This window comes from Methylotetracoccus oryzae (genome assembly GCF_006175985.1).
GTDB classification, from domain to species: Bacteria; Pseudomonadota; Gammaproteobacteria; order Methylococcales; family Methylococcaceae; genus Methylotetracoccus; species Methylotetracoccus oryzae.
On record NZ_SRSH01000012.1, the window covers coordinates 1 to 172117 of the forward strand.

General features: G+C 63.1%; 146 protein-coding genes, 1 other RNA gene and 1 pseudogene. 76 read left to right on the plus strand and 72 right to left on the minus strand.

From position 1 onward, the window contains the following. Positions 1–764 (plus strand): HNH endonuclease (locus BWR02_RS12875; protein WP_236102220.1); only part of this gene is annotated, 764 nt, incomplete at its 5' end. Here BWR02_RS12875 and BWR02_RS21665 read toward each other — a convergent pair. After that, the gene (locus BWR02_RS21665) at positions 757–897 is read right to left on the minus strand and encodes a hypothetical protein (protein ID WP_162560136.1); all 141 of its coding nucleotides are present in this window, start codon (positions 895–897) and stop codon (positions 757–759) included. The genes BWR02_RS12875 and BWR02_RS21665 overlap by 8 nt on opposite strands. Positions 898–1076: 179 nt before the next feature. Next, a pseudogene (locus BWR02_RS21670) lies at positions 1077–1379 on the minus strand (hypothetical protein); the annotation flags it as partial. A 472-nt stretch (positions 1380–1851) separates the two neighbouring features. On the opposite strand from BWR02_RS21670, the gene BWR02_RS12885 reads away from it, so the two are divergent. Beyond that, positions 1852–2634, plus strand: a complete 783-nt coding sequence (locus tag BWR02_RS12885) for a PIN domain-containing protein (protein ID WP_139558170.1) — start codon at positions 1852–1854, stop codon at positions 2632–2634. 386 nt (positions 2635–3020) lie between these two features. Here the strand turns inward: BWR02_RS12885 and BWR02_RS12895 are convergent, their stop codons facing one another. Both BWR02_RS12895 and putP read right to left on the minus strand, forming a co-directional pair. Further along, on the minus strand, positions 3021–3740 hold the full coding sequence (locus tag BWR02_RS12895; protein WP_139558172.1) for a restriction endonuclease: 720 nt from the start codon (positions 3738–3740) through the stop codon (positions 3021–3023). 295 nt (positions 3741–4035) lie between these two features. Next, positions 4036–5538 (minus strand): sodium/proline symporter PutP, encoded by a 1503-nt coding sequence (gene putP / locus BWR02_RS12900; RefSeq protein ID WP_139558173.1) that lies wholly within the window; start codon positions 5536–5538, stop codon positions 4036–4038. Positions 5539–5974: 436 nt separating this feature from the next. On the opposite strand from putP, the gene BWR02_RS20910 reads away from it, so the two are divergent. From BWR02_RS20910 to BWR02_RS12940, 9 genes are all read left to right on the plus strand, one after another. After that, complete coding sequence (locus tag BWR02_RS20910; RefSeq protein WP_162560137.1) at positions 5975–6136, plus strand: hypothetical protein; 162 nt, start codon at positions 5975–5977, stop codon at positions 6134–6136. Positions 6137–6634: 498 nt separating this feature from the next. Continuing rightward, on the plus strand, positions 6635–8107 hold the full coding sequence (locus BWR02_RS12905; protein WP_139558174.1) for a response regulator: 1473 nt from the start codon (positions 6635–6637) through the stop codon (positions 8105–8107). 126 nt (positions 8108–8233) lie between these two features. Beyond that, positions 8234–8902, plus strand: coding sequence for a response regulator (locus tag BWR02_RS12910; RefSeq protein WP_139558176.1), 669 nt, complete (start codon positions 8234–8236; stop codon positions 8900–8902). Positions 8903–9388: 486 nt separating this feature from the next. Further along, positions 9389–10261 carry an STAS domain-containing protein gene (locus tag BWR02_RS12915; protein ID WP_139558177.1) on the plus strand — a complete coding sequence of 291 codons (873 nt, stop codon included), beginning with the start codon at positions 9389–9391 and terminating at the stop codon, positions 10259–10261. Continuing rightward, entirely contained in the window at positions 10258–10662 is a 405-nt protein-coding gene (locus BWR02_RS12920; RefSeq protein WP_139558180.1) for an STAS domain-containing protein, read from the plus strand. The genes BWR02_RS12915 and BWR02_RS12920 overlap by 4 nt, the downstream gene beginning before the upstream one ends. Then, a complete protein-coding gene (locus BWR02_RS12925; RefSeq protein ID WP_236102224.1) occupies positions 10646–11056 on the plus strand; it encodes an anti-sigma regulatory factor in 411 nt (136 codons plus the stop codon). The genes BWR02_RS12920 and BWR02_RS12925 overlap by 17 nt, the downstream gene beginning before the upstream one ends. Before the next feature lie 44 nt (positions 11057–11100). Then, the gene (locus BWR02_RS12930; RefSeq protein ID WP_201276260.1) at positions 11101–11499 is read left to right on the plus strand and encodes an ATP-binding protein; all 399 of its coding nucleotides are present in this window, start codon (positions 11101–11103) and stop codon (positions 11497–11499) included. After that, positions 11469–12059, plus strand: a complete 591-nt coding sequence (locus BWR02_RS12935) for a SpoIIE family protein phosphatase (RefSeq protein WP_162560138.1) — start codon at positions 11469–11471, stop codon at positions 12057–12059. Before BWR02_RS12930 ends, BWR02_RS12935 begins: the two co-directional genes overlap by 31 nt. Continuing rightward, on the plus strand, positions 12056–14515 hold the full coding sequence (locus tag BWR02_RS12940) for an EAL domain-containing protein (RefSeq protein WP_139558186.1): 2460 nt from the start codon (positions 12056–12058) through the stop codon (positions 14513–14515). Before BWR02_RS12935 ends, BWR02_RS12940 begins: the two co-directional genes overlap by 4 nt. A 47-nt stretch (positions 14516–14562) precedes the next feature. On the opposite strand, the gene BWR02_RS12945 is transcribed toward BWR02_RS12940, so the two are convergent. The 6 genes from BWR02_RS12945 to BWR02_RS12970 all read right to left on the minus strand — a co-directional run bounded on the left by BWR02_RS12945 (position 14563) and on the right by BWR02_RS12970 (position 21193). Continuing rightward, entirely contained in the window at positions 14563–16668 is a 2106-nt protein-coding gene (locus tag BWR02_RS12945) for an ATP-binding protein (RefSeq protein ID WP_139558188.1), read from the minus strand. 147 nt (positions 16669–16815) lie between these two features. Beyond that, entirely contained in the window at positions 16816–18348 is a 1533-nt protein-coding gene (locus BWR02_RS12950) for a Ycf46 family AAA ATPase (RefSeq protein ID WP_139558190.1), read from the minus strand. A 232-nt stretch (positions 18349–18580) separates the two neighbouring features. Beyond that, a complete protein-coding gene (locus tag BWR02_RS12955) occupies positions 18581–18799 on the minus strand; it encodes a hypothetical protein (protein ID WP_139558191.1) in 219 nt (72 codons plus the stop codon). 29 nt (positions 18800–18828) lie between these two features. Beyond that, the gene (locus BWR02_RS12960) at positions 18829–19617 is read right to left on the minus strand and encodes a restriction endonuclease (RefSeq protein WP_139558192.1); all 789 of its coding nucleotides are present in this window, start codon (positions 19615–19617) and stop codon (positions 18829–18831) included. A gap of 143 nt (positions 19618–19760) precedes the next feature. Next, positions 19761–20525 (minus strand): class I SAM-dependent methyltransferase, encoded by a 765-nt coding sequence (locus BWR02_RS12965; RefSeq protein ID WP_162560139.1) that lies wholly within the window; start codon positions 20523–20525, stop codon positions 19761–19763. Further along, positions 20522–21193, minus strand: a complete 672-nt coding sequence (locus BWR02_RS12970) for a CDP-alcohol phosphatidyltransferase family protein (RefSeq protein ID WP_139558196.1) — start codon at positions 21191–21193, stop codon at positions 20522–20524. The genes BWR02_RS12965 and BWR02_RS12970 overlap by 4 nt, the downstream gene beginning before the upstream one ends. 49 nt (positions 21194–21242) lie before the next feature. Between BWR02_RS12970 and BWR02_RS12975 the strand changes: the two genes are divergently transcribed. Then, the gene (locus BWR02_RS12975) at positions 21243–22304 is read left to right on the plus strand and encodes a glycosyltransferase family 4 protein (RefSeq protein WP_236102233.1); all 1062 of its coding nucleotides are present in this window, start codon (positions 21243–21245) and stop codon (positions 22302–22304) included. A gap of 104 nt (positions 22305–22408) precedes the next feature. On the opposite strand, the gene BWR02_RS12980 is transcribed toward BWR02_RS12975, so the two are convergent. Beyond that, a complete protein-coding gene (locus BWR02_RS12980) occupies positions 22409–22639 on the minus strand; it encodes a hypothetical protein (protein ID WP_139558200.1) in 231 nt (76 codons plus the stop codon). A gap of 647 nt (positions 22640–23286) precedes the next feature. Between BWR02_RS12980 and fdxA the strand changes: the two genes are divergently transcribed. Both fdxA and cysB read left to right on the plus strand, forming a co-directional pair. Continuing rightward, on the plus strand, positions 23287–23610 hold the full coding sequence (gene fdxA, locus BWR02_RS12985) for a ferredoxin FdxA (RefSeq protein WP_139558202.1): 324 nt from the start codon (positions 23287–23289) through the stop codon (positions 23608–23610). A gap of 211 nt (positions 23611–23821) precedes the next feature. Next, positions 23822–24796 carry an HTH-type transcriptional regulator CysB gene (gene cysB / locus BWR02_RS12990; RefSeq protein WP_139558203.1) on the plus strand — a complete coding sequence of 325 codons (975 nt, stop codon included), beginning with the start codon at positions 23822–23824 and terminating at the stop codon, positions 24794–24796. A 47-nt stretch (positions 24797–24843) separates the two neighbouring features. Here cysB and gshA read toward each other — a convergent pair whose 3' ends face one another. After that, positions 24844–26421 carry a glutamate--cysteine ligase gene (gene gshA / locus BWR02_RS12995; protein WP_139558205.1) on the minus strand — a complete coding sequence of 526 codons (1578 nt, stop codon included), beginning with the start codon at positions 26419–26421 and terminating at the stop codon, positions 24844–24846. 73 nt (positions 26422–26494) lie between these two features. Next, positions 26495–26851: a DUF2782 domain-containing protein gene (locus BWR02_RS13000; protein WP_129884490.1), complete on the minus strand. Its 357-nt coding sequence runs from the start codon at positions 26849–26851 to the stop codon at positions 26495–26497. A 252-nt stretch (positions 26852–27103) separates the two neighbouring features. Between BWR02_RS13000 and BWR02_RS13005 the strand changes: the two genes are divergently transcribed. Both BWR02_RS13005 and chrA read left to right on the plus strand, forming a co-directional pair. Further along, positions 27104–28027: a chromate resistance protein ChrB domain-containing protein gene (locus BWR02_RS13005; RefSeq protein ID WP_236102226.1), complete on the plus strand. Its 924-nt coding sequence runs from the start codon at positions 27104–27106 to the stop codon at positions 28025–28027. Continuing rightward, positions 28024–29412 (plus strand): chromate efflux transporter, encoded by a 1389-nt coding sequence (gene chrA, locus BWR02_RS13010; RefSeq protein ID WP_139558209.1) that lies wholly within the window; start codon positions 28024–28026, stop codon positions 29410–29412. Before BWR02_RS13005 ends, chrA begins: the two co-directional genes overlap by 4 nt. 143 nt (positions 29413–29555) lie before the next feature. Here the strand turns inward: chrA and BWR02_RS13015 are convergent, their stop codons facing one another. Next, positions 29556–30005, minus strand: a complete 450-nt coding sequence (locus BWR02_RS13015; RefSeq protein WP_129884465.1) for a phosphate-starvation-inducible protein PsiE — start codon at positions 30003–30005, stop codon at positions 29556–29558. 145 nt (positions 30006–30150) lie between these two features. Continuing rightward, positions 30151–32724: a sensor domain-containing protein gene (locus tag BWR02_RS13020; protein WP_139558211.1), complete on the minus strand. Its 2574-nt coding sequence runs from the start codon at positions 32722–32724 to the stop codon at positions 30151–30153. Between the two features lie 981 nt (positions 32725–33705). Here BWR02_RS13020 and BWR02_RS13025 point away from each other — a divergent pair. From BWR02_RS13025 to BWR02_RS13040, 4 genes are all read left to right on the plus strand, one after another. Beyond that, positions 33706–36834 carry an FHA domain-containing protein gene (locus BWR02_RS13025; RefSeq protein ID WP_139558213.1) on the plus strand — a complete coding sequence of 1043 codons (3129 nt, stop codon included), beginning with the start codon at positions 33706–33708 and terminating at the stop codon, positions 36832–36834. A 204-nt stretch (positions 36835–37038) separates the two neighbouring features. Further along, entirely contained in the window at positions 37039–37272 is a 234-nt protein-coding gene (locus BWR02_RS13030; protein WP_139558214.1) for a DUF2789 domain-containing protein, read from the plus strand. 291 nt (positions 37273–37563) lie between these two features. Then, positions 37564–38016 carry an Hsp20/alpha crystallin family protein gene (locus BWR02_RS13035; protein ID WP_139558216.1) on the plus strand — a complete coding sequence of 151 codons (453 nt, stop codon included), beginning with the start codon at positions 37564–37566 and terminating at the stop codon, positions 38014–38016. Between the two features lie 19 nt (positions 38017–38035). Beyond that, positions 38036–38413, plus strand: a complete 378-nt coding sequence (locus tag BWR02_RS13040; RefSeq protein ID WP_139558218.1) for an Hsp20/alpha crystallin family protein — start codon at positions 38036–38038, stop codon at positions 38411–38413. A gap of 90 nt (positions 38414–38503) precedes the next feature. Here the strand turns inward: BWR02_RS13040 and amrA are convergent, their stop codons facing one another. Together amrA and amrB are read right to left on the minus strand one after the other, a co-directional pair. Next, positions 38504–39076, minus strand: a complete 573-nt coding sequence (gene amrA, locus BWR02_RS13045; RefSeq protein WP_139558220.1) for an AmmeMemoRadiSam system protein A — start codon at positions 39074–39076, stop codon at positions 38504–38506. Next, complete coding sequence (amrB, locus tag BWR02_RS13050; RefSeq protein ID WP_139558221.1) at positions 39069–39854, minus strand: AmmeMemoRadiSam system protein B; 786 nt, start codon at positions 39852–39854, stop codon at positions 39069–39071. Before amrB ends, amrA begins: the two co-directional genes overlap by 8 nt. Positions 39855–39971: 117 nt before the next feature. Here amrB and amrS point away from each other — a divergent pair, with 117 nt between their 5' ends. Both amrS and BWR02_RS13060 read left to right on the plus strand, forming a co-directional pair. Continuing rightward, complete coding sequence (gene amrS, locus BWR02_RS13055) at positions 39972–41069, plus strand: AmmeMemoRadiSam system radical SAM enzyme (protein ID WP_139558224.1); 1098 nt, start codon at positions 39972–39974, stop codon at positions 41067–41069. A 498-nt stretch (positions 41070–41567) separates the two neighbouring features. Continuing rightward, on the plus strand, positions 41568–42530 hold the full coding sequence (locus tag BWR02_RS13060; RefSeq protein ID WP_139558225.1) for a patatin-like phospholipase family protein: 963 nt from the start codon (positions 41568–41570) through the stop codon (positions 42528–42530). Between the two features lie 243 nt (positions 42531–42773). Here BWR02_RS13060 and BWR02_RS13065 read toward each other — a convergent pair whose 3' ends face one another. Then, positions 42774–43025 (minus strand): hypothetical protein, encoded by a 252-nt coding sequence (locus tag BWR02_RS13065; RefSeq protein WP_129884453.1) that lies wholly within the window; start codon positions 43023–43025, stop codon positions 42774–42776. A 533-nt stretch (positions 43026–43558) separates the two neighbouring features. Between BWR02_RS13065 and BWR02_RS13070 the strand changes: the two genes are divergently transcribed. The 3 genes from BWR02_RS13070 to BWR02_RS13080 all read left to right on the plus strand — a co-directional run bounded on the left by BWR02_RS13070 (position 43559) and on the right by BWR02_RS13080 (position 52256). Continuing rightward, the gene (locus tag BWR02_RS13070; protein WP_139558227.1) at positions 43559–44662 is read left to right on the plus strand and encodes a glycosyltransferase family 2 protein; all 1104 of its coding nucleotides are present in this window, start codon (positions 43559–43561) and stop codon (positions 44660–44662) included. Positions 44663–45189: 527 nt separating this feature from the next. After that, positions 45190–45981 carry a caspase family protein gene (locus BWR02_RS13075; protein ID WP_129884451.1) on the plus strand — a complete coding sequence of 264 codons (792 nt, stop codon included), beginning with the start codon at positions 45190–45192 and terminating at the stop codon, positions 45979–45981. Between the two features lie 149 nt (positions 45982–46130). Further along, positions 46131–52256 carry a DUF7379 domain-containing protein gene (locus BWR02_RS13080; RefSeq protein WP_139558229.1) on the plus strand — a complete coding sequence of 2042 codons (6126 nt, stop codon included), beginning with the start codon at positions 46131–46133 and terminating at the stop codon, positions 52254–52256. A gap of 89 nt (positions 52257–52345) precedes the next feature. On the opposite strand, the gene draG is transcribed toward BWR02_RS13080, so the two are convergent. After that, positions 52346–53254 (minus strand): ADP-ribosyl-[dinitrogen reductase] hydrolase, encoded by a 909-nt coding sequence (gene draG / locus BWR02_RS13085; RefSeq protein WP_139558231.1) that lies wholly within the window; start codon positions 53252–53254, stop codon positions 52346–52348. 122 nt (positions 53255–53376) lie between these two features. Next, positions 53377–53997 (minus strand): HAD family hydrolase, encoded by a 621-nt coding sequence (locus tag BWR02_RS13090; protein ID WP_129884448.1) that lies wholly within the window; start codon positions 53995–53997, stop codon positions 53377–53379. Positions 53998–54258: 261 nt separating this feature from the next. Here BWR02_RS13090 and groES point away from each other — a divergent pair, with 261 nt between their 5' ends. The 5 genes from groES to BWR02_RS13115 all read left to right on the plus strand — a co-directional run bounded on the left by groES (position 54259) and on the right by BWR02_RS13115 (position 58654). Beyond that, complete coding sequence (gene groES / locus BWR02_RS13095; protein WP_139558235.1) at positions 54259–54549, plus strand: co-chaperone GroES; 291 nt, start codon at positions 54259–54261, stop codon at positions 54547–54549. A gap of 44 nt (positions 54550–54593) precedes the next feature. After that, positions 54594–56219, plus strand: coding sequence for a chaperonin GroEL (gene groL, locus BWR02_RS13100; protein WP_139558237.1), 1626 nt, complete (start codon positions 54594–54596; stop codon positions 56217–56219). 97 nt (positions 56220–56316) lie between these two features. Next, complete coding sequence (locus tag BWR02_RS13105; RefSeq protein ID WP_139558239.1) at positions 56317–57159, plus strand: 23S rRNA (adenine(2030)-N(6))-methyltransferase RlmJ; 843 nt, start codon at positions 56317–56319, stop codon at positions 57157–57159. 191 nt (positions 57160–57350) lie between these two features. After that, positions 57351–57983 (plus strand): hypothetical protein, encoded by a 633-nt coding sequence (locus BWR02_RS13110; RefSeq protein ID WP_139558241.1) that lies wholly within the window; start codon positions 57351–57353, stop codon positions 57981–57983. 14 nt (positions 57984–57997) lie between these two features. Then, positions 57998–58654, plus strand: coding sequence for a hypothetical protein (locus tag BWR02_RS13115; RefSeq protein ID WP_139558242.1), 657 nt, complete (start codon positions 57998–58000; stop codon positions 58652–58654). 31 nt (positions 58655–58685) lie between these two features. On the opposite strand, the gene BWR02_RS13120 is transcribed toward BWR02_RS13115, so the two are convergent. Continuing rightward, a complete protein-coding gene (locus BWR02_RS13120; protein ID WP_139558244.1) occupies positions 58686–59153 on the minus strand; it encodes a hypothetical protein in 468 nt (155 codons plus the stop codon). A gap of 98 nt (positions 59154–59251) precedes the next feature. Then, entirely contained in the window at positions 59252–59716 is a 465-nt protein-coding gene (locus BWR02_RS13125) for a DUF302 domain-containing protein (protein ID WP_139558246.1), read from the minus strand. A gap of 41 nt (positions 59717–59757) precedes the next feature. On the opposite strand from BWR02_RS13125, the gene mobA reads away from it, so the two are divergent. Beyond that, a complete protein-coding gene (mobA, locus tag BWR02_RS13130; protein ID WP_236102228.1) occupies positions 59758–60396 on the plus strand; it encodes a molybdenum cofactor guanylyltransferase MobA in 639 nt (212 codons plus the stop codon). A gap of 315 nt (positions 60397–60711) precedes the next feature. After that, positions 60712–62448 carry a DEAD/DEAH box helicase gene (locus BWR02_RS13135; protein WP_139558247.1) on the plus strand — a complete coding sequence of 579 codons (1737 nt, stop codon included), beginning with the start codon at positions 60712–60714 and terminating at the stop codon, positions 62446–62448. A gap of 6 nt (positions 62449–62454) precedes the next feature. Here the strand turns inward: BWR02_RS13135 and BWR02_RS13140 are convergent, their stop codons facing one another. Both BWR02_RS13140 and BWR02_RS13145 read right to left on the minus strand, forming a co-directional pair. Next, complete coding sequence (locus BWR02_RS13140; RefSeq protein ID WP_139558249.1) at positions 62455–63588, minus strand: ABC transporter ATP-binding protein; 1134 nt, start codon at positions 63586–63588, stop codon at positions 62455–62457. Between the two features lie 9 nt (positions 63589–63597). Then, the gene (locus BWR02_RS13145; RefSeq protein WP_139558251.1) at positions 63598–65604 is read right to left on the minus strand and encodes a glucoamylase family protein; all 2007 of its coding nucleotides are present in this window, start codon (positions 65602–65604) and stop codon (positions 63598–63600) included. A 170-nt stretch (positions 65605–65774) separates the two neighbouring features. On the opposite strand from BWR02_RS13145, the gene BWR02_RS13150 reads away from it, so the two are divergent. From BWR02_RS13150 to BWR02_RS13165, 4 genes are read left to right on the plus strand one after another with little or no spacing between them, the layout of a single operon-like run. Beyond that, positions 65775–67043 (plus strand): extracellular solute-binding protein, encoded by a 1269-nt coding sequence (locus BWR02_RS13150; protein ID WP_139558253.1) that lies wholly within the window; start codon positions 65775–65777, stop codon positions 67041–67043. Then, positions 67040–67933, plus strand: coding sequence for a carbohydrate ABC transporter permease (locus tag BWR02_RS13155; RefSeq protein ID WP_139558254.1), 894 nt, complete (start codon positions 67040–67042; stop codon positions 67931–67933). The genes BWR02_RS13150 and BWR02_RS13155 overlap by 4 nt, the downstream gene beginning before the upstream one ends. After that, positions 67930–68751 (plus strand): carbohydrate ABC transporter permease, encoded by an 822-nt coding sequence (locus tag BWR02_RS13160; protein ID WP_139558256.1) that lies wholly within the window; start codon positions 67930–67932, stop codon positions 68749–68751. Before BWR02_RS13155 ends, BWR02_RS13160 begins: the two co-directional genes overlap by 4 nt. After that, a complete protein-coding gene (locus BWR02_RS13165) occupies positions 68748–69638 on the plus strand; it encodes a DUF6279 family lipoprotein (protein WP_139558258.1) in 891 nt (296 codons plus the stop codon). Before BWR02_RS13160 ends, BWR02_RS13165 begins: the two co-directional genes overlap by 4 nt. Before the next feature lie 30 nt (positions 69639–69668). Here BWR02_RS13165 and BWR02_RS13170 read toward each other — a convergent pair whose 3' ends face one another. Further along, the gene (locus BWR02_RS13170; RefSeq protein WP_139558259.1) at positions 69669–71846 is read right to left on the minus strand and encodes a RelA/SpoT family protein; all 2178 of its coding nucleotides are present in this window, start codon (positions 71844–71846) and stop codon (positions 69669–69671) included. 253 nt (positions 71847–72099) lie between these two features. Here BWR02_RS13170 and BWR02_RS13175 point away from each other — a divergent pair, with 253 nt between their 5' ends. Together BWR02_RS13175 and BWR02_RS13180 are read left to right on the plus strand one after the other, a co-directional pair. After that, positions 72100–73731, plus strand: coding sequence for a CHAD domain-containing protein (locus BWR02_RS13175; RefSeq protein WP_139558261.1), 1632 nt, complete (start codon positions 72100–72102; stop codon positions 73729–73731). Beyond that, on the plus strand, positions 73728–75044 hold the full coding sequence (locus tag BWR02_RS13180; protein WP_139558263.1) for an NAD(P)/FAD-dependent oxidoreductase: 1317 nt from the start codon (positions 73728–73730) through the stop codon (positions 75042–75044). The genes BWR02_RS13175 and BWR02_RS13180 overlap by 4 nt, the downstream gene beginning before the upstream one ends. Positions 75045–75096: 52 nt before the next feature. Here the strand turns inward: BWR02_RS13180 and BWR02_RS13185 are convergent, their stop codons facing one another. From BWR02_RS13185 to purM, 4 genes are all read right to left on the minus strand, one after another. Then, a complete protein-coding gene (locus BWR02_RS13185; protein WP_139558265.1) occupies positions 75097–75519 on the minus strand; it encodes a DUF6524 family protein in 423 nt (140 codons plus the stop codon). A 354-nt stretch (positions 75520–75873) separates the two neighbouring features. Further along, complete coding sequence (locus tag BWR02_RS13190) at positions 75874–76254, minus strand: cupin domain-containing protein (RefSeq protein ID WP_201276261.1); 381 nt, start codon at positions 76252–76254, stop codon at positions 75874–75876. Positions 76255–76346: 92 nt separating this feature from the next. After that, positions 76347–77075, minus strand: coding sequence for a glycosyltransferase family 2 protein (locus BWR02_RS13195; protein WP_139558267.1), 729 nt, complete (start codon positions 77073–77075; stop codon positions 76347–76349). A 50-nt stretch (positions 77076–77125) separates the two neighbouring features. Next, positions 77126–78172 carry a phosphoribosylformylglycinamidine cyclo-ligase gene (gene purM, locus BWR02_RS13200; RefSeq protein WP_139558269.1) on the minus strand — a complete coding sequence of 349 codons (1047 nt, stop codon included), beginning with the start codon at positions 78170–78172 and terminating at the stop codon, positions 77126–77128. 199 nt (positions 78173–78371) lie between these two features. On the opposite strand from purM, the gene BWR02_RS13205 reads away from it, so the two are divergent. Together BWR02_RS13205 and BWR02_RS13210 are read left to right on the plus strand one after the other, a co-directional pair. After that, positions 78372–79400 (plus strand): DUF2066 domain-containing protein, encoded by a 1029-nt coding sequence (locus BWR02_RS13205; RefSeq protein WP_162560141.1) that lies wholly within the window; start codon positions 78372–78374, stop codon positions 79398–79400. Beyond that, complete coding sequence (locus BWR02_RS13210) at positions 79388–79951, plus strand: CDP-alcohol phosphatidyltransferase family protein (protein WP_139558273.1); 564 nt, start codon at positions 79388–79390, stop codon at positions 79949–79951. The genes BWR02_RS13205 and BWR02_RS13210 overlap by 13 nt, the downstream gene beginning before the upstream one ends. A gap of 15 nt (positions 79952–79966) precedes the next feature. Here BWR02_RS13210 and BWR02_RS13215 read toward each other — a convergent pair whose 3' ends face one another. Continuing rightward, positions 79967–80587 carry a DUF4136 domain-containing protein gene (locus tag BWR02_RS13215; protein ID WP_139558275.1) on the minus strand — a complete coding sequence of 207 codons (621 nt, stop codon included), beginning with the start codon at positions 80585–80587 and terminating at the stop codon, positions 79967–79969. Between the two features lie 115 nt (positions 80588–80702). On the opposite strand from BWR02_RS13215, the gene mtgA reads away from it, so the two are divergent. Beyond that, a complete protein-coding gene (gene mtgA, locus BWR02_RS13220) occupies positions 80703–81407 on the plus strand; it encodes a monofunctional biosynthetic peptidoglycan transglycosylase (RefSeq protein ID WP_139558277.1) in 705 nt (234 codons plus the stop codon). Between the two features lie 3 nt (positions 81408–81410). On the opposite strand, the gene BWR02_RS13225 is transcribed toward mtgA, so the two are convergent. The 6 genes from BWR02_RS13225 to smpB all read right to left on the minus strand — a co-directional run bounded on the left by BWR02_RS13225 (position 81411) and on the right by smpB (position 86712). After that, a complete protein-coding gene (locus BWR02_RS13225) occupies positions 81411–81677 on the minus strand; it encodes a DUF4404 family protein (protein ID WP_162560142.1) in 267 nt (88 codons plus the stop codon). A 160-nt stretch (positions 81678–81837) separates the two neighbouring features. After that, positions 81838–82281, minus strand: coding sequence for a cupredoxin domain-containing protein (locus BWR02_RS13230; RefSeq protein ID WP_139558280.1), 444 nt, complete (start codon positions 82279–82281; stop codon positions 81838–81840). A gap of 116 nt (positions 82282–82397) precedes the next feature. Further along, entirely contained in the window at positions 82398–83540 is a 1143-nt protein-coding gene (locus tag BWR02_RS13235) for a response regulator (protein ID WP_139558282.1), read from the minus strand. Between the two features lie 37 nt (positions 83541–83577). Beyond that, a complete protein-coding gene (locus BWR02_RS13240; RefSeq protein WP_236102229.1) occupies positions 83578–84717 on the minus strand; it encodes an AI-2E family transporter in 1140 nt (379 codons plus the stop codon). 5 nt (positions 84718–84722) lie between these two features. Continuing rightward, a complete protein-coding gene (locus BWR02_RS13245) occupies positions 84723–85931 on the minus strand; it encodes a D-alanyl-D-alanine carboxypeptidase family protein (RefSeq protein ID WP_139558284.1) in 1209 nt (402 codons plus the stop codon). A 301-nt stretch (positions 85932–86232) separates the two neighbouring features. Next, on the minus strand, positions 86233–86712 hold the full coding sequence (smpB, locus tag BWR02_RS13250; RefSeq protein WP_139558286.1) for an SsrA-binding protein SmpB: 480 nt from the start codon (positions 86710–86712) through the stop codon (positions 86233–86235). Between the two features lie 122 nt (positions 86713–86834). On the opposite strand from smpB, the gene BWR02_RS13255 reads away from it, so the two are divergent. Together BWR02_RS13255 and BWR02_RS13260 are read left to right on the plus strand one after the other, a co-directional pair. Continuing rightward, positions 86835–88193, plus strand: a complete 1359-nt coding sequence (locus tag BWR02_RS13255) for a sodium-dependent transporter (protein ID WP_139558288.1) — start codon at positions 86835–86837, stop codon at positions 88191–88193. Next, positions 88193–88483, plus strand: coding sequence for an RnfH family protein (locus tag BWR02_RS13260; RefSeq protein ID WP_139558290.1), 291 nt, complete (start codon positions 88193–88195; stop codon positions 88481–88483). Before BWR02_RS13255 ends, BWR02_RS13260 begins: the two co-directional genes overlap by 1 nt. On the opposite strand, the gene BWR02_RS13265 is transcribed toward BWR02_RS13260, so the two are convergent. Further along, positions 88480–88890 carry an outer membrane protein assembly factor BamE gene (locus BWR02_RS13265; protein ID WP_162560143.1) on the minus strand — a complete coding sequence of 137 codons (411 nt, stop codon included), beginning with the start codon at positions 88888–88890 and terminating at the stop codon, positions 88480–88482. The two genes, BWR02_RS13260 and BWR02_RS13265, sit on opposite strands and share 4 nt — an antisense overlap. Positions 88891–89017: 127 nt before the next feature. Here BWR02_RS13265 and fur point away from each other — a divergent pair, with 127 nt between their 5' ends. From fur to lolD, 3 genes are read left to right on the plus strand one after another with little or no spacing between them, the layout of a single operon-like run. Then, entirely contained in the window at positions 89018–89449 is a 432-nt protein-coding gene (gene fur / locus BWR02_RS13270) for a ferric iron uptake transcriptional regulator (RefSeq protein ID WP_139558294.1), read from the plus strand. 43 nt (positions 89450–89492) lie between these two features. Then, positions 89493–90740 carry a lipoprotein-releasing ABC transporter permease subunit gene (locus BWR02_RS13275; RefSeq protein WP_139558296.1) on the plus strand — a complete coding sequence of 416 codons (1248 nt, stop codon included), beginning with the start codon at positions 89493–89495 and terminating at the stop codon, positions 90738–90740. Further along, the gene (lolD, locus tag BWR02_RS13280) at positions 90733–91407 is read left to right on the plus strand and encodes a lipoprotein-releasing ABC transporter ATP-binding protein LolD (protein ID WP_129884413.1); all 675 of its coding nucleotides are present in this window, start codon (positions 90733–90735) and stop codon (positions 91405–91407) included. Before BWR02_RS13275 ends, lolD begins: the two co-directional genes overlap by 8 nt. On the opposite strand, the gene BWR02_RS13285 is transcribed toward lolD, so the two are convergent. After that, positions 91404–92075 carry a DUF2062 domain-containing protein gene (locus tag BWR02_RS13285; RefSeq protein WP_129884412.1) on the minus strand — a complete coding sequence of 224 codons (672 nt, stop codon included), beginning with the start codon at positions 92073–92075 and terminating at the stop codon, positions 91404–91406. The genes lolD and BWR02_RS13285 overlap by 4 nt on opposite strands. A gap of 77 nt (positions 92076–92152) precedes the next feature. On the opposite strand from BWR02_RS13285, the gene BWR02_RS13290 reads away from it, so the two are divergent. The 11 genes from BWR02_RS13290 (at position 92153) to BWR02_RS13340 (ending at position 103036) form a co-directional block, all read left to right on the plus strand. Continuing rightward, the gene (locus BWR02_RS13290; RefSeq protein WP_139558298.1) at positions 92153–94471 is read left to right on the plus strand and encodes a DNA internalization-related competence protein ComEC/Rec2; all 2319 of its coding nucleotides are present in this window, start codon (positions 92153–92155) and stop codon (positions 94469–94471) included. Positions 94472–94578: 107 nt separating this feature from the next. Beyond that, positions 94579–94932, plus strand: a transfer-messenger RNA (tmRNA) gene (gene ssrA, locus BWR02_RS13295). 2 nt (positions 94933–94934) lie between these two features. Beyond that, a complete protein-coding gene (locus BWR02_RS13300; protein WP_201276263.1) occupies positions 94935–96812 on the plus strand; it encodes a replication endonuclease in 1878 nt (625 codons plus the stop codon). A 43-nt stretch (positions 96813–96855) separates the two neighbouring features. Then, positions 96856–97083, plus strand: coding sequence for a hypothetical protein (locus BWR02_RS13305; RefSeq protein WP_139558300.1), 228 nt, complete (start codon positions 96856–96858; stop codon positions 97081–97083). Positions 97084–97160: 77 nt separating this feature from the next. Continuing rightward, the gene (locus BWR02_RS13310; RefSeq protein ID WP_139558302.1) at positions 97161–97586 is read left to right on the plus strand and encodes a hypothetical protein; all 426 of its coding nucleotides are present in this window, start codon (positions 97161–97163) and stop codon (positions 97584–97586) included. Continuing rightward, entirely contained in the window at positions 97583–97771 is a 189-nt protein-coding gene (locus tag BWR02_RS13315) for a MerR family transcriptional regulator (RefSeq protein WP_139558304.1), read from the plus strand. The genes BWR02_RS13310 and BWR02_RS13315 overlap by 4 nt, the downstream gene beginning before the upstream one ends. Next, the gene (locus tag BWR02_RS13320; RefSeq protein WP_139558306.1) at positions 97747–98832 is read left to right on the plus strand and encodes an Arm DNA-binding domain-containing protein; all 1086 of its coding nucleotides are present in this window, start codon (positions 97747–97749) and stop codon (positions 98830–98832) included. The genes BWR02_RS13315 and BWR02_RS13320 overlap by 25 nt, the downstream gene beginning before the upstream one ends. Positions 98833–99247: 415 nt before the next feature. Next, positions 99248–100003 carry an ABC-three component system protein gene (locus BWR02_RS13325; protein ID WP_139558307.1) on the plus strand — a complete coding sequence of 252 codons (756 nt, stop codon included), beginning with the start codon at positions 99248–99250 and terminating at the stop codon, positions 100001–100003. Next, the gene (locus BWR02_RS21675; RefSeq protein ID WP_139558309.1) at positions 100004–100225 is read left to right on the plus strand and encodes an ABC-three component system middle component 7; all 222 of its coding nucleotides are present in this window, start codon (positions 100004–100006) and stop codon (positions 100223–100225) included. It abuts the gene before it with no gap. Continuing rightward, positions 100219–101826 (plus strand): DUF2326 domain-containing protein, encoded by a 1608-nt coding sequence (locus BWR02_RS13335; RefSeq protein ID WP_139558311.1) that lies wholly within the window; start codon positions 100219–100221, stop codon positions 101824–101826. Before BWR02_RS21675 ends, BWR02_RS13335 begins: the two co-directional genes overlap by 7 nt. Before the next feature lie 745 nt (positions 101827–102571). Further along, on the plus strand, positions 102572–103036 hold the full coding sequence (locus BWR02_RS13340; RefSeq protein ID WP_162560144.1) for a transposase: 465 nt from the start codon (positions 102572–102574) through the stop codon (positions 103034–103036). A 189-nt stretch (positions 103037–103225) separates the two neighbouring features. On the opposite strand, the gene BWR02_RS13345 is transcribed toward BWR02_RS13340, so the two are convergent. From BWR02_RS13345 to BWR02_RS21680, 13 genes are all read right to left on the minus strand, one after another. Next, positions 103226–103876 carry a hypothetical protein gene (locus BWR02_RS13345; protein WP_139558315.1) on the minus strand — a complete coding sequence of 217 codons (651 nt, stop codon included), beginning with the start codon at positions 103874–103876 and terminating at the stop codon, positions 103226–103228. Positions 103877–105426: 1550 nt separating this feature from the next. After that, positions 105427–105927: a response regulator transcription factor gene (locus BWR02_RS13360; RefSeq protein WP_139558320.1), complete on the minus strand. Its 501-nt coding sequence runs from the start codon at positions 105925–105927 to the stop codon at positions 105427–105429. A gap of 317 nt (positions 105928–106244) precedes the next feature. Continuing rightward, entirely contained in the window at positions 106245–106457 is a 213-nt protein-coding gene (locus BWR02_RS13365) for a hypothetical protein (RefSeq protein WP_139558322.1), read from the minus strand. A gap of 10 nt (positions 106458–106467) precedes the next feature. Beyond that, positions 106468–107487 carry a DUF4438 domain-containing protein gene (locus BWR02_RS13370; RefSeq protein WP_201276264.1) on the minus strand — a complete coding sequence of 340 codons (1020 nt, stop codon included), beginning with the start codon at positions 107485–107487 and terminating at the stop codon, positions 106468–106470. Between the two features lie 40 nt (positions 107488–107527). Then, a complete protein-coding gene (locus BWR02_RS13375; RefSeq protein ID WP_139558326.1) occupies positions 107528–108424 on the minus strand; it encodes a hypothetical protein in 897 nt (298 codons plus the stop codon). Positions 108425–108472: 48 nt separating this feature from the next. Beyond that, entirely contained in the window at positions 108473–109144 is a 672-nt protein-coding gene (locus tag BWR02_RS13380) for a hypothetical protein (protein WP_139558328.1), read from the minus strand. Between the two features lie 219 nt (positions 109145–109363). Continuing rightward, positions 109364–110467 (minus strand): hypothetical protein, encoded by a 1104-nt coding sequence (locus tag BWR02_RS13385; RefSeq protein ID WP_139558330.1) that lies wholly within the window; start codon positions 110465–110467, stop codon positions 109364–109366. A 52-nt stretch (positions 110468–110519) separates the two neighbouring features. Further along, on the minus strand, positions 110520–111086 hold the full coding sequence (locus BWR02_RS13390; protein WP_139558332.1) for a hypothetical protein: 567 nt from the start codon (positions 111084–111086) through the stop codon (positions 110520–110522). Positions 111087–111121: 35 nt separating this feature from the next. Next, entirely contained in the window at positions 111122–112900 is a 1779-nt protein-coding gene (locus BWR02_RS13395) for a hypothetical protein (RefSeq protein WP_139558334.1), read from the minus strand. A gap of 36 nt (positions 112901–112936) precedes the next feature. Further along, entirely contained in the window at positions 112937–114229 is a 1293-nt protein-coding gene (locus tag BWR02_RS13400; RefSeq protein ID WP_201276265.1) for a hypothetical protein, read from the minus strand. Positions 114230–114259: 30 nt separating this feature from the next. Continuing rightward, positions 114260–115207 carry a serine/threonine-protein kinase gene (locus tag BWR02_RS13405; RefSeq protein WP_139558335.1) on the minus strand — a complete coding sequence of 316 codons (948 nt, stop codon included), beginning with the start codon at positions 115205–115207 and terminating at the stop codon, positions 114260–114262. Positions 115208–115252: 45 nt separating this feature from the next. Next, entirely contained in the window at positions 115253–116326 is a 1074-nt protein-coding gene (locus BWR02_RS13410; RefSeq protein WP_139558337.1) for an RPC7 family DNA-directed RNA polymerase III subunit, read from the minus strand. Between the two features lie 364 nt (positions 116327–116690). Next, positions 116691–117044, minus strand: a complete 354-nt coding sequence (locus BWR02_RS21680) for a tyrosine-type recombinase/integrase (RefSeq protein WP_139558338.1) — start codon at positions 117042–117044, stop codon at positions 116691–116693. A gap of 236 nt (positions 117045–117280) precedes the next feature. On the opposite strand from BWR02_RS21680, the gene BWR02_RS20915 reads away from it, so the two are divergent. The 3 genes from BWR02_RS20915 (at position 117281) to BWR02_RS13430 (ending at position 118257) form a co-directional block, all read left to right on the plus strand. Then, entirely contained in the window at positions 117281–117562 is a 282-nt protein-coding gene (locus BWR02_RS20915; protein ID WP_162560145.1) for a type II toxin-antitoxin system ParD family antitoxin, read from the plus strand. A gap of 86 nt (positions 117563–117648) precedes the next feature. After that, a complete protein-coding gene (locus tag BWR02_RS13425; protein ID WP_139558341.1) occupies positions 117649–117879 on the plus strand; it encodes a hypothetical protein in 231 nt (76 codons plus the stop codon). A gap of 3 nt (positions 117880–117882) precedes the next feature. Next, complete coding sequence (locus BWR02_RS13430) at positions 117883–118257, plus strand: type II toxin-antitoxin system death-on-curing family toxin (protein WP_139558343.1); 375 nt, start codon at positions 117883–117885, stop codon at positions 118255–118257. Between the two features lie 316 nt (positions 118258–118573). Here BWR02_RS13430 and BWR02_RS13435 read toward each other — a convergent pair whose 3' ends face one another. The 8 genes from BWR02_RS13435 to BWR02_RS13470 all read right to left on the minus strand — a co-directional run bounded on the left by BWR02_RS13435 (position 118574) and on the right by BWR02_RS13470 (position 127286). Beyond that, positions 118574–121978, minus strand: coding sequence for a DEAD/DEAH box helicase family protein (locus BWR02_RS13435; protein ID WP_139558345.1), 3405 nt, complete (start codon positions 121976–121978; stop codon positions 118574–118576). Beyond that, on the minus strand, positions 121975–122160 hold the full coding sequence (locus BWR02_RS13440; protein ID WP_153232350.1) for a PIN domain-containing protein: 186 nt from the start codon (positions 122158–122160) through the stop codon (positions 121975–121977). The genes BWR02_RS13435 and BWR02_RS13440 overlap by 4 nt, the downstream gene beginning before the upstream one ends. Next, on the minus strand, positions 122150–122365 hold the full coding sequence (locus tag BWR02_RS13445) for a DUF2281 domain-containing protein (RefSeq protein WP_139558347.1): 216 nt from the start codon (positions 122363–122365) through the stop codon (positions 122150–122152). Before BWR02_RS13445 ends, BWR02_RS13440 begins: the two co-directional genes overlap by 11 nt. Before the next feature lie 168 nt (positions 122366–122533). Continuing rightward, positions 122534–122893: a HepT-like ribonuclease domain-containing protein gene (locus BWR02_RS13450; RefSeq protein ID WP_201276266.1), complete on the minus strand. Its 360-nt coding sequence runs from the start codon at positions 122891–122893 to the stop codon at positions 122534–122536. 5 nt (positions 122894–122898) lie between these two features. After that, complete coding sequence (locus tag BWR02_RS13455; protein ID WP_139558351.1) at positions 122899–123189, minus strand: nucleotidyltransferase family protein; 291 nt, start codon at positions 123187–123189, stop codon at positions 122899–122901. Beyond that, positions 123189–124373 (minus strand): restriction endonuclease subunit S, encoded by a 1185-nt coding sequence (locus BWR02_RS13460; RefSeq protein WP_162560146.1) that lies wholly within the window; start codon positions 124371–124373, stop codon positions 123189–123191. Before BWR02_RS13460 ends, BWR02_RS13455 begins: the two co-directional genes overlap by 1 nt. Next, the gene (locus BWR02_RS13465) at positions 124370–125908 is read right to left on the minus strand and encodes a type I restriction-modification system subunit M (RefSeq protein ID WP_139558355.1); all 1539 of its coding nucleotides are present in this window, start codon (positions 125906–125908) and stop codon (positions 124370–124372) included. Before BWR02_RS13465 ends, BWR02_RS13460 begins: the two co-directional genes overlap by 4 nt. A gap of 760 nt (positions 125909–126668) precedes the next feature. Then, positions 126669–127286 (minus strand): DsbA family protein, encoded by a 618-nt coding sequence (locus tag BWR02_RS13470; protein WP_139558357.1) that lies wholly within the window; start codon positions 127284–127286, stop codon positions 126669–126671. A gap of 139 nt (positions 127287–127425) precedes the next feature. Between BWR02_RS13470 and BWR02_RS13475 the strand changes: the two genes are divergently transcribed. The 5 genes from BWR02_RS13475 to BWR02_RS13495 all read left to right on the plus strand — a co-directional run bounded on the left by BWR02_RS13475 (position 127426) and on the right by BWR02_RS13495 (position 136586). Next, positions 127426–127923, plus strand: a complete 498-nt coding sequence (locus BWR02_RS13475) for a DUF2956 family protein (RefSeq protein WP_162560147.1) — start codon at positions 127426–127428, stop codon at positions 127921–127923. Between the two features lie 145 nt (positions 127924–128068). After that, the gene (locus tag BWR02_RS13480; protein WP_139558361.1) at positions 128069–129133 is read left to right on the plus strand and encodes a hypothetical protein; all 1065 of its coding nucleotides are present in this window, start codon (positions 128069–128071) and stop codon (positions 129131–129133) included. Positions 129134–129613: 480 nt separating this feature from the next. Beyond that, positions 129614–130897 (plus strand): sugar MFS transporter, encoded by a 1284-nt coding sequence (locus BWR02_RS13485; protein ID WP_139558363.1) that lies wholly within the window; start codon positions 129614–129616, stop codon positions 130895–130897. Between the two features lie 294 nt (positions 130898–131191). Further along, positions 131192–133630: a glycoside hydrolase family 3 N-terminal domain-containing protein gene (locus BWR02_RS13490; RefSeq protein ID WP_139558365.1), complete on the plus strand. Its 2439-nt coding sequence runs from the start codon at positions 131192–131194 to the stop codon at positions 133628–133630. A gap of 82 nt (positions 133631–133712) precedes the next feature. Then, positions 133713–136586: a discoidin domain-containing protein gene (locus BWR02_RS13495; protein ID WP_139558367.1), complete on the plus strand. Its 2874-nt coding sequence runs from the start codon at positions 133713–133715 to the stop codon at positions 136584–136586. Positions 136587–136789: 203 nt separating this feature from the next. On the opposite strand, the gene BWR02_RS13500 is transcribed toward BWR02_RS13495, so the two are convergent. Continuing rightward, the gene (locus tag BWR02_RS13500) at positions 136790–137791 is read right to left on the minus strand and encodes a hypothetical protein (RefSeq protein ID WP_201276267.1); all 1002 of its coding nucleotides are present in this window, start codon (positions 137789–137791) and stop codon (positions 136790–136792) included. Between the two features lie 664 nt (positions 137792–138455). On the opposite strand from BWR02_RS13500, the gene BWR02_RS13505 reads away from it, so the two are divergent. The 3 genes from BWR02_RS13505 to BWR02_RS13515 all read left to right on the plus strand — a co-directional run bounded on the left by BWR02_RS13505 (position 138456) and on the right by BWR02_RS13515 (position 141135). After that, positions 138456–139454 carry a DUF3616 domain-containing protein gene (locus BWR02_RS13505; protein WP_162560148.1) on the plus strand — a complete coding sequence of 333 codons (999 nt, stop codon included), beginning with the start codon at positions 138456–138458 and terminating at the stop codon, positions 139452–139454. Positions 139455–139793: 339 nt separating this feature from the next. Continuing rightward, positions 139794–140669, plus strand: a complete 876-nt coding sequence (locus tag BWR02_RS13510) for a hypothetical protein (RefSeq protein WP_139558371.1) — start codon at positions 139794–139796, stop codon at positions 140667–140669. A gap of 184 nt (positions 140670–140853) precedes the next feature. Next, positions 140854–141135 (plus strand): hypothetical protein, encoded by a 282-nt coding sequence (locus BWR02_RS13515; RefSeq protein WP_139558372.1) that lies wholly within the window; start codon positions 140854–140856, stop codon positions 141133–141135. 83 nt (positions 141136–141218) lie between these two features. On the opposite strand, the gene BWR02_RS13520 is transcribed toward BWR02_RS13515, so the two are convergent. The 5 genes from BWR02_RS13520 to BWR02_RS13540 all read right to left on the minus strand — a co-directional run bounded on the left by BWR02_RS13520 (position 141219) and on the right by BWR02_RS13540 (position 151387). Further along, positions 141219–144839, minus strand: a complete 3621-nt coding sequence (locus BWR02_RS13520) for a hypothetical protein (protein WP_139558374.1) — start codon at positions 144837–144839, stop codon at positions 141219–141221. A gap of 427 nt (positions 144840–145266) precedes the next feature. Next, positions 145267–147381 carry a PKD domain-containing protein gene (locus tag BWR02_RS13525; protein WP_162560149.1) on the minus strand — a complete coding sequence of 705 codons (2115 nt, stop codon included), beginning with the start codon at positions 147379–147381 and terminating at the stop codon, positions 145267–145269. 733 nt (positions 147382–148114) lie between these two features. After that, entirely contained in the window at positions 148115–149860 is a 1746-nt protein-coding gene (locus BWR02_RS13530; protein ID WP_139558378.1) for a glucan ABC transporter ATP-binding protein/ permease, read from the minus strand. 50 nt (positions 149861–149910) lie between these two features. Further along, positions 149911–150579, minus strand: a complete 669-nt coding sequence (locus BWR02_RS13535; protein WP_139558380.1) for a hypothetical protein — start codon at positions 150577–150579, stop codon at positions 149911–149913. A gap of 97 nt (positions 150580–150676) precedes the next feature. Further along, on the minus strand, positions 150677–151387 hold the full coding sequence (locus BWR02_RS13540; protein ID WP_139558382.1) for a DUF7986 domain-containing protein: 711 nt from the start codon (positions 151385–151387) through the stop codon (positions 150677–150679). 372 nt (positions 151388–151759) lie between these two features. Here BWR02_RS13540 and BWR02_RS13545 point away from each other — a divergent pair, with 372 nt between their 5' ends. The 7 genes from BWR02_RS13545 (at position 151760) to BWR02_RS13575 (ending at position 161161) form a co-directional block, all read left to right on the plus strand. Continuing rightward, entirely contained in the window at positions 151760–152746 is a 987-nt protein-coding gene (locus tag BWR02_RS13545; protein ID WP_139558384.1) for a UDP-glucuronic acid decarboxylase family protein, read from the plus strand. Between the two features lie 140 nt (positions 152747–152886). Next, complete coding sequence (galE, locus tag BWR02_RS13550) at positions 152887–153903, plus strand: UDP-glucose 4-epimerase GalE (RefSeq protein ID WP_139558386.1); 1017 nt, start codon at positions 152887–152889, stop codon at positions 153901–153903. A 143-nt stretch (positions 153904–154046) separates the two neighbouring features. Beyond that, positions 154047–156728 carry a glycosyltransferase gene (locus tag BWR02_RS13555; protein ID WP_139558388.1) on the plus strand — a complete coding sequence of 894 codons (2682 nt, stop codon included), beginning with the start codon at positions 154047–154049 and terminating at the stop codon, positions 156726–156728. Between the two features lie 4 nt (positions 156729–156732). Beyond that, the gene (locus BWR02_RS13560) at positions 156733–157545 is read left to right on the plus strand and encodes an ABC transporter permease (RefSeq protein ID WP_201276268.1); all 813 of its coding nucleotides are present in this window, start codon (positions 156733–156735) and stop codon (positions 157543–157545) included. Further along, positions 157545–158849, plus strand: a complete 1305-nt coding sequence (locus BWR02_RS13565; RefSeq protein WP_139558390.1) for an ABC transporter ATP-binding protein — start codon at positions 157545–157547, stop codon at positions 158847–158849. The genes BWR02_RS13560 and BWR02_RS13565 overlap by 1 nt, the downstream gene beginning before the upstream one ends. Then, complete coding sequence (locus tag BWR02_RS13570; protein ID WP_162560150.1) at positions 158849–160006, plus strand: glycosyltransferase family 2 protein; 1158 nt, start codon at positions 158849–158851, stop codon at positions 160004–160006. Before BWR02_RS13565 ends, BWR02_RS13570 begins: the two co-directional genes overlap by 1 nt. Positions 160007–160159: 153 nt before the next feature. Continuing rightward, the gene (locus tag BWR02_RS13575; protein WP_139558394.1) at positions 160160–161161 is read left to right on the plus strand and encodes a glycosyltransferase family 2 protein; all 1002 of its coding nucleotides are present in this window, start codon (positions 160160–160162) and stop codon (positions 161159–161161) included. Positions 161162–161238: 77 nt separating this feature from the next. Here BWR02_RS13575 and BWR02_RS13580 read toward each other — a convergent pair whose 3' ends face one another. The 3 genes from BWR02_RS13580 to BWR02_RS13590 form a co-directional block, all read right to left on the minus strand. Beyond that, complete coding sequence (locus BWR02_RS13580) at positions 161239–162300, minus strand: potassium channel family protein (RefSeq protein ID WP_139558396.1); 1062 nt, start codon at positions 162298–162300, stop codon at positions 161239–161241. A 132-nt stretch (positions 162301–162432) separates the two neighbouring features. Then, on the minus strand, positions 162433–162834 hold the full coding sequence (locus tag BWR02_RS20920) for a DUF192 domain-containing protein (RefSeq protein ID WP_162560151.1): 402 nt from the start codon (positions 162832–162834) through the stop codon (positions 162433–162435). A 142-nt stretch (positions 162835–162976) separates the two neighbouring features. Further along, complete coding sequence (locus BWR02_RS13590) at positions 162977–163720, minus strand: protein-tyrosine phosphatase family protein (RefSeq protein WP_139558400.1); 744 nt, start codon at positions 163718–163720, stop codon at positions 162977–162979. A gap of 143 nt (positions 163721–163863) precedes the next feature. Between BWR02_RS13590 and BWR02_RS13595 the strand changes: the two genes are divergently transcribed. Continuing rightward, the gene (locus tag BWR02_RS13595) at positions 163864–164541 is read left to right on the plus strand and encodes a YceH family protein (RefSeq protein WP_139558402.1); all 678 of its coding nucleotides are present in this window, start codon (positions 163864–163866) and stop codon (positions 164539–164541) included. Positions 164542–164547: 6 nt separating this feature from the next. Here BWR02_RS13595 and arfB read toward each other — a convergent pair whose 3' ends face one another. The 4 genes from arfB to BWR02_RS13615 form a co-directional block, all read right to left on the minus strand. Then, positions 164548–165024 (minus strand): alternative ribosome rescue aminoacyl-tRNA hydrolase ArfB, encoded by a 477-nt coding sequence (gene arfB, locus BWR02_RS13600; RefSeq protein WP_236102231.1) that lies wholly within the window; start codon positions 165022–165024, stop codon positions 164548–164550. Next, positions 165021–168764, minus strand: a complete 3744-nt coding sequence (locus tag BWR02_RS13605; RefSeq protein WP_139558404.1) for an AAA family ATPase — start codon at positions 168762–168764, stop codon at positions 165021–165023. Before BWR02_RS13605 ends, arfB begins: the two co-directional genes overlap by 4 nt. Next, positions 168761–170002: an exonuclease SbcCD subunit D gene (locus BWR02_RS13610; protein WP_139558406.1), complete on the minus strand. Its 1242-nt coding sequence runs from the start codon at positions 170000–170002 to the stop codon at positions 168761–168763. Before BWR02_RS13610 ends, BWR02_RS13605 begins: the two co-directional genes overlap by 4 nt. 238 nt (positions 170003–170240) lie before the next feature. After that, on the minus strand, positions 170241–171533 hold the full coding sequence (locus BWR02_RS13615) for a thaumatin family protein (RefSeq protein ID WP_139558408.1): 1293 nt from the start codon (positions 171531–171533) through the stop codon (positions 170241–170243). Positions 171534–172117 lie beyond the last annotated feature (584 nt).

Genomic DNA, 172117 nt, shown 5'->3' on the forward strand with positions numbered 1-172117 from the left:
CGGGTCTGCTTCTTCTTCTGGTCATAGGCCAGCGAGGCGAAGGTCGTCTGTTTCATCCGGTCACCGCGTTCACGTGCTCTGTTGGCGATAGCTTACCAGCCGCATTTGTTCAGAGGCTCCCTAACGTTGCACAGCTTCGCCGAGTAGCAATAGGGGCTGAACTGGTTGATGGCACGCTTGAGTTACTCATGGATGAAGAGTCCCGGGCATGCCTTGCGGCGACGCTCTTGACCTCGCATTTCTCCCCCGAGGTGGCCGTTCGATTGCAGGAGCAACGTCGCCTGCACGGCGAAGCTTTCGACTATAGCGTTGCACTCGATCATTCGGTGGGTGAGCAGGTGCGTGTGTCCGATGTGATGGGGCCTGGCAGCTATCAACCAGCTGCTCGCAGCCAGGGCTTCCGGCGCTCGATTGTTATGCACTATGACCATCGATGTGCGCTGTGCGGCATTCGCATCGTCACACCGGAGGGACAGACCGCCGTCGATGCCGCGCATATCGTGCCTTGGAGTGTCAGCCGCAATGACGACATCCGGAACGGAATGGCGTTGTGCAAGCTTTGTCACTGGGCTTTTGATCGCGGAATGATGAGCATCTCTGATAGCTACACCGTGGTGTTGTCGCGGAACCTATCGTCTGACAACAACGCGGCAGGCCTGCTCGGTGTATTGACGGGGCGGCGGCTTGTCGGGCCATTAGCCAATGAACTCTGGCCCCATCGAGATAATCTGGCATGGCATCGGAAACAGTACGGGTTCACTTAGACGCTAGCCATGGTGACATAGGCTCTTTTGAGCCCGCCATCGCTTGCAAATGCCCCTCATCGCTGCAGACCATGCCGAGGTTGTACAAGACATCGTGGTCTCGTGGGTTGGCCTGGAGTGCCGTCTCCAGCAACGGCTTGGCTTCATCGTAGCGGACACTCTGGAGCCACGCCAGGACGGGCGCTCGCGGGCCCTCGTCGGCATGCAGTGTCGAGAGTTACCGGCCGATCTTCTCAACGAGCGTGCGCGCTTGAGCCTCCCGTCACGCAGCGCATCGCGGATCACTTCGCTCGTGGAAGCGTAGTCTCCGCTCTCCACGTCCTTACCTACGAGCGCCGCCAAGTCCCCGGTGAGCGCGATGCTGATCTTTTCGACGGTGGCCATAAGGTGACGCGATTGGATGACAGAGTTGGTGCTACTCAGTCGCACCATGGATCCGGGGTCCGCGCAAAGCACACGAGGGTCTGCGCGGGGGTGACAGACCACGATCCGGTCGACGGCGTCGAGACGTGTCCGCTTGAGGTACGGTCGCGCGGGTCTGCAATCGTGTCGGGCGGGGGATGCTTGAACGCGCCCCGCGAGTCTCGTCGCCGGAGAGGATTGGGGTTTTGCCATGCTTCAAGCCCGTACTTTTGGCCACCGACCGAGACAGCGGGATTCGTCCATCGGCCAGAGGCGGCACGTTGTTCGTGCGCTGCATTAGCCCATTCCCGTGATCGACGACCTTCTCAGAAAACTGCGGACCGGCCCGTCGGGCTACCGAAGCCGCCGGTTACTGAGCTTTCCTGTCGAGATGCCCGGCGAGATCCAGACCGCGGAGAGACCCCATTGGGTGCCGTACGGCGGAATCACGCGATGAAGGCGTGGAGGAATAGCATGCCCCCTAAGGCTCACCAAAGCCCAGAGAATGAGCGATAGGAAGTGGTGCTATCGCTCAATGGGCGGGACAGTCCAAGCAGGCTGATTGCGACGAATCACGTTGCCTATCCTTCAAGGTGACTTGGAGTTGCGTGGTTAGAGCCTGATTGTCCAGGCGTCTACCCAACTTCAGCCGAATCAGCGCAGCGGCAGCGGATGGGTTCGCATCATGAATGTCCCTCTTCTCACCCGGACCGAAGTTGTGGAACAGCCAGCGGTCGCGCCGGAAGCGAATATCGGCCATCAGCCCGCCAATGCGACCCTCTACATCGACGCCGACAACCAGTCGTGCCAATGCGCGAAGTCGCTCGCGAACCTGCTCCGCAATGAATTGGGTCTGCAGGTAACCCGCATCGTCCTGGCCGGAAACAACCATGGCAAAGAGATCGAAAATTGGCGGGGCGCGCTGGCGGCCGAACTCCCGGATATCGAGCCGTTGATTCTCCATGTCTCGTCCCGCAAGCAAGCCGCGGACGCCGCGCTGATCATGGAACTCGGCGCCAAGCTGGAGCGCCACCTGCAATACCGGGAGCGGATCATCGTTGTTTCCCGCGACGACTTCCTCGTCGGCGCTGCGGAACACGCCAAGACCAGGGGTTGCCTGGTCCTGGTCGCTTACGCGCACGGTGAAATCCCCGCGGCCCGCTCGAGCCGGCTCACCACGCTGGTGTTGCCGGCTGTTTCGAAGCCGTCCTGTCTGCTCCCGACGGCGGATCAAGGCGTAACGGCGCCGTTAGCTCCCACCCAGACCGCTGATGTCGTGCGGACGGTGATCGCCGAACTGAGGAAGCTGTGTACGAAGCAGCCCGGGGGTGGCTACAAAGCGAACGAGGTGGGACAGGCACTCTTCAAGCTTGGCTTCGACACAAAGGCAAAGAGAGCACGGTTCCTGAAGACGATCCCGGGACTCCATGAGCAGGGTTCGGGGCCGGACAAGGGCTTGGTGTTCTGAGCCGTTTGGGTGCGTAACTCCGGCCACAGCTGAACTTGCCGCATCGTCCGCCATCACCGCGGGTTAAATGGTCTGGCCATCGATCTCGTTGCGATCCGGTGGCGTGTAACCGTCGTCTGCTTTCGCCCGGGCTCATCGATGACACCGGGCCTTACTGGAGCCGCGCGGTCGATGCCTGACTGGCGGAGTACCGCAGCGCGGTTGCCACCAGGGAGCGAGACGCGCGAGCTTCCGAATGCCGCCATCGGCAAGTGTCAAAAAGTATGGATGGCACGATCGACAGCGATGCCGCTAAGTGTGCCGGGGTGTGATCCGGCACTGCGGATAGGTCGAGCAAGCCCACACCGAGGTGCCGGCCGGATCGCCACGCCGGGCGGTGCGGAGAATCATCGGCGAGCCACATCGCGGGCAGACCGGGGCTCGACGGCAACGGGGCGAACCTCGGTCGCATTCTGGATCCCCGGCGGCTTCCCCGCTACCTGATGCGCCTGAACCGCACGCACCAGCTCCAACAACGCATGACCGTCGATCAACTGCAGCGGCTTGCCCTTGGCGAAAGCCCGGGCCTCGGCCGTGTACACACCGGACGTGATGAGGATTGCGCGGTCCGCCGGATCGGCCGCCAGGAGCCCGAAGAGCTCGCGCACCTCCCGCACGCCCACCTTGAAGGTCTTCCAGCGCTTGCACTGGACCAACACGCGTTCTTCCCGGCCGTGGAGGATCAGATCGATACCCCCGCCGGCGCCGCCGAGACCGGTCTCCTCGACTTGGTAACCCTTCCGCCGGAAGGCCTCGCCGCAGAGCACCTCGAACTCCTTCCAGGACATGGCCCGCATCGACTCGATTCCGGATTGGCGATCGAGCAGCTTCCGCCGCTCGAAGCTACGGAGGAATGAAGCCGGGGCCATCAGCAGGAAGAGGAGGGCGATCCAGTGCGCGTTCGGTGCGAGCGCTCTGGCCAGACCCGCGAGGATCGGATTGTTCCCGGCGGCGGATGGCAACCCGTACTTCAGGATGGTGTAGATGATCCCGGCGATGAGGACGCTGACCCACCAGGGAAGGCGGATCAAGGACTCGAATGGATTTCCTCTTCGACTCGGAACCATGGTGCTCTCCGTGTGAGGGGGCTGGTTGCCGGGAGTGTAGCGGAGCGGTCAGAGGCTTACACGCGCCGCGACCACGGATGGGGCATCGAGCCACGTAACGGGAGGCTCTTTGACGTTCCGCCCATCGCAATCGGGTAGTCTCTCGCGAGCGTCGGCGGGTTCCGGGTGCGGCTTGGGTTCAAGGACCCTGTCGATGATTCAGGGCTTGCCGGCACACACAGGTTTCGACCTGGCCGATGCGTTCAGCTCGACTGTTGTTGCAGCGGTTTCCATCGAGTTGCGACGTTCGCTCCGGTTAGTTCAGCCTCGCCCGCATCGTGTGGAAGCTCGTTTCGATGGTGGCCGAGGGTTGCCGATCCATCCGGCTGACGAAGCAGATGGCGAGCGACGCGGCGAGAAAGCCTGGCACCAGTTCGTACAGGCCCGCGACCGGGCCCGAAGGCAGTCCGAACCACGGGCCGTGGTGCCACAACACCACGGTGATGGCGCCCACCAGCATGCCGGCCAGCGCGCCATGACGCGTCATACGCGGCCACGTGACCGAGAGCAACACGACCGGGCCGAAGGCGGCGCCGAAGCCCGCCCAGGCATAGCCAACCAGGCCGAGCACGCGGCTTTCCGGATCGGACGCAATGCCCATCGCCAGAGCGGCGACTGCCAGCACCATGGCGCGTCCGAACCAGACCAGTTCGCGCTGCGAGGCGCCGGGCCGAATGAAGGCTCGATAAAGATCTTCGGTCAGCGCGGACGAGCAAACCAGCAGCTGACAGGACAGGGTGCTCATGATCGCGGCGAGGATTGCTGCCAGGGCGAGCCCGGCCAGCCATGGCTGGAACAGGGTCATCGCGAGCGTCATGAACACGGCTTCCCGGTTCTGGGTTACGGGCGCTGCGAGATCCGGGTGCCGAGCGAAGTAGGCGATGCCGAAGAAGCCCGCGGCGATGGCGCCACTCAGACACAGCACCATCCAGGTCATGCCGATGCGACGCGCACTCGCCATGCCTTCAGGCTCTGAGGCGGCCATGAAGCGGGCCAGAATGTGCGGCTGGCCCATGTAACCGAGGCCCCAGGCCAGCAGCGAGACGACCCCGATCGCGGTCGACCCGCCGAAGGCGTTGATGTACCGATCGTCCAGTTTCGCGACCTCAGCGAATGCTGCGGGAATGCCGCCGAGTTCGACCAGGACCATCGCCGGTGCGAGCAATAGCGCAAATATCATCAGGGCGGCTTGAACCGTGTCGGTCCAGCTGACCGCCAGGAACCCGCCGACGAACACATAGGCGATCGTCGCAGCGGCACTGGCCCATAGCGCGGTGCCGTAGTCGAGCGTGAAAGCCTGCTGAAACAGACGTGCTCCGGCGACCATGCCGGAGGCGCAATAGATCGTGAAGAAAAATAGAATCACGGCCGCGGCCAGGACGCGAAGTAGCCGTGTCGGGTCCTCGAACCGGTAGGTGAAATAGTCCGGCAAGGTCAGCGCATCGTGCGTGAGTTCCGTATAGACGCGCAGGCGTGCCGCGACCAGGTACCAGTTGACCCACGCGCCTACTGCCAGACCGACGCCTATCCATGCTTCGGTCAGGCCTGTGGCGAAAATGGCGCCCGGCAAGCCCATCAGGAGCCAGCCGCTCATGTCCGAGGCGCCGGCGCTCAGGGCGGTCACGAATGGGCCCAGCCGCCGGCCGCCCAGGATATAGTCTGACAGATTGTGGGTGTGGCGCCAGGCCGCGCCGCCGATGCCGATCATTGCGACGAGGTATAGGACGAAGGTGGTCGTGATCGGGCTGCTCGATCCCATGGGCGCGAGTTGTGGTGGAATACGGCGGCAACGCCGAGGGGCGTAGTTTGAATTCTGCGGGGCCGGTGCCCCTCAGGCAAGTTCTCGCTGTCGTGGCGTTGCCGAACGTCTCCACCCCAGAACGTCCCGAAACCCGATCGCGCGACACTTTGGGCTGCGCGGTTCCAGATGTCGCCGGAGCGTCTCGTGCTCCAGTCCGACGCGGCGCCTGCTGTGGGTGGGGTCCGTTGCCTGGGCGTTCGATTCGGGTCGCAAGAAATGCTCGCTTCAGCGGACGATGCGAGTCGTGGCCCCTGAACCGGCTTCGGTCTCGGCCGGCGCCAAGGAACGTGCTGCCACCGGGCCGGTCCAACGAGGCAGCAGAAGGAGAGCCGGGGGAGTCTACGCTAGTGGCGCCCCGGCTTTTCGATGCGATTCACTTCTTCGGAGAGTCGTCATGTCAACCGAATCGAAAGCACCCTCGAACACCAAAAAGGTGTTCAAGGAAACCGTAGCCATCTACCAAAACGACTTGAATGGGATCTTGAAGAATCCCGTACCGTTGCTGATCACGCTCGCCGGGCTGATGGCTTTCTGGCTGATCGTGAAATGGCTGTGACCCATAGGCGGGCGTCACGCCAACGGCAGCGCAAGAAGGTATCATCCACGAGCCAGAGCGCGGACCCTGCCGTGCTCACCGGTCCCCATGCCACGCGGGGTATCCTGAAAGGGGATGATTCCCGCCTTGACCATCCGTTGGCGGCGCCCGATCAGGACGATTGAGCTTCATTGAGTCAACCCGGTCGTGTGCCGCTTCGGCGCGGTGTCGAGATGCGCCGGGAGTAGGCTCGGGAATGGGGCGGGCGGCGCCGGAGAACGCGAAGCGCCCGGAGTAGCCAGTGCCGGCTTCCTGGGTTAAGCGAAACCGGTGGCCGCTCGCACGCAAGGTCTTCGTGACGTAAGGCGACTCACGCCCGCGTGCTCATACCCAATGGGCGACGCATCCAGATGCGCCTGAATGCCTGCCGGCTGCGACGAATCGGCAAGGTATACCTAAACTGTCAGTTCGAGTCGCCTCGCTCGACTCCGCTTCGCTTCCTTATGGCCCGCTACCGCGATGACACAAGCCTGTATCCTGATCGTCGAAGATGAACCGCTGGTGCGCGAGGTGCTGGCAGCCGTGCTTGCCGATGACGCCTATCGGCTCGAATTTGCGACTTGCGGTGAGGAGGCGCTGACAATCGCCACGGAGTTGCGACCGGATCTGATCCTGCTGGACATCATGATGCCGGGGATGAATGGTTACGAGGTGTGTCGCCGCATTCGTCTGGCGCCGGATCTCGCCCCGATCCCGATTCTGATGCTGACGGCTCTGGATGATGCCGCCTCGCGCCTGGAAGGCATCAACGCCGGTGCCGATGACTTTCTGTCGAAGCCTTTCGATCGAGCTGAATTGTGTGCGCGAGTGCGCACGATCGTCCGGCTGAATCGTTATCGCAAACTGATCGAAGAAAAAGAGCGGTTCCTGCGCTTGGCCGAGATGCTGCCGCATGGGATCGTGCTGCTGGACGCCGACGGGCGGATCCGGTTTGCCAACCCTGCGCTCGCGGGCTTGCTGCGACTGTCTCGTGTCGAGGACCTGCTGGGCCAGGATTTCATGGTATTGCTGGCGCCCGGACATGACGGACTGGTGAAAGCCTGTATCGACGACCTGCGCGAGGACGCGACGGGGTTTCGGGACGTCGAGGCGATGCTGAAGCGCAGTGACGATAGCAGCTTTCCGGTCGCCATCGATGGCGTCCGCTATCCTGCGATGTCCGAGCCGCTGATCCAGCTCGTGGTGCGCGACACGACCGAACAGCGAGAGTATCTTGCCGCCCTTGAACGTGAGGCCTACCAGCAGCGCTCGGCGGGAGCCGCCTATCTGGCAACGGTGCAGCGCATGGAAGGTCGGTCGCGGCAGTTGCTCGAAACCCAGGAATTCGAGCGGCGCATGCTCGCGCGTGAATTGCACGACGAGATCGGGCAACAACTGGGCGCGCTCAAGTTGCATTTGAGAGTTTTGGGGCGCGGTACCGACAATGCTCAGCAGGTCTCCCGCTTGGCCGAATGCCTGGAAATCGTCGATGCCACGATTGGTGCAATCCGGAATCGCGCGCTCGAGTTGCGTCCCTCGATGCTCGACGATTTCGGCCTGCAGGCCGCGCTGGACTGGTATTGCAGTCGCCAGGCCGAACGCAGTGGTGCATCGATCGAGGTCGTTCTGGATGGCTTGGAGGAGCGTCCGTTGCCGGATGTCGAAACTGCTTGTTTTCGTATCGTTCAAGAGGCCGTCAATAATGCCTTGCGCCATGGTGAGAGTCATCATATCGAGATCGGCTTGAGCAGTCTTGGTCAGCAGATTGCGCTGCGCGTACAGGATGATGGCCGCGGTTTCATTGCGCCGAGCGTGCTGGCCACGACGGCGCGCGGCGCAGGCTTTGGAATCTCGAGTATGCGCGAGCGCGCGGAACTGCTTGGCGGCAACTTTTCGATTACCAGCACGCCCGGGGTTGGCACTCTGGTTGAGGCGATGATACCGTTGTCCTGAACGAGAGAGCCTAAGTCGTTTTCACTGCGCGGTATTATTCACGGCCCGGTATAATGCGGGGACGTCGCGCATACGCGCCGCCGAACGACGGGCCGTTTATAGTCAAGCACGAGATACACTATAGAAATGAGCAAGATCCGCATCCTACTCGCTGATGATCATCGTCTGGTTCGCGCTGGCCTCAAGGCCCTCATCGAGGAGTTCGGTGACTATGAGGTCGTGGCCGAGGCAGACGATGGTCGCTCTGCCCTGCAGCTTGCGATACAGCATGCGCCAGAGGTTGCGGTGCTTGATTTGACGATGCCGGGCATGAACGGTTTGGATGCGACGGCGCATATCGTACGCGAGTGTCCCAAGACTCGCGTGATCATACTTTCCATGCATGCCACCGAGCATTACGTGCTGGAGGCGCTCGGAGCTGGCGCCACCGGGTATGTGCTAAAGGATTGTGCCGTTGACGAACTCGGCGAGGCGCTTCGGCAACTCGCTCGCGGTGGCTCCTACCTCAGTCCGATGATCTCGCAGCATGTCGTCGGCGGCCTGACCCGAATGGCCCGCGGTCAGCAGTCCGCGGAGGAGGGCGATGCGGTTGCGCCGAGACTCACCCTCCGCCAGCGCGAGATTCTCCAACTGATCGCCGAGGGTCATTCCACTCGCGAGATCGCCGTGCGCTTAGCCATCAGCCACAAGACGGTCGAGACGCATCGAGCGCATCTGATGCGGCGCCTGGAGATCTTCGATACCGCATCACTGACCCGCTATGCGATTCGCATTGGGTTGATCACACCGGGCTGAAACCCGCTATCGTTTGTCTGTCGCGGAGATCTCCACCCCGCCGTCCGCCCTTTGTTACGAGGCGCGATCCTCCTCGCATCCTGTCCTGTAATCGGTTCCGCGACGTCCAGGAAAACACGCAGGAAAAGAGCCATCCTGGCGTCTTTTACGTGCGCGCTTGGCCATTGCCTACAGCAGATCGGACTAGAGTTAGCCCCCAGGACGAGGTTTGCCCCCGCGAGAATGAGCCGTTATCCGCGAGGCTTAGTATTTACCCTGATATTTGATTAGGGTATCCCCTTGTCTCCGGTTGTGGTGATTGCCGCGCGCCAATGCAGTCGCTCCTGATGCCCGTATTGGGCATCCTCCGATTGAAAATGCGAAGTGCGAAACTTAGTATGAAAGCGAGTCGCCAATCCGTTTCTGGTACAGGCTGTTTCGTCTAAGGAATCCGGGTATACGCGGCACTGTTTGAGGTTGCTTGGTGCTGCTCGTTTCGGGGACTCCATGGATCATGTCAACAACTTCCTTTGCGACGTCCTGGTAGGTCGACGGGAGCGCATTCTGACGCTCTGGCGGCAACGCCTGAATGAACGACTCGACGGCGGTCACGGCCGCGATGCCATCCCTGAGGACGAACTCAAGGGGGAACTGGTCGGTCTCCTTGATTCGCTCGTCGAAATCATCGCGGCCGGCGAAAGCAATGTCGAGTCTAACGCCGCCCACCCGTTCGCCGCGCGGTTACGCGAGGCAAGCCGCACCCGCGCCGTGCGTGGCTTCGCTCCCTCCGGAACGGTGCAACTGCTGTTGGATGGCAAGGAGGCGCTGGTCGCTGTGATCCAGGAGCAGGGGAGCGGACAGGCCGCACTCGCGGCCGAGGCGTCCCTGATGGTCGGTCGATTGCTCGACCGCGGAACGATCATCCTCGTGGACAGCTTCGTCGATGCACGCGAGGCGACGATCGCCAGTCAGTCTTCAGCGATACGGGAGCTGTCGACGCCCGTAATCAGCCTGTGGGACTCGATTCTGCTGTTGCCTCTCGTCGGCGTGATCGATTCGGTGAGGGCACTGCAGATTTCGGAGAGTTTGCTTCTCGCCATCGGCCGCAGCGCGGCACGCGTAACACTGATCGACATCACGGGCGTCCCGGTCATGGACACCAGCGTGGCAAGACACATGCTCAAGACCGTCGCGGGCGCCCGGCTGCTGGGAACGAGCGTCATTCTGACCGGGATTGGACCGCACATGGCGCAGACCATCGTCAAGCTGGGAATCGATCTCAGCGGGGTACCGACAGTCGGCTCACTGCGGCTCGGGGTGGCTCTGGCCTTCAATCTTATCGGTCACGAGGTCGTCCCGCGACGGCGGAACGGTCCATGAAGGTTCCGATCCTTCGCCTCAACCGCGATGTGCTGATCGTACCGATTCATGCCGACGTGACCGACGAGGATGTATTGATGTTTCAGACTGACCTGACCGAGGGGCTGGCCCGGAACGAGGCGCGTGGTGTCGTCATCGATGTTTCGGCGCTCGACGTTGTCGACTCCTTCATGGCCCGGGTTCTCAATGATACAGCGCGGATGTTGGGACTGATGGGGGCCCGCGTGGTGATTTGCGGCGTCCAGCCGCCGGTGGCGCTAACCCTGGTGGAGATGGGGCGGAACCTGTCCACCATCGCGACAGCCTTCAATCTGGAACTGGCCTTGGAGCGGTTGACCGGGTTGATGGCTCAGGACGAGTCGCTGGCTGCGCAGGGTCGCGAACGTGACGCGGCGCATTAGCGTCCAGACCCAGGCAGATGTCATCAGGGCCCGGCTGGCGGCCCGCGATCTGGCCATTCAGCTCGGGCTTGGACCCATGGATCAGACCCGCATCGCCACGGCCGTGTCGGAGCTGGGGCGCAACGCGCTGCAGTATGGTGGAGGGGGCGCATGCATCATTCGCGATGAATCCGATGAGCGAGCTGTCCGTATCGAGATCGAGGTCGTGGACGAGGGGCCCGGCATCGCCGACATTGAAAAAGCCATGCGGGATGGCTATTCCAGCAATGGCGGGCTCAGTGAGGGATTGCCCGGCAGCAAGCGCCTCGCGGACGCGTTCGATCTGGAATCGCGAACGGGCGAAGGTACCTGCGTTCGCATCGGTTTCGTCAGGCGGCGCTGGTCGCTGCGATGACGTCGCCCAGAAGCTTCTCCTTGGCGGTTCGAACGGAATCCGACGTGGGCGCCGCGATCGGTGTCGCGAGGCGGTTCGGCACCGCCCTCGGCTTCTCTGATGTCGCCGTCAACTGCATTGCGACAGTGGCGGCGGAACTTGCGAACAACCTCTGGATGCATGCCGATAACGGCGGGCGGATTCGAATCGCTTGGGTCGATGTACCGCACTCGGGCATTGAGATCTCAGCTATCGATGATGGGCCGGGCATTGGGGACATCGAGCTGGCGATGACCGAAGGCTACAGCACCACCGGAACCCTGGGCTGCGGACTGTCGGGCGTGCGCCGACTCATAGACACGTTCGACATCGTTTCCCGAAAGGGGGGCAGTACATTCATCGTCGCGCGGAAATGGCTCACGGGGGGATACAGATGCCGCACGCATTCCGAACCTTGGCGCTGAAGGCTGGCGAGCCCTGCGGCGATCGCTGCGCCATCTGGCTGAGACCCAGCGGAATCCTGCTGGCGATCATCGATGGCCTCGGACATGGCCCGGAAGCTGCCCGGGCGGCGGCCGTGGCCGAACGCACAATTGCCGGCCACTTGGATTTCGCCTTGCGCGGCCTGTTCCAGGAGCTTGATCGCAACCTGCAGCCGTTGCGGGGAGCGGCGCTGGGTGTGGCACGAATCGCCGACGGCGTGCTGACCTACTGCGGCGTCGGCAATCCGCGCGCCTGGTTGTTGCGGGATGGGCGCACGATCCATCTGCCCGCTGACTATGGGGTCGTTGGGGCGGGGTTGCCGGCGGAGCTCTCGGTACACGCCATCGGCCTGGAGGACCGCGACTGGATCATTCTCGCCAGCGATGGTGTCAGCGAAAGGGTGCAGATCGAAACGATCCTCCCGGAATGGGGGCGCAACCCTGAAAAGTTCTGTGATTACATCCTGCATTACTGGCGTGATCCCCGAGACGATGCCGCGGTTCTGGTCTACCGATTCGACGCCGGGGAGGCGGGCGCTTGAGTTTCGATGAAGACCTCCGGGGCACGCTTACGCACGGTCCATGGTCACCAACGGATGGCGAATGCGGGTCCCAACGCCTGATGCTTTCCTGCCATGCTCCCCAAGGCGAGTTCCTGAGCGTGTCGGCTACCGGGGCCGCCTTTACGGGCTATCCTGTCGATGATCTGCTCCAGCGTAATCTGCTCGACCTGGCGCATCCGTCGGATCGGGATCGGCTGCAACAGGCGCTGGCCAAGCTCGCCGATGATACAGAGAGCGCATGCGAATACCGCTTGCGGCGCCAGGACGGAACGGTGTCTCTGGTCGGGTTTCATGGCGTGCGCGGTGCGGGTGATTCCCCCGTGATTGCCTGTGTCACCTACGATAACGCTCAGACCCAACAGCTGCGCGAGCATCTCCTGGACTCCGGTATCGTGCTGGATCAATTGCAGGTTCTGGCGGATATCGGCACGTGGCAACTGGATTTCAGGCGCGGCGAAATGGTCTGGTCAGAGCATATGTACCGGATGACCGATACCCCGATCGGTATGCCGGTGTCGATGAGCTATCTGGTCAGTCTGATTCGACCGGATCACCGCGAGGCCTTTCGCAGTGGCTGGCAATCGGCGCTGTCCGGGGCTGCATTCGAGGATGAATTTCCCCTGAGAAGCGGGTCAAGTGAGGTCTGGCTACAGTTCAAGGTGGATGTCAGCTTCGATGTGCATCTCAAGCCCCGAATGGCCTTCGGCATTGCCTGGAACATTACCGGCCGCAGGACCAACGAGCGTGCGTTGCGCATCGCCGACAGCCTCTTCGACGCGCTAGATGGCGTTGCGATTACCGATCCCGATCTCAGGATACTTCGAGTCAATGAGGCCTTTACTCGAATCACCGGTTACGCGTCGCACGAGATCATCGGCTGCCGCCCGGACGTCCTGGACTTCGTGGCGGCCTCAGATCCGTCGGTCAGGATACTGGACGAGATCCCGCAGCGTCTTCGGGACAATCCATCCTGGCACGGGGAGTGGTTCAGTCGCCATAAATGCGGGCACCGTTACCCGGCGTGGATAACGGTCACCAAGGTGACGGATCCGTCGGGGCGACTCAGCAACTACGTCTTCTGCCTCTCCGACGCCAGCGATTACCGGGCGGCGGAGACGCGAATCCATCAGCTCGCCTTCTTCGACGAATTGACCGGTCTGCCCAATCGGCGTCACATGACCGACCGCTTGAAGGAAGCCGTTACCCGGTGTGTACGGCTGGGTACGGTGGGGGCGATGTTGTTCATCGATATCGACAACTTCAAGGCGCTGAATGACACAAAAGGGCGTTCCACCGGCGATCGCGTTCTGGCGCTGGTTGCCCAGCGTTTCAGGGAATGTCTGCGCGAGAGCGACACGATTGCCCGGATCGGCGGCGACGAGTTCATCGTGATCCTGCAAGATCTCGAGGGCGTTCCTGGCGCCGCGGCGGACCGCGCCGAAGCGGTCGCACAGAAACTCCTGACTGCGATCTCCGAACCCCTGCCCCTGGACAGTGAGCGGCACTATCTGTCAGCGAGTATCGGTATCTCGCTGTTTCACGCGGAGCAGGCTGACCATGAGGTCGTTCTGAAGGAAGCCGACACGGCGATGTATGAGGCCAAACGGGCGGGGCGCAACCGCTATCGGTTCTTCCTGCCTGCGATGCAGCAGGCACTCAAGGCGCGCCTGCAAGTCGAGACTGGGCTCCGCTGGGCGATGTCCGCTGGAGAACTGGAGTTGTACTATCAGCCCAAGGTCGATGACCGACGGCAGGTCATCGCTGCCGAGGCGTTGATTCGTTGGCGTCACCCCGAGCGCGGTCTGGTTGCTCCAGGCGAATTCATTCCGATCGCCGAGGAAAGCGACATGATTTGCGAACTCGGGGCTTGGGTTCTGGAGTCGGCGTGTCGGCAGATGGTGGCTTGGACCGGCGATGAAAAAGCCGGAAAACTGGGGATGGCCGTCAATGTCAGCGCGCGGCAGTTCTATGCGCGCGATTTCGTCAAATCGGTCGCGGACACCCTCGATCGGCACGGCGTCGACGCCCAACGGCTGGAACTCGAGCTGACGGAGACCTTGGTCATGAGGGATTCGGCCGAGGCCGTGGGGCGGATGCACCAACTCAAGCGCCTCGGCATCAGGTTGGCGATGGATGATTTCGGTTCCGGCTATTCGTCCCTGAACTATCTGAAGCGACTGCCGTTCGATGAAGTAAAGATCGACCGCGGTTTCGTGCAGGGGATCGAAGCGCAGAGTTGCGACGCCGTCATCGTTTCGAACGTCATTCAGCTGTGCTCGATGCTTGGCATGAGCGTCATTGCCGAAGGGGTCGAGACCGATGCGCAGTACCGGCTCCTCACTGATCTCGGTTGCCGCCGCTTTCAGGGATACCTTTTCGGACGGCCTGCCCCTGCCCAGGTGATTGAGGCCCGGTTGTCGCAGCCCTTCGTTTAGCCTTTCCGGCGTGGGTGGACGTGAGGGCCTTCGAGCAGACCTGCCGGTCAGATATCCAGTCGCCGTGACACGATCTCGAACAGGCGAGCGAGGCTGCAGGGCTTGATGATGTAGTCGTCCGCTCCAGCCTGTCGGCAACGCTCTTCGTCGCCGGGCATGGCCAGCGCCGTCAGGGCGATGATCGGCCGCCTCGATGAGGTCTGGGCTTCTTCCCGACGAATCCGGCGAATGGCCTCCAGCCCGTCCATCGTCGGCATCTGGATGTCCATCAGGATCAGCTGAGGATGGGCGGTTCGGTTCAACTCCACGGCTTCCTGGCCGTTCACGGCACTCACGACGCGGAAGCCGCGTGCGCCCAGGTAGTCCTCTAGGAGACCGCGCAGGATGTCGTTGTCCTCGGCGATCAGGAGGCTCTGCGGACGGGTGACGCCGAGTTGTGGCGTGGGTGGTGTAGGGGCGTGGTTTGAAGCGTCCGACAGACGGGTCAGCGGTAGCGTTACTTCAAAGCGGCTGCCCTCTCCGACGCGGCTCTGTACCGACACACTGCCGCCATGCAACTCGACGAGCTTGGCGACCAGGGAAAGACCCAGGCCGGTTCCGCCGTATTGACGCGAGAGACGGGCGTCAACTTGAGTAAAGGGCGCGAAGAGTCGGTCGAAATGTTCGGGTGCGATGCCGATGCCCGTATCCCACACGACCACGCGCAGCGCCTCATCTGCAGCACACGAGCGGACTTCAAGGCCAACGGAGCCCTGCTTGGGAGTGAACTTCACGGCATTCGACAACAGGTTGACGAGCACCTGCTTGACGCGTCGTGCATCGGCCAGGAAAACCAGATCAGGTGTGTCGATCGCCTGACGGATCTGGATTTCTTTGCGCTTGGCCTCAGTCAGGACCATGGCGATGCTGCTGGAGCATAGATCCTGCAAACAGCACCAGTCCGCCTGCAGTTCCACCTGGCCAGCCGCGACCTTGGCAAGGTCGAGGATGTCGTTGATCAGATCGTGAAGATGGTGGCCGCTTTCCTCGATGGTGGCGAGATAGCGGAGCTGGGTGTCGTTCAGAGCCGGCGCGGCTTCGGCCGAGAGCACTTCGGTGAGACCGAGTATCGCCGTAAGGGGCGTGCGCAGTTCGTGGCTCATCGAGGCCAGGAACTCGTCCTTCAGCCGAGAGGCCTTCTGCAACTCGATATTGGTTACGCGCAGTTCGTCCCGGCTGAGCTCCAGTTCCTTTTCGGCCTGCCGCCGCCGCTGGTCGACCTGTCGGGCCACCATGATGCTTCCGTAGCTGGACAGTAGCGGTTCCAGGAATTCGATCAGCCTTTCGTCGTAACCGCCGGGACGGTTAGCGACGCCGACCATGCCGACGAGTTGGCCGCCGCTGTAGATCGGCAGTCCCATGAAGCACCGCAAACCGGGGTGGCCTGGCGGAAGCCCGCCGCGTCTCGGGTCGCTGGCAGGGTCGTTGGCGATGATGGGTTGCCCGGTGACCAGGACATGCCCGAACAACGAGTCCAGCTTACGCAGCGCCAGGCCTCGTGCGGCATGTTGGCGATACAGATCTCGGCTCTCGTCGTTCCAGGCAACGTTGGACAGGGCCTGCGTGTGCAGGTAGGGCTGATCGTGCTCATCCCGCAGCACTTCGCCAACGAAGCCCAATTCGCTTTCGGAAAAGCGCAGCGCTGCGGAGAGCAACTGGGGAAACACCTCGTGGCGCTGGTCTCCGACCATGAACCTCGACTGGATGTCACGGATCGCCATCAACAAGGCGTTCTTGCGGGAAAGATCGGCCTCGGCGCGTTTTCGCTCGGTGATGTCGCGGCAGGCGCAGACCAGTTCGCCCGTGGGAATGATCGTCAGATTGAGTTCGACATCCCGGTAGCGTCCGTCTTTGAGCCGTCCCTTGACCTCGCCGGTCCAATGCTGGAGCTCGGCGAGCACAGGGAAGATTTCGCGTTCGATGCGCGTGGTCTCATCCGAGTCGTAGAGTTGCCGCCAGCTCTGCCCGATCAGTTCGTCGACTTCGAAGCCATACATGTGCGCATGGGCGGGGTTCATGTAGATGTAGGTCTCGCCGTTCAGAATGGCCATGCCCTCCATCGAGCTGTCCATCGCGTGAGCCTGCCGTTTGATTTCGCGTGCGTTCTCAGTCATCCGCGCATCGCAGTCGTGTCAGTCAGTGCCGGTCCAATCAGTAATCCGGCGGGCGCCGGCCGCTCGGAGCCCACCGGTGTTGGCGAGGGGCAGGGGCGGTACGTGTTCCGTTTCGGTACACGTGCCCTCCGGTCTGCCGTGTCTTCGTTACCGAGCGAATTCACTGGGGGAGGCCCGGACCGCCCTTTCGTAGGCCCACTGGCGGATATGGTCGACCTGTTCCCTCATGGTCTTGGACAAGGGCACGACTCGGCCGGCCGCACTCAGCAGGTCCTCGTCGTTGGGTGGGCGGTGCTGCAGATGCGCCGCGGTCAGTGCCGATACCACGCATTGCTCGACTTCCGCGCCGGTCCAGCCTTTGGTCAGACGGGTCAGCCGATCCAGCTGGAACTGTTGGGGATCCACGCCCCGGCGCTGCAAGTGAATCCGGAAGATTTCGATGCGCTCCTCGTCGATCGGCAGGTCGACGAAGAAGACCTCGTCGAAGCGGCCCTTGCGGATCATTTCGGCGGGCAGCAGATCGATCCGGTTGGCCGTCGCGGCGACGAACAATCCCTTAGTTTTTTCCTGCATCCAGGTCAGGAAGAAGGCGAACAGCCGACCCTGTTCGCCGGCCGACTCGGTCGATGTAATGCCCATCTCGATTTCGTCGAACCAGACCACGGCGGGAGCGACTTGCTCCAGCATCCGGCAGGCGTCGGCGAACGCCCCTTCCGGTTTGCCGTAGTGGCCGGAGAACACTTCGGTCATGTCGATGCGATACAGCGGCAGGCCGAAGCAGGATGCGATCGCCTTGACCGACAGGCTTTTGCCGCAACCGGAGACGCCCATCACGAGGAGGCCCTTCGGCACGATCTCGGCACTGAGCTGGTCACGCGACGCAAACAGTTCCCGCCGATCCAGGAGCCATTTTTTCATGACCTCGAGCCCACCGACCCGGTCGATCTTGGTACCGTCGGCGACGAACTGGATCATGCCGGTCCGATTCACCAGCAGTCGCTTCTCCTCATACAGCGCGGGTAGCGAATCGAGTCCCAGATGCCGGCTGGAAGCGAGTGCCCGACGCAGCGCATGGCGGGCCTCATCCAGTGTCAGCCCCTGGAGGGCCTGACCGATCTGCTGCAGGGTATCGGGGTTGTCGTCGACGGTGCCGCCCGAGGCCGTGATGGCAGCGCATTGTGCCTTCAGGAAGGCGAGGATTTCGGACAGGTCCGGCAGAAAGAGCTCGAAATAATGGATCTGACGGTTCAGTTCATCCGGGATGGACTGAAGCGGCGATGAGATGACGATAAATTTGCCCTGTTCGAAACAGTGCTGGTAGATGTCGCGCAGCCGGCGTCGGACTTCCGGCAGGTCTCGCAGCGGGTCGTGAAAATCCTTCAAGTGGAAGAGCGCCGGTCCTGAATGCTCGGCCACAAACTCGATGGCCGCCCTGGGATCGTTCACGGCTGCTTCCGAAGTTTCACCCCCGCGGCCTTGCATGCCAGCGGTGAGGCTCCACGTCCATACCGGAATCGGCGTCGGAAACAAGCGCTGCGCGGCATCGCGCAGCAATTCACTGACTCGCTGCTCTTCGATTGTCTTGATGTAGGTCAGCGGCCTGCCCGATTCAACGACTTCCCGAAAAAGTCGAAACGCCCGGCTTTCGTTGGCTGCTTCAATGCTGCTGGAAGATTCCATCGCCTGTCTCATTCAGTGTGGGTCACGCGTCGTCAATGCTCGTAAAGAAGGGTGCCCGTACGCTTCGGGGCACTGCCTTCAAGCATCGTGTTTACTGCCTAGCGGTCCGGGTGTCAAACCGTGGATTCGCAGATCGCGGAGGGCCCGATCTGCTGTAGGGGACGCGTCTTCTGACGGTTGGTCAGACTGGCCCCGAGTTTGCCGGTGCGAGTACCGGCTTGCCGGCGTCGGATCAGAAGGCGCTTCGCACGTTCCGCGCCTGTCGCGGGGCGGTGCGCCGCGCGTTTGGGTGTTGCTCGATGGAGTCGGCTACTGGTGCGGTCGTCGCCTGGGGTACCGTCTGCAATGCCACGCCGCCTGCTGCAGGTTGGCGGTCGTCCAGCGAGGACCAGAGTCCGGATAGTGCCGCGGTGCAAAAGAACACCACGAGGAAAAGGGCGTCATCGTTCATTGGAGTTCTCCACAACCGCTGCGGCGGTTTCATGTCTCCGGGTCCAGAGGCTTTGACAGCGAACCCTCGGCGGTCTTGGCCCTTGCCGCTCCACCGCTGCATTCCTCCAGTCTCTGGGGTTCAGTTTGCGGCGCCAAGGCGGCAGAGGTCAGACGGGCGCCCAGTCCCGGGACAACACCGCGCTGATGCGGGCGCAGGTCACATCGCGCGTCCCACAGGAGCGCGCCAAGCCGGTCGCCATCGATCAAGTCCAGCGGTTTGCCCTGCGAAAACAGGGTTGCCGCGCCGGTGAAGGTTCCCGAGGTCACGAAGACCCCACGCAGTGCTCCGTATGCCAACACGTCGTCGTAGAATTCGCGAACCTCGCGAATGCCGACGTGGAGGCTGCGCCAGCGGCTGCAGTGCACGAGCACGGGCGCATCCCCGAGATGCAGGATCAGGTCCGCATTATTGGGTGCCGACCGGACATCCCCGAGATCCCTTCGGTATCCCAGCAACTGCAAGGCGTCCGCGCACACGGTCTTGAATTCCTGCCATGGCAATGCCCTGACCCTGGCCAAGTCCACTCCGCGCGTATGCTCGCTGCGCCAGGCAATCCGGAGCACCTCGGAGAAGGCACCGGTCCCCACCACGAGCAATACCAGCCCGGAATTGGCCCGTAACAGGCTCTTGAGCATCGGCAGAAAAGGTTCTCCGCCCGAGAATCCGAACAACACCAGGCGCAGGGCGACATAAACCAGACCCGCAATCGCAATGCCGAGTGACCAGGGGACTTCCGGGATCGTCGGTAAGTGCACATTGTTTCGATGACGTGCCATGGTCTGGCTCCAGATCAAGCCCGGAAATTCGGGATCTGGCCAAAGTCTAGGATAAGGGTTTCGACGCTCACTCACGGCGCGTTCGGGGCTACCGGCGATTCACTGGTGCCGGTCCCGATGGTAGCGGCGCCGGGCGGGATGGCCTAGCGGTCGGGGGACGGTGTGGCCGCGATGTACAAGCCACCGCGGAAGCCTGGAATGCCAAAGACCCTTCCGAGGGCGTCCAGGGTGCTCATTATGGTGCCGGCGAGGGCCGGCATGTCGCCGCGGGGGATGAAGCTCCAGTAGCCCGCCGTTACGAGCGTGAAACCGGATGCCGCAAGCAGCGCGCGGAACTCGCCTTCGGTGATGAACTGGTCGGACGTGAGGTGGCGCACTTCATATCCCATGTGCGCCGCGATGCCGGTATACCAGAGGTAGCTTCCATTGGGCGTCAAGCAGACAAAGCGTCCCTCCGGCTTCAACACCCTACGGATCTGCTGCAGCACCTGTTCGCGGTCGGGCATGTGCTCGAAGGCGCCGACGCAGAACAGCGCGTCGACGCTGGTGGGACACAGGGTCGCGAGTCGCTCGGCGGGGTCAACGGCAAACGCGATACGGTCCCGCAGCGGATGTTGGCGCCGGAGGCTTTCGGCGAGTTCGATCATGGCCGGCGAAAGGTCGAGACCGATGGCGCGTTCGAAGTGTTCGGCCAGCGCCAGCAGATGCTGGCCTGGCCCGCACCCGATCTCGACCAGCAGCCCGCCGCACTTTTTCGGGAGCAGGGCCCGTAGCAAATGCAGGCGATCGCGCAACAGTGTCGCGGCGTGGCCGTGACTCTCGCGATAGTCCCGGGCGACGTTATCGAAAAAGGCCCGAACGTCGTCTGCCTGACGTACCGTATGGCTGGTCAGCCGCTTCCGATTCAAGGATGGTATAGCTGCCAGACCGAGGCCGCGAAAGAGCCGATCACCGCGCATGTGACCACGGCGGCGATCGCTACAGCCCACGTGCCGATGGGTAGCAAGGCTACGGTGAGCCCGGACAGCACGATGGCACCGATGGCGCGGCTCCAGCGGTTGGACCGCTCGCGCCGCAAGGGGGGGCGAGCCAGTCGGGTGAACAGCACGAACAGATAGCGTAGAGCGCCCGGCAACAGTATCCACACGCCGAAGCGTCCGCTGCCATACAGGGCGACGCACAGCGCCAGCGTGAAGAAGGCGTCGACCTCCATGTCGAAGGTTGCGCCGAACCGGGAGGCCAGCCCCAGTCGCCGTGCGATCCATCCATCGAGTCCATCCAGCAGCAGGATGAGCGTTGCCGCCAGCGCCTGCCAATCCGCCGGGACGGTGCCGTCCAGCAGCAGGCCGCCGACGAGCAGGAACCGAAACGCAGTGATCGCATTGGCTGCGCCGAAACGTCCGCCGGGTGACCAGGCATTGCGGAACACATACGCCAGCAGGATGAAGGAGACAGCAGCCGGAACGTAACAACTGGCGCCCGGGAGACCTCCGGCAACCGCCATCCCGCCGGTGAGCATCGCCATGGCGTGCAGTTCGGTCCAGACGTACAAGCGGCTTTCCGGTGGCTCGTTCATTCGCCTTATTGTAACCCGGGTCGGCCTGGGCAAAGGGCGCTTGCGTACAATGCGGGCCATGGACTCGGTGCTGTTCCTCCACCCTCCGCTCGATGGCGTTGTGTCGGGCGGCAACCGTTACAACCAGCGCATGATTGCGCGCGCCCAGCGTCTGGGTTTCCCGTTGCGGTCATCCGGCATATCGGCGCCGGGGTCTCTCATCTGGGCCCGGGAGGCGCTGGCAGTGGCAGAGGTCGACGGGATCCGTCTGTGGGACAGTCTGTTGATGGCGGATTATCCCTTCATGCTGCAGCCAAGCCGGTGCGTCGATGCGTGGCTGATGCACTCGCTCCCCTCATTGAATCCGGGGTTGTCGGCCGATGCCGCCGCACTCGCGCGGCGGCTTGAAGACGCGATTGCCGCTTCGAGCGGCCTGTTTCTGGCCACCGGACAGTCCCTCGCAGGAGAGTTGCTGCGGCGTTATCCGAACAGTCGGGTCTGGGTCTGCGAGCCCGGTATCGACGCGAACTATGCGTGGGTAGGGCGAGTCCGAAGCCGTCGGGCTGCTCCGCGAAGCGGTGTCGAGTTGCTGACCGTCGCGAACCTCCTGCCAGCGAAGGGCTACCAGGAGCTTGTCACGATGCTTCGACGCCTGATGCATTTCTCCTGGCGCTGGCACATTGTGGGAAGCGGCGGTGTCGATCGCGATTTCGCAGCACGCTTTCTGGCGGAGAGTCGGGATCTGATCGAAAGCGGGCGGATTGTCTGGCACGGGGCGCTCGAGCCCGCACCGCTGGCTACGCTGATGGGTCAGGCCGACTTGTATCTCTCGGCCAGTCATTTCGAGTCCTATGGCATGGCCGTCGCCGAAGCGGCGGCGGCTGGTCTGGAGGTGATCGCGACCGAAGTCGGCGATGCCGCGCGGATTATCGACCGTTCACGCGCCGGCGTCTGTGTGCCGGTGGGTCGACCGGAGCTTTTTGCGCAGTGCGTCGCGGACCGGCTGGAAGCGGCAGGGCAGGGCAGGGCCGCCCGCGATAGGACGCCTCGTCCTTATCGTCGGTGGGGTCAGGCGTTCGCGACTTTTGCGGCTGCGCTCGATGCGATTGGTCAGTGGCGGCGTCGGCCTTAGCCGGACGTGTGCCATCGGAGCCCGAATTTTGGCCGCGGCTGGCAAAAAAAAGAGCTGAAACGGATTCAGCTCGAAAGAGGAGGTGAGCGGAATGCGCGGTTAAGTCAGCAGCGCAGGCTGTAGGGACGTCGCGGTTGCCCTTCGCGGTCATAGAGCGCGAGCGCCTGGTCCTTGAGTATCTCGAGCGCCTTTCTCTGACTGTACCAAAGGCCGCTCTGGGGATCTTGCCACTCCCTCGCCTGTTCGCCGGACTTACGGCGTGGCACCCAGCCATAGCCGCGAAGCAAGGCGAAGTGGGTCAGGCTATCGAGCCAGTCGCGCGGTACTTGTCTCATCGTCAGGTCCTCATGGTTCCGGGCGCGTATCGGGTGCCGGCTACAGCAATGTCACGCGCTATCACGCATTGATGGATTGTTTCTGATTACGTCTGTCACGTCCCTAATGATCTTTACAGTTTTCTTTAAGCGGGAAACATGCCAGTCTTTGACATCGTGGCTGGCTGAAGTAGCTCACTGCGATATCGGTGATCTGAATATAGGAGACCGCATGTCGTCGGAGGCGGTCCCGCAGGCTGGGTTTCGTCGATTGAACCAATATGGTGCGACTGCTGCGCGTACCCAGTGCGCCGCAAGCCTCAAGCCAACTGGCACGGAATTTGGCCCATTCATGGCCAACAAGGGGGTGATTCACACGGGCACCCGTTCTCGCGTCGTGCCAAGACGGTCGTGCTGAAGGGCGCGATGGCGGCCAGTTGCTATCGGGGGATAGTCCGGGAATCCCACCGTGACGGGACGAACGAATGCAAATGCAGATTTCGAGCTTGCCGGCGGAGGCGGTATAATGCCGGTCTGTGACGGAGAGTTCGCGACGAGAGTCCGGCTCGGGGCGCTTCGGAATGAGGTGAACGACGTAGCCGGCGAGAGGCCCGATCCGTTGCATCAGACCTCGATAACCTCGTTAACAAGAAAAGAGCTGAATTACGATGACTTTCGTAGTGACTGAAAATTGCATCAAGTGCAAGTTCACCGATTGTGTGGACGTTTGCCCGGTCGATTGCTTCCACGAGGGTCCCAATTTTCTCGTGATCGATCCGGATGAATGCATCGACTGCACGCTCTGCGAACCGGAATGTCCCGCCAATGCGATTCACTCCGAGGATGAGGTGCCGCCGGGTCAGGAGCAGTTCATCCAGTTGAACGCGGAACTCGCGAAGATTTGGCCCACGATCACCGAAGTCAAGGAAGCAGCGCCCGATGCCGAGGAATGGAACGGCAAGCCGGAGAAACTCCAGTATCTCGAACGGTGACTGCGGTCGGACGGCGACGCGTTGTAGCCCCCGCCGCTCGGTCGATGTCGCCTGACCGCCGAGCTTCGGCGAAAACCGGGCGCGGCGGGGTCGAGCCAGGCCCATCGCAGCCGTGGTTCGAGCTTTGTCCCATCCGATCGGATTTCACGCGCTCCGGTCGCCCGTTCCGGGGCGCCACCGGGGCACCGGGAGTCTGGCGCGGCGGCTGCCAGTGAAGCTTCAGCAGCTGCGTTACATCTGGGAAGTCGCCCGGCATAAACTGAACGTATCGGCGACAGCCGAAAGCCTTTATACCTCTCAGCCCGGCATCAGTAAACAAATCAAGCTGCTTGAGCAGGAACTCGGCGTCATTATCTTTGCGCGCAGCGGCAAACACCTGACCGAGGTAACCGAAGCCGGTCAGCGTATCATCCAGGTGGCGGGCGAAATACTCGGCAAGGCCCAGGATATCCGGTCGATCGCCCAGGAGTATCTCGATAACATGGTCGGTGCGCTTTCCCTGGCGACGACCCATACCCAGGCGCGCTACGCCTTGCCGCCGGTCGTTCGAGAATTCATGGATCGCTACCCCGCAATCAAGCTGCATATACAGCAGGGCACTCCCGTACAGATTGCCGACATGGCCTCGCGGGGCGTCGTGGATATGGCCATAGCGACCGAGGCCATGGAATTATTCGATAACCTGGTGATGTTGCCCTGTTACCAGTGGAATCGGGCGGTGCTGGTGCCACGGGGACACGAACTGGCCGAGGAGTCCGATCTGACGCTGAGCGATCTGGCCCGGTTCCCGATCGTGACCTATGTCTTCGGCTTTACCGGCCGGTCTCAGCTCGATCAGGCGTTCGAGCGCGAAGGGCTGAAGCCGCAGGTGGCGCTGACAGCCGTTGATGCCGATGTCATCAAGACCTATGTGCGTCTGGGGCTCGGGGTCGGGATCGTCGCGCGGATGGCCTATGATCCCGAGCTTGATGCGGATCTGGTCGCGCTGGATGCCAGCCATTTGTTCGGACGGAGCATCACCAAGATCGGGCTTCGCCGCGACATGTTCCTGCGGGGCTTCATGTACGACTTCATCCAGTTGTTTGCTCCCCATCTGACACGGGAACTGGTCGACGAGGCCATGCATCTGCGCGACCGCCGCGACGTCGAAGCCCTCTTTGCGGAGATCCCGCTGCCTTTCCACTGAGCGGCGCGCAACGGGCGCTGTCTCCCGTCGCGCGGTCATCGACCGGCTCAGGACTGTGCAAAATAGCGTCGCAGGAATTCGTCGAAACTCACGTCGTCGTCCGCCTCGATCCGGGCTTGTTCCTCGATGGAACTCGCGGCCAGATCCTCGAGCCGCTCGAGCTTGCGGCCTTCCAGCGGACGCTTAAGAAAATACTCGGCATGTTCTCTGGACAACTGCAGCGCGTAGTCGGCGAAGGACAGTCCTGACTGCTCCAGTTGATCCAGAAGGCGAGCCGAAGGTGTGGCGTCAGGATCCGCCACCTTTTCGCGCTGCTGCTCGATGACCGGCGCGTACCGCGACTCCCGGTGCCCCTGGTCGAGAATCTCGGCCACGAGTGACATGCCGTCGAGGATTTCACTGGCCCACTCTTGCAGCGAGCGCTGAGTACCCCGCTGGGACAACGCGAAACCCGGGGTACGGCCACAGCAAGCCGTGGATAGCGCATTTTGGCCGGTCTCCAGCTTTTCGTCCGCACACAGCGGGGGGCTCTCGGCAATCAGGCAGAACAGCAGGAAATTCTCCAGGAAGTGGAGCTGTTGCAAGCTGACGCCATTCGGCTCAAAGCAGTTCAGGTCGACCGACCGCAATTCCAGGTAGTTTACCCCGCGCTTTTTCAATGCCAGAGTCGGCTTTTCGCCGGAGCGGGTGATCTGTTTCGGGCGGATCGGGCTGTAGTACTCGTTTTCGATCTGCAGCAGGTTGGCATTGAGCTGGCGATACTCGCCGTCCACCTTCACGCCGATGGCTTCGTAGGGCGGATAGGGTGTCTCGATGGCCCTCGACAGGCTGGCGACATAGTTTTCCAGGTTGTCTAGGCAGGGTGAGACCGACGACTGACTGTCATTTTTGTAGCCGATGTCGCTCATCCGCAGCGAGGTCGCGTAGCGTCGGTAGGCTGTCTTCGGCTCGAGTTCGGCGAAGTGATCGCTTTTCGTGCCGCGGCCGGAGAAAAACGATTTGCACAGCGTTGGGGACGAGCCGAAAAGGTAGAGGAGGATCCAGCCATGCCGATGGACGTTCCGGATGGCGCCGAAGTAACGGTCCGCGATGAAATCGCGCAGGGCGCCGCTATCGTCCTCAATCTCCCGGTACAGCGGCCAGAAGGCCTCGTCAACCGAGTAGTTGAAGTGGACGCCCGCGATCGTCTGCATCGCGCGCCCGTAGCGGTAGGCCAGGCCACGCCGATAGACGTGCTTCATCTGCCCGATATTCGACGAGCCGTAACGGGCGATCGGGATGCTGTCGTCCCCGTCTATGCGGCAGGGCATGGAGGCGGCCCAGAGCAACTCGTCGTCGAGGTGCTGATACGTAAATCGGTGCAGGTCGTCCAGGAAGGCCAGGGTTTCTGCCACGCTGCTGAACGGAGGTGTGACCAGTTCGATCAGTGCCTCGGAGTAATCGGTCGTGATGTGCGGATGAGTCAGCGCAGACCCGAGGGCCGCGGGGTGTGGTGTCTGCGCGATCAGGCCCGAGGGGCTGATGCGGAGACTCTCCTTCTCCAGGCCCTTGAGCCCTGTGCGGAGCAAGGGTAGGGCCCCCGTCCGCGCGAGGCGGGCGAGTTGTTTTTGGATGGATTTGATCACGAAGACAATGGTTTGCGAAGAAGTTGCCGTGCCGATGGGGGCCGGGCGCGGGAGTGGCCGGCGCGCGTGACGCTTACCAGCTGAAAAGAACCCAGCTTGGAACGCTCATTTCCCGTGTGACATCGCTTTTGCGCACGTCGAGGTTTCCGTCGCCGTCGCTGTCGATCATGTAGTAAGGCGGGCCGATGCTCGGCTTGATCTTGACCATGTAGAGCTTCCCATTGATCCGGTACTCCTCGACCGTGTCCGTGCCGCGGCGTGTGATCGTGATATCCGGATCCATGTTCCGGCCGCTTTCGACGGGAGGGGGGATCTCGGGTTGCTCCGGTCCCGGCAGCGGTAGCGGCGCCGTATCCTCCGGCGGTGGCTCAATGGCCTGAACCGAAGCGAATGGCATCAAGGCTAGCAAAATCAGGGCAGAACGGCGCATGGGGGTCAGTGGCTTGGCGCGAAGCGAACGCGCATGATAGTACATGAAGCCTCCTGCTGTCGCTCCGGTGGCAGCGGAAGACATCCATCCCCGCGAATTCCGCGCTGCCCCCTCGTTTCAACCTCGTTAGGTTCACGGTTGCTGTCTCCGTCCGCGTGGTGGTGCGCATCCGTCAAGTTAGAAATTTGTGATAACCTCTACGTAGTTGTAGAGGTCTTTACTCAAATGGATCACCACTGGTTGCTGCTCATTATGAGCCTCCCTACGCCACAGGCCAGTGCCCGAATGCGGATCTGGCGGGCCCTGAAGGCCGCGGGATGCGGGGTTTTGCGCGATGGCGTTTATCTGCTTCCTGCATCAGAGGTGTTCCGGAACTGCCTGGAAGCGCAGGCCGACGAGATCCGGAGTGAAGGGGGCACCGCTTATGTCCTCGCTTGCTCGACGGGTGATCAAGCGCAGGTAGAGGCGTTCACAACCCTGTTCGATCGCTCGGACGACTACGCGCAGGTGCTTGTGGCGGTCGAGGAACTCGCTCGAATGCTCGCATCCGAATTGCCCGTCGGGTTGCAGCGGCGCGTCGAGCGCCTGCGCCGCACACTGGCAGAAATCGTTGCGGTCGACTTTTTTCCGGGCGAAGCGCGTGAACAGGCCGCGAACGCGGTGGCCGCACTGGAGCAGGCTGTGTCCGAGCGATTGTCGCCCGATGAGCCGCGCTGCGTGCCAGGGAGTATCGAACGCCTCGACCGCGCGGACTTTCAGTCTCGCGTCTGGGCGACGCGCCGCCGGCCATGGATCGACCGGCTGGCGAGCGCCTGGCTGATCCGCTGTTTCATCGATCCGCATGCCCGGTTCCTCTGGCTGACTGCGCCCGGGGAGTGCCCGCCAGATGTGCTGGGTTTCGATTTCGACGGGGCGCGCTTCACACATGTCGGTGTGCGGGTGACCTTCGAAGTCCTGTTGGCCAGTTTCAGCCTCGACGGCGATCCTGCTCTGATTCGCTTGGGTGCCCTGGTGCGTTACCTGGACACCGGCGGCCTTCCGGTTCCAGAGGCGCCGGGACTGGCGGCACTGATCCGCGGCATGCAGCTACGCTGGGCGGATGATGACGAGTTGCTGGCCGAAGCGCAGAAGATGTTCGATTCGTTCTATCTGGAGTTCACAGGACCCGATACATGAAAGAAACCGGCCCGTCACAGGATCGTCCGCAGCCCGTGTCACGCACCCAGGCGTTCTGGTACTGGCTCAAACTTGGCTTCATCAGCTTCGGCGGGCCCGCAGGGCAAATCGCCATCATGCACCAGGATCTGGTGGAGAAGCGCCGCTGGATTTCCGAGAGCCGGTATCTGCATGCACTGAACTACTGCATGCTGTTGCCGGGGCCCGAGGCGCAACAGCTTGCCACCTACATCGGGTGGCTGATGCATCGCGGTTGGGGTGGCGTGATGGCCGGCAGCTTGTTCGTGCTCCCGTCGCTGTTGATCCTGATCGGCCTGGGTTGGGTCTATATGGCGCTGGGCCATCTGCCGGCGGTCGCGGGGATTCTGTATGGGATCAAGCCCGCGGTGACCGCAATCGTGTTGTTCGCGGCCTATCGCATCGGTGCGCGCGCCCTGAAGAACGGGGTGCTGTCGAGCATAGCGACGCTGGCTTTCCTGGCGATATTTCTGCTCGATGCACCGTTCCCGTTGATCGTGCTGGCGGCGGCGCTGCTCGGGGCGCTTGGTGGCAAGTATGTGCCGAAGAAGTTTGCGGTCGGTGGCGGACACGGTGCGGCCAAGAAGACCTTTGGCCTGGCGCTGATCGACGATGATACGCCGCCTCCGCCCCACGCCCGCTTTACCTGGGCACGCTTGTTCCGTGTGGTTGCCGTCGGGCTCATCCTGTGGGGCAGCGTGATCGGCTTTCTGTGTGTCCGCTACGGTTGGCACGGCGCTTTGACGCAGATGGGCTGGTTCTTCACCAAGGCCGCTTTGCTGACCTTCGGCGGCGCTTATGCGGTGCTGCCCTACGTGTATCAGGGTGCCGTGGACCATTATCACTGGCTGACGCCCACCCAGATGATCGATGGGCTGGCTTTGGGCGAAACGACGCCGGGACCGCTGATCATGGTCGTGACCTTTGTTGGCTTCGTGGCTGGGTGGTCACAGCAGTTGTTCGGCCCCGAACAGGCGTTTTTGGCCGGGGCCGTCGCCGCGGTCGTGGTGACGTTTTTCACCTTCCTGCCCAGTTTCCTGTTCATCCTGGCTGGCGGGCCGCTGGTCGAGTCCACGCATGGCAACCTCAAGTACACCGCGCCGCTGACAGCGATTACGGCCGCCGTGGTCGGGGTGATTCTGAATCTGGCGGTGTTCTTCGCCTACCACACGCTCTGGCCGATGGGATTCGGCGGGCGCTTCGAAATCGCTTCCGCGTTCATCGGCTTGGCTGCGTTGCTGGCACTGTTCCGGTACAAGAGCGCAGTCATCCCGGTAATCGTTACCGCGGGACTGGCTGGGCTGGCGATCACCTTGCTGAAACCCTGGGTATGGCCGCTTTTCCAGGCATCGGTCTGCGGTCAGTAGGTGGACTGAACCGCCCGCTGCCCGCCGACACAGTGACGCCCACAATTTGGGCCGGCAAGCTCGCCGAGTGGATCGGGCTGCTGCGTCACGAACCGGTTTCGAAGCGGGTCCTGGGTACGCTCGTGCGTGGCGAACGCTTCGGCTCAGCCGAAACCGCCATCGGGTGTTTGTGCGTCGGCCCGGTCCTCGGGGCAGCCGTAGCGGCGCTGCGTGAAGGACAGCAGGAAGATGGCTCCACTCAACATCGCGATCGCGCCGGTGATGCTGAGGAGCAGCAGCAGATGGAAATCATCGGCTACCTTCTGTACGTCGATCACGAGATGCCGTGACAGCGCCGTGATCGCAACGTAGATGAGAAACTGGACGGGCAACCGATGCGTCTTGAAATAAATGCCGACCATCGACCCCAGTTCGAGATAGATGAACAGCAGCAGGATCTCCTCCAGGGTGGCATGTCCCGCCTCCATCATCTTGAGATAGTCGTGTACGGCCGACCAGACGATGGTCGCGCCGATGCCGAACAGCGCCAGATAATGAAAGATGTCGACCAGGCCATCGCCGAATCTCTGGATGACGCGGATGCGGTGTTGCATGGGGCTGCCGTTTCCTGTTGGAGTGCGGTGAGTCGTTCACTACCCTGCATTTTAAAGGCACGGTGCAGCGCGAGCCATGGCGCGTCGGGTAGACTGCCGTCCCCCATCAGCCGTGGCCAGCCACCTCGGGCCGGGTACTACGCACTTACGACAGCGGATGTTCCCGGGCTGGGAAGCCGTCGCTGCCGCGCGCGTCAGCCGGTTGCCAGGCATCGGTCCAACCCTGTTCCAACTTGAGCAGGCACAGATCCGCCGGAGCCGGTGGCCCGAACAGGTGACCTTGCGCAACTTTGAGTCCTCGGCTGCTCAGATATTCGAGCTGTGCGAGCGATTCGACCCCCTTCGCGATCACGATCTGCCCCATGTTTCCGCCGAGGTTGATGATCGCTTCGGCGATCGCCGCCGAGTCGGCATCATCCGGCAATCCGGCGACGAACGAAGGGTCGATCTTCAACTTGTCCACCCGGAACGATTTCAGATATGACATCCACGAATAGCCGGTCCCGAAATCGTCGATCGAGACACTGACGCCCATATCGCGCAGCAAGACGATGGTGCCGGCGGCAGCCTCGGTCGATTCCACGGTCGTGCGCTCCGTGATTTCCAGTTCGAGCCAGCGGGGATCCAGCCCGGTAGTTTCGAGGATCTCGGCGACGCGGCGGACGAAGCTCTTGTCCGACAGGCGCGCCGCGGACACGTTGACGGCCACCTTCGACCGCAGCAAGGCACCGGCCGTCTGCCATGCCTTCATCTGCAGGCACGCGGCGTTCAGGACCCAGTCATCGATCGCCGGTAGCAAGCCGTTCTGCATCGCGACCGGCAGGAAACTGGCTGGCTTGACCAGCCCTTGCGGCGTGCGCCAACGGATCAGTGCCTCGACGGCAACGACTCGTCCGGTGGCGATCTCCACCTGCGGCTGAAAGTGCAGTTCGAATTGGTTCGCTTGAAGTGCCTTGCGCAGGCCCGCCGCCATTTCGAGTTGTCGGTTCGCACTGGCATTCATTTCGCTCTCGAAGAAGCGGACGTTCGCGCGCCCGGCCTGCTTCGCGTGATACATGGCGGTGTCGGCGTTTTGCAGCAGCGTGTCGACGTCTTCGCCATCGGCCGGGTAGGCGGCTACGCCGATGCTCGATGAAATCGCCAGTTCGTGATTGCACAGAAAATACGGCGTCGAGACGCTTTCGACGATGCGTTGGGCAATCAGGGCCGCAGCCGACCGGTCTACTTCGGGCAGGACGACGGTGAATTCATCGCCGCCGTGTCGTCCGACGGTGTCCATATCCCGTACGCAGGCGAGAATGCGCTCGGCGACGGATTGCAGCAGCGTGTCGCCGACATGGTGGCCCAGCGAATCGTTGATGATCTTGAAGCGGTCGAGATCGACGAAAAGCAATGCCAGCGTAGTATTTTGCCGACGGGCAGCGCGCAGTGCCTGCTGGAGCCGGTCCCGTACCAGCAGACGGTTCGGCAACTGCGTCAGTGTGTCGAAGTGGGCGAGATGTTCCAGGCGTTCCTGCACCGCTTTGCGCTCGGTATTGTCCGAGGCGACGCCAATATGGTGAGTGATGTTCCCGTTATTGTCCCGGATCAGGCTGATGGACAGCCACTGCGGATACACATCACCGTTCTTGCGACGGTTCCACACTTCGCCTTCCCATGCGCCGACTCGCTGCAGGGAGTGCCACATTCTGCGGTAGAAGGAGCGGCTGTGCCGGCCGGATGACAGGTAGCGGGGATTCTTCCCGATGACTTCTTCGGCCGAATAGCCGGTGATCGCCGTGAACGCCGGATTCACGGCGATAATGCGGTTTTCGGCGTCGGTCGTGACGATCGCTTCCTTGGCGTGCTCCAGGACGGCGGCCGACAGGCGCAGGCGTTCCTCGACCTGCTTGCGCTCGTGCACGTCGGCGTGGGTACCGATCATGCGCAGCGGGGCGCCGGCGCTATCGCTCTGCACGATCGTGCCCCGCGCATGCACCCAGCGGTAACTCCCATCTTGGCACCGAACACGGAAGTCGGCCGCATAGCCTGCCGCTTTGCGCCTGAGGTAACGGTCCAGGCGAGCCTGGGCGCGCGGCCGGTCTTCCGGGTGGATCAGTTGGTCCCAGGCCGTGGCGCTGTTCTCGATCTGGTCTGGGCGATAGCCCAGCAGGGCCTTCCACTCCGGCGAGAAGTAAATCTCGCCGGTCTGCAGGTTCCAGTCCCAGACCCCCTGTCCACTCCCCTCGAGCGCAAGCTTAAGACGGCATTCGCTCTCGGTCAGCGCGCTTTCCATCTGCCGCTCCCGTGAGATGTCGACGGCACTGCCGTAGGCCAGTTGAGGGGTGCCATCGGGCCCGAAAATCGTCTTGCCGCGCATTTTCACCCAGACACACCGTCGGTCGCGATGCCGCATCCGGAACTCGATGACATAGGGGTCGGGATCGGTTTGTTGCGTGTCGATGGCGCTCAGAACGCGCTCGCGATCCTCGTCATCGATCAGGCTGACGAATGCCTCAAAGGTGTTGGGTAACTCCGTGTCGCCGTAACCGGCCAGCCATTTCCAACGCGGGGACAGATAGGTGGATCCGGAAGCGATGTCACGCTCCCAGAAGCCATCGATGCTGATCTCGAGCAGACGGCGGTGTCGCGATTCACGTTCCTGCAGGGATTCGATCATCCGATAGCAGGCTTGGATGTCGAGCTCTTCGCGTTTGGTGAGCGGCGTATTGGCAGTCATGACGGCACCATGTCCTTCAGCGGTCTCCGTGTATCCAGGTTGTGTGCACCGAGCGGCAGAACAGGAGCCCGTGTGCGGGTGTTCAGGTGTCTCGCGTCGCCTGCGTCGGCGGGTCGTGGAACCCGTTGGGCGGGGACGGCGTAACTCCGCTTGAGGCCTGCCTCACGGTTGGCTGCGATTCGTGCAGCGTCTCGGAATGGCCTGAACACGGGGTTCGGGTGGAAACTAAGCAGGTGCCGTGCCATGCTCCAAGTGGCTGAATAAAAGAACGCCGTTCGGTTCTGCCCCAAAAGGTGTAAAGATTTGTGTCATCGTGGAGCGAGCGGTGAGCACCCTGTCGGCTCCGGTTGCGCCGCTCGATTCTGAACGGGCTCGGCCCTCCGCATACCATGTCTCTCGAGAGAGCGGGTAGGCGACCGACGGTGGGTTCTGCGTGTAGGACACCTCGAGGACCGCGCCGCTTGAGCGGAGCTTACACGACACTGCGTCGACGTGAGTCCGGCCGGGTGCACGGTGGCAGCGATCAGGCGCATCGGACCCCGCCGCGGCGGTGCTGCCATCCCCGTCGGAACAGGGTTTGAGGCCGTGGTTTCTGGCGGGCAAGTAAAGGGCATCGAGGCCGGATCGGCGCGGCATCCCTTCGACCCCACCGTTGGACAGCCATCGCAAGCCGCGGCACCGATGGCTGCAGTCGCGGCGGATGGCGTAAAATCGCGGCAACAATAAGGAATCACGGCGAATGCCCACGACCGAACGTTCCGCCCGGCATCGCGCCCGCGCAGTCGTTGCCGACCGACCCATGTGCATCAACCGATCACTGCATAGCCAGCGAGGGGACGCGAGCCGTTTCGCCGCTATACCGCGGTCGCCTTCGGACTTCCGGAACCAGTCCCGGCCGCCGGCAGCCCCGGAACCTTGCCGTCCTCGGGGCCATGCTTCCCTGCGAATCCCTCAGCAACCCCGGTCGCTCGAGTGTGAGTCATGAATGTGCTGGCGATACTTGAGGTGCAGTTTGCCTGGGGGGGCTCGGACGAGCACGCCCTGACGCAGCCCGTGACGCATATCGGACGAGCCGCCGATAACGACGTGATCCTCAACGATCCCCAGGTTTCCTTGCACCACGCCAAGCTCAGCTTTCTGGGCGGTCAGGCCTGGCTGATGGATCTGGGGAGCCTGTACGGCGTGACGGTCAACGGCCATCTGACGCCGCCGCGTACGTCGGTGATGCTGGATCCCGATGCCGAGTTTCAGATCGACGAGTTCACGTTCAGGCTCCGCAGCCCCGTCCAGGAAGATCTGCCACCGGTCTCGGAACGGGTCAGCCTGGGTTCGATGCCCGTGCCGGGGCTCGTGGCCAAGGTCGACGGACGTCTGCTGAAGTTCCCGCTCGACAGCCACACGGTCTCGATCGGGAGTACGCCGGACAACGATATCGTGATCCCTTGTCCGCGGGTCGCGCCTCATCACGCGGAGGTGCACTTGAGCGGGGACCGCTATGTGATTGCGGCCCGGGAGGGGGCCCCGTCGCTGCTCGTCAGCGGAGGGGAAGTGCGCGAGCACGTGTTCGAGCACGGCGACACCGTCGGTCTGGGCGATCCCTCGGTGGCGCTGCAGTTCCGCGCCAGCCTCGGCTTCATCGCGGTGTCCGGAGGGGCGACACCCGGCGAGGCGATCGAAATCGATCTGAAGGGCCAGGACCTGATTGCGGTTGGACGCGCACCCGACAATCAGATCGTGCTGGATCATCCCCAGGTGTCGCTGCATCACGCGCTGCTGGAGCGGCGCGGCTCGCGCTACCGGATCCGTGACCTCAAGAGTACCGGCGGCGTCTTCGTCGGCGGCAAGCGCATCGAGGACGAAGCCTGGCTGCGAGAGGGCGACGAGATCCGGATTGGCGGTATCCGCCTGATCCTGCATGAGGATGGGCTGGAAGAGTACTGGCAGGAGGGGCTGCGCCTTGACGCGCGGCACCTCAACAAATGGGTGTCGGTCGAGGACAACCTGCTGCAGGACATTTCGCTGTGCATCTGCCCGCAGGAATTCGTCGCGCTGGTGGGCATGAGCGGTGCCGGCAAGTCCACGTTGATGGATGCCGTGAACGGCTTCCGACCTGCCACACACGGGCAGGTCTCCGTCAACGGGATCGATCTCTACGCCAACTTCGATCTGTTCCGGAACGACATGGGCTATGTCCCGCAACGGGACATCGTCCATCAGGAATTGACGGTCTACAGCGCGCTCGACTACGCCGCGCAGCTGCGCATGGCGCCCGACACGGCGCCGGCCGAGCGACATGCCCGCATCCGCGAGGTGCTGGACGATCTCGATCTGACCGAACGCCAGGACATGCCGATCCACCAGTTGTCGGGAGGCCAGATCAAACGGGTCAGCATCGGGGTGGAGTTGCTGACCAAGCCCCGGCTGTTTTTCCTTGACGAACCGACCTCCGGCCTCGATCCCGGCACCGAGCACGAGATGATGAAGCTGCTGCGGAAACTCGCCGATCAGGGGCGGACGATACTGCTCAGCACGCACGCGACGAAGAACGTCATGATGTGCGACAAGGTCATTTTCCTCGCGCGAGGTGGTCATCTGGCGTATTTCGGTCCGCCGGAAGAGGCCTTGCCGTACTTCGACCAGTTCCGTTCGGCTCGCGAGCGGCGTCGGGAAGATATCGAGTTCGACCACATCTACGGCATCCTGTCGGACGAGGCGCGTGGGACCCCTGAAGCCTGGAGTCAGCGCTATCGCGATTCCCGGCAGTATCGCGAGAACATCGTCGAGCGCCTGAACGGTCAGTCCTCGCCGGTTGCAGCGGCGGGCGAACGACCCAAACTGCACCGGTATGCCGGGACCTTCCGTCAGTTTCTGGTGCTGTCGGCCCGCAATCTCGACATCATGCGGCAGGACCGTTTCGGCCTCGGGCTGATGCTGTTGCTGGCGCCGGTCATCGGCCTGATGGACTTCATCTGGGGCAGCACGCTGTTCGATCCCGAGCGCGGAGATCCGACCAAGATCATCACCGTGCTGTTCATGGCGGGGCTGATCGCGGTGATGGTCGGTGCCATGGCCAGCGTGCGCGAGATCGTCAAGGAAGTCGACATCTACAAGCGCGAGCGGGCGATCAACCTGAAGGTGACGTCTTATGTGCTCTCGAAGGTATGGGTCGGTGTCTGCCTGTCGCTCTACCAGGCGGCCGTGTTGCTGGCCTGCAAATGGTTCTTCGTGTTGTCCTCCAGCGGCCTGTCGCCCCCCGATTACGCAGGCCTGTTCCTGACGCTGTTTCTCGGTACCCTGAGCGGGTACCTGATTGGCCTGTGCATCAGCGCTGCGGCGCCGAATCAGAACGTCGCGATCCTGCTGGTCGTGGTCGTGCTGGTGCCGCAGTTTCTGTTCGCCGGCGCGCTGTTGCCGCTGGACCTGATTCCAGGCGGCGAGAAGATCAGTGCCGGGGCGACGTCGCGCTGGGCCTTCGAAGCAATGGTCAACATCACCGGTGTGGGCCGTGATCTGGTCAAGGACCCGTGCTGGAAGGCGGTGCAGCGCAACCAGCAACATCCGTCGGACCTCACCGAGGAACAGCGGGCGCAATGTGCGTGCATGGGGGCGCGCATCTTCGACGAATGCCGGTTCCCTGGGGTGCGTGATCCCGATTACTACGATCAGACGATGTACCAGGTGCTGGTGCGCGGCAAGCCAAGGGAGCCCGCAGCGCCGGTCGTCCCGGCCGAACCGCCGCGTCCGGCAAAGCCGCGCGGCCTTCCCGCGCGCCCGACCCCGGCCGACCAGCAGCGCTATCAGCGCGACATGCAGAGCTATCAGGACCGCATGGACCGCTATGAGAAGCGGATGACGGACTACCGCAACGGGATCGATGACAAGACCGACAGCTACAAGGCCGCGATGAAGGAGTACGCGGCCCGCATGGAGGACTGGCAGAAGGCCCGCACCAAGGTTGCCGCGGTGGAAGGCATGATGGAATCCGTCTACGACAAGTACGGGCAGGCCTTCCGCGGCAGGCCCGAAGGCCGCTGGCTCGCGATGACGGCCATCATGGTCGTCGTCTTCGGCCTGATCCTCGTATTTCAGAAACGCAAGGACACCGTCTGAGCGCGTTGCGTGGGCGGCGCCGGTTCGCCCGCGACTATTGTCGTTTCGTCCCGCCAAGGTAGCGAGCGCCACGCGCACGGCGCGCGCTACGAAATGCTCGCCGCGATGCGTTTGGGTCGGTTCCGACCCTCGAACCGTGCGCCATGCGCCTGCAGCGACACCAGGAGTAGAATCAGATGCCTGTCGTCATGCCGCAGGTGTGCCATGGATACCTCGCCCCATAATCTCCGGACGCTTTTTCGGCAACTGGGTTTATCCGATCGCTCACAGGACATCGACCGCTTCGTGGTCGAGCACAGGCTCCCGACACCGGCCCAGCCGCTTGCGGCCGCACCGTTCTGGAGTCCGGCGCAGGCCGCGTTCCTCCGGGAAGCCATCGAGCAGGACTCCGACTGGTGTGAAGCGGTCGACGAGCTCGACCGCATGCTGCGCGGCTGAGTGTCGCGCCGGAACCCGGCGCGATCGCCCCTTGGAGTCCGCTCTACACTGACGCTCCGGCACCGCTGCGGTGGTGCCCGGACTGCGGCGTCGGACGACCTTTCCCGCTTCGAATTGACCCGTTGCGCTCTCGGGTCCCCCTTGTGTGCGGCAAAAGTGCTAGGCGGAGTTGCCCTTGAATTCGTGTGGCCTTGTCACCATCGTAGCGTCACGTGAGGGGTGATGCGGATGGTACGAGCGGTGCCGCCGCCACCCGGCCTTTTCATCCATGGGCCCTGTGGAGGTACCAAAATGTATGAGTCATTACTGCGCCTGCCGGTGGATTTCTTCTCCGAGTTCGACCGGATTCAACGGGAGCTGAACCAGGCATTCGGCGGTGCCGGTGCGCCGACGAGCATTCGCGCCCTGGGGCGGGGTGCGTTTCCCAGAGTCAACATCGGCACCAGTGCCAAATCGGTGGAAGTCTACGCGTTACTGCCGGGCGTCGATCCGGCCAAACTGGACGTGAGCGTCGATCGGGGGCTGCTGACCATTGCCGGAGAGCGGGCGAGCGATTTACCGGCCGCCAGCGACAAGGTCAGCGTCTATGCCGACGAGCGCTTCGCAGGCAAGTTCAAACGCACGGTCAGCTTGCCGGACGATGTCGATCCGGCCGCGATCGAGGCCAACTACCGCGACGGCGTGCTGCGCGTATCCATACCGCGTCGCGAAGCGGCCCAGCCGCAGCGTATCGAAGTGAAGTGAAAGGCAGAGGATCACACCCATGAGCGAGAAACAAGACGTGGCAAAAAGTGATGTTGCACAGCAGACGCAGGCGGTGCTGCCGCCGGTCGACATTGTCGAGGATGAAGCCGGTATCCGGTTGACGGCAGATTTGCCGGGCGTGCCCAAGGACCAACTGTCGGTGCGCACCGAAGGTCAGAGTCTGCTGATCGAGGGGCAGGTCGCAATCGACACGCCGGAGGGCATGGAACCGGTCTACGTCGAGACGCGGTCGCCGGTCTACCGACGCACGTTCAACCTGAGCCGTGACCTCGATCCGACGAAGATCGAGGCCGCCTTCCGCGACGGTGTGCTGACGCTGCGGATCCCGAAAGCCGAGCATGCTCAGCCCCGCAAGATCGCAGTCAGCGTCGTCTGACCCCCCGCGCCCGGCCGGACGACGGCCGGGCCTTCCTCCCTGAGCCCGTCATGTCGGAGGCCCGAACCGCGCCGGTATTGTCGGGGAAGACTAGGGTATGTGTTCCGCGCGATAGCGGAAGACGGTCAGGGTGTCCGACCAGTATTCCGCAGGCAGACCGGCCTTCTGCTTCAGATGCCTTACGAAGCGGTGAGGCTCGGGCAGTGATTCCCAGACAGCCGGCAGGAAGGTTGCGCGGCGCGAGCCCTCTTGCAGGATCAGCCCGTCTTCACCAGGGCGGAGCTGTCGCAGCAGATCGGACTCGGAAGCCGCTTCCACCGGTTCGGGGTGCGTCAACAGCGACAGATGAATTTCCAGATCGGCGAACTCATGCAGCGCGACCGGCGGAAAGCGGGGGTCGCGGAACGCGGCCGCATACGCATTTTCAGTCACGTCGGCGATGAGTGGACGATGCGCTTCCAGTGAGCCGATGCAGCCCCGAAGCGTGCCTTGTCGCTGCAGTGTCACGAAGCTGGCGCGGTGCTCCCGTAACTCCGGAGGGCACTCATCCAGGGGCGCTGCCAGGGGTCTGCCGTGCTGAAGCCCAAAGCCGATCGATGCCCGCGCCAGGTCAAGCAAACTCAGCCGCACTGCCGGCGCCAGCGGCGCGTCGAACTCAGCCAAGAGCGTAGGCCCCGTAACCGACGACCCGGTCCTTCGATCCCGCAGTGTCGCCCGAATTCCGCAGGTCGATCGTCTCGGCTCTGAGCCCGTGCCGGCTCGCGGCAAGCAGCAGCCCGCTGACCGGCAGGCGGCCACAGGCATCCTCGAAGGCGATGTCCTGCGGACGCAGCGACTCGATGGCCCGCGAGGTTGCCCGATCCATGCGTTGCGCCGTTGCATAGTCGTGGTAGTGACTCAGGTCGGAGCTGATCACGATGAGTGTCTCGTCGCCGCCCCAGAGACGGTCGAGCACCGTTGCGATCTCTTCCGGGGCGGCGTCGCCGACGACGAGCGGTATCAGCATGAACGTCTCCAGCGTCTCTTGCAGAAACGGCAGTTGCACCTCGAGGCTGTGTTCCAAGGCGTGGACTTCGTCCTGTACGTGCACGAAGGGCAGATCCGTCAGGGTGTCCAGGCTTGCGCGGTCGATTGTGACCTCACCCAGCGGCGAGGCAAAGCGGTCCGAACTGGGAATCGCGATCCCGCGGAAGGCGACGCGGTGCGATGGTCCCACCAGCACGACCCGTCGGATGCGGGCGCGCGCGCCAGCCAGGCGCCGGTAGGCGCTTGCCGCGATCGGCCCGGAGTAGATGTAGCCGGCATGGGGCGCGATGATCGCCTTGGGAATGCAGCCGGCGTCATCCCCGGCGTCGAGCAGACGCGTCACGACCGCGTGAAGCGCGTGCTGATCGGACGGATAGAACATCCCGGCGACGGCCGGGGGACGCGTGGTAGTCATAACGACCTCCCTGATTCAGTCGTGCCCTTGGGAAGGCACTTGTGACCGCGGTCTTGACGTCATACTGTGGGCAATACGGGGTCACCGTCAACCGGCCATTCACTGCGAGGTGCCGCCATGGACACGCACATCGATCCTAACGAAGGCTTCCCGACCCGCTTCTGGCACAAATTGAGCGACGGGCGCGTGCAGTGCGACATCTGCCCGCGCCTGTGCAAGCTGCACGAGGGCCAGCGCGGCCTGTGTTTCGTGCGCGGAAATGTGCACGACAGCGTGATGCTGCTCTCCTACGGACGCTCCAGCGGCTTTTGTATCGATCCGATCGAGAAGAAGCCCCTGAATCACTTTCTGCCCGGCACGCCGGTGTTCTCTTTCGGGACGGCGGGCTGCAATCTGGCCTGCAAGTTTTGCCAGAACTGGGACATCAGCAAGTCGCGTGAGATGGATTCCCTGATGGATCAGGCCAGCCCCGAGGCGATTGCCGCAGCGGCCAGATCCTTCGGCTGTCGCAGCGTTGCCTACACGTACAATGATCCGGTCATTTTTCACGAGTACTGCATCGACACGGCGCAGGCCTGCCATGCGCTGGGCATTCGGTCCGTGGCTGTCTCCGCCGGCTATCAGTGCCCCGAGCCCCGCGCCGAATTCTACGCTCACATGGATGCGGTCAATATCGACCTGAAGTCGTTCTCCGAAGACTTTTACCGCCGGGTCTGCGGTGGTCATCTCGAACCCGTGCTCGAAACGCTGCAGTACGTCCGCCATGAAACCAAGGTCTGGCTGGAAATCACGACGCTGCTGATCCCGGGGGAGAACGATTCGGAGCAGGAGCTGGAAGCCCTGACTCAGTGGGTCGTCGAAAGCCTGGGCCCGGACGTCCCCCTGCATTTCTCGGCGTTCCACCCGGACTGGAAAATGCTCAACACGCCCCCGACATCCCGCTCGACGCTGTCCGAAGCGCGGCGCATCGCACTGAAGAACGGCCTGCGCTATGTCTACGTCGGCAACGTTCACGACAAGGCCGCCGACAGCACGTATTGCCACAAATGCGGCCAGTTGCTGATTGGCCGTGACTGGTATGAACTGTCGGAGTGGAATCTGACCCCCAAGGGAACCTGCAGTGCCTGCGGGGAGCCGTGTGCTGGTGTGTTCGAGGCTTCCCCGGGCGATTGGGGTGCACGGCGGACTCCCGTCAGCCTGGCACACCGGACATGATGTCAGCCCCGCTCCCTGCAGGACCCGCCTTGTCGGCGCCTGTTCACGGTCCATGTGCTGGTTCCGGGCTCCATGACCATCCAGCAAGGGCATGATCTGGCGCCGATCATCGAAAACCTCCCCCGCGCGGCCCTACCTTAATCCTCTGATCGTCACCCAATGTGGAACTGCTCGACGATCCTGCCTCATGCGCGCATGGGACCGTGTCGGCCGGCCTCGACCCGATCGGTGGGTTGTCCTTCGGCGGACGATGACCGGCGTTGCCGAGTTGCTTTATCCTTCGACGATCCCGGTTGGCCTTCGGCACCGGATCGACGGTAATCTCACACGCGGGGTCTTGCCACATTCGGCTCGGTGCTGCCGTCGACCCGGCCCCGTTTTCATTCCAGGGGGGCGGGCAGGAGACATCCGCGGTAGCGGTGGCCGGACCCTCTCTGGACGACCGTCACCGACCCATATCCCCAGGCTTACTCAGGACTTCAGGCGGGAGATAGCAGCATGAAGCGAAAAGCGCGCGTTGCGTTGGCCTTTCAGGGTGGGGGGTTCCCCGCCGGTGCCGTTGCTGCCGGGGCGGTCCGGCGTCTCGTCGAAGAAGGGGCCTTCGTCGACCACGATATCCACGCATTCTCGGGAACATCGGCCGGTGCCTTGGTCGCCGCGGCTTGCTGGGGGCATACGCTGAAGGGAAGTGTGGCCGAACTGCCCGACATCCTCAAACGGCAGTGGCTGCATTTTGCCTGGGGTATGGTCCCGAATGCCGGTGTCGCTCGCACCGAGCAACTGCTTGACAGCCTCGGGCGTCTGAACCCGCTTTACGACGCATACTCGGCCAACATCGTCCAACCCTTCCTCCGCTATCTGATGAAGGAGTGGGTCCTCGCCTACATCCCGGTGGAGGAACTGCGGTCGCTGCGTGATCGCGCCGAGCGCGTTCCGGGCCTGGCGCTGGGCGCGGCGGATGTGCTGACCGGGGATATCAAGGTTTTCACCGAAAGGGATTTTTCGCTCGAGGCCTTGCTCGCTTCAGGTTCCCTCGACGAGATCAATGGCCTGACCCGGATCGAGGATGGCCCGAATCAGGGGGTCTACTGCGACGGTGCCTGGGGAACCAATCCGCCGCTGGTTCCGCTGCTCGACTATGGCGTGGACGAGATCTGGCTCGTACAGCACTTTCCCAAGCGACGAGAGGCCATTCCGCAATCTCCGGCGGAACGCAAAGACCGCAAGGATGAGCTATGGCAGAACGCGCTGGTGGAGCACGAATTGCATTTCATCGGGAAGGTCAACGAGTGGCTGGCATCCGGGCAACTCAGAAACGATGCCGGCCGGTATCGGCCGGTGACTGTAAAGACGATGCCGATGCGGAAGGATCTCCCTTCGGGGTCGGCATTCGTCAATTCGCCATCCTTCATCGAGGAGATGATGGCCTACGGCCACGAGCAGGCTGCCATCTTTCTATGACGCGAGGACACTCGCTGCCGGTCTTGCCGATACGAGGCCCGATTCCGTGTCGTCGGGCGCATTCCATAATTGCCCGGTGCCTCCTCCGCCTGTTCGTCCTTAACGCGCGTCAACCAGCCCTCGCGGGGCGTCAGGCTTAAGCGGGGTGTCGATCGCCGGTGCCCGGGACTCGTCGGGCGGCGCTTTGCTGCGAGCGATGGGCAATGGCGCCCAGAGGGCCCGCGGGTGATCGCCGGCCTCGGGTCAAGGCAAGTTGCCCATGTCGGGACGGCCGGTCAACCGTTTCCAACTGCCTTTTTGCCAAGTCAGCCATCCGCCGTAGGCGATGCCGGCCCACGCGATGTAGACGATCAGTGACGAAAACATCAGCACCAGAAAACTGAGGACGATCAGCGTGATTCCATCCCAGGACTCGCGTTCACTGAGTCGGGCCTGAGTCCAATCCACCAGTGCGTGCAGCGTGGAGGCCAAGCCGTGAGCTTGCGGTTGTTGCATTCGAGATCCTCTGGCAAGTGGTCGAAGGCCGGCGCCCTGACACTGCGAAACGGCGCCGACGATTGGCGCAAGGTTAACATTTTTGGAGGATGGTCAGCAGCGCCGGCTCGGTTTGGCTTCCGGGCGAAGTCACCGGCTGCGCGCTGTGGCCTTGGCAGTAACCACCGCCAGCCGTTGCGCGGCATTGTGGATCACGGTGCCGCTAACGGGCGATGGTGGCGCGCGGGCCGTCCCGGTCGCGCAATACCGAGATCGCTCCCGTGTTGTTGATTGCTCCAAGGGAAGAGCAGGTTCCCGCCGCGGGTTGATTGCTCGTCTCGCGATGGCGCTGCAAACCCGCCTTTCGAGTGTCAGCCGAATTTACAATTTCTGCCGCCGGTAATTTCGACCGGGAGTCTGAGCCAGGCCCCACGCGGGATCCAAGCGCTCGGATGCGTCTGGCGTGATTTCTGCTTGATGTCAGGACGCAGGGAGCGACGCAATGCTCGGCTGTCTCTGCGCCCTGTCCCATCATCGATAGTTTGGAGCTGCTTATGCCGGCAATATCCGTGATCATTCCCGCATTCAATGCGGAAGACAGTCTTCCGGAGGCGCTGCACTCGCTGCAGCGCCAGAGCTTCCATGACTTCGAAGCGATCGTCGTCGATGACGGTTCCAGCGATGGTACGGCTGCGATTGCGGAGCGCATCGCGGCGAGCGATCAGCGTTTCACGGTACTGCGACAGCCGCGGAATCGAGGTGGGGCGGTCTGCATCAACAGTGCCCTCGATGTCGTGCGCGGTGACTGGATTACCGTGCTGGATGCGGACGACGCCTATGAGCCGAAGCGCTTGGAGACTCTGCTGCGGTCAGCGGAGAGGTGGGGTGCGGATCTGTTTGCCGACAACCTGCAACTGGTCGAAGACGGAACAGGTCGCCCCTTGGGGCTGTGCCTGGGCCCGGATCGCGTCCGCCGTGAGGGTCCGATCTCGTTCGAGGAGTTCCTGAAACTGGATGCGGTCGATCCCGGTGGCCGGCCCCGTATGGGGGTGGGATATTTGAAGCCGCTGATTCGTCGCGATTTCCTGAACCAGTATGGCATTCGCTACCGCACTGATTTGACGAGCAACTACGACGGCATGTTCCATGCCGAGTGTCTGCTCTGGGGTGCGCGTTATGTCCTCAGTCCCCGCGCGCATTACCGCTATACCGTCGCTCGTCCGGGCTCGATCGGCGTGATGTCGAAGGGGGCACGCTCGGTAACGAATCGACTGCAGCGGTGCCGTTTGTTGCTGGAACACGATCGAGTGGACCGCTTCAATGGGGCTGCGGGTCTGCTGCGACAGGAAATCAGAAACCTGCATCACGTCAAGGCATACGTGGAACTCGCCCTTGCCCTGCGCGGCCGCAACTATGGGGCGGCGCTGCGTTACGCCCTGACGCATTCGCGCGATCTTCCCTATGTGTTGAATCGGCTTTGCCACGCAGCGCTGCGCAAGCTTCGGAGCGAACAGCAGGGTACGGACCGTCTGTCGCCGCGGCGCATCGTGTCCATCTTTGCGCGCAACCTGGTGGCTCCGCGCCTTCCGCGTGCCTATTCGAGAAATCACAGGCATCCGCGGCTGTTGGAGTCTGAAGCCCCTCTGCGGCGCGGATAGGCCGCAGGGGCTCGCAGCGACGGTTCGTTTATGCCTCGCTGCTGAGACCTCCTAGAAGCTCCGGCATGGGTTCGTCGCAGCCTTCAGTGGAATTGAGTTCACGCCGCTCCCGGCGTCACGTCTCACTCCAGAGCCGCGATCGTGGTTCGCTCCGATCAATGGGTTCATACGCCCCCCTTGAGGGCATGACCGCCAACTCGGATGCCTGGTCTGCTGGCGCCCAGGTACTTTTCGCTCCGACGGTCTCATCTCGGCTGTTGCTTCCCCATCAGGTCGCTGATCCTGTTTGAGAAATCCCTTGTGACAGGTGCGTGCGGTGCCCCGTTGACAACACGATGCCCGCGGCGCATGCTCCAGCCTGCCATGGGTGGTGGGGCCCATCGGGTCATGGTCCGGCGACAGGGAATCGAGCGCCGCTCCTGAGGGACGTCGTCGAGCCGCCATAACGGCGGTAATGACGATAGCTAGTCCGGGGTTATCCGGCCCACCGCGCGGCTTCGCTTGACCCCAACTGCGAGGAGACCGCCATGACCAAGCGCGCCCTGTGCATCGGTATCAACGACTACCCCGGGACCGACAGCGACCTGTCCGGCTGCGTCAACGACTGCAATGACTGGGCTGCCGTGCTGGCGACCCGTGGGTTTGCGGTGGCCCAGTTGATCGACCGCCAGGCAACCAAGGCCAATATGGTGGCCGCAATTGGCGATCTGGTCGACAAGGCCGTCGCGGGCGACCGCATTGTGCTGACCTATTCCGGTCACGGTACCTGGGTGCCCGATGCGGACGGCGATGAGCCCGACGGTCGCGACGAAGCGCTCTGCCCGTGGGACATCGGCCAGGGCAAGGCGCTGCTGGACGATGAGTTGCGGGAGCTGTTCAGCAAGCGCGCGCGGGGTGTCCGGCTGCTGATGATCTCCGACAGCTGCCATTCCGGCAGCGTGACCAAGGGCGATGCCGCCGACCTCGATCCCGGTCTGCCCAGGGCGCGTTTCCTGCCACCGGAAGCGTGGCTGAAGGGCATCGCCTTGCCCGCTGAAACACCCAGGAAGCTGCTCGGCGGCATGTCGCGCACCACGGGTGATCTGCTGATGGCGGGCTGTCTCGATACTCAATACAGCTGGGATACGCGTTTCCACAACCGCCCGAACGGTGCCTTCACCTTCTATGCGCTGAAGACGCTGGCGCGCCTCGAACCTGAGGCGACTTACCGTGACTGGTTCAAGAAGATCACCCCCGCTTATCTGCCGACGAACCAGTTGCCCCAGAACCCCCAGCTTTTCGGTTCCGCCGCAGCGCGCAAATGGCCGGTTTTTGCATGACTCGCTGATCGAACCACGCCGGGGTCGCACAGCCGGTGCAGGTCGTTTGCGCTGCCAGTGACGGCATGCCCTGACACCCCCCGCCGCCCGCGGACCGGGGCCACTGCGCGCCCTGGCAAGGTCCGAGCCCGCTTTGAGAAGGAGTTCCCATGACCCGATCCTCCGCACCACTCAAGCTGCGTTTCCCCCTGTCCGCGCCGCCCGTCGACGATGGCGCCAACCTGCCCACCGTGCTCACGCGGCCCGCCAATCGCGGGGAAGGCTGCGACCTCTTGCAGTTGTTGCCTAACGTCACGGCTGTACGGAGCTGGCCGCTGGCGCCGGCGAGCCGCAGTGCCGACGCGCCCGAGCAGGCGGAGGCGGCGGCCGACAGCCGCCTCCTCGCGCTGGAAGCGTCCGACGGCACCACCGTTTTCATGCGGGCCGACGCGCTGGCCGAGCGTCTCGCGCGCCTGCACCCGGAGGCCGTAGGTGTCGACGGCGCGGTCGACCTGGCACGGTTGTGCGAGCGCTCGACCGCCACCCGCGGGACAGGTGACTGGCTCTGGCGGCAAGTGACCGAGCTGGCGATCGAACCCGATGCGATACTCGATGCCGCTCGTGATAAGGCCGAGGAGTGGCTGGGCGAGAAAATCGGCGACAAGCCCACCGACTGGGCCGTTGCCGGTGCGTCATGGGCTGGTGCCAAGGCCCTGATGTGGGCCGTCGAGAGCCGGTTGGCCGCAGAGCCGGGCTTGTACCGCTGGCGCAACGGCGAAGCCTTGTCCGCGGCCGATCGCATGGACCGCGACAAGCTGCGAGTCCTCGCCGGCGGGGGCACGCCCGCCCTGGTGTTCATTCACGGCACGGGTTCCCATACGCTCGGGAGTTTCGGCGAGCTCCCGGCCAGTGCTGCCTGGGTAGGGCTGGTGGAGCACTTCGGCGAGCACATCTACGGATTCGAGCACCGAACCTTCTCCGAAAGTCCGATCGACAACGCCCTGCAACTGTTAAGCGAGTTGCCCGACGGAGCGAGGATCAGCGTCGTGACCCATTCGCGTGGCGGGCTCGTCGGAGACCTCCTGTGCGTGAACCCTGACGATACGACGACGCCGTTCGACGCGTTGATCGAGCAGTATCGCCGCCGGCCTCGGCAGGATGAGATTGCGGCGGAAGATGCCGATCCGCGTCTGAAATCATGGCGCGAAGCCGCTGCGGAGCAGGAGCGCGACAAATTGCGTCAACTGCTGACCGCGCTGCGGCAGCGTCGGCTGGTCATCGATCGCTACGTTCGGGTGGCTTGCCCAGCGCGCGGTACCGCGCTGCTGTCCGACAATCTCGATGTCTTTCTGTCGGGCCTGCTGACCCTGGTGCGCAAGTTTGGCGCCTGGTCCAGCGGTGCGGTGGCCGGTCTCGTCGCAACGCCGGCGGCCGGCGTTGCGGCCCGGGCCGCGGCCGATCGCTGGCTGCATTGCCTGGCTCGGGTCGTGCTTGAGATCGCCGAGAAGCGGCTTCAGCCTCAGGTGGTCCCCGGGATCGAGGCGATGCTGCCCGAGGCTCCGATGGGCATGTTTTTGGGGCTGGCTCCGTGCCGCACTCTGCCGATGGCGATCGTCGCGGGTGACATCGATGGCGGTGGATGGATAAAGCGGATCGGGCTGGCCTTCACCGACTGGATGTTTTTCGATCGGCTGGACAACGATCTGGTCGTGGACAGCGCGTCGATGTACGCCGGTATTGCGCCGCGAGCGGAAGCCCAGGCGATTTTCGTGCAGGGCACTGAGGTCAATCATTTCCGTTACTTTCGCGACGCGACCGCTACCGGGCGCCGCCCGCTGCCGGAAGCGATGGTCCGCTGGCTGGTCGAGGAACGACCCGAGGAGTTGACCGAGTGGCAACCCCTGTCCTCGGTCTTGCCGGGCACGGCGAAGCCGGTATCCCGCGGCGGCCCCGTCCCGCTGCCGCCGAAGAATTCCCGCCCGGTGGTCGTCTATCTGCCCGGGATCATGGGCAGCAGTCTCTATGTGGCGCGGGGCGGCAAGAAGGATCACGTCTGGGTCGACCCGGACGATCTCGTATTCGGCGGGCTGGAAAAAATTGCCGTTGGCAAGCCAGCGATCCCCGAAGGCGTGGTCGATATGGCGTATGGCAAACTCGAGGAACACCTGGCCGCGCGCGGCTACTACGTCGAGACCTGCGCCTACGACTGGCGCAAGCCGGTTACCGAACTCGGCCGCGAATTCGCGGTGCGGTTGGCCACGGTGCTGAGCGACCATAAAGCTCAGCCGATCCGCATTCTGGCCCACAGCATGGGTGGACTGGTCGTCCGGGCCGCGTTGGCCAGCCGGCAGCCACGCGCGGACTTTTTCGGTCGCGAAGGCAACCGGTTGATCATGCTGGGTACGCCGAATCACGGTTCGCACCTGATGGTGCAGACCCTGTTCGGCCTGTCTGGCACGATACGTACGCTGGCGCGCTTCGATCTCAAACATGACATGGACGAAGTCCTGGCCATCGTCAGCGGCTATGGCGGCGCGATCAACCTGCTGCCGGCACCCGACTTCGTCGATGTCGGCAGCTATGCCGGCAAGCGCTTCTATGACCGGGCCGAGTGGGAGCGACTCAAGGAGGTCAACGACGATTCCTGGTTCGGCCGGAATCTCTGCGGCGTTCCATCCGCGGCGGCACTGGCCGAAACGGCGAAGTTCTGGGACTCGCTCGCGGACACCGATTGGGTTCGCCACTATGGCGAACGGATCGCCTACGTCTTCGGTCAGGCCGATGCGACGCCCTGCGGACTATCGGCGCTGTGGACCCCCGACGGCCGTATGCGAGAGCTGTTGATCGCCGAAACGCCCTTCGGCGACGGCTCCGTGACATGGGCCTCGGGTCGATTGCGCGGTCTGCCCGACGAGAACTACTGGTTAATGGAAGCCGACCATATGGGCCTGACCAGTACGCCCAGATTTTTCGGTGAGATCGAGGCCTTGCTGGAAGGTCGGATGCCGCGATTGAAGCGCTTGCCGGTAAGCCGCGGAGCCGGAGGGAGCGTGGACGGCGCGGTGACCACGCGCCGTCCCGGTCCGCCCCCGGGGTGGCCCACGGCCGCCGAGGTGCAGATGCGCCTGCTGGGCAGTCGGCCAGCGACGCTGAAGCCCCGTCGCGCGGAGCGAGTGCTGGAAGTGATGGTGCGCGGCATCGATCTGCGATTCGTCCAGATTCCGGTCATGTGCGGCCACTATCGTGGCGATCCGATCGCTGGCGCGGAAGGCGTGATCGACCGTCACCTGGTGGCCGGAGCGCTCGGCGAGCGTCATCGGCTCGGTATCCGTACGGGAGAACTCGGGACCGCAACCGTCGTGCTGATGCCGCGGACTGCCGCCCAGCGTCTGCGGCGCACCGGGCGTGGCGCCATCGTCGTCGGGTTGGGTGAGATGGGGCGACTGTCGGCGGACAATGTCACCGAGGCCGTGCGCAGCGGCGTGCTGAGCTACCTGTTGCACGCGTCGAACCGCTACAGCGAGGAGTGTGTCCAGCAGGATGGCGTCGTTGCCGACGGCGGGCCGCTGCCGCTGCGTCTGGCGAGCGTGCTGATCGGCACGAATTCCGCGTCGCAACTGGAGGTCGGCGAGGCCGTTCGGGCCATCGTGCTCGGGGTGCTGCATGCCAACCGCGACTTTGCGCTGAACGCGCCCGGGGGACGGAATGCCCGGGCCTATGTCGCGGGTCTGGAACTGGTGGAACTGTACCTCGACACGGCGATTGCAGCGGCCCGAGCGGTCAGCGAACTCGAAGCCACGTTGGGTCGCGAACTGGAACGGCTCGGCGCACGGCTTGAGGTGGCCGCGGAACTGTCCCGCGGCGACGGATCGCGCCACCGTCTCGATGTGATGCCGTTCACCGACTACTGGCCGCGTCTGACGGTGACCGACGCCGATCGCGACGAGCTGGGGTGTAGACCGGAGTGCTACACGCCGCGCTGGCGCAATCCGATTCCGCCGGATGCGATGCGCCGCCTGCTCGGGTTGTACGGGGTTGGCGATCGGGGAGGGCAGCCCGAACTGTCCGGTCTGCCGTTCGGTCTCGATCAGACACCGATTGTGTCGTTCGCCGAACATCTGCGCTACGCCTATCTGGGTGAGCGAGCCCGCGCCGAGGTCATCGTGCAGCAACGCCAGCCCGGGCTGATCGAAAAGCTGGTCCGCGATGCGCTGACCGGCCCGGCCAGCACCGTCTACGTTGCCCGTAGCGGGTTTGGCGCGACGCTGTTTCCGATGCTGGTGCCGCTCGAACTCAAGGCCTCTCTGCGGCGCGCGCCCAATCTGATCCTGATGGTCGACGAGGCGACTGCGAATCTGCCGTGGGAAATGCTGGAGGTGGACGGCACGCCGTGGGTGACCGAGACACAGGTCGTCAGGCAGTTTCTGACGGCCCGCTTCCGGCGCGAAGTGATTCGTGCCGAGAAACTGACCGCGTTGGTGATCTCCAACCCCAGTACCGAGGGCTACCATGCGCAGTTCGGCGGCCCCGGCTGGAAGCCGGAAATCGGTGTGGACGGTCAGCCCCTACCCGACCGACTGCCCGAACTGAAGGGGGCGGTCCGCGAAGGCGAGGTCATCGCCGGAGCGCTTGAGGCAGCCGGTTATGCGGTCGAAGCCGCACCGCCCGACTCCCGAGCGGCCGAGGTTTTCGCAAAGCTGCTGGCCCAGCCCTATCGGGTCCTCGTCGTGGATGCCCATGGTGTGTTCGGAAAGCGGGCCGCGGATGGCACTTACCGCAGCGGCGTCGTGCTGTCGGACGGACTGCTGCTGTCCGCCGCCGAGATCGGTTTGATGGCAACGGTGCCCGATCTGGTGTTCCTGAACTGTTGCCATCTGGCACGGGCCGGGGTTGGCGAGGGTGGCAACCGGCTCGCGGCGGGTCTGGCCCGCGAACTGATCGAGATGGGCGTTCGCGGCGTCGTGGCGGCCGGCTGGGAAGTGCGCGACGATGCCGCGCGTACCTTTGCCGAGACCTTCTTTCAACAGATGGTGGGGCGCGGAGTGTCCTTTGGTCGAGCCTTGTCTGAGGCTCGCCGGACTACATTCCAACTGCACGCCGATTGCAATACCTGGGGCGCCTATCAGGCGTATGGCGATCCGGAGTTCCGGCTCGCCACGGTCTCGACCGAGGCCTCGGACATGGACCGGCTGGTTTCGCCCGAGCAATTGCTGGACTGGCTGGCGCAGCGCCGCGTCGAGGCGGGAGCAGGCGAAGGCAAGGGCACGGACTTCCGGAGCATCAAGCGGCGCGTGACGAATCGCTTGCGCAAGGTCCCGGAGCCCTGGAAAGCGCGTGCGGATGTACTGGAAGCCTGCGCCCGGCTCTATGCGGAATACCTGCCGGAGGGATCGGAGGCCGCACGGCTGGCTTTCCAGGCAGCGCTGGCCGAAGACTCGCGGCAGGCGCCGGCGTCGATCTCGGCCATCGAACAGTTGATCAACCTTGAGGCGCGTGAAGGGGAATGGCGGAGCATGCCCGGTTCCAATCAGGATCTCGATGAAGCCCGGCGGCTCGCCCGCAGTGCCGTCAAGCGCATTACGGCCCTGGAGGATCTGACCTCCGGCGCCGCGGTGCCCCTCAACGTCGAGCGGCAGTCTATCTTCGGCAGTGCGTACAAGCAGGCTGCCGCCGTCGCCTTGCGGGCGGGGCAAGGCTGGGAAGCGGTTGAAGCCAGCCTCAAAAAGGCTCGGGAGGCCTATGCCCGTGGTGAAGGCGACCCGTCCGTGCCGGGTTGGAACCCCTACGCCTGCCTCAACCGCCTGCAGCTCGATGCGGTGCTCGGTGCCCCTGCGGACGATGCGTGTCGCGTCGCGCTGGCCCGGTGCGAGCGTGCGGCGCGGAGCCGTTTCGCCGCGACCTACGATTTCTTCGATGGCGTCATGGCGGCGGACACGGCAGTCACCGAGTGGTTGTTCGACCGGAAGCCGCCGCGCTCGGAACGCGCGCAGGATGAGGATGCGGATCGATTGCTCGCCATTTATCGGGGTGCGTTTAAGGATCTGTCGGCCTCGGGACGTCAGCGCGACTCAGTCGTAACACAGCTTCAGCTTGTGGCGGAGTTCCTGGAGGCACGGGGCGAAAAGGTGGAGAAGGGCGATCGTGCGCGCAGTGCCGTGCTACGCCGTTTGGCCGCCCAACTCGGCGGAATGGCCGACCCCGGCCACGGGGCGTCAGCGGAGGCCGTGCCGGTCCCGGATCACACAGGGGAGGCAGCGAACGACGCACCGCCGGACGGCGAGGAGCCAGGGCGGTAAGCATCTTGGTGCCGCCTTCCATCGACGTCTCCCCTACGTTGCCGTACGCGAACCGGTAGCCAGGCTGCCTCGATCCTGTCGGACCTCGTTCATGGTGGGGCCGGCGATCGATCGGGCAGGCCCAATTGCAACAGGGCGCGTGTCTGTTCCAGGATGCGCGACTTCACTTCGGTATCGAGTCGCTCCAGCCAGCGATGGGGTATGGCTGCGGCACCGTAGTGGGCCCCGGCCAGCATGCCCGCCAAGGCGCCCACGGTGCCGGCGGCCTGGCCGCGGTTCACGGCGCCCGTGACGCACGATTCGAAAGAATCCGTCGTGAAGACGAAGTGACAAACCGTTTGAAATGTTTCGACGACGTAGCCGCTGGCGCGACCCGGATACGGGTCGAAGCGGAATGCGGGATGGGCTGCAACGAGCCAGTTCGCGATCCCTTGGCAAGCGGCCAGGCCCCGACCGTGAAGCAGTGCGAGGGCCATCAGGGCGACCGCCTGGGTCGCGGCGTCGGAATAGGGGTTGTTGTGCGTGATGTGGCTTTGCTGGAGCGTCTGCGCCATCAGCCTTGACTCGTCGTCCAGGTTCAGCAGGACCAATGGCAGATTGCGGACGCAGGCCGCGCTGCCGGCATCGCGCACGTTCACTAGGCCGGCCACGGTGCCATGCAGCAGGTAGCGGGTGATGCCGCGGCGACAGGCGCGGCCGACATCGACCGGTCGCGCCCGAAACCAGTCCACGAAACCGTCGGCCACGGACTTCAGATCCCATCCGCCGTGTGCGATCAGGGCCTGGGCCAGCGCCAGCGACATTTCGGTCGCATCCGTCACCTGACCCGGTTTCAGTTCCAGCCAACCGCCACCGATCATGCGGTCGTGAATGCCATGCCGCTCGCGGATTTCCTCCGGCGTCAGATACTCGACGGTTGCCCCGAGGGCGTCGCCGATGGCCAGGCCGAGGTAGGCGCCCAGCGCTCGGCGTCGCAGGGGCAGATCAGGTTCGGGCATCGGCTGCTCCGGGTTCGGGTGGGCGTGTGGGCCGGCCCTGCGGGCCAGGTGTCTTTCTGTTCCGTCTGATGCGGCCGCACCGGGCTTGGGACCGTCGTCGCATCAGGTTCGGCGCGCGTGAGTCAAGCCGCGAACGGGTCCAGCAATCGCGCTTCGACCGCCGCGATCGTCGCGTCCGTGGATACGTGGTGAATCACCTGCCAGCCGCGTTGCGCGCCGGCCGCCACGTTTTCGGGAAGATCGTCGATGTACAGGATCTCGTCTCCGCGGCATCCGGTGACGCTCTCCGCCGCTTCGTAGATGGCCGGGTGCGGCTTCATCGCTCCGAGTTCGTAAGACAGGAAGTATCCGTCGAAATGGGCGAAGAACGGAAAGCGGGCTCGAATCTGCGTGACGGCCCAGTCGTTGGTATTGGAAAAGATCCAGCTGCGAATCCCTGCCGCTCGAAGGCGGGAGTGCAGGGCGACCATGTCTGTGATCTCGGAAAAGATATCGCTGAACGCCAGGCGAAAGGTCTCGCTGTCGCTTCGATAGCCTATGCCTTGTTGAACCTCTTCGAAGAACCGGTCACTCGTAATGTGCCCGTGTTCGTACCGTCGCATGACATCCGTCGAGGCGATGAAGCGTGCGATTTCATCGGGTGTCGCGCGGGCATCCGCCGCGATGCGCTGCAAGGCGTCCTGCCAGTCGAAGTCGACCAGAACCTTGCCGAGGTCGAACAGAACGATCGTCGGTCGGATCATCGCGTACTGAATCTCCACTGACCTGATGATGGTGACGTGCCCGTATTGTAGCGTGCGGGCGGCGTTTCCTTTCCGACGCTCGCACGCTGCAGTGGCTGGTGACTCAGCGATGCGTCGGCAGCGCGGGGAATTTTTTCGGCGCGGGGACTTGAAAAGCCGACCCGCGTACATATATTGTTAGCAGCACTCGGTGGTGAGTGCTAATCACGGCTTTCACTACGACACCGTCAATCAACTCAACCCTCAACTCAGGGAGTCATTATGAAGATTCGTCCTTTGCATGATCGCATCGTCGTCAAGCGCCTCGAGGAAGAAAAGACCTCGCCGGGCGGGATCGTGATCCCGGACACCGCGAAGGAAAAGCCGATTCAGGGTGAAGTCATTGCGGTCGGCAACGGCAAGCTGCTCGACAGCGGCGAAAAGCGCGCCCTGGACGTCAAGGTCGGCGACAAGGTTCTGTTCGGCAAGTACTCCGGCACCGAAGTCAAGATCGACGGCATCGACTACCTGATGCTGCGCGAAGACGACGTCATGGGCGTCCTCGAAGCTTGATCTCGAAATTCGCTTGAACCCCGAACCAACGGAGGAAATGACTGATGGCAGCAAAAGAAGTCCGCTTTTCAGATGACGCGCGCCAGCGGATGCTGGCCGGTGTGAATGTCCTGGCCGACGCCGTCAAGCAGACACTCGGCCCGAAGGGTCGCAATGTCGTGCTCGAGAAGAGCTTCGGCGCCCCGGTCGTCACGAAGGACGGCGTCTCGGTCGCGAAGGAAATCGAACTGAAGGACAAGTTCGAGAACATGGGCGCGCAGATGGTGAAGGAAGTGGCGTCCAAGACGTCCGACGTGGCCGGTGACGGCACCACGACCGCAACCGTGCTGGCCCAGGCCATCGTTCGCGAGGGCTTGAAGTCGGTTGCCGCCGGCGCCAACCCGATGGACATCAAGCGCGGTATCGACCAAGCGGTCTCCGTGGTCGTCGAAGAATTGAAGAAGATGTCGAAGCCCTGCACCGACAGCAAGGCGATTGCCCAGGTCGGAACGATTTCGGCCAATTCCGACGACTCGATCGGCAAGATCATCGCCGACGCGATGGACAAAGTCGGCAAGGAAGGCGTCATCACGGTTGAAGAAGGCTCCGGTCTCGACAACGAACTGGATGTCGTTGAGGGTATGCAGTTCGACCGCGGCTACCTGTCGCCGTACTTCATCAACCAGCAGGAGACGATGAGCGCGGAACTTGAAGATCCGTTCATCCTGCTGCACGACAAGAAGGTTTCGAATATTCGTGACCTGCTGCCGGTGCTGGAAAAGGTTGCGAAGTCCGGCCGCTCGCTGCTGATCGTGGCCGAGGATGTCGAGGGTGAGGCCCTGGCCACGCTCGTCGTGAACAATATGCGCGGCATCATCAAGGTCTGTGCCGTCAAGGCGCCGGGCTTCGGTGACCGCCGCAAGGCCATGCTGGAAGACATCGCCGTGCTGACCGGCGGCCGCGTGATCTCCGAAGAACTGGGCCTGAGCCTCGAGAAGCTGGAACTGAGCGATCTCGGCAGTGCGAAGAAGGTCCAGATCAACAAGGAAAACACGACGATCGTCGATGGCGCCGGCAAGGTCGACGGCATCAAGGCGCGTGTCGAGCAGATCCGTCGTCAGATCGAAGAGACGAGCAGTGATTACGACCGCGAGAAGCTGCAGGAGCGCGTCGCCAAGCTGGCGGGCGGTGTTGCGGTGATCAAGGTCGGTGCAGCCACCGAAGTCGAGATGAAGGAAAAGAAGGCCCGTGTCGAAGATGCGCTGCATGCGACCCGTGCTGCCGTCGAGGAAGGCATCGTGGCCGGCGGTGGTGTTGCGCTGATCCGCGCGCAGGGAGTGCTGAAGGATCTGCAGGGCAAGAACCACGACCAGACGGTCGGCATCGCGATCCTGCGTCGTGCGGTCGAAGAGCCGCTGCGTCAGATCGTGTCGAACGCCGGCGATGAGCCCTCGGTCATCCTGGCCAAGGTCCAGGACGGTCAGGGCACGTTCGGCTACAACGCCGCATCGGGTGAGTACGGCGACATGATCGAGATGGGTATTCTCGATCCGACCAAGGTGACGCGTTCCGCACTGCAAAATGCCTCGTCGATCGCCGGCCTGATGCTGACGACCGAAGCCATGGTCGCGGAGCTCCCGAAGAAGGAGAAGCCGATGCCGGGTGGTCCGGGCATGGATGACATGATGTAATCCATCCGTCCTACGGATCGAAAGCAGGAAGGGCTCCGCCGGCGACGGCGGAGCCTTTCTTTTTTAGGGCATCCCATCGACTCATGGTGCTGTGCGCATGCTGAGCTATCGACACGGCTTTCACGCCGGGAATGCGGCCGACGTGTTCAAGCACGTCGTGCTGGGCGAACTCATTGCCGCGCTGCAGCGCAAGGACAGCGCATTCTGCTATCTGGACACGCACGCCGGCGCGGGCCGTTATGACCTGAACTCGGCCATGGCACGAATAAACGGGGAATTCCGTGAAGGGATTGGCCGAGTCTGGGGAGCGGCCGACGCCCCACCGGCCGTCCGGCGCTACCTCGAGGCCGTGCGGGCGATCAATGACGCCGACGAGTTGCGGTATTATCCCGGCTCGCCGCTATTCGTCCGGCAGTGGGCGCGCCCGGCAGATCGGCTGGTGTTGTGCGAGTTGCATTCGACCGAGATCGACGTCCTGCGCGCTCAGTTCACCGGCGATCGGCAGGCTGGAGTCCATCATCTGGACGGCTATCAGGGACTGAAGGCCTTCCTGCCGCCGCGAGAGCGGCGCGGCCTGGTGCTGTGCGATCCCGCCTTCGAGCTGAAGGGAGAGCGGGAGCGGGTCGTCGACGCGATCCACGCAGCCTGGCTCCGCTGGCCGACCGGGCAATACGCGATCTGGCATCCGATCCAGGACCGGAAAGCCACGGAACGGTTCTACCGCACTCTCCAGATCTCGGGCATCCGCAAAGTGTTGCGCACGGAACTGTGCACGGCGGAGCCCGGAACCGACCGGAAACTGCTCGGCAGCGGCTTGCTGATCATCAACCCACCATGGCAGTTGGACGAGCAACTGGCCTCGCTCCTGCCGTGGCTGTGGTCACTACTGAGCCCCGGACAGCACGGACAGTGGCTCGTCGACTGGCTATTCCCCGAATAATAACAAGGCTGAAGCGATAGTCGAGCCGCTGGAAATGGCAAGAGTCCGTTTCCGCGTGGCAACGGCGGCGTCCTCTTTCTTGACATTTTCGTGAATGCTATGCTCGAGCCGTAGGATTTCGAAGGAGCCAGCCTCCCGTGGCTGTGTGACCGGGAATCCCTCCCTAACGAAACCCACAGGAGGCTGTGCTTATGGCATCCGATTGTCCTGCTGGAGCTTTGGTTACGGACGTCAACGTCCGTGAGCATTTCAGGGATTCGATACACTCGGCTTTGTCGAACCAGAAGGTGGATGCTGCAGAAGACACGGTCTTCTACGTCGTCAATCTGCTGGCCCACTACACCCACGCCGAAAATCTGTTTGCCCGAACCCCCGACGGCGTCGACCTCAAGCCGCTGGCCCTGATCTATGCCGAGGCCGTCGAAGCGACGTCGGCGGAGCAGCGTCAGTTCGCTTTGAAGCGGCTCGGTGACGTCGCGCTGCTGATTTCCGGTCTGTTCTCTTCCAGCCTCAACCGGAAAGTCGTCGATGTCGATTACTACATCGCGATGGGGGGAAGTGCCTACGGCTTTCTGTGCGACCTCAGTCGTGGCACGGTACGCGGGCGGGCCCTGTCCGGCATTTTCGGGGAACTGTCCGACAAGTTCCCGAGCTTCGTCGACGTGCTGGCCGAAGTCGGCGAGAACTCGCGGCTGAGCTCCGACACCGACATCATGCGGCTTTACGAGATCTGGATACGCACCGGAAGCCGGCGCGCGGCCGAGCGTCTGCGCAAACTGGGCATCGAGCCGGTCGCCGGCTCGAGCCCGCGCCGTACCAACTGAACGGGGTCGGTGCCATGCGCTTGAATGTCCTGCAGCAAATGCTGGAAGGTCTTTACCACGTGGAGGTCGAGTACGCGGTCGAGGACTTCGTGATCACCGACCCCGACATCGCGCGCCGGCTCGATGAGAGCCTGACTCCGCGCGAGAACCGGGAGAAGCTTCTGGTCTCGCAGGATGGTGACGAGGTGCGACTCGCCTTGTATCTCGACAGCAGTATTCTCGGTTGTCTGGAGGAAGATTGTCCGCTCGACGAACTGCACCGCGACAACTTCGAGGACTTCCTGCTGGCACTGGAGGGCGTCAGCCATTTCCTCTACATGAGCTGGAATGCGAGCCGCGATCGCGGCGTGACCTTGCTCGAACTCGAACTGCAGGCCGAGGTCGACAAATACGTGCTGGCGTCGTCACTGTTCTCGCGTCAGCGCAAGACCCGTTCGTCCGAGCGCGTCTGGCGCTGCCTGTTTGACTCACCGGTGTTCGATCAGACCCTCGACGGCGAGTCCCGTACCCGCTACGCGGATGCCAGCCACTACGCGGGCCGGTTCTGTTTCAACCTGGAGAACAGCTACCTGAAACAGCGCCGCGAGGCCGAGATGGTGACTGAACTGCGAAAGTTCTATCGCCTGAGTCAGGCGGGGAAGATCAGCCACATTCATTCGGTGATGGCGTGACGCCGCCGTCCTGCCGCCGGGATGGGCTCGGCTACTTCTTGCCGCCGCCCTTTTGGCTCTCCCCGGGAATCTCGGGGAAGCAGCGAGTCTGCGCCAGTGCTTTGGATTCCTTCAACAGGTCCCGCAGGCGCTTCGATTCCGGGGGATCGCGAAACTCACCGCCCTTCTCCCCGGGCGTCGAGAACATGTAGGTAAAGGTCAGCGACTGGCTGTACTCTTCGTAGGACATCTTCGACGCGATCGTGTCGGCGGCACAGGTGCAGTGGTACAGGTTGTCGTAGTTCTGTCCGCCGCGTTCGAGCATGCATTGCAGGACATACTCGACGCGTGCGAGGGTCGGGAAATCGTTCACCGTTCGATCGGCGCCGGCTGCCGCGGGTGCCTCGCTCGTCTTCCCGGGTGCGGCTTCGCCGGGAGGTGGTGTTTCCTGTTGGCAGCCGGTGGCTGCCAGGGTCAACAAGAGTAGGGGATAAGCGCATCCGGCGTGCCAGTTCTTCATGGGTCTAGGAAATGTTCCGGGTTAGTGGCGAGCGGTGGTGTCAAGACTGTCGGAGCAGAACATCGGGCCGGTTCGCTCGGACGGGAAGGTGAAGCGGTTCAGTTCTCGACGGCGAAATCGACGATGGCCTTGAGTTGGTCGTTCATCCTGACCGCGAACTCATTCAACTCCGGGCTGGCCGAGTCCGTGGGCAACAGGTGGGTCGTCACGACGACCTTGCCTCCTTGCTGACGCACCGCGACATTACAGGGCATGTAGCGCACGGCTGCGGGTTCGATCTCGAGCATCACTCGGGCATGCGTCAAATTACAGAATTGCACCGTATCATAATCGGGAAACGGGATATGATCGCGTTCCCGGATCACGCTGCCGATCTTGTTGTGGCCCGTAATGCGGAAATTCCGCTCGGTGATCGCCAGGTTCAACTCGGCCATCACGTCGCCATACGGCTTCGTGGTCGATGCTTCGTAATATCCGGGCGCCGGCTTGGGCGAGGGCGCCGTGCTGCAGCCGCCGAGCAGGGCAGACAAGCCGGCGAGCAGCCAGGGGTCAGGCTTGACCATCGGGGCATCGTCTCCATTTAATTCGCGAATTATAAAGCCGCGTGGCCAATCCGAGCACCTTGTCTCCCGATCGTTCGCAAATCACGGGCATCGTGCTGGCCGGGGGGCGCGCGCGGCGTCTGGGCGGCACGGACAAGGGGCTGATCGACTGTCGCGGCCGACCGCTGGTTGCCTATGCGGTGGCGTTGCTGCAGGCCGTGGCAGGATCGGTGGTAATCAACGCAAATCGCAATGCCGAGCGTTATGCGACCTTCGGATATCCGGTCATCCCCGATGCAACGGATAACTTCGACGGGCCTCTGGCGGGTCTGCTGGCCGGTTTGGCTTACGCTCGAACGGGTTATGTCCTGACGCTGCCGGTCGATGCCCCGCTCATGACGGAGGCTGTGCTACGGCGGTTACCCGATGCGCTTGCGGCTCAGGACGCCGACGTCTGCGTGCCTGACGATGGAGTGCGGCTCCAGCCGGTGTTCATGCTGGTGCGCCGCAATCTGAAGTCCAGCCTGGAGGCTTACCTGGCCGACGGAGGTCGCAAGGTCGATGCCTGGCTGGCGGGACAGCGCCTTGCGATTGCCGATTGCAGCGACGTTCCAGCCGTTTTCGCGAACGTGAACGCGCCTGAAGACCTGGTAAGGGTAGAGCGCCTGATGCGGGAAGGCGGCCCGTTTCCACCAGCTTAGGCAGTGTCCTTCCCCTTGCTTTCGAAATCTGAAGCTTGCACTGCGCGCGCGCTTGCGGTATATGATCGCAGTTCTCTCCGTTGCGGCAGACGAAGTCGCCCAATGCCGGCGCGACAGCCGCCAAGCTAGCGACCCCACCCACCCACTAGCCGGACGCCGCTCCCTGCTTCATTCTCCCCGTGGGATTACGGAGGCCCGAAGTGCCGCACGAGGGCGAAGACGCGTGCTTCCGAGGGTGTTTTAGTGGTTGCCATGCGGCCTGACGGTCTGTCACCTCTCTGATTCCTCTTACTTTGTTCTAACTTTCCTCATTTCATGCAATCGACCGATACCCCTTTCTCCTTTTCCGATCTCGATATTGCCGCGCCGATCCTGCAGGCAGTCCACGAAGTAGGTTACGAAACGCCGTCGCCGATCCAGGCAGCGAGCATTCCTTATCTGCTGGCCGGCCACGACCTGCTCGGTCAGGCTCAGACCGGCACGGGCAAGACGGCCGCGTTTGCGCTGCCCATCCTGAACGCGATCGACTTGTCGCGCCGCGAGCCGCAGGCGCTGGTGTTGGCACCGACACGCGAGTTGGCCTTGCAGGTCGCCGAAGCCTTCCAGAGTTATGCCCGCCATCTTCCCGACTTCCATATCCTGCCGATCTACGGCGGCCAGGGCATGGACTCGCAGCTGCGCCAGCTCCGGCGCGGCGTCCATGTCATCGTCGGCACGCCCGGGCGCGTGATGGACCATCTGCGACGGGAAACCCTGGATCTGTCGGGGTTGCGGACGCTCGTACTCGACGAGGCGGACGAGATGCTGAAGATGGGGTTCATCGATGACGTCGAATGGATCCTCGATCACACCCCGCCCGAGCGACAGATCGCGCTCTTCTCGGCGACGATGCCGGAAGCGATCCGCAAAGTCGCAAAGCGCCATCTGCGCGAGCCTAAGGAAGCGAAGATCGAGGCCAAGACGGCGACGGTCGAAGCCATCTCGCAGCGCTACTGGCTGGGCTCCAGCGCACACAAACTCGACGCACTGACACGCATCCTCGAGGTCGAGGACTTCGACGGCATGCTGATCTTCGTGCGGACCAAACTGGCAACGGAAGAACTGGCCGAGAAGCTCGAAGCCCGCGGTTATTCCGCTGCCGCCCTGAACGGGGACATGAGTCAGGCGCTCCGCGAGAAGGCGGTCGACCGGCTCAAGAAGAAGACGCTGGACATCCTGGTGGCCACCGATGTCGCCGCGCGAGGGCTCGACGTCGACCGCATCAGCCACGTCGTGAATTACGACATCCCCTACGATACCGAGGCCTACGTGCATCGGATCGGCCGGACGGGTCGTGCCGGGCGCAAGGGCGAGGCCATCCTGTTCGTCGCGCCGCGCGAAAAGCGCATGCTGGGTGCGATCGAGCGCGCGACCCGCCAACGCATCAAGGAGATGCGGTTGCCGACGCATCAGGACATTGCCGAACGCCGCGTGGAACAGTTCAAGGAACTGGTCATGAGCACGCTGGAGGAAGAGGAACTGAGCTTCTACCGGCAACTGGTCCAGGAGATCGGTCGGGAGCAGAAGCTCTCGCCGACCGACATCGCCGCCGCGCTGACCTACCTCGCACAGAAGGACCGACCGCTGGTGCCGGCCGAGGGGCCGGACCTTTCCGAGATGCGCCAGGAGCGCCGTGAATGGCGTGAGGACCGCGGTCGCGCCGACACGGGTCCCAAGAAACGGGGTGCGCGCGAACGCGGTTTCGACGATGGCGGCACACTGTACCGCATCGAGGTGGGTCGCAATGACGGGGTCGCACCCAAGGATATCGTCGGTGCCATCGCCAACGAAGCCGGAATCCCTGGCAAGGCCATCGGCCATATCAAGCTCTACGACGACTTCAGCACCGTCAGCCTGCCGGCCGACATGCCCAAGGAGTCGCTGCGACGCCTCGAAAAGACCTGGATTCTCGGCAAGCAGATCCGCATCCGTCTATGGCAGGACGGCGCTGCGCCGCGCTCCCTGGACGAACGCCCGATGAAGAGGAAGAGCTACCCGCGGAAGAACGGGTAGCTTCGATTACCGAGTCGGCAGGGGCGCCGAGTCGGGGTCTCCGCCCAGCGTTCGGTTCCCGTTGCCGTCAAATCGGCTCAGCTGTTTGCCGTCGATCCAGACGGACGCCGGCTGTCCGTTCTCGAAGCACGGCGAACCGTCGACGCGGGCGATGAAGATCGCCCGCGTGTCGCCATGCGCCAGACCGCTGAAGGAGAAATGCACCAGCGTTTCGTGACCGAGGTATTCGGTCTGGACGATCGTCCCAGGAAGACCCGGTGCCTGCGGATCCCGGTTGATGGCCACGTGTTCAGGGCGAATGCCCGCGGTGTGGCAATCCGGGTCGGCGGTCAGCGCGGCTAGCCACTCCATGCCTGAGTGGCCGCCGGCCGCAGCGGCACACTCGGCCGCCCGCAGCAGCGTAACGCTCGGGATCAGGTTCATCGGCGGGGTGCCGATGAAGCCAGCGACGAAGGTATTGGCTGGCGTGTCGTAGAGGGCTTGCGGCGAGCCTGACTGTTGCAGATGGCCGCGCGACAGCACGGCGATGCGCTGGCCCATCGTCATCGCTTCTACCTGGTCGTGCGTCACGTAGATCATCGTCGTGCCGGTACGGCGCTGCAGGTCGACGATTTCGCCCCGAACCTGGGTGCGCAGTTGCGCATCCAGGTTCGACAACGGCTCGTCGAGCAGAAACACGGTCGGTTCCCGCACCAGCGCCCGGCCCATGGCCACGCGTTGGCGCTGGCCCCCCGAAAGTTGCTTCGGCAGGCGATCGAGCAGATCGCCGAGTGCCAGCAGTTCGGTTGCCCACGCGACACGGCGGCGGATTTCCGCCTGGGGAAGCTTGCGCATCTGCAACGGGAAGCCCAGGTTGGCGCGCACCGTCATCGTCGGATACAGCGCGTAATCCTGGAACACCATTGCTACATTGCGGGCCTGCGGGGTCCAGTCGTCGACGATGTCCCGGCCGATGCGGAGATGCCCTGATGAGGGTTGTTCCAGTCCGGCGACCAGCCGCAGCAACGTGGACTTGCCGCAACCGGACGGCCCGACGAAGACGACGAGCTCGCCGTCCCCGATCGCCAGATCGAACTCGACCAGGGCCCGGTAACCATTCGGATAGGTCTTGCCGACGTGCTCGAATGCGACACTGGCCATCGGGCCGGATCAGTTGAAGAAGTTCTCGAAGCCGATCAGGTCGAGGACGGGCTGAATGATCGGGTCCGCCGCGAAGCGCTTCTGGATCGCGTGATCGGCCAGATGGTCGGCGATCGCGATGAGGATCATCGCCTGGTTCAGGCACAGATGGACGTAGGCCACTTCGCCGGTGCCGGGGATCACGGCGTCGTAGAAGCCGAAGTCGCCATAGATCGCGTAGCGCTCGGCCAGACGGCGCAGATTGCGAGTCGCGGCTTCGGGTTCGGTCAGCAGCGCCAGTGCTGCGGCGTGGGGACTCACGGCCCCCTCGGGATAGCCGTGCGAGCCCAGGACGCGCACGCCGTATTCGCCGTATCCGTTGGAGCCCGGTGTCGAACTCGGGGACATTCCCCAAACCGGGTAGCCGAGTTCTTCGAGTGCGTAACGGCGCTGGATCTCGGTATGGATCGCGCCATTCCGTCCCAGACTCTCGGCCGCGTGCTGTTTCTCGTCGAGGACCAGGGTCGGCATCAAGGCCTCGAACAGACTGCCGCCCCAGGAGGGCACGTAGCGCAGCCCCTTCCATTCATACACGCCGCCGGTCCAGGTGAAACCGTGGTCGACCTTTTCCTTGCGGTCCAGCGGTACTTGGGTCTGCCAGCCGGCGTCGGGAGGAAAGGTGCGCATCATCGCGAACCAGTGCTCCCGCGGTACGGTGCCCCGGCCGATTGCGATCAGGCTGCCGATGCGCGATTCGGCGAACAGCGTGCCGTAGTGATCGGACGAGCGCTGGCCAGTGTCCACCGAATAACCCAGCGTCATCAGTTTGGCCGCTTCGTCGTAGAAGAAACGGTAATCGCCCTGGTCGATGATCCGGTTGCAGCGCTCGGCGAGGCTGGGGAACGTCTGCCGCGTCACCATGAGTCCCGCCGTCAGCCACGAAGAGTCGACGAAGGACAGAAAACTGCTGGTGGGTTGCAGGCGGGTCGTATTGTAGTAGTTGTAGAAAAAGCCATGCGCGGTGTCGAGCTTCGCCAGTGTGTTCAGGGTCGTTTCCAGCCGCTGCACTGCTTGCGCCTCATCGATCAGCTTCAGTTCGTAGGCGGCGATGACCGCGAGCAGGCGGAAGCCGATGTTGGTCGTACTCGTATAGTCGCCGATGCCGGGCTGATCGGCCTGGGTCTTCGCATACTGAATCCTGTCGAGGGGCAAACCGTGTTCCCGGTCGGCCAGCGCATCGAGTCCCCGCCAGGTGTCGCTAGCGACACGGCGCAGAAACTCGATGTCGTCCGCAGGCAGGTCAGAGGCATCGATGACGCTGTGTTCGGGCCAGCCATTGAGGCGCCACTGTAGCGGTGGTTCGGCCGGGGCGGCAGGCGGCGTCGCGTCGCCGCCCCCTGCCAGATTTTCGCCCGGGGTTCCAAGCTGCACCAGCTGGAGGTCGTCGACCAGATACGCGCCGTGGCGGACCGGTGTCTTGCGTTCATCCAGGCCGAACAACAGGTAAGCCATCGGGCGCCATTCCTTCAAACCTTTCAGCTTTTTCAACGGTATTACGATTTGCTGCCAGTCCGGACCGACGTTCGGGATGGCATAGCTGGCCTCTTCCCACGCACCCGCGGTCTTCGGTGCGGCCCGTCGGAACTTGACCGTCAACCTGGGGCTGAAGCCCTCGCCGTCGTCGCCCTTGATCCAGAAGCTCAGTTGATCGTAGGCTGAGAGATCGAGCCCCATCAGATTCTGGCCCAGGCTGTACTCCTGCTCGGGTGCGCTCCCTTTCGAGGGTTCGTCGGGCAGGCGGTAGGTCAGGCGCAGCGCCTGCCCCCCGCGGTCCGATGCAGTCAGTTCGTAGCGAAACCCGAATTCCGATTCGGGCGGGTCACGCTGCCAGTCGACGGCGATCGGCCGCCCGCCGGGTTGCTCGAAGTCGGCCAGCACCAACTGCTTGACCGGCGCCTGCTCGGCGGCGGAGACGGGATCGGCGGGCCACTGTGCAGCAGCCAGGCTGAGGAGTATCAGGATGAGCGGACGGACCATGTTGTCGTTGGAGCGAGTGGTGTGATCGTTTCGAGGGATGGAGGCTTGCGGAGAAACGGCCGTTGCTCCGCGCCGAGTCGATGCATAACGCAATGATATCAGTCTTCGCAAGCGTGACAGCTGAGCGGATTCGGCGCTCGGCCCGCCCCCAGCTCCGGCCGAAAGTAGGGATGCACTACCGTAGGCGGCTCGCGATCGTGATCGTGATCACATTCATGCTGGCTGCCTGCGGGGGCGATGATCGCCAGACCCTCACGCGTCTCAAGGTGTGGGCGATGGGTGCAGAGGCGGAGGCACTGGTTTCGCTGGTGCCCGGATTCGAGCACAGTCATCCGGGCATCCGTGTCGAGATTCATGGGATCCCCTGGAGCGTGGCCCACGAAAAGCTCCTGACGGCCCATGTCGGCGACGCCTTGCCGGATCTGTTCCAGTTGGGCAACACTTGGATTGCCGAACTGGCCGAGATCGGCGCACTTGACGATCTCTCCGCCCGCTTCGCCAGTCAGGGCGATGCGGGCGATTTTTTCCCCGGCGCTCTGGCCGCGAACCGCTACCGCGAGGGCCTGTACGGGCTTCCGTGGTATGTCGATACGCGCCTGTTGTTCTATCGCGCCGATCTCCTCGAAGCCGCCGGTATCCGGCAGCCACCGATGACCTGGGTCGAATGGTCCTCGGTTATGTCGCGCCTGGCAGCGGCTGCAGAACCGGGTCGCTATGCCCTTGCAATGGCCTACGATGAGTGGCGATTCCCGGTGATCCTCGCGTTGCAGCGCGGTGCGGCGCTGTTGCGGGAGGATGGGCGCTTCGGGAACTTCCGGCATCCGCGATTCCGGGCGGCCTTTGCGCTGTTCCTCGATGCGTTCAGGCGCGGCTGGGCGCCGCCGATCGGCGAGGCGCAGCGTGGGAATCCGGCCCTGGAGTTCGTGCAGGGGCGCTTCGTGTTCTTCGTTGGTGGGCCCTGGATGATCGGCGAGATCGGTCGGCGCCTGACAGTCGGTTGGGGCGGTCGCTGGGAGACCGCGCCGCTGCCGTCATGGGACGACAACCACCCCGGCGCCTCGCTGGCCGGCGGTTCCAGTCTTGCGCTAGCCGCGCACTCGCTGCATCGCGAGGCTGCCCTGGAACTGATGCAGTATCTGACGCAGACCGAACAACAACTGGCACTTTATCGGCTGACCGGGGATCTGCCGTCGCGCCGCTCGGCCTGGAACGATCCGGCGCTGGCCGACGATCGCCACGCCCAGCCCTTTCGGCTACAGCTGGAGCGCACCATGACCGTGCCGCAGGTGCCGGAATGGGAACGGATCGCCGCAAAGATCGGCTATTACGGTGAGCTGGCCGTGCGCGACCAACTCACCGAGGACGCCGCGCTGCAGCGCCTGGATCGGGATGTCGACGCCATTCTGGAGAAGCGGCGCTGGCTGCTGGACCGCCGGTGAGGACCCCGCTCTGGCCACCGGTCAATCCGGCGCTCGGCTTCGTGGCACCGGCGCTGTTGCTGATCGCGCTGTTCTTCGTGTTGCCCGTGGCCGCAGGTCTCGTGCTGAGCTTCACCGACTTCGACATCTACGCACTCGGCGACCTGGACCGTCTGCGCTGGATCGGTTTCGACAATTACCGCCGGCTGTGGAACGATCCCCTGGTCGGCCGCGCGCTCGGCAACACGCTCTATTTCACGCTGGTCGGCGGGCCGCTGTCGGTGCTGTGTTCGCTCGGGGCGGCGCTGCTGATGACCCGGCCTGGATTGCCGGGCGCAGCCGTGTGGCGCACGGCGCTGTTCCTGCCGGTCGTCACGAGCCTGGTGGCCGTTGCGGTGGTCTGGCGCTATCTGTATCACCCGCTGTACGGTGCGCTGAATCACCTCATGGCCTGGACCGGGTTCGAGCCCATCGACTGGCTCGGCGATGCGCGAACGGGGATGCCCGCGATCCTGTTATTGGCTGTCTGGAAGAATTTCGGCTTCAACATGGTGATCTTCATCGCTGGCCTGCAGAGCATTCCCGCCCGGCTGTATGAGGCCGCAGCCCTGGACGGTGCCGGACGCTGGGCCCAGTTCCGCCACGTCACCTTGCCCATGCTGGCACCCACACTCGCGTTCGTGGCCATCGTGACCTTGATAGGGCATCTGCAGGTTTTTGCCGAGCCGTACGTAATGACGCAGGGCGGACCAGCCGACGCGACGCTCACCGTCGCGTTGCTGATGTATCGCGAAGGCTTTCGCTGGTGGAAGCTGGGCTACGCATCGGCACTCGCCCTGATGCTGTTTGCGCTGATTCTGATCGGTACGGGGCTACAAACCTGGCTCCGGCGGCGCGGGGCGCGTTCATGAGCGGTGGGCTCGCCCGCTGGGCCATGAGCTTGGTGGTTGCGATGCTGGCCGGGCTGACGTTGTTTCCGCTGGCCTGGATGCTGTCCGTGTCGCTGATGTCGCCGCTCGAGGCCGCCGATCTGCCGCCCCATCTGCTCCCGCGCGCGCCGACCCTGATGCATTACCAAACCTTGTGGCAGCGCCTGGACCTCCCGCGTTATCTGGCGAACAGCCTGCTGCTCGCCGCGGCGACGACGGTTCTGTCGCTGCTGTTCAACACACTGGGCGGCTATGCATTCGCGAAGCTCCGCTTCGTGGGCCGCGAGCGCCTGTTCCGGCTGCTGCTCGCGACGATGGTCATTCCGGCGCAGGTCGGGATGCTGCCGCTGTTCCTGATGCTGAAGCAATTCGGTCTGGTCAACACCTATGCCGGTGTGATCCTGCCGGGCATGGCCAGTGTGTTCGGGATTTTCATGATCCGGCAGTATGCACGCTCGATTCCGGACAGCCTGCTCGATGCCGCGCGCATCGACGGGGCCGGCGAGTGGCGCATTTTCCGCTCGGTGGTGCTGCCGCTGTGTCGGCCCATACTGGTGACGCTCGCGCTGTTCTCGTTTCTGGGTTCATGGAACGACTTCCTGTGGCCGCTGATCGTGCTCAGCGATGGCGACCGCTACACGCTGCCGGTGGCGCTCGCGAACCTGCTCGGGGAGCATGCGCAGGACACCGAACTGATGATGGCCGGCGCCGTCGTGACGACGCTGCCGGCGGTGCTGGTGTTCCTGCTGCTGCAACGCCATTACCTCGCCGGGCTGGCTACCGGCGCGTTGAAGGAATGAAGCGCGTGCTGCTGATTCGGAGCAAGGGCAGGGCGTCGGATGCGACGCCCTGCCGGTGGCTGGCGGTCACGCTCGTCTTGTTCCTGTCCGCCTGCAGTACCGTCGAGTTTCTGTATAACCAGGCCGACCGCTTGCTGAGCTACACGGTCAACCGCTACTTTGACCTGACCGAGTCGCAACAAGTCGTCCTCGATGATCGGGTTGCGGTGCTGATGGCCTGGCATCGCCACGAGGAATTGCCCGACTACGCGCGCTTTCTGATGGATGCCAAGGTCCGGTTGGAGCGGGGGTTGCGGAGCGATGACCTCGACTGGTTCGCCGATGGGCTGATACTGCGCTACCGGCGCCTGGCCGAGCGAGTCGGTGCCGACGCGGCGGTGCTCATGGCGAGTCTCGACGAACGTCAACTGGAACATTGCCGCGCCGAGTTCGCCGCGCGAAACGAGGAGTGGGCCGCGGAATGGCATCTGCTCGATGCCCCGGCCGAGCGCGCGGCCTGGCGGAAGCTGCGGGTGCTGGAGGTGGCCGAGGATTGGGTCGGCACGCTCGCCGAGCAGCAGCGCGAGCGTATCGAGCGGGCAGTCGAGTTGATTCCGGCCGATGGCGTCCGTCTGCGTTGGGAGGATCGCTTACGCCGTCAACAGGGCTTTCTGACCCTGCTCGCAGCGCGGCGCGAAGGCGCGTTCGCGGAGAGGTTCCGGGACTGGCTGGTGCATTGGGAGTGGGGCCGAGCGCCGGATTACCAGCGTTATCTGGACCGGCTGAATCAGGAAGCCAGCGCCATGGTGCTCGATGTGGACCGCTCGTTGACGCCTGCGCAGCGTGCGCACCTTGCCGGGCGCGTGCAGGCTCTGATCGACCCGCTGGCAGCCCTGATGGCCCGGTAGCGGACGGAGACGTCAGGGGTACCCCATCGGTCAGTCCAGGGTCGGACCCTCGTCCTGTTCTCGCCGCTGTGCTGCCAGCACGTTATTGATCTCATTGAGTTTGTCGAGCGCGACGCTGAGTTGACCGAGATCGGCGACCTCGAGCGTCAGATGCATGGAAACCGAGCGGTCGTTCGGGTTCGTCTGGGTCTCCGAGCGCATCACGTTGATGTGCTCCTGCGCCAGCACCTGGTACACATCCTTCAGCAAGCCCTTGCGGTCGAGGGCCTGGATTTCAACTTCCACCGGGAATACCTCGGGTTCGGCGCCCCAGGCGACGTCGATCAGGCGCTGCCGCTTCCATTGCGGCAGTCGCACGATGTTCGGACAGTCCTGGCGGTGGATCGCGATGCCCCGGGTGACGGTGATATAGCCGGTGATCGGGTCCCCGGGCGCCGGATTGCAGCACAGCGCGAAATGGGTCACCAGGTTCCGGATGCCTTGTACCGTCACCTCTTCGCTGGTCACCGTCGCCGGCGCGCGGCGCGGCGCCGGCGGAACTGGAAGCGGCTGGATTTCCGGGATGCGGAGCGCCGCTGCGACCTGCGCCGGGTTGATGTCGCCGCGCCCGATCGCGAGCAGGACGTCGTCCTGGCGTGACAGGTGGAAATGGCGCGCCAGATCGGTTATGTCAACGTGCTTCAGGCCGAGCTTGTGCCGCTCACGATCCAGGATGGCACGGCCCGCACGCAAATGCTTGTCATGGTCCTGTTGCTTGAACCAGGTCCGGATCTTGGAGCGGGCATGAGTCGTCTTGACGTAGCCGAGATGCGGGTCCAGCCAGCCCAGCGTGGGGCCGCCGTGTTTGGCCGTGATGATTTCGACCTTTTCGCCCGATTTCAGGGCGTAGGTCAGCGGCACGATGCGGCCGTCGACCTTGGCGCCGCGACAACGATGCCCGACTTCGGTGTGGATGGCGTAAGCAAAATCGAGCGGCGTCGCGCCCCGCCGCAAGCGGATGACCTGACCCTTGGGGGTCAGTACGAAGACCTCGTCCTTGAAGGCGTCGGCTCGGAAGTCTTCGAGCAGCGACTGGTCGTCCTCTTCGCTCTCCAGCAGGCGGCGCAACGAGGTGATGCTGCGCTCGAAGGCGAGATCGGCCTTACCGCCCTCCTTGTAGCGCCAGTGCGACGCGACGCCGTACTCCGCGAAATCCTGCATTTGGGGCGTTCGGATCTGGATCTCGACCGGCCGGTCGTCCGGACCGATGACCACCGTATGCAGTGACTGGTAGCCGTTCTCCTTGGGGTTGGCAATGTAGTCGTCGAACTCCTTGGGGATATGCCGCCAGCGATTGTGCGCCAGGCCGACCACCAGATAGCAGCTGGGCACGTCGTCGACGATCACCCGCACCGCGAGCAGATCGTATAGCTCGTTCAACGGCACCTGCTTGCGCTGCATTTTGCGCCAGATGCTGAAGATGTGTTTCGGTCGCCCGACCACCTTGGCCTTGATGTCGTTGGCTTTCAGTTCCGCCGACAATAGCTCGATGAAGTGTTTGACGTAGGTTTCCCGTTCGGCCCGGTTGTTCGCCAGCGATTTCGCGAGCGTCCTGTAGTCGTCGGGATGCAGATAGCGGAACGCGAGGTCCTCGAGTTCCCACTTCAATTGTCCGATGCCGAGGCGACTGGCAAGCGGGGCGTAGATGTCCAGCGTTTCGCGGGCAATCACTTCGCGGTTGGCCCATTCCTGATATTTCAGAATCCGAAGCCGGTGGACCCGGTAGGCCAGTTTGATCAATACGGCCCGCACATCGTTGACGACGGCCAGTAGCATGCGCCGGATCAGCTCCGCCTGTTCCGGCTCCTGCGTCTGGTCGATCGTGTAGTCGCCGAAGGTGTTCAGCCAGTTGACCTTGTCGACCAGATCGGCGACCGCTGCGCCGAAGTCGGAGCGGATCTTTCCGGCCGGGTAGGTATCGCGCAGGTAAGGATCGCTCAGCATCGCGGCGGCGACCGTCGTGGCATCGGCCCGGAGCATGCGCAGAATATGAGCGACTTCCAGCCCTCGCGGCCGCACCTGCCGGTCCTCGTCCCGAGCCTGCACGGCGAGGGCGAGCGCTTCGTCCAGATGCCGAAAATCGCCTCGGTTCATGCCCGAATGAAACAGTTCGCGCAGTTCGGCCAGCGGCTTTTCGGCGATATCGGATTGGTAAAGCGTGTGCTTCATCGCTTGACGGGCGTTGCGGTTCTCGGCGCAGAGCTTGCTGCACCCCTCGGCTGAGCGCAGCCGTGCGGTGAGCGCTGTATGCATTTTAGCAAGTGCGACCCGACTCGGTCGCAGCGCCGGCCACGATTGCGAGCGCTGCTTGAGTCACGCAATAATCGAGCCGAGAACCTTACTTGTGGCTTTCTCCGTAGTCCCTCCACAGAGGGGATGGGCTGCGGATTGCCAGTCACGGCGGAACAGACGGGCAGGCGCGATGACCAGCGAACGAATCACGGAATGGGTGCCGGCGTGGCCGAATGGAACGCCGACGGCGGCCTCGACATCAGTCTCGCAGGGTCAACGATCGATCATTGAGGCGACGGTGCTCGATACCTTCGATCGCCGCCTGTTCCGTCGAGGTCAGGTGTGCGTGCTGCAACGGACCGGGAAAGGTCGCGGGGAACTGCAGTTGTGGGCGGCCGGCGCAGCGCGCGCGCGTCGCAGCGCAATCTGGGCGTCGACCGCGATGCCGCGTTTCGCATGGGACCTGGATGACACGGATCTGCGCTCGGAGCTGACTCCACTGATCGACGTGCGAGCGCTGTTGCCGCAATGCCGCCTGCGGCGGGCGTTTCTGACAATCCCGGATTTTCCGGAAGCCGTTCCCGATGGCGTCAGGCTGTTCCGCGTTCGCTCGACATGGATTCCGGAGACCGGTCGTCCGCGCCTGCTGGCGGAGCGTCTTGCCGTGTGTTGGGACGCGCCGGATGACAAGCTCGGCCGGCATTTCGTGAATGAACTCTTGGAGCGTGGTCTCATTGCACCGATCACCGAGGATATCTGGCAGGCGGCGCTCGCGGCGGCGGGTCGATTGCCCCCGGCGGAAGCGTCGGGCAGTTACCCCGGCCTCGCGCCGGAACTGCGGACCGACGTTGCAGCGCGTCGGGTTCTGGCCGCGTTGTTCGACCTCCTCACGACCAACGAGTCGGGGATTGTCGGTGCGGTCGATTCGGAGTTTTTGCACGATTTTCGCGTCGCTGTCCGGCGCAGCCGCGTCGTGCTGGGGCAATTGAAAGGCGCTTTTCCCGAGCGTTCCGTCGCGCGCCATGTCCGCGACCTGGCGTGGCTGGGGGAGATCACCGGCCCGGTCCGCGATCTGGACGTTTATCTGCTGCACTTCGAGGATCTTCAGCAGCAGCTTCCGAGCGAATTGCGCGAAGACCTGGTGCCACTGCGCACCTTGTTGGCGCGCGAGGCCGCGGCGGCGCACGCCGCTCTGGTCAGGTCCCTCGGCAGTTCACGTTATCGGCGCTTCAAGGCGGAGTGGCCACAGTGGCTGGCGCGCGGTGCCCCGCGGCGACCGACGGCGCCGAATGCGCTGGCGCCGATCGCTTCGGTCGCCGGACGCCGCATCTGGACCTTGTACCGCCGCGTGGCCAAAGCGGCCGGAACCGTGGACGAGACAACACCCTCGGAGCGCATTCACGAGCTCCGCAAAAGCTGCAAGAAGTTGCGCTACCTGCTGGAGGTGGTGCAGCCCTTCCACGCCAAGGACCGTATGCGCCGGCCGATCAAGGCCCTGAAATTGCTTCAGGACCATCTGGGAGCGTTTCAGGATGCCGAGGTGCAACGCGAGTACCTGCGCGGCTGGTTTGCCCAACTGCGGCAGGACGGCGAGATTTCATCGCCAACCCTGTTGGCGGTCGGTATGCTGTTCGGGCGTTTCGAGCAGCTGCAGGCCGCGCGCCGTGCGGAGATTCCCGAAGCGCTGAGGCATTTTGCCCGCAAAGAGGAACGGGCTCGATTCAAGACCTTGTTCAAAGAGCAGCCCACCGCTGCGGTGGGGACGACCGGACGCACCCATCGCGCGCCGGCCCGGACCGAAAAAGAAGGAGAAACTGAATGAAAGCATCGAACGCCGCGCTTCCGCGCATCGTCATCGTCGGCGGCGGCGCTGGGGGCCTGGAACTGGCGACTTCGCTGGGGCGCACGCTGGGCAAGAAAAAACAGGCGGAGATCATGCTGATCGATTGCGCCCGCACCCATATCTGGAAGCCGCTGCTGCACGAAGTGGCTGCCGGAACGCTGGACGTCAACGACGACGAACTCGATTACCTGGCGCAGGCGCACGCGAACCATTTTCGCTTCAACCTGGGTCGCATGGTCGGACTCAATCGCGAAACCAAGCGCGTGCAACTCGCAGCCATGACCGATTCCCTGGGTCGGGAAATCATCCCGGCGCGCTCACATCACTACGAATTGCTGGTCATCGCCGTCGGCAGCGTTTGCAACGACTTCGGTATACCGGGCGTAGCGGAACATTGCCTCTTTCTCGATTCGACCGACCAGGCTGAGCAGTTTCAGACCCGGCTGCTCGAAGCCTATACCCGGGCTCATGTGCAAGGGGGGGTCAAGCAGCCCGGCCAACTCGACGTTGCCATCGTCGGTGGCGGAGCGACGGGTATCGAATTGTCGGCGCAGTTGCACCAGGCAACGCGGCTGCTGAGCGCCTACGGCCTGGACAAGGTCGAGCCATCCGACATCCGGATCCACCTGATCGAGGCTTCGCCTCGCTTGTTGCCTGGTCTGCCGGATCGGCTGGCGGCCGCCACCGAGCAACAACTGCGCAAGCTGGGTGTCGATCTGCGCCTCGGAGAACAGGTGGTCGAAGTCACGGCCGAAGGCGTCAAAACGGCCTCCGGTCACCTGATCCCGGCCGCCATCAAGGTCTGGGCGGCGGGTATCAAGGCGCCGGATTTTCTGAAGACGATCGGCCTGGAAACGAACCGGATCAACCAGATCGTGGTGAAGCCGACGCTGCAGTCGACCGTTGACGACACCATTTTCGCGCTCGGCGATTGCTGCGCCTGTGCCTGGCCGGGGAAGGACCGGAATGTGCCGCCGCGGGCTCAATCAGCCCACCAGCAAGCGAGCCTGCTGGTGAAGAATGTGACCCGCAAGTTCCAGGGAGAGCCGCTGCTCGACTATCACTACACCGACTACGGCTCGCTGGTTGCGCTGGGCAAATTCAGCACCGTCGGCAACCTGATGGGGAATCTGCTGGGCAGTGTGATGGTCGAGGGGATGATGGCGCGTCTTGTCTACCTGTCGCTTTACAAGATGCACCAGCTGGCGCTTTTCGGCCCGTTCCGGGTCATGATGCTGATGATCGCGAACTTCTTCAGCAGTCGGCTGCGGCCCAAGATCAAGCTGCATTGACCCGGACCGGTGGTCGCGGTGCGCCGCCGCGGCCGCGCCGCCCCGGTCGGAATCATCGGTTCGGTCCGTCGTCCACGTCGACCGTCCCGGTGATCTTGCGTCGCGTGACCGACCAGCCGAGGCCGATGGCCAGCAATGCGGCAATTAGCACCAGGATCAGGTAGGTCAAGACTTTCGGGTTTTCGACGCTGAGCCAGCCCTGATCGATCACGGCCCAGGCACCGGTGCCCAGCAGTGCGCACGCCAGGATGAGGCCCAGCCAGCCGAGCGAGTGCACGGTGGCGCTGATGTAGATGGTCCAGCCGGTCAGCAGCACCACGCCAACAAAGGCCTTCACCGAGTTGAAGGTGCTGAAGTCGGTCAGCGCCCAATGGAAGTAAGAGTACGGCGGCTCGGGATTGTAGGTCGCGAAGACCAGAACCAAGGCGAATAGAAAGCGGGGGAAAAAGGCCAGACCGGCCAGCAGACGAAGCATGTATTGAATTCCTGCAGTCCCTGATTGAAATGCGCCGCCTCATTGCGGGGGCCAGCGGCATTGTAACCCTGGGGGTGCTACGAATGCGAAAGGCTTAGTCGATTGAACAGATAGTTACGTCTTTGTCAATACGTGGTTCCACCCATAGCGCGACCGGAGAAGCTGCGGTAATGTTGCAGCCACACCGAGTTCAGGGGAATCACGGACGGGTCCGAGGGGGCAGGGATGCCTCCCCTTCCGTATCGCAGCTCTGCGATGACATAGCTAGGCCCAGCGCCTTCAACTTGACGCGCGGTGCGCGTCACTTTTTTCGCCTATTACCGTACCGCGTCGCCATCGCTGGCGCCCCAGCGGTTATTTGGGTTTGGCGAGTTCGAAGATGACCATCACGGCTTCTTCGTCCCCGACATTCTCGGCCGTCATCCATTGGCCGGACTCCCAGAAAACCTCTCCAGGGCCGTAGGTATTGATCTGCCCGCCCTCATCGATTCGGACTTTGCCCTTCACGACATAGCGCGGCCCGGGGCCTTCGTGGGTATGCAGCGGCGTCTTGAAGCCCCGCGGGAAACTCACCCGAATGACGCGGGCATTGATCGGGTTGGCCGGCAGTTCCGCCGATTTTTCCAGCAGGATTTGTCGCGGCGGCATTGTCATTTCGTCGGCCCTGCTGAGCCCCGTACTCAAGCCAGTGGCCGCGATGACGGAGAGAATGGCTTTGGTCGGCGTTGTGAGCATGTGGATCTCCATCATTGGCAGTGGTGGTAACGGCGGATGACTCCGCCCGACTAGGATGGTCGCGAGGCGAATAAGTTCCGTGGTCGTCCGGCTCAGAGCGCAGAGCGCTCCTCGACTTCGGGTACATGCGCCCGTCGCTGCAGCCACATGACGCCGCAAAGATCGATGATCCCGACCCACAGTCGATGCCACGTGCCGTATTTGGAGACGCCGCGCAGGCGAGGGCGGTGATTCACCTCGACCGAGATCACCTGTCCGCCGGCGCGCTGCACCAGTGCCGGCAGGAAGCGGTGCATGTGATCGAAATACGGGAGCCTCAGAAATACCTCCCTGGGGAAGACCTTCAGTCCGCAGCCGGTGTCCGGCGTTCGGTCGCCGAGCAGTGCGCCGCGCACGGCGTTGGCGAGCTTGGACGAGAATCGGCGCCACGGCGTATCCTGGCGCTTGGCGCGATAACCGGCAACCATCGCGAGTCCCGGCACCGCTTCGCGCGCCGTCAGGCCCACATACAGGTTCGGTATGTCGGCCGGGTCATTCTGACCATCGCCGTCCAGGGTGGCGACGATCGTCCCGCGGCTCGCGCGCACGCCCGTCGCGAGCGCCGTACTTTGACCGCAGCAGCGGCGGTGGTGCAATACGCGCAGCCGACGAAACTCACGCGACAGGGCGATCAGCCGTTCCAGGGTCCGGTCGGTACTGCCATCGTCGACGTAGACCACCTCGTAGTCGTAATGTCCTTCCAGTGCTGCGCGGATTTCGCCGATCAGCGGTTCGACGTTGTCTTCCTCGTTGTGCACGGGTACGACGACCGATAGTTCCATGGGGTGATGACCGAAAGCGATTAGGAATGATGAAAAGAGATGCGGCGGTGTCAGGCGCCGCGGCGGTAGCGGACCGGGCCGGCGCCGTCGATGATGGTGCCGAGCGCCAGCGCGGTTTCGCCGGATGCGCGCAACTCGGTGAGTGCGGTGTTCTCGTCGCCCGGCGCTACGCACAGGATCATGCCGATGCCGCAGTTGAACGTCCGCAGCATTTCGGATTCGTCGATGTTGCCCTGTTCCTGCAGCCATCGGAAGATTTCCGGTTGCTGCCAGGCCCCCAGATCGATTTCGGCGCTCATCGTCACCGGCAAGACCCGCGGCAGGTTTTCGGTGATGCCGCCGCCCGTGATATGGGCGATGGCCCGCACCGGGATCTTCGTCAGCAGGGCCAGCAGCGAGCGCACGTAAATGCGCGTCGGCGCCAGCAGCCAATCGGCGAGCGGCGTTCCGTCGAGTTCGGCGCCCAGCGAGCAGCCTGAGCGCTCGATGACCTTGCGGATCAGCGAATAGCCGTTGGAATGCGGTCCGGACGAGGCCAGCCCGATCAAACGGTCGCCGACGCGCACGTCCTGCCCCGTGATCAGACGGTCTTTTTCGGCAATGCCGACCGCGAAGCCTGCCAGATCGTAATCGCCGGGCCCGTACATACCGGGCATTTCCGCGGTCTCGCCGCCAACGAGCGCACAGCCGGCCAGTTCGCAACCGCGCGCAATGCCGGAGATGACATCCGCGGCCACGCCCACATCGAGCTTCCCGGTCGCGTAGTAGTCCAGAAAGAACAGCGGCTCCGCACCCTGGACCACGATGTCGTTGACGCACATCGCGACCAGATCGATGCCGATCTCGCTGTGCCGGCCCGTATCTATGGCGAGCTTGAGCTTGGTGCCGACGCCGTCGGTCCCGGACACCAGGACCGGTCTTCGATACCGTTCGACGGGAAGTTCGAAAAGCGACCCGAAGCCCCCCAGTCCGGCCATGACGCCGGGGATGCGAGTACGTTCGGCAAACGGCTTGATACGTTCGACCAGCGTGCTGCCGGCGTCGATGTCGACGCCGGCAGCCTTGTAGTCGAGGCGGTCGGTTTCATCACTCGTCAAGGGCGTGTTCCTGTCGTCAATCTCGGTGGGGAGCGGCAGTCGCGATGCGTTCGTCCGGTGCGATCCAGCGCCATGCCAGCTCGGGTATTCGAGCCCGGGAGGCGTGATGAACGGCCCGATTCCGCTGCGTGCGAGCCCGCGGCCACCGCCTGCGACTGTGCTATTTTACCGCTTCTTGACGCCTCACGGAGCTTTGCTGATGCCTCGCCTGACCTCGGTCGCGCTGATTCTGTTGTCGGTCGTGCGTGTTTGCGGGGCCGAGGAGTCGCCCGCTCTGTACGTAGAGACCGTGACGGTCGGCGCGCGCGACGACAGGGCACGCGCTGGGGATATTCGGCGCGCCCTGTCGCAAATACTGGAGCGGGTCATCGCTCCCGAGGATTTGCATGGCAAGGCTGCCGAGGCCGTGCTGGGGCAATCCGCGGCCTATGTCGATCAGTATGAATACCACTCGGGCGAACCGGGCGCCGCGGGAACGCTGGAAGTCCGCTTCGACCGCGAACAGGTGGACGAAGCCCTGGCGCATGCCGGTTTCGGGATCTTGGGTGACGAGCGTCCCGAACTGTTGGTCTGGCTCCGGATCATGGACGGGGCGACGCCGCGCTTCATCGGCGCGGAGGATGGCGGTGCATTGATGTCTGCGCTACAGAAGGCCGCTGCGAAGCACCGCGTGCCGGTGATACTGCCGCTACTCGACCTGACCGATCAGACCAACCTGAGTTCCGCCGACATCGACACCGTCAATCTCCCTCGGATCCGCGATGCCATCTGGCGCTACGAGACGGAGGTAGCGTTGATCGGCACGCTGGTGCCGTCGGGCGATTTCGAATGGGAATCGCGTTGGCGTTTCGTTGGGCCCGGTCAGACGGCGGAGTGGACGCAGGGGGCGATGGGCAGCGAGGAGGCGCTTGCCGGTGCCGTGGACGGCGCTTTCGGACGGCTGGTCCGGCTCTATGCCCCGGCCGGTCGCACGGGGTCCACGCTGGAGATCCGGGTCGAGGGCATCGGCTCCATGGCAGAGGGGGAAGCCTGCGGCCGCTATCTGCGCGGGTTGCCGGCGGTGCGCAGCGCCGAATGGGCGAGCGCCGATGCCAGTGCCGTGTCCTGGCGCGTGCAGGTCGGCGGCAGCGCGCAGGCCTTTCACCAATTGTTGGCCGAGAGCCGCCGCCTCCGGCTTGCCGCAGAGCCCGGTGCGGCGGGCGCCAAGGTCTACCGATGGGTCCCTTGAGCGTGCGGGACATCCCGAACCTGATCACGTTCTTCCGGATCGTGCTGGTCGGTCCCGTGATCCTGACGATGACGGCCGGACGTTTCGACTGGGCCCTGGGACTGTTCATTCTGGCTGGAGTTTCCGATGCGATCGATGGCTTTCTGGCCAAATACTTCCACTGGCAAAGCCGGCTTGGATCCTTTCTCGACCCGATCGCCGACAAGCTGCTGCTGGTCAGTTGCTATGTGACGCTGGGGCTGAAGGGGCTCGCCCCGCTCTGGCTGGTCGGCGCGATCGTGCTACGGGATCTGGTCATCGTCGCCGGTGCGATCGCCTATTACCGGCTCTCGGGCCCCTATGAGGGACGACCGCTGCTGATCAGCAAACTCAACACGCTCCTCCAGCTGAGTCTGGTCGTCGCGCTGTTGTTCGACCAGGGTCTACACGCGCTGCCGTCCTGGGGTCTGGACGCGATGATCTACGGAACGCTGTTCACGACGGTAGCCAGCGGGGCGCAGTATGTGCTGCTGTGGGGGCGGAGTTACTGGCGTCACGAAGGGCCTGCCTAGCGCTGGCCTTCGGCTTCAGCGCCCCGTCACGATAGGGGGAAAGTCTTCCAGCAACGCTGCCACGGCCTTCTGAATGCGGCGCACGCGGTTTTCCGGTGTGTCCTCGAAGCGGAGGATATCCTTGGTTTTGCCTCGCCAGAGCAGCCGTCCGTTCGCGGGGGAGACGATGTCCACCGCCAGCAGTCCTTCTTCGATCTCCCGGACGTAGGCCCCCCCGTAACCCGGGTAACCCGGATAGTACCAACCGCCCCAATACCCGTAGAACGGGCTGCCGAAGTAACCGCCGTAGCTCGGATAGAAGTAGCTGTCTTCCTGCAGCTGGCGTTGCCGCGAAAAATAGAATCCGACCAGGAAATCCGGTCGCTCCGCGACTTTTGCGTAGCCTTTCCGGGCCAACTCCGCCTCGACCGCGCCCATGATCCGCTGCTGCAACAGCGTGTCGGTGTCGATCAGGGTATCGCCGGCCTTCTGCTGGGCCTCGGGTTTCCAGCGGTAGGTTCGCAGTGTTGCGAACGGCGCGTTGGGGTCGTAGTCGACGCTGACCTTGAGGGTCGAGCACGCAGCCAGAAGCAGGCCGACGACAGCGGCGGCGATACCGACGGGGAGACGGGCTGCGGATCCGGGCGCCTGATTCATGGCAGTGTTATCCTACCGCGTCACGACATGCCGTGGGCCGCACCTGCACGCTGGCGCCGAGAACTGTCCGAACCGTTGGAACTCCAGACGCCGAATCACGGAGGGCGCCCTTCGCATGCTAGCTCGGTCAAGCTGGAAGCGGCGCTTGTCTCGGCTGCTGCTGGTCGCGTTGCTGTTGAGTCTCGGCCCTGTCGTCGAATTGCGGTGGCTGGCTCCTTCGACCAGCGCCTTCATGTTGCGGGCTGAGGCGCGGGCCGTGGCCTCGGGCCATTCTGACGCCCGGGTGCGTTATCGCTGGAGTGATCTGAACTCGATTTCGCCCCAGTTGGCACTGGCCGTGATCGCAGCCGAGGATCAGCATTTTCCCGAGCATTGGGGTTTCGATCTGGCGGCGCTGCGCAGCGCCTGGCGGCACAATCGTGCGCATGCGCGGATTCGCGGCGGTAGTACGCTCTCCCAACAGCTGGCCAAGAACCTTTTCCTGAGCCCCAGCCGCAGCTATCTTCGCAAAGGTGCGGAGGCTTACTTCACGCTGCTGCTCGAAGCGCTGTGGCCCAAGCGGCGGATCCTCGAAACCTATCTGAACATCGTCGAATTCGGCGACGGTGTGTTCGGGGCCGAGGCCGCCAGCGAGGCGTACTTCAACAAGGCATCCCGCGATCTGACGGCGAACGAAGCCGCCTTGCTGGCCGCCGTCCTGCCCAATCCACAGGTCCTGACGGTGCGCCGACCCAGCCGCTTCGTGCGGGCGCGGGCCGCCTGGATCCTGCGGCAGATGCGCCAACTCGGAGGACCCGATTATCTCCGCCGGGTGCAGTGACGTTCAGATGCCGAGATTACCCAAGGCGACCATGATGTCATTCAGAATGCCGGTCAGACGCGGGTGTTCCACTTCGAACTCGGTGATCGCATCCTTGACGTCATCCACCAGATGCAACTGGTGTTGCCCCAGCTCGGCCGACGTCAGTTGCTGCTCCAGTCGACTGACCAGTTCCTCCAGACGCTCGCCGGTGGGGCTATCCGCCTGATCCAGGTGCTCGATTTCGGCCCGCAAATCGGCCAGTGCCTGGACAATCTCTTTGTCTGTCATGTCGTCGAAAACCTCGATGTTGGCGTTATCCTCTGGGCCGGACACGGCACAGCCAGTCGGCCCGGAGGAATGTTAACCGCAGTCCCGGGGCTTGGATAGCTTGACGTCGGCTCCGGTCGGATCGGGGCTGCGGGGTCCACGGCCCGACGGGTTTGCGGTGTCACTTGAGTCCCATGCGCTCGCGAAATTTTTTCAAAAGCGGGCTCGCGGCCTTGACGGACTTGTCATCCGCGGCGAGCTTCTCGTATTCCGCAATCTTTCCGGTCAGTGCGGCCGGATCGCCGACAGCCATCACGGCGCCCATGCGCCCGCCCCAATGGGTCGGGCAGCGGAAGACGTACAGCCCCTCGCGCTCCACCAGATAGTCATGGTCTGCATTCAAGGTCGAGCGCAGTTCGGGCGCGCCTTCCGGCCACATACCCGGCACGCTCTCGACGGAGTGCGCGGACATGCTGCGGAACGCGATGATGTCACCGACATTCGCCCGGAAGACGTCGGGAACGAACTTGATCCCCTGCGCCTTGACCATGATGGTCTCCGCGCCCGCGGCTTCCGCCGCCAAGGCAGCTGCGAGCAACACCAATGTCCTGAATGCGGTCAGCATGGCTTGAATCCCCGTCTTTCGCCATTGCGTGGCGCGCCGGCGGCGGTGTTGAAAAGGTTAAGCGCCGTGGCGGCGGATCGCCAGGATCGGCACACGAGGCGGCTCGCGTGGGTCCGTCACGCGCCGCTGCCGTTGAGTCCGAGATCGCGGATCCCGCGGTCGTCCGTTGGTGCGGGGTCGGCAAAGCGCTGCGCGATGCCGTTCAGTTCATCGAACAGGAGGTCGAAGGCCTCCGTGATGTCGGGATCGAACTGGCGGCCGCTCTCGCACACGATCATTCGCCGCACTTCGTCCGGCGGAATCGGCTGTTTGTAAGAGCGACGGCACATCAGGGCGTCGAACACGTCGGCGACGGCCATCAGGCGGGCCGAAATGGGGATGTTTTCTCCCGCGAGTGCGTCCGGATACCCCGAACCATCCCAGCGTTCGTGGTGACTCCGGGTAATCTCCTTGGCCAGCGCCAGGAACTCCACCGGGTTCTCGGCATCCTGCTCGGCGTGCGCGAGCGCATCGCAGCCAAGGTAGGTATGCGTCTTCATGATTTCCCATTCGGCCGGCGTCAGTGGGCCTTCCTTCAGCAGAATGTGATCGGGAATGCCGACCTTTCCGATATCGTGCAAGGGCGCCGACTTGACCATCAGGTCTATGGTGCGGTCGCTGAGGAACTGCTGGAACTTCGGATGAAACCGGAGTTGCCGGGCCAGGGCCCGCATGTAGGCCTGCGTCCGCCGCAGGTGGTTGCCGGTTTCCTTGTCGCGGGTTTCGGCCAGTCGCGCGAGGGCATGGATGCTGACATCCTGGATCAGGTGGTTTTCGCCCATCCGACGCTCGACTTCCAGTTCGAGCGACTGCTTTTGTGCCTCAAGTCGGTCGCGGGCCTGCTTCAGCTCGATATGCGTCCGGACCCTGGCCAGCACGATCGCCGGCTTCAGCGGCTTCGTCAGGTAGTCGACCGCCCCCAGGTCGAGACCGGATTCTTCGTCCTCCATGCTGTCGAGCGCCGTGACGAACATGACCGGTATGTCGCGTGTCGCCGCATCGCTGCGCAGGCGCTCGAGCACGGCATAGCCGTCCATTTCGGGCATCATCACGTCGAGCAGGATCAGATCGGGAGCCGGGGCCGAGGCGGCGATCCGCAACGCGTTCGCCCCGTTGGTGGCGGCGCGGACGAGGTAGCGCGGTTGCAGCAGCGCACCGAGAACGCTGAGGTTCTCGGGCACGTCGTCGACGATGAGCACGACCGGCGGCTGAGCATTCATACGGGTTAGTCGCCGAAGGTGGAAGTTGTCCCGGCCATCAGTCGCTGGTCTCTGCCGGATCCTGCGCTGGCGGGATCCGAGGTCTGCCGTAGAACGCACTGTCCTTGTAGAGTTCGTGCACGTGCCGCAGCAGCACCATCACGACGGAAGCGATCGGTAGCGCCAGCAGTACGCCAAGAAAGCCAAACAGCTGACCGCCGGCAAGGACCGAGAAGATCACGGCAACGGGATGGAGGCCCACGCGCTCGCCCACCAGCAAGGGCGTCAGCAGCATCCCTTCGGCTGCCTGCCCGACGCCGAACACTGCGAGCACCGGCAGCAGCGAGGATGCGTCCCCGAATTGCACGAGTGCCGCGATCGAAGCCGCCGCGATTCCCACCAGTGTTCCGGCGTAGGGGATGAAGCTGACCATGCCGGCCAGCAGACCGATCAGGAACGCGAGATCGAGCCCGACCAGCCACAGCCCCGTCGCGTAGATGATGCCCAGTGCCAGCATCACGGTGAGCTGTCCGCGCATGAAAGCGCTCAGGACGGCATCGGCTTCCGTGACGAGCTTGCCCGCCGTTGCGGCATACCGCTGCGGCATGAGCCGGTGCAGGTGGGCGACCAGCGTGTCCCAGTCCCGTAACAGGTAGAAGGTCACCACGGGAATCAGGACCAGATTCGCAAGCCACCCGACGACTGCCAGGCCCGATCGGCTCAGCGAGCGGAGGACATAGCTGGCGGTGCCGCCCGCCGAGTCCCAATGCCGGCTCAACAACGCGGTGATGTCCTCCAGGTTGCGCAGCGGGATGTCGATCCCGAATTCCATGTGCAGCCAAGGTATGACGCGCGTCTTGATCCAGCGCAGGAGTTGCGGCAGGTTGTCGAAGAAACGGTCGAGCTGCGCTTCGAGTGCCGGCACCAGCAGGAACAGAAACAGGCCTATGGCCACCGATAGCAGCAGGAATACGATGATCACGGCTGCCGTGCGCGGCAGCCGGAGTCGCTCCAGTCGATCGGCGATCGGGTCGCTCAGATAGGCGAGCGCAGCGCCGGTCACGAAGGGCGTCAGTATCGGCACCAACAGGTAGATCAGCCAGCCCAGGCCGGCCGCTGCGGCAAGGATCAACCACGGAAACGCCGCGCGCGGCGCCGCGGGGACCGATTCGCCGGGACGCATGCCGGTATCGTTCATCCGGGTCAGCCGCTGGCAGGGGTCAAGGCGCAGACGATGCCGTTGCGCTTGAGGACCTGGCACGTCTGCTCGGCCGCGTTGCGGCTCATACCGCTGAGGTAAGCCGTGTAGAGCATGCGCCCGCCGCTGCGACGGCTTCGAATGTTGATGCGGGCCTGTCGGTAAGTCCCCGGGGCGTATTTCCGTACCTTGTTCAACTGCAACTCGGCGGCCTCCTCCTGCGGGAACTCACCCAGGCGGATCTGCCAGTCCTGCGCCTTGCGCGTGTCGTTCGCGGCGCGGGGACGGCGTTCGAGCAACTCCTCGGCCGCGGGATATCGCTCGAGCAATGCCGACCGCGTTTCCTCCGGCCGCCGCAGCACCGAGGCCGCCGGGGAGAAAGCCTCGAGCGTTGCCAGGTACTGCCGGGCCGGCAGCCCGTCGAGCTGCGCGAAGCCGTCGTCCAGCAACTCCGCCATGTGGTCGTCGCGCTTGCGGGCGCTGGGGCCACCGAACACCACCCCAATCAGGCGATGTCCATCGCGCCGCGCTGACGCGACGAGATTGAAGCCGGAGGAGTTGATGAAGCCGGTCTTGATTCCGTCCAGGCCGTAATACCGCTCCATCAGGTGATTGTGGTTGTCGAAAGAACGGCCGCGGAAGTCAAAGTAGCGCGTTGAAAAATAACGGTAATGCTGCGGAAATTCCTTGATCAAGGCCTTCCCGAGCCGCCACATGTCCCAGGCAGTCGTCACTTGCTGTGGGTCGGGTAATCCCGATGCATTGCGGAAGACGGTGTTGCGCATGCCGAGCTGGTGAGCCTTGCGCGTCATGATGCTGGCAAAGGCCTCTTCCGAGCCGGCCAGGCCTTCGGCGATGGCGCTCGCGGCGTCATTGGCCGATTGGGTTACCAGCGCCAGGATGCCCTGTTCGACGGTGATCGATTCGCCGACCTTGAGCCCAAGTTTTGACGGCGGACGCGAGGTGCAGTGGCGCGAAGCCCACAACTGGTCGTTCAGCGCGATTTTTCCGCGCGAGAGTGCATCGAACACCATGTAGAGCGTCATCATCTTCGTCAATGACGCCGGGTGACGCAGTTCGTGCGGCTCCTCCTGATAGAGGACCCGCTCCGATTCCACCTCCGCGACCAGGGCCGAATAGGCTCTCGCCCGTGCGTCGTTCGCCGCGAGCAGGCACAGGAGGGTCGCCAAGAACAGGCCAGTCAGTTTGCGCATGGCCGGGGTCAACGAAAAGTCAGGAGTTTCCACGGGTTAATGAATGGGGCAGTCGACCAGACCAGGCCTCTTGGCGAGTCCGTCGTGCAGTCGATGATGGAATGAGGGTTTCCCGGGCGAAAGCCCCGGGCACGGAGTTTCGTGGGCGCAACGCCCGGCAGGCAAGTCAATGGCGAGAAAGCCGAAACCGATGGTTCGCCAGGTATGCACTGCTGATTGGGCTCGTAGGGGTCGAAGTTGACCTGGTTTCCGCGGGACCGGTTCGCCGGGGAGCACGGGTAGGGCGAGGTGGCCCTCCGGCTCATCGCTGTTTCATGACACGCTGCTTTTCGCGCGCCCAATCCCGATCTTTCTCGGAGGCCCGCTTGTCATGCAGTTTCTTGCCTTTGGCGAGACCTATTTCGAGCTTGGCACGGCCCTTGGACCAGTATAAAGCCAATGGGATCAAAGTGTATCCCTTGCGCTCCACGTTGCCGATCAGTCGGTTGAGTTCGTGCTTGTGCAGCAGCAGTTTCCGGGTCCGCGTCGGGTCAGGATCGATATGCGTGGAGGCCGAGGTCAGCGGCGAGATATGTGCGCCGAGCAGCCATGCTTCACCGTTCTTCAGCGTCACGTAGGCTTCCTTGAGCTGCGCGCGACCGGCGCGAAGGCTCTTCACCTCCCAACCCTCCAGGGCCAGGCCGGCCTCGAAGCGTTCTTCAATGAAAAATTCGTGGGTGGCCTGGCGATTGACGGCAATCGAAGGATTGGCTTTGGCTTTGTCGTTGGAGGGTTTGCCCATCGTGGAACAGTCGGAATGCGTTTTGGTATTCTTGGCAGTCATTTTACTGCCTGGCGCGTCATCGGTGCGGGTCCTCTCGACCCGGCCCCGGCGCGGGCGTTTTTCGCACGACGGAAACTCTCATGACAGATGCTCGGCGGGTGCACACCCAATGGTCCTCGCGGATGGCCTTCATACTGGCGGCCAGCGGCTCGGCGATCGGTCTCGGGAACATCTGGAAGTTTCCGTACCTGACCGGGGACAACGGCGGCGGAGCCTTCGTGCTGGTGTACCTGCTGTGCGTCGCGGCCCTTGGCGTGCCGATCATGATGGCGGAGACCATGCTCGGCCGGCGTGGCCGGCAGAGTCCGATCAATACGATGCTGGCGCTCGCGGATGAGGCGAAGGCGAGTCCATTGTGGCACTACGTGGGTTGGGTGGGCGTGCTGGCCGGCTTTTTGATTCTGTCGTACTACAGCGTCATCGCGGGCTGGGCGATGGCTTACATCCCCAAGATGAGCAGCGGCATGTTCAGCCACAGCGACGCCGCGAAGGCCGGCGAGGTGTTCCGCGAACTCCAGGGCTCGTCGCAGCTGCAGTTCATCTGGCACACGCTGTTCATGACCGCAACGATGGCGATCGTCAGCATGGGCGTCAGCGCCGGGCTGGAGAAGTGGACGCGCTATCTGATGCCCTTGCTGTTCGTGATGCTGATCCTGCTCGACGGCTATGCGATGACCACCGGCGGTTTCGGTCAGGGTATAGCCTTCCTGTTCAAGCCGGACTTCTCGCGCCTCGGCGGGGAAGGCGTCCTGGCGGCGATGGGGCAAGCCTTCTTCTCATTGGGGCTGGGCATGGGCGCGATCATGGTTTACGGCTCCTATCTGCCATCCCACGTGTCCATCGCACGGGCTTCGCTGTTCGTTGCCGCGGCCGACACAATCGTCGCGCTGCTGGCCGGTGTCGCCATTTTTCCCATCGTGTTCGCGAACCACCTGGCACCGACGATGGGCGAGGGCCTGATCTTTCAGACCTTGCCCGTCGCCTTCGGACAGATGCCGGCTGGCGCGACGGTCGGCGCTTTGTTCTTCCTGCTGATGTTCTTCGCGGCGATCACTTCGTCGATCGCGCTGATCGAGCCGGCCGTCGCGTGGCTGTCTGAGAACCGCGGCATGAGCCGGTCCGCCGCCGCTTTCTGGAGTGGTGCCGCGTGCTGGCTGATCGGTCTGGGTACGATCTTTTCGTTCAACGACTGGGCCGGTTACACCTGGTTCGGCAAGAATTTCTTTGAGTTGATCGACTTCCTGACTTCCGACCTGATGCTGCCGGTCGGTGGCGTGCTGGTCGCGGTATTCGCGGGCTGGATCATGCGGCCGGCCGACAGCGAGGCCGAACTGGAGATGGGCGCGGGCTCGGGTTATCGCGTCTGGCAGTTCCTGATCCGCTACATTGCACCGGCTGGCGTCGGTCTCGTGTTCCTGCGCGCGGTCGGCGTCATCTGATGACCGGGGCGACGCGGGTCGAGGTCTGTTACGCCACCCCCGAAAGGCAGTTCCTTATTCCGGTAGAGGTCGTTGCGGGAAGCACGATCGAACAGGCGATCCGGCAATCGGGCCTGCTGGAGCGTTGCCCGGAGATCTCGCTGAGCGACAACAAGGTCGGGATCTTCGGCAAGCTGGCCGAGTTGGCGCATGTCGTCCAATCGGGAGACCGCATCGAGATCTACCGGCCGCTGCGCGCCGCGCCGCAGGATTTGCGCCGCAAGCGCGCCCGGGCGCAGCGGCAGCGCTAGTCGTCCAGGTCGCCGACGTCGAACAATCCGGTGATTTTCTGCCAGATGGTCTGGTCGCGTTCGATCTTGGGGATGTAGATCGTCGAGTCTTTGGTGGCGTTGGCTTCCACCATCGCCCCGGGTCGAAAATCACCTTCCAACTGAATCAACTGGTCGCGCTCGAATACCAGTGTGACCCGCCGCTCCTCGCGCTTGCCGCCATTCGGCTCGGTCGAATAGATGTAATCCCACCGATTGTCGTGGAGCGGATCGGTCAGCAGCGGGCTGCCGAGCAGGTAGGTGACCTGACGGCGGTTCATGCCCGGCCGCAACTGGTTGACCATGTCCTGCGAGACGATGTTGCCCTGGTTGATGTCGGGGCGGTTGACCAGTGGGATGCGGTCCAGGGAGCAGCTAGCAAGCAACACTGTGAACACACACAGCAACTTAAATGGGCGAGCCGTCGGCATGGTATGATGAATGGACTCAAATCACAGGCGCGCGGACGGTGACGCACCGGTTCGCACGGTAGTCAGCGTTCCGAGAAGGTTCGAAGTGGAAACCCAAGACATTCGAAATGCCGGGCTGAAGGTCACACTGCCGCGGATCAAGATCCTGGAACTGCTCGAGAAGAGAAGTGACGCAGAGCGGCACCTGACGGCCGAAGAAGTATACAAGTTTATGTTGTCGCAGGGCGAAGAAATCGGGCTGGCAACAGTTTACCGTGTGCTGACCCAGTTCGAAGCCGCGGGCCTGGTCAAGCGTCACCATTTCGAGGGCGGTAACTCCGTCTTCGAACTGAACCGCGGCGATCACCACGACCACCTGGTCTGCGTCCGGTGCGGTCAGGTGCAGGAATTCGCGGATCCGGTCATCGAAGAACGCCAGCGGGAAATCGCGACGCAACTCAATTTTCAACTCACCGAGCACTCGCTGTGCCTCTACGGCATCTGCGCCCGGTGTCAGGAGGCGCCGCCGGAAGACTAGTCTTTCCGGCCCGGCGCCCGCAAGGAACGGCCCCCTCTCGTCCATGTTCAGACCCCTGATCCTGTTTATCGGGCTGCGCTACACGCGCGCCAAACGACGCACGCGCTTCATTTCGTTCATTACGCTGACGTCGGTCCTCGGCATCGCGCTGGGCGTCACGGCCCTGATCACCGTGCTGTCGGTCATGAACGGCTTCGAGGCCGAACTGCGGGAGCGCATCCTCGGCATGACCTCGCACGCGTCGATCAGCGGCGATCAGGGGCAGCTAGCCGACTGGCCCGTGCTGGAGCCGGTGCTGAAGACCGAGCCGCACATCGAGGGTTGGGCGCCCTACACCGAGGGCCAGGCGATGATCAACTTCGACCGGCGCGTCAGCGGGGTCATGTTGCGCGGCATACTGGCCGATTACGAGCCGCGGGTGTCCGAGGTGACCAGCCATATGGTCGATGGCCGGCTGAGCGACCTGAAGCCCGGCGAGTTCGGCATCATCCTCGGACTCGAACTGGCTCACTATCTCGGTGTCGGCACCGGCGACAAGATCACCGTCATCACGCCGCAAGTCACTGCGACCCCGGCCGGCATCCTGCCGCGGCTGAAGCGCTTCACCGTGGTCGGGACGTTCCAGGTCGGCATGTACGAATACGACCGCAATCTGGCGCTGATCGATCTGCAGGACGCCGGCCGGCTGTTCCAGATGGAAGGCAACGTATCGGGTCTGCGGCTCCGACTGGATGACGTCTTTCTGGCGCAGCGACTGGTGCGCGACCTGGGTCCGAAGCTGAACGGCAACTACTACATCTCGGACTGGACGCAGGCGCACAGCAACTTCTTCCGGGCGATCCAGACCGAAAAACGCGTGATGTTCATCATCCTGCTGCTGATCGTCGCGGTGGCCGCGTTCAATATCGTCTCGACGCTGGTGATGGTGGTTACCGACAAGAAGGCCGATATTGCGATTCTGCGAACGCAGGGTATGACGCCGCTGTCGGTGATGGGCATATTCATCGTGCTGGGTACCATCATCGGTGCGGCGGGCGCCTTGCTCGGCGGTATCGGTGGCGTGTTGCTCGCGCTGAACGTCGAGACGATCGTGCCGGCCATCGAGCGCCTGTTCGGCGTGCATTTCCTGTCGGCCGACGTGTATTACATCAGCGACCTGCCATCGAAGCTGCTGTGGAGCGATGTCGCACAGATCACCGCGATGGCTTTCGCGCTGTCGCTGCTCGCGACGATTTATCCGGCCTGGCAGGCGTCGCGCATCCGGCCGGCCGAGGAGCTGCGTTATGAGTGAGGCCGTGCTGGAGTGCCGCGATGTGCACAAGCGTTTCGAACAGGGCAATCTCAACGTCGATGTGCTGCAGGGCGTGAGTCTGCGCATCGAGCGCGGCCAGCGTGCCGCGATCATGGGCGCGTCCGGTTCGGGCAAGAGCACGCTGCTGCACCTGTTGGGCGGACTGGATGCGCCGAGCAGCGGCCAGATCGTGCTCGATGGCGAGGATTTGTCGACCCTCAGTGAGCCCCGCATCGCTGCGCTGCGCAATCGCGCGCTCGGTTTCGTCTACCAGTTCCATCACTTGCTGGGCGAGTTCACCCTGCTGGAAAACGTCGCGATGCCGTTGCTGATCGGCGGTGTCGGTCTGGGAGAGGCGCGCGAGCGTTCAGCCCGGATACTCGAACGCGTGGGACTTGCGCAGCGCGTCGAGCACAAGCCGGGTGAACTGTCAGGCGGGGAGCGGCAGCGCGCGGCCGTGGCGCGGGCCTTGGTCACGCGTCCGAAATGCGTGCTGGCGGATGAGCCGACCGGCAATCTCGACCGCAAGACGGCCGAGCGCGTCTATGAATTGATGCTGGAATTGAACGCCGAATACCAGGTCAGTTTCCTGGTCGTCACGCACGATCCCGCTTTAGCCAAGCGGATGGATCACACCTTCCAGTTGGAAGACGGCCGCATCGTCTAGGCGGAACCCGTTTTCCGGCTGCGGGCCGCGGCGGACTGCTCGCTTGCCGCCGCGGCGGCATGTCTGGCCTCGAGTTCGGCATGATGTTCGAGATGGCGGAGCAGCTTGGCATAAGAGGCCGGAGTTTCCCGCGTCAGCAACAGCGTGCTCAGACCGGTGCGCCGGACTTTGCGGAGTTCCCACTGGTGGAGCACCGACTTCCGCCACAGGTAGCGGATGCCGAAATACCCCAGCACGCCGAAGACATTCATCAGCGTGAAGCAGCCGACCAGGAACGGTGCGCCCAGATCCCAGACCTTGTCGATCGTGAAGGATTGGGTAAAGTCGCTGAAGCCGAACGAGGGCTGTCCCATGACCAGCGTGCCGACCCAGTACGCGACGTAGTACAGCGGCCCCCAGGTCAGCGGATTCGTGATCCAGACCAGGGCTACTGCGATCGGCAGGTTGGCGTCGAAGTAGATTGCCAGGGCGGCGGCGATGATTTGCTGCCACGGCAGCGGCGGGGTCCACATCGCCCACAGGCCTACGCCGAAAGCGCGCGATACCGAGCGCCGATTCAAATGCCACAGGTTGGGTCGGTGCAGTTTTTCCCCGAGGAACCGCAGGGCCTTGATTTCGGTAACCTTGTGCGGATCGGGCAGGTACCGCTTGAGAAACGACTTCGGCATGGCAGGCAGTCGGTGAAATTCGGGCGAGCGTTGTTTATTCTTCAGCGGGCGCCATTCTACGATTCCGAAACCGAAAGTTGAATGAAATTTTTCCCAGGGAGTCGGCGCCAACAGCGCGTGTAATGCTGGCCTTCGTGGCGGGTGTCGCCGCGATCCAGTGGCTGCCGTCACTGCCGCCTTCCGTGGCGCTCGTCCCTGCTGTCGCCGGCCTCGTCGGGCTCGTTCGCTACCGATGGCACGTGCTTGCCGCTGTGCTGGCCGGCCTGATTTGGGCCATGGCGCTGGCTTACCTGCGCGTCGCCGACGAATTGCCCCGTGCGCTGGAGCAATCCGAACTGCGACTCGAAGGGACGGTGGCCTCGGTGCCCGAAGTGCGCGAGGGCGAAACCCGCTTCCTGTTCGAGATCGATGCGGTGCGGGCTCCGGAGGGTGCCCGGGTGCCCGGCCAGGTCCGCCTCACCTGGTACCGGTCCGCGGTCACCCTCAAGGCGGGCGAGCGGTGGCGCTTTGCGGTCAAGCTGAAGCGACCGCATGGCATGCTTAACCCGGGCGGTATGGATTATGAGTTATGGCTGTTCGCGCATCGCATAGGCGCGACTGGCTACGTGCGGGAGAGCGACGAGAACCAGCGGCTGGCCCCGCGGCCGGACCTGTTCGGTTTCCAGCGCTGGCGGCAGGCGCTCAGCGATGCGCTGGAGCCGGTGCTGCGGGAAGCGCGTTTCGGTGGCATTCTGAAAGCCCTGGTGTTCGGTGATGAGTCCGACATCACGCCGGAGCAGTGGGACGTGCTGCGCAAGACCGGGACGGCCCATCTCGTGGCCATCTCCGGGTCGCACATCGCGCTGATCGCTGGCTGGTGCTTCGCGCTGGCACTCAAGCTGGCCGCCGTGGCGCAGGTCTCGCGTTGGGCCCCGATGACGGTCGCCGCATGGGCCGGTTTCGCCGGTGCACTCGCCTACTCCGGCCTCGCCGATTTCGCAATCCCGACGCGTCGGGCTCTGGTGATGATCGCGGTCATCATGGCCGCAGTCGTATTGAAACGTCCCGTCCGTCCGTTTCACCTGCTGCTGCTGGCGGGTTTCGCGGTCGTCTCGGTCGATCCGCTGGCCCTGTTGGCGGCCGGTTTCTGGCTGTCGTTCGTCGCGGTTGCAGCGATTCTATGGGTGGCCGCCCATCGACTCCGCCCACCCCGCCCGCTGAGGGGCCTGTGGCAGATCAACTGGGCCACGGCGCTGGCATTGGCGCCGCTGCTGCTGCTGTTTTTCCGCCAGATTCCATTGTTGTCGCCGCTGGCCAATCTGATCGCGGTGCCCTTGTTCGGCATCGCGCTGATTCCGTTGTGCCTGCTGGGCGCGGCGATGCTTTCCATCCATACACCGCTCGGCGGAAGCCTGTTCGGACTGGCCGACGAGTTGCTCGCGCACTTCTGGAAGCTGTTGGACGCGATGGCCGGCCTCCCGTTCGCACAGTGGATACAGTCCCAGCCGCCGCTTTGGGCGACTGCGCTGGCCCTGGGAGGTGCGCTGATTCTCCTCGCTCCCCGCGGGTTGCCGGCGCGCTGGCTGGGCGGCGTGCTGTTCGCCCCGGCGCTGACCTGGCAGCCGACTGCGCCAGCGCCCGGTCAGGCCGTGCTGACCCTGCTCGACGTCGGGCAGGGTCTCGCCACCGTGGTTCGCACGCACCGGCACACGCTCGTCTTCGATACCGGTGCGCGCCTCAGCGACCGTTTCGATATCGGCTCCGCCGTGCTCTGGCCATTTCTGACCGATCAGGGCGTCACCCGGGTCGACACCCTGGTGATCAGCCATGCGGACATCGACCACATGGGCGGGGCGGAGTCGCTCGCACGGCTGATGCCGGTCGGCCTTGCCTACGGCAGTGCGCCGGAGCGGCTGCCGTCGTCCCGGCCGCTGCCTTGTGCCGAGGGTCAGGACTGGACCTGGGACGGCGTGCATTTCGAATTCCTGTGGCCGGCGGGCAGCTACCGGGGCAGTGAGAACGACCGTTCCTGCGTGCTGAGAGTCACCGCGGGTCCGCACCGGGCCTTGCTGACCGGTGACATCGAGGCACTGGCCGAGGTCCAACTCGTGGAGCGCTACGGCGAGCGCCTCGACGCCGACGTGCTGATTGCACCGCACCACGGCAGCGATTCCTCGTCGACCCGGCCCTTCCTGCAGCGGGTGTCGCCGGCCTACGTGCTGGTGTCGGCGGGTTACCGGAACCGTTTCGGCTTTCCGGCGTCGAAGGTGCTGAAGCGTTACGAAGAGGTGTCGGCTCAGGTGTCGAACACGGCCGAACTCGGTGCGCTCAGGTTCGAATTGGGCACCGGTTCCGGTGTGCAAGCTCCAGTGGGTTATCGATCGACTTACCACCGTTACTGGAGTTGGCGGCCGTAGGGATGGATTTGCCGTGAGTGGTCGGCCCGCGCGGTGAAGGTTCGAGATCGGGTCGAAGCGAGCTTCAATTCCGGCACAAAATGTGACACACTTCTCAGCGATCCAATGGGGGCGACTTGGCTTCGACGGGAGTCGCAAAACCTGAGGTGCATGCCGAGGGGCAGAGGACCTCGTAAATCCAACTGCAACAAAATAGACGCAAACGACGACGTTTACGCCCTGGCCGCTTAAGGCCAGCCTTCGGTCCGCAGCCAGCTCATAGGCGGCGGGTTCCGGGGGTAACACAAATATGAGATAGCGAGAGGGTCTGTCCGAGGCCTGATCGCGAAACACTTAGGACTCGCCGTCCGCTCTCCCTGCCACTCGGGTGGCGCACGGTTAAATTAATAGAGCTGGATAAGCATGTAGAGCCGAGGGCGGAGGGCTTTCGGACGCGGGTTCAATTCCCGCCGCCTCCACCAAATTGGGGTCCACTCAGGACCCATCCAGACCGACTAAGACTGATGTAAATCAGTCCTTTAGTCGATCAAGCCACAAGACGCGACCGGTCTCGGTCGGTCTTCGTCGGCCTCGGTGGTGGCACGAATTTGACACAAATTCGCCACACGTCGCCGAGGCGGACCGTCTCACCGCCGGCCTGGGCACCTTCGAGTGCCGACCGTTCCGGCTACGCATCTTCAGCGACCTCGCACCGATCGCCATCGATCTCGGTCGAAGGTACGCGCAGACCGCCGAGCGCTTCAGCCACGTTCACGCCAACCGTGAACTGCTGGACATCCATGAACGACTCCGCATCCACGACCTGAACCTCTGCGCCGAAACGGAAGAACTCCGCAGCGCGGCTCGCGCCTGCGCCAACCGGTGCAGCTTCACGCGCCAGGAAGCCCCGACCCCGTCCGAAGCTCATCAAGGTTGCCTCCGCATCGTCGAGCGCTACCGGCTCACGCCGCCCCGCGTCACCGATGGCGCCCTGGAGCCTGCCCTCAATCGCCTGTGCGACGCCCGATGGTGGTTCCGCAAGATCCAGACCCTTCGCCTCCAGACCTTCGAAGCCGTCGCCCGCGATATCGAACTGGTCACGCGCTGTCGCGGAGCCTATGCCAGCGACTACACCGTCAGGCTCAAGCGCCGCCAGCGAGAGCGCAGCCGCCTCTATCTGGAATCCACCTTCGTCGGCAACGAAGCGGGGCAGACCTACTCCCTGCAGGAACTGGCCGACCGCTCCGTCTCCAATCCGGCGATCCGCCGCGCCGAGCTCATGGTCCGCATCAAGGGCTTCGAAATGGTCGCCGGCCTGCTCGGGGACGTGGGCGAGTTCTACACCCTCACCACGCCGTCACGCATGCACGCCTGCCTGCACGATGGCCAGGGCAACCCGCGCTATGACGGGACCAACCCGCACCAGGCGCACGTCTACCTGACTCACCTGTGGACCCTGATCCGCTCCGAGCTGCACCGGCAGGGCATCCGGCCTTATGGCTTCCGCGTGGTCGAGCCCCACCACGATGCAACGCCCCATTGGCATCTGCTGCTGTTCATGCCGGCCAAGCATGCGGCCCTCGTCCGGGCCGTCATGCGCCGCTATGCCCTGGCCGACAACGGGGATGAACCCGGCGCCCAGCAACACCGCTTCAAGGCGGTCGCCATCGATCCGGCCCAAGGCACCGCCACCGGCTACATCGCCAAGTACGTCGCCAAGAACATCGACGGGCACGGCCTGGAAGCGGATCGGATCGGCAACGATGCACGGCAAGCCGCCGAGCGCATCACGACCTGGGCCTCGGTCTGGAACATCCGCCAGTTCCAGCAGATCGGCGGACCCAGCGTCACCGTCTGGCGGCAAATGCGGAAGCTCGCCAAGGTCGAAGACGAAGACCTGGAGACCCTGCGCAGCGCCGCGACCGCCAGCGATTGGGCCGCCTACACGCTCGGCATGGGCGGACCCTTGCTGCCACGGCGCGCCCATCCTGCCAAGCCGCTCTATGGGCTCGGCCGACAGCTCCACCCAGCCACCGGCGAGATCGTCTACACCACCCGGGGACAGTACGGAGACCCGGCACCCCGGCGCGTCACGGGCATCACCCATCGGGACACGCCCCACGACACGCGCAAGCATTTCTGGACGGTCGCCCGCAAAGGCAGCGCAGCGGGCGAGGGCGGAAGCGCAGGGACTGCGCCCCGCCCCGCCGCGCAGCTGCCGACCCCGGAAGAACCCTCAGCCATGCCTGCCGCCCCGCTCCGGCCCTCCCCTCCGGGATCGGCTCCGAGCGCAGCGGTCTTCCCTTGGACCTGTATCAATAACTGTACTGACCCTGCTCAGCCCACGGGTCGGACCCACTGACGGAAAGCCCATGCGCAGAAAAGCCAAACGAGAGCCCCTGGCCATGAACGAATTTACGCTGGAAGAAGCGGTCGCCCTGATCTACCGGCTGGCCGTGCTGGACAAGACTGCGGCCAAATCCGGGCAACTCCCGGACATCACGCAGATCGGCCTCGTCTGCGGCGTGCTGACGATGAACGACCAAATCGAGGTCGTCGTGAAGTTCCACGATGAGATCCGACAGTACAACAAAGAAGAATTCGAGAACCAGATCACATTGCTGGAAAGCTGACCCGTCAGCCAGTGTTGATTCCGAGAGTCACTAGCTACTCTGTGAGTCAGTAGTAACTCTGATAGGCAGTACTGATCATGAACGCCAGCAACGCACGACTCCTCGTTCTGGACGAAGCCACCGAGAAAGTCATCCTCCAGCACATGGACGATTTCAAGGGCCTCGGCACGACGCTGGAAAGCGCGCTCGGTGCCCTGGTCATCGGCCAGTACTTCGGCTGGCGTGTCCTCAAGCTCGTCCATAACCCGGCCACCTATCGCCAGTACGAAAAAGTGCTCGGCATCGAGTTCAAGGACGTCTGCGACCCGATCACAGAAGCCGGCGAGCGGAAGAGCGTCGGTTACGCCATCACCAAGGCGCTAAAGAGCTTCTGGGCGGTGATCATGGGCAAGCACAGCGTGCCGGCCAAAGGCCAGATTTCCGATGCGGACGCGGTTGCTCAGGAAGTCGAGCGCCACGTCGCCGCGATTGAGGCCGCCAAGGAACGCGGGGTGCCGTCATGAACACCTTCAAGTACGCCACCATCCGAAAGTTTTCGGATATGTGCGGATACAGCGAGGAAGGCATCCGCCAAAACATCAAGAAGGGCATCTGGCGGGAAAAAATCCACTGGATTCGAGCGCCCAACGGCAGAATTCTGATCAACATCCTGGGTGTACAAGCATGGTTCGAGGGCATAAAGGTTTGACCGTCCGGGGTGACAGCATCCAGATCGCGTTCACGTATCAGGGCGTGCGCTGTCGGGAAACCATTCCGAGGCCACCGACCCAGACGCTGCTGAAGCAACTCGCGCTGAAGCGTCAGGCCATCCTGTACGAAATCAAGACGGGCACCTTTGACTACGTGAAGCACTTCCCCGATAGCAAGCGGGCGCAGCAGTTCCGAAAGTCCCGCCCCGATCTGTGCACTATCGGCGAAGCGCTCAACGCATGGTTTAGGCGTTATTGGGAGGACTATGAGCGCAGCACGCAGCGCGACTACCAAAGCGCCATCGATCACCACCTAATTCCGAGATTCGGCTCCCTCCCGCTCGCTGATCTCACCGCCATCATGGTCAAGGAATGGCTCGCCGATCTGAGTTGCTCTAACAAGCGCAAGAACAATATCCTTACGCCGCTGCGCCGAACTTACGAAGAGCTGTACCTTAATGAAACGCTCGACAAGAATCCCCTCGAACGGGTGAAGAACCCCACCGCCACGCCGCGCGAAGCGCACCCGTTCTCAGAGAAGGAAATCGAGCTCATCCTGAACGAACTCACCGGCCAGGAGCGCAACCTAATCCAGTTCGCGTTCTGGTCCGGTCTCCGCACCTCCGAGCTGATCGCTCTGCGGTGGAAGGATGTGGACCTGGAGCAAGGGCGCATCTTTGTTCGCGAGGCCAAGGTCCGCGGCCATCTCAAAGGCACGAAGACCATCTCGGGATCGCGGGAAGTCACGTTGCAGCCTCAGGCCAAAGATGCCCTGATAAGCCAGCGCCTGTTCACCGGTCCGTTAAACAACTGGGTGTTCCACGACTCCCGCACAAACGACGCCTGGAAGAACGACCAAGCGATTCGCAAGACCGTATGGACGCCGGCGCTTGAGCGGGCGGGTGTTCCTTACCGGAACCCCTACCAGACGCGCCATACGTTCGCCTCAATGCTCCTGTCACGTGGCGGTAACCCGTTGTGGGTTGCACAGCAGATGGGACATAAGGATTGGGGACAGATTCGCAAGGTATATGGCCGATGGATCCAACCTCACGAGTAGATCCAAACATCGGGGCGTTAGTCGAACATCCGCCTCAGCGGTGGGCCGTGTTCAACGATCCAGTCACATCAAGGGATCCTCTGCGAGTGTCCATTGCACCGAACTGGTTTTGCCGAACCAGTGAGTAGAAACGTGAGAACAGAGTTGCGGGAAGCCAGAGCGCAAGTGTTCTCTGTCGGCGCGGAAGCTTTGACGTAGCGCCCTAGATCGAATCCGCTCCGAAGATGGAGTCAAGCGCCCCGCGTTGTCAGTTTCAGTAGCAACGTGTATATATAACGCTTAATGCCGCCGGTACAATGCCAAGTTCCGGAAAGCGCGAATTGCCAGCAACGAGTAAGTGTCAGGCAGTGAATTTGATGCGTTGTATTTCATAATTTGGCGTCTAGATGGAGCGCTAACGCGGGGATAGCTCAATATGGCAGTGTCTAGAAAGTCCCTTTCTGCCGCGCAGTGTGTCGCGCTTACTTTGCAGGTCGAGAGCGTATGTCCTTTGTGTGCCGAGCCTCTTTTTTACAAGAAAGGTGGCAAGACATATAATAAATATGAGATCGCTCACATATATCCATTAAACCCGACACCATTGGAAAAGGATCTGTTAAAAAATGAAGGGCGTTTGTCTGAGGATGTGAATGACGAGCGGAACCTCATACCGCTATGTCCCTGTTGCCACGAAAAGTTTGACAAACCAAGGACGTGCAAGGAGTATCGTCAGTTGGTTGAATTAAAGAGATATTGCAGTCAAAGGTCCGAGCAGGCCGACTTATGGAAGCGTTATCACTTAGAGGAGCAACTCTCAGATATTATTATGGCGTTGTATTCCGAGGATGCTGCTGAAGTTCAGAGTCTCAGTTACCTTATTCAAGAGATTGACGAAAAAACAAATTCAACTATATCGTGTTTAACGGTAAGAAAGATTAAGAACAATGTAACGGATTACTACACGTTTGTTCGCGACCGCTTCGCTACTTTGGATATGTCGAATGACAATTTATCACAGATGATTTCATTTCAAGTGAAAGCCTACTACTTGAAGCAAAGTCAGTTGGGAATAGAGCAGCAGGCAATATTCGAAAACATAGTAAAGTGGATTTCTATAAAAACTAAGTCGCGAACCGTGGAGGCGGCCGAAATACTGGCGTCATTCTTTGTTCAGAATTGCGAGATTTTCTGAATGATAGTTCCGAATAAGTTTGTTTCATTAGATGAATCGCTAATTGCAAAATTGCCGCACCTATTAGCCAATTTGAAGGATGGGGAATCTGTGCTTGAGTTATATTCAGCAACCCGAGACGTGTATGCTGATGTTGGTGAATTCTTGCTCTCTTTAGATGTCCTTTTCGTATTGGGTCGAATCAGGGTAGATGTCGTGGCAAGAACGGTTCATTTATGCTGAAACTAATTCACTGCGAGAAATTTCGTGAATCGCCAGTAAGGGTATCCGCTGGATTTAATGTCGTTTCAGGTGATGATCTTGCAACTAACTCAATCGGTAAGTCGACGTTTCTTATGCTAGTCGACTTTGCTATGGGCGGAGAGACGTTTCTTACGCATAACTCTGATGTTGTGAATGAACTCGGGCATCATAGTTACTTTTTTCAGTTTCAGTTTGATGGTGTTGACCATTTCTTCAGAAGAGATACCGATAAAGGGGATCTGGTCTTTGTTTGTGATCACGAATGGAAGATCGGGCGCACATTAAATATAAAAGAATACTGCGATTTGCTAAGACAGTATTATCGAATAAGTGACCTTGGGTTGAGCTTTCGTACAGTAGCTTCCTTATTCACTAGGGTGTGGGGCAAAGAGAATCTTGTTACCGATCGGCCTTTAGATATACATCGGAAACAAAGAGCCGAAGACGCCCTTATATTTGTTCTGAAGCTTTTCGATAAATATCATGAGCTTGTCGTGCTCGATGGGGAGCTGAAAAGGGTTGACTCTGAGAAAACGGCGCTGAGGCGGGCATTTAGAGAAAATATAGTGCCAAGAATTGGGAAAGCGCAATTTAAAAAAAACAAGTTACTTTCGCAACAGACGACGGATGAGCTTGAGGACATAAAGGCAAATCTTGCGAGGTATGCAACAAATATCCGAGAAATTACAAATCGGGAGGTTTCTGACATAAAAGAACAAAAGGATTTACTCCTTAAGGCAATGGCTGCTGTTGATGGCCGGCTTCGTCGGCTCCAAACGTCGCTAGTTGATAGCAAGCATGTGAAAAGTAGATGGTTTGAGGCACTCAAGGAATTCTTCCCTGATGTAGCGGCCGATCGCATTGCGCTGGTCGAGGAGTTTCATTCGGACATCGCAAAGATACTGAAACGCGAGATATTGGCCACTGAAAAGCGGTTGGTGGGGGAAAGTGATCGAATCAATGCGGAACTAAGAGGTCTTGATGATAGGTTGAACATGCTACTGAAAAACGTCGAAAATCCAACGATCATTGTTGATCGGGTTTTTGAGCTTTCAAACCTCAAGGGGATTGCGGAAAGGGAGAATGAATATTACGAAAAGGAGATGGCACTCAATACGCGCGTGAAGGAACTCCGATCAGATCTTGAAGAGATGAAGAAGATAGAGCTTTCCGTGATTTCTTCAGAGATCAATGATGTGTTAAGAAGTTATGCGGAACGAATTTATGGGGAGGGGCGGAAAAGCCCATACCTTTCGTTTTCGAAGACCAACTACAAATATGAAATATTCGAAGATACGGGAACTGGTAAAGCGTTTGCGAATTTGATCTTTTTTGATTGGGCTATATTCGCGCTTTGTCCCGTCCCTTTCCTTATTCATGACTCTCTTTTGTTTAAAAACGTTGAAAACGAAGCGGTTGCACGAATGATGGAAATATATGCAACGCTTGGGCGTCAAACCTTCATTGCAATTGACGAGATTAAAAAATACGGAGAGATTGCTGAGCAGCTAATTAGGCGGCACACCATTGTCCAGCTATCTAATGATGCGGTGTTATACGTGAAGGATTGGCGGAAATGATTCGAGAAAAGGCTAAGTGCACCTTAGATGGCGGAAGATCGGTTGGGGTGGTAACAATTATGTTCCGCTTTGCGGCGAGCGTTAGTGCGACGCCTAAAGCGAGGCCTTCTGTTTTTTGACACACGACAACGCTCTGACACATCCTTGACGCAAATGATTGATTTAACTGTATCAGCCCCGGGTTCAATTCCCGCCGCCTCCACCAATTCAGGATCCAAAGGAATCCAACAACGTCCATAAGCCAGCGTGATTGCTGGCTTTTTTGTGTCCGAAGCATCCCGCAAGGGGCAGTGTCGTCCATGTAGACCCGCCTCCCGCGCTGCGCATCTTCAGGCATACGTCGCGGTTGACCAGGACGCCGAAGTCACTGGTTTCCTGCTCTCCATCGGGAAGGGCAGAGCCGAACAGCGCGAGGTCGGTCGCGCCATAGTGTGCATTCAGGACAGCCGTACTTTCCGTGAACAATTCGAGGGCTAAGGGGGAAGGTAAGCGCGTGAGTCGGATGAGCGAAGGGCGCCGACTGACCGCGGCCCCGGAAGCGCCCATCCGGAAGGGCTTGGTGGATTGGACACAGGCTCAGAGAAAGCTGCGCTTTGCGCTGTGGAATGCGCGCGCATATCCGGCAGTGCTTTCTTGTGGAACTGCCGACTCGGTTGGTGCGGAGGTAGCTGAGCCGCTGGGGTTTACTCGCCAAACGACCCATGAAGCGGGCGTTCGAGCTACAACCGGATGGGATCAACGGTGGTTGCAGTTGGACTATCCGGCGATCGCCATGCGCGCCAAAGCCGAGGTGGCCGAGATCTGCTGCGGGGATGAAATCGCGTTGTCCTCAGTAGAACATTACCCGCGGGGTTACGCGCCGAGGGGCAAGACCCCGGTCCAAGTGCTCTCCCGGGCGAAGTGTGAACCCATCAACCTGATCTCGGCGATCACCCTCACCCATCTAGGCCTGATGCGCTTCATGCTGTACCGGGAAACGATGGCGGCCGAGGTCCTGATTCGGTTCATGCGACGGTTCATCGAGGACGCCCAACGCAAAGTCCTCCTTATTTTGTGCAACCTTCGGGTGCACCAGAGCCGCGCGGTCAAGATGTGGCTGGTGGGAGCGCCGCGAGCAGATCGAGGTGTGCTTTTTGCCCAGCCACTCCTCAGAGCTGAACGCCGACGAATATCAGCAGTGGCTCCGGAAGAAGTCATCAGTCATCAGTGACACCCAGAATCCCTCGGGTATTGCAGTCCTTTTCGGCGAATTCCCCGGAAGCCTAGAACCCAGATAAACGCCAGAACTCCACGTGTCATAAGGAGTCCAGCCTTTCTGCGGGAGCGACTGCCTAGCTGGAATACCCATCCACGAAAGGAGGCTCGATCGCCAAGCCACAGTCGATTCATTTAGCCCGCATCAGGGGTCTTCCCCAGAAGTTGAGATATCTGGATAAGCGTCGAATCTGTGCTGCTCATTATGTAATATCATCTCCATCACGCCCTCAACGTGTTGGGGTATCTCTTCGGGCGATATCCCAGCGTCCTTTAATGATGTTAAAATGTCGCTTTCGATGGACTGGTATGATGGCTCTATCGCATTATTTTCCAGCGCAATACGTTCGTAAAATGAATACGAGTCACTGGAGAATTCGTCTGACGGCGCGAGACGTTCCGTCGTGTCCAAGGATTCTTTGGCTAGCCTCCCATCCTTGTTTTCCCAAGAAGGATGAAGGCGGCTTGTGCTTTCGTCTGCGAGCTTTTGCTGTCGGGCCACGTCTCCGACCTGTTGATGGTCTTCAGGACTGCTTGCTTGGTTTTGTCGCCCTGGACTAACGTTACCGCAACTGCTGCCGAAATGTTCCGTTCGGCAGTCTTTTCGCGTTGCAAAAGCGTCGCGTCCTCCACCAAAAGTTGTCCGCTGCTTCAACTCGCTCCGAAACTCTGTGCTTCCAGGATTTTCTCGACCATCTGGCTGGTGACTACCAAGTCGATTTTGTCCAATCCATACGCCTGTTAAGAAGGCAAGCGGCACCAGGAATCCGTTACGACTAGCAGCGGACAAGAACATGAATACCTCGATACCTTAGAAGAAGGAGTCCCGGTATAGAAAAGTAATAGATCCACCAGAACGGACAGTACCCGTTGCGCCACAGGCTGCAGCGTTTCCTACAACTCTCACTGTAAATCGCCCAACCCATGCTGAATTCAAGTGATCAATGATCTGCGAGTTGGTAGTGGTAAAGCGATAATAGAAAGTAGGAATTACCAAAGCTGGGGCCAAATCATAAGTCTGAACACCTCCCGGCGCCCCCTCAGAACGGACAACATGAAGTCTGTCCACGTCACATACGGAGTAAGCAGGATTTGAAAAGGAAGATATCAGTGCCAATGGAGTCAGGATTGTGAATATTTTTTTCATGTCACCCTCTCACAATAAAAAACGTCATCTTCGAGAATATTGATTAACCACGCCTGCATGGCCTCATAATTACTCTCTCCTTGTCAGTCCACCGACCAGGATTATGCTGACGGAGACCACGCCTACCTTGCCGCGGCAATCTATGTGCGCGTAGCACCGATTTAGAGGACTCACAGCCATCGCACACTGCTGAAGGCTACTCTACAGATTTCGTGTCAGCAATAATGCAATTGCATACATTTCATATGGTTTTCTTTGGTTTTTCAGCGCATAGCCACCCTTCATCCTCGGCCATTCTCAATGCAGCATATCTGCAATGCACCTTCATAATGGCCAAAATCCTCTGAAACTCTGTACGGACAGTAGCCGGTGAGCGATGCAAATATGCCGCAAGAATTTTCGCGTCCGTCGTTCTCAGGGCTACACATGTCTCCAAGAGTTGACGCAAACTAGGCGTCAACAGGGTTTGACTCTTTCCGCTCATATCCAACCTCCACTTTCGCCCGTAAGGCGGTTCGAACCCACGGTCGCGGGGAGCCACCGATGGCTGGAAAGCGGTCCGCGGACAAAGGACAAAGGACAAAGGACAAAGGACAAAGGACAAAGGACAAAGGACAAAGGACAAAGGACAAAGGACAAAGGACAAAGGACAAAGGACAAAGGACAAAGGACAAAGGCGGCCGCACCCCTACATCCGGTGGAACCCTGCACGTCAGTGCTTAGCAACTTGGCCAGAGCTTCAATCGATGGCGAAACAGGTAACTGGGCAGTTGCGAAAGATCTACCGAGATTGGGTCACGCCGATACATGGCGAGTCTTCAAATGCGAGAACTTTTTCAACATTTCTCAGCTCACCTTACCTTTTGGCAGACGTACGTCACTCTTCGCAAGCGCTGCGGCGTGGTGGATCTCCATGCGCTCACGGAAGGTTTTCGCAACGCTGAGCGAACGGATGCGGCACAAGGATCTGCCTGGGACATTCGAGGGCACGATGAGCCCGTCGTTCCCATATTCCGCCACGAGCGCCAACACCAGCAACCGCGCATGATCATCCGGATGGGCTTCGAGCCCAGCGAAATTGACAGCGCCGGCCTCGAACTCCCAAAAGCGCGTCGGATGGTGAACCCGTCTTGTCGGTTCGCGTTTCCGCCACTATCACTTCTTGGAACGGGAGTGGCAGCACTCTACGAAAGTGACGCTTAACCGCCTCGTGTTGGCTCGCTGCAGTCCATGGAATTCCGTAGGCGCTCTTTTGCTTGCTCCAGTTCGATAACCGCTGCACACTTGAAGGTCATCGCCGCACGGGTGCGGACACCAAGCTTTGCGCAAATGCGCCGCAGATAGGTTGCGACAGTCCATTCGCTCAGTCTGAGATGGGCGGCGATCTGTTTTGTCGGTGCCCCTTTTGCGACGAGCGCCGCAATTTGAAGTTCGCGAGCACTTAGTGTGCCCGCTTGGCCAAGGGCATCGATACTCACGCTTGCCTTTCGTGCAATCAAACATTGTCGGTCGCCAACCGCGAACCGGCAGATTTCTGTGTAATTCAATGCACCGCCCGACACCTGTTCCGCGAAGGCTGGCCCAGCCAGAGTGTCTGATAGCAAGATTATGTGAAACTCCTTATCCCCAAGGACAAAGGTGCCGACAAGTTTATTGCTCCCCGGCGTCGTCGAGAAATCGCTGCCATCATCAGGCTTCATTCCCTCCCCCCGGCTTCCCATTGCGGCGCGAGAAGCCAACCCGTTTCATGCTGTGCCTGGGTACATGAGGAGGCGGCATCCGCAAGCCAGGCTGATTTCAGGAAGATTATTCAGCCGGGTTCACTCGGCGCCCCCCCAGGTCGCCGTCGCAGACATCGATAGCCGCCAGGATATGGAAGGAAGACCCGAGCCATCCATCGCGGGGATGACAGCAAGGATTCCAGCCAGACAACGGCAAGTTTTTTAGGCTGTCACGATCCCGACCTCAAGACAATCGGTATGACTGCCTATAGCCTCGGTCGATAAGCGCTACGTCTTTAGTGCAAAAGGGAGTCGCCCATACCGCTCTGTAAAGGCGGATCACCATCCCATTCCTGACCGCAGTCCCATAGCCAATCAATCTCGTCCCAGAACATGCCGCCTTCGATGTCGAAGGGGAAGTCCACCATCTCGGCGGCCGCGTCTCCAGTGAACTCCTCGCTGCGGAGGGGCTCAATTCGGTGCTTGCAAAACCAAGGTGAAGCTTTCATTTGGCTACCTCTAGAGTTCACGGGGAGCCCCAAGCGTGGGGAGGCGCCGTACCTCGAGCCGTCCGGGCCTAAGCTGCTTTTCTATCAGCGTTGGGAACCGTCGAGGCGGCCGCGCTGCTCGGATCCCAAAGATCGACGCTAAATTGGCCTCGGCGTCATGAGTCACCCGTATTAGGGAAGTCGGTCCTGTCAGTAAAGGTGTCAGGCCCGGGCCGTGACCGCTTACCGTACTGTCGCCATGGACGATGACACCCACGGTGGTGTGGCCTAGTCTTGCACTTGGCCCGAAACGGGTGTCGGCGTCGGCGATGGCGACCAGATCGCCGAAGCGCAGTGTTTCCAGGCGGTAACGCTGCCGGGTCTGCGGATCGAAAAGCTGGATGTCGTAGTCACCTCGCCAGACAGTGTTCTTCCCCAAGCCTGAGCCCATGATGCCCGCCGGGAAGCGATGGGTGACGGGTACTTCGAGGGCTCCGTCGCGCTCCGCAATGCCCCAGCGTAGTAAAAGCCGTGGCGCACTGTTGAACACTGCTATTTCGGGGTAGTCGCGCAGTTCGAGACCGAGGCCGCAACTGTAGATTTGAACCCGGTCGCCGATATTGAGGCGCTGCAGCACGGATGTCGGGAAGTCCACGATGACATGGTCTATGCCGCCGTGCTTGCCGGTAACGAGGCCGATCTGGCCCGTGCAGGGACCGGTCACGACGCGGGCGGCGTTGCCCACACAGGCGTAAGTCATCAGCGCACGATTGGGGCCATTTCGGGCGCCAACGACCTCCCGCTGGTTATTGTGCAGCGAGACACCCGGTTCGATATGGTCGCCAGCCAAACCGACACAGCGATCGCCGATGCGGTGATTCAACACGATACCACCGGTGGCCGGTAATACCCGGGGCACACCATCGTTTCCGATTCGGTACGGATTGGCCGCGCCGACCGGATGAGCGATCTGGCCCTGGACCGCGACCATTACCAGATCCTCGCCGTTGAGCCGTGGTCCCGTCCGCGAGCGGCGGCCGCGTCGGTTCATCGTCCGTTCCTCGGTGAAAGTGTCGGGGTGGTTCGAGCGTTCACAACGGATACCAGAATGCCTGTGCATCCCGCCAATAGTCGGCAACAGGCAGGGTTTCGGAATCGAACTCCCCGAGATCGTCGCCCATGAAGCCGAATTCACTCCGTCGGCTCCCCGCGGCTATCGCAGCGGCCGGTGCCGCGATGTGCAAGACGGCGAGGCGCAAGCCCGACCAGACCCATTTCCCCAACCCGGCGTGAAGCATGGCCCTACGGAGCAGATCGGTTTCTTCCCGCCTCCAGGGGTCATGCTCGGCTACTTCGATACACCGCTGTCTGGGCCGATCACCGTGCACTGCCGTCCACTGCTCGAACACCTGGCAAATGTCCGGGACACGCTTTGAACCGACACGGCCACCCGGCTCACCAGTCTCGCCGGTGGCTGGCAGATGCGTCAGCACGAATGCTGATGGCAAGGTTGCTGCCAAAGCCACCACGTCGCGGTAAGCGGACGGTAGCACCGCCTTGTCCGGCAAGAGCCGGTCGAGGTCGGCGCATATCGCCTCGTAGCGCCACACCAGCTCCGGTTCCAGGCCATCGGGCAGAAATGACTCCATCGGTCCGTCGCCGATCCAATAGCAGTGCTGCCGGCCGGGATCGTTTTCGAGGCGGATTCTTTCCCATTCACGCAGCGCTTCCACGACGATTCGCGAGCGTTCAGGCGTTGGGGCGCCCTCATCGTCGGCCGTGTGCAGCAGACCGGCCGGCTCCTGCAGATAGAAATGGGTGTTGTCGAGGATATGCCACAGTTCGCGCGCGACCCACAGGTCCATTACCCGGCCCAAGCGCGTGGCCAGCGGCAGCCCGAAGCTGGACAGCGCCAGGGTTGGGTCGAGCACGCAGGACCAGCGCTTTTGGCTGATGTTGACGGAAAGCTCGGGCAACACCGCGTTCATGTTGTTTACGCTGCCTCCGATGAAAGCTGACCGCGGGCTGGGCGCCCGTCACTCCTCGAATGCTCGCGACGCCGGGCTTCCCGGCATGAACACCGTGACGGCGACGCCCCGCGGACGCGCGACCGCCACGGCGAGACGCTGAAACTGAGCCGCGTCGGTGCGCGATGTAGCCTGGGGTACCTGGTAGATCAGCCGGACGCGTTGCGGCAGCGCCGGCAGTCCGCGTGCACCACGCATCGCGCTCAGTGCAGCCAAGCCCTGCTGATAGTTCAGGGCCTGGGCGACATGCTGGCTGACCGTGGCCCGCAGACGGGTCGCGTCAAGCCCACCGCTTGGCAGCCGGTAACGGGACAAATCGATATGTTTGCTCTCGAACGCAGCAGGGGCGGGACGCCCGCCGGGGCGCGAAACGGGTACCACGTCGACCGAGCCAGCGCGTGGCGTTCCACGCGGGTCGAGAAACACCACCGGCACCTGCCGCTCCAGCGTGTAACCATGACGGCGGAACACCCGTTCGAGGCGACGCTCGGCCACACCGCCGCGCCGGACATTGCGCCGGAGGGGGCTGCGCGCGGCCGTATCCGCATCATCATCGAGTTCGACATCGGCCGCGTCCATGCCGTCAGCCAAGTTCGGGTCCGCTGCCGCATCGTGCGCTTCCATCTCTTCGAATGTGTCGAGCTTGCCGAGTTCAGAAAAGTCGCTGGGATTTCCTCGCACGCGATGTCGTGAGCGTGTTCCAGACGCTCCACATTCGCAGGGTTGTACCCGGCAACGCCGGCACACGGGCTGGAACGGCGAATTGCCATTACTGCCGCGTGCCAATCTATCCAATTCGTCATGGAGCATCTCGCTGACGGCGGCGTCGAATTTCTGGTACATGCCGGAGCACCTCAAGTCATGCAAAGATGCATTTCGTCGCCAGCGTTGCCCGGCTCGTCAGACCGCCGCAGCCCGCGCCGCCGTCGGCGGCATTCCCAGCACGCTTCGCAACGCGGGTGTGGTGCCGACAAAGCCCCGCCCTTCGGGCGTCATCCGGTAAGCTGCCACCCAGGCTTCGGCGTGGGCGCCCATCGGTCGTATGGTCGACTGGAACAGGATAGGATCGATCGCGGTCTTGAAGTCGTTGTCGGCGATGAACTGCAGGATGCGCCGCCCGCTCTCCGCCATCTTTGCACGCTGCGAGGGTTCGGCGATGCCGCCCAGGTAACGCTGAGAGACGATTTCGACGACATCCCATTTGGTGTTTGCGTCGAAGGCCTTCTTGATGTCGGGTGCGTCCAACAGCTGCAATACCGATTTCAGGTAGTGCCCGGTTTCCATCGTCAGCGAGAAAACGTTGCCATAGGTGGAACGGTCCAGCGCGTAGCGGAGGTCCAGCCCGATACGTTGCACCGTGGCAACTGAGCCAAACGGACGCTGCTCGATCAGTTGCCCGCCACGGATCACTTCGCCGATCAACAGGTCGCGGAAGTATTGCGACAAGGCCACCATGAACCCCACCAGTTGCCGGTGGAAGTTCCGGTTGACCACCGCACCGGCCGGCGCCTGTGCCGTGCCGTAATTGAATGCACGGCGGTAGGCCATCATGCGGTCGCGTAGTGTGTAGCGCAGGGGCTTCCATTTCTCCAGCAGGTACAGGCCACGGGCGCCGGGGCCGCGCTGGATGCGCATCTTGCCGAGATGGAACAGCCGCAGCAGTACATCGACCACCTGGAACAGTTTCATCCGTTCGTGCTGGTAGATGTAATACAGCTCGGCGGCGGCGTGCAGTTGGCTCGGAACGACCGAGTCGTCGAAATCGGGCTGGATGTACGGATAAGACATCTCACCAAATTCGACCGGCCCTTTGCCGCCGAAGCCGATCAGGTCGAGGAATGCGTCCCGTCCATCGGCGTTCGCGGCCTTTTTCAACAGGTCGCCAAAGCGGTCCTCGAATTGTTGCTCATATTGTTGGCGTTCCTCGGGAGGAAGAGACGCAAGTTGCTCTCGGAGGAACTGCTCCCAGAGTCTTTGAATAGTTTCTGTGGTATTGAAGCTCATGGCTCAAGCTCCTTCGGCAAGAGGATTCATTAGGATGTTCGCTACAGCCCACCTAGGCGGATTGATCTGCGAAGAATTGAATGAGGCGGCTGTTGAGTTTCTGAATCATCACGAACCGCTCACTCCGTTCCTCATGATCACCCTTCAAAAACGGTGCAAAGGCGCCCTTATACTCTGCCTGTAAAGCGGCATCCGAAATCCTCTCGAGGCTTTCCCTGTACGGGGAACTGATGGAGATCTTCTTTGTCAGGGTTTCGTTGTTTTCCTTCAGCTTAAAGTCCTTGTCGGTCACTATGTCCTGTACCTGAGCCAGTACGCGAATCGCCTGGAGGGCTGGCTCCTTGACCTGACCTGCCGACAACGGGATGGACTCCGTTGCTTGTCGAGCCTCTAGCGATGCAATGCGCTGGAAAGCTTTGGCGAGTTCCCTCGCCTGACTGTCGACCGCGTTGCGGAGCCCCTGAGACAGGTCGAAAAGCGGGTTGATCTGCTTCGACGTCGTATCAGCAATCACGTCCGCAAACCGCTCCAGCGCCTTCTGTAGCGCGGCAATTTCCGCTGTGATGGCTTTGGTCCTCTGGTCGGTGACGCCGACATGGGTCGTGACTACTCGTAGCATGTTGATGTCCTCCAACTGGTGAGTGGTCGTTCGCTTCAAGTCAGCGACGAGCGCCCCAAGCTCACGTCGGGGTGAGGTGGCAGCAAGATGTCGGGCGCCGGGCAAGCCCGTTGCGGCACGGCGTTCAGGCGACCGACAGCCCGATCAATCACGGCGAAAACGGCGTTGAAGATCGTGTCGAAACTGTGGCAATTGGGGGCCAGGGTTTCGAGCATGGCACGCGATTGATCTTCCCTTTGACGCTGCAGGCAGAGTTCCTGGTGCAACAACGCTTGAAAGGCCGCTCTCCGCTGCGGATGATCGAATTCAGTCTGAAACTCAGCAGGACGCAAGCCTAAGTTGCCGGAAATGGCATTCAGACTTTCTCGCACGCGCTGTGCGAGGCTGGAGTCTTGACGAGCCGAGCAAGCCTCGAACCGCGGCCCCAGTTCGCCTGGTCTGGGATTGGCGAAAACGTCAACCAGCAGACCGTAGGCGGATGCACGCTGTTCCGGTAAGCCGAACGATTGCTGACCATTGCAGTACAGATCCACTGCGCGGTCGGTGTCGTAAAGCAACTTGTCCAGAATCACCTGGCAGATGACCGCATCCGGCCCGCACTCGCAATCTGCCCAGCAGTCGAGGCCTTCAGCCAAGCGGTTGCGTTCCACGATCAGCGCCATCAGCCTGTCCTCACCAGCGTCGGCAACACGATTGCCGAACAAGCCGTAGTACAGGACAGGAGGCCGCGCGACGCGAACCAGTCGGAACCCACCTGAACTGTCGAAAGAGTCCGAGAAGAGGAGTAAGGACTCCAGAAAAGCCGTCAACGGCGGCGACCACGGCGCGGGCTGATTCTGTTCGTCCACAGCCAATTGTTGGCCAATTACTACCAGGCGGCGGAATCGTTCGATATCAATCCGCGCTGTTGAACCCAGCGCACGTAAGCCCTGGACGCGCCCGTGGTCGGCACGCTCGATGAGTTCGTCCATAATCCGCGACAGTTCATTTTCCTGCAGCAAGGCTCGCAGATCGCCGTAGCCCTGATTCTCCAGTTCGCGAAACAGCAGACGATAGCCGTCGAGTCCACGCGGCCAGTCATTGGGGCCGTAGGCTTCCTGCGTCGCACCGATCAGATTTCGCAGCGAATAGATCACGGTATCCCGACGGACCTCCAACTCGGCAAACGGTACCTGGAGCAGAAATCTGCCTCCGTTGAAGCCCACGTTGGAAAGGCTTTCCCCCATCAGCACAAGAATGACGGCACCGACTTCGTCCAGACTCTGAGCAAACTTCCGATAGATCATGCTGGTGGCCGGCGTAAGCGTACCCACTAGTCGTGCCATGCGAGCGTAGTCACTCAGTTGGCGGCGGATCGCGAAGGACTTGTCTCTTTGCCTGGGATCCAGAGCGAAACGCGCGGCCATGGTTCCTTCCTGGATAGCCGATCGAATGGCCTGCGCCCAGCCGTGAATCTCGGGCGTTACATCTTTCAACAGCGAATTGGTGAGCAATTCCTGCAGGTCGCGCTCGACATCGTCCTTCGCTTGTTGCAACTCCACGTCCGATGAGTTTCCTGCGGGCATCGCCGAAACAGCCGCCGGCAGTGCCTGCAGGAAGGGAAGTCCGCGAGCCTCCTGGCCAATCGCCTGAGCACGCGGACTTTCCTTGAACCGGTCGAGCAAGGCGTTTGCGATCTGATGAGGATCGTTGGGATCACTGACGCGGAGTTCACGCCGCAGCAGGTTGTCCAACGCCAAACGCTGATACCCGCTATTCGCCGGGGTGTTTCCGGCAGCGCTGCCGTAAAACGGATTGCTGGATGGAGATGCCATGTCGTTCACCTCGGCTGGTTATTCGAATTACTCATGTCATGCCGCATGGGATAGAACCCGGTCACGCGGTGTCTCCGTGGCGCTGGCGCGCATGTCGTTCAACAGGTTAATGACGCGGTTGGCCACCGCCCGCGGCGCGACTCGGCCACTGGCCAGGGCATAGCCCGCGGCACTGACCAGATGGCGTGGCGGCAGGTCGTCCGGCACGCCACCTCTCTGCAGGGTTTCGGCCCCGATCCGAATCCGGCGTTCATCCGCAGGCCCGAAGGGGATGATGTCGGCCAATGCCCGCTGCGCGAGATTGCGGCGCGTCTGGAAGGCGATCTCGTCGACCACCTCCGGGATGATGCGGCTCGATGTCGCCAGCAGGCGAACGGGGAGGCGGTTGAAGCCCCGGGGGTTGTATAGGTCTTCCCACACTCTCCGCAGCCGATACGCGCTTTGATCGAAACCCAGCCGGCCCAGCATCTCCACCAGGATATGGATGCGGAGATAGGCCGTAGGATGAGCGCCCCCCGGGCGATACGTCATCGTGCGCGAGGCCGGGTGGGCCAGAAAGATCGCCATGCCCCACGCCGCAGCCGGGCCACCCAGCAGGATGGCAGCGAGATCGGCGAAGATTTCCTTGTGCCACAGCCCGTAGATTCGCGTCAGCGCGGGATCCCCGCTGGCGCGCAGGATCCGCCGGATCACGGCCTGCCGGTTCTCCTGCCAGATGCCGAGGTCGGCCTGCAGGTTGTGCGACACCTCGTGCAGCATCACCGGCTGCCAGGGGTTGTCGCGGTCCCACGGGATCCGCACGATGGGGAAGGGATTGGGTTCGCCCAACAGACGGCTGAGCAGCACACCCCGCCGCATCGTCGCCGGCGAAAAGCCGTGCTCCATGTAGCACAGGGGTTTGATCAGCGGACCCCGAAAAACCGCCGGCGCGGCCTGACGCACCGCCCTGTAGCAATCCTCGGCGATGACGTCATAGGCCGCCAGGGTCGGTGCGAACATCGACCCGCGCTGGCTGAAGATCTCGAAAAACAAGCCGAAGGTCCGGCGCGCCCGGTCGATTTCCCGTTCGACCAGAGCAATGTCGATCAGTACACGCTGCACCGGCGCGGTCTGCCAACACTGTTCCACCCGGGCCAAACGTCCCGCGATTTTCTGGTCAATCGCCGCCAGCCGCTGGTTGGCGGCGCGGAAATGGGCGGGCGTAGGGGCGTAGGGCCGGTCCTGCGGACGAATACCCACGCCTTCGCCATCGATCCGGGACAGCCGGCGCGCCCGCGCGGCCAAGGCCAGGATCTTGGTGCGAAGAAAGGTGCGCGTCAGCATGGCCATGTCCCGTCCCTCCCGCCCTGGGGTTTGCGCTTACCGTCCCTGAATGCTGATGGTGACCGGACCGCGCAAGGTGAACCGCCGGCCGGGACCGATGGGGCGGGTCGCGCGACCCACCGTGCGTGGCGTGGCCTGCGCCAGCCGCCTGACTGTCTGCGGGCTGCGCGCCACCTGTGCTGCGGCCCGGGTGATTGCCCTCGGCACGGCGCGCGGCGGAACACGGCGGGTACGGACGCCTCGCTGTACTGCCCTGACCACCGCGGGAACAGCGCGCGCAGCCGGCACGCCCTGGCGACGCGCGACCGTCCGTGTGGCCTGCGTCACGCTGCGGACCAACTGGCGCCGCTGCGTCCGCGGCAACCTCGCAACACCCGGCATGGTGCGGCGTATCGTCAACCCGGCGATCACCGGTGCCGCGGCATCGATCTCGCCTTCGTCGAACGAGTCGAGCATCTCGTCAAAGGCCTCGAACTCGTCCGCCTCGTCTGCCATCAGGCGCCCGACGACGTTCGCGACGCGGCCGATGGCTTGCGTCCAGGGCAGAGGTATCGCGCTGGCGATGGGCGCCACGGTGCGCGCGATACGCCCAACGACGGGGGCAACCCGGCGCGCCACTCGCACGGCACCCCGGGCGACACGGCTGACGCCGCGTGCCAGCCGCCGGAAGAATTCGTCCGTATCCTCGGCGCCGAGGGCGTCGGCGACAGCCTCTTCCATGGCGTCCATGACGTCGGCGTCTTCCGCCTCCTCATAGGCATCGTACTCGCCCCATTCCTCCGCCTCATCGTACTGATCAGCGCCGCCCGCCAGGCCGCCGACGGCGCGCCCGATGCCACCGATGATGTTGCGCAGAAACTCGTCGCTCTCCTCCTCACCGAATTCATCGTACTCGGAGAACTCGTCGAACTGATGTCCGCGCGCGGGACCCTCGGCCTCGTCGTAGAGAAGATCTTCCATTACGTCGGCTTCAAAACTGCTCATGGGTCTGTCCTCATGGTTTTTGAATGAAAAGGCTCGTCCACGGAGTCACCGCCGCATGATGAGCTCCACTGGACCCGCGACGGTAAAGCGTCGCGGAACGCCGCTGCTCACGATGCCCCTTCTGCGAACCCCGGGCCGGCGGCTTACGACCGCTGGTTGGGATAGCCGCCTGGCCAGCGCCGGCTGGGCGACCACACGAGCGGCGGCGCGCCGCATCGCGACCGGTACCACCGTCGGGCGAAGGCCCCGACGGGCCGCCGCGCGTCCGACACTGCGTGCGATACGTGGCAAAGCACGCACCGCCCGCGGTCCTTGCCGGCTGACGAGCGTGCGAGCCGCCTGCACTGCTCCCCGCACCAGTTGCCGCCCGGCCGTGCGGCCCAGCAGCGCACCGGTCCGACGGATCAGCGGCCTGACCGCCGCTCGCGCTGCGATCCCGGCCAAAACCGGCAGTGCCTCATCGGCTTCCTCTTCCTCGAACCAGTCTGCCAGGTCCTCGAACAACTCGAGTTCGTCAGCCCCCTGACCGGCCTGTTGCTGCAGAAGCGGGAGTAACTGGCCCAGGATTGCCTGCAACGCGGCGGGCTGGCCCGGTATTGGGCGCGGCCGGCGACCGGGCGCAGCGGGGCGGGTCGCGCGACGCGTCCGACCGGCAACGCCCTCTACCGTTCGCGCAACACGGCCGGCCTGACCGGCGACACGCCCGACCGTGCCAGCGACACCGCGAGCCGTTCGCGCTCCCCGCCGGACCAATCCCGCCACGCGGCTGATGCCGCCGATCAGTCGTCCCAGGAACTCATCGCTGTCCTCTGCGTCGAGCGCATCGGCGACGACATCTTCCAACTCGGCGGCGAGATCGGCCTCCTCCTCCGCGTAATCACCGGCCATGAGATCTTCCTCGTAGGCGTCCTCCTCAAAGCCATCTTCGTACCCCTCGGCCTGCGCCTCTTCCTCGAAACCGTTGCCCTCATCGTAGGCATCCGCGCTCTCCATCAGGGCCTCCTCTTCGAGGCCCTCTGCTCCGAAGTCTTCCTCGTAGCCTTCCCCTTCAAAACTATCTTCCTCGAAGAACTCGTCGGCCGAAGAAGGGGGAGGACTGCCTTCCATCAAGTCTTGCATTACTTCACTTTCGAATCGCTGGTCCACGGAACCCTCCTTTAATCGGTAGAGTGCGGAAGGACGGGAGCACTGGTTCCAGCAACCCCCGTGAGTTGGCGGTAAGGGTGACCCTCGGGGGCGGTTGCGAACAAGTCACAAAATCTGGGTCACCCGCTTTGGGTAGCTCGCTTCGGGTCACTCGTGTGAGTGACGCTCGTGGATCCAATTGGCTTGGGGAAAGATATCGGCACAGCCGCTGCACTGGGCTATGTGATGGATCTGGAGCGGGCGATGCCGCCTTGGGAACTCGGGATGACGACCGGCAACAGAGCCGATTCCGGAAGGGGTCGGCGGACGATGGAATGCTGCCCAGATCAGATGCGAACTAACGCATGATCAGCGATTTGAGTGAGTCAGCGGCTGGAGAGGGTTGACTCGGGGCATCGGCTGAGCGAACCGGAAAAGCCCGTAGTTGGAGGAGGGGCGAGGGGCAACTTTCCAGGAGGCTCAGGGCTTTCTGACGCCGCAGAGCGTCGAGCGCGCGGCGGTGTAACTCCACCTCGCGAATGACGGCCGTCGTCGTAACCTTCGATTCCCTTCTTACCCGGGCGCGATGGACCGTGACTGTCCGCCGCCGCCAGTCAATGTCGCCCCATTGCCGCGCGATCAATTCCGAGATCCGGAGTCCGGTGATGAACGCCAGTTCGAAGTCGTTTTGATAGACGGGGTCGCGCTCCATCCAGTCGAGTACCCAATCGACTTCGGGCGGTGGCCTGACCGCTGCAATGGATACGGGCAGCCATCGTGTTCGCGAGCCTTCTCATGTTTACCGCGCCCTGCCTCGCACTGCTGGCGCGAACCCCCTCGACGCGACAAACCGGGGCGTCAGCACAGAGCCTTCAGGCAACAGGATCCTTGTCCGACATGTCTACATTGTGTATGTTCCATGGCCATAACGCAGAGAGGCATACGATCATGCACATCAATCTATCGTCCGAGATGGAACAGTACCTGCAAAGTAAGGTGAACACCGGCTACTACAGTAATGCCTCGGAAGTCGTGCGTGATGCCATCCGCCGCATGCGTGATGAAGATGAGCGGCTGGCGGCCCTACGCGCTGCGGTGGCCGTGGGCGATGACCAGTTGGAGCGCGGCGAGGGCGTGACCTATACGGCGGAACGCCTGCAACAGATCACCCAACGAGCCGTCGCCCACGCGCGAACCGGAAAGAAAGTCCGTTCGGATGTCACGCCCTGACGGGCCGTTGATCTTTCGCCCAGAGGGGAAGAGGATTTTGCCTACATGATCGTGAGCCGTGAATATGAATCATGATGGAGATGGCCATGAACACTGCCGTCCGCGAGACGTTTTCTTCCGAGGCAGCACCCGAGGTGCTGGACGCGCTACGTCAGATCGCCGAGGCCCAGGGCCGTCAGTTCGAGGCGGTTCTGGATGAGGCCCTGCGCGACTACATCGACCGGCAGCAGAAGGAGCGCCCCCGCCGTCATGTGATGGACTCCTTCGCGTCCAGCCTGGACGAGTTCGACAGCCTCTACCGCGAACTGGCGAAGTAAGCGGTGACGCACGATTACTTGACTGTTGCCGATGTGCTCGGCATGCACGCGGTGTTGATGCAGCGCTACGGTGGCGCGCTGGGCGTGCGTGATCCAGGTGCATTGGAGGCTGCGCTTTCCCGTCCTCAGACCGGCTACTACGAAGACATTGTGGCCGAGGCGGCGGCGTTGATCGAGAGCCTGGCAATCAACCATCCCTTTGTGGATGGCAACAAGCGCATTGCCTTTGCCGCTGCCGACGTCTTCCTTCGCATCAACGGCTGGCGGCTGAAGCGCTCGCCGATGCAGGTCTACGTGGAGATGATTGGCATGTTCGCGACCGGCACGTTCAACATTGCCCACCTCGAACCGTGGCTGCGCGGGTTTTCGATGGCCTAAGGGCAGTGAGGTTGGTAGTCAGGGAGAGACAACTCCCGACTGGGGCCGAATCATTCAGCGGATGATGCCTCGCAATGTGATCGGCTGCGCCGCGCGGCGAGAGCGTCAGGTCGTCCCTGTCGGCGTCCGTTCTCAAAAGCGCGCGCCAGACGGCAGCGCAGATCTTGACGGATCAGGCCCGGAGAGGTCGATCACTAAAGTCGTGTTCGATGCACCCACCTTCATGGCGGACTAGTGACGTCAGTTCAGCGGAGATGCTCGCTGAAAACTCAGCAGCGGCGAAAGTTCGGATGGGAGCCTCCGGGGCGCCGCCACTCTACGCCGCGGCGGTTTCGCGAATCCGGCCCAACACGTCGACCAGTTGCGTGACCTTGGCCGGCGGGAAGATTCCCGGCGGTCCCTGGACATGCAGGTCGGTATAGGGCGATTCGAACAGGCGCTTGGGTTCCATCACGCCATTCTGGGTGAGTTCCTCGATCACGAGCTGGATGAACTCGAACTGGTCGGATGTCGCGGTGGTGCCGGTCAGGAATTCGCTGAAAGCCTGCACGGCGGCTTCGCGATCAAGGCCGACGAGCGAGCGGATGAAGAGCCCCAAACCATGGCTTTTCTCGGTCGCCTGGCTGATCAGTTCTGGTGAACCGCCCGCATCGATCAGCATCCTTTCCAGTTCGCGCAGGTCGGTCGGGGTGAGCGGCTGGTTGCGACGAAGGCGTTGCAGCGACAGGTGCGACTCGTGGGCCTTGAGGAAGGCGCGGGCCTTCTCCTTGAACTTCGCCATGTTGAGCCCTGCGGTTACCTGGGGTAAATCGATGGTCGATTCTTCGCCCAGCTTGTCCTCGAAGTCGGTGTAGACGAGTTTCCTCTGGCCCTTAGGAAGGAGCTTGATGAGTAGGCGCAGCCTGCGCCGGGCAGTCTCCAACATCGGCACGGTGACGTCCTCCCACCATTCGTCGCTGCCGACCGCCTGGATCAGGACCATTTCCGCCTTGATCGCGGGGATGGCGCTCTGCTCTTCCAGTGCGTTGGCGATCGCCAGGATCTTCTGCTTGAGGCCGGCGAAATCCGCTCGGGCTTGCAGGATGGAGAGTTGAGTGCGGAGCAGCAGCAGGTCGAAGCGCTTCGCCTCCTCGTCGTCGTCCTCCAGTTCGGTCGGAAGGCCGGCGACCTTCGTGTTCAACTCGTGGAATTCCTCCGGGCCCAAAGTCTGCCAGGCTTCCGCCTTGGCAAACTTGTCCACGTATTGCCGCTGGGGACGGACAATGAAGTTGTCCACCTTCATGGCCGCGACCTTCGCGTGCAGCAGGGCTGCCGTATCGGCGCGGAGCTGGCCTTCGGTCAGTTTGTCGCCATAGGGCGGATGCGGCGCTTCTCCGGTCTTGCCGCCCGCAAGCCGGGTGTCCAGTTCGCCGATGACCTGCAGCCGCGCCTTGAACAAACGGGTTCCGAGCGGCTCCGCGGCTGAGCCGTCCGACAAGGCCGGGTTCTGGCTGAAGAATTCGAGGTTCTGGCAGAAGTCGAAGATGAAAAAGCTCTGCTTGTCCTCGCCCGGACCGAACAGGTTCGGGCACAGGCGGGTGCCGCGTCCGACCATCTGCCAGAACTTGGTCTTGGAGCGGACGATCTTGAAGAAGACCAGATTGACGACCTCGGGTACGTCGATGCCGGTGTCCAGCATATCCACCGAAATGGCGATGTGCGGCATCTTCTCCTTGTTGGAGAAATCGTCGATGAGGGTCTGCGCGTATTCGGTCTTGTAGGTCACCACCCGCGCGAAGTGCCCATTATAGTGGGGGTAGTTCGCATCGAAGCGCCGGGCGATGAAGTCGGCGTGGTCGTTGTTCTTCGCGAAGACGATGGTCTTGCCCAGCCGGTCGCCGCCCGCCACCTTCTGGCCCTTGGTCATCAGGGTGGCGAGCACCTTGTCGACGGTATCCTCATTGAAGAGCCACCGGTTCACCGCCTCGGCATTGACCTCGTCGGGCGTCGTGCCGTCCTCGTTCCATTCGAGCGCGTCCCAGGCTTCCTTCTCGTCTTCCGCCAGGTCGTCGTACCGGATCCCTTCGCGCTGGAACTTGAGCGGCACGGAGATGGCGACCGGCGGCACCAGATGACCGTCCGCGACCGCTTCGTCGAGGCTGTAGGCATCGGTCGGCACACCGGTTTCAAGGTCGAAAAGGCCGTAGGTGTTGCGGTCGATCTCGTCCTTGGGGGTTGCCGTCAGGCCGACCAGCAGGGAGTCGTAGTAGTCGAAGATGGCACGGTATTTCTGATAGACCGAACGGTGAGCCTCGTCGATGACGATCAGGTCGAAATGGCCGACGCCGAACCGGCGCTGGCCGTCGAACGACTCATCGATCAATCGCATCATGGTCGGGTAGGTCGACACATAGACCCGGCCCTCGGTGGTCTTGTCGCTCACCAGATTGACCGGCGCGGAGTCGGGCAGGTGGGCCTTGAACGCATTCACGGCCTGATTGACCAGGGCTACGCGGTCGGCCAGGAACAGAATGCGCTTGGCCCAGTTGCAGCGCATCAGCAGGTCCGCCAGGGCAATGACGGTGCGTGTCTTGCCGGCCCCCGTCGCCATCACCACGAGCGCCTTCCGCAGCTTGTCAGTCTCGAACGATTCTCCGATCCGCCGCACCGCGCGTGTCTGGTAGTAACGCTCGATGATGGCGCCGTTGATCGGCGCTTCGGCGAGCGTCTGGCGGCTGGTGCGCCGCTGGATCAGGAGTTCCAGTTCCGCCTTCTTGTAGAAACCCTGGACCGGGCGCGGCGGATAGGCTTGGTCGTCCCAGATCCAGTGCTCGTATCCGTTGGAATAGAAGATAACCGGACGCTGGCCATACCGCTGTTCGAGGCAGTCGGCGTAGAGCTTGGCCTGCTGCTGACCCGCGGTCGGGCTCTTGGTCGTGCGCTTGGCCTCGATCAGCGCCAGAGGCTTGCCGTCGTCTCCCCACAGCACGTAATCGACGTAGCCCTTGTTCTCGGCATTGGGCATGCCGGTCACTTCGACCTCGAAGTTCCTGGCCGGGTCGAGGTGCCACCCAGCTTCCTTGAGCAGGGTGTCGATGAACAGCGTGCGGGTCTCGGCCTCCGAATAGTCGTGGGTGTCGGGCTGGGCGGTGTTGGCCTTCTTCGCCGCCGCAAATTCTTCCCGAAGCGTCTTGAGTTCCTCGTTGAGCGCCGCCTTGTCGGCCAGCACCGCGGACAGATGCTCGTCCCTGGCCTGCAGATCGGCTTCCAGCCTCTGGAGTTGCGCCAGGGTCTGGGGCGGGATCGGTGATGTCTTGGGGAGAAGACTGGGGTTAAAGCGCTGGCCGGGGTCCGGGCGCGCGGTGCGGCCATAGGTCCGCGCGACCCAGTAGCAGACGTGGAACAGTTCCCGCGTCGTGTTGACGGCCTCGGTCGGAACCATCTTCCGGGTGCTGTGCACCGCCATGTTGCCGAGATCCTTGATCAGCCGGGCTTTGGTGAACAGCGCATCGCCCACCGTCTGCCGGAAGGTCGGTTCGTGGATCAGCGCGCTGAGGCTGTCCTGATACGGCAGGCGCAAGGCCCGCTCATGTTTGTAGAGCCAGGCGACCGCCAGCTCCAGCGTACGTCGGGCGTAGAAACAGGATGCCCGAGGATCGGTGTTCGCCAGTTCCTCCGCCTTCCTCGCCGGCTCGAACAGGAAATGCCATTCGCCGAGTTGCAGGAAGGCGAAGTTGGTCATGGGCTGCCGACGAAAGGATTGGCGATCGTCAGGCGCCCATCGATCGCCTGCCCGTGCTGCATGTCCTCGCTGTAGAGCGTGATGCAGCCGGCGTCGAGCGCCGCCGCGACGATCAGGCTGTGTCGGTCGCTCAACGGCGGGCGTTGGCTGAACTCTGACGCCAGCAACACCCTATCGGGCATTGGCTTCTTCCCGGCTCAGGGGTTTGAAGTCGGGAACCGACAAGGGGTTGCGGATAAACTCACCCAGTGACGATTCGCCCAAGGTTTTCGGTTCCGACTCCTCCTTCCTGGCTTGCTGAACCAGGAATTTGGCGAAATCGAGCACCTCGGCCTGCTTTTCCTCCGGGAGCTGTTCCAGCGTAAGAATCAGTTCGGCATAGCCCATGGCCGCCTCCTACGGTGTTGAATTCAATAAAGGATGCGCAATCGATATTGCCTTGTCGAGCCTGCCTTGAAGCCGTTCTTAGGGCCGGGTGTGGTGGGGACCGGAAAACCATCTGAACCTTCGACAGCCCTTTGAATCATCTGACACATGTGACCGAAGGCCGTGCGCTCATGAGGCAGGTAGCGAATCAAGCAAGGTCTTCACGGCGTCCCGGAGCGGTGGCAAATCGGCGTGGATGGTCTTCCAGACGGCCGTCAAATCCACCAGGAAGTAACCGTGGGACAGGACGTTGCGCATACCGACTGCCTGACCAAACGGAATCCCGGGGTGTGTGGCCACAAACTCCGGAAAGTGCTTCCTTATGTTGTTGGATGCTTCGCCCATCACTTCGAATGTGCGGATGACAGCGTCCTGTGTCTTCCGGTCCGACAGAAAGGCCGCCTCATCCATGTCTGCGATGTACTCATGGCACCGCTCAATGGCCTCCAGCATGTGACCCAGGTAGTCCGTCAGACGTAGTCGCTGCACCGGGTTCATATAGGCTGTGCTTCTTGTTCCACGATATGGCGGAATGACTCCGGCAGGGCGCGGGGTGTCAGCACGTCGATCGAAACGTTCAGCAATTCCGAAAGCTCGAATTGAATGGCGCCAATGTCAAACAGCGTCGTGTCCGCCGTCGGTTCGACCAAAATGTCTAGATCGCTCTCCTCGGTGTCCTCACCGCGCAGCACTGAGCCGAACACGCGGGGATTCGTCACGCGATGGCTGAGGACGATTTCCCGGATGCGGTCGCGGTAGAGGTTCAAGGCTTCGGAGGGACGCATCAGAGCTCTCCTCGGAAGGCGCGGTGTTGGAGGGATCTGAAAAGGGAGTCGAAGGAGGAAAGTGACTTGCAATGAACGAGCCTCAAATTGTCGCTAGCGCGGATTCGATGTGCGAATTCGATCTGTAACTCGCTCGGGGGTAGGGGCATAGGTAAATTACGTAACGCCGGTCCGCTAAAGTTCTGTTGCGCAGCTTGTCGTGAACGGCGCGCTACTATCGCTTGCACGGAAGGGGAAGTTAGGACCGCTTTCGCGTAGATCGGATTGAGTGCTTCTTGAAATCGCATGGTGATGAAGTAGGCGCCCGCAATGGATGGCGGATCAGCTGCTTGGATCAGTGCAGTTTTTCCCACGGTAGCGCCGGTTCGCGCGAAGATTAGGTCACCTGGACGTAGCGCAAATTTTCCTCGATCCGCATCTGAGACCAATAATCTGGGCATCGCATTGAAATCGAGGTCGCCGCGAGCATTAAGGTCGGTGATTCTTACGATTCGGATCCCGTCGTTGGCGTAGGACTCATTGTAGAAGCGCGGTCCATACTGTTGGAACGTGAGTAATCCGCCGAGTTTCGGATCCGGCCATCTTCTCGGGTTCGCAACGGGGTCCCCAAACATATCGATGAAAATCGACTGGGTGAGCTTGTCAAGTTCCTCCAAGGCTTCCCGGCGCTTGGCGCGGAGGGCATCGGCTTGGTCGAGGATAGTTGCGATGCGCTTTTGTTCGGAGAGGGGTGGGCACGGTGTGGGCAACCTCTCCAGATCACTTTTTCGAAGCGCAGGGACCGTCGTTGCTGGAGCCAACCTGTAAAAGTCGACGGTTCTCAGGAAGTGATATAGGAATCGACCGTCAATTTTGCGATTCGGTATAGCGGCCATCGCATTGTTGTCCACGAGCATCTCGCATCCAGCGATCACCCGATGATTTTGGCGAATAGCTTCTCCAATCTTCGCAAACAAAACACTTCCTGCAGGGATTGGTTTTGCCCTAAGTTTTGCTAGGTCTTCTTTGTCAACATAGTGCTCGACATCGACCAAGACCGAACTGGCTGAGCGTCCGCATCGAGAAATATCTCCCACCTTGGCAAATGGATAGTCACCGCTGGCTCGCCCCTGAAGTTCAATGGGAAATCCGTAACCGGCTTGCAACGATGCCAGTTCGCCGAGCGGCGCAAAGATGAAGGTCACTTCAATATCCCCTCCAGCGCTTTCATCCCCGCCCGAATCTCCTCCTCCAGCTTGGCCAGCTTTGCGAGAATCTCCTTCGGCGGCAGATGCTCGACCGCCTCGTGGACGACTTCCTTGTAGCGGTTGATCGAGAGGTCGTAGCCCTGGGCGGCGATGTCGGCCTTCGGTACGCAAAAACTCTGCTCCGTGCGTTCCCGTTGGCGCTCGCTGGTATCGCGCAGCGCCCAACGCGTCAGCACATCGGGCAGGTTGTTCTTGGCGTGCTCTTCGCGCGTCAGGATATGGTCGGGGGCGAGGCCGAGCTTGTCCTCGGGCAGCAAGGGTTGGCGTTTGTCGTCCAGGCTCCAGCCGTCGGCCTGCATGTCGTAGAACCAGACGTGGTTGGTGCCGCCCGAATTGGTCTTCGTGAACAGCAGGATCGCCGTCGAGACGCCGGCATAGGGTTTGAAGCAGCCTGATGGTAGAGAGACGACCCCATCGAGCTTCTGGTCCTCCACCAGCATCCGGCGCAGTTCCTTGTGCGCCTTGGATGAACCGAACAGCACACCGTCCGGCACGATGACTGCAGCACGTCCACCGGGCTTCAAGAGGCGCAGGAATAGTGCCAGGAACAGCAACTCGGTCTTCTTGGTTTTGACCAGCGCCAGCAGGTCCTTGGCGGTGTTCTCGTAGTCCAGCGACCCGGCGAACGGCGGATTGGCGAGGATAAGCGAGTATTTCTCCTCGTCACCGGCGTGGTCCTGGGCCAGCGAGTCCTTGTAGCGGATGTCCGGGTTCTCGATCCCGTGCAGCGCCAGGTTCATGCTGCCGATGCGGAGCATGGTGTTGTCGAAGTCGTAGCCGTGGAACATCCCGGTGTGGAAATGGGTTCGGGCGTCCTCATCCTTGAAGAGGTCCGGGTGGTTTTCGCGCTGGTATTCCCCGGCGACGACCAGGAAACCGGCGGTGCCGCAGGCGGGGTCGCAGATGATGTCCCTGGGCGTGGGTGCGGTCAGTTCGACCATCAGCCGGATGATGTGGCGGGGCGTGCGGAACTGGCCATTCTGCCCGGCGGTGGCGATCTTGCCGAGCATGTATTCGTACAGGTCGCCCTTGGTGTCCCGGTCGTCCATCGGGACGTGGTCGAGCATGTCGACGACCTTGGCCAACAGCGCGGGTGTCGGGATCGTGAACCGGGCGTCCTTCATGTGATGGCTGTAGGTCGAGCCGTCGCCGCCCATGCTGCGCAGGAACGGAAAGACGTGCTCGCCGACCACGACGAACATCTCGGACGGGGCAAAGTGCTTGAAGCGCGACCAGCGGAGGTCGTCAAAGGCCCGGCCCCTGGCGTCCTGGCCCTCGGGGAAGACCCGGTTCGTCATCGGCTGCCGCAGGATGGTCGCCTTGCTCTCCTCCAGCGTGTGGGCGTCATCCAGCCGGCGGATGAACAGGAGGTAGGTGATCTGCTCGATCACTTCGAGCGGGTTGGAGATGCCCCCGGTCCAGAACGCGTTCCAGATGGCGTCGATTTGGCTGCGAAGTTCGCCGGTCAGCATGCGTGAGTTCCTTGTGGGCCGAGGCCGATGATCGGCGCCCCGGCCCTGAATCGTCCGATCTGTTTGAATCCTAACATGTTTAGCGACCATGAGGGCCGGCTCAATGAACTGATCCGTTTCTTTGCGGCGGGCTTGGTTTCGACCCTAGGTGATTGATCCAGCCAGGCCCGGTCGGTGTCCGCGTGGAGCCGGATCAGGATGTGGGTGTCGAGGTGGAACTGAGTACCCACGATCGATCGCCGTCAGCCGCTACCGAGCCGCTGGTCCCAGCCGTCCCGCCAAGGCGCTCCATCCCAGGGCGAAAACACGGCGAGTTCATCCGGCGATACGACGATTGCAACACGTTGCGGTTGGATGCGCGCCAGAAGCGACGCCGGCTCGGGTGTGACCCAACCGGCTCGAACAGGATTTCGTGCGAAGCGGATGGCGGTTGAGGCTGGCCCCGGATGAAGCCGGGTCAGAAGAAAAAGCTGTGAGCGCCATCACATCTTGGCGGGGTGTCCTATAGTTCAGTCGTGCCAGGGGAAACAAGGACGGAGATTCCCCCCAATCGATGTCCCCCTCTCCTGGCACACCCTTCCAGTCTTCTGAGTCCCCCCGATACCTACCCAACCCGCCGCACGACGCGCGGCGAAATACATTGGCCGACGTCTTCGTCAGTCTGTCGGACAGGTGATCACCTCGAGTATTCAGGGCAGTGCCTTCGCCGGAGCACGAGGGATGCCGCGCAGTAGCGCCTCGCTTCGAAAGTCCCCGACATTCAACGGGTCCGCAGCTGGGCGAGGACGACATCCGGTTGGTTGGGGTCGATCTCGATGGCTTGCCACTCACCCGACGTTTCCAGCAACAGTGTCGGGAAGCCGCGAACGCCGCGTTCTCGACTAAAGGCGATTTGCTGCTCCAACTCGGCCTGTGTATCGGGGTGGTCCAGGTCGTGCTCGAAGCACGGGACGTCCAGCCCCAGTTCCCCGGCGAGGGCGATCAGGGTGGATCGGTCGGACGGATTCATCGCCCGCAGGTAGTAGGCTCGCTGGATGGCGTCGATCATCGGCCCTTCATGATCGCCTTGCCGGCTGGCCGCGATCACCGCCCGACAGGCGCGGTGGGTCGAGCGCCGGGGCGTGCAGACTTCCCAATAGAGAAAGTTGAAGGGGGTGCCGGGGACCCTAGCCTGTATCGTTTTCCAGATGGCCTGCAATTTGTCGCGCATCGCGGGCGGCATCGGCTCCTCGGTGTCCGGTGCCAGCCCGCCCAGCACGCGGATCAGCCGCATTCCGTCCGGCAAGCGGGATTCGACCTCGCGCAACGCCGGGGCGAAGGCCCAGCACCAACTGCACATCGGGTCATGGAAGTAGTAAAGACGGGAGCTTGGTGCCATAGGCCAGGGATTGTACGTCCGGTTTCCCCTCGGCGCGCGTAAACTCCGTGCGCTGTCTTCCTCGATGCGGCGCGGGATGTCGACCCGCCGCTCAGGGGACGATGCGGATCAATGCAGCGGTGTAGAGAGGCAACAATTCATGTCATCGGAAAGCCGAAAAGAGCGGTTTCAGGAACAGGCGGGACGCAATATCGACGCGGCTGCGCTGCGCGTAGCGCGCAGCGTCAAGGCGCCGGGTCAGACACCGGAGCAGACCAAGCTCGTGGCGCAGGGTATCGCCAAGGGCATTGCACTGTACCGAAAACAACAGAACGAGAAGGCCCGTGAGCAGAACCGACAACGCAAGCGGATGCTTAAGCAGCGCGAACGGGAGGCCGCCCAAACTGCGCAGGACAAGGAAGCCGAGTCGGAAAGCCCCGCGGCTCCGCGGGGGGCCGTCGCAGTCGTATGGACGTCCGGCATCCTGTTTGCGTTGGTGGCCGTGTTGCATATTTTGCAGTCGGCCTTGGGCGTGTCGGTCATCATCAACGGCTGGACGATGTCGGTAGGATGGTCTTTGACGGGGGGCGTGCTGGCGGCCGCGTTTGCCGGGGCTTGTTTCTGGGCGGCGCAGAGCCTGCGCACCTTGTCGGACTGAGGCGGGCAGCGCAGGAGGCCGATTCATGCCCCTGTTGAACCTTCGGAGCCGAGCGGGTCATTCACGTATTGATCCCGGTCAGTGTTGCCGACCCGCGACCCTGTCGACGGTCATCTACACCCTAGCAATTCAGGAGCGCCTGCCGTTGAAATCCTTGTTTCGTCTCGCCCTCGGGCTCGGTTCCCTCGGTGTCGCCGCGGTTGCCGCCGCTCACAGTGTGTACCAGTTGACCGAAGTCCCCGTGCTACGTGGATACACCTCCGGCTATGCGAACAGCATCAACGACAATGGCGATGTCGCCGGTTACTGCCAGACCGCAGCGAGTGCCATGACCTATGTTGGCTTTACCTATCGGAACGGCGTCCTGAGCTCAACGGGAAAATCCCCGAAGAAGGGCAACTACTCGTCAGCCAACTTCGTTTCGGTGACGGGCGTGGTCGTGGGGAGCGCCGATACGGGCGATTTCCGGCCACAGGGCTTCGTGAAAACCGGAAACTCGATGGTGAACGTGTTCCCGAATAACGGCGGCAACACGCATGCCCTCCGGATCGATGACGCCGGCCGTGTCTACGGTCACTTCATCAGGAGGGGCACCGCAGATTGGCAGGGCGCAATGTGGACGCCCGATCCCAGGAAGCCCGGCCGGTACAACGAAACCATCCTTGGAGGCGCCGGCTTCCCGATGGCATTCAACAGCATGGGCAAGGCAGTTGGCTACTCCAGCACGGGTCGGCAAACGGCGGCGCTGTGGAACAATTCCGGGCCACGCGCCATGCAGCTCCTGCAGACCCGGCCCGAATACACTTCGAGCCTTGCTTATGGAATCAGCGACAATGGGAATGCGGTGGGTTCCGGGCATCCCGCGTTCAGTTCCCGCGCACTTTTGTGGCGAGCACGCACGGGCTATGCCCTGGAGGAATTGCCCTTGTTGCCCGGCGATAACTATGGCGGTGCCAACGCCATCAATAGAGCGGGGGTAATCCTGGGAACGTCTGCCTACGGGGTACCGGGGACCTGGAATATCGGGCCCAGCACCCCCATCGTCTGGGACCGCGGGGTTCCTGCGCCGCTCGATTCACTGCTGGACCCGGCTTCGTCGGTCGGATGGAGGATCGACGCGGCCGTCGGTATCAACAACCAGGGTCAGATCGTCGCCAACGCCACCAAGGACGGTATCTCCAGGGTCGTCGTTCTGACACCCATACAGTAACGATTTCAGCCACATTCAGGGCGATCGCACGCCGGTTGCCGGTTCGTCATTTCCGTGTTCCCCGTCATTCTCGCGCAAACGCGAATCCATTACCTCGACGGGTGACGACCGCTCCAGCCGTTCGTCGACGTGCCGCGGCCTGACCGCGGCGCCTCCCGTCTGCTGCTCTGCGGAGGCCGCTCGGCAGGACTTGCGGCGTCCCGAAGCGCACGCAATCCGTTCCAAAGTCGATCAATGGTTCTCGCGGCGGGCGGCTCGGTTTAAACTGCCGCGCGAGACGGCAGTGCAAGGATGGTCTCGGGCACCTGGCCGTGCGCGGGGCATTGAAGAGGCGCTTCCCGACCACCTCGCGCAGTATCGAGGGGCCCGACCGGAGCCCTGTCGTACCCGCCAAGGAATCCCCGCAGACACGTTCCATCCACTGCCCGGTGGGCACAGGTCTGTGCCACACCCAAACGTCCTTTTGACCCCCGACCGACCATGGCGAAGACCAAAGCAGCGCCCGTTGTGCGCGACCATACGCCGCAGAAAACACCCTACAGAGCGCCCCTCGTCGCCGTCACCTTTCTGTTTTTCATCTGGGGATTTCTCACGGCGCTGAACGACATTCTGATTCCGCATCTGAAGGCGGTGTTCGACCTCAGTTACACGCAGGCGATGCTTATTCAGTTCGCTTTTTTCGGTGCGTATTTCATCATGTCCGTGCCATCCGGCAGGATCGTCGCGAGATTCGGGTACCAACAGGGTATCGTTCTGGGCTTGCTGACGGCCGGTTGCGGTGCGTTGCTTTTCTACCCTTCGGCGAGCGCTCCCTCCTATCCACTGTTCCTGGTCGCCTTGTTCGTACTCGCCGCCGGGATCACATTGCTCCAAGTGGCGGCGAATCCGTATGTTTCGGTTCTCGGCAAGCCCGAAACCGCGTCGAGTCGCCTGACCCTGACGCAGGCTTTCAACTCGCTCGGCACGACGCTGGCGCCGTATCTGGGCGGGCTCTTTATCCTCAAGGCCGGGCTGCGTGCGAGTGATGTCATGCCCTCGCTTTCGCCGGAGTTGCTGCAGGCATTCCGCTTGCAGGAGGCCGCGTCGGTAAAGATGCCCTATCTGGCACTCGCCGCCGCCCTGATAGGGTTTGCAGCGGTCATGGCGTTCCTGAAGCTGCCGGTGATCGCGTCGGCGGAGGGGCATGGCCACAAACCCGCGGGCCTCTTCGCGGCCTTGCGGCATCCCCATGTGGTTCTCGGTGGGCTGGCAATCTTCTGCTACGTGGGGGCAGAGGTCTCCATCAGCAGTTTTCTGATCAATTTTCTGGGTCAGCCCGATATCGCGGGTCTGGATGCGACCGCGGCGGCCCGATTCGTGGCCTATTACTGGGGTGGCGCCATGGTTGGCCGTTTCATCGGATCAGCCCTGCTTCAGAGAATCGAGGCCGGCAAATTGTTGGGCCTGTTTGCCGCGATCGCGGGCGGGCTCGTCGTCACGACATCGCTTACGGACGGCATGGTGGCCATGTGGGCCATCGTGAGTATCGGCCTGTTCAATTCGATCATGTTCCCGACGATCTTCACGCTGGGTATCAGCGGTCTGGGCCATCTGACCAGCCAAGGCGCGAGCATTCTGGTGATGTCGATCATCGGCGGCGCCATCATCCCGCTGGTGTCCGGCGCACTGGCGGATCGCTATGGCATTCAAATGGCTTTGCTGCTGTCGGCGGCCTGTTATCTCTATATCCTGTATTACGGCATGGCCGGGTCGAGATCAGCCTAGTGCGCTGCGCCAACATCGGTCCTGCCAGGATTACCCACACAACCTGTGCACCTTGGCAAGGCCTCGCCCATTTCGCGGATTCTGTGTGGTTGATGGCGCCCAAGGACAGGTCCCGGTCCTTGCAGCAGGCGCCTACCGCTTCGAGTGCCCCACCCGCGTGAGCGGGCCGGGAGTCCGACACACGCCGTGAATCCGTCCCTGGAGGCTAGCCTGCGGGTTCCCTACCGCGACCAAGCAAAGGGCGATGGATGGTTACCCACTTCGATATCCGACACGCTACCCAAAAGAGCCCTGATGAGTACAACTTCCGAGGACATTCGCCTGAACATGACATTTCCGGTCCTGAAGCCCGAGACACGGAGGCCGGTGTGCTGGGACGCCGTCGAGTCCGGCGAGGGCAGGGCGGTCGGAGTGGTCCTGGCATTAGCGCTAGCGCTCGTGTTCGGTAGCCCGGCCCGCAGCGCGTCCTCGCCGGCCGGGCCGGCGCCGCAACGAGCTGCCTCCGGTTTCGCAGTCCCGCGCGTCGAGGCCGATGTCGATGCGTTGCTGCGCCGCATGACGCTGGAAGAAAAAATCGGCCAGTTGGTCCAATATTCGGCGGGCCAGCCTACCGGTCCGGGTACGGGCCGAAGCGACTACGAAGACATGATCGGCCGGGGGCAGATCGGGTCTCTGCTGAATGTCGTGGATCCGGCCAAGATCAATGCCTACCAGCGGATCGCGGTAGAGAAATCGCGGTTGCGGATCCCGTTGCTCTTCGCGCTCGATGTCACCCATGGCTTCAAGACGGAGTTCCCGATTCCGCTTGGACTCGCTTCGACCTGGGATCCCGAGATCGTGGAGAAGGCCGCCCGCGTCGCGGCGATGGAGGCCTCGGCGCAGGGCATCCGGTGGACCTTTTCGCCGATGGTGGATATCGCGCGCGATGCGCGCTGGGGGCGCATGTCGGAAGGCGCCGGGGAAGATCCCTTGCTCGGCGGCGTCATGGCAGCAGCCTATGTGAAGGGCTATCAGGGCACCAGCCTGGCGGCTCCGGACAGCATCGCGGCCTGCGTGAAGCACTACGTCGGATACGGTGCGGCCGAGGGCGGGCGTGACTACAACTCGGCCGAGATCTCCGAGCACACCCTGCGCGAGATCTACCTGCCGCCGTTTCATGCCGCCGTGCAGGCGGGGGCCGCGTCACTGATGAGCGCATTCCATACGCTCAACGGCATGCCCTCGACGGCCAATCCGTTCACGCTGCGGCAGATCCTGCGGAAGGAATGGGGCTTCCGGGGGCTTGTCATCAGCGACTGGTCATCGATCGGCGAACTGGTCGCGCACGGCGTGGCCGTCGATGCCGCTGCCGCAGCCCGCATGGCGGTGCTTGCCGGCGTGGATGTCGACATGGGGAGCAGCGTTTATCACGATCACCTGCAAGGGCTGGTGCAGTCCGGGCAGATCGGAAAGGCCACGCTCGACGAGGCCGTGCGTCATGTGCTGCGCGTCAAGTTCGCCCTCGGTTTGTTCGGTCGACCGTTGGCTGACGAAAGCGCCGCGAAAAAGGCCCTTTACCATCCTGAGAGCATGGCACTGGCCCAGACGGCGGCCGAGCGTTCCCTAGTGCTGCTCAGGAATGTCGACGGCCCGGACGGCAAGGCCCTTTTGCCGCTGACGGATGCGGGGAGGAAGATCGCGGTGATCGGCCCGCTGGGCGACGATGCGTCGTACCCGGAAGGCGTGCCCGAAAACGCGGGACCGCGGGAGTCGCTGCCGCAGGCGCTGGCGCGGCGGATCGGTGCGGAGCGCGTGTCCCGGTTCAGGGGGACCGGCACGCTGACCGGCTCCGACGAGGAAATGGCCGCGGCGGTGGCCGGGGCTCGCCAGGCGGATCTGGTCCTGCTGGCGCTGGGGGAGGATCAGACGATGCACGGCGAGGCGGGTTCCCGCGCGAATCTTGGACTCCCCGGCCGACAACAGGAATTGCTCGAAGCGGTCGTCAAGACCGGGAAGCCGGTCGTGTTGGTGCTGTTCAGCGGGCGGCCGCTGACCGTGCCCTGGGCATTCGAGCACGTGCCGGCCGTGATCTCCGCGTGGTTCCCGGGCGTCGGCGGGGCGTCGGCGCTGGTTCGCACGCTCTATGGTGACGTGAATCCCTCGGGCCGGCTGGTGGTCAGCTGGCCTCGCAGTGTCGGCCAGGTTCCGCTCTACTACAACGCGCTCAGTACCGGCCGTCCCGCCGGGGAAAGCGATCTCACCCGTCCGCCGTACAGCGTCGAAAGCAAATATGTGTCGCGCTATGTGGATGAGCAGAACAGCCCGCAGTTTCCCTTCGGCTACGGTGGCTCCTACACCCTATTTGCGTACGGGAGCACGACGATCAGTACGACGCGCCTGCATGCCTCGGCCCTGAACAAGGCGCTGGCAAACGGGGAGGGCCTCGCCGCGCCGGCGATGATGGTGGAAACCACCGTGACCAACACGGGCTCGCGCGACGGAGAGGAGCTGGTGCAAGTCTATGTCCAGCTGCGGGGCACCCACCTGGCCGGGCCGACGCGAGCGCTGAAGGGCTTCCAGCGGGTCGTGCTCGCGCCGGGCGAGACAAAGTCAGTGAAGTTCGAACTGCAGCCGGCCGCCTTCGCGACCTGGAACGAGCGGAATACATTCGCCGCGGAGCCCGCCAAAGTCACCGTATGGATTGGTCCCGATGCCGCGCACGGGGCTTCTGCGGCCGCGGAGATCGTGCCGTGAAATCCCGTTTGCCGCCAGTCGAGCCCAGCGCCTGAAACGGTGTTAAGCTCTGCGCCCAATCAAGCCCAGCGGAGAGGACTCCATGCAAGTCCCAGAGAAAAATCGGTGGACGGTCACCGGCAGCAGTGGCGATCCCCGGTCGGTCATCGACGACAATTATTCGACCTCCTGGATCGCCGGACCGGCTGCGAAACCCTGGCTCCAGGTCGATCTCGGCACGGTCGCCACCCTCGGCGGCATCGAAGTCTATTGGGGTAAGCAGTTCGCCGGAGTTTACGGCTTCGAGTCCTCGGTCGACGGGCAGGTCTGGTCCCACCTCTGCAGCACGCGCCACGGCGAGGGCGGACAGAATGTGTTCGCGTTCCCGCCGACACCGGCCCGGTTCGTGCGCTGGAGCGAAGACGACGCCCCGCCCGACGCGGTGCGCGAAATCGTCGAGCTCAATCTCTACGCGCCCGGCGACGCGCTGTCGGTGCGCGAGGAAGGCATGCTTCCGGCCTTCGGCCGCGGCCCGGTCAAACTGCTTCCCGGACAGAGCATCACGGTCGATTTCGGCTACGTGCGTTCGCCGCTCGGTGTGCTGATCGAGTGGGGGAAGCCCTACGGCACCGTTTTCGGGGTCTATCTTTCGGACGACGGGGAAAACTACCGCAACGTTGGCCAGATCGCCACCGGCAACGGCGATTACGACAGCTTCTACTGGCGCACGACCAATTGCCGCTATTTCCGTTTTACCGTGCACGAGGCGAGTGATCCGGAAGGTGCGGTCGTCAATGAAATCAAGCTGCGCATACTGAACAAGGATCGCATGCCGATCGGTCAGCTGGAACGCGCCGCCCTGGCCGCGCGCAGCGACCTTTATCCCCAGTCGCTGAGGGCCCGGCAAGTCTACTGGACGGTGCTGGGAGAGATCGGGCACCCCGAAGAAGCCCTGTTCGACGAATACGGGAATCTCGAACCGCAGCTCGGTGCCGGGCAGTTAATGCCCTTCCTGCGCCTCGACGGCGTCCTGCATGGCGCTCCGGCCTCACCCACGATCACGCAATCGCTGCCGGAAGGCGTGCTGCCCATACCGAGCGTGGCCTGGTCCGCGGGGAACATGGACGTGCTGACGACGGCGCTGGCCCACGACGGCGAAGCGCTGGTCGAGTACCGGATCACGAACCGCGGGGACAGCGCGCGATCGGGGACGCTCGTGCTCGCGGTGCGCCCGGTGCAGGTCAATCCGTACTGGCAGCACGGTGGCCATGCGTTCATCACGCACATTGCGGTGGACGGGCGGCGCCTCTGGGTCAATGAGCGAGCCTATGCGACGTTCTCGACCGAACCGGCTGTCGTCACGATTGCCGACTTCGACGGCGGCGACGTGGCGCGCCTGATCGACAGCGAACAGCACCCGACCGCCAGCAGCCTGCAGTCCGACTCGGGCCTGCTCAGTGCCGCTTGCGAGTTTGCGTTCGAGCTGGCACCGGGTGCCAGCGTTGCCTTCGTTGCGGCGACAGCGATGCGGGACGACGTCGACCCGCGCGAGGAGGCCGACTTCGCCAGCCTGCGCGACGAGGTCGCCCGGATCTGGCGTGCGAAGCTCGGCCGGCGCAAGATCTCGGTGGGCGATCCCGAGGTCAGCGATACGGTCGAAGCGCAAACGGCACTGATTCTGTTGAACGCGACGCGCTTTGCGTTCAAGCCCGGCCCGCGCAATTACGACCGCACGTGGATACGCGACGGCTCCTCGCAGGCGCTGGCGCTGCTGTATGCCGGTCTGGTCGAGGACGCGAAAACCTATGTCCTGTGGTACGCGGAGCGGATCTACGATAACGGCATGGTGCCGCCCATCCTAAACAAGGACGGCACCATCAACCGCGGGTACGGCAGCGACATCGAGTTCGATGCGCAAGGCGAGTTAGTCGCGATCGCCGCCGACACCTATCGTCTGACCCGGGATCGCGCGTTCCTGGAAGCGATTTTCGAGCCGGTAGTGCGGGCAACGCGATTCATCGAGGAACTCTGCGCCCGGACGAATGCGCTGCATGGGCCGGAAACGCGATTCCACGGCTTGTTGGCGCCCTCCATCAGCCACGAGGGTTATAGCAAACCGTCCTACAGCTACTGGGACAATTTCTTCGCGCTGCTGGCCTGGCGCGACTGCGAGTTCCTCGCCGGCGAACTCGGCGATACCGAGGTCGCGGCACATGCGCGTTTCAAGGGCGATGAACTGGCGGCGAACCTGGCCCGCTCGATGCGCATGACCACCGAAGGTCTGGGTACGAATCTGATCTACGGTTCGGCGGAGCGCGAGGACGTCGATGCCACGTCGACTTCCATCGCCTTCGAGCCCTGCCGGGCGGCCGATGTGCTTCCGGCCGAGTTCCTGAAGCCGACCTACGACAAATACGCGGCGCAGATGAGGGCCAATGGCGCGCCCGATTTCGACGGCTGCTTCACGCCCTACGAGATTCGCAACATCAACGCATTCGTCGCCCTCGGTCGCTTCGACGACGCCTTCTGGATGCTGTCCGCGGCGCTTGGGTGGCGCAGGCCCCGCGCCTGGCGGCACTGGGCGGAGGTGATCTGGGGTAACCCGCGCGCGCCGGAATACATCGGCGACATGCCCCACACGTGGATCGGCGCCGAGTTCGCAACCGCCATCCGCCGCATGTTGCTGCGGGAAAATGGCAGCACGCTCGAACTGTTCCGCGCCATTCCGGACGCCTGGTGGGAGGGCGAGGGCATCCTGCTCGACGAGCTGCCCTCGACCTTCGGAACCGTTACCGTGAAAGCCTGGCGTGAACCCTCACAGGTGACCGTCGAGCTGAGTCTGGCGGGGCCGCTGCCGGAACGCGTGACCGTGCGCTACCCCGGCGTGCAACAGGCCCTGGCCGACGGAAACCCCTGCGAGATCGATGGCGACCTGATCATTGCACCGGTCTTCGATCGGCTCGTGATCGACTTCTAGCGCCTCTGCCCCGAAGACGCTGACTCCCCGCCGCTACCCCGTAGTCAGCGGTCAGCAGTCGGGGGCGCTGCGAGTCCTCGCTCTGACCGCATGGAGGCACGGGTCCTGCGGTTGCACGCGGCGTCTCTCTACTCCGCTAGATGCCCTGACTGCCAGCCCCTCGCGGGTCCCGCGCAGCCGACGTCTGGCTGCGCGAACCATCCTCAAGGCTGAGCCTGAGGAGGCGGCTCCTTTTTCGCGTGCAACGGAACCGCGGTGTCGGAGAAGCCGTTGAACACGATGTCCGGCGACATCGTGTTGTGCTGCGAAGGGCTCAGGCGTCCGGCCCACACTTCGGTCGCGAGCGCCCGATGGAACTTCATGATGTTTTCCTCGTTCCACGCCTTGGCGCCCTTCTGGCGGACGGCGATGCGTGCGACGTCGTTATTGAACTCCGTGATGTACATGGACCGCAGCATGGCCAGCGGCCTGCCGACGATGGGGCGGTCGAAGACGACATCCAGCGCCATGCGGCTGGTGTTGGCTTCCGCGATGCGCACGGTCGCCGCTCCACCGCGCTCGAAGGTGACGGCGAAGGTGCGCGTTTTCGGGTCGAAGATCAGTTCCTTGATGACCACGAACGGACGCTTTTTCTGTTCGATCGGACCGATCAGGAACGAGCTCCCGAAGGGCCCGGTTTTCAATCCCGTGGGCGACAGGGGCCGTGGGCGCCAGTAGCCATCACGCGGGTAGATCGCCAGCACTTCCTCGGGGACCTTGTCGTGCATCAGCCAGACCTGCAGCAAGTGCAGGTCTGGCTCGACGCGGTCCCCGACCCGCACTGTCCCCGTACCCGGTCGCCAGAAGGCGGGCAGCGTTTCCCCCGTGACCAACAGTTCGTTGTCCTTGTAGAGGACGGTCTTGCGCGGCGGCGCCGCTGCCTTGTGGACGGGATCGGCCGACATGTCGCAGGCGGTCCAGTCAGCCTCTGAACTCTCGCGCAAGCCGGTCGCCAGATAGACCGGATGCGCGGCCTCGATGCGAAAGCTGCGGACCTTCGTGGAGGCGAAGGCCAGCGTCACATTGTCCTTCTCGGCGCACTGCACCGGCTCGCTGCGATTGGTCACTTCGACCGCCATGGCGTTGGCGGTTGCCGCGTGGGCCTGATCGCAGGGGCTCCCGGCCAGCACGGACGCCATCAAGGCAGACAGGGTGACGCGAAGCATGAAAGATCTCCTGAAGATGTTGGATGGGAGGGACTGGCGCCGCTGCCCGGAACTCGCGGCACGGCCTCGGCGGATCGGGCAGCGCCCGCCGGGATATGCCCGTTTGCGGCTGCGACCGCGGTGTGTTTCGCCAAGCTTGGCAGGCAGGTGGTCAACTGGGAGCCCCGGGCGTGGTCGAGAACAGTTTGGATTGGACGGCTTGCCGTGGGCTCGGTGTTGGCGCTTGGAGCTAAGACCTTAGGCTTATAGCACGAGTGCTGGGACGAGAAAACACGGACAGAAATGCGGGAATCGGTGGGGTGCCGTCGGCGCGCAGCGCTGCACGGTGTCGCCGTAACTGTTCACGCCCCCCTTTCGCGAGAGCGGGCCGGGAGTCCGAGACACGCCGTGAATCCGTCCCTGGCTCGACTGCGGGTTCCCTCCCGCAGACGGTCTCTCCCTCCCAGCCCGCTTCCACCACCAAGCCAGGTTAGGGTGAATGGTTACGGTGTCGCATGGGTCATTGCCGCAGCGATCGCTCATGAACAGCACGGTACGCGCAGCCCGCGCCGAGCGATTTCGCTGCGCCGCTGAGTTGGCGCCCAGACGCTGCCTTGGTGGCATAGACCCATGGCACAATGCCGAACCCGACCCCCCATCCGCGCACCGAAGGGCCTTTGCTCCCATGAAATCACCTTGCTGGATCCTCTTGCCCGGAAGTTTGCTCCTCGCGTTGTCGGCCGCTCCATGCGTCGCCGCCGCGATCACGCGGTACAGCGCGATGTGCGATGCCTCTGCCGCCGTGCCGGTCGGATCGGGGACGTTTGCCGTCGCCAACGACGAGGACAATGTGCTGAGGGTTTACGGACGGGACGAATCCCGTGGACCGCTGGCCACGTTCCCGCTGGACACGTTCCTGCAGATCGACGATCAGCACCCGGAAGCCGACATCGAGGGCGCGACGCGCGTGGGGCAGCGGATCTACTGGATCACCTCCCACGGTGCCAGCAAGAAGGGGAAGGCAAGACCCAATCGCCGCCGACTGTTCGCGACCGAACTCCGGGTGCATGGCGACCGGACCGAACTGGTGCCGGTCGGCAAACCCTATCGTAATCTGGCCGAAGACCTCGCTGCGCTTGACGCCTTGAAGCGCTTTCGCCTGGAGAAAGCGGCGGGTGAGCCGCCGGAACGCGGCGGCCTGAACATCGAGGGGCTCGCTGCAAGACCCACCGACGGCGCCCTGCTGATGGCCTTTCGCAGTCCGACCCCGAACGGCAAGGCCCTCGTGGTGCCCCTCGAGAATCCCGACGGGGCGATCAACGACCAGCCTGCCAGGCTGGGCGACCCCATCCTGCTCGATCTGGCCGGACTCGGCATACGCAGCATCGAATACTCGGACGCGGCACGGCAATACCTGATCGTCGCGGGCCCGTCCGGGGACCAGGGGGACTTTCGGCTCTACCGATGGTCTGGCGTTGCCTCGGCCGCGCCGGAACCCGTTCCGGGGATCGATTTCGGCGGGCTCCACCCGGAAGCCCTGGTGGTTCATCCAGACGAGGCGGCGCGCGTCCAGATTCTTAGCGATGACGGCGACGAACCAGTGGGCAAGGACTCTTGCAAGGACGCTAGCGTAGCGGCCGCCGACAAGGGCTTTCGGAGTCGTTGGATCGATCTGTCCCCATAGCGCCAGATCAGAGCCCGTCCGGGTTCCGGAAGCCTTGGCGAGAGCCGCCGATCGCTGTGCCTGCGCCGAAGCCGCCTCAAATCGCGGTCACTACAGCGTGTCGGGTGTCGGCGCCGGCGGCGACCGGGGGTGACTTTCGTTGGGGAGGGGCACCAAGGTCGTACTGCTTGGGTGGGCTGTTGCCGCGACGGTTTCCCTGATAGTGTCATCGGGCTGGCTGCCGGCAGGGTGACGAGCGTTTCGCCTTGAGCGAATCGCCACAACCCTCCGGTTTGCCAATCGCGCGAAACGGTCGCGCTCTTGATTGAACGCCGAATTTCGAAGTCGTGGGGTGTGACCATGGCGGAATTGAACTGCTGGCCGATTCCTCTGCTGCTGGGAGTCGCGCTGGCTTCCGGCTGTGCCCTCTCGTCTCATCAACGCGATGCGACCGCGCGCTTCGCCGTGGCCTCGCAGGATATTGGCGACTTCGCGGCCCGGGAGTTCAACCATTTGCGCGCCGCAACGATCGACATGAACGTCACCAACGTGGCGATTGGCGGCACCGCCGACAAATCCAATCTGGACGAAGCCCTGGACGTCGACCGGGTCGTGGCCCGGGTCAAGGCGGCGCGGGCGCTGACCAGTTACGGCACGCTGCTGTGGGCGCTGGTCAGTGAGACGCAACAGGAGGAACTGAAGCGTGCGTCCGACGACTTCGTGAACAGCGTGCGCTCGGTGTCGGGCCACCGTATCCGCGACAGTCAATTACAGGGACTGGGACAACTGGTGCAGCAAATCGGGGCGCTCTGGGTCGAGGCCCGCAAGGCGGAGGCGGTCAAGCGCATCGTACCGGCCGTCGCGCCCGACGTCGACGCGCTGTGCGATCTGCTGATAGCCGACTTTTCCGAGACCTCGCTGCACGTCGGACAGGGCTTCGACGCGACCATCACGCGGCTCAGGGTCGACGCGGACATCGCGCTGGCCGATCCCTCGACCCGCTACGCCGACCGACTGGTGGCCATGCGGGGCCAGAAGCAGGCGGAGGAGGCCGGTGCGCATCTCCATGTCATTTCGCGCCAGGCCGTCACGACGCTGCAGTCGCTCAAGTTGGCCAATGCCGAACTCGACAAGGCCATACGCGACGACAGCCTGTCGGTCGCCGAAATTCAGGCGGTGGGCATGCAGATCAAGTCGCTGAAGACCGCGCTCGAGGTCGTCACCGGCAAGCCCTGAGGAAACTTCGGATATTGGCGCGCAGCCCATCAACGGGAGACTCAACATGGCCGAGCCTCAATCACCCCGGAAGCCGACGGCGACAAAGCCGGCTTCGAAGCCCAAGCCAAGACGGGTGCGTGCGCCTCGAGAGCGAACTGCAATTCGGGAACTGGCGCCGACCCTCGGGAAAGACTTACAAAAGATGTCGCATCTGTTGCAGGCACTCATCCTGTCCGAGCCGAACGTCACCCAGAAAAAGGAACTGCGCAAACAGTTGACCGCCGTGCTCGATGTAACGGCGCAACTGGTCGATCGCAATGTGGGCGACGTGACCGACCTTTATCGGCGTTCCACCGAGGCGGTCGAGCAGGCCAACTCGCAGATCATCCAGGCCATGCAGGAACTGGGTGAAGTCGCGGCTACCATCGACGCGATTGCGCAGGCGGTCGACCTGCTGGCGGAACTCGCCGCGATGGCGCCCTGAGTCATCGCTCGCAGGGATCGTCGTCGACACTCGCGAAGGGTCGAGATAGCGCGTCACTATCGGGACGGCAGGGTACTCAAGCCTCAGAAGAGTTTCGACGCCAGTGTCGAATAATCCGCGAAGTCGGCCAGCAGAGCTGCCAGCAACAAGAGGCTGCCGCGGAAAATTGGGCGCTGCGTGAAGGATTGGTAAACCACGCCTTCGGTTTCCTCGATCATGCCAACCAGGCGCTCCAGCCGGACGCCGGTGTCGTCGCCCTGGCACTGCGTGACGCGTGCGCGCAGCTGCTTGAGGGCGCGCTTGCGGGCGCCGTCGGCCGCCTTCTTCAAGGCATGGTCGGACATGAACAGCAGTGCCAGGCTGAAGACGATGACCAGCTTGAAGGCAATCGGCATCACGTAGTTGTCGTTGATGTTGGATCGGGCGATCACGAGCAGCAGCGCCACGATCACCGGGTAGCCGATGATGCCGTAAAGGCGTTTGGTCAGTTCCTCGACGAAGCGCATGCCGACCCAGGGACCCATTTCGTTTGGCGAGAGCTTGAACTTCTCGCCATAGGCGGCCAGGGCCGGCTCGGGCCACGCGACCGGTTCGCTGCGATCGCCTTCGTCCGGGAACGAGCGGTTCAACAGTCGCACCGCGGTCCAGACCGCATCGGTTACCAGCATCAGTAGCAGCGTGAAGGCCGGGACGAGGAAGCCCCGCATCAGGAAGTGATCGAGGAACAGGATGGCCTCGCCGCGTGCTGGAAGTCGGGGAAATCCGAATGCCTGGAACAGCGAAGTGGCGAACACGTAAAAGCCGATCGCGAGCAACAGGCCGCTCACGAGTCGGCGCGGCGTGTTGCGCCAGGCCAGCCAGTCGTTCAGGATGGCATAGCCCTCGAGTTTTGCCGCCAGTTCCGTATTGGGGCCCTCCGGGTCCGGTTTGCCGAAAATACAGTTCTTGAGCCGCGCCCAGGGACCTTTCCAGTGCTTTTCGTTGGGAAAGCAGCGTGCCGCGAAACGGTCGAAGCCGCGACATCGGGTGCGCATTTCGGGCAGTTGGGGCAACTGAAAGTGATGTTCCAGCCAGACCGTGAAGTGGTTGGGGAAGCGGCACACCTCGACGATGAAATAACTTGCCAGGATGAGCGCGACAAGACGGATGGCCTCCGTTGGCCACATGCTGACGCCTTCAAACAGCGCGTAGATTTCCCCCTTGTCCAGCATGCCATGGCCGGGTGCGGCGGCATGCCAGAGCCAGGCATAGGTTCCGAGGAGTAACGCAAGGCCGAGCGGCAGAAACCAGTCGGACTGCTCCACGGTCGTCTTGCGGCTATGGCTCTCGTCGCGCAGGATGATTGCGGCCATGACCGCGACGTAAGTCATGCCGAGGCCGATCATCAGTGCCCAGAGCGCCGCACCCCTTGGCATGGCCTCGGCCGAAGCGATCCAGGCCGCGCCGCCGATGCCGATCGCCGCGACCAGCAGGCAGAGATAGAAACCGGCCAGCGTGCATAGGAACTCGCGTGCGGGTCGAACGAGCACCAGCACGATCACCATCAGCACCGCGCCGAGCACGCCGATGCCGGCCGCCGACGTTGGTTTGGGTATCGGGGGGTGGACCTGGACACCGGCGCTCGTGATCTGGATGGGTCGGGTGGGATCGGGTTTCAACGGGAAGATCCGCGTCCTTCCCACCTCATGCAGGCGTGGACCGTCGAGGAAACCGTCGACGCTGTTCTGCGAATCGGTGGCAAGCTTTTTCCGCCAGCGCTCCCCAAGACACCAGGCATCGGGACACGGGGTAGGCGCCCTCGTGTCGATCGCGCAGGTGCCTTGGGCGTCCGCATCCACGGCCCATGTCGCCAGGGATGGATCGTCCATACGGGCGAGCGCCATTTCCGTAGCGAGGAAGTAGGCCGTCTGAGCGCTGTCCCGGAAGGGCGGGATGTCGCGCTGCAGCTTGCGGTGGAGTTCCAGACCGAAGCCGGAAATCATGACCAGATTGCGTGCCCATTTGTTCTTGTCCGGATGCAGGAAGCGCGCATCGATGCCATTCGTGAAGAACAGCGCGTCCGGAAAACGCTCATGCATTGCCTCGAGCACCAGCAGCTTGTCGTAGGGATCGCTGCCCAGCACGCCGATGGCCTTGATCGGATGCTCGGCGGGGTTCTCGGTCTGGGTCCGGATCTCGCGGTCGAGTTCGGAAAGCCGGACCGCCAGGCGGCGTAGGTAATCGAATTGACTGTCGCCGTCGGCGTCTTCCAGCCGCCGGCCCGCAGCGGGATCCGCGGACCCATTTGCGGGCTCGCCATTCTTGTCGTCGGCTCGGTCCCGGTGGCGGGCCTTTTCTCCATCGAGCCCGCGCAAATAGCTGTACTGGAAAATGCACTGCACGCTCTCGTCGTAGAGGTCTTCGGAGTTCTGTCGGGCGGGCGGCCCCGTCTTTGGTGTTTGCTGGAAGCAATCGGCGCCGTTCTCGTTCAACAGTGCATCGCCAAAAGTCCCCGGTAGGTGCCATCCGTACAGTGTGTCCCATTCGCCGAGCAAGAGGATGCGGCTGTAGGGGCCGGCCTTGATGCCTCGCAGGGCCAGTTCCTTGGCCGCGGTTCTGGCCAGTTCCCGATCCGAGGCGAGCACACGGAGAAATGGCAGCCCGCGCTCCTCGAAGGCTTCGCTGAGGGTTTTTCCGGAGAGTCGGGATGGCAATAACCGCTCATCCTGCAGCGAGGCATTGGGCGAATAGAAGCGCAGCGCGATGCCATCGGCATCGCGCTGGACGGCTTCCGTCGAGGAACTGCCGAGGACCTCGACCACCAGGTCCTGCAGGATGTCGGAATCCCACGGGCCGAGGATGGTCACGCTCCATGGTCGTTCGGTCGAGACACTGTCCCGGGTTGGCTCGCCGGGAAGGGCCGAGTGCGGCGTTGGCACGCTGTCCGCCGAAGCGGGCAGCAGCGCGGCCGTGGTTGCAGGTGACCCCGACGGGGGCGGGCTCCCCGTGGCGCGTTTGAATGCGGCGAGCAGCGACTTCAGGGTGCTCAGCGGCCGACCGTGAAACAGGTCGTTGTTCAGGTACAGCAGCAGGATGGGGGCATAGCGGCGGGGCGCTGAAGTGCGCGTGGAGTCGGAGAAACCCAGGCCGTAGGCGTATTCCACCGGCTTGTAGACCAGCCATTCGTAGAGGATACGGCCCAGGCGCGGATCTTCGTTACACAGCGCGGGTCGCTCGAAGGCCGTCAGTGGCCCTTGCTGTCCCTCGCACAGATCCACGAACTGGACATGTTCAGGATCTTCGGGCAGGTAGCGACGCGCGGCATCGAAGCCGGACAGCACGGCATACCGCAGCCGGCGGCGGGCCTCGCTTTCCTCGAAATAGGGACCGCCCGGCAGCATTACGGCGACGCTGTTGAGCGGCTGCGAGGTCAAGCCGATGAGCTTGTCCGACATTGTCCGCGCCAAGTGGCGTCCCGGTTTCGCGGAGAGCGTCACGGAGGCATCGCCGGGATCGAGGTGACTGGCCGCGGCCTCGAAGGGATCCTGCCAAAGCCGCGCGTCGACCTGCGCGTAGGCCGGCGAAGCGCGCGTCTGCCGGCTGGGCCGGGATTCGTGGAAGGGAACTTCGCTGACCAGCACCGTGCCGGCCACGAGGACCAGCAAGAGCCGATTGATGTCGCTGAACCAGTTGCTCAGCTTGCCGCCGTCCTTTTCGTCGTCCATCGCGCCCCCCCGAGCGTTGTCGCTGCGCTGTCAAGCCGCCTGGTCTGAGCCCGGCTCCCGCGAACCGCGACAGCCTTGCGACCCGGGTGTCCGTCGATACCACCGCATCGCGACCCTAGGTCATCGGAGCGGACTTGTAAAGGCTACTCAGGAAGGGGGTGATTGATTTCCGGCGGATGGAGCAGGCGAGCCACTCCCGTCGCCTCGCGGGGCACCGAACGCAGATAGAGCCGGCGGTTCACGCGCTTCGCCTCACAATCGGAAACGCGACCGAAATGGAGCAAGCACCGGCAGGCGCAGACGAGGATTGGGGCGGGATTGCCCTCGTTCCACGCGGCGGCGGAACGAGGGCGCACGCGGTAGGCCGGCCTTCAGGCCGACACCCCCGATCCACACGGCGCGGTGGAGCGGGGGAAGTGGCCGCAGCTCAGTACGTCAGACTTTTCGAAGTCAGCACGTTCTGGCCGGGTGTGTAGGTGTAGCCCGAGGCCGAAACCCCGCTGACGCTGAAGGTGCAGGTGCCGCGCCGCGAGGTCCACGGTGACGAGAAGCTGGCCGTCCCCGCGGTCGAGGTCGTGCGAGTGTAAGTGCCGGACACGGTGCCACTCCAACGGCCCGTGACACTGGCGCCCGATTTCGCCAGGTTGCTGCCGTCGCGAATCGCGACCGCGGCGTTGCAGCGATAGAAGCTGCCACTGCGCGTAGCGCTCATCGTGATGTTCCCAACGCGGAGCGTCAGCGCCTGCGCATCGGGGTTGACGGTCACCGGCAGGGTTTCCGCATCTTTGAGCCCGTCGTCATCGGTCACCGTCAACGTGGCCGTAAAAGTGCCCGGCACGTTGTAGGTGTGTGCCACCGTGTCGGCAGCGCCCACCACCGGTGCCGATCCGTCGCCGAAGTCCCAGGCATAGCTGACCAACTGACCATCCGCATCGGTCGACTGGCGTCCGTCGAACTGGACCGGCAGCGGCATCGTGCCCTGGGCCGGACTCGCGGACAGACGCGCCACCGGCGCCTGCAATGCGCCCGGGTCGCTGATCGAACCGGAAACCTGATACCGGCCCAGGCTGCCGTAATCGGAATAGCCGGTGTTCAGCGGATTGCCGGTTCCAACGCCGTCGACCCGCAGGAAGTAGGTGCCGGCGGGACCGTCGTAGTTGATCGTGGCCGCGAGACTGTCCGCCGGACTGGATGTGGCCAGGACCGTTCCTCCCGTGTCGAGGAGTTGGGCGGACAGATCCAGGTTGGGTCCGCGCGCGGCGGGCGCAACGCTGATCGAAATCGTGCCCGCGCCACTGGCGAGCGCGAACACGTCGCTGTCGGCGCGCCGTTCGATAACGCCGTTGCCGGAAAGCGTGGAGCCGCCGCCCGATCCCTGCAGTGAAGAGGCGTTCGCGATGTCGTTGCCGTGATCGTCAGCCACCAGCGGCGCCCCGGTGTTCTGCAGAATGACCAGATCGTCCTCCAGATTGTTGGCTCCGGAGTATTCGCCCTTGCTCCATTGTGTCACTTCCTTGCTGTAGCCGACGCCCATGATCGGCGCCCAGCCGGTCACCCCGCTGCCGTGTCCGGCATAGTAGCCCTGAGTCGCCGTTCCGTCGTGGGCCAGACCCAGGTTGTGGCCCGCCTCGTGCGAAATCGCTTCCGCGGTCGCTTTCTCGCTGCCGGCACCGAGTGCGTTGTAGAACACCCAGGCCGGCTTGTAGCGATCGCCGGTGTCATCGAAGATGCCCACGTAGGCGAAGCCCCCGCAGCCGCAGGAATTTGCAGTGCCAGCCGTGAAGTCGCGAGTGATCACCACGCGGGTCCCGAAAATGGAGTCGGATGAACTCGAGCGTGTGATCGCGTCGGCGGCGGGTTCTTGCGTCGTCACGTCGACGCCGAACGGCGCATAGTCTTCCGCCACCCGCTGCCAGATGTATTGAATGCGCTCCTGCTCGGCGGCGCTGAAGCTTGCGGCATTGCCATCCAGGTCGAAGGCCGGCGCATTGATCGTGGTGCCGTAGGTGCTGTTCCAGGCCGTGCCGGTCGCGACGTACCCGTTGAAATCGAGATAGATCACACGACTGGCACCGGGGCGGCTGTGCAGCAAAAAGGTCTGCTCCAGCGGCTGCAGCGCGGCCTCGGGTTCGGCCTCCGCGGGCGATGAGAACTCATCCGCGGCGTCGGGAAGCTCCGGCACTTCTTCGATGTAGAGCAGGCGTCCTGATTCATCGATCCAGGCGGTCCGGTCCTGCCGCAGGGTTTCCTCGAGTTTCTGCGGCGTCATGCGGTACCAGGCGGCGATCGATGGCAATTTGTCCGCCAGCGCGCCGATGGCCTGCTCGCCCCGGAACCGGTTGTTCTTGAGCCTGACGCTGGGGAAGGGTTGCTTCTGTCCGGGGGGGGCGGCCTGCGCATTCCCCGATGACGCGATCAGTGCAGCGAGCAAGGCACAGCTTGCGGTCAGTGTGGCGCCGCGCAAGCGCGACGGACACCCCCTAGCAGCAGCGGTTGGTTCTGGCAGTTCATTCTGCCCTGAATGGAAGGTTCCTGGTTGCATGGCGTACTCCTGGCTTTCCAGCCTATCGGTGTCGGGCGCAGCCGCTGAGAGCGGCTGGCGTCTCGGCTTAATGAAGGTCATGCGAGGGGTTGCGGCTCGAACCATGGCCCCTGCGTCAAGGTTCCCGGGGCCTACGCTCCGGGAGTCATTCGGGGGGCGGGTTGACGGTGGTCGCACGCTCGGAATGCTTCGCGGTTGGTGCACAGACATGCGTCGCGAGCCTCTCCCGAGGCATCGGCATTCAAGTGACGCCGGTGCCGGAGCGAGTGCAGTCGGATCGGGCAATGAATCGATCGTTCGACGGTATCGCTCGCGTTGCTAAGCCGAACGACCAGATCCCTGGCCGGTAGATGTCCCCCGGATGCGATACTCCATAAACCATGCCATTTATCCGGAATGGTTTATGGCCTTGAAAAGAAATAGGTATTTTTACCGGTCCGGGCGGGTCGACGGGGCGCCACGTCGGGAGGCAACGACAGGGGGTGTCCTCGGAGCGATACCTTTGCCGGCCAGCGGCACAGGCGTTGCCGGTCAGCGACAGCGTAACGTCGCGTGGACAACGCGGTTTACTTGGCGTGCGTCGATGGCGAGGGTGGACGATGACGAATCGCTGTCGCCGCGGCCCGCCGCGGGTCCGTGCCGGCCTATTGCGGCTCGCGCAGCAACGCCTTGGATTCGGAGGAATGTGGGATTCCGGGCCTGCGTGGGCCCGGGAAAGGCCGGTGCCGCTCGCTCAGGCGGCGTCTTCGTCTTCCGGTTGCGCGAAGCCGCCTTCGCTGACGAGGCGTTGGAACAGACCGCCGGCCCGCGCCAGTTCGTCGAAGCGGCCCGTTTCGACGATGCAGCCGCGGTCCATCACCAGGATCTGGTCCGCGTCGCGCACGGTGGACAGGCGGTGGGCGATGATGAAGGTCGTCCGCCCGCGGCGGATGCGGTCCAGCGCCCGCTTGATCTTCGCCTCGGTTTCGTTGTCGAGCGCGCTGGTCGCTTCGTCCAGCAGCAGGATCGGAGATTGCTTCAGCACCGCCCGCGCGATCGCGATGCGCTGGCGTTCGCCACCCGACAAGGCCTGACCGCGTTCGCCGATCACGAACCCGTAACCGCCCGGCTTGCGCAGGATGAACTCGTGCGCTTCGGCTAGCTGTGCGGCAGCCTCGACTTCGGCCGGCGTGGCCTCCGGTCGCCCGATCAGGATGTTTTCCGCGATCGAGCGGTTGAAGAGCCCGGCTTCCTGAAACACCATCGCCATGGCCTGGCGGAGCGAGGTCAGGTCGACGCTGCGGATATCCTGGCCATCGATCGTGATGGCGCCGGAATCCGGATCGCGGAAGCGTTGCAGCAGGGCAAGCGTGGTCGACTTACCTGAGCCGGTGGGACCGACCAGGGCGATCGTCTCGCCCGCTTCGGCGACGAAACTCGCATCGAAAATGCCCTGATCGGAGGCGGCGTAACGAAAGTTGACCCGATCGAACACCACTCGGCCGGTCGCGACCTGCAGGGGCGGCTTGCCGGGGGTGTCCTCGATGTCCCCGGCGGTATCGAGCAGTTCGAAGAACGAGCCCAGCGTCGGCGCCTGTATGAAGATGCGCGAGACGAAACTCGACAACTGGTCTAGGCGGCCGATCAGCAGCGCGGCAAAACCGACGAAACTGACGATCGCTCCGACCGTGACATCCCCACGCTGGGACAGCACCGCGCCCGTGGCCAGCACGGCGACCATCGTGACCGTGCTGGCAGCGCGGGTCATCACGGTCAGGATCGCCCACCAGGTCAGCACCGGATACTGCGCATCGAGCAGGTCGATCATCAATTGCCGCAGCGCCGAAGTCTCCTGGCGAAAGCGGGCATAGCTCTGCACCACGGCCACGTTCCCGATGACGTCGCCGACCTGGCCGAACACGTTCTGGTTGTAACGCTCGACGGCGGCCTGGCCGGAGTCGGTGCGCCGTACCACGATCACGTTCAGCGTCGTGTAGACGACCGCCAGTATCGCGAGGATCCCGGCCAGGTGCGGATTCAGGGCGATCGCGGTCGGCACCATGAAGACGATCCCGACAAAGGCGGCGACATGCTCGCGGAAGAAGCTCAGCCACAGGGCGAACAGGATGTCGGTGCCGGCGAGCATCGTGCGGACGATACGGCCGGAGCCGCGCTCGGCGTGGTAACTGATCGGCAGGGCGATCGCCCGGTCGAAAGCAGCTTTCATCGCACGGAGCCGCTGCCGGTGCGCGAAGCGATCGGCGACCAGTGCCACCACCACGCTGGCGGCGATCCCGATCAGCCCCAGCACGGCCCACAGGCCGATGTCGCGGAAGGCTTCCCGGCCGCCGGTCAGGGCATCGATGACCCGCCCGAACAGCACCGGTTCGGCCAGTTGTATGGCGGCGATCGCGATGTTCGACAGGACCAGGGTCACGGACAATCCCTTTTCGGTGCGCAGCATGGACAGGGCGCGGAAATAGGTGGCGAAGATCTTCATCCGATGAAAGGTTCCGTTGCAGCAGCGGGCAGAATGAGGTCCGTCGCAGTTTACCCGCTGTGTCGAGGTCTGTCCGCTGCCGACAGGCCCCCGCCTTCGCCATAGGCCAGTTGTTCGATCCGGCGCCAGCGCGGGCACTCGGCATACAGCGACACATTGTCGTGCCATAGCCGTTGGCGGATACCCGGGGGCAGGCGGTCGGGCGCTGCATTCTCGAACACGCCGAATTCCGCCGCGGGGATGCGGTCGAGGTCCAGAAAGGGCGCGAATACCCGGCGGAAATCGGCTTCGAACGATTCCGTGCGTATGAAGGTCAGGCGTGGCGACGCTAAAAGAGGATCCGGCAGATACCTCCGCGCGACGTTCTCGGCATGGCCTTCCTCGCCGTTGGCGTGCAGAAATCGGCCGGTCAGCAGGCGCGTCGGCCGATGATCGAGGTGCGGAGTCCGCGCGACCTCGAAGTTGTAACGGCTCTCCAGCCAGCCCGGCAGCCGACGGATCGGGCAGATCACCAAGCGATTGCCGGTGGCGAAACCGGGGCTTCGATGCTCCCGCTCTGCCAGCGAATGGTGCCAGGACGCGGACGGATCGAGCGCGATGTCCACCGGGTCCTGATGGATATGGAGCAGGTCGCGGTAATAGCGCCGAAAGAGGTTCTCCGTCTTGGTTCCTGCGCACTTCGGGAAGTGCAGCCAGACGAAATCATCGCTCCAGATCATGTCGTTGCGCGGTGGTCTGTCGAGCGCGAGGCCTTCCTAGTCGGCAGCGAGCCTGTTCGGGCGCGATTGGAAGGGACCGCGCTTGACGCCACGGGTCTTACTGGCCGGGTTCCATATCGGTGTAGAAGACGTTGTCTTCGCCGCCGGCATGCAGCGCAATGCGGAGCAGCAGCGCCGTGAATGCAGCATTCTGGGCGGCGGACAAAGTGGGGCGCGTTCCGTCGCCGGAGGTCGGCATGAATTTCCCGATCAACGGTACGACCGACTGTTCAAACGCGGCTTCCGGCATGGGAATCAGCGTTCCGGATGACATCTGCAGCTCCGGCAGTTTGAGGATACGGCCCACGACGACGGTCCCCGCGATACCGGTTTCGGCCAGCGCGAGGTCGGTGACCTCTATCCGGTCGCCGTAGCCCAGATCCTCCAGCACGGCCCCCGATCGCGGGGTGATCTCGGCGATCCGGAAGGCCGAGGCGTGCGATGCCGACATCGCCTCCAACAGGGTCATCTCGTCAGAGTCCGGCTCGGGCGGCGTCTGTTCCAGGTAGCGTTCGATGACGGTCTTGTTGCCGCGCCGGTAGTGGTGCAGGCAGTAGTCGTAGACCACGGCGATTTCGTCGTCATTGCTCAGTACCAGGGTCCCGGCCTTGACGATCCCGAGCTTTTTCCCGCACTCGGGAACCGCGACCTTCGGCAACTGCTTGATGAGCCTCAGGTTCAGCTCGCGCGCGACCTGCCGCCAGTGTTTGTAACGGTCGATCAAGTCGGAGTTGGCGCGCGTGCGCCTGAAGAAGTTCGGCCATTTCATCGGAAGGGATCCCACGTCGTTCCAAACCCGCTATCAGATCAGTATTTCCCAGCGCGATCAACGTGCGTGGTGGTTCGCCTGGATGCGTCTGGGGGTCGGGTGGCGCGGAATCCGTCTGCTGCCCTGATCGTAGCGGCTGCGGGGCGACTGTCAGCCGGTTTTACGATGCCGCGTTACGGGCTCGGGATCGCGTCGTATAGACGAAAAATAAGTCAATCAGAACAAGCATATGACCTTAATCGTCTCGAATGGTCCGGTGTTTGCTTAATGGGGTTGCGACTGAAAAAAATAGGGTGTGCTCTTACCTCCACGTCATTCTGTTAACTATGTTTGAGTTGCCCATATCCTTAAACCGATTAACGGAGAATACCGATGTCCCAAGGCCATGATTTTCAGCGGGTACTCGTCACCGGCGGTGCAGGATTTCTGGGATCCCACCTCTGTGAGCGCCTGCTGAACGAGGGTTACGAGGTTCTGTGTCTGGATAACTTCTACACCGGTAGCAAGGCCAATATCGCGCACTTGCTGCAGAACCCGTTCTTTGAGGTGCTGAATCATGACATCGTGCAGCCCCTGTTCCTGCACGTATCGCAAATCTTCAATCTCGCTTGCCCGGCGTCGCCAATTCATTATCAGCGCGACGCGGTGCATACGATAAATACCAGTGTCAACGGTGCCGTCAACATGCTGGGTCTCGCTCGCCGCACCGGGGCGAAGATTCTTCAGGCATCGACCAGCGAGGTCTACGGTGATCCTGAGGTTCATCCACAGCCGGAGAGTTACTGGGGTCATGTCAACCCGAATGGCCTTCGCGCATGTTACGACGAAGGCAAGCGTTGCGCCGAAGCGTTGTTCTTCTCATATCAACGGCAACATGACGTACTGATCAAGATCGCCCGCATTTTCAATACCTACGGGCCTCGGATGCATCCGGACGACGGTCGCGTCGTTTCGAATTTTATCGTGCAGGCGCTGCGTGGTGAACCGATAACAATTTATGGTGACGGCTCGCAGACTCGATCGTTCTGCTATGTCGACGATCTGATCGAGGGCTTCATGCGCTTGATGGCCACTCAGGACGAGTTCTATGGACCGGTAAACCTGGGTAACCCAGGTGAATTTACCATTCTTGAACTGGCTGAAATGGTCATCGAGTTGACCGGTTCGCGGTCGAGGCTGGTATTTCATGAGTTGCCGTCGGACGACCCAAAACAGCGTAAGCCGGATATCACGATGGCCAAGGCCGAGCTTGATTGGGAACCCAAGGTCTGTCTCCACGATGGGCTATTGAAGACGATCGAGTATTTCGATAAGCGGATATCGAATCCGATTCCGTTCAATCGCGACATGGCAGCTTAACAACTTATGACGGATTTTTATTCATTATTTTTCTCTGGGATGAAGGCCTTTTCAAACAATTCACGCTCCGGGAGCGCTACTGCTTTCTGCAAGGCGTATATCGAGCACAGGTGCTCCGTTCTGGCGGTGCAGGGGGAGAAATGAAGAAGCATATCTTGGTGACCGGCGGTGCCGGATACATCGGTAGTCACACTGCGAAGGCATTGAGCCTGGCGGGGTATGTGCCGGTTACCTTCGACAACATGGTCTACGGTCACCGCTGGGCGGTCAAATGGGGTCCGCTGATCGAAGGCGACCTCGGTGATACTGCCGCTATCGAGCGCGTGTTGAAGGACTATCCGATCGAAGGCGTCATCCACTTCGCCGCCTATGCCTATGTCGGCGAATCGATGACGTCTCCCGAAAAGTACTTCCGCAACAACGCGATCAATACGCTGCATCTGCTCGAAGCGATGAAGGCGGCCGGGGTTCACGACCTCGTGTTCTCGTCGACATGTGCGACCTACGGCGTGCCAGGGGAGGTGCCCATTCCGGAGGATCACCCGCAGCGTCCGATCAATCCCTATGGCGAGTCCAAGCTCTTCATCGAGCGTGTTCTGCACTGGCATCACTTGGCGCATGGCTTGAACTACGCGGCGCTCCGTTACTTCAATGCGGCCGGAGCTGACCTCGACGGCGAGATCGGTGAAGCCCACGACCCCGAGACGCACCTCATTCCGCTGGCCATCGAGTCGGCCTTGGGCCTGCGCAAGGGTCTCGAAATCTACGGCACGGATTATCCGACGCCGGATGGCACGGCCGTGCGGGATTACATCCATGTCGCCGATCTCGCCGATGCCCATGTGCGTGCGCTGCGGCACCTTGCGAGCGGCGGGGAAAGCCTGCGGGCCAACCTGGGCACCGGTCACGGGCATTCGGTACGCGAGGTCATCAGTGCCGTCGAGCGTGTCGGAGGCCGGCAGGTGCCGGTGCGGGAATGCCCGCGGCGCCCCGGAGACCCCCCGGAACTGGTGGCGGCACCGACGCGGGCCGGAGACGTGCTGCACTGGACGCCTCGGTTCTCGGATCTGGACACGATCATCAGCAGCGCGTGGCGCTGGCATCAGCAGCAGGTCGGGCGGGTCGACAAGCCGGCACGTATCGCCCGCGTGAGTTGACGTCGTGTCGCGCCCAGGGCCGGCCAAACGGTCGGGCGGGGCGCGGCCCGGGCCCACTTGGCGTGGCCGGACCGGCATTCGCAACCATCGTTTAATCGTGCGGGGCCCGCAAGGCGTCCTGCCTGAGGAGCTGGGGGATTCCCATGTTGTTCCCAATCAAAGTCGTTGACCTGGAAATATCCCGGCCGTTGCCGGATCTTTCGGGATTGGAAGGGTATGTCGCCGTCAAGGGGTTGGTGCGGCTTCAGGGAGTGCCGATCGGATACGTCGAGGCGCCGGTGACGAATGGCACCTGCAGCGCCGAGGTGCTGAGCCGCAAGGTGTTGGACGCACATGCCTGGAATATCGCCACCGTGCTGCTGCAAAAGGGCATGGTTTCGGAGCATCGGCCCGAAGAGCTGCGCCTGGAACAGCTGTTCGACCTACCGGCGGCTGCGGACACGTTCTGGCAGCGGCAGGCGGAGCCCGCCCCGCTGGTCACGGTGGCCGTTTGTACGCGGGACCGCGCCGAGGATCTTGCCCGCTGCCTGGATGGCTTGTCGCAACTCGACTATCCCAGTCTGGATCTGCTCGTGGTCGACAATGCACCAAGCAGCCGAGACACCGAGGCGCTCGTGCGCTCCCGCTACCCCTCCGTGCGCTACGTTTGCGAGCCGCGCCCGGGACTGGACTGGGCCCGCAATCGCGCCATCCTGGAGGCCAAGGGCGAGATCCTGGCCTACACCGACGATGACGTGGTGGTGGATTCGCAGTGGGTCAAGGCGTTGGCACAGGTCTTCGTCGAGAATCCGGAGGTCATGGGTGTGACCGGACTGGTTGTTCCCCACGAACTGGAAACGGAAGCGCAGGTCCTGTTTGAGTATCACGGAGGCTTCGGACGAGGCTTCCAGCGCAAGTGGGCCCGAGTGCCTGCAGGCCGGAAGGTTCCCTGGCGTTTGCTCGGGACAGGTCAGTTTGGTACCGGCGCCAATATGGCATTTCGTCACTCGGTCTTCGAGGAAATCGGAGGATTCGACCCCGCGCTCGACGTAGGTACGCCGACGAACGGTGGGGGTGACCATGAAATGTACTTCCGAGTCCTTAAAGCGGGCCATACGCTGGTTTACGAGCCGGCTGCGATGGTACGCCACCGCCATCGCCGCGAGTATGCGACGCTGAAGACGCAACTCGCCAACAACGGCAGCATCTTCGCGTACTGGCAGTCGGTCGGACGGCGCTATCCGGAGGAACGTAAGAGCAGCATCAAGATTGCAGCGTGGTGGATGCTCTATTGGAATGTGCGGCGCTGGTTGGTCTCGCTGGTCCGTCCGGGGATGTTTCCCCGTGACCTGATAGTCGCCGAAATGCTGGGCAGCCTAAGGGGGTTCACGACCTATCGGCAGTCGCTCCGTTCGACGCAAGCAATCGTCGCGAAGTTTGGCGAGCAGATGGCTACCCCGCAACGCCGCCAAGCTGGAGTGGCACCGAGCACGCCGCAGATCCGTTCGGTGGGAGTGCGCACTGTGGAGCTAACACAGCCTTTGGCGGCGCTGTCGGATCTTGAAGCCTACGATACAGTGCGGGTATTCGCGCTCTGGGACAACCGCCCGCTCGGCAGCGTCGATATCGCCAACCAGCGTCAAAGGGTGAGCGTGACACGGCTTGCTGAAGCACTCGTCGCTGGCCTCGGACAGTCGTTGATCAGGCCCGGAAGCGAGGTTGGTGCCGATTTGCGTTGGGCCGATGCGCTATCCGCGGTCAAGTGCCGTCTGGCGATGCCGGATGAAGCAGCGCTTCCGCGGTTGTCGGACCACATCCCGGTGTCGATCGTTCTTGCCACCTTTGATCGCCCGGATGACCTGCGGCGTTGCCTGACCTCGTTGTCGGCGCAGAAAACCTCGCGCCGCGTGGAGATCGTGGTTGTGGACAACCATCCACAGTCGGGGCTGACGCCACCGGTGGTGTCGGATTTCCCGGGTGTCGTGTTGGTTACGGAACCACGACAAGGGTTGGCGTATGCCCGAAACGCCGGATTCCTTGCAGCCTCGGGGGAAATCATGATCGCAACGGATGACGATGTGACCATGCCCGAGGACTGGCTGGAGAAGCTGGTTGCGCCATTTTCTCGCGCAGACGTCATGGTCGTGAACGGGCACGTATTGCCGCTGCAACTGGATACGCCTTCGCAACAAGCGTTCGAGAACTATGGTGGTCTGGGCCGTGGGTTTCATTCGTTCGAGGTAAACGGTTCCTGGTACGCGCGCTCTATCCGTCATCCCGCAAAAACCTGGAATCTTGGCGCGACAGCCAACGCCGCGTTCCGCGCGACGATCTTCGCAGATCCGCGGATAGGGCTCATGGACGAAGTTCTCGGGCCGGGCATGCCCTCAGGTGTCGGCGAAGACACTTATCTCTTTTATCGGGTACTGAAGGCCGGCTATTCAATCGTGTATGTGCCCCAGGCCTATGTCTGGCACAAACATCGTCGGGAAGACGAGGCGTTGAAAAAACAGTTGTACAACTACAGCAAGGGCCATGTGAGCTACAACCTGAATACCTGGATTCGGGATGGTGATTGGCGTGGTTTGTTTTATGTGGCTTATGAATTGCCGAAATTTCAGCTGTCGCGCCTCATCAAGTCGTGGTTCCGGCGGAGCGCTTACCCCTCTTCGCTCGTGTTGCTTGAGATCAAGGGCAATCTGGCCGGTCCATGGTCGTTGTGGCAGTCCTATCGGCGCGTGAAGCGTGAAGGTCGGAGCGGGCAGCCGACCCCCGTCCGCGCCACGCCCCCGCATCCCGGCGTCGTATCGCCGATGCCGCGAACGCCGCTGACGATCGTGAGGTAGGACGATGGCCGCTCACATCATGGCTGAAACGGCGTGTCGCGCCCGGCCGAAGCGCCGCGGCTTGTCGTATCTGTTCGATTTGCTCGTGGTGCTGGTGGATCGGGATATGAAACTGCTCTACAAGCGCTCCGCACTGGGCGTGTTGTGGACCTTGATCAACCCGCTGTTTCAGCTCTTGGTGTTCCTTTTCATCTTTCGGGTCGTGGTGCGCGTCGACATCGCCCACTATCCGTCGTATGTGTTCACGGCACTGCTGGTGTGGCAGTGGTTTCAGGGGTCGCTGGTGCAGGCGGCGGGGGCGATCATCAACAGCCGTCCCCTGATTCGACAGCCTGGATTTCCGGTCAGCATTCTGCCGCAGGTGGTCGTGACGACGGGCTGGGTCCATCTGATGCTGGCGCTACCGATCTTGTTCGGCTTCCTGATCTTCGACGGGGTGACGATCGGACTTAATGCGCTGTGGATTCCGGTCATCCAGCTGATCCAGTTCCTGCTGCAGGTGTCCCTCGCGTATGTGGTGGCCGGCCTGAATGTGAGCTTCCGTGACACGGGCCATCTGCTGAAGGTCCTGCTGCAGCTGATGTTCTATTTGACGCCGGTCTTCTACGACGCCGCGCGCGTCCCGGCGGAATACCAGTCGCTCTATCGCTTGAACCCGATGGTCCATATCGTCAATGCGTACCGCAGCCTGCTGATCCAGGGTGAGCCGCCCGATTGGCACGCCCTGGCGATCGTAGCCGCCTGCGCTCTGGTGCTGCTGCCGATCGGCTATCGGCTATTCGTGCGGCAAAGTCACCGGTTCGTGGAGGAACTCTGATGAGCGTCGCGATTCGGGTCAACGGTCTGGGCAAGCGGTTTCGCCGCTACCATGCCGATCGTCCTCCCACGCTCAAGGAAGCCATTCTGCGCGGCTTGCGCAAGACGGTCGCCGTTGAGTCCTTCTGGGCTCTGCGCGATGTCAGCTTCGAGGTCGCATATGGAGAGATGCTGGGGATCATCGGACACAATGGTGCCGGCAAGTCCACCCTGCTGCAGTTGATCGGTGGTGTCGGCCAGCCAGATTCGGGTCGCGTCGATGTGGACGGCCGGATCGGTGCTTTGCTGGACCTCGGCGCGGGTTTTTCGCCGGACCTGACCGGGCGTGAGAATGTCTTCGTGATGGCGGTCGCAGCGGGGTTGACGCGACGCGAGGCGCAGCGGCGGTTCGACCGGATCGTGGCGTTTGCCGAACTCGAGGACTCGATCGACAACGCGGTCAGAACCTATAGCAGCGGCATGCAGATGCGCCTGGCCTTCGCCGTCGCCATCCACACCGACCCGGAGATCCTGCTGGTCGACGAGTTTCTCGCGGTCGGCGATCTGGCGTTTCAGACCAAGTGCTTGCGGCGCATTGCCGAGCTGAAGGCGAATGGCTGCGCCATCGTGCTGATTTCGCACAGCCCCGCCCAGATCAATGAACTCTGCGACCGGGCGATCTGGCTGCGCCACGGCGAGGTGGTCATGGACGGCCCACCCGATGTAGTCACCGGGCAATACGCCGTGGAGATGCGTGCCGAAAGCCAGCGGCGCACACCGAACGAGGCTCCCGAGTGGATCTCCGCCGAAGCCTCGCCCACGTCGAACCTCAACCGTTTCGGATCGCGCGAAGCGGAATTGACGCGCGTGCGGCTGCTTCCCGGCAACCGGATCGCCAGCGGTGATCCACTGGAAATCGAGATCGAATATCGCGCGGCCCGACCGCTCGCGTCGCCGATTTTCTCGGTCAGCATCACGCGCAGCGAAGACGGCCAGGCCTGCCTCGACCTCAATACGCAGGCGATGGGGTTGTCATTGCCCACGTTGGACGGTAGCGGCACGCTGCGACTGTCGCTGGGCCGTGTCGACCTCGTGGGTGGCGACTACTGGGTCAACGTGGGCGTGTTCGAATCGGCGTGGGCCTACGCCTACGACTTTCATTGGGAACTCTACGCGCTGGTGATCGAAGGCCCTGCCCCCCAGGGGCTGCTGCTCCCGCCCTGTCGCTGGTGGCTCGAAACGGCTGACACGAAACAGGCCTCCGGGGAGCCGCCTGTCCCGTTCGATCGCCCGATGGCGCAGTTGCAGCAGCGCGAGGTGGCATGATGAACCGGCCATTGATCAGCGTCATCATTCCCGCATACAACGCCGAGCGCACGCTGGCGGATACGCTCGACAGCATCCTCGCGCAGACCTACGGCAACATCGAAGTACTCGTCGTCGACGACGGTTCGACCGATGCCACGGCCGCAATCGTGCTGGATTACGCGCAGCGCGACGTCCGCGTGTGCCTGCTCCAGCAACCGAATGGCGGCGTCGCCGCCGCCCGCAATCAGGGCCTGGCAGCCGCGCGCGGGGACTACGTCGCGCCGGTCGATGCGGACGACCTTTGGCACCCGACCAAACTCGAAAAGCAGATGGCGGTGATGCTGGCCGGCGGCCCCGAACTCGGTCTTGTCTATACGCTGTTTCGCGCGATCGACGAACACGGCCGCATCGTCTGGACGCCGCCCGGCTACGCCTGCGAGGGCTGGGTGCTGGCGCGGCACACTTACGTCAATTTCATCGGCCACGCGAGCAGCTTGCTGCTGCGCAAGTCCGTCGCCGTCGAAGCCGGGGGCTATGAGCCGGGGCTGCGGGCTGCGGGTGCGCAAGGCTGCGAGGATTATCTGCTGCAGCTCCGCATTGCGGGTCGGTACCGATTCGGCTGCGTCCGGGAATGTCTGGTCGGCTATCGGCAACGCCCTGACAGCATGTCGTCCCAGGCAGGGAAGATGCTCCGGTCTTATCGTTTGGCGCTGTCATTGATCGAGGCGGAGCGCCCGGGCCTGCCGGCACGGCTGGCGCGTTGGAGCATCGCCAACTACGCAACGGTGCTCGCGCCAACGCTGGCACGCGGCGGTCGTGTGATGCAGGCTCTGGGCCTTTTCGCACGCGCAGCGATCGGTGATCCCGTCGCCACGGTGTACCGCGTTCTGCTTTCGCCGTATGGCTATCGTTTGGCAGCTGCCTGTCTCGTCAGTCTCATGCGGCGAAGTCGGTCGCAACCGATAACGGATGGAGCCCGCCAGCCTTTCCTGACCGCGGCCACGGCCGTACCGTCGGAGAAGCCAGCCCTTGATCTGATCGCGTGGCGGTTGCGCCGACTGGCATCGGTCGACAGCCGGCTCGCTCCGGTGCGGACCGTTGCGGCGACCTTGTCGGCGATCCGTCATGCCCCGGTCACCCGCACTCGGGAATCCCGCTTTCTGCCGCAGGCCTGAAGTAAGGACTCGCTGTTCGCGCGCCCCGGCCGGAGCCGGTTGTCGGTAAGATCAAAGCGCGCTTTGTATCGACGTGAGCCTTTGCGCGATTCGTGCAGCGCATGTTGCTGGTGATAAAGTTGCAGGCCGCTGTCGTTCAACCATGGCCCGCCCATGAATCCCGTCGTTTCGGTCATCATCCCCTCTTACAACACCGCGGCGCTGATCGGACGCGCGATCCACTCCGCCCGCTCCCAGTCGCTGTCGGCAATCGAGATCATCGTCGTCGACGATGCATCGAGCGATGACTCCGTGGCTGTCGTCGAGCGTCTTGCCGATGAACGAATCCGGCTGATCGCCTTGCCGACGAATCAAGGCGCTGCTGCCGCGCGGAATCACGCCATAGACGCCGCCCGCGGAAAATGGGTTGCGGTGCTGGATTCAGACGACTGGTATGAGCCAACTCGTCTGCAACGGCTGGTGGACTTCGCCGAAACTCGCGGCGCCGACATCGTCGCCGACGATCTGCATCTGATACGCGACGGGGAGGCGGAACCCTTCGGCACACTGTTGGGCCAGTCTGCCATGCGTCTTGGTGGGCGGATCGAGGCGGCGACGCTGGTCGAAAGCGAAACCTTCGATCGCCACAGCCTGCGCCTGGGCTTGTGCAAGCCGGTTTTCCTGCGGAGTTTTCTGATCGATAGGCAGATTCGCTACGACCCCACGATCAAGGTGACCCACGATTTCTGGATGCTGCTCGAATGCCTGATCCAGGGAGCGCGCTTTGAATTGTTGCCCGAACCGCTGTACTGCTATGTGGTGGAGCGCGCCGGCTCGCTGGTGACGACGTCGCGCAACGCGCGTCTGGAAAGGGACATCGGTGTCTGCGCCGCAGTGATGGCACGGCCGGAGGTGGCTGCTGACCACCGTCTTCTCGAGTCCCTCGAAGAAAAGCACCGACTCTATTCCGGCCTTCTGGCATTCGGGCGTGTGGTTGCGCCGTTCAAGGCGGGGCAGTGGTCGCTGGCCTGTCGCAAGTTACTGCGCGAGCGGGACGCCTGGTCGCCGTTCATCCGGCGCTTGCCCGAGGCGCTGATGCGCCGCTTCCGCCGCTACGTACTGCGCGACAAGAGCGCGTTCGACATGCTTTACGCGCCGCGGGGGCGGCGACGCTGACAGCCGCCCGGCGCGGTCCCAGGCGTTACCATCGTGCCAGTGTTTGTTCGTTCTCTCCGGTTTCGGATCCTGCGCCTTCAGCCCCGAGCGCCGGCGCGGTAGCGCGAGGAATGCGATACGTCATAGCGGCGTGTGAACTGCGGCATATCGCCGGCGTGGCCCAGCACGATCAGCGCATCGCCGCCCCGCAGGATTTCGGAAGAGTCCGGACGTGTGACCGTGGTGCCGTCGGCGTGCCGTAGGGCTATGACCATGAAGATGCCCTTGCCCTTGACCTCGATCTCCGCGATCGTCAGACCGTCGAGTGCGGAGCCCTCGGAAATGGTCAACTCGTCCATCTGCAGTTCGAGGTGGCTGAGCATCTCGTTCAGGCGCTGTCGCTCGGTGTTCTGTGCGAGGTAGTCGACCGCGGTCGGCTGGGTGATCAGATTCGCCATCTGCATGCCGCTGATCGTAGCCGGCAGCACGACATGGTCCGCACCGGCTTGCCGCAGTTTCTTTTCGGTCGACGGCACGTCGCCGCGCGCCAGGATCACCAGTTCCCGGTTCAACCCGCGTGCCGTCAGTGTGATGAACAGGTTATCCGCATCGTCGGGCAGGACGGTCGCGAGCGCCCTGGCGTGGTCGACGCGCGCGAGCAGCAGCGTCTGTTCATCCGTCGCCAATCCCTGGCAGACGCGGTAGCCAGCCTCCTCGGCCAGCGTCAGCGCCTGGCTGCGTTCTTCGACGACCACGAACGGCCGCTCGGCCAATTGAAGTTGGCGGGCCAGCACCTGGCCGATGTGGTTGAAGCCGCAGATGACCACGTGATCGTGCAGCCCGGCAATGTCGCGAGTCTTGCGGCGCTGGTCCAGTGCCCGATGCAGTTCGCCTTCCGTCATGAGCTGAATGAACCCCCCGAAAGTGAAGAGAACCGATCCGGTTCCGGTGACGATCACGAACATCGTGAACCAGCGTGCGCTGTCGGTCACCGGGCAGAATTCCCCGTAACCGATGCCGAATACGGTCACGACCACCATGTACAAGGCGTCCAGCGGCCGGCATCCGAAGCTCAGGTAGCCGACCCAGGCAATCGCCACGATGAAGGCAAAAATGGCAAAACCGGCGACGACTCGCCGCAACGCCGTGGATGCGCCCAAACCTACTCCCGGTGGGTTCAGTAACTGGTTGGGTTGCCGCGTGTTGCCTTCATGGCCGGGCCCAAAAAGGTCCCGAACACGCGACGGAGCTTGACGGTACCACAGGATCGAGGGTGCGGACAGCCAGGCGTGTCAATCGCGGTTCCCTTTGGCCGCGCCCGGACAGGTTCCTACGCGACTGCGTCCGGGACGTACGCCGTGTTTCGCGAGAGCGCCCGCGTTGACTTCGAGCGCGGCGTGGAACGGAACGCCGGCCGGGTAGGTGGGACAGGGCGCGCGCTCGGGGTTCGGGCACGGCGGCATCGTCCTGATGGCCTTCACTTCGCCGTCGGCATCGAGAAAGGCGATGTCGAGCGGGAATGGCACGTGCGGCATCCAGAAACCCGCCTCGGGCGGTTGCGGGTTCGTGTAGCGGAACAACATCCCGGTATCGGCCGGCAGGGATGAGCGACCCATCAGCCCCTGCTCGCGCTGGGCCGCGGAGTCGGCGAGTTCCACGTGCAGGGACCATGGCGCGCGCGCCGGGGCAGTCATGACGCACATTCGCGTTGCAGCGAAGGAGATCTCCGCCGGGGCACTCAGGGAAGGTCGGTGGCCGAGCGCCAGCGCCAGCCACACGGCGACCATGGCCGTCCTGTGGCCTCGGCCGGCTGGCAGCCGGACCGCGGGGGAGCCTCTACGGCGCAAGGCGCCGGCAATCGAAGGAGCGAATGATGTCGACATCGACGCCTCGGTATTCGGGGTTGTCCTCGGTGGCACCTCCGGCATGGTGCACGTAGTCACGCCGGATGGTCTCCACGGGCGCACGGTTGAAACACTTCTGCAGCACACCGTAAACCTCGCCGGTGCGGTGAATGCCGCCCACGCAATGTACCAGCACGTTGCCGGGTGCCGCGCGTATCAGTTCGATGGCGGACGCGATGCGGGCCTGGATGTCGGCGATGGACTCAGTCGGCGTGGGGTAGTCGGACAGCCCCAGTATGCGAATGTAGCTGAGCCCGCCGAAGCGCGTGAATGCATCGGCTTCTTCGGCCGCGAGCGCCCCCTCGGCGATCAGGTCGCCCGAGTAGAGGTTGACGATCGTCCGGACGCCATGGCGCTTCACGAGTTGCTCCAGGCAGGCAGGGTTGCGCGCCAGCAGGGAGGATCGGAATACCGTCTTCGGGCCGCGCGGAAACCGGATCTCGGTGCTGCCGAGATTGTTGTGGCGCGTTACGAAATCCGTCAACGCGGCGCGGAAGGCCGCGCGATCCGTGTCATAGAGGGCTTCGAAACGGTGATTGGCTGCAATGAAGTCCGCGGTCGGAGGCAATCCGGTGCACGCCGGGGGGCGCGTCGGCGGGGCGGCCGCCATCGCTTCCAAAAGCAGCAGAGACAGGGTGGCGAGCAGCACGATGGCGGGCGGGTCGACGCGTGGCACCGGAGTTGAAGGGGGAGTGCCCCCGGTTTGCGCTTCATTCTGGCAACCGGGACGGTGCGATCGCAAGTGCCGCTTTTGCGAATGGACCGGGTGCGCGGATAATACCGGTCGCTTCGTTGCCAGCCTGCCGGGGAATCGCTGCCGTGAAGAGCCAACTGAATCCGATCGAGGCCCGCGTCATCGGGGCACTCATCGAGAAGGAAATTACCACACCGGATCAGTACCCCTTGTCGCTGAACGCGCTGACTGCGGCGTGCAACCAGAAAAGCAATCGCGATCCGGTGCTGTCGCTGACCGAGGCGGCGGTGCAGGAAGCGGTGGACGCGCTCCTGAAACGCTATCTCGTGGCGCGCGCCAGCGGCTTCGGCAGCCGCGTGGACAAATATCGGCACCGCTTCTGCAACTCCGAATTCGGCGACGTCAAACTTTCCGCCGAGTCGGTGGCGATTCTGTGCGAGCTGTTGCTGCGGGGGCCGCAGACGCCGGGTGAGTTGCGGACCCGTGCCGACCGGCTGTGCCCCTTGCGTGACGTGGCGCAGGTCGAAGCCGTGCTGGAGTCCTTGATGGCGCGCGAGGAGCCCTTCGTCGCGAAGCTGCCGCGGGAACCGGGCAAACGCGAGTCCCGCTACGCCCACCTGTTCGGTGGCGACATTCCGCACGCGGTGAGCGAACTCACCAGGGAAGGCAGCGCCCGGACGGCGTCACCGGCCGATGCCGGCGTCGAACAGTTGGCGGCGCGCGTCGACCAGCTCGCCCTGGAACTGGCCGAGCTCAGGGAGCGGCTGGCGGCGCTGGTTCCGGGTTTCGACGACACGCCCTGAGCCAATTCAGTCCTCGGGCTTTCCGCGCAGTGACTTGATCCGGCCGCGGCGCGTTTTCGCATCGACCCGGCGTTCCTGCGACGCGCGTGTCGGTCGGGTTGCCTTCCGCGGCTTCTCCGTCCATCCCGCGTTCCGTATCAGCTCCGCGAGGCGCTCCAGAGCATCCTCGCGGTTCTTTTCCTGGGTGCGAAAACGCTGGGCCTTGATCACGACCACGCCGTCGTCCGTAACGCGATGATCGCGCAATGCCAGCAGCCGCTGCTGGTAGAAATCGGGCAGCGAAGACGCGCGGATGTCGAAGCGCAGATGCACGGCGCTGGCCACCTTGTTGACGTTCTGGCCGCCTGCGCCTTGCGCACGGATAGCAGTCAATTCCACTTCCGACAGGGGTAGGCTCAGCCGATCGGAGATCCATAACCGGCTCGACGGCGCGGCCGTGGCGTCAGATGGCTGCGGACCCATGGGGCTGCCGTCGGCGCTCATCCCACCACCTCCACCCGGCTGTGCCCGCCGTTCAGCCGCGTGACCTGTATCTGTGTACCGATGCGCTCGGTCATCTCGCGGACATGCGATATCACACCGACCTTGCGCCCTTGCGATTGCAGGCAATCCAAGGCATCCATCGCGGTGGCCAGCGTTTCGGCGTCGAGGCTGCCGAAGCCCTCGTCGACGAACAGCGACTCGACCCGGACGCGGTCCGACGAGAGCGAGGCCAGTCCGAGCGCCAGCGCAAGCGAGACCAGAAAGGTTTCGCCTCCGGACAGCGAATGCACTGAACGGACCTCGTCACCCATGTCCTGGTCGACGACCATCAGTCCCAAAGTCTCGGGAATGCGCTCCAGGCGGTAACGCCGCGACAGGTCGCCCAGATGCCGGTTGGCGTAGGCTAGCAGCACATCGAGCGTCAGTTGCTGCGCGAAATTCCGGAACTTCTTGCCGTCGGCGGAACCGATCAGTTCGTTCAGTTGCGCCCAGACGCGGACTCGCGCTTCCTTGTCGGTCAGCGCATTGGCCAGGGCCTCGGACTGCCGCCGGCGGTCGTCGTCCTGCAGCAGCCTGACCTCCAACTCGGCCAGACGCTTGCGCTGCAAGGCCAGCGCATCGTTGGTGGAGTCGAGGCGGCTTCGCAAGACCGACGCCGATTGGTCGGTCCGGCGCTGGCGCTCGATAGACTCGCGCGAGGCCTGCCGTTCCTGCAGGACAGCCCGCTCGCGCTGACCAGCGGCGTCGAGCGCGGCCAGTGCCGCCCGCTCCGAGGCGATCCATACCGCATCGTGCCGGAGCAAGTGCCGCAGGACGCTCACGTCGAGGGCGGCGAGCTCGGGTGTCTCTGCCGGACGCGCGGCCAGCCAGGCCTCGAGTGCCCCGGTCGCCGTCTGATCCGCCGTCACGGCCGCAGCATGTTGCCGCGCGGCGGCGTCGCGCGTTGCCGTGGCATGCGCCAGGGCTTGCTCCGCCTGTTGCGCCGCGGTCTGGCGCTGTTCCAGATCGCGCTCCGCCGCGTCGAGTGACGTCTTCAGCTCGCCCTCGACCTCGTCGACCGGACGACCTCCGAACAGGCCGTGGCGTTGCTCGGTGGCCGTCCTCCACTGCGCGTCGACGCGTTCGTATTCGGCCCGTCGCGCAGTCTGGTCGGCGCATGTCTTCTCGACGGCTTTCTGCAGCGCGGCGATCTCGGCAGCCAGCCGCTCGGCGAGGCCTTTAAGCTCGACGACACGTCCCTGCTGCTGGCGATAGCGTTCGGCGCGTTCACGGCATTTCTGGTGGAACATATCCGGTGCCCGCTGCCACTCGGGTCGCCACGGTGCCGTCCCGGCCAAGGACGGTTCCAGGTCGTCGAGCAAGGCCGCGAGTTTCTGCCGCTGCAGCAGCAGCGCGTTCTGGGCGCTCTTGACCCCCAACTCGGCGCGCTCCGCCGCAGCTGCCGCTGCCGCTTCCTGCTGTTCTGCCACATGCCGTTGCGTCCGAGCGACCTCGAGCCGAGCCCGGGCTTCTTCGCGTTCGGCCATCGCGGTGCGCCACGTCTGTTCGTCGGACGCCAACGCATCGAGTCGGGTCTGGAGGGCGGATTGCTGCGCGGTGAACCAGGCCAGCCGGTCGTCTTCCGCCACGGCTTCGAGCTGCGAGGCCAACGGCCACGCCAGCCAGGAGTCGCGGGCCTTGGCGAGGGCGGCTTCGAGTGCAGGCCGCTGGGCTTCGCGGTCGAGCAACTGGGTGCGGGTCGAGTCCAGCTGCCCCCGCTCCGTGCCGACATCCGAGCGCAGCTTCAGCATGGCCTCACGGCAACGGCCGGCTTCGGTACGCAGCGAGTCCAGCATCGCATCGGACTGCGGCTTATGGGTTGCCCAGGGATGCTGGATCGAGCCGCAGACCGGGCAGGGCACCTCGGCAACCAGACCCGCACGCAACTCGGCCACGCTGTCGGCACAGGCCAACTCGGCCGCGCGCAGGGAACGCTCCGCCTGATCGAGCGCAGCCTGCGCCGGCGGTAACTGCCCCTCCCGTTGAGCGAGTTTCCGGGCGCCCTGCGCGATGCTGGCCTGCAGGGCCGCAGCCGAACGGTCGAGTTCTCGCTTGCGCCGCAGCGCGTCGAACAGCACGCGCCAGATTTGCTCCCCGCGCACGTGCTGGTCGCGCTCGGTTTCGGCGGCTCGCTTCGCCGCGGCCAGCGCCGCCGCATCGAACGCGGACAGGGCGTCGGATGCCCGGGCCAGGTTCCGCTCGGCCGCGCCGCTTTGCAGTTGCGCTGCCGCCAGGCGCTCGGACGTCTCCGTGAACGCGAGGCGAGCTTCCTCGGCCTGCCGCTTCTGCCGCGCCAACTCGGTTTCCGCGCCCTGGCATTCGGCACGCGTCCTGGCGGCCTGCTCCAGCAGGGTGTGCCAGCGAGGCCAGTCGACCGCAAGTGTCTGCTCGTCCGCATGGGCCTCGAGCCACGCCACCGTGGCCCCGTACTCCGTCGAGGCATCGACCGCTGCGGCTTGTTTGGCGGCGAGAGCCTCCTCGGCCTGCCGCGCATCGTGGTCGGCGGTTATGCGGGCCTGTTCGGCGCCGGCGCGCCGCTCGGCCAGCAAGCCAATCTCGGTATCCAGCGAACGGGCGCGGTCGAGTCCCGGTTTGGCCCCGAGTTGCCTTCCCTCGGCCAGGCGCCGCCGTTCCCTGGCCGCGGCAAGCTCCCCGGCCGTGCCCGACCTGGCCTGTGCCGCGGTGACCACGGACTGCTCGGCCCGAGCCAGCGCGTCCTCGCTCTCCGCTCGTGCAGCGGCGGCGCGGTCCTGTTCGTTCAGCAAGGGACGGGCATCCTGCACCGCCGCCACGGCCGCGAGCTGGGCGCGCCGCGCAGCAGCGGCTTCGATGGCGGCCACGGCTTCGCGCGCGGCTTCGGCAGCCTGGGCTTCCGCTTCGCGCGCGCGTTCGAATTCCTCGTGCCATCGCAGGCCGGCCTCGGCCTCGGACCGGGCCTTCTCCAACCCGGCCAGCGCGTGCTCGGCGGCTGCCTTGGCCGACGCGAGCTCGGCTCGGGCGGGCGCATTCAGCGGCTGACAATTCGCCTGCTGGTCGCGCAACTGCCGCAGTTCTTCCAGTTCCCGCTTGCAGCGCTCGAAGGCGCGTCGCGAGATACCGGTGAAGGTGTCGGTGCCGGTCAGGGTTTCGAGCAGTTCGGCACGCTCGTTGTCATCGGCCTTCAGGAAGTTCGCGAACTCGTTCTGCGCGAGCAGCACGGCGCGGGTGAACTGCTCGAAGGACAGGCCCAGTCGGGCCTCGATTTCCCTGAGCGCCTCGGTCTTGGTGCCCCCGATCGCCGGTCCATCCGGGAGCCTCGACAGCCGCATCTCGCTGGCCTGCAGCTTCCCGTCGCTGCGGCCGCGCGCGCGACGGACGCCCCAGCGGCTGCGATAGGGCTGGCCGTCGTTGCCCACGAAATCGACTTCCGCATAGCCCTCGTGCGCGCCGCGGCGGAGCAGGTTGCGCGGGTCCTGCGCGCTGACGGTCTCGTCCCGCACGTCCGGGAGGTTGGCGCCGCGGCCCCCGCCGGCCCGTGCCAGGCGTGGCGTGCAGTCGTATAACGCGAGGCACAGCGCGTCGAGCAGCGTGCTCTTGCCGGCTCCGGTTGGACCGGAGATCGCGAACAGACCGCTGGATGCCAGCGGCTCGGCCGTGAAATCGATGGCGAAGTCACCGCCCAGCGAGGCCAGATTGCCGCCGCGGATGGCGAGGATTTTCATGGCGCGCTCTCGTCGGCCCTGCCTTCCAGCAGTTCGCCGAAGGCATGCAGCAGCGGTTCGGGCGGTTCGGCATCGTATTGGCGCGCGTAAAGGCGCCGGAAGATGGTGACCGGCTCCAGGCGGCCGAGGTCGTTCAGCGACAGAGCCGGCGTCTCGGCGCCGAGTGCTCCGGTGCCCGGGTAAGTCGTTTCGATCTTTGCGAGCCGCACCGGTTTGTCGGCCAGCGCCGCTTCGATGCGGGCGCGCAGGCCGGGTTCCGGCGCGTCGAGCCGCACCCGCACTTCGAGATAGGGTTGTGCTTCGGTCGGAAGCTGCGGCAAATCCAGGTGCGCCAGGGTGTCCAGGACGCTCGCGGCGGGTTCGGGCTGCGGCGGAATGCGGAGCAGATCGACGGCACGCGGAATGCGCAGCGGCTCGATCGCGGCCGCCTTTTCGCCGTCCAGATCGATCCGCACGACTTGATGGGGGTAATCGATCTCGGTGAACGACATCGGCAACGGACTGCCGCTGTAGCGCACGTTCCAGCGCCCCGCGATGGTCTGGGCCCGGTGCAGATGCCCCAGCGCCGTGTAGGCGAGCCGCATATCGAACAGGTCCGCCGACAAGGCTTCCGCCCCGCCGATGACGATGCGGCGCTCGGACTCCTCCGACACCGCGCCGCCATGCATATGGCAGTGACCCAGCGCGATGATCGCCTGTCCCGACTCGCGTCGCGCTAATGCCCGTTCGAGCAACTCCCGATAAAGCCGCGCGACGCCTCCCGCGTAACCGGTGTCCGCATCGCCCGCGGGCACATCGCCCGGCCGCAGGTAAGGCACGGCGAGACACCAGGCCCGGATGCGCCCCGCGCGATCAGGCAAGGGCACCAACAGTCGATCGAGGTCGATCCGGCCGTCGTCAGCCCGGGTCACATGTCCGACGACGGTGATGCCGAAGGCGTCGAACAGCGGCGACGGCGCTTCCAGCCGCCCCGGTGAATCGTGGTTGCCCCCGATCAGCACCACCTGCAGCCACGGGGCGCGCGCCCGCGCGGCACTGAGAAAGCGGTACAACTGCCGCTGCGCGGCGGACGACGGGTTCGCGTTGTCGAACACATCGCCGCAGAGCAGCAGCGCGTCCGGCTGCTCGGACTCGATCGTGCCGGCGAGCCAGTCCAGAAAGCGGTCGTGCTCGTAGGTTCGCTCGAATTGATGGAGCGACTGCCCGAGATGCCAGTCCGACGTGTGCAAAAGGCGCATGGAGGGTCGAAGCCTTGCGTCGCCCCGGAATGGGGTCGAAAGGCCGCTATTCTAGGAGCCGGTCGGCCCCGGGGCCAGCAGTGATGTTGAGCCCGGCTGAGACGACCCGGCAGGGCAGGTGTGAAGCAGGGAAATCAGTGCGCTATACAGCACCGTGCCGGACGCGCGAGGCGCCCGGCCGGTGATAGGGCAGCGTCCGAGGAGCGCACCTTTGGTCGCGGCCATCCGCTGCCCCGAGTCAGTCCGTGATCGCGAACGTGAAGCTGCCGTTGGGATCGCACGCGAAGTCCCCGTTCGTGTCGTCATAGGCCCATGTGTAGGTATTGACCGAATTGGCGTGCAGGCTTTCGACATAGGGCAGGGCGTTGTGGTCGAGTCCCTGGCTGATGCATTCGCTCTTCTGTGAGTAGGCGCCGGCGCAGCAGACGAGATCGGCGTCGGCGGCACCGTGCTTCTTCGCGTGCGTGCAGTTGCTGTAGCAACCCTTGAATGCCCCCGTTTTATTGACCAGAAGCTCCTCGGGACAGACGCTCTTGAGCGTATGGCCGGCCGTGCGCGAACGTTCGGACAGCAGCCCCGTCATATCGCGTTGCGGCCCGTACAGCGTGTAGCGAGTGATGCCTCGGGCGTTCACATGGCTGCAAATCGTGGGCTTCGATGGCCGGATCGACAGCCCGAAGTTGTAGCCGTCGACCAGGGACGAATCGATGTTCGTCACACCGACGCTATGATCGGAGGCTGTATAGCGCGTGGCGCCCGATCCCGTCGGCGGGTTGTCCGTGGGGTAGAAGGTCGGCTCCATCACGATGGAATAGATGTTGCCTCCGGCATCACGTCCGGTGTTGAACCAGTGGCCTTGGCTGGTCTGGAAGCCGGTGACGAACCAGGCGCCCGAGTTGATGCCGCGTTCCGGAACGTCGATCACGCGGGGTCGACCCTTCCGCACGATCCGGTCGCCGGTACCGGTGCATCGGCCAGTGCGCATGTCGTTGAACTGGTCTGCACCATTGATGCAGAGGGCTCGATACCGCGTGTCGTTGCGAAAGGTGAGCTGCCGCGCGGCGGTCAGAACCCGCGCTTTCGGTGCCGGTAACGGCGCAGCCGTTGGGTGGGTCGCAAAATTGGCCCCCAGCGAGATCACCGACACCGCCGCCGTCGACGAGCGCTGGATGACGCCCGCGCCCGAGCAGGTGGTCGCACTGGCGTTCAGCGTGCCATCCGCCTTGATGGCGAGCCTGCAGGAGAACCACTGCTGAGTGGTCGGATTTTGTTGAAAGAAGGCGTAGGTCGTTTCGACCCCGCCGGTCCTGAAGAAGCTGAGCGGGGCGATGCTCGGCAAGCCTTGCTGCGCCGGCACCACCGTCACGTAGCTGGTCTGCATCTGAGTGGCGCATGCGGCGTCGTCGCAGCGGTAGACGTAGGTCGGCGCGACCGGATTGGCGTACTGAATCGTGACATGGGAAACCGCGTGCGCTCCCTGCGACTGCGCGAGGAGTAACCCGCCGAGTGCGATCGTGATCAAGGATTTCATGCCTGGGGCCCTCTGTTCGGGGTAACGACCTGGCCGATCAGCTTTACGCGGCCACAACGGAGCTTGGCCGGTAACGACGCGTCAACACGCAGTCGGCACCGCATGGGAAATGTAGGACAGACCTCGACGATGAGCCGGCGGCCGAGGTCTGCACAGGCTTTTCCAGCGCGTTTCGAGCGCGGCAGCTGGGAGTTCGGCCCGTCGGTTCCCGCAGGGCGACCGAACCCAGGCTTCGACCCCACCAGTCCCTTGCCCCATGTCATTCCCGAGCAAGCGGGAATCCATTCCCCAAGGTCATGCCACCGTTAGGCCACCGCGTCACTCGCGCAAAGGCGCGAATCCACCGCCTTCTCTTTGCTCGGTTCGTACTCGCGGGTGTGCAGGGATCGCGTTCTTGCTGTGGCGAGCGGAGCCGACGACCCGCGCCTGCGTCCATCCCGCCAATTCCCACGCCGTCAACATCGGAAGTTTTCAAGGTAGTTGTCGCCTCGGTGCTTAAGCTTCATGCGGCTTTTTGGGACGGTTGGGTCAGCTCCTTGTCAGGGTGGTCAGGCGTGTTGGTCTGGTCCGGGTTCAAGTGAACG

Coding starts and splice junctions, on each gene's coding strand:
- BWR02_RS12945 (WP_139558188.1), bottom strand. CDS start 16,668: ATGACTGAGAACGCACGCGAAATCAAACGGCAGGCTCACGCGATGGAC.
- BWR02_RS13145 (WP_139558251.1), bottom strand. CDS start 65,604: ATGGTCCGTCCGCTCATCCTGATACTCCTCAGCCTGGCTGCTGCACAG.
- BWR02_RS13190 (WP_201276261.1), bottom strand. CDS start 76,254: ATGCTCACAACGCCGACCAAAGCCATTCTCTCCGTCATCGCGGCCACT.
- BWR02_RS13530 (WP_139558378.1), bottom strand. CDS start 149,860: ATGAAGATCTTCGCCACCTATTTCCGCGCCCTGTCCATGCTGCGCACC.
- BWR02_RS13255 (WP_139558288.1), top strand. CDS start 86,835: ATGACAGATGCTCGGCGGGTGCACACCCAATGGTCCTCGCGGATGGCC.
- BWR02_RS13510 (WP_139558371.1), top strand. CDS start 139,794: ATGGCGGAATTGAACTGCTGGCCGATTCCTCTGCTGCTGGGAGTCGCG.
- BWR02_RS13245 (WP_139558284.1), bottom strand. CDS start 85,931: ATGCGCAAACTGACTGGCCTGTTCTTGGCGACCCTCCTGTGCCTGCTC.
- BWR02_RS13515 (WP_139558372.1), top strand. CDS start 140,854: ATGTCGCATCTGTTGCAGGCACTCATCCTGTCCGAGCCGAACGTCACC.
- BWR02_RS13260 (WP_139558290.1), top strand. CDS start 88,193: ATGACCGGGGCGACGCGGGTCGAGGTCTGTTACGCCACCCCCGAAAGG.
- BWR02_RS12975 (WP_236102233.1), top strand. CDS start 21,243: ATGCGGGCCATGGACTCGGTGCTGTTCCTCCACCCTCCGCTCGATGGC.
- BWR02_RS13315 (WP_139558304.1), top strand. CDS start 97,583: ATGAACACCTTCAAGTACGCCACCATCCGAAAGTTTTCGGATATGTGC.
- BWR02_RS13230 (WP_139558280.1), bottom strand. CDS start 82,281: ATGCTGACCGCATTCAGGACATTGGTGTTGCTCGCAGCTGCCTTGGCG.
- BWR02_RS13225 (WP_162560142.1), bottom strand. CDS start 81,677: ATGACAGACAAAGAGATTGTCCAGGCACTGGCCGATTTGCGGGCCGAA.
- mtgA (WP_139558277.1), top strand. CDS start 80,703: ATGCTAGCTCGGTCAAGCTGGAAGCGGCGCTTGTCTCGGCTGCTGCTG.
- galE (WP_139558386.1), top strand. CDS start 152,887: ATGAAGAAGCATATCTTGGTGACCGGCGGTGCCGGATACATCGGTAGT.
- BWR02_RS13135 (WP_139558247.1), top strand. CDS start 60,712: ATGCAATCGACCGATACCCCTTTCTCCTTTTCCGATCTCGATATTGCC.
- BWR02_RS13305 (WP_139558300.1), top strand. CDS start 96,856: ATGAACGAATTTACGCTGGAAGAAGCGGTCGCCCTGATCTACCGGCTG.
- BWR02_RS12910 (WP_139558176.1), top strand. CDS start 8,234: ATGAGCAAGATCCGCATCCTACTCGCTGATGATCATCGTCTGGTTCGC.
- BWR02_RS13560 (WP_201276268.1), top strand. CDS start 156,733: ATGGCCGCTCACATCATGGCTGAAACGGCGTGTCGCGCCCGGCCGAAG.
- BWR02_RS12980 (WP_139558200.1), bottom strand. CDS start 22,639: ATGAGACAAGTACCGCGCGACTGGCTCGATAGCCTGACCCACTTCGCC.
- BWR02_RS13360 (WP_139558320.1), bottom strand. CDS start 105,927: ATGAAGCCTGATGATGGCAGCGATTTCTCGACGACGCCGGGGAGCAAT.
- lolD (WP_129884413.1), top strand. CDS start 90,733: ATGAGTGAGGCCGTGCTGGAGTGCCGCGATGTGCACAAGCGTTTCGAA.
- BWR02_RS13490 (WP_139558365.1), top strand. CDS start 131,192: ATGAGTACAACTTCCGAGGACATTCGCCTGAACATGACATTTCCGGTC.
- BWR02_RS13040 (WP_139558218.1), top strand. CDS start 38,036: ATGAGCGAGAAACAAGACGTGGCAAAAAGTGATGTTGCACAGCAGACG.
- smpB (WP_139558286.1), bottom strand. CDS start 86,712: ATGGGCAAACCCTCCAACGACAAAGCCAAAGCCAATCCTTCGATTGCC.
- BWR02_RS13185 (WP_139558265.1), bottom strand. CDS start 75,519: ATGCTTCGTCTGCTGGCCGGTCTGGCCTTTTTCCCCCGCTTTCTATTC.
- BWR02_RS12950 (WP_139558190.1), bottom strand. CDS start 18,348: ATGGAATCTTCCAGCAGCATTGAAGCAGCCAACGAAAGCCGGGCGTTT.
- BWR02_RS13575 (WP_139558394.1), top strand. CDS start 160,160: ATGAATCCCGTCGTTTCGGTCATCATCCCCTCTTACAACACCGCGGCG.
- chrA (WP_139558209.1), top strand. CDS start 28,024: ATGAAAGAAACCGGCCCGTCACAGGATCGTCCGCAGCCCGTGTCACGC.
- BWR02_RS13505 (WP_162560148.1), top strand. CDS start 138,456: ATGAAATCACCTTGCTGGATCCTCTTGCCCGGAAGTTTGCTCCTCGCG.
- BWR02_RS20915 (WP_162560145.1), top strand. CDS start 117,281: ATGCACATCAATCTATCGTCCGAGATGGAACAGTACCTGCAAAGTAAG.
- BWR02_RS13485 (WP_139558363.1), top strand. CDS start 129,614: ATGGCGAAGACCAAAGCAGCGCCCGTTGTGCGCGACCATACGCCGCAG.
- BWR02_RS13555 (WP_139558388.1), top strand. CDS start 154,047: ATGTTGTTCCCAATCAAAGTCGTTGACCTGGAAATATCCCGGCCGTTG.
- BWR02_RS13425 (WP_139558341.1), top strand. CDS start 117,649: ATGAACACTGCCGTCCGCGAGACGTTTTCTTCCGAGGCAGCACCCGAG.
- BWR02_RS13520 (WP_139558374.1), bottom strand. CDS start 144,839: ATGGACGACGAAAAGGACGGCGGCAAGCTGAGCAACTGGTTCAGCGAC.
- BWR02_RS13195 (WP_139558267.1), bottom strand. CDS start 77,075: ATGGAACTATCGGTCGTCGTACCCGTGCACAACGAGGAAGACAACGTC.
- BWR02_RS13165 (WP_139558258.1), top strand. CDS start 68,748: ATGAAGCGCGTGCTGCTGATTCGGAGCAAGGGCAGGGCGTCGGATGCG.
- BWR02_RS13445 (WP_139558347.1), bottom strand. CDS start 122,365: ATGGGCTATGCCGAACTGATTCTTACGCTGGAACAGCTCCCGGAGGAA.
- BWR02_RS13110 (WP_139558241.1), top strand. CDS start 57,351: ATGGCATCCGATTGTCCTGCTGGAGCTTTGGTTACGGACGTCAACGTC.
- BWR02_RS13365 (WP_139558322.1), bottom strand. CDS start 106,457: ATGAAAGCTTCACCTTGGTTTTGCAAGCACCGAATTGAGCCCCTCCGC.
- BWR02_RS13215 (WP_139558275.1), bottom strand. CDS start 80,587: ATGAATCAGGCGCCCGGATCCGCAGCCCGTCTCCCCGTCGGTATCGCC.
- BWR02_RS12935 (WP_162560138.1), top strand. CDS start 11,469: ATGCCGCACGCATTCCGAACCTTGGCGCTGAAGGCTGGCGAGCCCTGC.
- BWR02_RS20920 (WP_162560151.1), bottom strand. CDS start 162,834: ATGACTGCCCCGGCGCGCGCGCCATGGTCCCTGCACGTGGAACTCGCC.
- BWR02_RS13440 (WP_153232350.1), bottom strand. CDS start 122,160: ATGCCCGATAGGGTGTTGCTGGCGTCAGAGTTCAGCCAACGCCCGCCG.
- BWR02_RS12905 (WP_139558174.1), top strand. CDS start 6,635: ATGACACAAGCCTGTATCCTGATCGTCGAAGATGAACCGCTGGTGCGC.
- BWR02_RS13035 (WP_139558216.1), top strand. CDS start 37,564: ATGTATGAGTCATTACTGCGCCTGCCGGTGGATTTCTTCTCCGAGTTC.
- BWR02_RS12955 (WP_139558191.1), bottom strand. CDS start 18,799: ATGAACGATGACGCCCTTTTCCTCGTGGTGTTCTTTTGCACCGCGGCA.
- BWR02_RS13570 (WP_162560150.1), top strand. CDS start 158,849: ATGAACCGGCCATTGATCAGCGTCATCATTCCCGCATACAACGCCGAG.
- BWR02_RS13160 (WP_139558256.1), top strand. CDS start 67,930: ATGAGCGGTGGGCTCGCCCGCTGGGCCATGAGCTTGGTGGTTGCGATG.
- BWR02_RS13275 (WP_139558296.1), top strand. CDS start 89,493: ATGTTCAGACCCCTGATCCTGTTTATCGGGCTGCGCTACACGCGCGCC.
- BWR02_RS13455 (WP_139558351.1), bottom strand. CDS start 123,189: ATGCGTCCCTCCGAAGCCTTGAACCTCTACCGCGACCGCATCCGGGAA.
- BWR02_RS13210 (WP_139558273.1), top strand. CDS start 79,388: ATGGGTCCCTTGAGCGTGCGGGACATCCCGAACCTGATCACGTTCTTC.
- BWR02_RS13370 (WP_201276264.1), bottom strand. CDS start 107,487: ATGAACCGACGCGGCCGCCGCTCGCGGACGGGACCACGGCTCAACGGC.
- BWR02_RS13030 (WP_139558214.1), top strand. CDS start 37,039: ATGGATACCTCGCCCCATAATCTCCGGACGCTTTTTCGGCAACTGGGT.
- BWR02_RS13020 (WP_139558211.1), bottom strand. CDS start 32,724: ATGACTGCCAATACGCCGCTCACCAAACGCGAAGAGCTCGACATCCAA.
- BWR02_RS13075 (WP_129884451.1), top strand. CDS start 45,190: ATGACCAAGCGCGCCCTGTGCATCGGTATCAACGACTACCCCGGGACC.
- BWR02_RS13115 (WP_139558242.1), top strand. CDS start 57,998: ATGCGCTTGAATGTCCTGCAGCAAATGCTGGAAGGTCTTTACCACGTG.
- BWR02_RS13310 (WP_139558302.1), top strand. CDS start 97,161: ATGAACGCCAGCAACGCACGACTCCTCGTTCTGGACGAAGCCACCGAG.
- BWR02_RS13325 (WP_139558307.1), top strand. CDS start 99,248: ATGGCAGTGTCTAGAAAGTCCCTTTCTGCCGCGCAGTGTGTCGCGCTT.
- BWR02_RS13235 (WP_139558282.1), bottom strand. CDS start 83,540: ATGAATGCTCAGCCGCCGGTCGTGCTCATCGTCGACGACGTGCCCGAG.
- BWR02_RS13105 (WP_139558239.1), top strand. CDS start 56,317: ATGCTGAGCTATCGACACGGCTTTCACGCCGGGAATGCGGCCGACGTG.
- BWR02_RS13065 (WP_129884453.1), bottom strand. CDS start 43,025: ATGCAACAACCGCAAGCTCACGGCTTGGCCTCCACGCTGCACGCACTG.
- BWR02_RS13175 (WP_139558261.1), top strand. CDS start 72,100: ATGACCAGCGAACGAATCACGGAATGGGTGCCGGCGTGGCCGAATGGA.
- BWR02_RS13345 (WP_139558315.1), bottom strand. CDS start 103,876: ATGTTCTTGTCCGCTGCTAGTCGTAACGGATTCCTGGTGCCGCTTGCC.
- BWR02_RS21680 (WP_139558338.1), bottom strand. CDS start 117,044: ATGGAGCGCGACCCCGTCTATCAAAACGACTTCGAACTGGCGTTCATC.
- BWR02_RS13015 (WP_129884465.1), bottom strand. CDS start 30,005: ATGCAACACCGCATCCGCGTCATCCAGAGATTCGGCGATGGCCTGGTC.
- BWR02_RS12915 (WP_139558177.1), top strand. CDS start 9,389: ATGGATCATGTCAACAACTTCCTTTGCGACGTCCTGGTAGGTCGACGG.
- BWR02_RS13150 (WP_139558253.1), top strand. CDS start 65,775: ATGCACTACCGTAGGCGGCTCGCGATCGTGATCGTGATCACATTCATG.
- draG (WP_139558231.1), bottom strand. CDS start 53,254: ATGCCCGAACCTGATCTGCCCCTGCGACGCCGAGCGCTGGGCGCCTAC.
- BWR02_RS13495 (WP_139558367.1), top strand. CDS start 133,713: ATGCAAGTCCCAGAGAAAAATCGGTGGACGGTCACCGGCAGCAGTGGC.
- BWR02_RS13070 (WP_139558227.1), top strand. CDS start 43,559: ATGCCGGCAATATCCGTGATCATTCCCGCATTCAATGCGGAAGACAGT.
- BWR02_RS13170 (WP_139558259.1), bottom strand. CDS start 71,846: ATGAAGCACACGCTTTACCAATCCGATATCGCCGAAAAGCCGCTGGCC.
- BWR02_RS13545 (WP_139558384.1), top strand. CDS start 151,760: ATGTCCCAAGGCCATGATTTTCAGCGGGTACTCGTCACCGGCGGTGCA.
- groES (WP_139558235.1), top strand. CDS start 54,259: ATGAAGATTCGTCCTTTGCATGATCGCATCGTCGTCAAGCGCCTCGAG.
- BWR02_RS12970 (WP_139558196.1), bottom strand. CDS start 21,193: ATGAACGAGCCACCGGAAAGCCGCTTGTACGTCTGGACCGAACTGCAC.
- BWR02_RS13525 (WP_162560149.1), bottom strand. CDS start 147,381: ATGCAACCAGGAACCTTCCATTCAGGGCAGAATGAACTGCCAGAACCA.
- BWR02_RS13475 (WP_162560147.1), top strand. CDS start 127,426: ATGTCATCGGAAAGCCGAAAAGAGCGGTTTCAGGAACAGGCGGGACGC.
- BWR02_RS13240 (WP_236102229.1), bottom strand. CDS start 84,717: ATGAACGATACCGGCATGCGTCCCGGCGAATCGGTCCCCGCGGCGCCG.
- arfB (WP_236102231.1), bottom strand. CDS start 165,024: ATGAGCGCCGACGGCAGCCCCATGGGTCCGCAGCCATCTGACGCCACG.
- BWR02_RS13080 (WP_139558229.1), top strand. CDS start 46,131: ATGACCCGATCCTCCGCACCACTCAAGCTGCGTTTCCCCCTGTCCGCG.
- BWR02_RS12920 (WP_139558180.1), top strand. CDS start 10,258: ATGAAGGTTCCGATCCTTCGCCTCAACCGCGATGTGCTGATCGTACCG.
- BWR02_RS13395 (WP_139558334.1), bottom strand. CDS start 112,900: ATGGCATCTCCATCCAGCAATCCGTTTTACGGCAGCGCTGCCGGAAAC.
- BWR02_RS13400 (WP_201276265.1), bottom strand. CDS start 114,229: ATGGCCATGCTGACGCGCACCTTTCTTCGCACCAAGATCCTGGCCTTG.
- amrB (WP_139558221.1), bottom strand. CDS start 39,854: ATGACTACCACGCGTCCCCCGGCCGTCGCCGGGATGTTCTATCCGTCC.
- BWR02_RS13025 (WP_139558213.1), top strand. CDS start 33,706: ATGAATGTGCTGGCGATACTTGAGGTGCAGTTTGCCTGGGGGGGCTCG.
- BWR02_RS13120 (WP_139558244.1), bottom strand. CDS start 59,153: ATGAAGAACTGGCACGCCGGATGCGCTTATCCCCTACTCTTGTTGACC.
- groL (WP_139558237.1), top strand. CDS start 54,594: ATGGCAGCAAAAGAAGTCCGCTTTTCAGATGACGCGCGCCAGCGGATG.
- amrS (WP_139558224.1), top strand. CDS start 39,972: ATGGACACGCACATCGATCCTAACGAAGGCTTCCCGACCCGCTTCTGG.
- BWR02_RS13140 (WP_139558249.1), bottom strand. CDS start 63,588: ATGGCCAGTGTCGCATTCGAGCACGTCGGCAAGACCTATCCGAATGGT.
- BWR02_RS13410 (WP_139558337.1), bottom strand. CDS start 116,326: ATGCAAGACTTGATGGAAGGCAGTCCTCCCCCTTCTTCGGCCGACGAG.
- BWR02_RS13090 (WP_129884448.1), bottom strand. CDS start 53,997: ATGATCCGACCGACGATCGTTCTGTTCGACCTCGGCAAGGTTCTGGTC.
- BWR02_RS13385 (WP_139558330.1), bottom strand. CDS start 110,467: ATGAGCTTCAATACCACAGAAACTATTCAAAGACTCTGGGAGCAGTTC.
- BWR02_RS13615 (WP_139558408.1), bottom strand. CDS start 171,533: ATGAAATCCTTGATCACGATCGCACTCGGCGGGTTACTCCTCGCGCAG.
- BWR02_RS12960 (WP_139558192.1), bottom strand. CDS start 19,617: ATGGCACGTCATCGAAACAATGTGCACTTACCGACGATCCCGGAAGTC.
- BWR02_RS13060 (WP_139558225.1), top strand. CDS start 41,568: ATGAAGCGAAAAGCGCGCGTTGCGTTGGCCTTTCAGGGTGGGGGGTTC.
- fdxA (WP_139558202.1), top strand. CDS start 23,287: ATGACTTTCGTAGTGACTGAAAATTGCATCAAGTGCAAGTTCACCGAT.
- BWR02_RS12895 (WP_139558172.1), bottom strand. CDS start 3,740: ATGGTTCCGAGTCGAAGAGGAAATCCATTCGAGTCCTTGATCCGCCTT.
- BWR02_RS13285 (WP_129884412.1), bottom strand. CDS start 92,075: ATGCCGAAGTCGTTTCTCAAGCGGTACCTGCCCGATCCGCACAAGGTT.
- BWR02_RS20910 (WP_162560137.1), top strand. CDS start 5,975: ATGTCAACCGAATCGAAAGCACCCTCGAACACCAAAAAGGTGTTCAAG.
- BWR02_RS13005 (WP_236102226.1), top strand. CDS start 27,104: ATGAGCCTCCCTACGCCACAGGCCAGTGCCCGAATGCGGATCTGGCGG.
- BWR02_RS13465 (WP_139558355.1), bottom strand. CDS start 125,908: ATGCTGACCGGCGAACTTCGCAGCCAAATCGACGCCATCTGGAACGCG.
- BWR02_RS13320 (WP_139558306.1), top strand. CDS start 97,747: ATGGTTCGAGGGCATAAAGGTTTGACCGTCCGGGGTGACAGCATCCAG.
- BWR02_RS13335 (WP_139558311.1), top strand. CDS start 100,219: ATGCTGAAACTAATTCACTGCGAGAAATTTCGTGAATCGCCAGTAAGG.
- BWR02_RS12885 (WP_139558170.1), top strand. CDS start 1,852: ATGAATGTCCCTCTTCTCACCCGGACCGAAGTTGTGGAACAGCCAGCG.
- BWR02_RS21675 (WP_139558309.1), top strand. CDS start 100,004: ATGATAGTTCCGAATAAGTTTGTTTCATTAGATGAATCGCTAATTGCA.
- BWR02_RS13435 (WP_139558345.1), bottom strand. CDS start 121,978: ATGACCAACTTCGCCTTCCTGCAACTCGGCGAATGGCATTTCCTGTTC.
- BWR02_RS13405 (WP_139558335.1), bottom strand. CDS start 115,207: ATGAGCAGTTTTGAAGCCGACGTAATGGAAGATCTTCTCTACGACGAG.
- BWR02_RS13610 (WP_139558406.1), bottom strand. CDS start 170,002: ATGCGCCTTTTGCACACGTCGGACTGGCATCTCGGGCAGTCGCTCCAT.
- BWR02_RS13180 (WP_139558263.1), top strand. CDS start 73,728: ATGAAAGCATCGAACGCCGCGCTTCCGCGCATCGTCATCGTCGGCGGC.
- BWR02_RS13605 (WP_139558404.1), bottom strand. CDS start 168,764: ATGAAAATCCTCGCCATCCGCGGCGGCAATCTGGCCTCGCTGGGCGGT.
- BWR02_RS13375 (WP_139558326.1), bottom strand. CDS start 108,424: ATGAACGCGGTGTTGCCCGAGCTTTCCGTCAACATCAGCCAAAAGCGC.
- BWR02_RS13390 (WP_139558332.1), bottom strand. CDS start 111,086: ATGCTACGAGTAGTCACGACCCATGTCGGCGTCACCGACCAGAGGACC.
- BWR02_RS13205 (WP_162560141.1), top strand. CDS start 78,372: ATGCCTCGCCTGACCTCGGTCGCGCTGATTCTGTTGTCGGTCGTGCGT.
- BWR02_RS13000 (WP_129884490.1), bottom strand. CDS start 26,851: ATGCGCCGTTCTGCCCTGATTTTGCTAGCCTTGATGCCATTCGCTTCG.
- BWR02_RS13540 (WP_139558382.1), bottom strand. CDS start 151,387: ATGAAATGGCCGAACTTCTTCAGGCGCACGCGCGCCAACTCCGACTTG.
- BWR02_RS13125 (WP_139558246.1), bottom strand. CDS start 59,716: ATGGTCAAGCCTGACCCCTGGCTGCTCGCCGGCTTGTCTGCCCTGCTC.
- BWR02_RS13500 (WP_201276267.1), bottom strand. CDS start 137,791: ATGCTTCGCGTCACCCTGTCTGCCTTGATGGCGTCCGTGCTGGCCGGG.
- BWR02_RS13565 (WP_139558390.1), top strand. CDS start 157,545: ATGAGCGTCGCGATTCGGGTCAACGGTCTGGGCAAGCGGTTTCGCCGC.
- BWR02_RS13470 (WP_139558357.1), bottom strand. CDS start 127,286: ATGGCACCAAGCTCCCGTCTTTACTACTTCCATGACCCGATGTGCAGT.
- putP (WP_139558173.1), bottom strand. CDS start 5,538: ATGGGATCGAGCAGCCCGATCACGACCACCTTCGTCCTATACCTCGTC.
- BWR02_RS13535 (WP_139558380.1), bottom strand. CDS start 150,579: ATGATCTGGAGCGATGATTTCGTCTGGCTGCACTTCCCGAAGTGCGCA.